This window comes from Halomonas sp. V046, assembly GCF_052645355.1.
This window is the reverse complement of the sequence record NZ_JBQXYF010000007.1, coordinates 1-230,686: the sequence shown is the minus strand read 5'-3', so window position 1 is coordinate 230,686 and position 230,686 is coordinate 1. Positions and strand designations below refer to the sequence as shown.

Here is a 230,686-nt window from a genome sequence, read left to right as displayed (position 1 = left end):
TGCACGGCGGTGAACGCTTTACCGACGCCACCCTGCTCGACGATGCCGTCATCCGTACGGTACGCCAGATGATCAATCTGGCGCCGTTGCACAACCCCGCCAACCTCGACGGCATCACCGTCGCTCGGCGGCTGTTCACCGATCTGCCCCAGGTCGCGGTATTCGATACGGCATTCCACCAGACGCTGCCCGACTATGCCTACCGCTACGCCGTGCCCGCCGAGTGGTACGACAAACACGCCATTCGCCGCTACGGCTTCCATGGCACCAGTCATGCCTACATCGCCGAGCGCCTGGCGAACGTCAGTGCGAACGGCCGCGGTGGCTGGGTGATCGCTCACCTCGGTAACGGCTGCTCGGCGACCGCGGTGCATGCCGGCAAGAGTCTCGACACCAGCATGGGACTGACGCCACTGGAAGGCCTGGTGATGGGGACCCGTTGTGGCGACGTGGATCCCGGGCTCCCCCACCATCTGGCCCAGCGCTTCGGCTGGTCGATGGAACACATCGAGCGCCTGTTCAACCAGAAGAGTGGACTGCTGGGGTTATCGGAGCTGTCCAATGACATGCGTGAGCTGGAGCACGCCGAGGCTCAGGGGCACCAGGGCGCCAAGCTCGCCATCGAGGTGTTCTGCTATCGCCTGGCCAAGAGCATCGCGTCACTGTCCTGCGCCTTGCCGAGCTTCGATGGTGTCGCCTTCACCGGTGGTATCGGCGAGAACTCGGCGACGATTCGAGCGCGTACCCTGGCTTATCTGGGCAACGCCGACCTGACGCTCTCGACCAGCGCCAACCAGCAACTGCCCCGCGGCAGCGAAGGCCGCATCGATGCCGGCCAAGGCCGCGAATTGTGGGTGATCCCCACCGACGAAGAAGGTCGCATCGCCGCCGAGACTCGGCGCCTGCTCGAGGATCTCAAACGCCGCGATGAAGTCTCGGCCAAGATCATCGAGGACCTGTCATGATCCGCTCCGGCACCCCCCGTACGCTGCTGTTGGTGCCCGTGGATCACAGTGTCGCGCTCGCCTCGGCATGCCTCGGCCTGCTGCGTGCCATCGACAGCCAGGGGCTTGAGGGCGGTTTTCTCAAGCCCTTCTGCCAGGATCCCGCCGACCAGATCGTCGAACGTTCACGCTCGCTGATCGCCAGCACCCTCGGCATCGGCTCCCCCAAGCCGGTTTCGCGAGAAACCCTGGAAACCTTGCTCAACCGCGGCGAGCGCGACGCCCTGCTCGAACAGGCCGTGGAACGTCACGCCCGGGTGGCTCGGCCCAAGACCGGCGAGGCACCGGCGGTGATCGTGGTGGAAGGCCTGATGCCAAGTGCCGAGGCCTCGTATGCCCTGGACATGAACGTCCAGCTGGCCAGCGCCCTCGACGCCCAGGTGGTCTTGGTGGCCGACGGCCAGTCGGCCAGCCCTCAGGCCATGGCCGAGCGACTGCGCCTGCATGTTCAGAGTATCGATGCCTTCGGTACGCGCCGAACCTGCGCCGCCATGCTGATGCGCCTGCCGCCCCTGGATGACGGCATGGCGGATGACCGGCCCACCATGGCGCCGCAGGGCGACGAGGCGCCGACGGACCCGCCCCCGGTGGACCTGGCGCCGCCCAGCGTCGCCCAGGGCGAAGCCACACAGTTGCGCCAGCGCTGGCAGGCACACCTCGAAGCCTTCGGCGGCCTGACCCTGCCGCTGATCGCCGCCGTGCCTTTTCATCCGACCTTGATCGCCCCCCGCGTGCTGGACGTGGCCCGAGCGCTAGGCGCTCGCCTGCTGCACGCAGGCGAGGCCGCCACCCGTCGGGTCAGCAGTACGACCCTGTGCGCGCGCAGCGCCGAACAGTTTCTCTATGCCCTGCGCCCGGGAGAGCTGCTGGTCTCGCCCAGCGATCGCGACGACACCTTGCTGGCCGCGGCCCTCGCCACCATGAACGGCGTGCAGCTGGCGGGCTTGTTGCTGACCCACGGTGAGCCTCCGTCCCCTGCGCTTACCCGCTTCTGTCAGCCGGCACTCGATAGCGGCCTGCCGGTGCTGTTGGTGGACACCGACAGCTACACGACCGTCTCGCGACTCAACCAGATTCCCGGCGACATTCCGGTCGACGACGCCGATCGCGCCGAGCGCGTCACGCGATTCGTCGCCGAGTACCTCGATCACGACTGGCTATCGAGCCTCAGTCGGCGCGATGCCACTCGGCGTCTGTCGCCGGCGGCCTTTCGCCACCAGCTGGTCACCATGGCCCAACGCCGGCGCCAGCGCATCGTGCTGCCGGAGGGCGATGAGCCACGCACCCTGGAGGCCGCCATCCTGTGCCAGCGCCGTGGCATCGCTGACTGCGTTCTGCTCGGACGCCGCCAGCAGATCCTCGAGGTGGCCGCGGTGCGAGGCCTCGAAGTTCCCGCCGATCTGACCATCCTCGAGCCGGACGTCGAGCGGCCACGTTTCATCGCCCCCATGGTCGAGCGACGCCGCGGCAAGCTCACCGAGCTCACCGCGGAGGCGCAGCTTCAAGATAGCGTCGTCCTCGGCACCATGATGCTGGCCGAGGGCGAGGTGGACGGCCTGGTCTCGGGTGCCGTCCACACCACCGCCAATACCGTGCGCCCGGCGTTTCAGCTGATCAAGACCGCGCCCGGCTACCACCAGGTTTCGTCGGTGTTCTTCATGCTGCTGCCGGATCAGGTGGTGGTCTATGGTGACTGCGCCGTCAACCCGGACCCCGACGCCGAGAGCCTGGCCGAGATCGCGCTGCAGAGTGCGGCGTCCGCCGAGGCCTTCGGTATCGAGCCACGAGTCGCCATGATCAGCTACTCCACCGGCGAGTCCGGCACCGGTATCGACGTCGACAAGGTCCGCGAGGCAACTCGCATCGCGCAAGCGCGTGCACCGCACCTGGCCATCGACGGCCCCCTCCAGTATGACGCCGCGGCGATCGCCAGCGTAGGTCGTCAGAAGGCGCCAGATTCACCGGTGGCCGGGCGCGCCACGGTGTTCGTGTTCCCGGATCTGAATACCGGCAACACGACCTACAAGGCGGTCCAGAGAAGCGCTCGGGTGATCAGCATCGGGCCAATGCTGCAGGGCCTGAACAAGCCGGTGAACGATCTTTCTCGCGGCGCCCTGGTCGATGACATCGTCTACACCATCGCCCTGACCGCCATCCAGGCAAGCCTGGCGACAGACAACGAGCGCTAGGGTTACACGGCTAGGTTTACCCAGCTAGGCGAGCGCTGGACAAACAGCACCGGGGCCATCAAGGCCCCGGTATTCGTGTTCCCCCTCTCGCCACCGCGAACACCGGCAACACGACCGACAAGGCGGTCCAGAGAAGCGCTCGGGGTGACGAACAAGCATCAGCATCGGGCCGATGCTGTTGTCGGTAACGACAGGGCCTGAACAAGCCGGTGAACGATCTTTCTCGCGGCGCCCTGGTCGATGACATCGTCTACACCATCGCCCTGACCGCCATCCAGGCAAGCCTGGCGACAGACAGCGAGCGCTAGGGTTACACGGCTAGATTTACCCAGCTAGATTTACCCAGCTAAGCGAGCGCTAGGCGAGCGCAGGACAAACAGTACCGGGGCCATCAAGGCCCCGGTGTTCGTTCCCGCGAGTGACAGCCCGCCCTCAAGCTCCAGGCCTTGCCATCAGCCCAGAAATGCCTGCCGGGCGATGGATGCTGTCGCCGAGACGTTCGGCACATCGAGGAAATCTGGCGCCTCAAAAGCCGGATTTGGGTAGCTATAGATGCCCTTGCCGTTCTCGATCCCCAGCCGCCCCTTGTCGAGGTAGTGGGTCTTCAGGTACTCGGCATTGGCCGTCATCTGAGCATCGCCGCCGACGTCTCCCCAGTACGCCAGGATATTGACGCAGGTGCGGATGCCGATCACGTCCATAAAGCCAAACGGCCCCAGGCCTCCGCCGGGGTTGAACTTGAGGTAGGTTCGATCAACCGAGTCCGGACTGCCGATGGCATTGGTGACCAGCGTCTGACTGGCATTGAGCAAGGGCACTAGCCAAGCGTTCAGGAGATAGCCGTGGTTTTCCCGCCCCACCGGAATCGGCACCATGCCGATATCGATGGCAAAACGAGTCACGGACTCAAGCGTCGCGAGTGAGGTGCCGGGATGAGCCATCACCTCGGCCATGTTCATCTTCCAGATCAGGTTGGCAAAATGCAGCGCGCAGAATTGCGCAGGACGCCCCGATGCCTCGGCGAACTGAGCCGGTAAAAAGGTCGAGGAATTGGTCGCCAGAATCGCATGCTGTGGCATCAACCCCGAGAGGCGGGCGTAGAGGTCTTGCTTGATCTCTGGCACTTCAGGAACCGCCTCGATGACCAGGTCAGCGTCACCGACCGCCTCAGACAATTCGGTGGTATAGCGCAGTCGTGACCGACAGGCCTCGATGTCCTGAGGCGAGGCAGCGACCTCGTCAACATAGATGCTCGCGTATCGGTCATGGGCACCGCGACAGCGCTCGATGGCCGCATCATCGATGTCATAGATCGCTACCGTTTTTCCCTTGTAAGCACTGTGCCAGGCGATCTGACCACCCAGTACCCCACCGCCAATCACTCCAAGACGCCCAACGGACTTGCTCATGGTAGCCCTCTCCGTGCTCCCCCGACGGCCAGGGTTCACACACTGGACAATCTGGCGATGGCAGCGGCCGATCCATCGTGGATAAGCGTTGCGGTCTCGCCATGCGGCCGTCCCTCGCACTTGACGCAGCACGTCACACCAGAGCGACGGCGCGCTCCCCTGGTTACCGCCTCACCCGGCGGCCAGCAGACTATCGTCACCCGCCAGGCCACCCGATGGGGCGACCGGACCGGCTCGAGACCCTTGCGTATCCTTCTTAAGTCCCCTTCGACGCTGCCTTGAAGGTTTAGCAGAGAAGGCTTCGCTCTACCACGTGAGATAGGTGGTGCCCCCTCGCCGGCCGCACCTCGCCGGTCGCACCTTGCCGGTCGCATCTCACCGGTCGTACCTCACCGGCAACCGCGGATCAACATATCCCGCGGTATCGAGAGGGGGCACCTCCGAAAGCGCACGGCGGCGGGTAACGACCCGCCTCAGAGACTGCCCAGAAACGCCCGCCGAGCGATGTCACCCGCCGCACCGGCATCGGGGATGGCAAGGAAGTCATCGTCCAGGTAACGCGGGCCGGGATAACGGTAGAAGCCGCGCTGGGTCTGCAAGCCCAGGTGGCCCTGATCGAGAAAGTGATGCTTGAGGTACTCGGCATTGGCCAGCATCTGGGCGTCGCGGTTGACCTCCCCCCAGTAGGCCAGGATATTGACGCAGGTACCGATGCCGATCACGTCCATGAAGCCAAACGGTCCCATGCCGCCGCCCGGGTTGACCTTGAGGTAGGTGCGGTCGATCAGCTCAGGGCTGCCGACGCCGTTGGTCACCAGGGTCTGGCAGGCATTCAATAGCGGCACCAGCCAGGCGTTGAGCAGATAGCCGTTGTTTTCCTTGCCGACCGGCACCGGCAACATGCCGATATCAATCGCGAAGCGAGTCACCTGCTCGAGGGTGGCAAGCGAGGTGCCGGCGTGGGCCATCACCTCGGCCACGTTCATCTTCCAGATCAGATTGGCAAAGTGCAGCGCACAGTATCGCTCGGGCCTGCCGCTGGCCTCGGCGAACGCCGCCGGCAGGAACGTCGAGGAATTGGTAGCGAGTATCGTCTGCTCCTCCATCAGCGTCGCCAGCCGAGCGTACAGCTCGTTCTTGATCGCTGGCACCTCCGGAACCGCTTCTATCACCAGCTCCGCCCCGGCGACCGCCGCGGCCAGATCCGTGGAATAACGCAGGCGCGCCTGGGTGGCGGCGAGTCGTTCGGCGTCGGCGCCCATCTCGAGCGCATACACCCGGCCATAGTGCTCATGCCCGGCTCGGCACCGCTCGAGCGACATCTCATTGATGTCGTAGACCATGACGTCCTTGCCCATGTAAGCGCTGTGCCAGGCGATCTGGCCGCCCAATACGCCGGCCCCAATGACCGTGAGTCGGTTGAGTGAGGTTGTCATGATCGCTGTCTCTCCATCTGGCTTGGCAAACACCGGCGCGGATCCGACCCGCGACGACATCGTCAAGGCCCCGGATCGAGAAGCGCGCCGTGGCGGCTAGTTTCCTCGCTCATCCATCGAGCCAGGAGCCGAAACGAGCGCGCAAGCCTAGTGCCTGATCGTGAGACTGGCGAGTGCATCAGCGTCCACAGTTGTCACGGATCATGCCGACGCTAAAAGACCCGAGAGGACGCACTGATACAGGGAACTTTGTGCCGTATCTGTGCCGTAGCAGCGATCGCGTCGCCACGACCCTCGTCCGACGACGCCACGCCTACCACTCGGCCAGGCCGGTATACAGGCACACCAGCACCACCCCGAGCAGGAACAGGGTCTCGGCCAGCATCAGGATCACCGGCTTCCAACCCACCACGGCAAGCTTCTGGAAGGAGGTCTTGATGCCCAAGGCGGCAATCGCCGTGACCAGGCACCAGCGCGACAGATCGGTCATGCCTTCACGCACGCCGGCGGGAATCACGCCGAGGCTGTTGATCAGCACAAGCACCACGAAGGCCACCAGGAAGGCAGGGAACATCGGCACCTTGCCCTGCCCCTCGCCCTTGTCGCGGGCACGCCGAAACAGCACCATGAAGACCATCACCGCCGGCACCAGCATCGCCACCCGCAGCAGCTTGACGAAGGTGGAAACATCTCCGGTCTCATCCGAGATCATGTACCCCGCCCCCACCACCTGGGCGACGTCATGTATGGTGCCCCCGAGGAATATCCCGGCATCGCTATGCGACAGCCCCAGGGCGCCGACGATCAACGGGTAGATGACCATGGCAGCCGTCGACAGTGTCGTGACCCCCACGACGGTGAGAATGGTGTTGCGCTCGGCCACCTCATTGCGCGGCATGGCCGCCGATAGCGCCAGCGCCGCGGAGGCACCACAGATCGCCACCGAGCCCCCCGTCAGCAGCCCGAGATCACGACTCAAGCCCATCATTCGGGCCAATGCGGCCCCCACCACAATGGTCGACACCACGCCGATGACCACGGTCAGCACCGGGCCGATGCCGAGCTCCGCTACCTGCTCGAGGGTAATGCGCACGCCGAGCAGCGCAACGCCAATCCGCAAGATGGTCCGGGCGGCGAACTCGACCCCGACCAGGCACGGCCCCTGCTCGGTCAAGAAGTGCAGCGACATGCCGAACAACAGCGCGTAAAGCAGCGTCGGGCCGCCGTAGTGATCGGCAATAAAGGTGGTGGCGAGCGCGATGGTGATGCAGATCAGCAGGCCTGGGATACGGGCGCGAGCAGGCGCCAGGCGGCGACGCCAGCCATGCAGCGAAGCGTCCTGGGGAGTCGACGTCTGGCTGTGGGACATGATGATTCCTCGGCTTGGCTGTCGCGACGGCTTCCGGGGAATCCGGCTCGACAGGCGTTGTCATTGTTCTGTACCCGGCCACCTCGAGGGCGGCGCGCCGGGGTCGCACCGATGACGACACTGCGTGGCCGCGATGTCATCGGTGGACCCGATGTCATCGATCTTGGTGGACCCGGGAAAACGACGTTAGGACCAGTCCCTGCCCCCGGGTAAGGCCAGTCGTAACCGGCACACCATCGCCCGGGGCTATGGACCCTGGATGCTCAGGCCGCACGCTCGGACGCCTTGCGGTGAGCCTTGATCAGATCCGCCGCCTTTTCGGCGATCATGATCGTCGGTGCATTGGTGTTGCCCGATACGATCACCGGCATGATCGAGGCGTCCACCACCCGCAGGCCCTCGAGGCCATGGACTCGCAGGCGGTCATCGACCACCGCGAGGGGGTCGCTGCCCATCTTGCAGGTCCCGGCCGGGTGATAGATGGTCTGGCTGAATTGGCGTGCCGCGTCGAGCAGCTCCGCATCGCTCTGGTAGCGCGCACCGGGCACGTACTCTTCGGTGATCACCTGCGCCAGCGGCACCTGCTCGGCGATACGGCGGGCGACACGCACCGCGTCCACGGCGACCCGGCAGTCCTCATCGGTGCTCAGGTAGTTGGGCTGAATCGACGGATACACCCGGGCATCGCGGCTGGTGATGCGAATGGAGCCACGACTGGTCGGCCTGAGCTGGCACACCGACGAGGTGAACGCGGAGAACGGATGCACGCCCTCGGCCGGCTTGTCGGCAGACAGCGGCTGCATATGGAACTGGATATCCGGTCGCGACAGCCCCTCCCGCGACCGGGTAAAGATGCACACCTGACTTGCCGCGAGGGTCAGTGGCCCGGTGCGGGTGAAGACGTACTGGGAGCCGACGATGAGCTTTCTCAGCGGGTGGCGAACCTCATCGTTCAAGGTCCGGCAGCGGGTCTTGAACACCAGTCGAATCTGCAGGTGATCCTGCAGGTTCTGGCCCACACCGGGCAGGGCGTGGACGCAGTCGACGCCAACACCGGCCAGGTGCTCGGGATCGCCGATACCCGAGCACTGCAGGATCTGAGGCGAACCGATGGCGCCGCTGGACAGCAGCACTTCGCGGCCGGCCCGCACCCGGTACACCTTACCCGCCTGTTCGTACTCCGCCCCCACCACGCGCTTGCCCTCCAGCACCAGGCGTCGGCAGTGGGCACGCTTGACCAGCGTTAGATTGGCTCGCTTGAGCGCCGGACGCAGGAAGGCCTTGGCCGTCGAGCAGCGCAGGCCCCTGTCGGAGGTCTGCTGAAAGTAGCCGACCCCCTCCTGAGTCGCCCCATTGACGTCCCGGTTTTCGGGAATACCGGCGGCCTTGGCGGCCTCGATGAAGCGCTCGGCAATCTCCCGGCGCAGGCGCAGATCCGAGACCTTCAGCGGCCCCTCGCTGCCGTGATAGTCGTCCGCCCCGCGCTCCTGGCACTCGGACTTGCGAAAGTACGGCAACACCGAGGCGTAGTCCCAGCCCTGATTGCCGGCGGCGGCCCAGTCATCGTAGTCCTCACGCTGACCGCGGATGTACAGCAGGCCGTTCAGCGAGCTCGATCCCCCCAGCACCTTCCCCCGCGGCCACTGCAACCGACGCCCGTTGATGCCATCGTCCGGGTCGGTCAGGTAGCACCAGTCGGTGGCCGGGTTATGCATGGTCTTGAAATACCCCACGGGCACGTGCAGCCAGGGGTTCCAGTCGCTGCCCCCGGCCTCGAGCAGCAGCACCGAAACCTCCGGGTCCTCGCTCAAGCGGTTGGCGAGCACGCAGCCGGCCGAGCCGGCACCGATCACCACGTAATCGAACTCCCCGCCATCGACCCCATCCCGCCTTGCCGCGATTGATGTCATGACACTCCACCATAGTGAGACATTTTGTATCAACAAAATGAACCACAAGATACTTAAGGTCAATATCGAGACGATAATTATCATTTTTATTGATCTGCGTCGAGGCGCCTTCTATGGTGTGAACAAGGCCCTCCCGTCGGTGCTGGCTGTTCGCTGCCGTCACCGGCGCTGCGGCAAGCCCCTTGGAGCGGGGCCCAGAGCGCTCGGCGCCTGCGTCTCGATGCCGCTGAAACGGGCGTCTCGGCACACCACGACAACGACAACACCCCAACGCCAGCCACCATGATCGGGAGCACCCAATGACAACACGCCGCTCACCACTCTCTGCCCTGTCGCGCCGCGACTTTCTGAACATCTCCGGCCGCTTCGGCATGACCTCCACGCTACTGGCGGCCACCGGCCTAGGCGCCGGCCTGACCGCCTCTAGCCTGGCCCGCGCCGCCGACACCGAACAGCAGCGCCGCTACCAGACCGAGCCCAAGTTCCAGCTGCGCTTCGGCGCCTCCGGCTTCAATGAGCGCAACCTCGACATCCAGAAATCCGGGCAGCTGTTCTTCGCCCGAGACGTGGAAGAGCGCACCAACGGCGCCATTCGCGTCGAGTTCATGGGTAGCAACGAGGTATGCAACCAGCTCGATTGCGTCAGCAAGGCGCAACAGGGCATCGTCGATATCTTCTCGGCGTCGACCCAGAACTCCGCCGGCGGCGCGCCCTACCTGAACGTGCTCGACTTCGCCTATATGTTCCCGAGCGTGGCGTCGATGTTTCACTTCTTCTACGACCCGCGCAGCGAGACCCTGCTACGCGAGCCCTTGCGCCAACGCCACAACCTGCAGTTCCTGTTCACCCACTGCGACCTGCGTGGCCTGATGATGGGGCTTAGCTGGGCCGACAAGCCGCTAATCACGAGCCTGGAGCAGCTCCAGGGCACCAAGAATCGAGTCACCGGCACCCAGCTTGGCCGCATCGCCATGGAACAGCTGGGCCTGAACCCGGTGCCCGTCGCCTGGGAAGAAACCCTCGATGGCTTGCGCCAGGGCCTGCTCGACGGTGCCGAGACGTGGATGAGTGCGGTGGCCTACGCCGGCATGGCGCCGGTGGTGTCCCAGGCGGTGGACCTGCGCTTCTTCGCCGGCACCGAGCACACCGCGATGAACCTGTCGAAGTTCGATAGCCTCGGCGCCGAGCTTCAAGAACAGGTGATGGAGTCGGCCTATGCGGCCCAGATCTTCACCCAGGGCATGAACGAGGCCGGTCGCTATCAGATCGTCGGCGCCACCGAGCACCCCGCCGCCGGCACCGTGTTTGCCGACAACAACGTGCGGGTGGCCCCGCTGTCCGACGAGATTCGCGCCCAGGCCGAACAACTGTGTGCCCCGGAATTCAATCCCGAGCCCTGGGAGCAGTGGCGTGAGCGCCTCAACGGCTGGGCCGGCGATATCGACATCTATCAGGAGATCCACGCTCTGGCTCGCGAGATTCCCCGCGACATGGCGGCGGTCAACGTGGCGCCGAAGCGCTGGTGGAGGGCGTGATGAGCCACCAGGACATGGCCAAGGCCACGACGGGGGAGGCGCCGGCAGGCGCCACTTCCCCTGAGGCCCGCCCCACCTCATTGTGGCTGAAGCCCATCAAGTGGCTCGATGACCATCTCGAGAAGGTGATCATCCTGATCGCCTACTCCGGCATGGCAGGCATCATCTTCGTCGAGGTCATTCGGCGGTTCTTCTTCAGTCTCCAGGCGCCCTGGAGCACCAGTATCCCGGTGCTGCTGTTTCTGTGGCTGACCTGGTTCGGGGCCTCTCTCAACGTCAAGCAGCGCAGCCACCTGTCACTCAACGAGATCCGCATGCGCCTGCCCTATGGCGGCCAGTTCGCCTGTCAGGTGCTAGACGCGGTGCTGTGGATAGGCTTCGGCGCCATGGTCATCTACTACACCAAGGCACAGGTAGAACTCGCCTACATGAACTTCGCCATCGTGCCCGGCACCGACAACGTCATGCAGTGGTGGTTCTACCTGGCAACGCCTCTGGCCTGGATCCTGATCATCATTCGGGTATTGCAGAACCTGGCCTCGGACGTGGGTCGCTACCGCCGCCGTGAGCCGTTCAACCTTCAACCTGCCATCATGGACTAGGAGCCTCACCATGACAGACGGACTCATGATTGCCCTGGTCACCGCAGGCTGCACCACCTTCTTTCTTCTCGGCGTGCCGATCTTTCTGGTCATCGGCCTGTGGGTGGTCGGGACCAGCCTTGCCATCGACTTCACCCTGGCCAATATCGGCGTGACGCTGTTCCAGGGCCTGAGCTTCTTCGGCCTGCTGGCCCTGCCGCTGTTCATCCTGACGGGGGATCTGATCAATGCCGCCGGGATTGCCAAGCGCCTGTCGGACTTCGCCTACTCGGTGCTGGGCTGGTTGCGGGGCGGCATGGGCATGGCGACCCTTGGGGCCTGCGGACTGTTCGCCGCCATCTCGGGCTCCAACGCCGGCACCACCGCCACCATCGGCTCGATCATGCAGCCAGAGATGGTCAAGAACGGCTACGATGAGCGCTTTTCTGCGGCCACGGCGGCCTCGGGCGGCACCGTGGGCATCATCATTCCGCCGTCGATCATCTTCATCGTCTACGGCTTCATGATGAACCTGTCGATCAGCGACCTGTTCATCGCCGGCATGATCCCCGGCACCATGATGGTGTTCGCCATGATGGCCGCCTGTCACCTGGTCGCCCGCCGCCACGGCTGGGGCACCCTGATCCCGTTCAAGGTCGGTACCAGTGCGCGCTTTGCCCGGCGCGCATACCTAGGGTTCGCGACCATCGCGGTGGTGCTCTACGGCATCTACTCCGGCAAGTTCTCGCCCACCGAGGCGGCCGCGATCACCGTTGGCTTCACCATGATCGCGGGCCTCTTGATCACCCGAGAGATTCGTTTCACCGCCTTGCCAAGCATCATGCTGCGCTCGGGGCAGATCGCCGGCATGCTGGCGCCGCTCATCGCCATCTCGGTGGTCATGCAGCAACTGCTCTCGGTGCTGGGGGCCGGCCAGGCGCTGAACGCCCTGCTCAGTGGGCTCGGCAACTACTACGTGATTCTCGGCGCTTGCATGGTGATGATCCTGCTGGCGGGCATGATCCTCGAGAGCCTGCCGGTGACCATCATCCTGGCGCCGATACTCGCGCCCATCGCCCAGAACGCCGGGGTGGACCCGGTCCACTTCGCGGTGATCTTCCTGGTCGGCGCCGCCATCGGCTTCGTCACCCCACCCTTCGGGCTCAACCTGTATGTCGCCAGCAGCATCACCGGCATCCCCTACCTGCGCCTGGTGAAATTCGTGATTCCGTATTTCATCGCGCTGATGGCCTGCTGGCTGGCGATTTCGCTGTGGCCGGCCCTGTCGCTTGCGCTGATCGGCTGATCGGCCACGGCCAGCGACGTGGATCCATCGCGCCGCGGCAAGCTCCTGGGAGCTTGCCGCGTTATCATGTCCTGCATAGGTTGAGCGCTATCTGGCTCACATCGACCGACCCATTTCCCGCCGTCGCCAAGGATCGCGTATGCCCACCGAAAGCTCTCCCTCGGCACCCGCTCAAGCCGCCGATGCTCGCCCCACCACCAACTCCACGCTGCAGCGCGGCCTGGCGGTGCTCGAGACCATCGCCACGGCCCCCCACGGCATGAGTGCGGCAGACCTCGAGCGGCACCTGGAGATTCCCAAGCCCACCCTGCACCGGCTGCTGAAGCAGTTGGAGGAACAGGAACTGGTGGTCAGGGATGTCGAAGGGCGCCACCTCATGCCCGGTGAGCGCCTGCACCGCATGGCCATGGGGGTGCTCGCCAACGAAAGCCTCAAGGCCCCGCGGCGGATGCTGCTCAAGCGCCTCGCCGACGAAGTCGGCGAAACCTGCAACCTGACCCTGCTCGATGGCCACGAAGTGCTGTATTACGAACGCGTTGAGACCAACTGGCCGGTGCGCATTCAACTGCCGCCAGGATCTCGGCTGCCACTGCACTGCACCGCCAGCGGCAAGATGTTTCTCGCCCTGATGCCGGCGACCCAGCGCCGTGAACTGCTCAAGCATCTGGCGCTCGATGCCTATACCCCGGTCACCGCCACGGATCCGGCCTCGCTCGAGACTCGGCTCCTGCGCATCGCCGATGACGAACTCAGCACCGACGACGAGGAGTTCATCCAGGGCATGGTCGCCGTGGCCGTCCCGGTCTACGATCAAGCCGGCCGCATTCAGGCGTCGCTGGCGATCCACGCACCGCGCCTGCGCCATACCATCGACAGCCTGCGCCAATGGGTGCCGCTGATGCGCCGCATCGCCGGCGAACTTCAGGACACCTTCAGATCCTGAGCCGAGCCTTTACGTCCTGAGCCAAGGCTCCTGAGACAAGGCTCCTGCACGCGCCGCCTTGGGATGCGACGCAAAGCCGACGCAAGACCGACGCCTGACCGCGCGCCCGGACGCGACACCGGCGTCGCGAATCGCCAAGGCAGACCAGCACCGCCTAGACCGGCGGCACGACCACCACCGGCACGCTGGCGCGTTTGATCACGCCCTTGGTGACCTTGCCGGCATAGGATGCGGTAAAACCGCGCTTGTTGGTCGCCATCACGATCATCTCGCAGTCATGGCGCGTGGCGTAGCGGATAATCTCGGACGCCGGGTAGCCCTCGACCACGGCGGTCGCGGTCACGCACTGGCGCGCCTTGGGGTCGACAAAGGGCGTTCTTTCCCAGAACTCATCGAGTCGGGTATCGAGGTTTTCTCGGGCCTGATCGAGACGCTGCTGAATCAGGGTCTCGAGCGCCCTGCGCTCGCGGATATTGGCCCTCAAGGTCGTCATCACGTCCTCGGATAGCGACTTCACCGCATGCAGGACATGCAACTCGGCGCCGAGCGCCTGGGCCAGGCACACGGACTTGATCAACACCTGATCGCAGTCACCACGCAGACCGACGCAACTCAGGATTCGTTTCACGGGCGTTGGCATCTTGTCTCTCCTGACATGGCGCGAAAGCGCCCAACGGGCCGACCCTGGGTACCGCACCTGGTGCATGGCTCAGGGCCGAGCAAAGGATAGCTGAAGCCGATCGACCGGCTCACGGAGCGGCTCACGGGTGCCACGGCGCCACGCTTGGCAGCCACCGCGTCAATGGCGTCTAGGCCCCGCCACGGGCCTCGCCTTGTCAATAGCCCATCAACTCCGGCAACCACAGCGATATCTGCGGAAAGTAGGCGATCAAGAACAGTGCGAACACCGAGCCTGCCGCGAAGGGCAATGCCTTGACCGAGATTTCCTCGATCGACGAGCCACCGATGCCCGAGGCCACAAACAGGTTCTCCCCGAGCGGCGGTGTCTGGAAACCGATGGCGAGTGCGCACACCACCACGATGCCCACATGAACCGGGTCCATGCCCAGCATATACATGATAGGCAACAGCACCGGCGTCAGGATCATGATCGCCGCCAGCGTCTCCATGAACATGCCGACAAACAGCAGGAAGACGATCACCATGGCCCAGATCAGGTAGAGATTGTCGGTCATGTCGAGCATGTTCTCGGCGATGATCGCCGGCACCCGCTGTTCGACCAGCAGACGCCCGAAAACCGTCGCAGTAAACAGGATCAACAGCACCCGCCCGGTGATCCAGGTAGTGGTTTCGAGGGTTTTCAGCGTCGGCTTCCACTTGAGTTCCTTATGCAGAAAGATGCCGACGAAGAGCGTATAGGCGATGGCGACGATGGCCGACTCTGTCGGCGTGAACAATCCACTGTAGATGCCTCCCAGGATAATCAGCGGCGCCAGCATCGACCACACCCCACGCTTTAGACTCGTGGCAATCGTTGCCGTCGACCAGCTATCGCTCAAGCCTTTGTAGCCGCGACGCTTCGAGATCACATAGTTGATGACGAGCAGGCAGGTCGCGATCACCATGCCCGGCACGATACCGGCGATGAAAAGCTTCGGAATGGATAGCGTTTGAAAGGCCCCGTGCGCGGCGATAGCCTCCGCCGGGGGTTGCAGACCCATGCCCGAGATACCGAAGATAACCATGGGAATAGAGGGCGGGATGACGACCCCCAGCCCGCCGGATGAGGCGGTAATGGCGCTGCCATAGCCCTTGTCGTAGCCGCGCTTGGCCATCGCCGGAATCATCAACATGCCGACGGCGGCCGTGGTGGCCGGGCCCGAGCCCGAGATGGCGCCGAAGAACATGCAGGCAAACACCGTCGCCGCGGCAAGCCCACCGGTAACAGGTCCCGCGAAGGCCTCGGCGATATCCACCAGGCGCTTGGAGATGCCGGCCGCCTCCATCAGGGCGCCCGCCAGAATAAACGCCGGCAGCGCCATCAGTGGAAAGGCTCCCACCGAGGTGAAGGCGATCTGCACGAAGGATAGCGGGTTCTCGCCCAGGGCGAGGAAGGTCGTCAGGGCAGCCACGCCCAAGGACACGGTGATGGGAGCGCCGATCACCAGCAGCACGAAGAACACCCCAAACAACAGGTAGATGACGCTGGTCTCCATGTTCAGGACTCCTTCCGGTCGGCCGACGAGGTCGCCTTGGCCGCTTCGATGGCCTCGGCTTCCGGGTCGACAAACTGACGATGTTTGACGAAACGAAGGTAGTTGTTTTGGATAATGCGCAGGGTCATGGCGGTGAAGGCCAATGGCAGCACCAGATAGAAGTACTTCATCGGCACCCCGAGGGTCTGGGATTTCCAGAACAGGTTCATCTTGTTGAACACGAAGTCGTAGCTCAGCCAGATGAAGACCAGGTTAAAGGCAATCCAGATCAGATCGGTCAGCACGCCACAAGCCGTTTCGACCCAGCGGGGAAAGAAGCGAAATTGAAAGGTCACTCGGTTGTGGGCCGACTTCTTGGCCGCGTAGACGGCGCCAAAATAGGCGAACCAGACGAAGGCGTAGGTGGCTAGCTCATCGGCCCACGGCAGTGAATAGGCGAACAGGTTGCGCAGCATGATCTGGGCAAACAGCAGCATCACAAAAAGTACCAGCAGGAACTGGCATAGCAGATTCTCGACGTTGTCGATCAATTTCCATAGGGTTCTCATGGCCGCCCCCCTGAGCTCAGTCGTCCAGATGTGATCATGCGTGAAAGCGCGTGCCGCCGCCCATCAACATGGGCGGCGAACGCCATCTCTGGATTCAGGGAGCCGCGTCGCGACCCAGTGCGCTGAGCGCCGCATCGAGCTTTTCCTTGCCGCCGATGCTGTCGTAGAAATCGGGCCAGATGGCCGTCGCCATCTCGATCCACTCCTGCTCGTCGTTGGCGGGCTCGGTGATCTCCATGCCACCGTCCTCCAGGCGCTGCTTGATGGCATCTTCCTGTTCGATGAGATACTCGTAGCTGTGTTCGGTAGCCTCTGCCGCGGCTTCCGTTACCGCCTCTTGCTGCTCCGGACTCAGGCTCTGAAACTGGCCTTCCCCCATCACCAGCGGCTCCAGCGAGAACACGTAGCAGCTATCGGTGACGTAGTCCTGAACTTCATGGAACTTCATCGCATCGATGGTGATGTAGGGGTTGTCCTGACCATCGACTACCCCCTGTTGAAGCGCAGTAAAGGTCTCGGACCAGGCCAACGGATTCGGATTGACGCCCCAGGCCTGATAGGCAGCGATCATGATCTCGTTCTTGGGTACGCGAATCACCAGTCCATCGAGATCCTCGGGGCTCGCCACCGGACGAGCGGAGTTGGTCAGGCGACGGCAGCCCGAGTAGGCCCAGCCGAGAATCCGTACCCCGGCATCACGAACGGTGTTGTCGACCATTTCCTGGCCGATCTCACCCTGGGTCAGGGTCCGCGCGTCTTCAGGACTCTGGATCACATACGGCAGCGTCAACACCCCCACCGTCGGTGAGAACGGCGTGATGTTGTTGATCGCCAGTACCGACAGGTCGAGCAGGCCCATGCTGGCATTGTTGATGGTGTCCTGCTCGCTACCGAGCTGTCCATTGGGGAACAGGTCCACGGTAATGTCCCCGTCGGTCTTTTCCTCGATCAGGGTGGCGAAGGTGGTACCGAGTTCGTACTGGGTGCCGCCTGCCGCGTCGCCGAGCGCCATCTTCCAGGTAGTGGCACTGGCGTGAGACGCCAGCGTCACCGCCGCCAGGGCGACGGACGCGGTGACCAGCGTACGTGGGAATCGGTGGGTGGTGCGGGACGTAACGGATGCAGGGTTCATGCGGATCTCCCATCATTGTTGTGTCGCCGCAAATGGCTCGCGACGAGATCTTGTGTCGGGCTATCTGACCGGGGCATCGCCGTAGGCCCTGATGCAAAGCGCCGGCCTACCCCGAGTCACGGGTCCTACTCTCCCCCCCTGCCCAAAGGGACAATAGAACCAGTGATGGGGCATTGATTGGGCCAGGCTTCGTCGACGCTCGACAAGCTGCCCAGTGTATAAGAAGGTGGTGAACCCTGGCCGACCGACCAGTTGCTGACGCGTCGGCGCACCCGGGGCTTCTTACCCGAACCGACGATGCCCTAGCCTTCGGATCGACAAGGGATGACAACAATGATGTCGCCATACGAGTCCTGTCCTCACCATGACTGAGCCGCTCTTCCATCTCGATGCCACCCTGCACGAAAGCCTGCAGTGCCAATTGCGCGAGCAGATTGCCCGGGCCATCCTCGAAGGCCACCTGCCGCCGGACGAGGCCTTGCCGTCGAGCCGGCGCCTGGCCAAGGAGCTCAAGGTCGCCCGCAACACCGTGATGCTGGCCTACGAACAGTTGCTCGATGACGGCTACCTGATCGCTCGCGAGCGCAGCGGCTACTTCGTCAATCCGGATATTCTCGATGGCCGAGTGCGTCAGCCAGCCGGCAGCGGATCCGCCCTCCCCACCAGCGCCGAGGACGCGGTGGCCTGGTCGACGCTGCTGACCATGACCCCGTCGCGTCAGCCCACCATCACCAAGCCCGCCGACTGGCATCGCTACGACTATCCCTTTCTCTACGGCCAACTCGACCCGGAGCTGTTCCCGACCCAGCATTGGCGAGAATGCAGCCGGGACTCCACGAGCGTACCGGCGATTCGTAGCTGGTCGGTCGACCACTTGAGCGAGGACGATCCGCTGTTGGTGGAGCAGATTCACCAGCGTCTGCTGCCCCGCCGCGGTGTCTGGGCGCGCCCCGAGGAAATTCTGATTACCGTCGGGGCACAGCAGGCCCTGTGGATCAGCGCCATGCTGCTGCTCGGCCCCGGTCGTGGCTTCGCCATGGAAAACCCGGGCTACGTCGACATGCACAATATCGCCGCCACCTTCACCGACAAGGTCGAGGCACTGGACGTGGATGACCATGGGCTAAGTCTCGATAAGCGCCTGGCGCATTGCCAATTGGCCTACGTGACGCCGAGCCACCAATCGCCCACCGGGGTGACCATGCCGCTGGAGCGCCGCCGCCAGTTGCTGGCGCTGGCCAGCCGCCATAATTTCCTGGTCATCGAGGACGACTACGAGAGCGAAACCAACTTCGTCGACAACCCGACGCCGGCGCTCAAGAGCCTCGACCGCGAAGGCCGGGTGATCTACGTCGGCAGTCTGTCGAAGACCCTGGCACCGGGCTTGAGGCTTGGCTACATGGTGGCGCCGCCGGCGTTCATTCGTGAGGCCCGCGCGCTGCGACGCTTGATGCTGCGCCATCCGGCGACCAACAATCAGCGCAGCGTGGCGCTGTTTCTGGAGCGCGGCTATCACGATGCCCTGCTACGCCACCTGCGCAAGGCCTATCAGCGCCGTTGGCTGATCATGCGTGAGGCACTCGACAAGCACCTGCCGACCCTCGTCACCCGCTCTACCTTCGGCGGCTCATGTTTCTGGCTCGAGGGCCCGCCGGAGCTCGACGCCGCCCGGCTGTGCGAACTGGCCCGGGAGCACGGGATCCTAATCGAGAACGGCGACCGGCACTATTTTACCGACAGCGTGAACGCGACCCGGCCCGGCAATCAGCCTACCCATGTCTTTCGCATGGGGTTCTCGGCGATCAACGAGGCCCGCATCGAGCCCGGCATCGAGCGCCTGGCGGCGCTGGTGCCCCTGGCGCTCGCTCAGGCAGACGACGCCCCGCCAGTGGCGCCTTAACCCAACGCCGGGAGTGGCGCTACCGGCGCCGTGGGCAGCGACCGGAGCCCCGCCATCAAGGCGTCGAAGCGCGCGCCCTGGCGTCCGATACAGACCAGCGCCGAGCGCGACGTCGAGGGGCGATGATCGCGCCACGTCAGGCGAGCCCCGCTGAGCTGGAGACTGACCCAGGCGTCGCCTGTCTGGCGTCGGCAATACAGCACCCCCTTGGCCCTGAGCAGCACATCGTCATAGGCCTCTAGCCAGTGCGCCAATGCCTCGGCGTCCACCGCCCCCGAGAAACTCACCGACGCATTGTCGATACCGTGACCCGGCCGCGGCGCCTTACCGGGTCGCCCGGTAGAACCCTGTAAAAGCGCTCCGCCGCGAGGCTCGGCCACGCGTAGCATCGGCGCGACCGGCGCCTCGGCCACCGGTTCCCCCGCCATGGCGGTGACGTTCGCGCTGGCAAAGGATGCGATCCAGTCCACCAGGGCCTGACGTCCGTGGTCTTCCCCCGGCAAGCGATTGACCAACAGGCGGTCGGCCGCCGCCAGTTGCGTGCGCCACAGCTCACCGACCAGGGCATCGGCGGCCAGTCGTCGTGCCTGACTGGCATCCACCAATACCACCACCTCGGCCAGGTGCAGCCCAGCTGCCAGGCGCGCAATATCGGCGATCCGCTCGGGTTCGGCGACACCGCTGGCTTCGATCAGGATCGACCGCGGCGACTCGTGCAGGCGCAGAGCCTGTGCCAACTGCTCCGCCAGCGTGCCTCCGAGAGTGCAACACAGGCAGCCGTTGGTCAGCGCCAGCAGGCGATCATCACGAAAGTCGATCAGCTCCTGATCGACGTTGACCGCTCCCAGGTCATTGACGATCACCAGCGCGTCGCTGGCATCACCTCGGGCGATCCGCTCGTTGAGATAGCTGGTCTTGCCGGCGCCGAGGAAGCCGGCAATGACCGTGACGGGCACCGACGACGCGGCCCCGGGCGTCGACAACGGCGCGGCCCCAGGCGTCGACACATGCTTGGCCCCGGCCCTAGCCTTGCCCATGGCATCGCCCTCCCAGGACAGTGGCGTGCACCACGATGTCCTTGAGGCGTTCCGGCGCCAGGCCCAATGGATCGTCGTCGAGCACCACCAGATCGGCCTGCTTGCCGACCTCGAGGCTGCCGACCCGATCGTCCAGGCCCAGGGTGTAGGCCGCACCGAGGGTAATCATCTCGAGTGCCTGGGCCACGCTGACGGCCTCGTGCGTACCCAGCTGGCGACCACTGGCGGTGCGCCGATTGACCGCGCACCAGGCGGTGAACAGCGGCCCCAGCGGGGTCACCGGAGCATCGCTGTGAATCGCCACGGGAATTCCGAGACGAGACGCCGAGGCCAGGGGTTCGAGTCGTTGGCAACGCGATGGCCCGAGGGTCCGGCTGTAGTGAATATCGCCCCAGTAGTACAGATGATTGGCAAACATGTTCAGGCACAGGCCTAGACTCGCGGCACGCCGGAGTTGAGCATGATCGATGATCTGGCAGTGCTGCAGCGTATGCCGGTGGTCCGGTCTCGGCCACAGGGTCAAGGCCTGGTCGATGGCGTCGAGCATCAACTCGACGGCCTCGTCGCCGTTGGTGTGAATATGCAACTGCAGGCCTGCCTGGTGATAGGCCTGCACCAGCTCGGTCAGCGCCTCGGGGTCGGCATTCCACAGCCCATTGGGATGGCCATCGTGGTAGTGCGGCCATTTCAGGCGCGCGGTGTAGCCCTGGATCGAGCCGTCGGTCATCAGTTTTGCCGGCCCGAAGGTCAAGCGCTCGTGATTATGGGCCATGGCCGCCTGCAGGCGTTCGATCCCCTCGTCCGCCGCCCAGCTCAACACCCCCATGGCCGGAACGAGGCGCACGGGGAAGTCCGCGGCGGCGGTGACCTCGACCATGGCCGCCACCGCCTCGTCGGTCATCGGGTTGTACAGGTCGGTAATGGTGGTCACACCGGCGCGCTGGGCGATACGAGAATACCGACGTAGCGTGTCCGGGGAGGCCACCGCCTCGAACAGGTTCTCGCCGAGGGCGTCGAAGACCACAAACATCGCCGCCATTTCCTGCAGTTCGCCGCTGGGCATTCCGCCGTCATCGCACATGACCCCCTGAACACTGGGACCCGCGCTGATACCCGCCATTTCGAGCATCGCCGAGTTGACCGTCATCACGTGCAGGCTGGCATGCAGTACCACCAGCGGACGATCGGCGACCGCCTCGTCCAGCTCGCGACGCGTCAGTCGCGTCCCCTCGAAATACACCGGATCGAAGCCCCAGGCGACCAGGGGCTCACCAGGAGGCAGGCTGGCGGCATGCTCACGCAGCCGTGCCTGGACCTCGGCGATGCTTTCGAGGCCATTCCAGGTGCGTCCCTCGGGGTCGGTGCGGGGGAAGTAACCAAGATACAGGTAGTTCCACATCGCTCCTTCCAGGGCGTGACTATGACCTTCGACGAAGCCGGGCAGGATCACCTTGTCGGCGAACCGCGTATCGATATCCCCCTCCGGCATGGCATCGCGGGGACCGACGGCCAGGATACGACCATCGACGATGGCGATATGGGTCGCCTCCGGCTGGGAGGGGTCCATGGTCAGGATGCGCTTGGCGCGGTAGATCGTCATGCTCATCAGGGGGTCGCTCCCTTGGTCAACGCTGAGGTAGAAGTAGTACGGAGCGGGGCCGAGGCGCGTTTCACCGCAGCAGGCGGCTGGGCTACCGAACCTCGGCGGGCACGGCGATCCCACAGCAACATCAGCGGCAGGCAGGCGATGAACAATAGCGCCGAGCCACCGAAGATCAGCAGATACTCAGCGCCGCTCAGCGAGGGCAGGATGGGGGCGAAGATCATCAACATGTGCGCGGTCATCACGATAATCGCCAGGTTGAAAAACGCCAGCTCCTTGGGCACCGAGGTCGAGAAGTCGGCGTCCATCATGCGCAGCAGAAGAAGTCCTGTGCCGGTCGAACCGCAGCAGCAGCCGAAGGAGGTGAGTGCCCTTTCATGCCCCAGGGGGCCGCTCATCCGCCCGATCAGCAGGCAACCGATGAGTGTCGCCACGGTCACCGCGGCGGTGACCAGCAGGATCGGCGCCAGCAGTTCATAGAGCACGGCAAACTGGATGCTCATCAGCGTACCCACCACCATGAAGTCCACCGAACTGCCGGTAATCCGCTTGAGCGTGTCGTCGTCGACCCGGTGGCTCAGGCCCATGCGGTCGATGACCAGGCGCATCAGTACGCAGACGCCAAGCCCGTGCAAGAAGAACAGGTTGTGGCTGAACAGCACCCCAAGATTGATACCGTAGGGCGAGGCGCCGCCGATGATTCCCTGCATAAACGTCAGCCACAGATGAGTGATGACGTAGGCCACGGCCAACAGGCCGAGGTGATAAGCCAAGGAGTCCAGATTAGCCGGGTGCGACACCATGGAACCCGTTGAGGGTGCGTCGACCCGTGCATCGGGCCTGGCACTCGGATTGAAGAAGCCGAAGCGGAAGTGATCATCGAGCTTCGAGGCACGGTTGGCATTGAGCCCCTTGTTGAGATAGCGACGAGCGATGGGCACCCCCACCGCGAAGGCCATCAGAAAGCCCAGCGACGCATAGATAAGCCCCACCTGGGCCGCGTTCTCGATGCCGTACTCTGACTCCCAGATGCTGCCGTAAGTCAGTGCCTGGCCAGGGCCCTGGGTGAAGCCGTGGGTCACGATGGCCCCCAGCCAACCGCTGATATCCGAGCCGGTCAGGGCGTCGTAGCCGGTCACGATAAAATAGCCAAGAACGCCCTGAATCCCCAGGCTGATGCTCCAGGCCAGGGTCATCCACATACCACCGCGAACGATACTACCGCCACCTTCGGCGCTGCGGCTGCCCCCGGTGAGGCATAGCGACATGAAGCTCAGGGTAAAGAAGTGAAAGGTCAGGGCGGTGAAATCGCCCGGTGAGTAACCCGGCAGCAGGCCGAAGGACAGGGCGAAGAACCCCAGCACGCCGCCGACGATGCTCGCTGGCACCAATGAGGCGCGCAACAGGCGCAAGCGGCTGCGGAGCAAGCTTCCTACCCACAGCATTACGGCAAGGAGCGCGAAGGCTATCACGCCATGAAAGGTATCTTGCATAACGTCACCACCTATTGTGTTGTCTTGTTGGGTGTCATTTGCGGCGTCGTCAACGCGGTCCTGGCGGACATAGCGCGTTGATACGAATTCAGGCTAAGCCGCGTAGTATTGCCTGTATAATATCAATTATCTTTTATGTGATACCGAGCAAGCATCAATGCGTATCGATCTTCGCCATCTCAGGGCCTATGTCGCCGTCGCCGAACTCTTGCACTTTCGACGCGCCGCGGAACGCCTGAATGTCGCCCAGCCGGCACTGAGCCGAACCATCGTTCAGCTCGAAGACGCGATCGGCGAAGCGCTGCTCATGCGCAACAATCGGCAAGTTCAGCTCACTGTTCCCGGGGAGGTGTTCCTCGAGGAGTGCTATGTGATTCTGCGCCAGGTCGACGACGCGGTGACGCGGACCCAACGCGCGGGGCGGGGCGAAATCGGACGCCTGAGCGTCGGCTATACCGACTTCGCCATCACCGGTGGCCTGCCCAAGATCCTCGAAGGATTTCGCCTGCTCTATCCCGACGTCCAGTTTGACATGCACTTCGGCTCCACCGCCCAACAGCTCCAGGAACTCACGGAAGATCGCCTCGATATCGGCTTTATCACCGGCCCCAACCTGACACCGGGCATCATGTCCTTGCCCATCCAGGAGGACCGGTTCATTGCCGTGGTCAGCGAGCGCCACCGCCTTGCCGGCCGCAGCAGCATCGCCCTGGCGGAATTGGCCACCGAGCCATTCATCCTCGGCAATCGCGACATGTGGCAGCACTTCAGGCGGCGCCTTGACGCGCTCTGCGTCGAGGCCGGCTTTCTGCCCCGGGTGGCCCAGGAAGCCTTCAATAGCGAAGGCGTATTTGGCTTCGTTGCCTCGGACTTCGGCGTCACCGTGCATCTGGAGTGCGCCCACAACTACGTGCGCAAGGGGGTACGCCTGCTGCCGCTGGAGGACGTCAACGCCAGCCTCGTCACCGAGGTGGCGTGGAAGGATCAGCCGCTCTCCGCGGTTCAGGAAGCGTTTCTGACCAGCCTCAAGGGAATGGTGTAAGCCCTGTTCTCAACGGTCACCAAGGACGCCAGCGAGGGCTCGAGACCGGAGGTGTGACCACGATGCGCGGGGCGCCGAAGGCACGGCCTGGGGCGATGCCAACACCAGCGCCCCACGGCGTGACCATGGGGCCTGGGATCAAGGGCTGGTTGAACGGCTAGCACCCGGGCTGGTTCATGCGCCGACGTCAGTAGCCTGGTGGTAGCCGCGTTACGTCAGGCGGCGTCAAGGACGCTCGTCCTTGTACGCGTACCAGCGATAGAGAAAGCGCTGGCCGCTGCGGCGGAACGGGGCGAAGGCCGAGGATTCGACCTTTTCTCTCAGGTTCGGGAAGGGCAGCTTCGAGGTGAAGATTGGCAGATCCAGGCTCGCGCCTTCCCCGGCGATCCACTGAGCCAGGCGCTTGCCGGCCTGAGCCGAGTACATCACCCCGTTGCCGCCGTAGCCGAGCGCGTAGTAGACGCTTTCCTTCGGGTCCGGTTGATGGATCCGCGGCATCATGTCGTGACTGACATCGACCCAGCCCCACCAGGAGTAGTCGATCTCGATGCCCTTGAGGGCCGGAAATTTACGCGCCAGGTCGCCGATCAGCTGGTCGCGGTAGCGATCCTTAGGCGCGTCACGTCCGGTGATGGCGCTGCGACTGCCGATCTGCACCCGGTTGTCGGGCAGCAACCGATAGTAGTGACGCAGGATGCGGGTATCGGTCAGCACCTGGGTGGTACGAAAGTTGGTCGCCGCGATCTCTGACTCGGTGAGCGGACGCGTCACGATCGAGTTGGACAGGATCGGCAGCAGGCGATTCTTCAAGTGGGTGTGCAGCTGACCGGTGATGTACCCGCCGGTGGCGATGCCGACCGAGCGCGCCTTGACCGTGCCTCCGGGCGTGCGCAGGTAGTGCACCCCGCCACGGGTTTCCCAGCCCAGCACCGGGCTTGCCGGGTGTACCTTGACGCCAAGCGCACGCGCTTTTCTGTGGTAGCCGAAGGCCAGCTTGGCGGCATGAATCCCGATCCCTTCGGGCTCGTGCATGGCGCCGGCGGCTTCGGCGTCGCCGACCCACTCGCGACGCACCGTATCACCATCAATCATCTGCGCATCGTAGTCGAAGGTATCGCGCAGAAGCCGCGCTTCCTTCTCAAGGCTCGGCATGACCCTCGGCCGATGGGCAATATACAGATGACCGCCGGGCTGTGGCTCGCAGTCGATATCGCGAATCAGCGACTTGAATGTCTGCATTCCCTCGACGCACTCACGATGCAGCTTGAGCGCGGTCTGAAGCCCATAACGCTCGATCCACTGGGAGCGCTTGAGGCGCCCCGAGGCGCACTGGGCCTGGCCACCATTACGAGAACTGCAGCCCCAACTGACTCGATTGGCCTCGAGCACCGTGGCCTTGATCCCGTACTGCTCGGCGAGAAAGATCGCCGCGGTCAACCCGGTGAAGCCCGAGCCGATGATCACCACATCGGCGTCGGTGTCGGCGACGATCGGACCATCATCCGCCGGCGGCTCGCCGGCAGTCGCGATCCAGTAGGTCGGCGCATAGTCGCTGCCGGTACCTGCATGGGCCGCCGTCAGCGGATCATAGGCCGGATCATAGGGGGCCCTCGCCGGCGTGCACTGGCCGGCTTCGCGTTTGCTCGTGTCCGTAGGGGTCTGCAGGTCCATCATGGTGATGCTCCTCGGCAAGCCGGTAGAAACCCAAGCGATGAATCGGCGTCTGTGTCGTTGGCCTATGCCACTGACACCTGCTGCCGATTCATGCTTGAGGGTCAGGCGCTGCGATCTACCGCGCGCGTCAGTCGCCGCGAACCGGTGTCGCGGGGCGCTGCTTGCGAAAGGCATTCTTCACCGCAATCTTGCCGTCACGGAAGGTGAAGGCATCGATCATGCGGGCCTCGGAGCGCATGCCGTCGGCGGTGGTACCGCGATAGGTGCTTTCCGAGTAACCCCGATCGCCGATGACCTGGTGCACGCCGTCGACCCACTCGGCGTCTGGCGCATTTTCCCAGGCGGCACGCAGACCGGCACGCACGGCCTCCTGGCCGATGAAGCTCTTGCCCAGCAACTCAGGACCGCCGACGGCATGAAACTCGCAGTCGTCGGTCATCATTGCCATCACGGCATCGATATCGTGGCGGTTCAAGGCGTCAGCGAAGGCTTCGAGAAACTTGGCGTCGGGCTGGCTCATGGTAGGTCTCCGTGGAGCTTGTCTTGTGATGGTTGCTGGCCATATCGGTGGAATCCGCGCACTCGGCGCACCCTCGCACTTAATGACGGTGGTGCCGAGCGTCAGGTTCGAGGGCAACCCTGCTGCCCCGAGCGGCTCATCCCGAGACTACGCCCCGCGTCCTCTCCCCCTTTAGCACCAGTTTGCCGCCAGTCGTTGGACCAGACATTGCGTGGCCACTGGCCGTCGATCGTACGCCGGCTTCGGCCAGGCGATCATCGAACCGACGACGTCCAGGGTGCTGGTGCTGGCCCTGTTCGCTCCCCACTAAGAATAAAATCTCGTTTTTCGATACAATTTGCATTATTTTAAGAAACACGGCTATAGTCATCCCACAGCTTGGCCAGTCGCGCCTCGATGCTCTTCGCCGGCTTGTCGAGACCGTCCGCCGCCACTGCTGTCCCAGACAAGACGCTGTGACCCAGCCCCAGGCCTGCGCCCCGAAGGCCTCGCCCAGGCTGGCTTCCAGCCCTTCTCCCATTCCTGCCGAGGAAGATCGCCATGGCCGACCGCCCCGCCCCGCTCGATGACGCGCCCCTTGATCAGCACATGAGAAGTGCCAGGGAGCTGTTCGGCATCGACTCGGACCTGCAGGTCCCGGTGTTCAACCAGCGTGACGATCACGTACCGGATATCGATACGGCCTATCGCTTCAATCCCGACGTGACCCTGGCGATCCTGGCCGGCTTCACCCGCAACCGGCGGGTCATGGTTCAGGGCCTGCACGGCACCGGCAAGTCGACCCACATCGAGCAGGTCGCCGCGCGCCTCAACTGGCCGTGCCTGCGCGTCAATCTCGACGGCCATGTCAGCCGCCTGGACCTGGTCGGCAAGGATGCCATCGTCATCCGCGACGGCGTTCAGGTCACCGAGTTCCAGGAAGGCATCGTGCCCTGGTCGCTGACCCGGCCGGTGGCCTTGGTCTTCGATGAGTACGACGCCGGCCGCCCGGACGTGATGTTCGTCATCCAGCGTATCCTCGAGCGTGATGGCCGCTTCACCCTGCTCGATCAGAACCGCGTGATCGTGCCCCATCCGATGTTCCGTTTGTTCGCCACCGCCAATACCCTGGGACTCGGCAATCAGGATGGGCTCTACCAGGGCACCCAGCTGCTCAACCATGCCCAGGTGGACCGCTGGAACATCGTCGCCAAGCTCGACTACCTGCCCCGCGACGAGGAAGTGAAGATCGTCCTGGCCCGGGTGCCAAGCAAGGACAACGAACGCGGCAGACGGCATGTCGATGCCATGGTGGCGGTGGCCGAGTTGACCCGTCGAGGCTTCGCCAACGGCGACCTGTCGACCTTGATGTCACCACGCACCGTGATCACCTGGGCCGAGAACTGCGAGATCTTTCGCGATCCGGCCCTGGCCTTTCGCCTGTCGTTTCTCAACAAGTGCGACGAGCACGAACGGCCCCTGGTCGCCGAGTTTTACCAGCGCTGCTTCGATGCCGAACTCAGCGAGTCGGTGATCGACGAGGCCCCTGACCAGTGATACCGCCCTCGTCAACCTCGCCCAGCCTTGCCGAGCGCCGGCGCCAGCAGTATGTCGAGGAGCTGGAAGCGGCAACCCTCAGGGCCCTGGCCGGCGACCCCGACTGGCACTACCGGCGCCGGCGCCTGCACCATGGCTCCCGGGCGGTGGCGCTGCGGGCGCCTCACCTGCGCCTCGGCGATGACTGCCTCGCCGCGGCGGACTATCGCGGCGTCACCGATGCCCTCGCCCTGCGCGTGGGCGGGAGCGATGATGCCCTGCACGAGCAGCGCCGGCCCGAGGCGCCGGAAGCGAGGCTGATCTACGATCTGCTCGAACAGTTGCGCGTCGAGTCATGCATCGATAGCGACATGCCCGGCATGGCACGTAACGTCCGCGAGCGTTTCAGTCGCTGGTCGCTGGCGTTCCACCACACCCAGATGACCGAATCCGCCCTCGGCCTTGTGTTGTTCTGCGTGATCCAGATCTGCTGGTCACGCCTGATGGCAAGGCCGGTGAGCGAAGAGTTCGAGGACCTGCTCGAGGCCACCCGAGCCAACATCGTGCCGGTGCTCGGCCACGACCTGGCCGGCCTGCGCCGCCATCGCCAAGACCAGAGTGCTTATCAGGTGCACGCCCGCGGTATCGCCGACTGGGTAGGCGACCAGCTCGAAGGACTCGAGGCCAGCGCTGAGCGCGACAACGAACGCGAAGACCCGAAGCGCCGACTGGCGCTGCTGCTCGACGCCGATGACGAGCTCGACGAAGAGATCGCGCTGGCGCCAAGTGGCCACAGCCGACTGTTTCACGACCAACAGCAGCGCTACCGCGCCTTTACCACCGCCTACGACAGCGAGATCGACGCCGCATCGCTGGTGCGTGAGGCCTTGCTACAGGAGTACCGCGAGCGTCTCGATGCACGCATCGCCGCCCAGCGCATCAATGTGCACCGTTTGGCTCGGCTGTTTCGCCGCACGCTGTCGCAGCCCGATCGGGACGGCTGGCAGCACGGCGAGGAAAGCGGCATCATCGACGGCCGCCGTCTGGCCCAGGTCATCTCCTCCCCCATGGAGAGACGGGTGTTTCAGCGCGAGCGCTATCACCCGGTGAGCGATGCCCAAGTATGCGTGCTGATCGACTGCTCGGGCTCGATGAAAGCCCACGGTGAAGCCATCGCCACCCTGGTGGAGCTACTGACTCGGGCGCTGGATATGGCGGGTGTGGCCACCGAGGTGCTGGGATTTACCACCGCCGCCTGGAACGGCGGCCGTGCCCACCGCGACTGGCAGAAGGCCGGCAGACCCAAGGCCCCGGGGCGGCTAAACGAAGCACGCCACCTGGTGTTCAAGGACGCCCGCCGCCCGTGGCGACGCTCAAGGCGCGCCTTCGGTGCCCTGCTCAAGGCAGATCTGTACAAGGAAGGGATCGACGGTGAAGCCGTGGAGTGGGCCGCCCAGCGGCTGCTCAGCGCCGACGTCAATCGCCGCCTGCTGCTGGTGCTGTCCGATGGCAGCCCATCGGATAGCGCAACGAGTCTTGCCAATGACCGCTACTACCTCGACAACCACTTGAAGGCCGTCATCGACCGTTACGATAGCCGCGGCCCGGCAGGCGCCGGACAGATCGAGATCACCGGCCTCGGGGTGGGCCTCGACCTGAGCCCTTACTATCGCCGCCACCGCATCGTCGATCTGGCCCAGACCCTCGACAACGCTCTGGCCGAGGAGATCGCCCAGCTGCTGGTGGCGCGCCACCACTACTAGAACCTAGAGGCTACGAACCTAGAGGCTACGAACCTAGGGAATACGAACCTAGGGAATACGAACCTAGGGAATACGAACCTAGGGAATACGAGAACTAGGGATACGAGAACTAGTGATACGAGAACATAGGGGCACGAGAACCTAGCAAGGCGCGAACTCACACTAAGGCGCGTGGCCGGCAGCCCTCACGCCAAAGTGCTCAAGCGCCCTTATCGCGATGTCCGCCCCATACTCCTGAACAAAGTGCCCGGCGTCATGGACCCTCAAGGGTTCAGGGCAGCCCTTGATGATGCCGCGCAAGTGCTCCATGGGGGCTTCCCCCAGCACGCCATCGCGCATGCCGATGGCCATGAAACTCTCCCCCTGCCATTCGCCAGACCAGTACTGACGGGCGCGCAGGCCCAGCGCTACCCCGTCCATCTCGGGGCTCACCGGCACCATCTGGGGAAAGCGCCTGACACCGGCCTTGTAGCGGTTATCCGGGAAGGGAGCGTCATAGGCGAGGGCATCCAGAATATTAACCGCAGCCAGCGCATCGGTAGCGATCATCCCCGCGACAGGAATCTCGGGGGCTCGAGCCGCAAACCCCTGCCACTTCACCAAGCCCGTAGAAAGGGGTTCCCCGACGCCAAGGGCGGTATTCATCACCAGCAGCCGAGTAAAGCGTTCGGGCATGTCCATGGGTAAGGTAAGCCCCAGGATGCCCCCCCAGTCCTGACAGACCAGCAGGATATTGCTCAGATCGAGGCGCTCGATCAGCCGGATCAGGCTATCTCGGTGAAAATCGAAGGTATAAACCGCCTCCTCCAATGGCTTGTCCGAGCGACCGAAACCGAACAGGTCGGGGGCCACGACCCGACACCCCGCCGCGGTGAATTCGGGGATCATCTTGCGGTACAGGTAGCTCCAGGTCGGCTCCCCATGCAGGCAGAGGACCGTCGTTTCGGCCGCCCTTTCACCCTCATCGATATAGGCCATCCGCAGCGACTCGAACCCCTCCAGATCGTCGAGGTAGTTCGCTGGATAGGGAAACCCAGGCAGGAGCGAAAATCGCTCGTCGGGTGTCCGCAGTGCATCAGTCGGCATCATCATCCCTTCACGTAGCCAAGCGGGTAACGAGGCAGCGCAACCGCCTCAGCGTGACCGAGGCTCTCGATCAAACCGGCGAGGCTCTCGATCAAACCAGCGATGCTCTCGATCAAACCGGCGATACGCTTCGCAACAAGGTTTCACCGCCCCAGAGCCTAACAACCCGCAGCGTTTGACTGAGCCTGTCACAGTATTGTATTTGCTGCCAGACAGACCGTCACCCAACTGCCGAGCCAGCGCAGAGCGTGCTTTCCCGCCGGCCATACGCCACCCTATCGGGCGCTTCTTGCTGATGCTTAAGCTGCCTGACGGGCGCTCGGTTAGGTGTAGAAAAAACTGACGCAACGCAGAAAGCTCGCGCCGCCACCGGTCACGCAGCGGTGCTGGATCCAGCGGTCCCGTTTGATGACCGACGACCCCTCCCAGCGCGTCCACTGCCAATAGCCAGACGGCAGGTGCCAGGTATGTCGATGTTTCCAGTTGCCGAAGGCATTCTTGTAGTAGTGCTGTGTCGCCGCCGGCCCATGGCACGCCGTGGTCACCCCGAGGGAATAGCGACGTTTATGATTCGATGTCCATCGATCCCTGAAGTAGTAATGGGCCTGGTGGTCGCACCACCACCAGGTGTTGCTGGGTATGGAGATCGTCTCGCAGTTGTGGTTTCTGAACAGGTTATAGCCATCGCCCGGAACGCAGTATTGCTGGCCGGGTCCGCCGCCGCCGGAAGGACCGATGCGAGCGCTGGGAGAGGCCAAGCCTGCCTCGTCCAGGTCGACGGGAATGACATCATCGACGACCTCGACAGACCTTGCCTTGAAGGCCTTCTTGTCCGTCTTCGGGTCCAGTTGGAGCAGCATGGCCGGAATCGGCGCATCCTTGGGCACAAGCTTGAGATACATCTCCAGGGCGGGCAGCCTGGCTTCGGTCGGAACGGTGGCGCCGGTCTGTCTATCCGGGACGCCGATTTCGCGTACGCCGACCTCCGTCTCGTCGTCGCCGCCCTTGACGCCGATAAACTCGATTTGATTGCCATTGCTCAGCGCAATTCGCGCCAATGGACGGGTGTCCGGCGACACATCGACGACCGGCGCCCCGTCCGGGCCCAGGCCAACCGCGAGGGAATCTACCGGCCTATCGTCGGCGTCGTCTAGCGCGCCCTCCGCTAGCCAACGGTGGCACTTGTCCATCAACTCCGGATGCTCTTTCAATAACTCCATCAGGTCACCGTCGAGCGTCTCCCTCTGCTCGCCACACCCACACCCACACCCACACCCATGATCACTGTTCATGATAACGGCCCTCTAGGTTGGTGGATTCTAACCAACCGCAGATACCACCTACGAATATCGTCATTGACCACCCGACGCCACCACGACAATGTTTATATCGTGGATAGCGGATCACGCACTAATAAAACAAATTCTAATACACTTAATTAAAAAACATAAAGTTAAGCGACACACCGTTGCGGCCGCGCAGGGCGAAGAGTCGGCCCTCAAGTGCCCAGGACCAGCGACACCTCATCCGGCTACCGGACTTACCCCGTAAGAAGAAAGCAGACAGAAATGGAAACCGTGACTTACCAGACACCCCTTGCCACAGAAACCACAAGTCATCAAAAAAATCGAATCGCCCCACCAGAGTTTTTCATACTAAAAGCACTTAACGACCCGCAATCGCTCTCATCATATTGGACCACCCCCTCCCATTTCGCCACCTTTTCACATATCAAAAGAAAGATACTCCAGCATTAAAACGACCTATCACAATGCGATAAATAAAATAAACTCACGCCCACGCCTCACCGCTTATAACGAGCCAGCTTTAATATATAACCTACTACGACAACGGGCTTCGAAACTCGGGACAAATCCCCCTCACCCGCCCTTGACGGGGAGACAACCCAACAGCGGACAGCGGCAGCTACACGACAGCACCTGCCATCACGAGGGAACGCAGGGCCGGCGTCATTCGTCGCCGGCCGCCGCGTATCGCGACAACGACGAGTCAGATGCCTCACCGACGGAGGCGTTGAGTGAAGGCCCTAGAAACGCTGCGGCGATAACGCCTGGGCATAGTCAGGAAGCGTTTCTCCGGCGATCATTGCGGCGATCAATTCTCCGGTGTGCGCCGACTGGGTCAGCCCGAGGTGGCCGTGGCCATACGCCACCAGGAGGCCTTCTCTACCCGGCACCCGCCCCACCACCGGCAGGCCATCCGGCGTCGAGTGGCGCACCCCCATCCAGCGCTCCGCCAGGCTCAACGAACGCCCGAACAGCGCCTCGCCCCACCCCTGGAGGCGTTCCCAGCGCCGCTGATCAGCGGCGCGGTCGGGTGCGGTGAACTCGGTGGTACCGGCCAGGCGAACGCCGCCGTGCATGGGGGTGGCGTAGAAGTGGTGAGCCATCCAGCCCACCGGTCGCGACAGCGCGAGCGGTGTTTCAAGGCGCACATGGTAGCCGCGCTCGCTGACCACCGGCAGCGTCACGCCGAGCGACCGGAGGAGGCCGTCGTTGGCTATGCCGGCGCACAACACAAGCTGGTCGACCTGATGCTCGCCGGCCTCGTCGATCAGCCGCCAGCCCCCGGAAGCCAGCGGCACCAGGCGCTCGACGCGGGAGTGATGCAGCGCTACGCCATCGCCTTCCAGGCGCCGCCACAGGGCTCGACTCACCGCCAGGGAGTCCTTCAGGTGGCGTGTCGCGGGAAAGTACAGGCCACCGACAAGTTCCGCACGGTCGAGTTCGGGTTCCAGGTCGCGCACCTCCTCGACCGCGAGTGCCTGACACGCCACGCCATCGGCGCGCTTGGCCCGAGCCGACGCCTCCAGAGTCACTGCCAGGGGATCGCCCCGACGGGCGAGCTGCAGACAGCCGGTGTCGGCGTACAGATCGGGGGCCTGAAGCGACTCGAGCAGCCTGTGCTGCGCCTTGACCGAATCACGGATCAGGGCCACCAGGTCGGACTTGTGGCGGGCGAAGCAAGACGGTGTTGCCGCCTTGAGAAAGCGCGGGCCGAAACCCACCAGGCGGGCCAGGTATCGGGGGTCGACAGACAGCGAGGCGTCACGCCGACTGAGTTCTCGGGGCAGTTGCTTCAAGGTGTCGATACTCGCCATGGGCGAAGTGGCGTAGTTGGCGATCAGGCCGGCATTGCCGAAAGAGGTGCCCTCCCCCGGCGGGCCCGGGTCATGCAGCTGTACCCGGTGGCCACGTCCAGCCAATGACTTCGCCACGGCCAGACCGACGATGCCGGCACCCACGACGGCGATGGTGTTCATGCGGTGTCTCCTGTTGGACGATGGCGACCGGCCCGAGCCTCGGGCCGGTCGCGTCATCGGTGATGTCGCGGGCTCAGTTGTCGCGGTAGAAGCGCCAGGAGGCGATCCCCACCCCCACCGCAGTGAGGATACTGACTGCGCTGACGGTATACAGGGCAAGAGCGTACAGGGTCATAGGATTCTCCTTTACTGGGCCTTGGCGGTAGCGGGGGCATCGGGGGCCGAACGGAACAGCCGGTAGACCAGCACGAACACCAGCACATTGGCGATGACGCCGGCGATCAGGGCGGTCAGCCCGGTCGCTGCCTGCAGGTCGAAGGGACCCCACTTCCACAGGATGGTCACCAGGGCGCCGGCGAGCATGGCGGCGACCGCCGAACGGGTGCAGCGCAGATCGAACAACACCGCGAACACGAACGGCAGCAGGATGGTCGGTGCCCACAGGGCGTAGCTGAGCAACAGCGCATCAATGATCGAGGTGGCGTAGAGGGCGAAGACCACCGCGCCCAGACCGATCAACAGGTTGACCAGCCGCTCGATCCACAGCCGCTTCTTCTCGCTGACGTCGGGCTCGACGAAGGGCTTGTAGATGTCACCGACGAAGATCACCGCCGCCGAGTTGAGATACGAATCCGCCGTCGACATGACCACGGCCAACAGAGAGGCCAGCACCAGCCCGGTGATGCCCACCGGCAAGGCGTCACGGATCAGGGTAGGCATCGCCTGGTCGGGCGAGATGGTCGGATAGAGCACCAGCGCGATCAACCCGATGGTGGCACTGACCAGATAGAACAGGAAGCCGAAGCCGCCGGCCACCGAATAGCCGATGCGGGCATGGCGCGAGTCCGGCGCGGACAGGGCACGCTGGGTGTAGGGCGGGACCAGGGTCTCGCCGAGCAGAAAGGCGATGAAGATCGACAGGAACATGCCCACCGAGTAGTCGCCCATCAGGCTGAAGTGGCCCTCGGGCAGACGTTCCACCAGCGCCTGAGGGCCGCCAAGGTCATTGATGCCGATCAGCATGGTCACCGGCAGGAACACCGCCAGCATCAGAAACTGCACTACGTCGGTCTGGATGACCGCCCACATGCCACCCACGGTGGAGTACAGCAGTACCACCGCCATGCCGATCAGGATCCCGGTGGAGACCTCGATACCGAGGATCGCGTGGAACACGGTACCCACCGCCAGGGCCTGGGCGCCGAGGATGCCGATGCAGAACACCAGCGAGAAGATGCCGGTGAACAGCCGAGCGCTGGCGCCGAAGTGCTGCGCCATGATGTCGCCCACGGTCTGGGCATTGACGTAGCGCTTGAGCTTGGGGGCGATGAACAGGCCCGCCAGTACGGTGGCCAGCGGGAAGGCCGAGGCGGCGAACATGAAAGCGTAGCCTTCATCGAACGACTTGCCGGCGCGGCCCATGGAGGCACCGCCGCCGAGAAAGGACGCAGCCAGGGTGGCGAATAGCACCGGCCAGATGATCTTGTTGCCAGCCACCGCGAAGTCCGAACTGTCGGACACCTTCTTGGCGCTGCGATAGCCGATGTAGATCAGTATCGCGAAATAGAGAAGCAGACCGCCGAGGTCGATCGGATTCATGGAACTACCCTCGTTATGGTTGTTGGGGTGATCTCAGCATCGGTGGTCATTGCCATAAGAACAACTTTGAGATAACTATAAATCTATAAATACAATTTAGAGGCACCCACCAACACGCGTGGGACGCCGGAGGAACGCCCATGAAAGTTCGTCATCAGCTTCGCCAGCTTCAGATATTTCGCGAGGTTGTGCACACCGGCAGCCTGTCGAAGGCCGCCCGTCGCCTGGAGCTCAGCCAGCCGGCGGTCAGCTCGGCCATCGCCAATCTCGAGCAGGAGGTGGGGTTCTTGCTGTTTCGCCGCAACAACTACGGCACCGAGCTGACCCCCGAAGCGCGCTATCTGATGGAGGGCGTCGACAAGGTACTGGCCTCGGTGACCCATCTGGACGAACTGGCCGATGGCCTGCGCCAGGGCCGTGCGGGGAAGCTCATCCTGGGCTGCATGCCGGGACTCTCGCCCACCGCCATGCCCGGGATCATGGCCGACTACCTGGCCGACTATCCCGCTACCCGACTGTCGCTGCAGACCTTCAGCTCGCGCAAGATTCGTGACTGGGTGGCCGAGGGCCAGTTCGACGTCGGGGTGATCGAGCGTCAGGACGACCTGCATGATCTCGAGGCCCGCCACCTGGCCCTGCGCATGCACCTGGCGGTACCGTGCCATAGCCCGCTGGCAGGTCTTGCCCAGGTCGACGCCGCGGATCTCGACGGCAAGGCCTTGATCACCTTGGATGAGCACCACCAGAGCACGCTCAAGTTGAAGCAGGCGCTGCGGCAAGCCGGCGCCGACTGGCAGATCGCCGCCGAGACCCACCTGTTTCCCTCCGCCATCAGCCTGGTCAATGCCGGCATCGGCCACGCCCTAGTAGACCCGGTCTCCGCCTGGAACTTTCTGATGCGCCGCGACTGCGCCGTGGCCATCCTGCCCTTCACACCCGCCATCGACCTCGATATCGCCGTGATTACCTCGCGTTTTCACACAAGCTCGCGCCAGTGCCAGCGATTTCTCCCCTACCTGGAGAAGGGACTCGATGACTGGCACCGGCGCGCCCTCTCACCGCTCTGCCCCTGACACCGCCTAGGCCGTGACGTTCTGGTCGAATCCAGATCGTCCCTTGCCCGCTGCGGCCCGGACGATCAGCTCGAGAGCGGGCACGATATCGTAGACCGGGCAGCCCGCCTCTCGGCGCACCACCTCGGCGAAAGCGCTCAGGTCGGTGCATTCCAGCACCACCGCGTCCAGTGGCGTTCGCGCCTTGAGCCGTCGGGTCGCCTGGGCAAGCTCATGAGCCATGGCGGCAAGATCAAGATCATCGCGGCGCCCTTCCAGGATCACCTGACGAAACTCGTCACCGTCCTCGAGCCCCTGCACCACCGGTGGCTCACCCTGCCAGCCCGCGCCGGTGAAGTGGGCGGGCTTGAGCGCACCGGCGTCCGCCGTCAACACACCGACACGCCCCAGCCCACCGTGCACGCTGGCCAGCCACGGCAACAGGGTCAGACTGGACAGCACCACGGGGATCGACACCGCAGACGCCACCTCTGGCTGATAGCGCGCCATGAAGCCGCAACTGCCGGCTATCACGGCCACCCCGTCGGCCTCGAGTTGCCTGGCGCGATTAACGAGGAGCTCACGCAGATCATCACCAGGCGCCTTGAGCAGACGCGGAATGTCCACTCCCTCCAGTACGGCGTAAACCACCGGATAGCCAAAGGTACGGGGATTGCGCAGATGCCCGAGGGGTTTGGCAAAGCGCGAATCCAGACACAGCACCCCAAGAGGGGGCTGGGTGTGGCGAACGCCACCTTGTATCGCCATCGTGTCTCTCCAAGCGGCTAAGACCGTATCGGCGGGAGCGAACAGGCACCAAGCCACGCCCACCGCCGTCAGGCTGCTAGATGAGCGAGCCGGCGGCGTCGATCAGCAGACCGCCACCGATAAAGACCAGGGTCAGCATGGCCACCCGGCGCATCGTCGGTGCCGAGCACGGCGGTGGAAACCGCCGTCCCATCCAGGTCGCCACCGCCACCACCGGCATCGCCCACACGGCCAGCCCCCACACCTCGGGGGTCAGGCCGCCCTGAAGGCCCACATAGAGGGTGCGCGCCGTGGACGTGATGGCGAAGCACAGGATCAGCATCAGCCGAATGGTGTTGAGCGACAGCGGCTGACGATAGCAGTGATAGATCGCCGGTGGGCCGGGCATGCCGAACAGGCCACCCAACAGGCCGGTGAAGACGCCCCAGGCGGCGAAGGTCCAGGGCGCAGACACCGCAGCGTGCGGGCGAGGCTTCATGCCGACACTCAGGCCGCCATAGAGCACCAGGGCCCCCAGCAACAGCGTCAACAGCGTCTCTGCCGACTCGCTGAGCCAGGACAGCAACCACACCCCCGCGGCGATCGACGGCACGATGCCAAGCGCCAGCGCCCCGACCCGGCGCTTGTCCAGGCCGGCGATGCCACCGGGCAGCGCGACGGCGCTGTTGACCATCGTCACCAGGCTGACCACGGCGGCCAGCACCGTCACCGGGGCCAACCCCAGGCCGCCGGCGGCGCCGATCACGATCATGCCGAGACCGAAGCCGGCCACCGTGTGCAGGTAACTGGCCAAGGCCGCGATGATCAACACCCCCGCGAGCGCCCAGACGTCGAGCCCCGCACTCAGCATTTCCATGCCATGACTCCTTTGCCGCGGCGCCGCCGCTGGACACCGATTGCCACCTGCCATCGCCCGATCGAGGACATATCTCGGCCTATGGCCTCCCCTGGCGTCCACCCGCTGAGACTCCACATCAAACCGTCACCGCGGGACCCTCCTCGACGCACCACCCGTAACACATTCAGACCGACAGGCGCTGGGCCTGAACCGTCGTTACCGTGATCACGTTGACGATATCGTCGACGCTACAGCCCCGCGACAGGTCGTTGGCGGGCTTGGCGAGCCCTTGCAGCAACGGGCCGATGGCCTCGGCGCCGCCGATCCGCTCGGCGAGCTTGTAGCCGATGTTCCCCGCCTCCAGGTTGGGAAAGATCAGCACGTTGGCCTTGCCACCGACCCTGGACTCCGGGAGCTTGCGCTCGGCGATCTCGGCGACGATGGCCGCATCGAGTTGCACGTCTTCGTCGATGGCAAGCTCGGGGCGATCGCGCTTTACCCGACGCGCCGCCGCCACCACCTTGTCCACCGAACCGTGGTGGGCGCTGCCGCTGGTCGAGAATGACAGCATGGCGACCCGCGCCGGTTCATCCAGCAACGCCTCGGCACTCGCGGCCGCGGCGAGAGCAATCTGGGCCAGCTGGTCGGCGTCAGGGTCCACTACCAGACCGCAGTCGGAGAAGATCATGCCGCCCTTCAAGCTATGAAACGGCTTGCACAACATCATCAGAAAGAAGCTCGACACCAGCCGAGCCCCGGGCGCCAGCCCGATCAGTTGAATGGCCGAGCGCACGACGTCGGCGGTGGTGTGCACCGCGCCCGCCACGCTGCCATCGGCCAGTCCCTCGGCGACCATCAGGTTAGCAAACGTCAGCGGATCGCCGACGCCGGTGGCGGCCTCTTCACGGGTCATGCCCTTGTGCCGCCGCAATTCATAGAGGCGCTCAGCCAGGCGCGGCGCGAGCTCTGATCGTTGTGGGTCGACCAGTGTCATGGCCGCAAGAGAGACATTGGCCAGATCGGCGGCACGCGCGAGCTCGGCGCCATCACCGACCAGGATGATGGTGGCGTAGCCCTGCTCCGTGGCTCGCGCCGCGGCCTCCAGGATCCGGGCATCGGCCCCTTCACACAAGACGATCCGCTTCGGCTCGGCCCGGGCCAGCTCACGGACATGGTTCAGTGCTTTCATCGATTCACACTCCCAACGGACGCGGCCCCAGGGGGACGCCCTCAATGGTCGCCGGTCGACGTCGAAAAAAACCCTGGCACAGGGCCAGGGCAAGAGGTCGTGCCGGACAAGGGTCGGCGCGGCAAGCCAGACAGGAGTCACCGCGCCTTGACCGTGCAATTCCCGCCGTTACACGTAGTCCTGGTACTTCTCCAGCATCCGCACCGGCTTCTTGAGAGCGTCGCGGCGGAAGGGGTCGCCAAGCTCACGGGTACACATGATCTCGATAATGCAGGTCTTGCCTTCGTTCATCTGCATGTCGACCGCCTTCTTCAGTGCCGGACCGACGTCCTCGAGGCGATCCACGGTGATGCCCTCGGCGCCCATGGCGCGGCCGATCTCGGCGAAGCTCTCGTTGTCGAGCTCGCCGGCCACGAAGCGGCGGTTGTAGAAGTCGACCTGGTTCTTCTTCTCGGCGCCCCACTGGCGGTTGTGGAACACCACCGCGGTGACCGGGATGCCGTGGCGCACGGCGGTCATGGTTTCCATCAGGCTCATTCCCCAGGCGCCGTCGCCGGCATAGGCGATGGCCGGGCGGTGCGGCGCAGCGGTCTTGGCGCCGATGATGGTCGGCAGCGCGTAGCCGCAGTTGCCGAAGCTCATCGGGGCGAAGAAGCTGCGCGGCTTGTCGAAGCGCAGATAGCTGTGGGCCACGGAGTTGATGTTGCCGATATCGGTGGACACCATCACGTCTTCCGGCATGGCCTTCTCGAGCTCACGCAGAACCTGGCGCGGATGCAGATATTCACCGCCAGAGAACGGCTTCTCGTCCTTGGCCTCGTCGATGGCATCCAGCGAGAACGGATCACGCTCATGGGTCCACTCGTCGAGTTCCGCTTCCCAAGCCTCCTTCTCGGCCTTGAGCGTGGCCAGACGCTCGTCCTTGGTCGCATCGCACACCAGGTTGCGGCTTTCCAGACGCTGGCTGAGTTCGACGGCGGCGGCCTTGGCGTCGCCACAGATGCCCACGGAGATCTTCTTCACCAGGCCCAGCATCTTGTGATCGGCGTCGACCTGGATGATCTTGGCGTCCTTCGGCCAATAGTCCATGCCGTGCTGCGGCAGGGTACCGAAGGGCCCGAGGCGAGTACCCAGCGCCAGGACCACATCGGCCTGTGCGATCAACTTCATGCCGGCCTTGGAGCCTTGATAGCCCAGCGGGCCACACCACTGCGGGTGGCTGGCCGGGAAGGAGTCGTTGTGCTGGTAGCTATTCACCACCGGGGCGCCCAGGCGCTCGGCCAGGGCCTTGCACTCTTCCACGGCGTCGGCCATGACCACGCCACCACCGGATACGATCACCGGGAACTTGGCCTCGGCCAGCAATGCCGCGGCCTCGTCCAGAGACTGGGCGCCACCCGGGCCGCGGTCGATGCGGCGCGGCTCGGGAATCTCGGCCTCGATCTCGCCGTAGAAGTAGTCACGCGGAATGTTCAGCTGGGTCGGACCGATCTCCGACATGGCACGCTCGAAGCAGCGACCGGTGTACTCGGCCATGCGCGACGGATGGGTCACGTGGCCCTGGTACTTGGTGAACTCCTGGAACATCGGCAGCTGGTTGCACTCCTGGAAACCGCCCAGGCCAATGCCGGTGGTGCCGGTTTCCGGGGTGATCATGACCACCGGGCTGTGGGCCCAATAGGCCGCGGCGATGCCGGTCACGCAGTTGGAGATGCCGGGGCCGTTCTGGCCGATGACCACGCCATGGCGACCGGACACACGAGCATAGCCATCTGCCATGTGGGCGGCGCCCTGCTCGTGCACCACCGGGATCAGACGAATGCCGGCCGGCGCGAAGATATCCATGGCGTCCATGAAGGCCGAGCCCATGATGCCGAACATGTCGGTCACGTCGTTGGCGACCAGGGTTTCGACGAAGGCCTCGGAGGGCGTCATCTTTTGCTTACCCTTCACGACCTGGCGGTTGTTGGTGTTGTCGTTGTGACTCATGGGCTCCTCCACGGAACAAGAGCGGACTTTAGGTGTGCATTCAGCGAGGTCTGGCGCGGCCCGCCTCCCGCCGATGATTCGCTAGGCGCCATTCGCGGTGCCAGACGAAAATTTACCAATTTTTGATACTCAAGGTTCCGATTTGCGGAACTTGAGCAAAATGTAGCCGCCTGCGTCGACGCCGTCAACATAGATTTCAAAAAACGGGACAAATTGACTTATTTTCAGGAATCGATACACTCAGCGCACAGGGAGACGACGCCATGACCACACCGCGCTTGGACACCAAGAGTATCGAAGGAGACACCCCGGCCCAGCGCCTGCTGGGACTGCTCGAGGTGATCGCAGAAAAGGATCAGTACTTTACGTTGCAGAGCCTGGTCGAGGAGACCGGCATGCCCAAGCCCACCCTGCATCGTATGCTTCAGCAACTCGAGAACTCGGGCATGCTGCAAAGGGAGGCGGATAACCGGCACTACAGCAAGGGCACGCGCTTGCGGCGACTGGCCGAGACGCTATTGCTCAACGACACCGTTCAGGGCGCGCGTCACGCGGTCCTGCGCGAACTGGTTCGCGAGGTCGGGGAAAGCTGCAACATCACCGCCCTTTCCGGCAGCGAGGTGCTGTATCTCGACCGCGTCGAGACCCAGGCCCCGCTGCGCTTCTATCTGCATCCGGGCTCTCGGGTGCCGGCCCACTGCTCGGCCAGCGGCAAGCTGTTCCTGGCCCAGATGGGCGCCACCCAACGTCGTCGCCTGCTCAGCGAGATGCCCCTGGAGGCCTTCACGCCCAAGACCCTGGTCGACGTCGACGCCATCGACGCCGAGATCGAGGCGGTGAAGCACAACGGCTACGCCTTCGACGATGAGGAATTCCTGCCGGGGCTCTTGTGCATCGCCGTCCTGGCCCCCAATCCGACAGGCGTCTCCAACGTCGGCCTGGCCATTCAAGCACCGGTCATGCGCATGGATCGCGAGCGCGCCTTGAGCTGTCTGCCGGCGCTGGAGCGTGCCGCGGCGGCCATCGCGCGCATCAATCTCGGCGCCCTGCCCGACAACGAAGACGTCACTATCGATCACCCGGCGAGCCTCGAGGGCTGACCGGCTCGGTAGCTCGCCACCACGGGAAAGGCTCAGACCTTCGCCTCGCTGGCCGCTCGCGACAATAGACCGTATTCTTGCTAGACCCTGGTGCCGACGAGGCCGGCGCCTGCTTCACCCCAATAAAAGGAACTCGCCATGCCCGGCTTGCTGACCGACGTCGACCCCGATGGCCTGCTGGAATACTCGGTGGTCTACACCGACCGCTCGCTGAACCACATGTCGCAGAGCTTTCAGGCGGTGATGCGCGATGTATCGACCACGCTGAAGCGCGTCTACAACGCTCACTCCGCGGTGATCGTCCCCGGCAGCGGCACCTTCGGCATGGAGGCGGTAGCACGTCAGTTCGCCCAGAATCGCAATGCCCTGGTGATCCGCAACGGCTGGTTCAGCTATCGCTGGCACCAGATTCTGGAAATGGGCAAGATTCCGTCGGAGCTTTGCGTCGAGAAGGCGCGTCGCCTGGACGACAGCGACCCGCAGTCGCCCTTCGCCCCGGCCCCGATCGAGGATGTCGAAAAGGTCATCGAGCGCGCCCAGCCCGATATCGTGTTCATGCCCCACGTCGAGACCTCCTCCGGCATGATCCTGCCCGATGACTACATTCGTCGCGTCGCCGATGCGGTGCACGCCCACGGCGGCCTGGTCGTGCTGGACTGCATCGCCTCGGGCACCCTATGGGTCGACATGGCAGCGACCGGCGTCGATCTGCTCATCAGCGCCCCCCAGAAGGGCTGGAGCGGCTCCCCCTGCTGCGCCATGGTGATGCTCTCGGCCCATGCCAGGGAGATTATCGAGGAAACCACCAGCTCGAGCTTCGCCGCCGACTTGCGCAAGTGGCTATCCATCATGGAAGCCTACGAGCAAGGTGGTCACGCCTACCATGCCACCCTGCCCACCGACGGCTTGCGCAAGCTGCGTGACGTGATGAAGGAAACCGAGGCTTACGGTTTCGACAAGGTCATGGACGAGCAACTGGCGCTGGGACGCCGTGTGCGCGAAGTCCTTGCGGCCCACGGCTACCAGAGCGTTGCCGCCGAAGGCTTCGCGGCACCCGGCGTGGTGGTGTGCTACAACGACGACCCTGGCTTGGTCGGCAAGTTCGCCCAGGCCGGTCTACAGGTGGCCGCCGGTGTGCCGCTGATGTGCGACGAAGGCGATAACTTCCAGACCTTCCGCATCGGACTGTTCGGCCTCGACAAGCTGCATCACATCGAGCGCAGCGTGGAGCACCTGGAGAAGGCCCTGGCCCAGGTGGCCAAGGCCTGAGGCCGGGCTCCCGCCCCGGCCATGAACGCGGCCTGCGCGCGCCCTCGACGCCTCGCCCTAGACGCATAGCGCGCGACCGCTTCGCCACGAGGGCTTCGTCACCGCCAAGTTGGTCGCGCATAGCCACGAGAAGATGCGTACAGAAAAATGCGGGCTAGCAGCGCACACGCGAAACACGACGGGCGACCTTCCGGGTCGCCCGTCGTGTTTCCGTCATGGGAGATCTTGTCACGGGGAGGCTTCTACGCGCCGCTGGTGACAGACAGCCCTCTCGCCGCCGCCTATCAGGATAGAATAGAGAGGATGATGCGCTCGCCATAGCCCCACAGCAGAACGGTCAGGCCGAGCAGCGCTTCGAGCACCAGCACGCCGACCCCCAGGGTGGTGCTCGATACGATGAAGCCTTCCTTCTTGCTGATGTTAAGGAAGGAAGGAATGCCGAGATACAGCAGATACGCCGTGTAGCAAAGCCCCAGCACACCGGCCAGCAGGCACAGCCAGATCAGCGGATAGACCGCCACGATGCCGCTCAGGAACATCGGCGTCGCGACATACCCGGCGAAGATGACACATTGACTTTGGCTGGGAGGGTTCGGATAGCGCTTGGCCATGTACCGGATGACCTTGCCGACGACATAGACCGCCGCCAGGATCACCAGATAGAACACGATTCCTGCCCCGAGAGCATCGAGATAACTCAGCTGAATCTTGGTGCCACTTCCCAGATGCCAGCCGACCTGAGTGGTACCAATGTACGAGCAGATCACCGGGATGGCGGCAAGCAACAGCACATGGTGCGCGTAGAGGTGAGTGAGTGTCTCCCGCTCTTCCTTGATCTGGCTCCATTCGCGATTCGGGTGGGCCATCAATCCCCAAACGTGTGTCAGCATACTGACTCCCTCCTGCTACCGCTGAAGCTGAAATAAGGCAAACCAACCAGGGCCGCCCCTGTTGTCCTTAACTCGCAGTATAGATGCGAATTTTGGCTTTGCCGCACTCACCGTATAACTCATACACAAACTGTACAACATTAGCGTCAGGTAAGGTTCGGATGGCTCGGCGACGGCAGACGACTGAAGTGACCACCTCGCCCAGGGGGGCCGCAGCGCGAGGCCAGCGGCAGTGAACAATGGAGCGGGTCGACACCAGCTCCCGCTGGTTCGATGTGGCCTTGAACATGAACGGGACCCCATCGTGTGCTTTCGAGCGGGCAGTGCTGCCGCTGCGCCTTTCGTGCCCAGCCTCACCAGGACCGGCGCGCATTGCACACGCCAGCAGAGTGCAAACCCATGTGGCGAGAACCCCCTTCCTGGACAACTTCCGTGCCACAGGACACAAGGCTCGATGGGGCCTTGTGGCAAGGCCCCGTGCTCGTCCATTACCCATCCGGCAGTGCGTTGTTCCTGCACGAAACCATTGCGTTCACCGGCCTACATCGGTGGGCACAATACCGGCTGCGTATATGTATAAAAAAAGCCGGGCACGTGAGGCCCGGCGTTACGACGATCAGGGATGATCGTCTCTTGCTGCATTCTTGCGTCGCGCGACCTAGTACATCGAGGTCCACAGCGGCGTGCTGCTCGGCATCAGGGTCGCATCGAGCGACATCATCACGCTCAGCGCGGTGATGGTCAGGATCGAGATCCCGAACACCTGACGCGCCCAGCGCACGTTGTCTGTCGTGCGATAGCCCTTGGCCGCGATGTACAGCCAGTACACTCCCAGCACCAATGCGACCACGAAGTAGCCGGGGCCGGCGTAGCCGGCCAGGCTCAGCGATAGCGTGGCACCGATAAACGCCAGGATATAGCCCAGAATGTGGTGCTTCGCCGTGCCGATACCGCGCACCACCGGCAGCACCGGAATATTCGCGGCGCGATAGTCATCCATGCGGAAGATGGCAATGGCGTAGGAATGCGGCATTTGCCACAGGCTGAAGATGATCAACAGCGTCAGCGCACCGGTGTCGAAGCTGCCCGTCACCGCGCAATACCCCACCACCGGCGGCACCGCCCCCGACAGGCTCCCGACCAGGGTGCCGAACTCGGAGTTACGCTTCATGTAGAGGCTGTACGCCACCACATAAATCACGAAACCGAAGGCGGCAAGCCCCAGCGTCAGGAGGTTGGTTCCCAGCGCCAGCAGGCCGAAACCGGCAAGCCCCAGCAGGGTGGCGAAACGCAGCGTGGCCGCTTCGCTCACCCGCCCCTGCACCAGTGGGCGGTTACGGGTGCGCTCCATCAGCGCATCGATGTCCTGATCGATGACGTTGTTGAAGGCACAGCCCGAAGCGATCACCAGCGCAAGGCCCAGCAGTGCCGAGAAGAACACCAGCGCGTCGAACTGGCCCTGGGCGGCCAGAAAGTAGCCGCCCAGAACCGAGATCACATTGCCACCGATGATGCCCGGCTTGGTGATGGTGACGTAGTCCCTGATCATCATGCGACCCGGCGTCAGCCGATCATCGTGTTGAGATGAAGATGATGCATGATCCACAGGGAACCTCCGATGACCAGAACCAGAATCGTCACGGTGAAGACAAACGACATGACGTTCCAGCCTTCGTCAGCCTTGGTGCTCATGTGCATGAACAGCACCAGCTGCACCAGCAACTGAGCCACCGCGGTGGCCACGATGATGATCACCGTCGCACCGGTATCGAAAGAGCCGCTCATCACCGCCCAGAAGGGAATGATGGTCAACACGATGGACAGAATCAGGCCAGTCACGTAGGACTTGACGCTGCCGTGGCTGTGCTCTTCGTGAGAATGTCCGCTCATGTCACAGGACTCCCATCAGGTAGACGAAGGAGAATACGCAGATCCAGACGATATCCAGGAAGTGCCAGAACAGGCTCAGGCACATGATCCGCGGGCGAGTCACGTCGGTGAGGCCTTGCTTCTTGACCTGGATGATCATGACCAGGATCCAGATCAGACCGAAGGTCACGTGCAGACCGTGGGTGCCGACCAGGGTAAAGAAGGCCGACAGGAAGGCGCTGCGATCCGGACCGAAGCCTTCGTGGATCAGGTGCTGGAACTCGTAGATCTCCATCGCCACGAACGAGACGCCGAGGACGAAGGTGACCATGAGCCACTTGACGACACTGGCTGACTTCTTGGCGTTCATCGCCAACACAGCCATGCCGTAGGTGAAGCTCGAGAACAACAGCAGGAAGGTCTCGACCAGAATGAACGGCAACTGGAAGATCTCGCCCGGTGTCGGCCCCCCTGCCGTGCCCCTCAGGAGCACGGCGTAGGCGGCGAACAGTGATCCGAAGATCACCAGGTCGCTCATCAGGTAGACCCAGAAACCGAAGAGCTTCGTGCCCGAGGTATCGTGGTGGTCGTGGTCATGCCCGTCGGCATGACCGTCTTGGTTAGTCAGAGTGTCGGTTGCCATGATTACGCCTGCATCTCCACACGTTGTTGGTGCTCACGCTCGATGCGCTCCACCTCGGCCGCCGGAACGTAGTAGTCAACATCGTTGTTGAAGATACGTGCCATGAAGGTAGCGAACACACCGATACCACCGACAATTACCAGCCACCAGATGTGCCACACCAAGGCGAAGCCGGCGATCGTGGCAAACAGCGCCATGACCGGACCTTCCCAGGTATTCTTGGGCATGTGGATATCCTGGTACGGCGGCTTGGATACCGACGCCTTGCCGGAATTCGCCTGCTTCTGGTCCCAGAAGTCATCGATGCCGTTGATCTCGGGCAGGTGCGCGAAGTTGTAGAACGGCGCCGGAGACGACGTCGCCCACTCCAGGGTACGGGCATCCCACGGGTCGCCGGTCACGTCCTGGTTCTTCTTGCGATCGCGAACACTGACGATCAGCTGGATCACAGTGCACAGGATGCCGCACAGGATGATCACGGCGCCGACCCAGGCGATGATCATCATCGGCTGCCAGTCGCCGTTCTCATAGGACTGCATACGACGCACGGCACCGAAGAAGCTCAGCACGTACAGCGGCATGAAGGCGACGTAGAAGCCGATGATCCAGCACCAGAAGGAACGCTTGCCCCACTTCTCGTCGAGGGTGAAGCCGAAGGCCTTCGGGAACCAGTAGGTCAGGCCAGCCATCATGCCGAATACCACGCCGCCGATGATGACGTTGTGGAAGTGGGCGATGACGAACAGGCTGTTGTGCAACACGAAGTTGGCCGCCGGCACAGACAGCATCACGCCGGTCATGCCACCGAGAGTGAAGGTGATGATGAAACCCAGGGTCCACAGCACCGGAGAGGTGAACTCCAGACGCCCCCGGTACATGGTGAACAGCCAGTTGAAGATCTTCACGCCGGTCGGAATGGCGATGATCATCGTCATGATGCCGAAGAAAGCATTGACGTTGGCCCCCGCCCCCATGGTGAAGAAGTGGTGGAGCCATACCACGAACGACAGGAACGTGATGGCCACCGTCGCCCAGACCATGGTGCCGTAACCAAACAGACGCTTGCGCGCAAAGGTCGCAATGACCTCGGAGAACACCCCGAATGCCGGCAGGATAAGGATGTACACCTCAGGATGGCCCCAGGCCCAGATGAGGTTGACGTACATCATCATGTTGCCGCCAAAATCGTTAGTGAAGAAGTGCATGTCCAGATAACGATCGAGGGTGAGCAGCGCGATGGTGGCGGTCAGAATCGGGAAAGACGCGATGATCAGCACGTTGGCGCAAAGCGACGTCCAGGTGAAGATCGGCATGCGGAAAAGCGTCATGCCCTTGGTACGCATCTTCAGGATGGTGACGAAGAAGTTGATGCCGGTCAGCGTCGTGCCGATACCCGATATCTGCAACGCCCATATCCAGTAGTCCACCCCGACCCCGGGACTGTACTCCTTGCCCGACAAGGGCGCATAGGCGAGCCAGCCGGTCTGGGCAAACTCACCCACGAACAGCGAGATGTTGACCAGGATGACACCGGCCGCAAACAGCCAGAAGCTCAGGTTGTTGAGGAACGGGAAGGCCACGTCACGGGCGCCGATCTGCAGCGGCACCACCAGGTTCATCAGGCCGATGACCATGGGCATGGCGACGAAGAAGATCATGATCACGCCATGGGCGGTGAAGATCTGGTCATAGTGATGCGGCGGCAAAAAGCCCTCGGCACCCGCCGAGGCCATGGCCAACTGACTGCGCATCATGATGGCATCGGCGAAGCCACGAATCAGCATCACCAGGGCCACGAGGAAGTACATGATACCGAGCTTCTTGTGGTCGATGGACGTAATCCATTCCGTCCACAGATAGCCCCATTTCTTGAAGTAGGTGATACCGCCAGCGATCGCGAGTCCGCCCAGCACGATGGCCGCAACGGTCACCATGATGATCGGTTCGTGGTAGGGAATCGCCTCTAGGGTGAGTTTTCCGAACATAATTTACTCCGCTGCCTCCGCGCTCATGGACTCGCCGTGAGTCTCGGCCTCGCTACCGTGGCCGCCGCCTGAGCCGCTGCCATGCTCACCGGCCTGCGCCGCCATGTGCTCAGCATGACCACCGCCGGTGTGGAAGCTCTTGATGATGCTCTCGTAGAGAGCCGGGGATGTTTCGGAGAAGTACTGGATTACGTTGTTCTCGCTAGGCGCGGCGAGAGCGTAGTACTCCTCGGGGTAGGTCAGGGTCTTGGACGACTCGCGCACCTTGGCCACCCAGGCGTCGAAGTCTTCCTGGGAGCCCACATGGGCGTCGAAGGTCATCTCGGAGAACCCGGAACCGCTGTAGTTGGTCGAACGTCCCGGATACACTCCCGGCTCGTCGGCGATCAGGTGAACATCGTTATCCATGCCGGCCATGGCATAGATCTGGCTGCCGAGGCGCGGAATGAAGAAGGCATTCATTACCGAGCCTGAGGACACCCGGAAATGCACCGGGGTATCTTCCGGGAAAGCCAACTCGTTGACGGTGGCGATGCCCTGCTCCGGATAGATGAACAACCACTTCCAGTCGAGCGAAACCGCCTGGATCTCCATCGGCTCCTGCTGGCCTTCCTTCGCCTCCAGAGGCTTGTGCGGATCGAGGCTGTGAGAGGTGTAGTAGGTCAGCAGCGCCAAGAACACGATGATGACACACGGGATAAACCACACCACGGCTTCAATCTTGTTGGAATGGGCCCAGTCGGGTGCGTAGGTAGCGTCCTTGTTGCTGCGGCGATAACGCCACGCGAACGCCAACGTCAGCACAATGACCGGCACCACGACGATCTGCATCAGACCGAAGGCGGTGAGGATCAGTGTGCGCTGCTCCTGGCCGATTTCCCCCTTTGGATCCATCAGGGCGGAATCACAGCCCGCCAGTACCAGGGGAAGCGCCAGCATCAGCACGAAACTGAGCGCGCGCAGGTAAGTCTTTCTTCTCATGTAGCGACCTCGTCAGGGCTTGGAGGCGGAATACCAGAGCTCGCGAGCACGGGCTCGCGTGACGTGCCAGGACGGTCAGGCGCGGGAGGGCATCAGGGGGCTTGAAAAAGCCCGGCATCGTGCCCACCAACATCCATGCACCCACGGCGAAATCGCACTCCAATCCCGTAACGAGGCGTCAACCGGCGGTTGAACGGCCTAAATCAAATACAGATGGAATGCGACAGGTGCGTATTGTCGACAGGCGGAGCCGGCTTGAGAAGCGACGATTTGCCGCAGGGGTGTCGCACCCTGGCTTGACCTGGGTCCAGATCGTGCGGTCATGGCGGCCATCCAGGAGACGCTGGACAGCCGACTGCTGCCCTTTGCCGTTCGGATATTGGCGCGTGGGGGAACTGCTACTCGAGTGCTACCGGAGCACTAGCCGAGTGCTAGATGGCGATCAGACGCGGCGCCAGCGCTGGCTGGCTCGCGAGCGCGGCAGCGGCCTGACCGTGCGTGATGATCAGATCAAGCTCTTCGAGCTTGCCGTAGAATGCCGGGCGCAAGGTTTCCCACTTGCTGTCATCGAAGACCAGAATGCGCTGGGCGGCGGTGGCCATGGCCGCCTGTTTCGGCGCAACTTCGTGGAAGTGGAAGCAACTGAGCCCGCGCTCCAGGTGGACACCGGCCGCCGACAGGAAGGCCCGGTTGATTCCCAGTCGACGTACCTGGCTCGCCATGTCGTCGGCTTCGAAGGACTGCGAGACCGCCTGGTAGAAACCGCCGAGCAATATCAGCCGCACCCCACTCATCGCGCTGATGGCGTTGGCCACGTTCAAGGCATAGGTCACCACCGTCAGGTCGCGATGAGACGACAGCTCTGCTAACAGGGGCATCAGGGTGGTACCGCAATCGATGAATAGCGTGTCCCCATCTTCGATGCAGGCGGCCGCCCGTCGACACAGCTGAGCCTTGATCTCGGTGCCGCGATCCTGCTGTGTGGCCAGGTCATAGACGGGGGCAAAATGCGGGTCGTCGCGACGCACCAGATGCCCGCCCATCAACATCAGCGGGCTTTCTCGCATCGACACATCCCGACGCAACGTCATTTCCGACACGCCACATAGGATGGCGGCATCGGCAAGCCGTAGGCTGCCACCGCCGGCAAGCGCTTGCAGCAACCTTTCCTGTCGCTGAACACTGCGTTGATTCATCGATACGCTCCCCTGGATCGCCCGGCTGCTGTGGCCTGTAGCCGCCCTGATTCAATAAGCATGCACTGAACTATGAACCTCGACCAGCCTTCACCTCAGGGTAAAAACGCCTGGGCACAAATGTTAAAAAAATAACATTAAGTGTTAGGATAGTCTCAGGAAAGGTTAGGCATGGCCTGGCCCCGCCTGTCTTCAACAACAACAGCACCCTGTTTGAGATTATCTATGCTGCACGCTCCCTCCCTGCGCCTTGCTGCACTCCCGTTTGCGCTCAGTCTGGTGCCTCAGTCGGCCGCCGCGGACGCTCCGCATTGGTCGTTCGCCAACCTGTCCGTCAACCGCCTCGATTGGTCCAGCGGTACCGAACAGCGTACCGCCGACGACGCCGCCAAGAGTGACTTCACCTACCTCGAGATCGAGGGTGGGGCCGGCTTCAGCTGGGGCGAGGTCTACGCCTTCGTCGACATCGAGAACCCCGGCCATGACCGCTTCGATGAAGCCAGCGGCGGGAGCGAAAACCTGCGCACCGCCGCCAAGGTCACCTCGCATCTGTACCTGGGGGAATCGCCCTTTTCGCTCTACCTGCACGTCTACGACTTCCGCGACTATGGCTACGACGGCCGCGAGCAGGACCAGGTCATCGGGCTTGGCTACCGCCACACGTTCGCCAGCGGGCTCTGGGTGAAACCCTTTCTCGCCGCCGCCCGGGTACAGAGCGATGGCTATACCGGTAGCAACGGCGGCATGCTCGGTTGGGTGGCGGGCTACGATTTCAGCGCCTTCGATCAGGCGTTTAGTGTGACCAACTGGCACGAGCAGACCTTCGACCGTGATGCTGAGTACCTGAGCCAGAACTACGTTGGCGCCCGCGCCGACAGTGTCGGGACCAATGGCGCCGTGGCATTGTGGTGGCACCCGCATCGCTTGATTACCACTGGCGTTCAGTACCGCTATGCCGACAACAAGCTTGGCACGCCGAAGCAGTATCAAAACGCGATGATCTACTCTCTTAAATTCAACTTCCTGTGAGGCGAAGGCACCCATGACCCTTTTGATGAGTCTGGTCGGCATGGCGACATTGATCGCCATCGCCGTGCTGTTTTCCTATAACCGCCGCGCCATTCGGTTGCGTACCGTCGTTGGCGCCTTCGCCATTCAGGCAGGCCTTGGCGCCTTCGTGCTCTACGTTCCTATCGGGCAGGACATTCTGAAGGCGGTATCCGATGCGGTCAGCCAGGTGGTGTTCTACGCCAACGATGGCATCGACTTCCTGTTTGGTGGCCTCGCCAACGTCGACAACATCGGCTTCGTCTTCGCGATCAAGGTGCTGCCGGTGATCATCTTCTTCTCGTCGTTGACCGCAGTGCTGTACTACCTCGGCATTATGCAGTGGGTCGTTCGCCTGCTGGGCGGCGGGCTGCAGAAGCTCCTCGGCACCTCACGCACCGAATCACTTTCGGCCACCGCCAACATCTTCGTCGGCCAGACCGAGGCACCGCTGGTCGTACGCCCCTTTATCGCCAAGATGACTCCCTCTCAGCTGTTTGCGGTGATGTGCGGCGGCCTCGCCTCGGTGGCGGGCTCGGTGCTGGCGGGTTATGCGGCTCTCGGCATCCCTATGGAGTATCTGGTGGCCGCCTCGTTCATGGCGGCACCCGGCGGGCTGCTGTTCGCCAAGCTGATCATGCCCGAGACCGACGAGCGCGCGGACGACGACGAGTCCACCAATGACATCATCGAAGACGAGGAGAAACCCGCCAACGTGCTGGACGCCGCCGCTTCCGGCGCCTCGTCCGGTATGCAGCTGGCCGCCAACGTCGGTGCCATGCTGCTCGCCTTCATCGCGCTGATCGCGCTGCTCAACGGTATCCTCGGTGGTGTCGGCGGCTGGTTCGGCTACGACGGTTTGAGCCTTGAGCTGATTCTTGGCTGGTTGTTCGCCCCGCTGGCCTTCCTGCTCGGCATTCCCTGGGAAGAGGCCACCCTGGCCGGCTCCTTCATCGGCCAGAAGCTCGTGGTCAACGAATTCGTCGCCTTTATCAATCTCGCGCCCTATATCGACGGCGAGCAGATCGTCGCCGCCACCGGCGAGGCGATGAGTGACCACACGGCAGCGGTGCTGTCGTTCGCCCTGTGTGGTTTTGCCAACCTATCCTCCATCGCCATCCTGCTCGGTGGCCTAGGCAGCATCGCGCCGAGCCGTCGCCATGAGATCGCCCGCTTTGGCCTCAAGGCGGTACTCGCCGGTACCCTGTCCAACCTGATGTCGGCCACCATCGCCGGGTTCTTCATCGCTCTCGGCGCCTGAGCGGTCGATACTTGCCTTCCTCATTCCACTCATTTCGCCGGGGCCACTGCCCTGGCGCATCGGAGCCTTCCATGTCCAACCTGACCCATATTGCCCGCCAGGCGCTGTCGCTGATGGATCTGACGAGCCTCAATGCCGACGACACCGACGCGACCACCGAGTCCCTGTGTCAGCGTGCCAAGACACCGGCCGGCAACCCCGCAGCCGTGTGCGTCTATCCGCAGTTCATCGTGCCGGCGCACCGCGCACTGACCGCCCATAGCCTGAGCGGCAAGGTCAAGATCGCCACCGTGACCAACTTCCCCGACGGCGGCGATGACATCATGGCCGCGGCGCGCGCCACCCGTGAAGCGGTCGCCTCGGGTGCCGACGAAGTCGACGTGGTCTTTCCCTACCGCGCATTGATGGGCGGCGATGACGGCATCGGTCAGGAGTTCGTCGAGATGAACAAGGCCGCCTGTGGCGACCGTACCTTGAAGGTGATTCTCGAGACAGGCGAGCTGAAGGACCCCGAGTTGATCCGTCGAGCCAGTGAGCAGGCGATTGCCGGCGGCGCCGACTTTCTCAAGACGTCCACCGGCAAGGTGGCCATCAACGCGACCCCGGAAGCGGCGCGCATCATGCTTGAAGCCATCCGCAAGGCCGATCGCCAGGTGGGCTTCAAGGCCGCCGGCGGCGTACGTACCGCCGAAGACGCGGCCATCTACCTGGCGCTTGCCGCCGATATCATGGGTGGCAACTGGGCATGCCCCGAGACCTTCCGCTTCGGCGCCTCGGGCCTGCTCGACAACCTGCTGCTGACCCTCGGCGTCGGCGTAGCGGGCGGGAGTGACACCGCCGGGGGGTACTGATGCTGATTCAGGATATCCTGGCGGCAAAACGTGACGGGGAGCCCCTCGAAGAGGCCCAGATTCGGCGCTTCATCGAGGCGGTTGCCGACGGCGAGGTCGGCGATGAACAAATCGGCGCCTTCACCATGGCGACCTACCTGCGCGGCATGTCCCTCGACGAGACCGTGGCGTTGACGGCGGCCACGCGGGACTCGGGCCGCGTCCTCGATCATGGCGCCCTCGCGCTGCCAGGGCCGGTGCTCGATAAGCACTCCACCGGTGGTGTCGGCGACCCGGTATCGCTGATTCTCGGGCCCTGGCTCGCCGCCTGTGGCGCCCACGTGCCGATGATCTCTGGCCGCGGCCTCGGCCACACCGGCGGGACCCTCGACAAGCTCGAGGCGATTCCCGGCTACAACGTCACCCCCGATCGAGCCACCTTCGAGCGTCTGCTCAAATCGCCGGGGGTCGCCATCGTCGGTCAAAGTGGCGATCTCGCCCCGGCGGACAAGCGGCTGTATGCAGTACGCGACGTCACCGCCACCGTGGCCTCGATGCCGCTGATCGTGGCCTCGATTCTCGGCAAGAAGCTCGCCGAAAGCCTCGATGCCCTGGTCATGGACGTCAAGATCGGCAATGGCGCCTTCCTCGCCGATGATGTCCAGACCCGAGCGCTCGCCACCACCATCGCCGATGTCGCCCGCCGCGCCGGCACGCCGACCTCGGTGCTGCTGACCGACATGAACCAGACCCTGGCCACCAGTGCCGGCAATGCCCTGGAGGTACGCGAGTGCCTCGACATCATGACCGGCAAGCGAGACTCCGGACGACTGCTCGACCTGACCCGCGAGCTGGCCGTCCAGATGCTGCTGGCCGGTCGTCTCGCCGCCAGCCGCGACGCGGCCACCGAGCGACTCGACCGTGCGCTGGGCAACGGCGAAGTCAGCGAACGCTTCTGCGCCATGGTCAGAGGGCTCGGCGGCCCGACGGATCTGATCGAGCGCCTCGACGATCACCTCGGCCATGCACCGATAGTGCGCGATCTCTACGCCCCCCACGACGCCATCGTCATCGGTCAGGACGTCAAGGCGCTCGGCATGGCCGTGGTCGCCCTCGGCGGCGGTCGTCGCCGCGCCGGTGACACCATCGACCCTCGGGTCGGGCTCGATCGTATCGCCGCCCTCGGCACCCGGGTCGACGCCACCACGCCGCTAGTGCGGATTCACGCGGCAAGCGAGGCCGACGCCGATGGCATCGCGGCCCGCCTGCTCGAGGCCTTCGTCCTCGATGCCAACATCGCTCGCGCCTCGGGCCTCACCGTCCCGCCGCTGATTCAAGAGGTCATGCTTGACCCCAGCGTCGCGGCATCGACGCCTTCCCCTCACGCAGGAGCCACGTCATGAGCCGCGCCATCATTCTGGTCATGGATTCCTTCGGCATCGGTGCTGCGCCGGATGCCGATCGCTTCGGCGACGCCGGCGCCGATACCCTGGGCCACATCGCCGCCGCCTGTGCCCGTGGCGAGGCCGATGATCGCGGCCGCCATGGTGCCTTGCGGCTGCCGAATCTCGCGGCACTCGGGCTCTTTCACGCCCACCGCGAGGCGACCGGTCACGCCGCAGAAGGCGTCGACCTGCCCGCCAGCGTCGAAGGCGCCTATGGCCATGCGCGAGAGGTGTCGTCGGGCAAAGATACGCCATCGGGCCACTGGGAAATCGCCGGCGTTCCGGTGCGCTTCGACTGGGGCTACTTCGAGGACAAGCAGCAGAGCTTTCCCCCGGCACTGCTGGAGGCCCTGATCGAGGAAGCCGAACTGCCCGGCGTGCTCGGCGACTGCCACGCCTCGGGAACCGACATCATCGCCCGCCTCGGCGAAGAACACTGCCGGAGCGGCAAGCCGATCGTCTACACCTCCGCCGACAGTGTCTTTCAGATCGCCGCCCACGAAGACAGCTTCGGCCTCGAGCGCCTGCTCGCCGTGTGTGAAACCGCCCGTCGCCTACTCGCGCCCTACAACATCGGCCGCGTAATCGCCCGGCCCTTCGTCGGCACCGACGCCGCGAGCTTCCAGCGCACCGCGAATCGCCGCGACTACAGCGTTAAGCCGCCCTCACCCACCGTGCTTTCACGGCTCACCGAGGCCGGCGGTGAGGTCATTGCCATCGGCAAGATCGCCGATATCTACGCCCACTGCGGCATTTCTCGCTCGATCAAGGCCGCAGGCCACGAGGCACTGATGGCGGCGACCCTCGAGGCCATGGACGACACGCGCAGTGGCAACGCCAACGGCTGCCTGGTGATGACCAACTTCGTCGATTTCGACATGGTCTACGGCCACCGGCGCGACGTGTCCGGCTACGCCGCAGCGCTCGAGGCCTTCGACACCCGCCTGCCAGAGCTCCTCGCTCGCCTGCAAGACGACGATCTGCTGGTGATCACCGCCGACCATGGCTGCGATCCCACCTGGCCAGGCACGGACCACACCCGGGAACACATCCCGGTCCTGGCGAAGGGCGCCGGCATCCCGGCCGGGTCGCTTGGCGCCCGAGCGAGCTTCGCCGACATCGGCCAGTCACTGGCCGACCTGTTCAACCTCGAACCGATGGACGATGGCGAGAGCTTCGTGATGCGCCGCTGACTAGACCAGGAGGCTTGCATGGCCACTCCCCACATCAAGGCCGAACGCGGCGACTTCGCCGATACGGTGCTGCTACCCGGCGACCCGCTGCGTGCCAGAGCCAGCATCGTCGAGACCGCTTAGTCTCGCCGGCGCCTTCGATATCAACGTCAGCCAAGGTGGCTACAGCCTCGTGCTGCGCTGCTGACCAGACCAGGAGGCTTGCATGGCCACTCCCCACATCAAGGCCGAACGCGGCGACTTCGCCGATACGGTGCTGCTGCCCGGCGACCCGCTGCGAGCCAGAGCCAGCATCGTCGAGACCGCTTAGTCACGGCGGGCGCCTTCGATATCAACGTCAGCCATCGTGGCGAAGGCTTCGTGCTGCGCTGCTGACCAGACCAGACCAGACCAGACCAGACCAGGAGGCTTGCATGGCCACTCCCCACATCAAGGCCGAACGCGGCGACTTCGCCGATACGGTGCTGCTACCCGGCGACCCGCTGCGTGCCCGATACATCGCCGAGACCTTTCTCGACGATGTCCGCCAGGTCAATGATGTTCGCAACATGCTGGGCTATACCGGCACCTACCGTGGCCGCGAGATATCGGTCATGGGCACCGGCATGGGCATCCCGTCGGTATCCATCTACGCCAAGGAACTGATCACCGAGTTCGGCGTCAAGCGATTGATTCGCGTCGGCTCCTGCGGTGCCGTGCGCGACGATATCGCCGTCCGTGATCTGGTCATCGGGCTCGGAGCTAGCACCGATTCGGCGGTCAACCGCACCCGCTTCATGGGGCTCGATTTGGCCGCCATCGCCGATTTTGAACTAACACGCCACGCGGTGGACGCCGCCGCCGACCATGGCGTATCGGTGAAGGTGGGCAATCTCTTCTCCGCCGACCTGTTCTACAACCCCAATGCCGAACTCGTCGACGTCATGCGTCGCTACGGCATCGTCGGCGTCGAGATGGAAGCCGCCGGCCTGTACGGCGTCGCCGCCGAATACGGCGCCCGGGCCATGACCATCTGTACGGTGTCAGACCACATCGTCAATGGCGATTCGCTGTCCAGCGACGACCGGGCAACCACCTTCGACGAGATGATGCGCATCGCCCTCGACGCCGTGCTGCGCGACGACGACACGCCAGACATCCAGGTGGGAGCAGACACATGAGCACAAACGGCGACACCAGCAGCAGCTGCGCCAGCGAGGGCAACGCCAGCGAGAACAACGCCAACGAGAACAACACCAATAAAAGCGGCACCGACGATCGCATCGATGCCGATATCATTGATGCCCTGGTCAGGGTTCGCGGCAATGCCTATGTGCCATATTCAAGCCATCCTGTGGGTGCCCTGCTCGAAACCTCCGATGGCACACGTTTCACCGGCGCGAATGTCGAAGTCGCCCACTACAAGGGCCTCTGCGCCGAAGCCTCGGCCATCGCCGCCATGATCAGCGCCGGCGGAGAACGACGCCTGAAGGCGGTCTACGTGATCGGACCGGGGGAGCACCTGTGCACGCCTTGCGGCGACTGTCGCCAGCGGCTGCGCGAATTCGCCACCGTGGATACCGTCATCCGAGTCGTCGACGCGAACGGCCGGCTGCTGCGCCGCTATAGCATGGACGAACTCCTGCCGGACTCCTTTGGCCCGGAAAATCTCGGCCAGGCGTCGAGCATGGGCCGCTGACTCGACGGCTATACACCGGCACACCATGCCAAGGAGCCGCCCTTCGGGCGGCTCCTTGGCATGGTGGCGCAGGGGGCGACGTCAAAAGCCCCGGTCTATGCCTACCGACGGATGCTGGGCTGTCAGCACGTGATGGCGCAGCGCTGCGCCATCACGACCTTCACGCCACCTGGTTCTTGGCGAAGCGTTTCTTGAGATAAGCGACGATATCCATGGATTCGTAGAGCCAGGTCTCACTACCGTCTTCTGCGGTGATCAGCAGGCACGGCACCTGTACCTTGCCGCCGCCTTCTTTCAGGGCCTTGCGATGCTCGGCATCGGCCCCGGCGTCACGAATCTCGAAGTCGACCCCGAGGTTGGCCATTTCCCGGCGCACGTAGGCGCAGAACGGACAATGGGAAAAATGATAGAGCGCAAGATCCTTCGCATGGGTCATGGTCGCAAACTCCTTTGGGCGCCACCGCTGGCGGCAGCGTCGGGCCATTGTATTCAGCCCCCTGGGGACGAGCGGAGCCCGTGACGTGACGCGCTGTCGGGGCTGCCGGTATTGGTGCGGACGATGACGGCCCACCAGGCTAGCGTGCGCCATTCACCGTCCGACTTGTTGCATTAGTGCCACAAGGAAGCATTTCCTGACAGCGCCAACCCGGTCTTTCCCGACCAACTCCCGATGCAGCACAACCTCAAGGAGGCCCGCGGCCATTCCGCTCGTTGCCCCATCGTCCGCGCCACGCTCTTCCCCGACATGCACGGCACCTGGAGCCTGCCCCGGCCGATGCCCTGCCCACACACCACTTACCCACACACCACCTAGCCCGGATCGGGAGAGGCCCCACGGGCGCTCGTGTCATGCCCAGGATCGGCGATCCCGGCCTGCCCAGGCGCCCTGCCGCTGGCATCTCGCCCCCGATGATCGGCTTCGCCGGGGCCGGTTGTGCCGTCGAGACGCCCGCCGCCGTGTCCCTCCATGCTGACGCTGAGACGCGGTACGCCAAGGCCGATATCGCGCTCCTCCATGCGCTGCTTGAGCAGCATGTTGAAAGCGCGCGCCACGTCCCACTGCATCTCCGGCGACGTCCTGAAGCGCATCCGCAAAATCGCACAGCCATCTTCGAAGCGATCGACGCCCTGCATCTCGAGTGGCGACCAGATGTGGTGGCGCATCATCGGGTCCTGGCGCAGCTCCCGGGCGGTCTCCTGCATCAGTGTCGTGGCGTCATCGATCTTCATGTCGTAGGGAATGCGGATCTTCATCAGCGCGATGCCAAACTGGCGAGACATGTTGTGGATCGAGTCGATGCGCGAGAACGTCAGGATATGCACGATGCCATCGAGATCACGCAGACGCACCGTGCGCAGCGTCAGGCCCTCGACCGTACCCATATGGCCATTGATCTGGACAAAATCATCCACCGCCAGGGAATCCTCGATCAGGATGAAGATGCCGGTGATCAGGTCCTGCACCAGGGTCTGGGCGCCGAAGCCAATGGCCAGACCCACCACACCGGCGCCGGCCAGCAGCGGCGTCACGTTGACCCCCAGGTTGGCCAGACCGACGATCGTGGCAATCACCACGATGGTGGCGAAGATGACGTTGCGAATCATCGGCGTGATGGTCTGGGCACGGGCCTGGTTGACCCGCCGTCCGCGCGAGCGCGCCGACGACGTCAGCGCCCGCTGAATGGCGGTATCGGCGAAGATCCACACCAGCCACGCCAGCAGCACCGTGAAGGCGATGGCCAGAATCGCCTGACCGATACGCACGCTGGCAACGCCCTCGCGTCCAATCCCGACCAGCGATCCGCCCCATACCTGCAGCGACAACTCGGCGAAGATCAACCAGGCCAGCACATGCCCCAGGGTATAGCCGAAGCGCTCGAGGCGACGACGATACTCACTATGCCCGCGATGGCGCCCTCGCGTGTGATCGTGACGCTCGTTCTGGCGCCGGAGTAGACCAGTGACCACGAGGGTCAGCACCAACAGCGAGGCGTTGATGATCGAGCGCGCCAGCGCCGTGCCGACGTCCCCACCGGTGATGAAGATGGCCACCAGCGACCCCACCACCATGATCAACGCCGGGATATGCCACAGACGCCCGATCACACGGGTGATCTCGGTCGGGCTCGAGCAATCGCTGCGAATCGAGTAGCTGCGATTACGGATAAGGTGCTTGATCGGACGCTGGAAGCGGAAGATGAACCGCAGGCTCAGCAAGGCGGCAAGAACATTGGCCAATACCGACACCAACGACGCCAGATCGAACCCGAGCAACTCCACCAGGCGCTCGGTCTTGGCGGCATCACCGAGCGCGATCAGTGCGCCGATCACGAACAGAGGCCGCAGTGCCTGTTGCTGAAGGATACGCACGGCAACGTAGCGGTGCCCGCGGGAAAAGACCGAAATGACCGTCTCGATGACCACCGACAGAGCGCGACCGCACAGCGCCACATAAGCAATGACCAGCGCGCCGACGCGTCCTGCGCTGCCCGGGATCAGTTGCGCCACTCCGAGTACCGCCACAAAGGACAACGCCCAGGGCAACATGCGCCGTAGAAAGTGTGCCGCCATCAGCCACGCCTTGGGGTCACGAGGCAAGTCCATGGGCCAGCCACGGCGATGGGCCACCAGGCGCCCCAGGGCCACCAGGATGATCACGAGCCCGCCCCAGATGGTCAGCAGTACGCCAAACTCGATGCCGAAACGCGCCAGCTCACCGTAACCGGTATCGACCACCAGGCCGCGCACATCGACCCAGCCATCGGCGAGCTTGGCACGCCACTGGGCAACCGGGGAGCTACTCGACTCAGCCTGCTCGCCCAACTCGCTGAAGGTATCGGCCAGCGCCCCCAACAGCCCCTGGGAATCGGTACCCTGCTCGGCGGCGACGTTGCCGGCGTCGCGTAGCGCCTCCAGGGTCTTGAGCAGCTCCTGGCGACTCTGCTCGTTCTCCAGGGTGCTGATCAGGGTATCCAACGATTGGCGCACTTCCTCGCTATCTGCCGCCGGAGCCTCGGCCTTGTCGGCAGATCCGTTCAGGGCCTGCAGCGCCAGGCCCTGAGCAGAAGCCTGAATAGGCACAGCGAAGAAGAGTACCAACAGCAGCCAGACAACCCTATGAATTGCTTGGCCTGATCGTTCCCGTAGCGGTGTCATCCCATCTCCCTGGCATTGTTACGGGCCGCCCCCGCCGATGAAGTCATGGTGCGTATGATAGGCTCATGAAAACACTCTGGACAGGATGCCGCCATGACGCCGCAATCGCCACCCGAGCCCAACACCGCAGAGGGAAACCGGCGCCGCGTGGGTGTCGAAATCGAATTCGCCGGCCTCCCCCCGCTCGACACGGCCCGTTTGGTACAGCGCCTCTTCGGCGGCAGCATCGATCCCCTCAGCGCCCATCGTCTCAAGGTGCGAGACACCCGCTGGGGTGATTTCGGCATAGAGCTCGACTCGCAGTACGTTCATCCCGAGGAGTCCGCCGAACAGCCGCCGCCGCGAGACAGCGAGTGGGCGCGCATGCGCCGAGACTTCCACCGCCGCTCCCGGGAACTGCTCGGCGATATGGTGACGGGCCTCGTCCCCACCGAGATCGTCTGTCCGCCGGTGCCCTGGAACGAACTCGGCGATCTCGACGAGCTGTTCGACGCCCTGCGCGAGCAGGGCGCCAAGGGCACCGATGCGAGCCTGCTTTACGGCTTCGGCCTGCACCTCAATCCGGAGCTGCCGAGCCTGGAGACTGCCGACGTCCTGCGCTACCTGCAAGCCTACCTGCTGTCCGCCGACTGGCTGCGCGAGCAGATTCGGGTGGATATCACCCGCGAAGTCCTGCCCCACGCCAACCCCTTCCATCAGCGCTATTGCCTCAAGCTGCTCGACGACGACTATCGACCAGACCTGAACGCGCTGATCGACGACTACCTGGCCGATAACGCCACGCGCAATCGCGACCTGGACATGCTGCCCTTGTTTGCCCATCTCTGCCCCGACCACCCCCATGAGCTGCTCAGGGACGATCTGGTTCAGGCGCGTCCCACCTTTCACTACCGCTTGCCCAATGCTCAACTGGCAGAACCCGGCTGGGGCGCCGTCACCGAGTGGAACCGCTGGCTCGAGGTAGAACGCCTGGCCTGCGCCCCGCAGACTCTCGCTGAGCGTATGGCAGAGTACCGGGCGCTTCACGCCGAAGGCTCGCTGTGGCAGAAAATCAAACAGAAGCTGACCAAGGATCAAGGTTGATGGCCGACGCCCGTCCTCTCATCGGCATCTCGACGTCTGACCACAAGAGCAAGATCGCCTGGTGGTTCGATTGGTTTGCCGTCTGGCGCCACGGTGGCCGCCCGATTCGACTGTCGCCATCGCGCCCCCGGCCCGAGCGCCTCGATGGCCTGATCGTCGGCGGTGGCGACGATATCCAGGCTTCACTTTACGGTGGCGAGATGCAGCTCGATGTCCGTGTCGACCCCGAACGCGACGCCATGGAACTCGACTTTCTCGACCGCGAGATACCGCGGAATACGCCAGTGCTCGGGATCTGTCGCGGCGCCCAGCTGATCAACGTACATCTTGGCGGCACCCTGGATGCCGATATCTACACCAGCAACGAAGGCCTCAAGCGGCGGCGCACGGTGCTGCCGCGCAAGACCGTCGATATCGTCGAGGGCAGCCGCCTGCACGATATCCTTCGCGTCAGCTGGTGTCGTATCAACAGCCTGCACCACCAAGCCGTGCTGGACGCCGGGCGCGGCATCGAGATCGTCGCCCGCGACCGCGACGGACTGGTCCAGGGCATCGAGTCCCGAGATCATGATTTCTTGTTCGGTGTCCAGTGGCACCCGGAGTTTCTGGTCTTTAACCGCCCTCAGCAGCGCCTCATACGGGCGCTGGTCGAGGCGGCTCGACAGGCCCGGTCAACTCCCGGCGCAAGCCAGGCCCAAGCCGACCGCCCCGCCTGTTAAGCCGACCGCCCTGCCTGACACCCCATCGCTCTTGCAGCAGAAGGCCCGCCGATTGGCGGGCCTTCTGCTGCTGTCTTGTGCCGCTTTTTGGCATCCTGACGTGGGCCAAGAAGGCACACCCCCGGACTCCACGGGGCTTTCGATCAGACCAGCTCGCGTTCAAACCAGCTTGCGATCAGACCAGCTTGGCGTCGAGGCTGATCTCGGCGTTCAGCAACTTCGAGATCGGGCAGCCGGCCTTGGCCTTCTCGGCGGCCTCGAGAAAGGCGCTTTCGTCAGCGCCGGGAATGCTGGCACGAGTGGTCAGGTGTACCTGGGTGACGGCGAAGCCACCATCGACCTCGTCCAGGGTGACCTTGGCCTCGGTATCGATGCTCTCTGGCTCCAGGTTGCTCTCGCCCAGAATCATCGACAGCGCCATGGAGTAGCAGCTGGCGTGCGCTGCGCCGATGAGCTCTTCAGGGTTGGTCCCGGCCTGACCTTCGAACCGTTGCTTGAAGTCATAGGGCACATCGCTGAGGGCATCGCTGGCGGTGGAGACGACGCCCTTGCCCTGCTTGAGGCTCCCTTTCCACTGCGCAGTTGCGGTGTTGGTAATGCTCATGACGACTCCTTATCTCGGTGGGCATTCGGCCCGATGGTCGACACAGCCCCGGCTATCGCCTAACACACGGCACGCAACCGTACCGCCTGTCGTCTCGACGACTTGGCCAGCCGAGGGTGCCAAGTAGCACAACGATGCACCCTTTACCGGGCCCGTGTCGAGCCCCTTCTTGCCACCCCGGAGCTGGCCTGCCACGCTTCCGAGTACTACATTGGAAATGTTTTCCGTTTTTTTACATCCGTATCTGATGCGGGTCTTGCCATCCACACTCGAACCCCGGTCTGCCAGAGTGCTCGCGGTGACGGCGGCCCTCGAGACCCGCCTGCCTCAGCTTGCAACGACACACAAGGAGCTTCCATGACAGCCAGCACGGTAACGATCGGCCATGGCGACAGCGCCGTGGAGGTACCCGCCATCGGCCAGGGCACCTGGTTCATGGGCGAGGGCCGCGCTCCTCGCCGACAAGAGATCGACGCCCTGAGCCGCGGCCTGGACAACGGCCTCAAGCTGATCGACTGCGCCGAGATGTATGGCGATGGTGGCGCCGAGGAGGTGGCCGGAGAAGCCATTCGCGGACGCCGCGACGAGGCGTTCCTGGTGTCCAAGGTCTACCCCTGGAACGCCGGACGCGATAGCGCCATCGACGCCTGCGAAGCTAGCCTCAAGCGGCTAGGAACCGACCACCTCGACCTGTACCTGCTGCACTGGCCGGGAACGGTTCCCCTAGAGGAAACCCTCGAGGCCTTCGAGCGCCTGATCGACGCCGGCAAGATTCGTCGCTTCGGGGTGTCTAACTTCGATGACGCCGACATGGCGACACTACACGCCCTGCCCGGCGGCGCTGGCTGTGCGCTCGACCAGGTGCTCTACCACCTGGCCTCCCGCGGCATCGAAACCGCACTGCGCCCGTGGCTGCGCCAGCACCGAATGCCCTTGATGGCCTACTGCCCCCTGGCCCAGGCCGGAAATCTTGGCACCGACCCCCTGGCAGACCCGGCGCTCATCGAACTGGCCACCGAGCTTGGCATCACCTCGGCCCAGCTACTGCTGGCCTGGGCCATCCGTCCCATCGCCGGACGGCGCGAGGTCATCGCCATTCCCAAGGCCGCGCACCCAGCCCATGTGGACGACAATGCGGCCGCCCTCGCGATCCACCTCGACGCCGACACCCTGGCTCGTCTCGATGCGCTCTATCCCGCTCCGAACGGCAAGGTGCCTCTCGACATCGTCTAGTCGGTAGCTCTTTCCCGCAGCGGCCCACCGTCGCTGGCCTCGAGTGTCAGCCGTGGCGAGCCTGGTCACGCAGTGCGGCCAGCCGCTCTGCCAGCGTCTCGCGGCTCAGTTCCCGCATCAGCTCGATATTGCGCTCGGGGATGCCCTCGGGATCGTCGTGATGCTCGAGGGCGCGTTCGACACTCGCTTCCCGAAGCAAGTGCCACATCGGCCAGGGTGAGCGATTGGTGAAATTGGCCGGATCGTCGTCGGCGGCGTCCTCGAAGACGTAGTCCGGATGAAAGCTCGCCAGTTGATAGACGCCTTCGTAGCCTTGGTCGGCCAACAGCGCCTCGGCCAGGGCAAGGCTGTCGAGGTAGTCATCGAAATCGGCGAGGCCGCGTTCGATGACCAGTAGCGTGGTCTCTACCTCGGGCGTCTCGTCCAGATGGCGACACTCCTCGATCAGGCGCAGTAGCGCATCCTCAAGACGCCGGGCGTCGATCGCGACGAAGCGGATGCTGTCTCGCGCAAGCTCTCGCCCGGCGAAGGGACAGACGTCCAGGGCCACGACGAAGGAGCCGACCCAGTCACGGGTAGCGTTCAGGCAGGCGGGGGTATCGGTCATGGCGGAATCTCGGTGGCGTGGCCGCGAAGCGGCCGCGGGAAGCAAGGGGCCCAGCACGAAGAGCACAGGACATCGGCGTTGGCAGATCGCCGGGGCGCGATCGGCGGCGATAAACGCCTAGCGAGGCAAACGGCGTGACGCGACGGTAGTGCAAAGGCCCTGGCGGCTCAAGCCCGGAAGTGACCTTGCCCGTCGGGCCCGGCGCATCATTTGACCGGCTTGTCGCGACGCGATGCCAGGCGATCGGCCAGGCGGGTCGGCTCGGGCAGTTTATAGCGCCCGAGGCAAGCGATCGCCCAGTCTCGCGCGCTTGCCACCGACAACCGATGGCCCGGGGATACGAAGACCGGCTTGACCCCTTGGCGCGAGCGCAGCACGACACCCAAGGGTTCGTCCTTGTCGCACAGCGGCGTGGTGCTGCCACGGGGCGCTGCTACCTCGCCGTGCTGTCCTGTCAGGCGTTTCTTGGCCACACCGAGAGTAGGCAGGTCCAGCCACAGGCCCAGGTGAGCGGCGACGCCGAGGCGACGAGGATGGGCGATGCCATGGCCATCGACCATGACCAGGTCGACCCGGGTCTTGAGACGGGCGAAGGCGGTCAAGGCCGCCGGCACCTCACGAAACGACAACAGCCCCGGGATATAAGGCATGCGGGTCGGCTCGCGAGCCAGCGCCTGCTCCACCGGATTAAGCCCCGGCCAGGTCAGTACCACCACCGCTGCACGGGTCACCTCACCGCCCTGCTCGAAGCCGATATCGACACCGGCGATATGCGATACCTCACCGATCCGGTCGTTGCGTTCGAGCCCCCGGGCCAGGCGTCGCTGCAGCGCAATGGCCTCTGCGGGCATCAGGTCCCAGGCGTGAAGCGGTTGGCGTTCGACGATCGGCATGGGAGGCGTCTCGGTAGTGAAAAGGGCGACTCCAGTGCCGTGTCTGCGACACCGCGACCACACAAAGAAGCGTCAATGGCACTGAAGGCTTAAGCGCATCGCGTTAGACTACGTCGCGACCGCAGTCAGGTAAAACGGCACCGGCCAGGCGTGCAGGATACGCCGAGCGAACAGGCCGCTTGGCTCAAGCGGCCCGACCACATCGCGGGCACGCAGCAACAACCAGGGAGGACCCCGTGAAGATCATCCACACCGCCGACTGGCACTTGGGCCAGAGCTTTCACGGCCAGGAGCGCCACGAGGAACATCGCGCCTTTCTCGACTGGCTGCTCGACACCCTGGTTCGCCGCGAGGCCGATGCCTTGCTGATCGCCGGCGACCTGTTCGACGTGGTCAACCCCTCCCTGCGCGCCCAGGAGCTGCTGTTTCATTTTATCGTCACGGCCCACGAGCGATTGCCCGACCTCGACACGGTGCTAATCGCCGGCAACCATGACAGCGGTGCGCGCATCGACCTGCCGTCCCCGTTGCTGAAAAGACTCAAGGCCCACGCCCTCGGCCGGGTGCACTTTCTCGCCGATGGTCACCTCGACGCCGAACGCTTGCTGGTGCCCCTGTCCGATGGCGGAGGCACCACTCGCGCCTGGTGCCTGGCACTGCCCTTCCTGCGCCCCGCGGAAGTCACCGGCCGCGGCTCGCTGCCGAGCGAGTCCGACGGCCAGCAGACGCCGAGTGACGGCGACGGGGATAGGCGCTATGTCCAGGGCATCGAACGAGTCCATCGCGAGCTGATCGAAGCCGCCCGAGCCCGACGCCGCCCAGACCAGGCGCTGGTCGCCATGAGCCACGCCCACTTGCACGGCGCGGCCGTGTCCGAGGCGAGCGAGCGTCCCATCGTCATCGGCGGCGAGGAATCCATACCCGCCTCGCTGTTCCCTGCCGATATCTGCTACGTGGCCCTTGGCCACCTGCACCGCGCCCAGCGCGTCGGCGAAGACCGTATTCGCTACAGTGGCAGCCCGCTGGCGCTGGATTTCAGCGAAGCGAACTACCCCCACCAGGTGCTCGAGGTAACCCTTGCCGGCGAGCATCTGGACGCGGTCGAGAGCATCCCCATCCCGCGTCCGGTCGCCATGCACCGCATTGGCCCCGACACCCTCGAGGCCGTGCTGACCGCCATCGATACCCTGCCCGAGCGCACGACCACCCAGCGCCTCGACACCGGCGAAGGCGACTCTGATGATCGTAATCGCTGGGGTTGGCTCGAGGTGGCGGTGCGGCTCGAGGCGCCGATGCCGGAGCTTCGCTCACGCATCGACGAAGCGCTGGCGACCAAGGCGGTTCGCCTGCTGCGCCTGCGTCGCGACCTGCCCCAACGCCCCGAGGATACAGCGCCCAGCGGCGAACGCCTCGAAGACATCGGCCCCCGCGCACTGTTCGAGCGCACCTGGCAGGAACGCTGGGGGGCAGCCGCACCGGAGGCGGTGCTGAGCGACTTCGATCGTCTGCGTCAGAGCGTTGTGGACAACGATGGGCTCGACCAAGCCACGGGCAACACCCATCACGACACCCGCCATCCGGAGAGCTCTCAGTGAAGATCCTCGCCCTGCGCCTGTCCCAGCTGGCATCCCTGCCAGGGCCTGTCACGCTGGACTTTAGCGCCGAGCCCCTGGTCGATGCCGGCCTCTTCGCCATCACCGGCCCGACCGGCGCCGGCAAGAGTACGCTGCTGGATGCGCTGTGCCTGGCCCTGTACGGCAATACCCCACGCCTTCGGCATGCGCCTAGTCGAGAATCACGCCTGATCGATGTCGATGGCTCGCCGTTGCAGACGTCCGACCCACGTACCCTGCTGCGCCGTGGCGCTGCCTCTGGCCACGCCGAGGTCGACTTCATCGGCCGTGACGGACGCCGCTACCGCGCACGCTGGGCAGTGCGTCGCGCCAGGGACAAGGCCGACGGCAAGCTGCAGGCGGTCGAGCAATCGCTCACCGACCTCGACGACGAGCGCCTGCTCACCGCCCAGAAGCGTGAATTCGCAGAGCTGCTGCCCGAGCGTCTAGGCCTCACCTTCGACCAGTTTACCCGGGCCGTGATGCTCGCCCAGAGCGAATTCGCCGCCTTCCTCAAGGCCGACGACAACGAGCGCGCCGATCTGCTGGAAAAGCTCACCGATACCTTCGAGTACTCGGCAATTTCTCGTGCCGCCTTCGAAAAGGACAAGATCGCCCGAGCCGACGTTGCCCGCCTCGAGGCACGCCTGGCCGATGATGCCCCGGCCGATGCCGAAGCCCGTGCCGGCCTCGACAGGGCCTACGCCGAGGCCGAGGCACGGCTTTCCCGCTGCCGCCAAGAAGGCGAAGCGCTGGCCGCCGAACGCCAGTGGCTGGAGCGCGACGCGCGCTTGGGCCAAGCCGCCCAGGCCGCCGCCGATCGCAACCGCAAGGCCCACCACCATTGGTCGATGCTCGCCGACGAACGCCGCGATCTCGAGTGGCTCGGGGTGCTTGCCCCCCAGATCGGCAACCTCAAGCGACACACAGAGCTTGGGCAACGCAAGCCCGAGCTCGAACAACGCCAGGCCAGCACGCGCCAGGCACTGGCCGACGCCAAGCAGCAGCTGGCGCTGCAGCAACAAGCCGAAGCCCTTGCCATCAGCGCGCTCGAGCAACACGCCCTCGCCATCGAACAGGCACGCCCGGCCCTACGAGACGCCCGGGACCTCGCCACCCAGCTCGCCACCCTCGACCATCAGCTCGAGCAACTCGCTCGCGATAGCGAGGAACGTGGCGCTCAGGCCGTTGCCCGCAAGAAGCAGCGCCAGGCAGCCGAGGCCCGTCAGCGCGACCACCAGCACCAGCGCGATGCCGCTCAGGCGGAACTGGCGCAGCAACTGGGCGAGCACAGCGATATCGAGGCCGCGCGCCGGTCTGCCCAGCAGCGCCACGATCAGGCCAGTCGACGAGTGCTGGCCCTGGCCGAACTCGACGGATACTGGCGTCGAGATGTCCAGGCTCGACGCCGTCTCACCGCCCTCGAGGCCGAGCAGCAACGCGACCGCAGCGAGCGCGACCGCCTGCTCGAGCAGGGCAAGACCGCGCGCCAGGAACTCGACCGCATCGACGCCCATCGTGTCAGCGTCACCGGCGTCATCGAGGCCCAGCGCGCCGCCCGCAGTGAAAGCGTACACCGACTGCGCGACGACTTGCGCCCCGATACCCCTTGCCCCGTCTGTGGCGGCGTCGATCACCCCTATCGCCATCGCCACCCCGCCACCCCCGAGGCAGCACAGCTCGCCGCCACCGAGGCCGCCGAGCAGCGCCAGTTGGACGAGGCCTCGGCGGCGGCCAACCAGGCACGGGAAACCCGCGATACCCTGCTGGGTAGTTACCGTGCCCTGGCCGCCACGGTTACGCAGCGAGACGCTCAACTGTCGGCCGCGCAGACCGAGCGCACCGAGTCAGGCTCGGCGCTGGCGGGGCACGCCCTCTACGCCGAACTGAACGCGGTGGGCGGCGGCGACGACGCCCGCCAGGACTGGCTCGACCAGCAACGGCATCAGGCCGAACAGCACCGCGACGCCAGCCAGCGTAGCCTGGCCGCCCTCGGCGATGCCGAACGACGCCTGGCGCCGCTGGCCGACGCCTTGGTCGAGGACGGCCGTATCCTGGAGCGCCTCGCCACCCAAGAACAGGCCAACGACGAGGAGCGCCAGCGCCTTGAGGCCGCTCGCTCGCCATTGTCGGCAAGGGTCGATGCGCTGCGTCAGGATCTCGCCCAACGACTCGGTCCATACGCCAGCGTCGATAGTTGGCAACACCAGCTGGAGACCCAGCGGGACGCCGCTCGCCTGACTCGGGACGAGGCCAGCGAAGCCCGCCAGCAGGCTCAACAACACGGCGACAGACTGGCTCAGCGTCTGGCCCACGACGACGATAGCCTCACGGCGCTCGACGGCGAGTTGGCGAACCTCACGGCGACGCTTGCGGCCTGGCGCAGCCGCCACCCATCGCTCGATGACAGCACCCTGACGCGACTCACCGCTCTGAGCGACGACCATCGCAGTGCCATGGTGCAACGCTGCACCCACGCCGAGCGCGAGCGCCATGCCGCCGATATCAGCCACGCAGAGCGCCTGGAACAATGGCGAGACGCGCGCCGAGAGCGCTTCCCCGATGAAGTCACAGGCACGACGCCGGAGGACCTGGCTCGCCTCGACGCCGCGGAGACGGGCGACAACCAACCCGCGTATAGCGAAGCATCGGGGTCAGTCGAGGCGGCGATAGAGACCATGCGCGAAGGCTTGCCCGAGCGCGAGGCGGCGCATCGACCGCGCTGGGACGACGCTCAGCGGCACCGTGATGGGGCACTCCACGCACTGCGTGACGACGACCGTCGCCTGGCGCGCCACGCCGAGGCCCGCGAAGCGCTGGAGCAGGCCCGTGGCGAGCTGCATCGCTGGGGGCGCATCAACGAACTGATCGGTGCCTCCGACGGCAAGCTGTTCCGGCGCATTGCCCAGGCCTGGAACCTGGAGCGCCTGCTGATCGAGGCCAACGCCCACCTCAAGGGGCTGAGTCGCCGCTATCGCCTGGCCCGGGGCGGCAGCCCCCTGGGGCTACTGGTGATCGATCGTGACCTCGCCGATGAGAAGCGCTCGGTGCATTCGCTGTCCGGTGGCGAGACCTTCCTCGTATCGCTGGCCATGGCACTGGGGCTGGCCTCATTGGCCTCCGGCGAGCTCGCCATCGAGTCGCTGTTCATCGATGAGGGCTTCGGCAGCCTCGATCCGCAATCGCTGGCACTGGCCATGGAGGCGCTGGATGGCTTGCAGGCACAGGGGCGACGCGTGGCGGTGATCTCTCACGTCCAGGAAATGCACGAACGCATCCCGGTTCAAGTCCAGGTGCGCCCGGCGGGCAACGGCGAGAGTCGAGTCGAGGTCCGTGGCTAAGCCATGCTAATCTGGCCGGCGTCGTCAACGCGCCGCGACGTCGGGTTGCGTGTGCCTGCTCAGCCCCCCTGCCGCACTGTCCTGCTGGAGCCTTCCATGACCGCCACTGAACTGCTCAAGACCCTGGTGGGATTCGCCACCGTGTCCCGGGAATCCAACCTCGCCCTGATCGCCTTCGTCGAGGACTGGCTCGACCGCCACGGGGTGGAGCACTGGCGGATCGAGAGCGACGATGGCGCCAGGGCCAACCTCCTGGCCCGCATTGGACCCAACGTCGAGGGCGGCGTGGTGCTCTCCGGCCATACCGACGTCGTGCCCGTGGTCGGCCAGCCGTGGTCGACCGACCCGTTCACACTGACGCCCGGTCAAGGCGACCAACAAGGCCGACTCTTTGGCCGAGGCACCTGCGACATGAAGGGCTTCATCGCCTGTGCCCTGGCCGAGGTGCCGCGTTGGGCCGAGCTCGAGCTCGAGGTGCCGATCTGGCTGGCGCTGTCCTACGACGAGGAGATCGGCTGTGTCGGTGCACCGCGCATGATCGAGCGCCTGATGGCCGACCATCCGCGCCCCTCGGCGGTGATCGTCGGCGAGCCGACCCTGATGCAGGCCGTGGTCGCCCACAAGGGAGCCTCCAACTTTCGCACCACCGTGACCGGCCGCGAGGCTCACTCGAGCCAGGTCTATCAGGGCGTCTCGGCGATCCACGTCGGCGCAAGACTGGTGACCCGCATCGAGGACGTAATGGCGGAGCTCAAGGAAGAGGGCCGAGTGGATGAAGCCTTCAGCGTCATCCATTCGAGCCTGCATGTGGGCAAGATCGAGGGCGGCACCGCCATCAATATCATGGCGCGGCGCTGCACCTTCGAGTGGGAAATCCGTCACCTGCCCACCGACGACGCCAAGGAACTGCTGGCCCGCGTCGACGCCACCGCCCGTGAGCTCGAAGCCCGCATGCAGGCCACGGCGCCGGAGGCTTCCATCGTCACCGAGGCGCTCAACACCACCGTGCCGGCCCTGGCCGACCGCGACAACAGCGAGGCGCTGAGCCTGTGCCGTGAGCTACTCGGCGACAGCCCCGACGGTGCCGCCGTGGCCTATGCCACCGAAGCCGGCCAGTTCCAGCTGGCTGGCCTGCCCACGGTGATCTGCGGCCCAGGCAGCATCTCCCAGGCCCACCAGCCCGATGAGTACATCGACACCGACCAGCTCGACGCCGGCAGCGCCTTCATGGCGGCTCTCGGCCAGCGGCTCGGCGCCTGATCCCGGATCTTGGCCGAACGCCTCCATGATCGCCTCGCCGGCCCTCCCGAGCTCCTCGACCGGCGAGGCACAGCCCCTGAAAGGACCCACACGATGCGCCGTCTGGCCATTTTCAAGACAGGCGACAGCTTCGCCGACGTCATCAGCCACCACGGCGACTTCGATGCCCTGTTTCTGGCGGCGCTGTCCTCCTCCGCCGGCACTCCGGGGACGACACCGCCGAGCACGCCATTGGACATCGATGTCTTCGATGTCCGCGATGATGCTTGCCCGTTGCCACCCTGGGACGCCATCGACGGCGTAATGATCACCGGCTCCCACGCCATGGTCTCCGACCGCGAGGTCTGGAGCGAGGCACTCAAGCCGTGGTTGTGCGAGGCCAAGGCCCGACAACTGCCGATGTTCGGTGTGTGCTACGGCCATCAACTGATGGCCGCGGCCTTCGGCGGCGACAGCGGCTACCACCCCGCCGGGCGCGAATGCGGCACCCACAACGTGCGACTCACCAAGGCCGCCCGGGACGATGAACTGTTCGGTGAGCTGCCGCCCCACTTCGGCGCCCACCTGACCCATTCCCAGAGCGTACTGGCCTTGCCTGCGGCCGCGACCGTGCTCGCCGCCAACGACCATGACCCCCATCAGGCTCTGCGCTATGGACCGCGTCAATGGAGCGTCCAGTTCCATCCCGAGTTCACCCCGGCGGTAATGCGCGCCTACCTCGAGCACCAGCGCGACGCGATCGACGCCCAGGGCGATGATGTCGCGAGCCTGCTGGCGGGGGTGAACGCGACGCCGGTAGCCACGTCGCTGCTCGCTCGCTTTGCCGAGCTGGTCGTCGCGGCCAAGCCCTAGCGAAACACCGAGAACGGCCATCGCCCGGGCCCGCGGACATCCATCTCCCGGCCCCTCCCGGCCCCTCAGGCATCCACCCGCCGCCACCGCGATGGCCGCTGTGCAAGGGCCGGCTGTCTAGGACGAAAGCGGAAGGGCTCGGGTGGTCGGCTCGCGCTCAAGCGTCTCCCGCGCTGGACCGACAGGTCGCCGGTAGCAGCTGATAGGCCTGAGGAGAGGCCTGAGGTGAGACCTGCGGCGAGGCATTGGAGTCCATCGGCACAGCGTAGTCGAGTCGACAGCGCGGCGTCCGTTGCTCGCCCCAGCGCAGGAACAGGCCACGGGTATAGCCGTCAATATTGCGCACCATGCCGATCCCGCCCTGCCCGAGCAAGGTGACGACATGCCCCTCGCTATCGACCACCTCCGCGCCGAAGGGCACGTCACTCTGCACTCGCAGCAGGTAGGGAAAGCCGGCCTCGGTGGCGTAATCGAGTGCGACGATGGCGCCACGCCGCGGGGCCACCCGCTGCGAGTTCATCGTCAGCGCCACCGTGTCGGTCATGGCCGAAGGATCCAGCGAGATGCGGTTGAACTGGTAGGGCGTCAGCCCCGCTACCGCGGCGAGGCCTCGCCCATCGAGGCGAATGTGTGAACTGCTCGACACCGCCGCACCCTTGGCGCCCTCGGCGCGGATGATCGCCATGGTCTCGCCCTGGTCCTCGGTCAGCACGATGCCCTGGCCAAAGGCAATCACGGTGCCGCTGGCCGAGACCGAGCCACTCCAGTAGTCCTCCCCTCGACTGGCGCTGATCCCCAGGCGAACCTGCGAGGCATCGTAGGACAGGTTCGCGCCGATGCTGGTCGCGCCAGCGCCGCCCGCGCCCCCGGAGTGACTGGCATAGGCCCCGTAGCCGAGATCTCGGCGCTGACCGCTCACACGCAGCTGTTCGTCATGACGATCACCAGTGCGATGGCTGTTGGTACTGAGCTGGTGGCTGCCGCCAAGCGGTAGCGAGAGGCTGGCGTAGAGCTCGTTGTCGAACTCTCCGTCGCTTTCGCTGCGCCCCGCCGACAGGCTCAGGGTGCCCCAGGAAAAGCCGTGGCTGAGCCCCATCTGATAGCTTGTCGCCCCGTTCTCGGCGCCCCAATAATCGATCGACGATCCCGACACATAGACATCGCCCAGCACCGGTACGCTTTGGGTCAGGTTCACGTCGAAGCGGTGACGTTCATGGCCGCGGTAACCATTGATGGCTCCCTCGTCACGGCCGCGGGCGGCGTCGCCGAAGCTCAGGTAGTCGCTGCTGGAGAAACGATAGGCGGCGACGGTGAGGTGCGTATCGGTGGCCTGGAAAAGCCTGCTGTAGGTGATGCGATAGCTCTTGCCCACCCGGGTGGCGTCGGACTCGGATTGCGAGTCGGCATCGGCGTCGAGAGTGACCGGCATTGCCGACGCGTGGGACAGGGTGACATCCAGCGCCAAGGCTCCAAGCGACGTCGAAAGCGCCCCGCCAAGAAGCACAGCGCGGTAGTCGTCGGCCAGCTGAGCCCCGCCATAGAGGGTCAGGTGATTGTTCAACCCATAGCGTCCCTCGGCCTGGAGAAAGGCGGGCTCCTCATCGAGGGCATCGTCTCGATAGCGGCCGGCGGCGAGCTGGAAACGTCCAGAACCGGGCCGTAACAGCTGGGCGACCGAGGCAAACGGCACGATAAAACGGCGCTCGTCACCGTCGGATTCCGTCACCGTCACCACCAGATCGGCGGCCACGTTGGTGGCATACAGGTCATCGATGACGAAGGGCCCGGGCGGCACCGTGGTTTCGTAGATCAGAGTGTCACGCTGATGGATGGTCACCTTGGCATTGGTATGCGCAGTGCCGCGCACCACGGGGGCATAGCCGCGCTGCGAAGGTGGCAGCATGGCGTCGTCGCTGGCCAACTGAATACCGCTGAAGGGCACCGATTCGAAGCCAAGACCGGAGGTCTGATACTCGCCCGCGGTAAAGGTCGCCTCCAACGGCGTGACATCATGCTGCAGGTAGGTATTCGTCGAGGCATAGTGGGCATCCTGGCCCTTGCCATCGGTGACGTTGGCATTGTGGCGCAGCCGCCAGCCCTTCAGGTTGACGCCGGCGTTCATCCCCAGATAGAAGCTCTCGCTGGCCGAGTCGCCGTCACGCCGACTGCGGTAGGCATTGGCGTTGTAGCGCACAAAACCCGCCGCCACGCCATCGCGCCAGGCGCTAGCCGGCACGAAGCCTCTGGCCTGGGCCATCACGTAGGCCTGGGGCACGCCCAACTTCAGGGTCATGTGAGGCAGGTCGATGTCCACCTCGATGTCGGGCAGCCACCTGACCGGGTCGAGGCAGCCGTCCTGCTCGGACCGCGGTGTCACGCCTGCCAGACGTTCCCAACGCAACGGCCAGCTCAGGAGACTGTCCCGCGGCAGGCAAACGTGAACGCCGTCGGCGCCGCCCTCTCCGCCACCCTCTCCGCCGCTCTCTCCGCCACCCGCCGCGCGTCCGGCGAGCACCTCTACCGGCTCCCGGCCCAAGTACTCGCCGTTCAGGAACACCTCGAGCTCATAGCGTCCCGGGCTGACCGTCATGCCGCGCTCGAAGCGCACCAGGTCCATGCCCTGGCTCGAGCCCCGCAACAACTGGCTGTTGAAGTGATACTCCCCGCTACCCGGGCCTTGGGCCAGGCAGCTTCCCGCCACCAAGCTCAGGCCAAGGCTGATGCCGAGGCCAAGCGCTAGCCCCGGATTCCGATGAAGCCGCCGGCAGATGGGCAGCCGACAGCATCGTGGCAATGTCGCTGATGGCGGCAAGCTCAGCATTCGCTGCCGTCCGAGGCGGCGAAGAACCTCCCCCTGCCAAGCCATCAGAGGTCAGCGGTCAACGTCTGCGGAACCCCATAATCGTTGATCCAGGAGAATTCCACTCGGCTGCCTAGAACCCCCGAGTTTGTCGTCGGGGCCAGCACGAAGCGCTGATGGCCGTGGGCTGGCACAAGGCCTCCGTCAGCACTCGCCACGACCCTGCCGTCACGGCTGACGCGAATACTCGCAAGCGACACGCTATAAGCACTGTCGTTGTCGACGCCAAGCACATTGGCCTGGCCCGGCTCGATTCCCCAGCGCAGTGCCGCGGGCGCCTTCTCGGGCGAGCCTGCGAGCCCCGAGGGCCTATAGAACAGCTTGATACGGGTACGGTAAGCCAGCTGTAGATGATTGCCGGACGCCGTCGAGGCGTCGCTCGCCGGCACCTCCAGCACGTTCAGCCAATAGACGCTTTCACGGTCTTGCGGGCCCGCGGCACCGAGACTAGCAATACGAATCGCCTGACCGTGCCCTGCGTCAATGCGCATGACCGGCGGCGTCGTGAAGAAAGGCACATCGGCATCGTCGGGCGTGGAGTCCGGATCACCGCGATCGATCCACACCTGCACCAAGGACGGCATCTCGCCATTGTTGGTCAAGTTCACACTGATATCCCGCACGTCGGCGGGATAGATCACCCGGGTGCCTGAGACGATAACGCTGGCCTCGGACAGGACAGCAAAGGCGAGTCCAACAACCACAAGACACCCGGACAGATACCGCTTGAAGGCCACCATGCTTTTCACCCAAGAGACGACGAAGCGAGTGCTTCAGGTCGATGAAGATGCGTTCCACCGACCCGGAAGTCCTCTATTCATAGCTGATGCTATAGACCGCTTGAGACTCCACATTACCGGCCGCCGCCGCTGCCCCGGAGTCGTTTACATATTGCGCGGCATAATGCAAATGGGCTTCCTTTGTCGCATCCGGCAAATCCAGAGCGGTGGAGTCATTAGCCACTAGATCGATCACCGTGCCGGTCTGATCCAGAATCTGAACTTCGACATTGGTCGCCGGCGTGGTCGCCGCAATATTCTTCAGGTTGCCAGTGGTCAGATCGACATTGGTCGGTTCGAAAGCGGCTTTTACCGAGTCGATGGCGTTGGTGCAGTCGGTGACATCGATCGTGAAGCCCGTCATACCGGCGCTTTCGCCATTGTCCAGCAGATCGGTCGCCACATCGGGAAGGGTCACGGTGCCATCCCCGGTACCCGTGCCGTTGATCTGTGTAGTGCAGGTGTTTGCAATGACCTTCCCGGAGATAGTGATGGTGCCCGACGCAGCCATCACTCCTCCCGCCAAAAGAAGGCCAGCACCTGCAATCGCAATACCCATCGATGATTTTATATTCATGGATAATCCCTTTCCATTGTTGGCGTTCCACCACCGCGCGCATACACGCAAATTAAAAACCCATTTAACGCCACCCATTCAACACAACTACATTGTGAAACAATTTATTACATCCGACAAAGGTGGAGACCAACAAGAAAACCCTTATTGACTCAGATCAACGATAAACACGAACAAACAATTGATATTGCACATGCACTTATAGAAACAAAAAAGCCAAATATATGTGCCATTAAAATGGGTCAAAACATTAGACATAGATGACAACAAGACGCCGGCTTACGAAGCGTTCGACGGCCCCGGTAAACGCACTATGCTCGCCAGCGGTCGCTCCCTCCCCCCCGATACCTCACCGGCAATTCCCTATGCCCGTCCCTGTGCCCCCGCCACCTCCCCCAGCCCTGCCCGCAGCCAGCCCCTCAAGACGACGAGAGGCCGAAGGGTTTCCCCTCCGGCCTCTCGTGTGACGATCGTGCTGTGAGCCGTGTCAGGTCTCGCTTGATACCCGACTCCCGGCGCTCCGGGCTAGGCGGCCGCCAGGCTCAGGCGCCGAGTGTCTCTTCGGATGATCAGGCGCGGGTCTGGCGACGCACCGGGGCATCGTCGTTGCTGCGACGGCGCGGAGCGCGATCCGCCGAGCGGTCTTCGCTGATTTCCAGCGGACGACCGGCGACGCGGGCACGCCCCATCTTGGCCAGGATGCTGGCCGGCAGGCCGTTAGGCAGCTCGACTACGGAGAAGGCATTGCGGATATCGATGCGACCGATACGTGCGCCTTCGATACCCCCTTCGTTGGCCAAGGCACCGACCAGCTGGCCGGGCTTGACGCCGTCCTTGTGGCCGACGGAGACGCGATAGCGGGTCATGCCTTCGCTCGGACGGTCGTCACGACGACGCGGCGGCTTGCCATCGCGAGATGCACCACGATCGTTGCGATCGTTGCGCTCCTTGCGCGGAGCCTGCAGACGGCCGATGGGGGCCTCGTCGGCACGCGCCAGGGCAGAGAAGGCACAGGCCAGCTCGATCGGATCATAGCCTTCCTCGACCAGACGCTCGATCAGCGCACGCTGCTCGTCGGCACCCTTGGTGACCGCAGCGATGGCGCGCTGATGGAAGACGTTGTCGCGATGGGCACGGATGGCAGCCTCGTCGGGCAATTCCATGACGCTCATCTTCTGACCGGTGGCCTGCTCGAGCCACCCCACCTTGCGGCCTTCACGGAAGCCGGCAAAGGTGATGGCGATGCCCGAGCGACCGGCACGACCAGTACGACCGATACGGTGAGTATAGGCCTCACCGTCCTGCGGCAGGTCATAGTTGATGACGTGAGTGATACGCGGCACGTCGAGGCCACGGGCGGCGACGTCGGTGGCGATCAGCACGTCGACCTTGGCGCGCTTCAGACGCGTGATGGTGCGCTCGCGCAGGCTCTGGTCCAGGTCACCGGACAGGCTGGCGACGTTGACGCCGCGGGCAGAGAGCTGCTCCATCAGCGTGGTGCAGGCGGCACGGGTCCGCACGAAGACGATGGCCGCATCGACCGCCTCGACTTCGAGGATCCGCGACAGCGCCTCGAGCTTGGCGCCGCCGTCGACGCGTACCAGACGCTGTTCGATGTTCTCGGCCGTGGTCGTACGGGCTTCAATGGCAACCTTGACCGGGTCGACCAGGTAGCGATTGACGATGCGCTCGATTTCGCTCGGCAGGGTCGCCGAGAAGAACACCCGCTGCGCTTCCTTGGGGGTATCGGCGACGACGCGCTTGACGTCATCGATGAAGCCCATGCGCAACATCTCGTCGGCTTCGTCCAGCACCAGGGCGCTGAGGCCGGTCAGCTTGAGGCTGCCACGATCGAGGTGATCGATCACACGGCCGGGGGTTCCCACCACGACCTGGGCGCCACGACGCAGAGCGCTGAGCTGCTCGCGGTATTCCTGGCCACCACATAGGGTCGCCACTTCCAGCCCCTTGAGGTTCTGGCCGTACTTGGAGAACGATGCAGCCACCTGCTGAGCCAGTTCACGGGTCGGTGCCAGCACCAGCACCTGGGGCTCGCGGCGATCGAGCTCGAGGCGCGACAACAGCGGCAGAGCGAAAGCAGCGGTCTTGCCGGTGCCGGTCTGGGCTTGGCCCAGCATGTCGCGGCCTTCCAGCAAGGCTGGAATGGTCTGTGCCTGAATGGGCGAGGGAATCTCGTAGCCCAGGGTCTCGATGGCGGAGAGAACGGCAGGCAGCAGGGCCAGTTCACCGAAAGACGGTGAGGCGACAGTCGTCGAGGTCATGAATCACACCTTGGTAGGCCGGGGTCACCGGCAAAAAACATGGTTGGCGTCCCTGACGCAATCGACCCTCATCGAGTCGGCAATACGGCCAGGGGCCCTGCTTTACAGGACCGATCTCTATACGTCATTACTACGGAGTCGGGGACGCCGGTCGCACCAGGCATCGGCCGAGCCATTCGATCGTGAATGGACCTCAGAGCCGTTGTGGCGACCGTCTGCGCCGATCTCGCCCGGGTGGCAAGATCTCGTTTGGCGCTCCATCTTCACAGTTCCAACGCGCTTGGCGCGTTACAGCGAGCGTCTGGCCTCCGCGATACTTGGTCGGAGGAGGTCGCTGCGTCATGATGGTGGGGTCAGCACATGCGAGGAGCGCGCATGCTACCATTGGCGAATGCACCTGGCTAGCCTTTTCGACTTGGACACTGCAGCATCCGCGTCAAGGACCACTACGACACGCCCCTTCGCCGCCCCGCAGACCCGCCCTGCGAGGGCGCCTTCCCGCGCACAAACACCTTGGAGCCCGCTGTCATGCCGACCCTCTGGGTAGACGCCGACGCCTGCCCTCGCGTTGCTCGCGACATCATCGTCCGCGCCGCCGAGCGAACCGCCACGATCACCTGGTTCGTCGCCAATCATCAGATCCCCCTGCCGCCCTCGAAGTGGGTCAAGAGCCTGGCGGTCAGCCACGGCTTCGACGCCGCCGACAACGAGATCGTCGCCCGACTGGTGCCGGGCGACCTGCTGGTGACCGCCGATCTGCCGCTGGCCATGGAGGCCCTCGACAAGGGCGGCATGGTCATGACCAATCGCGGCGAGGCCCTGACACGAGACAACATTCGCGCCCGCGTCCAGATGCGCGACTTCATGGAGACCCTGCGTGCCAGCGGCGAACACACCGGTGGTCCCAAGGGCTACGCCGACAGCGATCGCCGTGAGTTCGCCAATGCGCTCGACCGCTGGATGGCCCGCCACGTCAAGCGTTGAGGTTATCCCCTCGCGGCAAGCGCCCAGCGCCTGGCCGGTTCCGCGTCAGGCATGACGCCGAATGCCCTCACCGGGAAGCCGCTCGCGATCATGGCTGCGTTCCAGTGCCAGAATCGGCCCCAGGGGCACAATGGCGTTGGGGTTGATGGTGGCGTGGCTCTTATAATAGTGGCGCTGGATGTGGTCCATGTTCACCGTCTCGGCGATTCCCGGCCATTGGTACAGCTCGCGCACGTAGTTGGCCAGGTTCGGGAAGTCGTCGATGCGTCGCAGGTTGCACTTGAAGTGTCCGTGGTAGACCGCATCGAAACGCACCAGGGTCGTGAATAGCCGAATGTCGGCCTCGGTCAGCCAGGCGCCGGCCACGTAGCGATGGTTGGCAAGCCTTGCATCCATGCGTTCGAGCGCAGCAAACAGCGCCGCCACGTGCCTTTCGTACACGTCCTGATCGGTGGCGAAACCTGCCTTGTAGACGCCATTGTTGATGTGGTCGTAGACGTCCTGGTTGATCTCGTCGATGGTCTCGCGCAGATCCTCGGGGTACAGGTCCAGATCGTTGCCCGTGATCCCATCGAAGGCGTCGTTGAACATGCGCACCAGTTCGGCGGACTCGTTGTTGACGATCTGCCCGCGCTCCTTGTCCCACAACGCCGGCACGGTCACGCGTCCGGTGTAATCCGGGTCGGTGCGGGTATAGAGCTCATGATGAAACCTCACCCCGTTGACCGAGTCGCCGCTCGAGCCTTCCTCCTCGTTGTAGGTCCAGCCCTTGTCGTGCATCAGCGGACTGACGTGGGAGACCCCGATCAAGCCTTCCAGTCCCTTGAGCTTGCGCATGATCAGTGTCCGGTGCGCCCAGGGGCACGCCAGCGAGACGTACAGATGATAGCGATCACGCTCCGCGGGCAGGCCCGGCTGCCCGTTCGGCCCCGGAGCGGCGTCGGCGGTCACCCAATCGCGTAGCTTGGCGGATTCGCGAACGAACTCACCGCCACTGGTCTTGGTGTCGTACCACTGATCGTGCCATTCACCGTTGATCAAGAGTCCCATCGCAACCTCCTTTGCCTGGCGTTGGCGCCTGCACGCAAGCGTATCGACGCCCTTTACTGTGGATAGCCCCAGGATAGGCCGATAAATTCGAACAACAAGCGCAGCATTTCGCGACATTTATTCGAATTTATCGATGTATTGTTCCGATGGGCAATCGGCCACTGCCCCCTTGAGGTGCTCGGCCATGGCCCGCGTCGCGGGCCCCGCCCGGTCGAGGTCACGAAGGATCATCTGGATCGGCACCTGCCGCGTGCCACCGGCCAGCAGCGCCAGGGGCTTCAGTGCGCCCGCCTCGAGGCGCTCCTGGATCCGGGTGACCGGCAACCAGGCGAAGCCCAGGCAGCGCTCGACCATATCCAGCGAGGTACCGATATGGCTGACGGTCCAGCGCTGTTCGGCCTTGAGCCACCCCGAATCCCTGGCCTCACGTTGCGACGAATCACGCACCACGATCTGACGGTGGCGCTCGAGATCCCGCAGGTCCAGCATCCGCTCAAGCCGATGCAGCGGGTGGTCGGGATGGGCCACCGCGATGAAGGGCACGCTGACCAACGGCTCGCCGAGAAAGCCCTGGGCGGCGAGCCCGGACACCACCAGGTCGGCGCGCCCGTCATAGAGCATCTCGATGCCCCCATTGAGCACCGACTCATGCAACTGCAGCCGCACATGAGGGAAGCCTGCCGAAAATGCCTCCATGGCCCGGGCCAGCGCATCGGCGGGAAAGATCTGGTCGACGCTGATCACCACTTCCGCCTCCAGCCCCTGCTTGAGCCGCTCGGCGATGTCTTCCAGCGCCTCGGCGCCTTCCAGCAGTTGTCGCGCACGGCGCAGCAGCAACTCCCCCGCCTCGGTCAGGCGCACCTGTCGCCCGACGGGCTCGAACACCTCTACCCCTAACTGCTCCTCGAGTTTGTGCACGGCGTGGTTCAGGGTCGAAGGGCTCTTGTGAATCGCCTCCGCGGCACGCGCAAAGCCACCATGGTCGACCACGGCGGCCAGCGTCTGCCACTGAGCGAGGGTTACACGGGACATTTTCGAATCCTTCGAATGTGGTCGACAGTATCTCCGCATCAATTTTCGATAAAATCGATAAAAGATGCCAGTCATGCCCCCTACGCGACCATCGGGCCCTCGGTCGCCCGCTGCCCCGTCGCGGGACGGTCCGCGGCGGATACCGTGCAGCTCCATCCCTTCTACGCGGTACCTCGGAGCGCTCCTCCCCTCCCCAATAAGGGGGGTTGCAATACCGGCTCGTCAGGTGTCAAATAGATCTACATTAATAAACAGCGTTCGCATACCTCCTCGTGAGCGCTTCCTACCGCTAAAAGCGGCGTCGTCAGGGCTTTTCCCTGGACCCGCCCGCTATTTCTGTATGTACATACAGTCTAGGCATGCCATACGCCATGGGTTATGGTGATGTAGCCTTTATCTATATACGTTCCTCTTTTTTATATATGGCCCGTTACCCATGATGCGAATCCTTCGTTCGCTGCCCCGCACGCATAAGTTGTTACTGTTACCTGTTGCCACCATGGTCACAGTGCTGGGCGCTCACAAAATCGTCACCACGTATGAAGACGCACAGCGCGATAGCGAACCGCTTAATACCGTTCTGGTTCCGCTGAGCGACACCGCCACCCCCGGCTTGCCCTCGCTGACCTTCGACCGCACGCCAGTCGCGGAAGCCATCGACCTCGCCATCGACGCTACCCGACAGCACGTTCCCATCTCCCAGCTCCAGGCCCGCGAGATCGTCGACGTCAACTTCGTCGACGAGGCCGAAGCCAATGATGAATTCGAAGCCGCGATGCGGTCGTCGTCGAACCTGACCGCCGCTTCCTTACAGGCAGCTGAGGCCTCCTCGCCCCCTGCCGTCCTGGCACTCGACGAAGGGGCCCGTCATATCGCCATCGTCGTCGGCACGGTCGCCAGCGGCATGCTCGACGATACCGCCATCGCGGTCGCCAGCGACGCCACCTCGTACGAGGACGTCAGCGAGGACGAACTCGAGCTCTTCGACGAAGGCCCGGTCATTCTCGACGAAGAAATCGCCGCCAACGAGCCATACGTACCCACCTGGCAGACCTACCGCGTGCGCCAGGGCGACACCTTCGCCGAGATGGCCGAGAAATCTCTCGGCCTCGGCTACAGCGAGGTCATGGCCCTGCTGGAAGACATGCCCGACCAGAATGTCCTGACCCGCTGGCGAGTGGGCAGCACCTTCGAGTACCAGCTCGACGAACAGGGCCGCCTGCTCGCCCTGCGACTGATGAAGAACGTGCGTGACGGCTATCTGGTCGAACGCGATAGCGACAGTGGCAACTTCGATATCGCCACCATCGAACGTGCGGGCGAGGCCTCACAGCGCCTCTACGCCGGCACGGTCAGCGGCAGCTTCGCCCGCTCGGCCCAGGCCGCCGGCCTGTCCAGTGCCGAGGTCAGCGAGATGGCCGAAGTGCTCGAGAAAAAACTCGATTTCCGCCGCGATACCCGTCGCGGCGATCAGTTTCGGGTCCTGGTCGAATCCGACATCATCGACGGCCAACGCCTGGATCCGCGGGTATTGGCCGTGTCCTACGAAGGGACGCGCATGAACCTCACCCTGGTGCGCAACCCTGAGGACAACCATTTTTATACGCCCGATGGCGAGAGTCTCGACCCGGCCTTCAACCGCTACCCGTTCGGCGGCCAGTACCGGATCAGCTCCAACTTCAATCTCAACCGCCGTCACCCGATCACCGGTCGCATCAGCCCCCACAAGGGCACCGACTTCGCCATGCCGATCGGAACCGAGGTCGACGCACCGGCCAATGGCCGCGTCGAGAAGGTCGGCAATCACCCGCTGGCGGGACGCTATATCGTGATCCGCCATGACAACGGCTACAAGACGCGCTACCTGCACCTGTCCAAGCCGCTGGTGTCGACCGGGGACCGCGTGACCATGGGTCAGCAGATCGCCCGCTCCGGCAACACCGGCCGCAGTACCGGCCCTCACCTGCACTATGAAGTCATGGTCAACAACAACCAGGTCAACGCGATGCGCGTCGCCCTGCCGGAGAACCAGAGCCTCGGTGGCGATGCACTGGTGGCCTTCAAGAGCGACACGGCCCCGGCGATCGCGGCCCTGGAAACGGGCCAGCCTGGCACCATCGTCGCCCTGGCAAGCGGCAACGAGGAAGAGGACAGCTAACCCTGGCCAGCAGTCCTGCCACAACGAACGACGACGCCCCGCTCAAGCGGGGCGTCGTCGTCTGGTCTGGCCTGCCCTGTCGGGGTCGAGCAGCGGGGCCGTGTCGATGGCTAGTGCCGCGACTGGCCGCTCCATCGGCTGGCTGCTGCCGTCGCCCCGTCCGTCCCGGTGCCGGTCGCTGCCGCTGTCGCTCGCGCCTAGCCCTGACGCCCGTGCCTAGCCCTGACACCCGCGCCTAGCCCTGACATCCGCACCTAGCCCTGGCGCCCGCACCTAGCCCTGACACCCGCACCTAGCCCTGACACCCGCACCTAGCCCTGGCGCCCGCACCTAGCCCTGACACCCGCACCTAGCCCTGGCGCCCGCGCCAGTAGTCCATACGCCGCGTCAACTGGTCCTTCCAGTGCTGAGCCAGCGGCGCCACGGCCCTAAGCTCTGCCATCTGCTCCAGCGCGGCCCGGCGATCTTCCAGGACCCTCCAAGTCGCCGCCACGGTCCACCTCTCGGGGCCACGCTCGACGAGTTCGATGCCCGGCTCGGGGGGGACCCAGCCTTCTTCCACCACCCGATACAACCAGCCCATCTTCGCCTCCAACATGAAGGCCCGCGCCAACCCCGGATGACCGACCCGCGCGTCGACCTTGCTGCACGGCTGGCGTGGCTGAGTCACCTGCACCAGAGCCTCACCGACCCGAAAGACATCGCCGATGCGCACCTGGTTCTCGTCGGCGCCATAACTCGCCAGGTTCTCGCCCAACACCCCAGGCAGCCAAGGCTCACCGCCCTCCCCGTAGCGCGCCTGCCAATGGCTGTAGTGGTCGGCACAGTACTGACACAGGGCGCGATCCGGTCCCCCGTGGTCCTGCTGATTGGCCTGGGAATCATCGGCCAGGCCGAGGCGGCCCAGCCACTGTGGCTCTCCGGCGGCGACCTTGAAGATACCGCTATGCTCACCGAAACCGGGCAAGATACGAGGCTCACTGACGAAGGGTCCGTAAACGCGGGAAAACATCCGTTTCTCCTGTTGTGATTCACCAACGCCGCCACCGGGCGCTGACCACCTTGACGTGCCCTGAGGCACCGCGACCGTCACGGCGTCGGCACATCGCAGCTCACCATCCAGGCGATGCCGAAGCGATCGACCAAGGCGCCGAAACGCTGGGCCCAGAAGGTTTCCTGCAGCGGCATCTGGATCTCGCCACCATCCACCAGCGCCGCGTAGACCCGCTCCGCTTCGTCGATACTGTCGACATCGACGCTCAGTTGCACGCCCGCCATCGGTGCGAAGGAGCCGGCCGGGCAGTCCGAGCCCATCAGCAGCCAGTCCCCTATCTTCACCTGCATATGCATCACGCCATCGGGATCGGTTCCCGGCATCTCATTGCCCGGCGGTGCCTCGCCGAAGCGATGTAGCTCACCGATCTCACCGCCCAGCACCTCGGCGTAGTAGCGAAATGCTTGCTCGCATTGCCCATCGAAAAACAGATAAGGATGCATGTTCATCGTGACGTTCTCCTGGTGGCATGGCTCGACACTGGCGACGAGTGCACGAGGTCGCTCGAGCGTTCGTTTCTCGGCGACTCGCCTCGGGGTCCGGGGCTCGCCTTGGGGCCACGACGCCCCGACGAGCCCTTGGAACCAAGCCTATGCCATGCTCGGGAAAATCACCCGTTCAGGATGGCACAGGTTAGTCGAGCAGCATCATGCCCTGCTCGATATCCGCCGCAATCGCCGCGCAGAAGCCAGCGCTATCACCGCGCCGAAGGGCCTGGGTGATCTCTCGATGGTGATCGTCGGCGATACTGGATGCCCCCCAGCGCGTGCAGATGTAGCGCATGCTGGGGCCATACTGCAACCACAGGATCTCGACGAGCGGCAACAGCACGGTGGAGCCGCTGAGGCGATAGATGTGGAAATGAAAGCGGTGATTATTGCGCATATAGCTCTGAAGATCCGCCGCAGAAATGGCCGTATTGATGCCTTCATCGAGAGCCTCGAGCACACCGATATCGGCGTCGGTGATATTGGCAAACGCCTGACGGGCCACTTCGGTCTCGAGATTGCGGCGCGCAAACAGCACCTCCTCGAAACGACCACGAGACAAGTGCGGTACGATGATCTTGCGGCTATCGGAAAACACCAGCGCCCCCTCGGTCACCAGCCAGCGCAAGGCTTCTCTGGCCGGCATGGCACTGGTGCCATACTCCGCCGCCACGCCACGAATCGAAATCACCTCACCCGGCGTGAACTCACCTTCACACAGGCGCAGCCTGAGGGCTCGATGCAGTCGCGTGGACGCCGTATCCGGCGAGTAGGGCGAGTACGGCGGCGCGGACTCCGGCTCCCCTTGACCATCACACGCCGTCCCTGACACGAAGATGTCAGGCGCTGTCGTCTCCGGCTCTGCCATTTCAGCGCCTGTCACGTCATCGCGCGTCGCTGACGCGCCGGTGGCGGAGCGCGCTGCGCGCAAGGCGTCCCCGGTGGCAGTACGTCGGGTCATGGATTTCCTCTCGATCAATGGCACAGTGAGCCGGCATGGCCGCCCACGAAGTCGACACAGTGACCTCGATCCTACCCCAATCTCGACGCCTGTTCCCATTGCCTTGCGCGCGCTCATGGATCGCCTTGCCCACCCTTCCCGGTGACATGGCGCGCGCTCCCGCCACTCCAGCTCAGCCGGTCAGGCAGCGTGTATCTGCGCGCCATGGCGTCTTGCACCATCGCAGCGCCCATCGTCCCTTGCGCGGCGGTCTCCCGGCGCCATCGACGCGGGCCTCGCACGCTTGTGCGGGCCTCTAGCGCTTGTGCGGGTCACGCGGCGCTGCTAGTGTGATCACACACTTGTGATCACACCCGTCCGGCCTCAGGAGAGCCCCATGCCGCAGCCTAGCCCCCGCTGTGCCTCGTACTACTCGGCAACGATCCATCAGGAAACCGACTACCCCCGCCTGGAGGGCGATCATCGCGTCGACGTGGCGATCATTGGCGGCGGCTTCACCGGTATCAATACGGCACTGGAGCTTTCCGAGCGTGGCTACCGCGTGGCTGTGATCGAGGCCAACCGAGTCGGCTGGGGCGCCAGCGGACGCAATGGCGGCCAGGTCACCGGCAGCCTCTCGGGCCAGGATGCGATGCTCAAGCAGCTACGCCGTACCCTGGGAGCCCAGGCCGATGACTTCGTCTGGAACCTGCGCTGGCGGGGCCACAGCATTCTGCGCCAACGCGTCGAGAAGTACGCCATTGACTGCGATCTAAAGTTCGGTCACCTGCAGGCGGCCTACAAGCCGAGCCATATCGACGAGCTCAAGCGCGACCACGAAGCCTCACAACAGCATGAGATCGGTCGCCATGTGCATTGGCTGGACGCGGCGGATACCGCCAAGGTCATCGGCACGGAGCTCTACCACGGCGCGATCCGCAACGACTTCAACATGCACCTGCATCCGCTCAACCTGTGCCTGGGAGAAGCCCGGGCGGCGGTGAGTCTTGGCGCCCAGATCTTCGAAAACTCCACGGTGATCGACATCGTGCATGGCGACACGCCGGTGGTGGTCGGTGATCACGGCCGGGTGACCGCCGACGCCGTGGTCCTGGCCGGCAACGCCTACCATCGCCTGGAGCGCCGGCGCCTGGGCGGCAAGCTATTCCCGGCGTCGCTCGGCATCGTCACCACGGCGCCGTTATCGGCCGAGCAGCAGGCGTCGGTCAATCCCGAAGACCTGGCGGTCTACGACACCCGTTTCGTACTCGACTACTACCGCCTGACCGCCGACGGCAGATTATTGTTTGGCGGCGGCGCCAACTACTCCGGCAACGCTTCCGAGGATATCGGCGCCGAACTACGGCCACGCCTCGAGCACACCTTCCCCCAACTCAAGGACGTGGCGCTGGACTTCCAGTGGCAGGGCATGGCCGGCATCGTCATCAACCGTATTCCACAACTCGGCAAGCTCTCGCCCAAGGTGTTCTACGCCCAGGGCTACTCCGGCCACGGCATCGCCACCTCCCACATCGTCGGGGAGATCATGGCCAAGGCCGTCAGCGGTCAGCTGGAAGAATTCGACCTGTTCGCCGACATGCGCCACTGGCGAGTCCCGTTCAGTGACCGTCTGGGCAATGGGCTGCTGGCCGCGGGCATGTGGTACTACCAGCTTCGCGAAAAGCTGCGCTGAGCCCCGGCGTAGCCGGTATGCCAGGCGCCTTTCCCGGCATCGGGGCCGACGCCTGGACAAGGACCAACGACAACGACAACGACAACACCACCATGTCCCAAAGCGCTCAAGACAGCGTGATCGTCGCGGCTCCCTCCGCCTGCGCCGCCATGGCCAGGGCGGCGCCCACGCCGAGCGAAAACAACAATTCCGAGGAGACCTGAGATGGAAGACTTTTTTCCGGTAAGCGAGGGCATTCTGGTCCTGCTGCCCACGGCCGTGGTACTCGTCCTGGCGCTATGGACTCGCCGTGCCCTGGAACCACTGGTCGCGGGCGCCTTCGTCGGCACGCTGCTGATCGATCCCGGCAATGCCCTCAGCACGCTCTCCGACAGCCTGATCACGGTGATGACCGACGAGGACGTGGCCTGGGTGATCATGGTCTGCGGCCTGATGGGATCGATCATCGCCTTGCTGCTGAAGTCCGGGGCCTCGCGCTCGTTTGCCGAAAGCCTTCTGCGCTACATCACCGACAAGCCCAGGGCGTTGATGGGCTGCTGGTTCATGGGCATCGTGCTGTTTGTCGACGACTACCTGAATTCGTTGGCCGTGGGCACCTCCATGCGCCAGGTCACCGACCGCTTCAAGACGTCGCGGGAGATGCTGGCCTACGTCATCGACTCCACCGCCGCGCCAATCAGCGTGCTGATTCCGATCTCGACCTGGGCGGTGTTCTTCGGCGCCCTGATCGAGAAGAACGGCATCGCAGCGGACGGACAAGGTGTCTGGGCCTATATCCAGGCCATTCCCTTCATGTTCTATCCGTGGATCGCCGTGGCCATGGTGCCCCTGGTCGCCTACGGCAAGATTCCGCTGATGGGCCCCATGAAGCGCGCCGAGCTGCGCGCCCAGAACGAAGGCAAGTGCGTGCCCCCGGGGGCCGAGCACATCGACGAGGAAATCGCCCACCTGCAGGCCGAAAGCACCACGAAAAGCAGCATCTGGATGTTCCTCGCGCCCATGTTCTCGCTGGCCTTCTTCACCTGGTGGTTCGACCTCGACTTTCTGATGGGCATCTTCGTCACCCTGGGCGGCATGATCGTGGCCTTCATCGCGCTGAAGAAGCTCACGCCTGGGCAGACCTTCGACAACATCCTCGAGGGCTTCAAGTCGATGCTCGATGCCCTCGCCGTGCTGGTCGCCGCCTTTCTGTTCAACGAGGTCAACACCATCCTCGGGCTCAACGAATTCATCATCAACAGCGTACAGCCGCTGATCACCGCGGAGGTACTGCCGTTCATCATCTTCGCCCTGATGGGCTTCGTCTCCTTCGCCACTGGCTCCAACTGGGGGGTATTCGTCATCATCTTGCCGATCGTCACCACCCTGGGGCAGAACCTGGGCGCCGACATGACCCTGGTGATCGGCGCCACCCTGTCGGCGAGCACCTTCGGTAGCCACGCCTGCTTCTACTCGGACGCCACCGTCCTGACCGCCCAGGCCAGCGGCTGTACGCCCTTCCAGCACGCCTTCACCCAGCTACCCTACGCGCTGCTGGCGGGTGCGATCGCTGCGACCGGCTACCTGGTGCTGGGCTTCGTCTGATCGGCGCCATCACGGCACGAGCCACAATGCCACCCGACATACCGTCTGCCCGCGGGGCAGGCGGTCTTCCCTCGCCCCTGGCTCACCCAGCTGACCTCGAAGGACTCCCATGGACGCCCCTCACCTCACTTCTCGCCAACCAGCGACAGGCCAAGCCTCCCCCCACCAGGAGACGCCGAAGACCCGCGACAGCGCCATCTACTGGAGCGCGAGCCAAGGCGAGCCTTGTCCCGCCTACGCGCCCCTCGAGGGGCACCAGCACGCCGACGTGGTCATCATCGGCGGCGGCTTCACCGGGCTCTGGAGCGCCTTCTACCTGAAGCGCCAGGCGCCAGAGCTTGCCGTGACGGTGCTCGAAGCACAGCGTTTCGGACATGGCGCCTCGGGACGCAACGGCGGCTGGGTGGTTGGCAACCTGGCCGGCCTGGAACGCCACCTCCACGGACTGAACCGCGATCGGCGCGAGGCCTGCTGTCGCTTGCTCGCCGACAACGTCGATGCCATCGGCGATACGCTTCGTCGAGCGGGGATCGACGCCGAGTTTCACAAGGGTGGTGCGCTCTACGCCGCAGCACGCTATCCGGCCCAGGAGGCGATTCAGCGCGACTATTTACAGCACCTGTTAGCCCTTGGTCATGACCCGCGCGACTGCCGCTGGCTCGATGCCGACGAGCTCACCACCCAGGCCCGCTTTCGTGATGCTCGCGGCGGCATCTTCCACCGCCAGGTCGCGACCCTGCACCCACGCCGGCTGATCAATGGCCTGGTCCGACGCCTCGAGCAGATGGGCGTCGTGCTCCACGAAGACAGCCGCGTCATCCGCCTGGGCGAGCGCGAAGTCACCACTGCGCGAGGCCGCGTGGGCGCCACCACCGTGATCTGTGCCACCGAAGGCTACGGCGAGCAGTTGGCGCCGCTGAACCGCCACCTGATACCGGTCCAGAGCCTGGTGATCGCCACCGAACCCTTGTCGACCGAGTGCTGGGACGAGATCGGCCTGGCCGACCGCCCCACCTTCGCCGACGCCAGTCGTCTGATCAACTATGGCCACCGCACCCAGGATGGGCGACTCGTGTTCGGCGCTCGGGGCAACTATCGATTCGGGGCCAGACCACGCCACACCGAGGGCATTGACCCCGCCGACATCGCCATGCGCCGCGACCTGCTCGTCGACCTGTTCCCGGCCCTCGACGGCGTCGAGATCAGCCACGGCTGGGGCGGCTCATTGGGGCTCTCGCGCAGCTTCCGCCCACACGCCATCCATGACCCGGGCAAGGGGCTGGCCACCGCCGGCGGGTATGCCGGCGAAGGCGTCGCTGCCTCCCACCTGATGGCGCGCACGCTGGCCGACATGATTCTCGGCCGCGACAGTGAGTTGACGCGGATGCCGTGGGCCTTCGCCGGCCAAGGCCTCGACCAGGTCATCAAGCGCTGGGAGCCGGAGCCGCTTCGCTGGCTCGCCGCGCAGACGATTACCTGCAGCTATGCCCAGGAAGAAAAGCTGATGCAGCAGCGCAAGCATCTACCGCTGGTGTCGCCTGCTCTCACGCGCCTCAACGATGCCTTCGCCTCGATCATCGAGTAGCGACGAACATTTTCGTAAGACAAGGCGTCATCGAGCTCCGATGACGCCCACATTCTCCGCCAAAACAGGAGCCCCACCCCCGGCCAGCGTGGGTTTCGCTGATCCCCGACGCCAAACTCCCTAAGCTGTCTGAAAGGTGTCTGATCCGAGCACGCCAACATCGCATCGCGATGACCATTGGTGCAGGTCATGCCCAGTCACCCGAGCTAAGAACGGGCAGTCGACGATGATCAGGGGAGAGACGAGTGTGGGAGCAGACTTGATCGAAAAGGGCGCGCCAACCTCGTCGGGTGGGCGCGTATTGCAAGGCAACGAGGGCACCTGCATCGACGGCGTCCGCTGCCCCGCATCGCTTGGACATCTCGCCAGCTGCCCGCGCTGTCTCGAGCACCAGGGCCCGATCATCGGCCCGCAGCAACAGCGTCTTCTGCTGCCGAGCGGACCTGCTGCTCTGGTCGGGGACATCGTGGCATGCGGCTGTCCGCTAGGCTCCAACCGCATCATCCATCACACCTTGACGGGTCGCGCTCGCCGCACCGTACTGTGGGACGAACCCTGCGATAGTCGGTGATCCTCCCTACCGCCGATCGAGCACCCGGTACCGGGCGGCGAAGGCGTCACAGCGAACGGGCATCGGAAGCGGGCATCGGGAGCGGATACGAGGCGACCGGCTGGCGGGCTCTGGCTCGAGGCCTCAAGACCTCAAGACAGAACAGGACGGCCAGGAAGCATCGACCCGCCACTTCTGCCGTCAAGGCGGTTCCGGTGCCGCGGAATGGTGCGACCAGAACAGCGCGAACAGCTCCGACTGAGTCCCGACCTGCAGTTTGTGATACAGGTGACGCCGATGGCTGCGTACGGTCTCGACACTGATCGCCAGGCGTCGGGCAATGCTCTTGGCGGATCCGCCCCCCAGCATCAGGTGGCAGACCTGGCGCTCACGCTCGGTCAGGCTGCCATCCTCGAAGGGGTTGGTTGGCCGCACCGCCGTGGGTTCCCGGGCGATGCTCGCAACGGCGTTGGTGCTGCCGTCGTCTTCATGCGGCCAGCGCTGGCGCATCATCGGCACCAGCCAGGGCAGGATCAGGCTAAACAGGCCCATGGCCGCATCGTCGTAGGTTTCCCGCGCCCCCAACGACAGGGCCAGCGTGCGACCATCATCGAGAAGCGCATTGATCTGCACTTCGTCACGCACCACATTGCGCCGGAAATAGCGTTGGAAGTAGTCCGTCTCGGCGAAGCAGTCCGGTGCCACGTCGTCGAGACGAAGCAGACCCGCCCCACGGCCATCACCCAAGGCCACATAGAACGGATCAAGCTGGTAGAGGCCATGGCAGTAGTCACGAAAAAGCGCCGGGTTGCTGCCCTCCTCCTCTCCGCTTCGGGCCAGAATCCGAGGAGGCCCGTCGGGGGAAAAGACCAGCACCGCCCAGGTATGAAACGCCACCTTGGTGCGCAGCAGGCGAATCAGCGCCAGCCAGAAACCGCCATCATCGAGCTTGTCCAGCAACCGTCCGAAGGTCCGGTGCCAGGCCACCAGGTCCAGCACGGATGCGACATCGTCCGGGTGATTCACCCCCATGGAGTACCCCTTTCATGCGATTGGAAGCCTGATGCCACCACGTATGCTGAATTCACCAGGTGTGATCACGACTGAGCGACACAATAATACGCCATCAGCCAATCGAGGTAGACCACCCATGCAGATCATCCACAGCGACGACACTCGCTCCCGCCGCACCCACACCGAACTGTTCGGCGGCCAACTGGTGGCGCCCTTCGAGTGCCCCGAGCGTATCGACTACATCATCGAGCGAGCCCGCCACGTCGGCCTCACGAACATCAAGGGCCCTGACGCGCACGACCTGTCGGCGGTACTGGCGGTGCACGACGCCGGCTACATCGGCTTTCTGGCAAACGCCTGGGATGAGTGGAAGACGGCCGGCTACGAAGGCGAGGCGATCCCCAACATCTGGCCGTCTCGGCGCATGCCCGGTGGCCCCGTCCCGCGCCATATCGAAGCGCGCCTCGGCTACTACGCCCTGGCCGGCGAGACCTCGCTGAACGCCGACACCTTCGCCTCGGCCCTGCTCAGCAAGGACATCGCCCTGACGGCCCTGGATCACGTCCTGCAGACCGGCGACCCGGCGTTCGGCCTGTGCCGGCCTCCTGGTCACCACGCGGCGGTGGATCAGTACGGCGGCTACTGCTTCATCAACAACGCCGCCGTCTGCGCCCAACGTGCCCTCGATCGTGGCCATCACCGTGTCGCCGTTCTCGACATCGACTTCCACCACGGCAACGGCACCCAGGACATCTTCTACGAGCGCGCCGACGTGCTGACGATCTCGCTGCACGGCGATCCCATGGATGAATTTCCCTACTTTCTCGGGTATGCCAATGAAACCGGACGCGGCCCCGGCGAGGGCTACAACATCAACTACCCGTTGCCGAGCGGTACCGACTACGCCGCCTGGTCACGTCACCTCGACGATGCCATGGTCAAGGTGCGTGACTATCGTCCCGACCTCGTCATCATCGCCCTGGGCGTCGACACCTTCGAGAACGACCCGATCAGCTCCTTCACCCTGCAAAGCAACGACTACCTCGATATCGGCAAGCGTCTGCAGAGCATGGCACTACCGACGCTGCTGCTGATGGAAGGCGGCTATGCCGTTGAGGAAATCGGCGTCAACACGATCAACATTCTGCAGGGGTTCGACACCGTCTAGCCCCATCAGTCGGGGGAGGCCAAGCCTGTCGCATCGCCTAGGGCAGCTCCCACCTCCCCACCGAACCCACAACAATATTCACGAGAAGCCCACCACGACGCCAGCCACGGCGCGGCCAGAGCGCCCGCCCCCATACGTGCTCACGCCACACAACAACAGGATCTGGCCCCATGACCAACCCCGACATGTCTCCGACCCTGCGCCCCCACCACAGTCCCCGGGATGACGGCCAGCACAGCGGGCTCAAGCGCATCCTTGGCCTACCCGCGCTGGTCTTCTTCGGCCTCGCCTACATGGTGCCACTGACGGTCTTCACGACCTACGGCGTGGTCACCGAGACCACCGGCGGCCACGTGCCCATGGCCTACATCGTCACCCTGGCGGCGATGTTCTTCACCGCCTACAGCTATGGCCGCATGGTCGAGCACTACCCAACCGCCGGATCGGCATACACCTACACTCGACGCGCCTTCGGCGGCCGAATCGGCTTCATGGTCGGCTGGGCGCTGCTGCTCGACTATATCTTCCTGCCGATGATCAACTACCTGGTCATCGGCATCTACATGACCGAGTACTTCCCGGCCATCGACCAGGGCATATGGGTGCTCGGTGCCATCGCCGTCGTCACCGCGCTCAACGTGCTCGGCATCAAGCTGGTGGCCAAGATGAACCTGATCATCATCGCCTTTCAGGGCGTCTTCCTGGCGGTATTCATCGCGATCTCGCTAAGCGCGATCGGTTCGGGCGACACCCCTTCGCTGCTCGCTCCCTTCTACAGCGAAGGCCTGGCGTGGAACACCATCGTCGGTGGCGCCGCCATCCTTTGTCTGTCGTTTCTGGGCTTCGATGCCGTCTCGACGCTGAGCGAAGAGACCCACAACCCGAAGCGTGATATTCCCCGCGCCATCATGCTGTGTACGCTGGTCGGCGGCGTGCTGTTCATCGTCGCCTCGTACGCCGGTCACCTGGTGTTCCCGGACTACCAGAATTTCGGCAGTGCCGACTCCGCCGCCGTAGACGTCATGCGCCGCGCCGGCGGCACCTTTCTGGTGACCTTCTTCACCGCCGCCTACGTGGCCGGCTGTTTCGCGTCGGCCATGGCCTCCCAAGCCAGTGTCTCGCGCATCCTGTTCGCCATGGGTCGTGACAAGGTACTGCCGAGCTTCTTCGGCAAGGTCAGCCAACGCTATGGCACACCGCTGGGCGCCACCCTGATCGTCGGAGCCATCTCGCTGATGGCGCTGGTCATCAGCTTGGAGCTGGCCGCCACGATGATCAGTTTCGGAGCCCTTGTCGCCTTTTCCTTCGTCAACCTGTCGGTGATCAAGCACTATCTGGTCGATGAGCACTTGCTGCAGCCCAACAGCCTGGTGCGCTACGGCCTGATGCCGAGCATCGGCTTTCTGCTGACCATCTGGCTGTGGTCGAGCCTGTCGGCCCACACCTTCGAGGTTGGCCTGACCTGGGTCGCGGTCGGCTTCGTCTATCTGCTCTACATCACACGCCTGTTCAAGCGTGACGTGCCCGACCTGGAGCTGAAGGAGGCGTGACAAGACCCTGCCTTCGATAGCGACACACAGAATGCCAGCGGGGCCCGACGGGCCCCGCTGACTCTCCTCGTCCTGGGCATGCACCGTCTCTCACCTTTCGTCCCGGCCCCCTGACTCATCGATGCCACGCTGCATCCGACCCAGGCGCGACCGTCCTGAGAAACTCGAGATAATCACTCCCTGGGATTCACTCTCTTGGCCCGATATCGTGTTACCCAAGCGAAACGGCAACGCGATCAAGGACCGATCATATCTCACAGAAAACCCTTCCTCTTTCCCAGCGCTCACGAGCGTCCAAGCTTCGTGGCACTTCTTGATTGCCACCCTGCATCGAGATGTTCATATAATCCCGGTACCGCCTCCATAGCCCGCACCGGTGCTTACACAAGCTAACGTCACAGGCAGTTATGACCATGATCGAGATACAGCACCCGCGAGAAATGACACGCCTACGCCGCCTTGCCCTGGCCGCACAGGGCTTATTGCAGGTTCAGCCCTATGGTCGCGGCCTGGCGGGGGCTCGCAATGCGATCAACCACATCGGCTATGTTCAGTTAGACACCATTTCCGTTGTACAACGAGCGCACCACCATGTCTTGTATTCCAGGGTGCCGAACTTCACGCCATCCATGACCAACACGATGCTGCGTGATGGGGATATTTTCGAGTACTGGGCCCATGCAGCGGCCTTTCTTCCTATCTCCGACTTTCGCTACACCCTGCCCTACAAGCACGCGATTAAAAGTGGCCAGACGCATTGGTATCGACATATCGATCGGAGACTAATGGATGAACTACTGGCACGAATTCGTTCAGACGGGCCGGTGCGCTCCAGAGACGTAGGCGGCGATACGGCGAAACGTGCGCTCTGGTGGGATTGGAAACCGGCCAAAAAGGCGCTGGAACAGCTGTACATGCAAGGCGATCTGATGGTCAGCGATCGTGAAGGCTTCCAGAAGACCTACGACCTTACCGAGCGGGTGCTTCCGGCCCACGTAGACGCGACGATGCCAAGCATCGACGCATTCGCAGAGCACCTACTCGATCGTCAATTACGCTGTCATGGTCTTGTGTCCCTCAAGGGGATAACCTACCTTCGCCGAAATCCAGACCTTCGCAAGGCAGTTAAGGCCCTGGTAAAGGAACGGGTATCTCAGAAGACCCTGCAAGAAATTCGGCTAGCCAACGGGGAAATCTTCGTCCTGGAGGCGGGCGCGCTCGAGCGCTCCCTTCCGCCACTGAAGAACCGTCTACGGATTTTGTCGCCGTTCGACAATAGTGTGATTCAGCGAGATCGGCTAAAATCCGTTTTCGACTATGACTACCAGATAGAGTGTTACGTTCCCGCGGACAGGCGCCAGTACGGGTACTTTTGCCTACCCTTGCTTTACCGTGACCGCCTCATCGGGCGCATGGATTGCAAGGCCCATCGAACGAGACGCCATCTGGAGATAACGTCGTTGTATCTGGAAGAACACTGTATTGTCGACGATAGATTGCTTGCTGCCTTTTCAGATGCCGTGGCGCGGTTCTGTCACTTTCAGGGCTGTGATTGCGTATCGATAACGAGCGTCTACCCGGAAAAAATGGGCCAACCATTCCGGCGTGCCTTGAAGCTCTCTCGGGGGTAGCGACAAAGTGGCGACGTCTCTGGCATGCTCACCGCTGCATGGGCGCAACTCAAGGGTAAATAGCGAACATGACGACGGCACAAGCAAGGTGCCGGGACCGCCTCTGGCGTGTCGTCTTCGCTATCGCGCGCCCCCTGGCACCGTCAGAAGTACGCGCTTTGGTGCCTCATCCAACGTCCCTCGTCCAGGCCCACGATGACAAGCTTCCCCTTCCCGACCGACGAGTACCTGGCCATGGTGCTCGACACGAATATCTCCGGCGAGCCAGGTGGTGCGACTGGAACAACACGACGGCTTGGGGGATGCTCAAGGCACGGGGCGGCGGCGACTGGCTCGACTTCTACAGCTTGGACTTTGGCCATGGCCTGCCAGCCGATATTCGCATCGTCAATCACTCCACCTCGACCAGCCCCGACAGCCCTTTCACCAACACTCGCATCGCTGACCTGCCCGTCGGAAGTGGGCATGGTGACCCTGCAAATCGAGAGATCGTCATGACGCCACACCAGTACATCGTCACCCAACGCCACCGCAGCGAGTACCCGGACCCGATCACCTTCAGCGAAGGAGCCAAGCTCTGTATCGGCGAGCTGTATCGTGGCCCCGAGGGGTGGGACGATTGGCATTTCTGTACCGTCCCAGGTCAGCCGGGCGGCTGGGTGCCCGCCCAGATCATCGGGTGGGTCGACGCCACCAGCGGACACGCCCTCCAGGACTACACCGCCAAGGAGCTCAACGTCGACGAAGGCGAACGGCTTCAGGGCCTGAAAACGCTAAATGGCTGGCTCTGGTGCCATCGTCCCGGGTCATCGGATGCCGGCTGGGTGCCCTTGATGAACTTGCGAAAGGTTCAGGCTTGATGCCTTTTCCGCGCCGAGGGGCTTGGCCCCGCGGCGCCCTGTCCCATCGCAGTCTCCTCTCACGGAGCATTCGCCAAGCGGACCTATTCCGTGTTGAACTATGCCCCCGAGCCCATGTCTCCCCCAATGGATAGGATTAGGAGAATTCACCCCATGTTCGATCGCTTTGCGCTCCGCCTCTGCACCGCCGGCCTGCTTGGCCTGATGGCCCTCGCCCCCACGGCGTTCGCCCAGAACACCAGCACGCCCGCCGGCGTCAACACCGAGACCTTCCAGGACTGGGAAGTGAACTGCCCGACCAACCCGGCCGACGGCAGCTGTTCCATGACCCAACTGATCAACGGCGCAAACGGAGAACCGGTGCTGCGTGTCGTCGTCGGCAATCCGCAGCAGCTCGACAAGTCCGCCATCACCTTCCTGCTGCCCCTGGGCGTGCGCCTGGCACCGGGCCTGCAGTTCCAGGTCGGCTCCAATCAGCCCACTACCATTCCGTACCAGGTCTGTGTCCAGCAGGGCTGCCGCGCCGACATGCCCATCGAGCCGGCGCTGATGAGCCAGCTCAAGGGCGGTAGCACCGCCACCGTCAGCATGATCGACCCGCGCGGCCAGCGCGTAGATCTGAACGTATCGCTGATGGGCTTCAGTTCGGCCAAGGATCGCGTCGACCAGTAAGTACGCTGCGCCGGTGCTCCTGGCCCCGGCGCAATGGTTGTCCGTCGCGGTTTCGCGCGACCTGTCCCCTCGTTCTCTCGTTTAGCCTACCTCCCGAGCCTACCGCTTCAGCCGGCCCGTTCCGCTATTCGGCGTTGACCGCCCGTGCCTTGCCGCTCACTACAGTTCCCAAGCCAGCCACATTCTGATGCCCCGACTGCGGCGGCTATGATCTCTTCTTGCTTGTCCCGCCTTGCCGTTGTCCCGTATTCATTGCCCTAACCGCCTTGACCCGTGCTCCCGTGCCGGCTGCAAACGCCCGCAAGGTTAAGTGGCTCACCGCCACTATCGGAAGCCCCCGCGGCATGCCGCTTTCCCTTGACTGCCCGTGCACAGGGACGAAGTTCGCTTAGCCACAATGCCCTACACGGCTCAGAGTGCGTGCCTCAATCACGCCGTTATTGCCTATCCTCATGCCAAGGCCTTGGCCTTGGGGCCAGACGACGCCCCGACAGCATACCCGTGACGAGACCCATCAGGCGTCCGACGAGAGATGCCGCACCTGGAGGTAGAACGGTGATAACCCTGACGATCAATGGAACACGCCACGACCTGGATATCCCGGAGCAGATGCCACTGCTGTGGGCGCTGCGCGATGTGGTCCACCTGACCGGCACCAAGTTCGGCTGCGGCATGGGGCTTTGCGGTGCCTGCACCGTGCATCTGGACGGCGCGCCGGTACGCTCTTGCATCACGCCCCTGTCGGCCGCCCTCGACAAGGAGATCACCACCATCGAGGCGATGGCCGATGACGCCGTGGGCCGCAAGGTGCAACAGGCGTGGCTCGACGTCGGCGTCCCCCAATGTGGCTACTGTCAGGCCGGACAGATCATGAGCGCCACCGCCTTCCTGAAGACCAATGCCAGCCCCAGCGACGACGAGATCAGCAGCGCCATGGGCGGCAATCTCTGCCGCTGCGGCACCTACAATCGCATTCGCCGAGCGATCCATCGCGCCGCCGGCCAGGAGGAGCAGGCATGAATCGCCCCGCCGATACCCTGTTGCTGGCCAACGTCAGCCGCCGTCGCTTCTTGCAGGGGCTGGCCGCCGGCTCCGCCTTCGTGTTGGCCGCTCGCTGGGACCTGGCGATGGCCCAGGGCGAAAAGACCTACGGCGCCGAAGGCATGCCCTTCGGCTGGGTGGACAACCCCAACGTCTTTATCCAGATCGATGAGGATGGCGGCGTCACCGTGACCAATCATCGCGCTGAGATGGGCCAGGGCATTCGCACCAGCCTGGTGATGGTCGCCGCCGATGAACTCGGTGCGGACTGGTCGCGGGTCAAGGTCACCCAGGCCCCGGGGGATTCCGAGAGGTACGGTAACCAGGACACCGATGGCTCGCGCAGCATGCGCCACTGGTTCGATCCGATGCGCCGCGCGGCCGCCTCGGCGCGCCTGATGCTGGAGCAGGCCGCCGCCCAACACTGGAAGGTACCGCTACAAGAATGCCGGACCGGCGTGCACGTGGTGACCCACGAGCCAAGCGGGCGCGAACTCGGCTTCGGTGAGTTGGCCGCGGCGGCCCGGGAACTGGAGATTCCACCCCGGGCCTCGCTGAGCCTCAAGGCCGAATCCGAATGGCGCTATATCGGCAAGTCCCTGGGCCCGACTCAGGACAATGTCGGCGAAGGCTCCGGCGACGCTACGGGCCAACCCCTGACGCGCGCACCGGCCATCGACGGGGAGGCGATCGTCACCGGGCAGCCTCTCTACTGCGGCGATATCGGCGTGGACAACAAGGCCTATGCGGTCATCGCCCGGCCTGAGGCGCTGGGCGCCCGTGTGGCCAGCGTCGATGACAGTGCCGCGCTGCAGATACCTGGCGTGATCAAGATCGTCCGCCTCGACGGCGCCAGCCCACCGACGGCCTTCCGCCCCCTGGGGGGTGTGGCGGTAATCGCCGACAACACCTGGGCCGCGATCGAGGGCCGCAAGGCGCTCAAGATCGAATGGGACATGGCGAGCGCCGGCGCGAACGCCTCCTATGACACCGCAGCCTATCGCCAGACGCTGATGGAACGCAGCACCTCACCCGGCAAGGTGGTGCGATCCAGCGGTGACATCGAGCAGGCCCTTGGCGATGCCGACTCGACGTTGACGGCCACCTATTTCATGCCGCACCTGGCCCACGCCACCATGGAACCGCCGGTCGCCATCGCCCGCGTCGGTAGCGACAAGGCCGAGGCCTGGGCGCCGGTGCAGGACCCGCAGAGCGCTCGCGACCAGATCGCCGAACAGCTGGGCATCGATGGCGCCGACGTCACACTCCACGCCACCGTGCTCGGGGGAGGATTCGGGCGCAAGGCCAAGCCGGACTTCGTGGTCGAGGCCGCCCACTTAAGCCGTGCGCTCGACGGCCGGCCGGTACAGCTCCAGTGGACCCGGGAAGACGACCTGCATCACACCTACTTCCACGCCCTCTCGGTGGATCGGCTGGACGCCGGCCTCGATGCCGACGGCAAGGTGCAGGGCTGGCGCCACCGCACCCTGGCGCCTTCGATCATGTCGATCTTCCAGGACGACCCCAAGTACAAGGCGACCTATGAGCTGGGCATGGGGCTGACACCGCTGCCCTTCGACATTCCCGCGCTGCAACTGGAGAACGGCAAGGCCGAAGCCCACACCCGCATCGGCTGGTTCCGCTCGGTGGTCAATCTTCCCCACGCCTTCGCCATCCAGAGCTTCGTCGCCGAACTGGCCGACGCCCAAGGCCGCGATCATCGCGACTACCTGCTCGAACTACTCGGCCCTGCGCGCCAGATCGATCCGCTCGCGGTTGGCGCGACCTGGAACTATGGTGAGGACCCGGAGCTTTACACCATCGACGTGGGCCGCCTGCACGGGGTGCTCGAACGCGTCACCGACGAGGCCGACTGGGGCAAGGAAATGCCCAAGGGACGCGGTCAGGGCCTGGCCATTCACCACAGCTTCTGTTCCTACACCGCCGTGGTGCTCGACGTCGAGGTGACCGACGAGGGCTCCGTGGTCGTGCACCGCGCCGACGTGGCCTTCGACTGCGGCCCACGGGTCAATCCCGAGCGCATTCGCGCCCAGATGGAGGGCTCCATGGTAATGGGCATCGGCATCGGCCTGCACAACGCCATCACCTTCAGCGACGGCCGCGTCCAGCAGGATAACTTTCACCAGTACCTGTTGCCGCGCCAGGCCAACGCTCCGCGTCGCGTCCGGGTGCACCTGGTCGACAACCCCTCGGCTCCGATGGGAGGCGTTGGCGAGCCCGGTCTGCCACCGGTGGCGCCGGCGCTTGCCAACGCCATCTTCGCCGCCACCGGCAAGCGCATTCGGGAACTGCCGGTGGGCAACCAGTTAAAGGGCCAACAGGGAGCCTGACCCAACGCCGGCCCAACGCCGGCCCGATGGCGAGCTTGGGCCGTGACACGTCAGGCCCAGCTCACACCGGCGCCGAGCGCCACCCGGCTCGATCGTGATACGGCGGGTTAGCACACAACGAACGGCTACACTGAAGCCGGGTAGGCGCGCGGTGCCTTCCCGGCTTTTTCGCGCTCGCGATGTGCCCGGCCACACGCCACCGGCGCACCTTTCACGAATGTCTGGCAATGCCAAGGAGACGCCCATGGAGATTCATCGCGCCGGCTCACGCCCTTCCCAGCAAGGGCCGGCGGACAACTTCACCGGACGCGTGCGTCTGGACCCTCTGATCAACGCCCCTGAACCCGCGACGGTCTTCAGTGCCCATGTCACCTTCGAGCCGGGTGCCAGAACCGCCTGGCATACCCATCCCCTGGGGCAGACCCTGGTGGTCACCACCGGCGCCGGCTGGGTCCAGCGCTGGGCGGAGCCCCCTCAGGCCATCCTTCCCGGCGACGTGGTCTGGATAGCCCCCGGAGAAAAACACTGGCACGGCGCAAGGGCCGACACCGGCATGAGCCATATCGCCATTCAGGAGTGCCACGACGGCGTGCGCACCGACTGGCTCGAGCAGGTCTGCGAGGAACAATATCCGGCCGCTGGAGACACCCGATAGGATGGCCCGTTCGACGTGGCTGGCGATGGTGCCTGTTAAGAACGCCCGGCAGCCAACAGCGCCTCGACTCGTTGTCGAACGGCCCCGGCGCTGTGTCTTGGCCCCTAACCGTTGTCAGTCGCGCTGGCGTCGTCTGCGGGCTACCCTAGAGCTTGTCCACCCAGGAAGACTGGCATGTCACCCGAGTTTCTGCTGACCACGCTGATCGTGGTTCTCGCCCCGGGCACCGGGGTGCTCTACACCCTGGCAACGGGGCTCGCCCATGGCACCAGGCTCAGCATTGCGGCGGCGCTGGGGTGCACCCTCGGCATCGTGCCTTCGCTGCTCGCCGCCATTACCGGCCTCGCCGCGATCATGCATACCAGCGCCCTGGCCTTTCAGGTGCTCAAGGTGCTCGGCGTCATCTATCTGCTGTACATGGCCTGGCGCACCCTCAGGGACAGTGGAGCCCTGGCGGTGAACAGCGATGACAAAGGTGACGAACACCCTCGGCCGTCGCTGTCTCGCGTCGTCGCCACCGGCGCCTTGATCAATGTACTCAACCCCAAGCTCTCGGTGTTCTTCTTGGCCTTTCTGCCCCAGTTCCTGGACCCGACGGGCGCCTCGACAATCCCCCAGATGCTCGTGCTCGGCGGTGCCTTCATGCTGATGACGTTGGTGATCTTCATCGGCTATGGCGCCGGAGCGGCCTGGCTACGACGCCATGTGGTCGGCCGCCCCAGCGTGATGAACTGGCTGCGGCGCACCTTCGCCGGGGCCTTCGTCCTGCTCGGTGCCAAGCTGGCTCTGGCCGAGCGTTAGGCGTACAGGCCACGACCACCGCGGCGCCACCGACGAAGCGCCCGTGCATCGATCTCCCTCGCTTTCCCTCTCGTCCGGCACTTCCCTTGGCCGCGCCGGCGACGTCAGGTCATCAGGATCGCGGGGACCGGCCCGGTACTGCTTCTCACCACCAGTTCAAACGGCATGATGCGGCGCGCGTTGCGCTTCACCGCCTGGCCTTCGATCAACCCCAGCAGCAAGGCCACGGCCTCACGACCGAAGTCTTCCGCGGGTTGGGAGATCGTCGTCAGCGGCGGGTCGCAATAGCGCGCAAAGGCGATGTCGTCGAAACCAGCCACCGAAATATCGGCGGGAATCTTGAGCCCGGCCTCCTTGAGACGCTGGATCGCGCCAATGGCCATCTCGTCATTTTCACAGAAGATGGCGGTAGGCGGATCATGACGTTCGAGCAGGGTCGCCGCAGCACGATAGCCCGAGGCCAGGGTGAAATCCCCGGGGCACAGGAGCTCCTCGTCCGGAGCAATGCCGGCATCCTGCAGCGCTTCCTGGTAGCCATGCAGGCGATCGCGGGTCAGCGGACTCTGGCGTGGCCCCTTGATCATGCCGATGCGCCGGTGTCCCAGCTGGATCAGGTGCTCGGTCAGCACTCGCGAGGCTTCGCGGTTATTGAGCTGCACCCGGGGGCAAGGGGCCTCATCGAGCACCTCGCAGGCGTTGACCATCGGCAGGGGGTCACTGCCGGACGCCTCGAACGGGTAAAAGGCGCGCAGCTGGATCAGGCCATCGGCCTGGCGATTGGTCACCATGGCCGCATAGTCACGTTCCACCGACTCGTCGCCCAGCGTGTTGCACAGCAACACCGAGTAGCCGCTGCGACTCGCCGCTTCCTGAATACCGGCAATCACACGGGCAAAAAAGGTATTGGCCACCGTGGGCACCAGCACCACCAGATTTCGCGTGCGCTGGGAACGAAACTGCACCGCAGTCAGATTCGGCCGATAGCCGGCCTGCTCGACGGCCTTGAGCACGCGCTCTCGGGTCTCCGGCGACACGATGTCGGGGGTCTTCAGGGTTCGTGAAACGGTGGCCACCGACACCCCGGCGAGGTCAGCCACCTGACGAATATTGGTCATGGTCGAAAAATCCCTGCGTTGCGCACCCGTGTTGAACGCTATTTTTCCCTCTGTACCATCAGTCTACTGCATGCAGGCATTTCACTCATACGCCCAACATCTTGAACAAGGAATGGTTTACACCACCCCCTCACGCCCATGCTTTACCATCCCCTCAGGCCTCGTCATCAGAACACGCCCCCACCTTCCTTCCGATACCCACTCATACCGTCAGCGCTGGCAGCGTCGCTACCCAGGGGCCGAGGTGGCGTCTGGAGCGTCCACCGCTCTGCCCTGTCTCTTCCACGTTGCTGTCTCTTCCACGTGTTGCCTCTTCCACGTGCAGCCTCTTCCACATGCTGCCTCCTCCTGCTCTCGGCCGTTCGCCGTCTGCTGTAATGCCGCTCGATCGCCAGGTCCCTCGACGGCGATGCGACGCGGGTTCCGTGGTACGCCGGTTACCCGGTGGCGATGGCACTCTTCGTCCTGGTAGCGTCACTCGCAGAAGGAGCCAGCCCGCGCTGGCCGGTGCGGACTGCGACCTAGGTCTGATTGACCCCTGGTCGGGCCAGCGCTAGTTTCACTATAAATGTAACCGGTTACATTTGAGCATAAATGCAGCTTACACATGGCTAGCATCGACCAGAGTAGCAAGCGGTGACGGCGGACGAGGCGACGACCGCAGGCGGTGGCGAGCGGCCTTTATCGCGCGGCGACCCGAACGATGACAAGCCCTTAGGCTTGGTGCCCCTGCTCTCTACGGCGCGGCCTAGGCTCCAGCAAGAGCCTCAAGCAGGAGCCTCAAGCAAGAGCCTCAAGCAAGAGCCTCAAGCAAGAAGCTCTGGCGAGAGCGTCAGCCTCGCGGTTCACCCCAGCGGGTTTACCGATAGCGGCGCCACACTCCAGGTCGTTGATCGGCGTGCCGGACACGCTGTCACCTCACACTGACGGAGAGCTCATGAACGACTCCTCGAAGCATCGCGTTCGCTATGGCATGGTCGGCGGCGGCGAAGGTGCCTTCATCGGCCAGGTTCATCGCATGGCGGCGGCCCTGGACGGGGAACTGGAGCTGGTCTGCGGCAGCTTCAGCCGCGACGGCGACAACAACCGACGCACCGGAGAGCGCTGCTCGCTCCCCGCCAAACGGGTCTACGCCGACTGGCAGGAGATGCTCGAGGCCGAAGCCGCCCTGCCCGCGGATGAACGCATGGAAATGGTCGCCGTGGTCACTCCCAACCATCTGCACGTCGAGATCAGTCAGACGGCACTCGACACAGGCTTTCACGTGTTCTGCGAAAAGCCCGTGGCCCGCGATCTTGCCGAAGCCCTGCCGCTGGCGGAGCGCGTGGCGGCAAGCGGCCTGCGCTTTGGCCTTGCCCATACCTACCTCGGCTATCCGCTGGTGTGGCAGGCTCGCGAGATGGTCCGCCGGGGACGGCTTGGGGCGATCCGCAAGATCCACGTCGAATATCCCCAGGGTTGGCTCGGCACCCGCCTCGAATCCACCGGCAACCGCCAGGCGGCGTGGCGCACCGATCCGGCACTGTCCGGCGCCAGCGGTGCCATGGGCGATATCGGCACCCACGCGTTTGGCCTGGCCGAGTTCGTTTCCGGCCACCACGTGAGCGAGCTATGCGCGTCGCTGTCGATCCACGCAGAGGGGCGCCGTCTCGACGACGACGGCGACATCCTGTTTCGTACCGCTGAAGGCGCCAGCGGCACCCTGATCGTCAGCCAGGTTGCCACCGGCGAGGACAACGGGCTCAAGCTCAGGATCTACGGCGAGCACGGCGCCCTCGACTGGCTGCAAAAAGACCCCAACCACCTGCGATTCACGCCGCTAAGCGGCCCGCAGCAGCTGTTTCGCGCCGGCATCGACCAGCCGGGGCTCGAGACCGTGGCCCTGGACAGGCTGCGCATTCCCGGCGGCCACCCGGAGGGGTACATCGAGGCCATGGCCAATCTGTATCGCGATATGGCCCGCGCCATCCGCAGCGACGAGTCGGCAGCAGCCGACGGCCCTGGCGCGGTGCCCGGGGTGCCGAGCCTTGCCGACGGTCTGCGTGGCATGGCCTTTATCGAAACGGTACTGAAGAGCCACTCCGGCACCACCAAATGGACCCGATTCATCACCCCCGATGCCTCCCAGGGAGCCCAGCGATGAGCCATAGCGAACCGTCCCCTTCTGTCGCCGCCAAGCGCCCGGAACCGACCGCGTCCGGCATCCAGGGACCGGCGATCTTCCTCGCCCAGTTCCTGGGTGACGAGGCCCCCTTCAATAGCCTCGAGGGCATCACGCGCTGGGCCGCCTCCCAGGGCTACAAAGCGGTACAGATGCCTACCGGCGATGCGCGCCTGATCGACCTTGAACGCGCCGCCGAAAGCCAGGACTACTGCGATGAGCTCATCGCCACTTGTGCCGACGCCGGCGTCGTGATCAGTGAACTGTCGACCCACCTTCAAGGCCAACTCGTCGCGGTGCACCCGGCCTTCGACGAGCTGTTCGACGACTTCGCGCCGGCCCACCTGCGCGGCAATCCGGCGAAGCGTCAGGCCTGGGCGGTTGATCAGCTCAAGCTCGCCGCCCGGGCCAGCCGCCGTCTCGGCCTCAAGGTCCACGCCACCTTCTCCGGGGCCCTGCTGTGGCCCTACGTCTACCCCTGGCCCCAGCGCCCCGAAGGCCTGGTCGACGAAGGCTTCGCCGAGCTTGCTCGGCGCTGGCGTCCGATCCTCGATGCATTCGACGCGGAAGGCGTTGATCTGTGCTTCGAGATTCATGCCGGCGAAGACCTTCACGATGGCGCCAGCTTCGAGCGTTTTCTTGCGGCAGTGGACGATCACCCGCGGGCCCGTCTGCTGTTTGATCCGAGCCACTTCGTCCTGCAACAAATGGACTATCTGGGCTTTATCGATCGCTACCACCAGCGCATCGGCATGTTTCACGTCAAGGACGCCGAGTTCCAGCCCTCGGCGAGAAGCGGCGTCTACGGCGGCTACCAGAGCTGGGTCGATCGTCCCGGCCGCTTTCGCTCCCTCGGCGACGGCCAGGTGGATTTCTCCGCCATCTTCTCGAAGCTTACCCAATATGGCTTCAGCGGATGGGCGGTGCTGGAGTGGGAGTGCTGCCTGAAAGACTCGGCGCAGGGAGCCGCCGAAGGCGCCCCCTTCATCGCCAGGCACCTCATCCAGAAGGCGACGCGCAGCTTCGACGACTTCGCCGCGGTCAAGGCCAGTCCCGAGCGCAATCGACGCATTCTGGGTCTGGCCGACTGACGCCCGCTCCCCATCCCCCAATGCTCCAACCATCCCATAACAACACTAAATCAGGGAGACACCCATGCTTCGCACGCGGCTCGGCATCATGATGTTCCTGCAGTTCTTCATCTGGGGAGGGTGGTTCGTCACCCTCGGCACCTTTCTGGCCCAGAACCTCTCGGCCAGTGGCGGCCAGATCGGCATGGCCTTCTCGACCCAGTCATGGGGCGCGATCATCGCGCCGCTGATCATCGGCTTGATCGCCGACCGCTACTTTCGCGCCGAGCGTATCCTGGCGGTGCTGCACCTGGCCGGCGCGGCGCTGTTGTTCGGTCTCTACCAGGCCGAGTCCTTCACCGCCTTCTATCCGGTGGTGCTGATGTACATGATCCTGTACATGCCGACCCTGGCGCTGGTGAACTCGGTGTCGTTTCGCCAGATGCGCGACCCCTCACGGGAATTCGCCGGCATTCGCGTGTGGGGGACCATCGGCTGGATCATCGCCGGCCTTGCCATCAGCTACCTGTTTGCCTGGGACGGCGCCGATGCCATCGGCGCGGGCGCCCTGCGCAACACCTTCCTGATGTGTGCGATCGCCTCGCTGGTGCTGGGCCTGTATAGCCTGACTCTGCCTGCCACTCCTCCGGTTGCGAAGGGCGACAACACCGTCGCCGGTATCAAGGACCTGCTGGGACTCGATGCCCTCGCCCTGCTCAAGGATCGCAACTACGCGACCTTCTTCGTCGCCTCGATCCTGATCTGCATTCCGCTGGCCTTCTACTATCAGAACGCCAATCCCTTCCTGTCCGAAATCGGGGTCGCCAATCCCACCGGCAAGATGACCCTGGGGCAGATCTCCGAAGTCGCCTTCATGCTGCTCTTGCCGGTCTTCATCCACCGTTTCGGCATCAAGATCACGCTGATGGTCGGCATGCTGGCCTGGGCGCTGCGCTATGCACTGTTCGCCTTCGGCGACGCGGAGTCGGGCATTGCCCTGTTGCTGGTGGGAATCGCCTTGCACGGGGTGTGCTACGACTTCTTCTTCGTGTCCGGTCAGATCTACACCGACGCCCGTGCAGGCGAGCGCTTCAAGAGCTCGGCCCAGGGCATGATCACCCTGGCGACGTATGGCGTCGGCATGCTGATCGGGTTCTGGGTGGCCGGAATGATCACCGACCACTACGTCGTCGACGCTGGCCATGACTGGACCGCCATCTGGCAATTCCCGGCGCTGTTTGCCGTGGCGGTGCTGGTCCTGTTCGCCTCGGTCTTCCGGCCGAGAAAAGGTGAGGAGCCGACGCCAGACAAGCGGGCAAGCGAGCGCTCATCGGCCTGAACGACGAATCCCGTTCCATGCCAACCCCCGCAGGGCGCCATGCCAGTGGCGCCCTGCGTCCTGTAGCCGCTACCTTCAACGCAGCTCTGGCGCCTTCGCGTCTTCGCGGAGCGTCAAGGTCGCTCGACTGCCGGACATCAACAAGGCTAGGACATGGATAATCTGGAATGCTGGAACGCCTATCTCACCGAACATGGCAAGACTCGTCGCTGGCAACTGCTGATCGAGCGCGATCACGGTAGCCAGCTCTGGTGGGTAACCACGCTCTACGAAACCCTCGGCCTTGGCTGCCTCGCCTTGGCAATGCTTGGCGGCTGGTGGTACCTCCTCGCCGTTTTCATCATCGTCGCAAGCGCTCTTGTCATCGGCCTCTACCTGTCATGGTTACTCGCACGAGGCCTTAAGCAAACCCTGACGAAATTCTCCATTGGAGAGTGCGAACGACTGGTGCGTCTAGCCGATCTCAGTCACCGGCTGGACGCCACCGGCATCCAGCGCCACGAGCTGGAAAACGCCGCGCAAACGATACGACAGCTTGTCCCCGCCGATACTGGCCAACCCTTTCGCATCCACCCGATCACCCTGAGCCTGTTGTCGGCGGCAGTGGCGGTGATCGCGTCCAGCAGCAGCGTTGCCGGCCACGAACTGCTGCTAGGAGTGCTGCTGCTGTATGCGACGGGGCTCTTGGTCTTCTTCGAGTTCGTCGCCCGCGACTTGATGCAATCGAGGCGACGCCGGTACCGAAAAGCGCTGACCGACGCCGAATTCATCCTCGCCGACGACTCGATGCTAGGAGCGATGCTTCACCCCTCCTGCAGAGGAAGGCGTCACCACCGGCCAGCGAGCAATCAGGGCCATGACCACGATAGCGAACGCGATGCGCGCACCGAGTACGGCCCACAGCTCTGCCCCCATCAGCAGGATCAACAAGGTGTCCTCGATGACGCTGTGACACAACCCCAGAAAACACAGCGCCAGGACGGCGTCGCGCCGGCTCATCACCCCGGCGTCCAGGTCGCGAATCAACAGCCCGGCACCGTAGCTGAGCCCCAGGGTCACGCCGATCACGGTCACGTTGGCGGCGCCGCGCCCGATGCCGAGCATGCCCAGCAGCGGCGCCAGCGCCAGGTGCACAAGGCGCTCGAGCCGCAGTGCCCTGAGCGCCTCCAGCAGCGCCATCAGGGCGAGGATGATCAGAAAGATCAGCCCAAGGGTCGACAGCTGGCCCAATAGCCAGTGGCCCACTCCATCGACTGCGGGCTCGGGGCGCCAGGCAAGCTCGACGGGCTGCTGTCCAAACTCCGGCCACCACAGTCCCAACACCTGATAGCCACCATGCAGTAGTGCGCCGAAGACCAGCGCGCCGCCGACCCGCAAGGCGATCGTCGCCCACCAGGGCACCCCGGCGCGCTTGGCCACCGCTCCCTCTACCGGCAACGAATGGCCGATCAGCAACAACGCCCCGAGCACGTTCACCTGGGCAACGCTCAGCGAGGCGTCGCCGGCGACCTCGAAAAACACCACCAGGCCGGTGAAGATGTTGGTCAGGAGCGTCGCCGCCCACACCATGCCCATCTCCGCTGGCAAGCCGACAAGCTCCATCAGGGGGGCGATCGCCAGACCTATCCAGCGGGTGGCGCCCATCACATCCAATGCCTTCACCACCAGCAATGCCGGCACCATGACCTTGAGCAGGGTGATATAGACCCGGACGGCATCGACGAACAGTCGCCAAAGGGCGGTGCCAAGACGCGGCAGATGCAATGGCATGAAGGACTCCTGAACAGGGAAAGAAAGGCGTCACCATCGTAGCCGACCCACCGCAGGATCTTCTGTCTAAAGCTCAACAAACAACGTATTTTCTATCTATTCTTTCTCCATTTACGCAGGAAGTTCAATGGATACGATAGACCGCCGCTTGCTCGACCAGCTTCAGCGTGACGCCAGCCTGACCAACCAGGCGCTGGCCGATGTCGTCGGCCTGTCACCCTCGGCCTGCCTCAAGCGGGTCAACCGTCTCAAGGCGACCGGCATCATCCAACGCCAGGTCGCGCTACTCAGCCCCGAGGCTCTGGGCCCCTGCCTGCACATGGTGGTAGAGGTCATCATGGAGCGGGACAACAGGGCCTTGTATCAGCGCTTCGAGAAACGCGCACTCGCCGCCCCCGAGGTCAAGCAGTGCTACAAGGTCACCGGTGAGATCGATTTCGTTCTGATCGTGACGGTGGTGGACATGGCCGCCTACGATCACTTCTGCGACGCCGTGCTCTATGCCGACGACAACATGAAGAAGTTTCGCACCCTGATCTCGCGCAAGCGCAGTAAATTCGATACCGCGGAACGGATTCCCGACGATCGCCAGGCGAGCCGTTGAACAGGCGCAACCTCGGCGGTTCGGCTCGACCGGACCTCGAGTGACGCTCGCGGCGCGTCTCGCCAACACCAGGCGCCTTCCCTAAGCGCTAAGAAAACCGACGCCACGAGCCGCCAGGGGGCTACGGAGCCGATCCGGCAGCGCCTGATCGGTGATCACCGCATCGAAATCAGCAAGCTCTCCCGCCGTGCAGCGCAGCCGGGTCGCGAACTTGGTGCGGTCCAGCACCAGCACCCGCACGGCGGCATGAGCCAACAGCGCCTCCCGCGCCATCACTTCATCGTCGTTGTAGTCATAAAGCCGCCCTTCTTCGTCCATCCCGCCGACCGAGACGATGCCGATGTCGGCCCGATAGCGCTGGAAGAAGCGCCAGGCGTCACCGCCGATCACATCCTTGTCCCGCCGCCGCAGGCGACCGCCACAGACCACCACCTCGCCGGGCTGATGGCACAGCGCCATGGCCGCATGCAGATTGTTGGTCAGGATCTGCAAGTCCCGGTACACGCCGAGGCGAAGGGCCACTTGCTCCACCGTGGTCCCGGTCCCCAGGAACACCACCTGGTGGTCCTCGATCAGGCCCTGGGCCAGCGCGGCGATGCGCCGCTTGCCCTCGATATTGACGATCGCGCGTTGGGCGAAGTCGCTGTTCTCGCGACCGGGAAAGGGCAGCACCTCACCCTGGCGCCTCAGCACCAGTCCCCTTCCGGCCAGGTCGCGAATATCGGCGCGAATGGTCTGAACCGAGACATTGAAGCGCCGCGCCAGGGCATCCGGCGACTGCCCGCCGAGCTCATGAACGAGACTCAGCAGACGACGGCGACGTTGATGGTGGTCCATGGGGGCTCCGGCAGACGAAAGGCACAGACGGGGCAACGAAAGCCAACCACCGCCGAACGAAAGCCTACTGTCACCGTGTTGTAAGCATATGACAGTACCTTGAAGGAAGGTCTCGCCGCGCCACTCCCGCCGCCGCGGGACCTTCACCGGGGCCTGGCCCCTCGATGTTCCGCCCACATCGCGTCAAGGAGTCGTCCATGTCCGTACCGTTTCGCCTTCGCCTGCCCCCATCCTTTCGGCCTGTCACCGTTGGGCTGCTTGCGGTGCTCGCAACAAGCCTTGCCTTGACCGCCGGCACGACTCAGGCCGCCGACACCACCCTGACGCTGTACACCAGCCAGCCCAACGGCGACGCCCAGCAGACCGTCGATGCCTTCGAGGCGGCCAATCCAGACATCGACGTCGAGTGGGTCCGCGATGGCACCACACGCCTGATGGCCCGCCTGCACTCGGAACTGGAGGCCGGGGTCAGCCGCCCGGATGTCCTGCTGATCGCCGACGGCGTGACCCTGCAATCGCTGATGGCCGACGACCTGCTGCAGGCCTATCAGAGCCCGGAGCGTGACGCCTTCGACGCCCAACTCTACCAGGCAGATGGCTATTACTACGGCACCAAGCTGATCACCACCGGTATCGTCTACAACAACCGTGCCGCCAGCGCCCCGCAGAGCTGGCAAGACCTGACCGACCCGGCGCTCAAGGGCCAGGTGACGATGCCGAGCCCGCTGTACTCCGGCGCGGCGCTGATCCATCTGGCGACGCTCACCGATAACGCCGCGCTAGGCTGGGACTACATCGAGGACCTGGCGGCCAATGACGTCGAGGCCCAGGGCGGCAATGGTGGCGTGTTCAAGGCGGTGGCGTCCGGCACCAAACCCTATGGCGTCGTGGTCGATTTCCTGCCGATCCGAGAGGCGGCCAAGGGCTCTCCGGTGACCTTCGTCTTTCCCGAAGAAGGCTCCAGCGCGGTCACCGAGCCGGTCGCCATCATGAAGGATGCCGACAACCTCGAGGCGGCTCGTCGCTTCGTCGATTTCGTGCTCTCGGAATCGGGCCAGCGACTGGTCAGCGAGATGGGCTATCTGCCGGCGCGCAACGGCATCGAGGCTCCGGCGGGATTCCCGGCCCGCGAGGACATCACCGTGATGGCCCTGGACGCCGAGCAGGCGCTGGCCGACGAAGGCGATGCCAAGGCTCGCTTCACCGACCTGTTCGGCGGCTGACGATGGCGAGTACCGACCCAGAGGCCAGGGGCCAGCGCCGCCTGTTGACCGCCCTCACCGTGCTGATCGTGCTATCGAGCCTGGCGCCCAGCGCCCGGCTCATCATCGAGGCGCTCGGCGGGCTCTCGCTTGGGGGCGATGCCCCGCTGGCCCGGGTGCTGAGTGCGCCCGACACCTGGCAGGCCCTGTGGCACAGCCTGGTGACGTCGGTGCTGGGCATGCTCATCGCCCTGCTGCTTGGCAGCCTGTTCGCCTTCGTCATCACCCTGACTGACGTGCGCGCCAAGGGCATCTGGGTGTTCTGCTTCATGCTGCCGATGATGATCCCGCCCCAGGTCACCGCGCTTGCCTGGCTGCAGCTATTCGGCCCGGCCAGCCCCTTGCTGGCGAGCCTCGGCCTGGCGCCGGCCCTCGGTAGCCCGCAACCGCTGTACTCGGCGGCCGGCATCGGCCTGTTGCTCGGCATCCAGAGTGCTCCCCTGGTGTTTCTGGCCCTGCGCACCAGCCTGCTGGCCCTGCCTGGGGAGCTCATCGAGGCGGCCCGTATCCAGGGCGCGCGCCAGCATCAGGTGTGGGGCCAGGTGATCGTGCCGATCACCCGCTCCGGGCTCATCGCCGGTGGCGCAATGGCCTTCACCGCCAGTCTCGGCAACTTCGGTATTCCGGCCATGCTCGGCATTCCGGCGGGCTATCTGGTGTTGCCGACCCTGATCTATCAGCGCATGGCCAGCTTCGGCACCCACGTGCTCGCCGAGATGGCCGGGCTTTCGGTACTGATCGGCCTGCTGGCACTGGCGGGGGTGGCGCTGCAACAGCGCCTGTTGCAGCGCAGCCGCTTCGGCCTGATCGGCCACACCGGCCGTGCCCATGATTTCACCCTGGGACGCTCGCGGGCCTCGGTGGAGACGGTCATGGGCCTGGTGCTGGTGATGATTCTCATCGCGCCGCTGGCCGCGCTGGTGGTCGGTTCGCTGGTGCCGGCCATGGGGGTGCCGCTCAACGCCGCCACCGCGACCCTGGACGCCTACCGCGAGATGCTTGGTCGCCAGGGCGTGACCTGGCGGGCCATGTCCAACAGCTTATGGCTCGCCGGCACAGCGGCCCTGGTGCTGATGGCGCTGTGTCTGCCGTTAGCCTATCGCCTGGGCCGGCTACCGGCACGCCGGCAGGCCTGGCTGCTGGGCATCATCGAGATCCCCTACGCCCTGCCCGGCGTCGTTCTGGCGGTGGCGTGCATTCTCCTGTTCGTACGTCCGCTGCCACTGATCGAGGTCAGCCTCTACGGCAGTCTGACGATCATCCTTGTCGCCTACCTGGCGCGCTTTCTGGTGGTCTGTCTCAAGCCGGTGGCGGCGAGCCTCGGTCAGCTCGATGCGTCCCTTGAGGAGGCCGCGCAGCTGGCGGGAGCCGGCCCCTGGCGACGCCTGGCCACCATCGTCCTGCCACTGACCGCCCCGGCGCTCGCCGCTGGAGGCATCCTGGTCTTTCTGACCGCGGTCAACGAGCTGACCGTCTCAGCGCTACTGTGGAGCGCCGGCAACGAGACCCTGGGCGTGCTGATCTTCAACCTCGATGAGAGCGGTGAAACCGTGCTGGCCTCGGCGGTGGCGGTCGTTGTCGTGGTCCTGGTCGCCGCCTTGATGCTGACCCTGAACCTGTTGGCCACGCGTCTGCCCCGCGGCGTGATCCCCTGGAAGGAATGAAGTCATGAATCTTCTGTCATCCCTGCGCCGTTCGGCGCATCCCTTCTCTCCCGCCGGGCCCAAGGCGCGCCCATTGCCGGCCAGCGATACCGACCGTGAGGCGAGCGGCGCCGCCCCTCGCGGCCTGAGTATCGCCAACGTCACCAAGCGATTCGGTCGCCAGACGGCGCTGGACGGTGTGTCGCTGGACATCGCCCCGGGGGAATTCGTCGCCCTGCTCGGGCCCAGCGGCTGCGGCAAGACCACCATGCTACGCACCCTGGCCGGCTTCGAGTCGCTCAGCGCCGGACGCATCACCCTGAACGGGTGCGCTCTCGACGACGGCAAGCACCCGCTGCCCCCGGAGGAGCGCCGCATGGGCATGGTGTTCCAGGCCTATGCGCTGTGGCCTCACATGAGCGTGGCCGACAACGTCGGCTATGCGCTGAAACTCCAGGGGCTTCGCGGAGCGGCGTACCGGCGCCGGGTCGACGACGCCCTGGCCCTGGTGGAGCTGGCGGCCTATGCCGATCGTCGCCCTCAGGCGTTGAGCGGCGGCCAACGCCAGCGCGTCGCCCTGGCCCGCTGCCTGGTCACCGCCCCGGAGGTGGTGCTGCTCGACGAGCCCCTGGCCAACCTCGACCGTCATCTGCGCTCGGCCATGGAAGACAGCTTTCGCGACTTTCATCGGCGCACCCAGGCCACGTTGGTCTACGTCACCCATGACCAGAGCGAGGCCATGTCACTGGCCGACCGCATCGCGGTAATGAAAGACGGCCGCCTGATTCAGCTAGCCACCCCGGAGACCCTCTATCGTCAGCCACGCACGCCCTGGGTCGCGGGTTTCATCGGACAGGGCTGCGTGCTCCGGCTGCCCGGCCTGACGCCCTCCCAAATGGTCAGTGGCGCCCCCCTTCAGGCCGCCCTCGAGGGCCGGTCGACCCAACACCACGCCGGGTCGACCAGCGTCGTGGTTCGCCCCGAACACGTGCGCCTGGTCCCTATGCCGGCCAGGTCCTCACCGCGAGCGCCGAGGAGGGACGCGGATCGGCACCCTGCTACACCAATCGGCGCTCGTGTCCTGCGTTCGGTCTTTCGCGGTGAACGCTACGACGTGCATCTGGCGTTCGACGACGGCGCCCACCTGCAGGCCTATTCGCCGACGCACCTGGCCACCGACACCGTCGTTGGCGTCGAGATCCAGCGTGCCTGGTGCCTGGAGCCGGACACATGAAGCAAGATGCCGACGCACCTGGCCACCGACACCATCGTTGGCGTCGAGATCCAGCGTGCCTGGTGCCTGGAGCCGGACACATGAGGCAAGATGCCGACGCACCTGGCCACCGACACCATCGTTGGCGTCGAGATCCAGCGTGCCTGGTGCCTGGAGCCGGACACATGAGGCAAGATGCCGACGACATGGCCGTCGAGATCACCGTACTCAGTGGGCTCGGCGCCAAGGCCCCGGCGGCGATCCTGGTGGAGACGCCCAGCGCCCGCTTGCTGCTGGATGCCGGCGGCGCCCTGGACCCCGGGACGCCTTGCGAGTGCGTCAGCGAGTGGGTCACCGACCTCGAACGCCGGGGCTGGCCCGATGCCATCCTGTTAAGCCACGATCACATTGACCACGTGGGTAGCGTGGCAGCACTGCCCTGGGACATTGCGCTCTACTGCACCCACGAGGCGGCCAGGGCGCTGCCCCCGGGACGTCCTTGGCGGCCTCTTGCCTCCCGTGGCGAGCAGACCATCGCCGGCGTGGCCGTCACCACCGGCCAGGCCGGACACTCGCTGGACGGTGTCTGGCTGCACCTGGCCCTCGGCCAGGGCATCTTCTATTCCGGCGATGCCTGTCTCGAGTCCGCGGTGTTCCCCTTTGATCTCCCCCCGCCGGCGGCCATTGCCCTGCTGGACGCCTCCTATGGGCGCTACGACCGGTCGCTTGGCGAGGCCCAGGCAACGATGGCCCAGCGCCTTGATCATCCCACCGTGATGCCGGTCCCGGCCTCGGGTCGCGCCGCAGAGATCGCGCTGTGGTTCGTCGATCACGCAGGCTCGGATGGCCCCGCCGGGCTTGCCTTGGACGACGGCTGCCGCCGGGCACTCGAGCGCCTGTTGGCGCTGCCGGCGACGCTGCGTCGGCCAGGCATCGACGCCAGACTGCGTGAACTGCTCGCCGCACCGACAGCGGATGCCCCTCGCCTTATGCTCGTCGCCGACGATGGCCGTCGCGACACCTGGCCCGGGTTTCGTACCCTGCACAGCGGCTATCTGACCCCGAGTCGCCAGCGCCAGGTAGCCAGCGGCGAGGCCGATTGGCAGCGCTGGAACGTCCATCCTCGGCGATCGGATATCCGGGTCCTGATGAACCAACTCGGGGCGAGGAAGCTGTGGCCCCTGTTCACTGACCTCACGCCAGACTGGTCGCAAGAGTTTGTCCTTTCATGCCCCGCACAAGCGCGCGTCGCGGCCGGGGCCCGCCCCCACAGCACCCACACGGAGGCGTCCGATGCTGCTGGCTAGGCCCTTTGTGTTCATGCGTCACGGCGAGACGCCGCTCAACCGCGACCGCCTGATCGGCGGTAGCACCGATGTGGCGCTGACCACGCTCGGCGAGGCTCAGGCCAGATCGGCTAGGCCCCTGCTCGAACGCCACTGGTCCAGGGTCGTGACAAGCTCCCGCCTGCGCGCTCGGCAGACCACTCGCCTAGCCGTACCCAAGCGTCAATTCGACAGCCTCGCCGGACTCGATGAGCGCGATTGGGGCCGCTTGGAGCGCGCCCCCCTGGCGTGCCAACCGCCCTACCTCGCCACCCCGCCCGGCGGCGAGAGCTGGGACGTCTTCGAAGCCCGGGTGGTCACCGCCCTCAACGCCGTCCTCGCCATCCACCCCTATCCACTGATCATTGCCCACTCCGGCGTCTACCGGGTGATCCAGCACCTCATTCGCGGGCGCCCCGACGGGCCACGCCTGCCCAACGCGCGCCCGCTCTCGATACGCCCCGGCCCTCTGGGCTGGACCCTTCATCTGCTTGGAAGCCACGATGTCCGCCACGCCCTTTCCTGACCCAACCGCCCCGCCGAGGCGTGCCACACAGGCAGCGATCCCTGCTGCCGCCGCCGAGAACGCCAGCGACGCGGTGATCGTCGATGTCGATGGCACCCTGGCGGTACTCGACACCGAGACCGTCGCCCCCTGGGTGCTGGGCGCCGAAAAGCACTGGGAGCCGTTCTTCGAGCATATGGCCAAGGCCGCGGTGATCGAACCGGTGGCACGCCTGGTGCGCCTGCTCAAGGCCCAGGGCCAGCGTATCCTGATCTGCTCGGGGCGCCCGGCCAGCCACAGGGCCCACACCCGGGACTGGCTCGTCGCCAACGAGATTCCCTTCGACGCGCTCTATCTGCGCCCCGAGGGGGATGACGAAGTGGCCGACGAAGCGGTCAAGGCCAGGCTTTTGTCACGCATGCACGAGGAGGGGTTCCGGCCGTGGATCGTCATCGATGACCGTGACGCGGTGGTGGCCGGCTGGCGCCGGCTCGGCCTGACCTGTCTGCAGTGCGCAGAAGGCAACTTCTGATCGATTCCACCCGGCGGTCACCCAAACGTCATCCGGTGAAGAGGCCGAAGGGCGGCCTCTGGTGATGATGCCAAGCGCAGCGGTTGAGGGCCTGAGTGGTGCGGCCCTCACGGCGCCGCCGGTGCGCCGGACTGGAGCACTGCGGGGGCATTCAGTGCGGCAACCAGGTCGCTATCGCGGTTGTAGATATCCGGGCGGAAGGCGAGCTCTCCGCCACTCTCCGGCTGCACGGTCCAGTAATTCAACACCACCGGAATACGCTGCTTGAGACTGACGTTGCGAGTGTCACCCGCAGCGATCAGACGGCTGACGCTGGCATTGGTGCCGGAATCATCGAACAACAGCTGGGCCAGCTCGGCGACGCCCTCGACGCGAATGCAACCGGAGCTGAGCGCTCGCTGAGCTCGATTGAACAGGCCCCGAGACGGCGTGTCATGCAGATACACCAGATGGTCATTGGGGAAGCGAATCACCACCCGCCCCAGCGGATTGCTCGGGCCTGCCCCCTGTCGCAGCATCACGCCACGCGGATTCGACCAGTTGACCGAGGCCGGATCCAGCCGCTGGCCGGACGACGACAGCGGATAGAGGCCGCGACTGGCGAGATAGCCCGGATTGTTGCGCACCTTGGGCAGGATATCCTCGCGATAGATGGTCGGCGGCACCGTCCAGGTCGGATTCAGCGTCAGGTGGGTGATCTCCGAGCGCAGCGTCGGGGTGCGGCGGTAGGGCTGTCCGACCACGATGCGCGAGCGCCATACGTCTCCGCCAGGGCGGAAGTAAATGACTCGGTAGCCGGCGATGTCGACCAGCACGAAGGACTCGGGCAGCCCATGAAGCAACCAGCGAGCACGCTCCATGTTGGCGCGAATCTGATCGATACGCTGAGCGACCGTCATGTTCAGCGCCGAGCGGGTATTCGGCCCGATGACGCCGTCATCGGTGAGCAGGTGGCTGCGCTGGAAGCGCTTCACCGCCGCCTCCAGTGCCTCATCGTAGGCCTCGGCATGGGGGGCCTTGAGGTCGATGCTGGGGTAATGGTCGACGTCGGCCGCCATCACCTCGAGCTCACCGATCATCGCCAGACGCTGACGCAACAGCGCCACATCGGCATCGACGTCTCCCGGACGCAGTGCTTCCTCGCGTGCCGGCAACTGCGGCCAGCCGCCCAGGCGCTCGATGTTGCGATAGCGTGCCAGTCCAGCACGCAGCTGCTGGTAGGGTTCAAAGGGCGGTCGCGCCAGGTCCATGGCGGCGTTCACATCGCCATCGTCCAACGCCTGGGACATGGCCACCAGATCGAAGGACGCCGGATCGATGGGCACTTCCCAGTCGCTGTCGATGCGCTGCGGATCGACCTTGCCACGCTGCAGATGGGTCAGGGCGGTAAACAGCGTGCCGGTGGTATCACGCTCGAAGCGATCACGCGCCTCGCCGGACGCGCCTTCGCCGAGCGCCACGCGTGCGCTGGCGGCAATCGCCTCCGGGCGATAGTCCCGCGGATTGAGGCCATCGGCGTCGAGGGCCTCCAGCGCCGCCACCAGGGCATCGACACGCGCCGCGTCTGTCCACACCGGCCGCTGGCCGCGCAAGGCATAGAAACGCGTGATGCGATCGGAGGAGTCGAGCAACTCGGCACCAAGCGGCGCCTGGGCGAGGTCTTTCCCCCCATCGAGTTGGCGCTCGACGCTGACCTCACCGGTGGACACATTGGCGGCATCGGTGACGACCCTCGCCGCGGTGCCCGGCGCGACCGCTGTCGATGCCGCGTCCTGACCAGCACCGACCTCGACATTGGGCGCCGCCATACTCGGCCCGGCCGACAGGCACGCGCCCAGCGCGGCAAGCATGACGCACCGACGCATGGTCCCAGATACGAACCTTGTATCAATCATGACGTTATCTCCCTGCAAATTGACCTTATCACTGGTCATCCTGACTCTTATGGTCATAATAGTGCGTATTGACGTAACGCGTTTGCGAGCGTCGTTATCTTCGTTTGCTGTGCGCGAGGACAGCCCCTCGTCATTGCCCAGGCCGCGGTGTCGCCGCCATCGGCAAGAGGAGCGCCTGGCCTGCGACATCGTCGACAGGAAGCCTACTGATGTCACGACCCCTGCCCCTGCTGTTCGCCCCCCTGCTGGCCTCCCTGGTTGCCGCTTTTGCGGCTCCCGCCACCGCCGATACCTTCTTCAGTCAGGCGGTGCCCCCGGACCACCTGTCGCGCCCGAGCCTGGATCAGGTCCTGGCGCGCCTGGCTCCCCGAGCCAACCCCGGCGTACTGCGACTCGCCGCCCGGGCGCTGAATTGCGCCGACCCCGGGGCCGATCGATTGGCGGTGATCGACTTCTCGCTGTCCTCCAATGAGCCACGCATGTGGGTCTTCGACCTGAAACAGCAAAGGCTCATGTTCCGTGAACTCGTCTCCCACGGCGAGGGATCCGGTGACGAAATGGCAACCATGTTCTCCAACATCCCCGACAGCCACCAGTCGAGCATCGGCCTGTTCCGCACCCTGAACAGCTACGAAGGCTCGAACGGCTACTCGCTACGCCTCCAGGGGATGGAGCCCGGCGTCAACGACAACGCTTATGACCGAGCCATCGTGATCCACGGCGCCGACTATGTCAGCGAAGAGTTCATCGAGCAGAACGGCCGCATAGGTCGTAGTTACGGCTGCCCAGCCGTGCGCTCGGAGATCGCCATCCCGCTGATCGACAGCATCAAGGACAACCAGTACGTCTTCACCTACTACCCGGATCAAACCTGGCTGGAAGACTCAGCCTTCTTGCGCTGCCCGACCGATGCGCATCGCTTGGCGATGAACCGACAGCCGCAATGAGAGGCTCGACGCCGGACGCCCAATCTATGACGCTGGAAACTCCCGCCCCACTGCCCATTGTCCCACCGCAATGGGGCGTTTTGGCGACCCGCCGACGCCAAGCCCGAACAACGCCATAGCCCCCAGACCCAGGGCAAGGGCCCAGGACTGCCCGTGATGTCATCTCACCCCGGCATTCGCCGTCTCCCTCGCCGCAGCACCGCCCCGAACGACGCGGCACCATCTCGGCGCATCGCCCCGCCCCGCATGCACGTTGGTGCAACGCAACGTGATCTTTTACCGAAGCCAATCTACCTAGAAAAATTATAACAGTCTGTTATTAAAAACTTTAAAAAAAGATGGCAAGGTACATGCCTTATCATTGGCAGTGAGCGCCAGACGTGGACCAGGCCCTGCGGGGTACGAGTGCGTCGGACCCGACCTTCAACGGCGAAGGCCAAACAAGTTCGAGTGTTCGACCGTCAATCGTCGAGGGTTACCCCATGGATATCCGCCACAAGGCCAACAGGATTCGCCTGTTCACCTTCAATACCCCGCAAATGCGAGCCTTCCACTTCTCCTGGTTCGCCTTCCATATCTGCTTCTTTGGCTGGTTCGGCATCGCGCCGTTAATGGCAGTCGTGCGCGACGATCTTGGCCTGACCAAGACCCAGATCGGCAACACCATCATCGCCTCGGTCGCGATCACCGTGATCGTGCGCCTCGCCATCGGTGTCTTGTGCGACAAGATCGGGCCGCGCCTGGCCTATACCTGGCTGCTGTGCCTTGGCTCGCTGCCGGTGATGTGCATTGGCTTCGCCGATAGCTTCGAGTCATTCTTCATGGCGCGCCTGGCCATCGGCGCCATCGGTGCCTCCTTCGTCATCACCCAGTACCACACCTCCATCATGTTCGCGCCCAACGTCGTCGGCACGGCCAACGCCACCTCGGCCGGCTGGGGCAACCTCGGTGGTGGTACCACCCAGATCCTGATGCCGCTGATCTTCGCGGGCCTTCTGATGCTCGGGGTCAGCGAAACCCTGGGCTGGCGCCTGGCGATGGTCGTGCCGGGCATCGTGTTGTTCGTCACCGGTATCTGCTACTACTTCTTCACCCAGGATGCGCCAGACGGCAACTTCAAGGACCTGCGCGCCAAGGGCCAGTTGGCCGAGGCCTCGGGCGAGGCGAGCATGAGCAAGACCTTCGGTGCCGCCGCCCGCGACATCCGCGTCTGGGCCCTGTTCGTGGTCTACGCCGCCTGCTTCGGCGTCGAACTGACCATTAACAACATCGCCGCCATCTACTTCTTCGACAACTTCGACCTGACGCTGGCCACCGCCGGCATGATCGCCGGTCTGTTCGGCCTGATGAACATCTTCGCCCGCACCATGGGCGGGGTCTTCTCGGACCTGTTCGCCAGCCGCAGTGGGCTCAAGGGGCGCGTGCGCTGGCTATTCATCGCGATGCTGTGTGAAGGCGTTGCACTGATGTTCTTCTCCCAGATGCACGTGCTGACACTGGCCATTGGCATCATGCTGGTCTTCAGCCTGTTCGTGCAGATGGCCGAAGGCGCTACCTTCGGCGTGGTGCCGTTCATCAACAAGCGTGCCCTCGGCGCCGTGGCCGGCATCGTCGGTGCGGGCGGCAACGCCGGTGCGGTGGCCGCGGGCTTTCTGTTCCGCTCCGAGGCGCTGACCTATCAAGAGGGGCTCTTCTACCTCGGCGTCGCGGTCATTCTCGCCTCGCTGTGCGCGCTGGTAGTGCGCTTCTCGCCTGAAGTCGAGGCCGAAGAAGCCAGTGCCTATCGCGAGGCGGCCGGCGACCAGGGGGGAGCGGCCCTGTCGCTGCGCTGAGCGCAATGGTATCGCGACGATGGCCTCGGACCTCCCGCAACCGCCTGGGGGCGGGCGAACGCTCACCCGCCCCCAGGCCAAGGCGAGGACCGCCACCCCAGAAAGTGCCGGGTAGCGCGGCGCCACACTGAGCCAAGGAAGGCCCGAGGGCTCGGCCAAGCGCCGGGCTCCCTCTCATCTCGACCCAGCTCCCGCGTCTTTCTACCAGCACCGGGCGCCCTTATCCGCACATCACCGCTCCTCCGCCTTGGACACCGCATCACCGAGCCCTTCCCTTGCCCAACGCGGCACCGAGCCTCTGCCTTGCCCAACGCGGCACCGAGCCTCTGCCTTGACCACCGCAGCACCGAGCCCGCATCCACCATCGTCGCGCCCCTCCTCTGGCCTTCTCCCTTACCGGCCTCCCATCGCCGCCCCCTGCTCTGACGTTGCAGGAGTAGGCCGTAAGTACCATGCTGAATGACGCATTGATGCGTGGCGTTAGCCACCTCGACACCCGACTCCAGGAGGCCGAAGATGCACGATCGCGTGTTGCTGATCACCGGAGCGACGAGCGGCATTGGCGCCGCCACGGCTCGCTCGGCCGCTCGCCAGGGCTACAAGCTGGTATTGGCCGCGCGCTCCGCGGACAACCTCAAGGCCATCGCCCAGGAACTTGGCCCCGAGAACGTGCTCACGGTCAACGTGGATGTGGCCGACATCGATGCTCAAAAGGCCATGGTCGAACAAGCCCTCGAGCGCTTCGGGCGCCTCGATGCCGTCTTCGCCAATGCCGGCCGCGGAGGCTCACCGGGTGGCTTCAGCGAAGCCGACCCCGAGGCCTGGAAGCAGATGCTGCTGACCAACGTCTATGGGCTCGGCCTGACCATCCAGGTGACCCTGGCCGCCCTGCGCCGCAGCCGTGGGCATGTCCTGCTAACCGGCTCTGCCGCCGGTCGAGCCACGATTCCTGGCTCCATGTACGGCGCCACCAAGTGGGCGGTGACCGGCATCGGCTACAATCTGCGGGAGGAGCTGCGCGGCAGCGGTATTCGCGTGACCCTGATCGAGCCTGGCGTGGTCAACACCCCGTTTTTCGATGAGCCTCCCGACGTCGCACTGGAAGACAAGGACATCGCCAATGCCGTGGTCTATGCGCTGTCACAGCCGCCCCACGTGGACGTCAACGAGATATTGATTCGCCCCACGCCGCCGCGTGACGACGAATGAACCGAGTTCACGATCTGTCGGCCGCCGGCGCGACACCGAAATGGCCTTAGCCCCCTAGTAGTTTTCACTGAACGAGTTTGCCCCGAGCGGCTCTCACCCAAACAGACCCCACCGAGAAGGAGTGTTTCATGACGATTGCCGTCGGCGACCGTATCCCCGATATCGCCCTGCACACCAATGGCGAAAAGGGACCCGAACCGATCTCCACCCACGAGCTGTTTGCGGGCAAGAAGGTCGTGCTGTTCGCCGTTCCCGGCGCCTTTACCCCGGGCTGTTCGAACACGCACATGCCCGGTTTCGTGGTCAATGCCGACAAGCTTCTGGAGAAGGCCGATACACTAGCCTGTCTCGCCGTCAACGACGCCTTCGTGCTGGGCGCCTGGCAGAGCCACCAGAACGCCGAGGCGATGACCATGCTGGCCGATGGCAACGCCGAGTTCACCAGGGCCATCGGCATGGACAAGGATGCCAGCGCCGCGGGCATGGGGGTGCGCAGCCAGCGCTATGCCATGATCGTCGATGATGGTGTCGTCGCCTATCTGGGCGTGGATACCGAACGCGGCGTGATCGAAGCCTCCAGCGCCGAGGCGGTGTTGACGCAATTGGGGTGAGGGGGCAGAGTTCAGCCAGGGTGCGACGCCAGATCGTGCCCCCCATCCAACACCGACAGGCCGACTGCCCTCGCCCCGGGGCAGCGGCCTAGCCCCACGGGGCACGAGGGAATGCTCATGGACAATGCCATGGCGCTCAAGGGCCGCTGCCTGTGCGGTGCGGTGGGTCTGAGCGTCGAGATCGAGAAGCAAAATGTCGCCGCCTGCCATTGCCGCATGTGCCGTACCTGGGGTGGCGGCCCTTTACTGGCCCTGGAGTCCGTGCGTCGCGTCAGTATCGATGGTGACAAGGCGGTGGTGTACTACGCCTCATCCGACTGGGCCGAGCGGGCCTTCTGCCGCCACTGCGGCACCCACCTGTTCTACCGACTGACGTCGGGGGACCACTACGCGGTGCCCGCCGGCCTCGTGGACCAGGGCGAGGCCTGGACCCTCGATAGCGAGATCTTCATCGACGAAAAGCCGCCTTGGTACCATTTCGGCAACGACACCCAGCGCATGACGGGGCAAGAGGTCTTCGATGCCTTTGGCCCCGGGCAGGACACGCCAGGCGAGTAGATCGCCATCGCCCGGCCCCACGGTCATCAACACGGCCACTCGGGCCGGGCTCACTCACCCCCAAGAGGCCGGTCCGCTCACGCGGGCCGGCCTCTTGGGTCAAGGCGAGCGAGCCGTCAGCGACGCTGCTAGAGCATCCATTCCACCGGTAGAATCGAAATGAACGACACCGCCGCGCGTCGAAAGATGCCGACGTTGGGTTCACCGTCGTAGCGCACCGTGCCCTCGGGTGTGCGCTCCAGCCAATACATGCCGCCATCGTCGTCCAGCTTGACCTCATAGGCATTGTCCAGCACGTCGGTGTTGAACACCTCTTCCATCTGTTGCGCCATGGCAGGGCTCTCGATGATGAACCCCAGCTCGGTGTTGAGCCGTGCCGAGCGCGGATCGAAGTTGAACGAGCCGACGAACAGCCGATCGCCGTCCACGGCGAAGGTCTTGGCGTGCAGGCTGGCCCCGGAGCTGCCGAAGGGCCCGGCACTCTGGCTACGCCCCGGTGCGTCGGGCGCACGCTTGAGCTCGAACAGACGCACACCGGCCTCAAGCAAGTCACGGCGCCGCTTGGCGTAGCCCGCATGAACCGCCGCCACATCGGTGGCTTCCAGCGCGTTGGTCAGAATGGTGACCTCTACCCCGCGTGCCTCCAGATCGGCAAACATTCGCGTGCCCTTTTCCACCGGCACAAAATACGGCGATACCAGCAGTACCGACTCTCGCGGTGGACCGAGCAGGCCGCGAATACGCCCAGTGAGCAGATCCTCATCGGAGGCCTGCCCTAGACCCTTGGCGGGATCATCGCTGACCATCATGGCGTTGGCCCATTCGAGCCCGAGCGAGCCATCGCGCAGCGCACCGATCAGGTTGCTCTCCTCCAGCGCCTGACGATAGTCCAGCGACTCCGGCGACGCCATTGCCATGGCTGCGCCGTCTTCGATGGCGGCGAGGCCCGCGCGCCCTACGGAGTCGATCATGCGACTGGCCGGGTACGACGACTGGCTCGCCCAGTACAGGTCGAAGTCCTTGGAGACCTGCTGGACCACTGGACCGAAGGCCAACACATCGAGATCCGCGAACATCACGTCGTCGCCGGCACCGAAGTACTCATCGCCGATGTTGCGACCGCCGATAATGGTGGCCTGGTTGTCCGCGGTCAGGGACTTGTTGTGCATGCGCCGGTTGGCGCGGGAGAAATCGGTCACATAACCCAGCACTCTGGGAGAACGCACCACGAACGGGTTGAACAACCGCACCTCGATACCGGGATGCGCATCGAGCGCCGCAATCTTGTCATCGAGCCCGGCCGTGTTGGTGTCATCGAGCAAGATGCGCACCCTCACCCCACGATTGGCGGCGTCGAGCATGGCCTTGAAGAGCATCGATCCGGTGATGTCGTCATGCCAGATGTAGTACTGCACGTCCAGCGTCTGTTCGGCGGCACGCGCCAGCAGCAGCCGAGCGGCGAAGGCGTCATGGGCATTGCGCAAGGAATGAATACCGCTCTTGCCCGGATGCTCGGCGAGACGCGGCGCGATCATTTCACCGAGTGCCGTATCGCGGGCTTGCTCGAGCGGCAGATGGTGGGTCTCACTGCGCCCCTCCAGAGAAGGGAGCGAACCGCAGCCACTCAACAGCAGCAAACCGGCCAGCAACAGCCAACGCGGGCGAATCGAAAGTACAGAGGTCATGGGGTCTCATCCTGTAAGTGCTCGACATAGCATAGCGAAGAAGGCCAGCGAGTTCCGCCTACTTCCTCGTCGCCTTCTCTTCCTATTCTCCCTGCCGACGCCTTGCGTGCGCCGCACGCCTGACGGTACAGAGCAAGCCCGCTCGCTGATGTTCTACCTCCAACGGGAAAGCCGATCGGCACTCTCGATCTTCGCACCAGCACCCGACGACGGCGTTCGGCATCTTCGGCGCCACGCCTCATCCCCCTTCGGCCGACGTCTACCGGCCCAAAGTCGCGGCCAGCATAGCTGCCACACCGCCAGAACAAAGAAGTTCCTGGCTGAGTGAACCGCAACATCCTGGTCAGACGCCGAGCCTATCTCCTTTCGGCACGGTCCTCTATTCAAGATGCCCGGCCAGAACGAAAAACATCATCGTCATACCTCTTTGCCGCAGCGAAACCATGGGGATTACATCCCCCCTATAACATGACCGAGATCAATCACCTCCCCCTAATAGGAGATAGTCTTCTCCCTACAGGCATCGTTACGCACCGTATCTTGACCATGTAAAGACCCACAAAAAGATGCACAAAAAACGAACTTAACAAAGAAATTACGGCCTATAAAACTGGAGACATCCATGATGATAAAGAAGAAACTCACACTCACCCTGCTAGCCATTGCGGCCACATCACTTCTTTCTACATTCGCGGAATCTTCCGATGGAACCATCAAATTCACGGGGAAGATTGTCGCTGCAAACTGCACCATCCCTACCAGCGAAACCACCGTTTCCTTGCCGACAGTTTCGACCAGCGCCTTTTCCGGCGCCGGTAGTCGCGCCGGCCAGAAGGCGTTCACTATTCCCCTGACATGTACGCCCGTTACCGGCGGCGCCGACAATACCGTCTCGATACGGTTTGTGGGTGATGGAACCCAGGTCGACCCGGCTACCGGCCTATTCAAGCTCGACGCGGCAAGCACCGCGACCAATGTCGGCATCGCCGTCTACGACGCCAACGACGGGCTGGTCAAGGCGGCCGACAACGACAGCACGCCGGCGGTCGCAATGCTCGCCGGCGATGCCAAAACGATCATTCCGCTGACAGCCTGGTACCAAGCCACTGCGGCGGCGGTGACGGCGGGCTCTGTCAATGCCTCAGGCACCGTCGAGCTCGTCTACCACTGACCGAGGCCGTCGGGGGACCCACGCCCTTGCTCACCGGCCCCCCCTTGGCACCTCACTATTTTTCAGCGTCGGATCCGGCCTTCTACAGTAAGCGCGATGAACAGTTGCCCGAGACGTGATACCCGACATCCTTGAATCGCTAGTTACCCTCGATGCCATTGCCATGAAATTGTCGTCGCTTCCCGCATTATTTTTATCACTGACGCTGCTCATGCCTGGTGCTTCCTACGCCAGCATCACCATCAACGGTACCCGTATCATCTATCCAGAGCGCGCGCGCGAGCAGACTCTTCGGCTCGAAAACAATGACGGTAGCCCGGTGCTGATTCAGGCATGGATAGACGAATTCGATGGTACAAGACCCGCCCGGGATGCGGTATCACCCTACCTGGTCATGCCGACGATTTTTCGTCTCGACCCCGGCAAGGGCCAGTCACTGCGGATACGCAAGATCCGGCCATTGCCAAACGCCGAGCAGGAGTCGCTGCACTGGCTGAACATCAAGGAGGTGCCGCCGGCACCGGATGCCAGCGATGGCGAAAACTATCTCCAATTCGGCATTCTTAGCCGCCTCAAGGTCATTTACCGTCCCGAGTCGCTGGACAGCGGCGCAGCCGACGCCGCCACGCGCTTGCGATGGTACCGCAGCAGTCTCGATGGCCGCCCCGGCATCCTCTGCGACAACCCCACCGCCTACTACGTCTCGCTGGCGGAGCTGCGCTGGCAAGTCGCCGGCAAGACGCACCGCATGTCCCTGGATACCGTAGCGCCTCACTCCCGACAGCAATGGGGGATTCCGGCCGAACTTGGCCCCCTGGCGGGCCCGTTCACCTTCGCCAGCGTCAACGACTACGGCGCCTTGGTCAGTCTGGACGCCGAGCTCACCCCCCGCTGATCGGGGACCGATAAACGCCATGAGCACAGCGATCAGCCAGCAGACCGAGGCCTTCTCTGCTCTACCGGTCTCACGCGGACAGCATCTGTCGAGGCAAATCGCCGCGAGCCTGATGGTCGTTCTTGGCATCGCCCTGACCCATGATGCCCACGCCAACGACCACGCCGAGACCAAGCCCGTGCGCTTCAATCGCGCCTTCCTGGAAGACCCCAGCCTGGACATCTCGCGCTTCTCCGATGCCGGCTACATCACTCCCGGCGAGTATGCACTGGACGTCTGGCTCAACGGGCGGCTCCTCGAGCGCGCCTCCGTCGAGGTCGGTGAGCCAGGCGATGCTGGCGATCGGGGCGGCGCGCAGCGCATCACCCTGCCCGCCAGCCTGATCCTCGGCCAGCTCGGAACCAACGCGCGTGCGGCCGTGAAACGGCACTGCGCCAGGGCAAGCAAGGCGCCAGCGCCGGTGCTCGACGCGGCCTTCGACGAGGCCTTGACCCACTGCCGTATAGCGGCCGGAGATATCAGCCCCGATGCCTCGGCAGCGCTGGATCTGGCGGACCTGAGCCTACGACTCAATGTGCCCCAGGCCGCGCTGCCACACTCGCCTCGCGGCGCCACATCGCTCGCCCAATGGGACCCCGGCACCACCGCGCTGCTGGCCAACTACTCCGTCAATGGCTACCAGGCGGACATCGATGGCGAGCGCTATCGTAGCGGCTTTCTCGGCATGAGCTTCGGCGCCAATCTGGGGCTCTGGCAGTACCGCAGCGACGTGACGGCCTCCTGGCAAGAAGACAGCGCCATCGACTGGGAGACGTCGCGCCACTACGTCCAGCGCCCGATAGCCTCGCAAGGCCTACTGCTGCAGCTAGGCGATGTCCACACCCAGGGCGATCTGTTCGACGCCATTGCGGTGCGTGGCGCGACGCTGCGCAGCGACCCGCGCATGCTGCCGGACAGCCAGCGCGGCTATGCCCCGATCGTCCGCGGAACGGCACGAACCAACGCCCGCGTCCGCATCACCCAACATGAGCTGCTGCTGCTGGAGACGACCGTGCCCCCGGGGCCCTTCGCCATCACCGACCTTTACCCCACCGGCTACGGCGGCGATCTCACCGTCACGGTGCTGGAAGCCGATGGTGAACAGCGTCAATTCGATGTGCCCTACGCCGCAATACCCAACCTGCTGCGGCCCGGTCAGGTCCGCGTGTCCCTGGCGGCCGGCCGACTCAATAGCGCGGGGCTCGATGACAAGCCGAAGGTGATCGAAGCGAGCTACCGACGCGGGCTCGGCAACCGGCTAACCGCCTACGGCGGCATCCAGTACGCCGACGACTACGCCTCACCGCTCGTCGGGGCGGCACTCAATACGCCCATCGGCGCCGTTGGACTCGATGCCGCCTACGCTCACGCAAAGCTCTCCGATGCCACCGCCGCGGGCTGGAATCTGCGCGCGAGCTATAGCCGCCATCTCTCCAGTACCGATACCGATGTCAATCTCGCCGCCTATCGCTACTCCACCTCCCAGTATCTGTCCCTGCGAGACGCCGCCTACCTTCGTGATCGCAGCGATCAACGCGAATTCGATCTGGACGCCCATGCCGGCATCGATCGGCGCAATAACCTGCAGCTCAATCTCAGCCAGCGCCTGGGGAATCTGGGTAGCCTGACGGCCAGCGCCAGCCTCTCCGACTACTGGCACCGCCGCGGGACACGAAACAGCTACCAGTTGGGGTACAGCAACAGCCTCGGCCGCCTGAGCTACAACCTGTCTTTGGCCCGCACCCAGACCCCCGGCGACGACGACAATGACGATGACCTTCAGCTGCTGATGAGCGTCTCCCTGCCCCTTGGCAACACCGCCTTCGCCCCACGACTATCGGTCTCGGCCAGTCACGACAATGACGGCCAGCAGGACGTCAATGTCGCCGTATCGGGCACGCTTGGCGAGACGCGCAACCTCTCCTATGGCCTCTACGCCAACATCGCCGATTCCCCGGATGCTCGCAGCGAGACCCTGGGCGGCAGCGTCTCGACGTCGACGGCGATCGGCCAATTCAGCGCCTCTGGCTCGAAAAGCGCCGACTATCGGCAGGCATCGCTCGGCGCCAATGGCGCCTTCCTGGTGCACTCCGGCGGCATCACCTTCGGTCCGACGACCGGCGATACCGTCGGCCTGCTCCAGGCCGAAGGAGGCCACGGCGCCGGCACCACCAATGCGCTCAATGTCACCATCGATGATGCCGGCTATGCGCTGCTTCCCTTTCTCTCGCCCTACCACGAGAACGTCGTCGTTCTCGATCCCCAAGGTGCCTCCGAACGGGTCGAATTTCTCACCACCACGCGCCGTGTGGTGCCCTATGCCGGCGCCGTGGTAGCGCTCCACTACCCTACCCGCACCGGCACCCCAACACTGGTGGTGTTGACCCTTGCCGGCCGCGGCGTACCCATGGGGTCCGAGGTCTTCGACGACCAGGGACGCCGCCTTGGTGTCGTCGGCGCCGGGGGCATGTGGCTGGCCAGAGACCTGCCGCGTGACGCCCGTCTCGTGGTCCATGTTTCGGCGAACGAGCGCTGCCACGTGCAGCTGGCACCCGGTCGCGACGAGGCATCTCTCCCCCCGACGAGCCTCTCGGGCATCGCCGAAATCGACGCCGAGTGTATCGCGACGTCGCCACCTTCACGCCCCGAGGCCAGCACCCTATGACAGACTGCATCCGCGGTGAAACGGCTCACCACGCCCACCTTGTCGAGATGCCATTGCCGAGGGGGGGGGAAGGGCTGTCCAACGGAGGGTGGAAACGGATGTTCACGGGCCCGTTCGCAGGGCTCGCCAAGGCGGCCATCCTGCTGGCCTTGTGCCTGGCGAGCAGCACTGCATCGAGCAACTGCACCCGTATCACCAATCCCTGGAACAACTATCCGCTACTGGTCGACTTCGGCGCCGAGATCGTCATCGACGCATCCACACCGGTCGGCACGCCTATCGCCACCGCGACGCTAGCCGGCAGCCAGCTGTACTCGCCGAACGGTGGCTGGGTGGCAACCTGCTCCAGAACGTCCGATACCATCGCCTACTGGTGGTTGGAGCAGCACTGGTCACGCAGCAGCAATCAAGGCCCCATCGGGACCGTGGTGGCGGCCACCAGCGATGGCAACATGTACGTCATGCAGGACGGCGGCCGCGGCAACCCCTACGAGGGAGGTTGGAACGGCAGTGGTAGCGTCGGCTATACGGTAGAGTTAATGACGGACGGCCAGGCGCTGCCCTTCGCCTGGGTATCGGCCAGCCCGCGCAAGAACCTCCCGCCACTCACATCCCCTATCCACGGGATTCCCTGCACCGATGCACTGCACGGCACCGGCGAGGCCGCCGGATTTCCCAAGCTGGTCGGCGTGGGTTGCCCAACCAGTGCCTACGCCATCAACTGGCGCCAGTTCTCGCCCTTCTCACTCAAGGTCACGCTATACAAGCTAGCGGGCAATCCCGGCATCAGCGGCGTGCAGCTGCAGAACAATGGCGGGAACGGCTTCAGCCTGTTCTCGTTACTGAACAACCAGGCCACGCCACCGGGGGACAATTCCGACCTGTTCAGCCTGATACGCCTACGATTGGCCCAGAATACCCGGGTGCGCCTCAACCCCTGCCAAAGCTTCGCCGATGTACTGGTCAACCTCGGCGAGGTACGCGAGAACTATTTCAAGACGGTGGGACAGCCGCCGTCAGGCGTCGCCGACGCAGCGGTCAACATCACCGCCAACTGCGTGGCCAACACCAACATCAAGTGGGCCGTGACAGGCACCATCGACGCCTTCGACCCCAGCGGCAATCAGGGCATTCTCTCCATCGACACCGATGCCCAGCAGGCGAAAGGCGTCGGCATTCAGCTTGTCCGTTCCGACGGCACAACGCCACTGCCCATCACACCGGAAGGCAGCGCCTTCGCCGCCTACCGCTGGATCGATACCGGACTCAGGTCGAATACGTCGGGGATTCTGGCGTTCGATTTTCTGGCCCGCTACGTCAGAACCGGCGACGTCAGCCCCGGCATCGCCAACGGCCATGCCACCGTGGTGCTGTCGCCAAAATAGGGCCCCGCCATCTCTCAACCACCGGCACGGTCCACAGGGCGACGTTCGAGCCCCCCGATCGCATCAACCAATGTCAGCCAGTGCCTGCTCGATGCTCAGCTTGCGTGCCTCGACCATGCCCACCACGCTACCGACGATGATCAGACACGGCGATGGCAAGGGCGAAGCGGCAAGGCGTGCCGGCATATCCGCCAGGGTGCCTGTCAGGCTCTGCTGGTCGGGGAGGCTGGCATTGGCCACCAGCATCACCGGCCAGTCCGCCGGGAGCCCCGCGCCGCTGAGCCCCTGGGTGATCGCCTCGAGCTTGTTCAGCCCCATGTAGAAGACCAGGGTTTCATCGCGGCGCGCCAGTGTCGCCCAGTCGGGCTCACCGCCTTCACGGCACAGCTGCGCGGTGACCAGGCGCAGGCTCTGGGCGTGGCCGCGATCGGTCAGCGGAATGCCCATGGCGGCGCAGGCGCTGGAGGCCGCGGTGATACCAGGCACGATCTCGGTGGCGATACCGGCCGCATCCAGTGCCGCCAGCTCCTCGCCCATGCGCCCGAACACCCCCGGGTCGCCGCCCTTGAGGCGCACCACGGCCTTGCCGGCACGCGCCAGGCGTATCATCAGCGCACCGATCTGATCCTGCGCCACGCTATGGTGGCCCCGCGCCTTGCCCACGTAGTAACGCTCGACGTGGGCCGGCAGGTACGCCAGCACCTCTGCGCCGACCAGGCGGTCATAGACCACCGCATCGGCTTGGCGCAGGCGACGCAGCGCCCGCAGCGTGAGTAGCTCCCCGGCGCCGCTTCCGGCACCGACCAGAGACACGCTACCGCGGGGCTGACGATCGCCAGCGTCTCCCCACTCAGACGGCGCCGCCCGATCGCTGCCCTGGCGACCACCACCGAGGCGCCGCTCCAGCGGCCCCTGTACATCCCGAGCCAGCGCATCCTGAGCCAGCCGTGCAAGCGCCGAGGCGAGCACCAAAGCGCCCCGCACCATCCAGGTCGAAAGCCGACCCGACGCCTTCGGCGCCGTGGGCCTGGCGCTGGCGCTGGCGATATCAGGCTGGCTGGGCATGGGGCGAGACGTCGCGGGAGCCGGTACGCGCATGGCTCTTCTCCTCTTCAAGCAGGGATTTCAATTCGGGAACACAGCTACCGCACTGGGTGCCACAGGCGAGCCGGGCGCCGAGGGCCTCGACGCTGTCGTCGCCGCCGCGAATGGCCGTGACAATGGCGTTGCGCCCGACCTGATGGCAGCTGCACACGACGGGCCCCTGGTCCGCCGCACCATCGTCACAGCCCGCCAGCACCCGGCGGCGCTGCTCGGCGCTCAGTACGCCCCCGGCGGCGGCCTCGGTCAGTCGTTCACAGACCCAGCCAAGGCCCGGCAACTCACCGACCGGCGCGACCATCAGCCACCAGCGCAGCCGGCCATGCTCGATGCCGGCGGCACGCAGGCGGCCGCTTGCCGGGTCATGGGCCACCGGCCCCGCCGCCACCGGCAGGGTCGCATCGAGCCAGACCAGCCAGTCGCGAGTGGCGAGCCGCGGATCACCGGCGAGCTGCCAGCGCTCACCAGCGACCAGTGGCACCCGGGTCCAGTAGGCGGTATCGGCACACGCCTGCGCGGCAATCTCTGGCGTCGCAAGATCGGTCGCCATGACCAGGGTCGCTTCCCAGGCGCTCGGCAAGGGCGTAAGCGCCACCGCGCCATGCTTGGATTCGGGTTGACCCGACAGCGGGTCGGTGAAGGCAGCAAACAGGCTCCCCGCCCGCGCCGCCAGGCTGAAACGATCGGTCCAGTGGATCGGCACGAACACTTCGCCCCGGCGCTGCGCCGGTGAGACCCGTACCCGGGCTCGCATTTCGCCGCCGGCGGCGCTGATCCGTGCCAGGCCCTGGTCGAGGAGGCCGAGGGCCTCGGCGTCGGCCTCGTGGACCTCGACGAAGGGCTCGGCGCGATGGTTCATCAAGCGCGGAGCGCGCCCGGTGCGGGTCATGGTGTGCCACTGATCGCGCACCCGTCCGCTGTTCAGGCGCAGTGGGTAGGCCTCGGTCAGCGGCTGCTCGGGCGCCCTCGGCGTCACCGGCCACAGCCGAGCCCGGCCGTCGGGGGTGGCAAAGCGCCCGTCCTCGAACAGCCGCGCAGTGCCCTGCGGGGACTCCCGGGTCACCGGCCACTGGATCGGCGCCAGGGCGTCATAGCCGGCACGATCAAGCCCGGCCAACGCCGAGATATCGAACAGCCGGCGCTGATGCTCGGCGTCGTTCTCGAAGCCGGAGAGCGCCGCGTGCTCGGTGAAGATCTCGCTCGGGTGCGCATAGGCGAAGGCCTCACCGTACCCCAGGCGCTCGGCCACCCGCGCGATGATCCACCAGTCGTGGCGAGCCTCACCGGGAGGGGGCATCAACCCGCGCTGTCGAGACAGGCGCCGCTCGGAGTTGGTCACGGTGCCGTCCTTCTCCGACCAGCCGCTGGCCGGTAGCACGATATCGGCGAGCTCGACCAGGTCGGTGTCCGCCATGCACTCAGAGACGATCACCAGCGGGCACTTGGCGATGGCGGCGCGCACCCGGTTGGCGTCGGGCAGGCTGATCAGCGGATTGGTCGCCATGATCCACAGCGCCTGAATCTCGCCGCGCTCGATGGCCTCGAACAGGTCGACCGCCTTGTGGCCCGGCCCCTGTGGCAACGTCGGGGTCAGCGAATCGGTGGTCCAGAAGCGCGTCACCCGGTCGATGGCGCCGGGGCCATCGTAGTCCATGTGAGCGGCGAGCTGATTGGCCAGGCCGCCCACCTCACGCCCACCCATGGCGTTCGGCTGGCCGGTGATGGAAAAGGGTCCGGCACCCGGCAGGCCGATCTTGCCGCCGGCCAGGTGGCAGTTGATGATCGCGTGGCACTTGTCGGTGCCGCTGGTGGATTGATTGATGCCCTGGGAGTAAAGCGTCACCACGTGCAGTTGGCTGGCAAACCAGTAGTAGAAGGTCTCGAGTCGCTCGGCGTCGACGTCGCAGTCCGCCGCCACGGCCTCGATATCGCCGCCGCCCTCCCGCGCGGCCGCCAGGGCGTCATCGAAGCCCGAGGTGAAGGCGTCCAGATAGACCCTGTCGAGTCGCCTGCGATCCGCCATGAAGGCCAGCAGCCCGTTGAACAGGCGGGCATCCGACCCGGGCCGTATGCCCAGATACAGATCGGCCAACTCGCAGCTGTCGGTCACGCGTGGGTCGATGACCACCACGCGCATCAGCGGATTGCGGGTCTTGGCCACGCGCAGACGCTGGAACAGCACCGGGTGATTCCAGGCCAGGTTGGAGCCGACCAGCACGACCAGTTCGGCCTCCTCCAGATCCTCGTAGCTGCAGGGTACGGCGTCGGCGCCGAACGAGCGCTTGTAGGCGGCCACCGCCGACGCCATGCACAGCCGCGAATTGGTATCCAGATGGGGCGTGCCGAGAAAGCCCTTGAACAGCTTATTGGCCGCGTAGTAGTCCTCGGTCAACAGTTGCCCCGAGAGGTATCCGGCGACGGCCTGGTTGCCGTGGCGGTGACGGACACCTTGAAGGCGCTCACCGACCGCGTCCAGGGCGGTCTCCCAGTCGACCTCGATGCCATCCACCCGAGGGCGCGTCAAGCGGCCGTGGTGGCCAAGCGTCTCCGCCAGCGCCGAGCCCTTCACGCACAGGCGACCGTAGTTGGCGGGATGCTCGCTATCGCCTTCGACGTCCACCACGACCCCGGCCTCGAGGCGCGCCTTGACCCCGCAGCCCACCCCGCAATAGGGACAGGTGGTCAAGGCGGTGACGCTGTCTGACCGCGGCTCGCCCCGGGCGTTGCACAACTGAGCCATATCGCTCTCCTGGATGCCATTGATAGCGTGGCGGGGGAGCCACCACGCAAGACGCCCACCGTCCTGGTGACTCACCGCGGCGGCGGCAAGCACTCAAGGACCGGTGGGCGTCGTTGCCGGTGGAAGCCGGCGTTGGCTCCCCCTGATCTACCCATCAGGAAAGCAAGAGACGTGCCAGGCTAGCGAAAGTGGCGACCAAACGGCGTCCGGCAGGGATCCCTTCACGAGTCCCGCCAGCGCGAACCGGCGATCACGCCGGTCCTGGTGCACCATGGCTCCGGCGCACCAAGGTCGGCTGCACCACTGCGGTGCAGCAAACACCGCCGCCCCTTCCGGCGTCGTGCCCCCGGCGTCATTCCCCTGCGTCGCGGGGAGGCGTCCAAGGTCCCCGCCCAATGAGGGGCGTGCCCACAGCCGAGGCGCCGTCGGCTTGACCGTGGCTCGCCGGCCCACACCTGGAACACTTATTGCATAAACCTGTTGCATTAGTTTATTGCATTAGCTTATTGCATCAACTAGGCATCGCGAGGACCCAAGCGTTCCGCTATCTTCCGCACCGCCCGACCGCCCTGGCGGTCGGCCAGCTCCAGTCCACGAGTCACGCCCATGCCCGAACCCCTGAAAGTGCTTCTGGTCGACGACGAGATCGTGCGTGCCGCCATGATCGAAGAGGCATTGGCCGGCGAGGGCCACGCGGTCATCTGCCGTCTGACGAGCCCGGCCAGCCTCAACGACATGGTCGCGCGCCATCGCCCGGACGTGGTGATCATCGACATGGAATCCCCCGATCGCGACACCCTGGACAGCATGGCCTTGCTCAATCGCGAGAACCCTCGCCCGGTGGTGTTCTTCGCCGACCAGCACGACCCGCACTCGATGCAGGATGCGCTCAAGGCCGGCGTCAGTGCCTACGTGGTCGACGGCCTGGTTCCCGGGCGAGTCAAGGCGATCATGGACGTCGCCATCGCCCGCTTCGCGTCCTTCCAGTCCATGCGTCAGGAGCTCGATCGAACGCGCAATCAGCTCGCCGAACGCAAGCGTATCGAGCGCGCCAAGGGCCTGCTGATGAAGCATCAGAGCTGCGACGAGCAGCAGGCCTACCGCATGCTGCGCAAGCTGGCCATGGACCGCGGCCAACGCATCCATGAGGTGGCCACCAACGTGATCGACATCCTCGAACGCCTGGAGAAGGGACAATGAACCAACCACCGACGACGCCGTCGTCCGCCACGGCGATCTGCACCTCCATCACGGCCGCAGGGGCCTCCTTCCGACCGCCCGAACTCGAGGCGCTGACGCTGGGCTTCATCCCGCTAGTCGATGCCGCCCTGCTGGTGGCCGCCCGAGAAGGCGGCTTCTTCGCTGCCGCAGGACTGGATGTCAGTCTGTCACGCGAGAACGCCTGGTCGACCCTGCGCGACAAGGTCGCCGCCGGCCTGCTCGACGGCGCCCATATGCTTGCCCCGCTGCCGCTGGCCATGAGCCTCGGCCTGTCCCGTGCGCCCTGTGAAACCCTGGCGCCGATGGTGCTCGGCTCCCAGGGCAATACCCTGGTGCTGTCCAATCGCTATGCCGAGGGCATGCCTCCTCCTGCCCCACAAGATCCGGGCGCCAACGCGCGCCGGCTGCGCGAGACCCTGGCCGAGCACCTGATCCACGGCAGCGGCACGCCACCGCGGCTGGCCATGGTCTATCCCTGGTCGTGTCAGCACTTTCAGCTGCGTGATTGGCTGGGTCGTGGCGGCATCGACCCGGACAGCAGCGTCGAGCTCGTCGCCCTGCCGCCGCCGCGGATGGTCGACGCCCTGCGCGACGGCCAGATCGATGGCTTCTGCGTCGGCGAACCCTGGGGGAGCCTGGCCGAGCATCACGGCGTGGGACGCATCGTCGCCACTGGCGCCGACCTGTGGCCCGGACATCCGGAGAAGGTACTCGGCGTCACCGCGTCCTGGGCCAAGCGCTACCCGGGCACCTTGGACGCGCTGATACGCTCGCTGATCGCCACCGCCGCCTGGCTCGATGAGGTTCCGACGGCGACGCGACAGACTCGGGATTGGCTCGCCCTACCACCCTATCTGGACCGCAGCATCGACCACCTGGATGACCTGCGCCTGGGCCTGGCACCCGCCCGCCAGCGTCTCACCGAAGTGCTGCGGCCCTGCCCGGAGGCCTTCGTCGCCATCGCCGAGCACCTCGATCAACAGCTCACGGCCAGGGGCCGCCGACTCGACGCCGACACCCTGGAGGATTGCTATAGCCCAACCGCCTTCGACCGCGTGGCTCGGCCCCGGACTCAGGGGCCTGAAGGTGAATAGTGCAAACCGCCGCCAAGGCGCACCAATGGTGTGCCTCGACACCGGACGGCGCGCCGTCAGCGCAGGCCCCTGGGTGTAAAAAAACCCACAACACCATGAAAAAATTAAGGTAATTGAACTCTGGCCCAGGTCTTGATTGTCATCTGACAAAGGCCGGCCCAAGCGCCTGCCGCGATCAACGAAGATCGCCCACTACGTCGGACCACCGTTTCCACACCAGCCTTCGCCACAGCCCTTGGACAAAGACGTCTCCAACACCCCGCATCTGGGGCGTTCGAGGCGTCTTTTGGGTTGTCGGCACGCGCCGGCAGCGAACAGAGAGGACCCCTGACATGCGCCGTGATCTCTCCCCACAGCCAAGCGTCAACACCGCCCCGCCGCGCCAAGGTCACTTGGTGATCATCGGCAACGGCATGGCCGCTCACCGCCTGCTCGAGGCGCTGACGAAGGCCCCCACCGGCCCGGCATGGGTGACCGTCATCGGCGAGGAAGCCAGCGCGGCTTACAACCGCATCATGCTGTCGGCCTGGCTTGCCGGTGACATCGACCATGACGAGCTGGCGTTGCCCAGCATTGCGGCGCACCGGCAAGCCAAGCCCAGCGGCCATGGACACGACGAGGGCGCTCCTGGCACTGGCCAAGGCACTGGCCAAGGCCAAGGCGACGCCCCTGGGCCGCACCTGTCCCACCGCCGAGGACTCAGGGTCGAGGCGATCGACCGCCAGCGGCGCCTCGTTCACTGCGCAGACGGTGAGGTGTTCGCCTATGACCATCTCGTCATCGCGACCGGCTCGCGCTCGGCGATGCCCGAAGTCCCCGGCATCGATCTGGAGGGGGTCGGCGGCTTCCGCGACCTCGCAGACGCCGAGGACCTCGCGGCCGGCGCCGAACATGGCGGTCAGGCGGTGGTCATCGGCGGCGGCCTGCTCGGCCTCGAGGCCGCCGAGGGCCTACGCCGCCGGGGCATGGAGGTCACCGTCCTCCAGCGTGGCCCGCGACTGATGAATCGCCAGCTCGACGCCGCCGCCGCCGACCTGCTCGCCGCAGAGCTCAAGGCCCGCGGCGTCAGCATCCGTACCGATGCCCAGCTGGCAGAGATCTTCGGCGATGACCGCGGCCGGGTCAGCGGCGTTCGCCTGATCGGCGATGACGCTCGGCTGCCCGCCCAGCGCGTGGTGATCGCCGCCGGCATCACGCCGAACGCCGAACTCGGCCGCCAAGCGGGCCTGGACTGTGACCGCGCCATCCGCGTCGACGAGCGCCTGACCACCTCCGATGCGGCGATCTCCGCCCTTGGCGAGTGCTGCCAATTCAAGGACACCACCTATGGCCTGGTGGAACCGATCTGGCGCCAGGTCGCGGTACTCAGCGCCCATCTCACCGGCCAAGACCATGCACCGTACCGCGACCAGGACAGCGCCACCAAGCTCAAGGTGTCCGGGGTATCGCTCTACGCCTTCGGCCCCACCGAGGCCGACGGCGAGCACGAGGTGCTGACCTACCACGACCGCGAGCAGGGCGAGTATCGCCGCTTGCTGCTCAAGGAAGGACGCCTGGAGGGCGTCGTGCTTTACGGCGATACCCGCATGGGGCCCTGGCTCTTCCAACTGGCCAACGATGCCACCCGCCTCGATACGGTGCGCCAGTCGCTGCTGCTGGGGCAGAGCGACACCGAATCCCTGATGGCCGAACGGCCCTTCTCGACCGACAACGACGCCACCACCCAGGAGGCCGCCGCATGACCACATCTCCCTCATCTTCCCAGCCGACACCATCATCCGAGAGCGCCGCCTCGGCCAACAATGCCGCACGGGCCCCGCGTCCTACGCTGATTGTGGTGGGCAACGGCATGGTCGGTCACCACCTGATCGAGCAACTCGTCGAGCGCGGCGCCCACCACGACTACCGCATCGTGGTGTTCGGCGAAGAACGCCACCTGGCCTATGACCGCGTCCACCTGTCCGAGTACTTCAGCGGCCGCGATGCCGAGTCCCTGGCGCTGTCGACCGCGGACTACTACGCCGAGCACGATATCGAGTTGCGTCTTCACGAGGCGGTCACCGCCATCGACCGCGAGGCCCGTCGAGTCATCACCCCCGCAGGCAGCTACGCCTTCGAGCGCCTGGTCCTGGCTACCGGCTCCTACCCCTTCGTGCCGCCCATTCCCGGCAACGATCACCCTGGCTGCCTGGTCTACCGGACCCTCGAGGATCTCGATGCCATCCGCGCCGCCGCAGAGACCGCCACGACCGGCGTGGTGGTCGGTGGCGGCCTTCTGGGCCTCGAGGCCGCCAACGCCCTGCGTGGCTTGAACCTCGACACGGCGGTGGTGGAATTTGCCCCTCGCCTGATGCCGATGCAGGTCGACCCCCAGGGAGGTGAGCTGTTGCGCGAGAAGATTGAGGCCCTCGGCGTACAGGTGCTTACCGAGCGTGCCACCCAGCGCATCGAGGACGGCCAGGCCAGCCGCCTGCGCATGGTGTTCCAGGACGACAAGGTACTCGAGACCGACCTGATCGTGTTCTCGGCGGGGATTCGGCCCCGCGACGAGCTGGCGCGGGATGCCGGGCTCGAGATGGGCGAGCGCGGCGGCGTGGTCATCGACGATCGCTGTCTGACCAGTGATCCGGCCATCTTGGCCGTCGGCGAGGTGGCGCTGTGGAACAACAGCATCTTCGGTCTGGTGGCGCCGGGTTACCAGATGGCCAAGGCCGCCGCCGACACCCTGCGTCTGGCGCCGACACCTGACGACACCACCTTCCGTGGCGCCGACATGAGCACCAAGCTCAAGCTGCTCGGCGTCGACGTCGGTGCCATCGGCGATGCTCACGGCGATCGCTCGCCGAGTGCCAAGCAATTTCGTTACTTCGATCAGTTGAATCAGGTCTATCGCAAGCTGGTGGTCTCCGGCGATGGCAAGAAGCTGCTCGGGGCCATGCTGGTGGGCGACAACGGCGTCTACGACACCTTGATGCAGTACTACTCAAGCGGCCTGGCATTGCCCGACGATCCGGCCTCGCTGATCCTGCCGTCCAGCGAGGGGCCGCCGGCGCTCGGCCCCGACGCCCTCCCCGACACCGCGACCATCTGCTCGTGTCACAACGTCACCAAGGGCGGCATCAGCGCCGCCATCGACGACGGCTGCCTGGACCTTGGCGCCCTGAAGGGCGCGACCAAGGCCAGCACCGGCTGTGGCGGCTGCGCGGCGCTGCTCAAGAGCGTCTTCGATCATGAACTCGCGGCTCGTGGCATGGAGGTCGACACCGCCCTGTGCGAGCACTTCGACCACACCCGCCAGGAACTCTTCGACATCGTCCGGGTGGCGGGCATCAAGACCTTCAGCGAGTTGATGGAACAGCACGGTCGGCGCCTCGACGATGGTGCGGTGTGCCTCGGGTGCGAGGTCTGCAAGCCAGCGGTGGCCTCGATCCTGGCCTCCTGCTTTAACGAGCCGATCACCGATGCCGCGCATATTCCGCTGCAGGACACCAACGACACCTTCATGGCCAATATGCAGAAGAACGGCACCTACTCGGTGGTGCCGCGCATCCCCGGCGGTGAAATCACCCCGCAGAAGCTGATCGTGCTGGGTGAGGTGGGCAAGAAGTACGGCCTCTATACCAAGGTCACCGGCGGTCAACGCATCGACCTGTTCGGCGCTCACCTCGACGACCTGCCCGCGATCTGGGGCGAGCTGATCGCGGCCGGCTTCGAAACCGGCCACGCCTACGGCAAATCGACCCGCACGGTAAAGTCCTGCGTCGGCAGCACCTGGTGCCGCTATGGGGTGCAGGACAGCGTGGGCATGGCGATTCGCCTCGAGCATCGCTACAAGGGCCTGCGCTCGCCCCACAAGCTCAAGTTCGCAGTCTCGGGCTGCACCCGCGAGTGCGCCGAGGCACAGAGCAAGGACATCGGCGTGATCGCCACCGAGAACGGCTGGAACCTCTATGTCTGCGGTAACGGCGGCATGCGCCCGCGCCACGCGGAGCTGTTCGCCACCGACCTCGACGATGACGGCCTGATTCGCACCATCGACCGGGTGTTGATGTTCTACGTGCGCACCGCCGATCGCCTGCAGCGCACCTCGGTCTGGCGCGAGAACCTCGAAGGAGGCCTTGCGTACCTGAAGGAGGTGATCCTCGACGACAGCCTCGCCATCGGCGAGGAGCTCGAACGTCAGATGCAGGTCATCATCGACAACTATGAGTGCGAGTGGGCCAACGCCCTGTCAGACCCCGATAAGCTCAAGCGCTTCAGGAGCTTCGTCAACGATAGTCGCCCGGACCCTGACATCATCGTCACCGAAGAGCGCGGCCAGCTGCGCCCGGCATGAGCGACACGCCAGCGCCCGGCACCCGCTGCGCCGCGGTGCCAGGCGCTCGACCAACCAACGAGGACTCACCATGACCCCATCGACCGCGACCGCCGCCATGACCCATTCCTGGCAACCGCTCTGCCACCGCTCGGACCTCGTGCCCTTCTCCGGCGTCGCCGCCTGGATCGAGGCGGCAGACGGACCCGCTCAGGTGGCACTGTTCTACTTGCCCGGGCGTAGCCCAGAGCTCTACGCCATCGATCACCACGATCCGTTGGCCAACGCCAACGTGATCGCCCGGGGCATCGTCGGCGACATCAAGGGCGAGGCGGTGGTCGCCTCGCCCCTGTACAAGCAGCACTACCGCCTGGCCGATGGTCAGTGCCTGGAAGACGACGGGGTCAAGCTGCGCAGCTGGGCGCTGGCCTTCCAGGGCGAACGGGTGATGATCTCGCTCTAGAAGCGTAGCCCCCCGAACCCCAGGCTCGCGGCAAGCCGTACGCGCCGGCCCCCGCTCGGGGGCCCGACAGCGCCACTGTGCCTTGTCCGGCCTGGGCTTGCCCGACCTGGGCTTGCCCGGCCTGGGGCGATACCGACCAAAGGCCGCAGGGGCATCCCCGCGCCATCACCGCCGGCCCGGCACTTGGCCGCCAGACAGCGCAACAGCCTCGACACGCCAATTAGCAGTAGCGGCTATCGTTGACTGTTCGCCCTTGCAGCATTTTCGTCATGGTCCATGCTAACGCTAAGGCACCGATTAGCCGGGTAGCGGTCTAATCACATAGCCCCAGAAGGTGGCTCGCCACGCCACCATTGCCCCCCAAGATGCAGGAGGATCCCCCGCAGAGAGAGCGCGACGACACCCGGCGCCGCTGTCACATTGCTGACACAAGGCGCTGACAGTGTCGACATCGAGACGTCATGGTGACGTCCCAGGTGACAATCAGGAGAGCTGCGCCGATGGTACGCATCGACAAGAAGGCCACCCGACTGTACGTGCTGGACACCAATGTCCTGATCCACGACCCCGCCGCCCTCTATCAATTCGACGAGCACGAAGTGGTCATTCCCATGACCGTGCTCGAGGAGCTCGACAAGCACAAGAATGGCGTTCGCGAAATCGCCCGTACCGCCCGGCAAGTCAGCCGGACCCTCTCTGACCTGACCGCCAAGGTCGATATCGAACAGATCCGTCAAGGCATCCCCATCGACCGCGTCACCGGCCCCCAGGGCCGCCTGCGTCTGCTGTGCTACAGCGACTTGAAGATCCCCAACAACCTCGACGACTCTCCCGACAACCGCCTGCTGTGTGAAACCTGTCGCCTGCGCGATGAACGCCCCGACGCCTCGGTGATCCTGGTCACCAAGGACATCAACCTGCGCGTCAAGGCCGCCGCCCTTGGCGTTCCGGTCGAGGACTACCTCACCGACCGTGCCTTCGATGATGCCGACGCCATGACCGACGGCGCGCGCATTTACCCCGACGCCGGCCATGACCTGTGGCAGGCGCTGGCGGTCGACGTCAACGTGGAGCGTGACCACGACCGCGTCGTCTACCGGCTCAAGGGCGAGATTCCTGCGGAATGGCACCTTGGCATGCTGGTCTCCGATCATGATCAGGAAGCCACCTTTGAAGCCATCGTGCGCGAGCTTGCGCCCCATCAGGCCACCCTGGAGCTACTCACCAACTATCGTCATGGTGCCAGCGTCTGGGGCGTACACGCCCACGATAGCCGCCAGAACTTCGCCCTGAACCTGCTCCTGGATGACGACATCGACCTGGTCACCGTGGCCGGCAGTGCCGGTACCGGCAAGACGTTCATGACCCTGGCCGCCGCCTTCCAGCAGACCCTCGACAGCAAACGCTTCGAGCGCATCGTCTTCACTCGGGCCCCGATTTCCATGAGCGAAGACATCGGTTTCCTGCCCGGCACCGAAGAGGAGAAGATGTCGCCCTGGATGGGCGCCTTCCACGACAACATGGACAATCTGCTGCGCGACGAACATGACGGCAGCAGCACCTGGAACGAGGACGCCACCCGCCAACTGTTGGCTTCGCGGGTCCAGATCCGCGCCCCAGGCTTCATGCGTGGACGGACCCTGAACGACACCTTCTTGATCATCGACGAGGCCCAGAACTTCACGCCAAAGCAGTTGAAGAGCCTGATCACCCGCGCCGGGCGCAACACCAAGATCGTCTGTCTGGGCAATGTCGGGCAGATCGATACGCCCTACCTCACCGCCAATACCTGCGGCATGGCGGCGGTGGTGCAGAATTTTGCCAACTGGCCCCACGGCGGGCACGTCACGCTGAGAAGCGTCGAGCGTTCGCGCCTGGCTCTCGCCGGCGAAGAACTCCTGTAACGAGCTCTTTGGACAAGCGCTGGTGATGAGCGCTAGTGATGAACGCTGGTGATGAGCACATCGAAACGCAGCCTGCGCTCGAGGCGAGCCAGGCCAGCGGATCGCCAACGCAGGAGATATCGAAGAGGAAGGATCGACAGACAGGCGACGAGGGCATGGTCCCTGACTGGCCCCCGGCATGGCCCGGGGCCAGTCAGGCGACGACTCGGGTGGCGCCAGCCCCTTTGGGGAACGCCGTACCGGCGGAGATCTCGGGAACGCCGTGCCGGCGGAGATTTCGGGAAAGCCGTGCCGGCAAAGAACCGCCGGCATGGTTTGAGCCCGTCGCTCACGCCTGATGACACTTACTGACGCTTATTCTTGGCCTCTTCGAGCAGCTCTTCGGCTTCGCTACGCGGCGCGGTTTCGAGCATCGAGGCGGCCTCGGCATAAAGACACACAAAGGTCTGGCAGGAGGCACAGTGGACCCTGTCGTCAGGATTCTTGACGCTTGGCACGCGCATGTTGTGGCTACCGCAATTCGGGCAGGGCTTGGGCAATCGCAGATCTTGGCTCAGTGACATTGGAGTCTCCCGGGGGCATGGTCCAGCGTGCTCGGCTTCGCAAGGCACTTGAATTCCAGCGCGTCTGACGGGCTCTCGGCTCCCGTGACCGTCTCGCGGGCGGTGTTCGGAAGGAAACCGTATCGCTCCCAGCGGCGCCGGAGCGCCGACTAACCCATGCAGAATCGCGCCATCCTCCCCCTACGATGGGGACGGCGGCGACTACCTTCAAGGCCAGGCCTGTCGGCACGCCTCGAACCACGGCGAGGCAACGTCAACGTGCCAGCCTGTCGCTCATCCACTGCCCGATATCGGCGATCTGCTGGGGGCAGATGGCGTGGGCCATCGGATATTGGCGATAGCCGACGCTAAAGCCCTCTTCCTTCAGTCGATGGTAGCCGGCGCGACCCAGCGACTCGGGCACCACGGGATCCATCGCCCCGTGGTGAACCTCGATGGGCAGGCTACGGTTGGCATCGGACAGCTCGATAGAGCTTGCGGTGGCGAAATAGGTCGACAGGGCCAGCAGGCCACCGAGCGGCTGGGCAAAGCTCAATGCCGCCTCATAGGCGACCGCGCCGCCCTGGGAGAAGCCCACCAGCAGGATGCGGCGGCTGTCGATACCGGCATCGATCTGGGATTGAATGACGCCCTGGATGCGCTTGGCCGACTGGCGCAGCTGCACTTCATCGACACGGCGCCCCAGATTCATCTCGAGGATGTCATACCAGGCCGGCATGACCATGCCGCCATTGACGGTCACCGGTAGGCGCTGCGCATGGGGCAGGATGAAGCGTACCTGCGCGTAGTTGGGACGCGGCAGCATCGGCACCATCGACTCGAAGTCCCGTCCATCGGCGCCGAGGCCGTGCAGGATGATCATGCAGGCATCGGCGGGAGCGTCGCCCCGGGGCTCAATTACGAGTTGGTCGTTGTCACTCATCAAGGCACTCTCTCGGAAGGCAGTCACCGTCAAGACGTTCTAGGAAGGCAGTCACGGTCAAGACGTTCGGTTCGCCGGATGCGGCTCTGCCGAGAACACGGGCGCTGGAGCGACACGGCTCGCAGCGTCTCGCGCCGGCCGGTGAACAGGCGGCACAGCAGAGACCGATGGCTCGGCAAAGGCGACACCCTAGCGCAAAGCTGCGCTCGGAGCGAGTCGGCAACGCCCGATCAGATCAACTCAGCGCCAGACATCGAAGAAAACCTGCTCGGCTGCCCACCCGACACAGGGACACGACGATCACAACCTTGAGCAAGCGGGCTCCCGCCGCCTGGAGGCGGCGACATTCCTCGAGCGCGGCACTGCACATCAGAACGGCATCAGAACGGCCACACCATCGGCGTCAGCCATAGCACCACCAGCCCGGTGACCACGTTCAGCGGCCCGCCGACCCGCAGGAAGTCGATGACGCGGTACCCACCGGGGCCCATCACCATCAAGTTGGTCTGGTAGCCGATAGGCGTCATGAAGCTCGCCGACGCGGCGAACATCACCACCACCACATAGGGCATCGGGTTGACTCCCAGACTCTCGGCTGCCGCCATGGCGATGGGAAAGGTGATCACCGCGGCGGCATTGTTGGTCACCATTGAGGTCAACAGCGCCACCACGACATAGGTCCCTGCCAGCAACGTCCAGGGACTGCCGCCACACACCGCCAGCAACGCGCCGGCGACTCCCGTGGCGGCTCCCGAGCTTTCCAGTGCCGCACCGAGCCCGAAGGAGGCGGCGATGGTCAGCAGGACCTGGGTGTCCATTCCGCGGCGGGCGGCACCGACGCCGACACAGCCCGACAGCAGCGCAGCCGCGGCTCCGAGCATGGCCGCATTGACCATGCTCATCAGGCCCGTGGTGGCCAGCACAATGACCGCAACGAGAATGCCCCAGGCCCTCAGCGCACGCTCATGGGCCGGCCGTGCGGCACCATTGACCTGGCTGACCAACAGAAAGTCCCGCGACTGGCGGTGACGTTCGACGAAGGCCGGACGAGTCTCCAACAGCAACACGTCCGCGGGCTGAAGACGGATCTGGCCGAGGTTGCCGGCGACCCTTTCGCCGCCCCGACAGACCGCCAGTACCGCCGCACCATAGAGGGTACGAAAATGCCCGTCGCGAATACGCTGGCCGATGAACTGGCACTGCTCCGACACCACCGCCTCTACCAGACGGCGCTCCTTGAAGTCTTTGGTCAAGTTGGATTCGCCATGCCGGGACGGCACCAGGCCGCGAAACTGCTGCAGGTCCACGGCACCATCGGAGGTGCCGGCAAAGACCAGCCGATCGCCGCCCTTGAGCTGCTCACCGGGACCGACCACGCTGACGACGTTGCCCTCGCGCTCGATCTCGACCAGAAACAGCTCCCCGAGATGGCGCAGGCCGGCCTGCTCGACGGTTTGATCGACCAGCGGCCCGGCCGGGTCGACCTCCATCTCAATGGTGAATTCACGGGGGTTGGCGAAGGCCTGGTCGGTGCCGCGACGGTCCGGCATTAACTTGTGGCCGACCAACACGAGATAGACCAGCCCCACCACGGCCACCGGCACGCCCACCCAGGCCAGGTCGAACAACCCCATGTCGAGTTCGGGATAACGTTCCACCATCAGCGAGTGCACCACCAGGTTGGTACTGGTGCCGAGCAGGGTGATGGTGCCGCCGAGAATCGAGGCGAAACTCAGCGGCATCAGTAGCCGCCGGGGCGATACGCCGAGGCGCCGGCTCCAGCTGACCACCGCGGGCAGAAAGGTCGCGACCACGGGAGTGTTATTGAGAAACCCGCTGACCACCGCCACCGGCAGGATCAAGCGCACCAGGGCGCCCCGCTCTCCTCGCGGCCGTCCAAGGACATAGCGGATGATCAAGTCAATGCCACCGGTCTCACGAATACTGGCGACCAGCACGTACAGAAAGGCAACGGTAAACAGACCGCTGTTGGAGAACCCTCCCAGCGCCTGGTCGGTATCGATGACACCGAGGGTCAACAGCACCACCAGGGCTGCCATCAACACCATGTCCGGGCCCAGGCGCGTCAGCGCCATGAGGGGAAAAACAGCGGAGGCAACAATAAAGGTAATCCAGGCATCCAACGACATCGACGAGGCGTCCCTGCGGAGAGAGAAGCCATTGTGGACGCCGCATCTTATTCGAAAAAGTTATTTTTTCTCATGTTTTTATCACATTCGCGCATATCATGAGGGAATATCCCAGTCTGGCGTAGTACACCGGTCAGTCGCGGAACAATGCCCGGCCTTCTGTGCATATACGACCTCCCACAGACGCCTTGTCCGTCGCCATGACGCAGGGTCCGCTCGCCCTCTCGTGGCGTTTTCGGGTGACCAAGGCGATGACGAGCCCCACAAACGCAAAAAGACCCGCCTAAGCGGGTCTTCTTGTGCTACCCAACCGGAGTCGGGTCGCGATACACGTTGTCGTTATCAGGGCTAGAAAGCTAGGCCTTCACGCACCTTAACCGCTAAACGTGTGAACATCAGATTCTTCAACAGAGCCTAAGCTTAGTCGATGACCTTGATGTTGGAAGCCTGGAGGCCTTTCTTGCCCTGGGTGACGTCGAAGGAAACCTTCTGACCGTCTTGCAGGGACTTGAAGCCCTCGGCTTGGATCTCGGAGAAGTGAGCGAACAGGTCGTCACCGTTGTCGTCCGGAGAAATGAAGCCGAAGCCTTTAGTGTCGTTGAACCACTTAACTGTACCAGTAGCCATTTTCGAAATCCTCGAATAGCTTGAATGTTGCCGGGTAATACCCGAGTTGCAGTGGGTAAAACAAGAAACTTTCACCGGGCAACGGACGCGAATCTCAATTCGATGACCACTGACGATGTTCGACTTGCCAACCAACTGCGAGCAGCATGCGCGCTCTCGCTGCTCAGGTCAACACTAATTTCAGACCATGACACCTGGATGACAGTCCTCGGCGTGCCTGACCCGTCGCCTTTTCTGCGCTCACCGAAGACGATGCCCGGACGTCTGTGCTGCGACTGGCTGGCCTCCTGCCGGCGTCGATCATGCCGATCCCGTCCACGCCCACGGGCGGCAAGCGACCTTCGCTCTGGCCCCTCGCCAAGCCCCCTCGCCCGCGTTGTCGCGTGGGCGTCATTTCACTGTGCCGTGGCGTGTGTGTCCATGCGCCCCCATTGACTGACCTTGTGATTGTGCTTGCATGGAGATGCCCCTCCATGCACAAGGAAAATCGAATGTCTTCGCTACCACAGCGTTTCAGCGCCTACGCCGCAAGCATCGCGGGGCTGCTGATCAGCCTGATCGGGCTGGCCTTTTCTTCCCTGTGGCTGATCGGCGTGGTGCTGTTCGGTCTGCTGACGCTGCTCGGCACCCGAGATATCCGCCAACGCCGTCGCACCGTGAGTCGCAACTATCCGATCCTGGCGCACCTGCGCTACTTCCTCGAGTCCATCGGCCCCGAGTTCCGCCAGTACTTCATCGAATCGGACACCGACGAGACGCCGTTCTCGCGTGAGCAGCGCACCCTGGTCTATCGTCGCGCCAAGAACGACGTGGACAAGAAGCCCTTCGGATCGCTACGCGACATGAACGCTCCCGGCTACGAATGGATGAGCCCGTCCCTGGCCCCGGTCAAGATCGACAACCACGACTTCCGCGTGCTCGTCGGCGAGGAGCGCGCTCAGCCGTACCGCGCCAGCGTACTGAACATCTCGGCGATGAGCTTCGGGGCCCTGTCGCCCAATGCCATCAGCTCGCTGAACGAAGGCGCCAAGCTTGGTGGCTTCTATCACACCACCGGAGAAGGGGCGATCTCGCCCTACCACCTGCGCGGCGGAGATCTGGTGTGGCAGATCGGCTCCGGCTACTTCGGCTGTCGCACCGAGCAAGGAGGCTTCGATCCCGACAAGTTCCGCGACAATGCGCGTCGTGAATCGGTCAAGATGATCGAGATCAAGCTGTCCCAGGGGGCCAAGCCCGGCCACGGCGGCATCCTGCCCGGCGCCAAGGTGACCCAGGAGATCGCCTCCACCCGCGGGGTACCGGTGGGAGAAGACGTCATCTCACCGTCCACGCACTCGGCCTTCTCGACCCCTTGCGAGCTGATCGAGTTCATCCAGACCCTGCGCACGCTGTCCGGCGACAAGCCGGTGGGAATCAAACTGGCCCTCGGCCATCCCTGGGAATGGTTCGCCCTGGTCAAGGCCATGCGCGAGTGCGGCGACCACCCGGACTACATCGTCGTCGATGGCGGCCAGGGCGGGACCGGTGCAGCGCCACTGGAGTTTATCAATCGGCTCGGCATGCCGCTCAACGATGCCCTGTCACTGGTGCACACCACCCTGGTCGGTGCGGGCCTGCGCGAGCGTATCCGTATCGGCGCCAGCGGCAAGGTCATCAGCGCCTTCGACATCGCGCGCACCCTCGCCCTCGGCGCCGACTGGGTCAACATGGCCCGCGGCTTCATGTTCTCGCTGGGCTGCATCCAGGCCCAGACCTGCCACAACGACAAGTGCCCAAGCGGCGTGGCGACCCAGGACAGGACCCGTGGCAGCCGCCTGGACATCGACGACAAGAGCGTCAGGGTGAACCACTTCCACGCCAATACGCTGCATGCCCTGTGCGAGATGCTCGAGGCCGCGGGCCTGAACCACCCCAGCGAGCTCGGCCCGGAACATATCATTCGCCGGCTCGCCAACGGCAAGGCGCTGCCCTACATCAGCCTGCTGGACACCCTGGCGCCGAACGAACTGCTCGAGGGTGGTGCCAAGGACCATGTGCTGTTTCGTGAATTCTGGGACCTGGCCAACCCCCACAGCTTCGATGCCCCCTGCGCACTGTACAACCTGCGACAGACGAAGCTGCTCTAACGCCGCGACGAGGCCGGACCGCTTGACCCGCCGCGACGGAACCGGGTCGCACAACGAGAAGCCACCGGGTCGCACCACGAGAAGGCACCGGGTCGCACAACGAGGCGGAACCGGATCGCACAACGAGACGGCACCGGGTCGCACAACGAGAAGCCACCGGGTCGCACCACGAGAAGGCACCGGGTCGCACAACGAGACGGCACCGGGTCGCACAACGAGAAGCCACCGGGTCGCACCACGAGAAGGCACCGGGTCGCACAACGAAAAGAGCGCTGTCACCAGGGTGACAGCGCTCTTTTCATGGCCAGGGGGCCCCGCTCTCGGCACCGGGCCCCGCCACCGGGCTCAGCGTGGCGCTCTCTGCACAGCTCCTCTCCACACAGCTCCTCTCTACCCAGCCCTCGCTGCAAAGCCACTCTCTACAAAAAGCCACTCTCTACAAAAAGTCCCTCTTTGCAAACGACCTTGCACTGGCAACGGGACACCCGCGGCACGTCACGCTCACCCGCTGGAGTCGACCCTGGACGGGGCCCCACCCTCGGCGCCAGCGCGCTCATCGATGCACTCGCCATCGGCCTCGATCTGGATCGTCACATGGGCGATGGCGTAGCGCTCGATCAGGAGTTCTCGAATACCCAGCATCACCGCCTGCTGGTCCGTCCCCGGCGATACCGCCGCATGCAGCGACACCAGGTGGCGCCCTGGCGTCAGCGACCAGACGTGGAGGTGGTGAACATCACAGACCTGGGGCAGCGCCTCGGGAATCTCCCGCTTCATCCGCTCCAGATCGAGTTCGTCAGGCGTGCCTTCGAGCAGAATGTGGCCAGATTCCTTGGTCAGTTTCCAGGCGCTGCGCAGAATCAGCAGCGCCACCAGTAATGACAACAGCGGGTCGATGGGCGTCCAGTTCGTCGCCATGATCACCGCCGCGGCGACAATGGCCGCTACCGAGCCCAGCAGATCACCCAGCACATGCAACGCGGCGCCACGAATATTGAGATTATCGCTGTCGCCTGCGTGCAGAATCGCAAACACCACGATGTTGACCACCAGCCCCAGCACCGCCACCGACATCATGGTCACACCGGCGACCTCGACCGGCGTGGCCAGGCGGCGTATCGCTTCGATCACGATCCAGAGGACGATGGCGATCAGGGTGAGACCGTTGACGAAGGCGGCCAGGATCTGCACCCGTTCGTAACCGAAACTACGCTGGGGATCCGCCGGTCGCTGACTGATACGGGCAGCAAACCAGGCCAGCATCAGGGCGGCGCTATCGGTCAACATATGGCCGGCATCGGCCAATAACGCCAGAGAGCCCGAGACGATCCCTCCGATGACCTCGGCGACCATGAAGGTGCCCGTCAGCGCAATGCCCCAGGCCAGGCGCTTCTGGCTATCGGTGTGCACATGGCCAAAACCGTGGGAATGCGCGTGGGAGTGTCCGTGGGAATCACCCGGCGAATGTCCGTGAGAAGCACCTCGAGAGCGCCCGAGGGAACCATCCTGAGAGTGCCCGCGGGAACCATCCTGAGAGTGCCCGCGGGAACCATCCTGAGGGTGCCCGCGGGAATCATCCTGAGGGTGCCCGTAGGAACCATCCTGAGAGTGCCCGCGGGAATCATCCTGAGGGTGCCCGTGGGAACCATCCTGCGGGTGCCCGTGGGAACCATCCTGAGAGTGCCCGTGGGAACCATCCTGAGGGTGCCCGTGGGAATCATCCTGAGAGTGCCCGTGGGAATCATCCTGAGGGTGCCCGTGGGAATCACCTCGAGAGTGCTCGTGAGCGTCACCCTGAGAGCGTCCGTGGGACTCGCCAGCCGAGCGGCTCGACGGCTCATCAGACTTCCCGTGCGCTGAGGCCATGAGGGTCTCCATACCGATGGGGGGCTTCTGTCAGGCTAGCATCTTACGCCTACCCCGCGGGCCTTGACGCAACGCCGCGACACTAGCCAAGAGGCTCGACGAGAGTGGTATTGTAGCGTTATCAAGGGTCTTACTTGGGCCCTGCATGGGCCTTGCACGGGCCTGTCACCAGTCTCTCCATTGTCCACCAAGGGAACGCCATGATCGACGCTGGACAGCCAGATCCCGCTGCGCGTGACGCCACGATACCCGACAACGCCCCACCCGCCGCCACCAAGGACAATGACACGGCGCTGCCCGACGTGCTCGCGGGCCCTGTGCTGCGCCGGCTGTCGGCGCAGCGTCTGCGGATCTGGCTGGTCGCCAGCCGTCGTCTGGCGCTGCGTCTGGTCCTGGCGCCAGACGGCGAGCCGCAGTTCTCCGTGGCCCTGGATGACACTCACTGCCGCCAGGTACCGATCGGCCGCCACGCGGTGATCCACTTCATCGATGTGCCACTCAAGACGCCGCTACCTCAGGATCGCCGCATCGACTATGACCTCGTCATCGATGACACCGATGACGCTACCATCGCCGACTGGGCCCCCCACCTGTGCCACACAGGCCGTTCTCGCCCATGTTTCATGCTGGCCTCACAGCAACGGCGACTCATGCACGGGTCCTGCCGTCGCCCCCATTACGACGGCCCCGACGGCCTGGCCCACGCGGACGGCTGGCTGGCCGAGCGCATCGACACACCCGAGCAATGGCCGGCGTGGCTGCTGATGACCGGCGACCAGGTCTACGCCGACGATGTGGCAGGCCCGATGCTGGTGGCCATCCACCGCCTGATCGAACGTTTGGGACTCGTCGATGAGCCGCTGGAAGGTGCCACCGTCGACGATAGCCAGGCACTCTACCGTGCCGACGGCACCTACTATTGCCGTCAGCAACTGCTGCCCGATATCGAGGGTGGCGACGAGTTGCGCAAGCGTTTTTTCGGTGGCGTACGCAAGCCGGTATTCACCTCGGCCAATGCCTACAATCACCTGATGACCTTCTCCGAGGTCATGGCCATGTATCTGCTGGTGTGGTCGCCGACGCCCTGGCGCCTGTTCGAGGTGACACCACCGAGCCTGTCCGACGACAACCGCGAGGTCTTCGACGACGAGGCACGGGTCATCGCTGACTTCGTCGCCTCGCTGCCTCGCGCCGCCCGGGTCATGGCCCAGCTACCGACGCTGATGATCTTCGACGATCACGACGTCACCGACGACTGGAACCTGACCGCGGACTGGGAACGTAGCGCCTATGGACACCCCTTCTCGCGGCGCATCATCGGCAACGCCCTGCTCGCCTACCTGCTGTGTCAGGGCTGGGGCAACGACCCCGAACGCGTAGCCACACCCTTTGCCGAGGCCATCAAGCTGCTCGACGACGCCGAGGCCAGCAACGGCTGGCTCGACGGCGATGAACTCGATGCCCTGATCACTCGCCTGCAACGCTTCGAAGGCTGGGAGTACCAGGTACCCGGCACGCCGAAACTGGTGGTACTGGATACCCGTACCCGGCGCTGGCGTAGCGAGAAGAACCCGAAGAAGCCCTCCGGGCTGATGGACTGGGAGGCTCTATCGGACTTCCAGCAGGAGCTCATGGACGCAGGCTCGGTGGTGATCGTGTCACCGGCGCCGATGTTCGGCGTCAAGCTGATCGAGACGATCCAGAAACTCTTCAGCCTGGCCGGAAAACCGCTATTGGTGGACGCCGAGAACTGGATGGCACACCGCGGCGCGGCAAGCGTCATGCTCAATATCTTCCGCCACTCGCGCACCCCTGGGCACTACGTGATTCTGTCCGGCGACGTACACTACTCGTTCGTCTACGACATCCGCATTCGTCAGCGTCGCCAGGGGCCGATGCTGTGGCAGATCACCTCGAGCGGGCTCAAGAACTGCTTCCCCGATAGCCTGCTCGACACCTTCGATCGCTTGAACCGCTGGCTGTACTCACCGCGCTCACCGCTGAACTGGTTCACCACCCGTCGGCCGATGGCGGTCAGGCCGCGTGACCCGGATCGGGCCAAGGCTGGGGAACGTCTGTGGAACGGTTCCGGCATCGGACTCGTGACCCTGGCACCCGACGGCAGCCCCGAGGACATTCGCCAACTGGACGCCCGCGGCATGGAAGTCACCTTTCCCCCGCCGAACAAGTCGCCCTAGCGTGATGTCGAGGGTCTGACCTTGAACGCCGGGGACGACGGTATTCGCTCCCTCCCCAGCACTCAAGGCGGGCCCCCCCTCAGCTGCGGGCCCTCAGCTGCGGGTCACGTAGGTCAGGATCTCGACCACCTGGTCGGTGGTGGTGGTCCAGGCCATGGCGGCGGCATCCACTTCCTTGAGCGGATGAACAATCTCTTCGCTGTGCAGAGTCACGTAGGGCGTGCCGAGGGCGGCGCAGAATCCGGCGTCGAAGGCTGCATTCCATTGCTTGTACTTGTCGCCAAAGCGGACGACGACCAGGTCGGCCTGCTCGATCAGCGTTCGCGTGCGGATGGCGTTGACCTTGGAGGACTTGTGGTCACGCCAGAAGCCGCTCTCCTCGCCACCCAGATGGTCCCCGGCGGCATCGCTGGCATCGTGGTCGGTCACGGCCGAAGTAAAATCGACATCGAGCCCGGCTTGCTCGGCGCCGCGCTGGATGGCATCGCGCCAGTCGGTATGAATTTCGCCGGAAAGATAAACGGTAAAGCTCATGGTGGCTCCCTGAATGCGTGGATGGTGTCCGCAAGGAATATGTGGCCGCAGAGTGAACCGCAGCGACCAGATCGACACCGACATGATGGCATCACCAGCATGCCAACGCTGGGGTCTGCTGCCCCGTTCAGGGGCGTCGACCATACCTCTATCGGAGCGACATCATAGCCCAGGATATCTTGTATACAAACGTCAGGCCAAGATCGATGCCCGCCGCGATCGCCGCGGGGCTTGTGCCGTGACGTCGGCCCATCGCATGATTGAGGCTCGCCAGCTCCACCGCCGTCGACGCCGGTGGCGATGCCCCCTTTACCCAGAGCGCAGGAAACCGGATGTCCGCCCGCCACCCGCCACATCACGCCTCAGACCGAGCCAGCCATCACCGGGAAGATGGCGATGCGGCGCGCCCGCCGGCGTCGTCAAGCGATACCCGGGAGCTCAATCGACGCATGACCCACTTCGACGGCCATGAGGCGATCTGGGTGTTCGGCTACGGATCCTTGATCTGGAAGGCGGGGTTCCCCTACCTCGAGCGGCGACCGGCGCTGGTTCACGATATGTCCCGCCGCTTCTGGCAAGGCTCCCACGACCACCGCGGCACCCCTCAAGCGCCCGGACGAGTGGTCACCCTGATCGATGAGCCAGGCGCCCAGTGTCTTGGCATGGCCTACCGCATCGCTCCGCAAACGCTCGCCCCTCTCGACCTGCGGGAAAAGAACGGCTATCTGCGGCGCGTCGTCACCTTGCACTTTGTCGACACCGACGGCTCCCCCGCCGGCAGCCGCGAGCAGACCGCCGAAGGCCTGGTCTACATCGCCGCTGCGGACAACCCCGCTTACCTCGGCGACGCCTCGCTGACCCGCATCGCCGCGCAGATCGCCGAGGCCCATGGCCCGAGTGGCCCCAATAGCGACTACCTGTTGCACCTGGACCAGGCCCTCAGGGACCTCGGTGGGCCCGACGAGCACGTCACGCTGCTGGCCCGCGAACTGCGTGAGCGAATGCCAGACCCCGGCTAACGCCTGACAGCGCCAGATACCAAGTTGCCCGTCCCCCAGTCCGTTATCGGCCTGCTCCCATGCCCCTCCACGACGGTCGCCGGCGCCCACGCAGCCGCCTTGTCTTTTCCTTGGAGATCACCATGAGCATAACCCTCGACGATGTTCGCCTCGCCGCTCGGCACACCGCCGAGCACCTTGTGCGCACGCCCTGCCTGCACTCGGCAACGCTGTCGCGCCTGGCCGGCTGTGAACTCTACATCAAGTTCGAAAACCACCAGTTCACCGCCGCCTTCAAGGAGCGCGGGGCGCTGAATCACCTATTATCATTGAGCGCAGACGAGCGTGCCCGGGGGGTCATCGCCATGTCCGCCGGCAACCATGCCCAGGCGGTGGCTTATCACGCCTCTCGCCTGGGCATCAAGGCCACCATCGTGATGCCCCGCCACACCCCCAACCTGAAGGTACGCAACACCCGCGCCTTCGGCGCCGAGGTGCACCTGATCGGCGACGGCGTGGCAGAGGCCGGCGACTACGCCCACCAGCTGGCCGATGAACACGGCTATGTGTTTGTTCATCCTTACGACGACCCACGCATCATTGCCGGCCAGGGCACGATAGCCCTGGAAATGCTCGAAGACGCCCCCGAACTCGACTGCCTGGTCATTCCCATCGGCGGCGGGGGCCTGATCGCCGGCAACGCGGTGGCCGCCAAGGGGATCAACCCCGAGATCGAGATCATCGGCGTCCAGACCGGGCGGTTCCCGTCGATGCGCCAAGTGCTCGCGGGGGACCCGGTACACTGCGGCCAAGCCACCATCGCCGAGGGTATCGCCGTCAAGCAGCCCGGCCTCCTGACCCGGGAACTGGTGCGTGAACACGTCAGCGACATCGTGCTGGTGGACGAAGCGGCCATCGAACGGGCCATCCTGATGCTGCTGGAAATCGAAAAGACCGTAGCCGAAGGCGCCGGCGCGGCGGGTCTGGCGGCGGTCCTCAGCGACCCCGAACGCTTCCGTGGCCGGCGGGTGGGGCTGGTGCTGTGTGGCGGTAACATCGACATGCAGGCCCTGTCATCGGTCATTCAGCGTGGCCTGGTACGCTCCGGGCGCATCGTCCGGGTTCGCGTCGGTATCTCCGATGTGCCAGGGGCGTTGGCGGAGCTGACCCAGCTCCTGGCCGAGCAGCGCGCCAATGTCATCACCATCACCCATCAGCGCACCTTTACCGACCTGTCACTGAAGGCCACCGAAGTCGAAGCGACACTAGAGACATTGGGTAGCGAGCACACCCGAGAGGTGATCCAGGCGCTGCGCGACGAGGGGTACGACCCGGTACTACCGGCCAATGAAGTGCATCCGGACGAGCGCTGGGGGGGCGAAGCCGGCCCTCAATCCCACTAGGACGCGATGCCGCGCCTGCCAGCCGACCGGCTGGCAGGCGCGGCCAATGCAAGGCCGCCCTCGTCGGTCCAGAGACGCCTAGCTCCAGACCATGCCGACATCGCGCAACGCCTTGCCCGTGGCCGGTGCCAGGCGCTCGAGCGAGTCCAGAATTTGGCGCAGGCGCGTATCCGGACCGCCGGAGGCCTGCTGTTCGAGCTCGGCCATGCAGGCCTCGATGGCGACACAGCCAAGAGAGGCGGAGATTCCCTTGAGATCATGAGCCTCCAGGCCGAGGCTCTCGCGGTCGTCGAGGTCGAGCGCCTCGCGCAGGCGCTGCGCACGAACAGGAAGGCGCTGAAGGTAGCTCGACACCAGGCGATTCAGTCCCGGCGGCGACATCAACGACCGCAGCTCGTTGAGCGTGGTCGGCGACAGCAGGTCTTCATCCATTGCCTTCCGCCAATCCTGACGCTGCAGGCTGTCGCCGACGACGGCGCCCTGCCGTTCGGAGGCGTCGACGGCCGCCTCGAGGTCCCGGCCTTGAGTCGCTAACACCCGGGCCGGATAACGCTTGAGTACCCGGCGCAGGTCGCTGCGCGAGAACGGCTTACCGAGCAGGTCCTCCATGCCGGCCGCCAGGCAGGCCTCGCGGTGATCGGGCATGACGTTCGCTGTCACCGCGACGATCGGCAAGCGTGACACGCCGGCGCCGGCGATCGTCGCCAGCTGTGCTTCGCGTTCGCGCCAGCGACGGGTCGTCTCGAGCCCATCCATGACCGGCATCTGCATATCCATCAGAACCAGGTCAAAGTCGCGACGCCCCAATGCCTCTAGCGCCTGCTCACCATTGCCGACGAGTTCGCAGCGCTGCCCGAGTCGCGCCAGCATGACAGCCACCAGCTCTCGGTTCAGGGCGTTGTCTTCGACCACGAGGACCTGGTGGGCCTCGATGTTGTCGCTCCCCTCCTGCTCGCCACTGCCTTCGCCACTCGGCTCGACACCAACCGGCAGCGGTATCTCGAACCAGAAGCGACTCCCCGACCCAGGCTGGCTCTCGACGCGCAGCTCCCCGCCCATGGCCGTCACCAGGCGCGCGCAAATCGCGAGCCCCAACCCCGCGCCCTCGTGACGGCGAGCCAGTGTCGTATCGGTCTGAGCGAAGGGCTCGAAGATGCGCGTCAGGTCCTTCTCGTCGATGCCACTCCCCGTGTCATAGACGACGAAGCTGATGCGGTCGCCTTCGGACTTCGAGACACGCAGCATGACGAAGCCGTGCTCGGTGAACTTGAAGGCGTTGTTGAGCAGGTTCATCAACACCTGTCTCAGCCGATGGCTATCTCCCGCTACCCAGCAGGGAAGCTCGGGAGCCGCGCGCAGGAGAAACTGCACGCCGCTGAGCGGTTGGGTCTGGTAGCCCATGCTCAGCTGCTCGATCATCCGCGGAAGCGAGAAAGGCTGGCACTCGACGGCAAGATGCCCGGTCTCGATGCGGGTGTAGTCGAGCACATCATTGATCACGGCCCGCAGTCCATTGGCGCTCTCCTCGAGCCCCTCGACATGGCGGCGCCCTTGCTCGCTCAGCGCCTCATCGCGCAGCAGGTCGGCCATGCCCAGTACGCCGTTCAAGGGCGTGCGGATCTCATGACTCATGATGGCCATGAAATCCGACTTGGCACGGCTGGCAGCCTCGGCTCGATGCACGGCTTCACGCAAGGCGCTGGATTGGGATTCTAGCAGCAGGGACTTGCGACGACGCCCACGGCTCTCGCGGACCACGGCATGAATCAATACCCCCCCCGCGACCAGTGTCAACGCCATGGCCGCCAGCACCAGCAGATACAACCGCGACAGTTCGACCATGTCGCCACTGCGGACTTCGGCCGAACGGGCACCATGATCCCGCATCAGCTCACGGCTCATCGCCTGCAAGCGCCCCAACTGGTCGGTCAGGCGCTTGGCAACTGCCGCATCGAGCGTCACGTCGCCCTCGGACAGGGCCAAAAAAACCTCGTCGAGCCGGTGCATCGACTCGATGATGCGCTGAGCCACCTGGGCGGTACCGGGATCGGCCTTCAAGCTATCGGCGGTTTGCCCTTCCTCCAACGAACGCAGGCGGCCATAGAGGAGTTCAAAGTCGAGCAGGATGGCATTGAGGCCGTCGCTGCCCTGCTCCCAGATGGCCATGCGCAGATCCCGTACCGAGCGATCAAACTGGTACAGCGACCAGGTCACCGTATCGATGTCGCGGTGGTACAACGACTTTTGCCGGTCGAACACGAGTCCACTGGCGACCAGCACTGCCACCAGAAAGACCACGGCGGCGATGGCTGAGAGCCTGACTCTCATGGAATGAGGCATGTTGGCTCCGCCGCTCACTGGACCTCGATCCGGGCAACCTGCCACACGGAGCGACTGTAATAGATATTGCTATTGAGCTGGTGATGATCATCGAAGGGATAAACGACGAACAGCGGCCCCCTGTCACGCACGCGCATGCTCTTGCCATCCCGACTCATGGCCAGAATCACGGCATAGCGTTCGGCATCGTCTGTGGGGATCTGCGACTGATAACCATTGATGGCATGAACCGTGATGGCCTCGCCGCGGGCACCGACCGCGGACAGCACATCACGCAGCAGTGGCCCACGGAACCGCGACTGTCCATCGATCCAGGGCAATCCTGTCAGGGTTTCATGCTGGGGCAGTGCCAACAGCATCTGGCGGTCGAAGTGTGCCTCTGCGTTGCTGTTGGTCTGCGCGATGTTCCCGGAAACTTCCAGCATCACGGGGCCCTTGGGCGCATCGAGTGCCCAGCCCATGGTGGCCAGCCCAAGGCATACCATTGCGACTCCCCACAGCGTCCATCGTCTGAGCATGCCTGCCATCCTTAATTCCTGCCCCGGACACGGGTACCGGAGCCGCGTCATTGTCGATCATGCTAATGACTGAATACGGTAGGTGAAAGTCGTCAACTTCACCAGACATGCAAGGAACTTCAGCCCGCCTCGCCGACCACCTTGCAGGCGCGCCAGGCCCCTCCGGTGCGTATCCCCAAGCCTTCCAGCGTATCGATACGACGCTTAAGGCACTCGACTGGCTCATCGACGGCAGCGAGTGCCAGCTCGGACGCATCGCGGGCAACGCCACTCGCGCCAAGCGCCAGCGATGCATTTGCCAGCTCATCGCCTTGCAGTGCCAGCATCAGGCGATCGCCTTCATCCATCGCCGCCCGCAGGCGCGCGATTCGCGCAGGGAAACGTAATAGATAACCCGTCACGAGGCGCGCCAGGGCATCCACCGACATGACCGAGCGCAACTCATCGAGCACCGCCGAACTCAGCAACTGGGCATCTACCTCGCCCTCGAACGGCGAAGCGTCAGCGTCGCCAAGCGTCGGGCGCGATGAAGAGCGAACGGCCGCCGCCTCGGCGCCAACGGGTGGCCGCCTGGATCGCGACGGCACGCCGCTCAACACGCGGTGAAGCTCGCGCCGGGTGAACGGCTTGCCGATCAGGTCATCCATACCCGCGGCCAGGCACGCCCTGCGATGCTCGGCCATGCCATTGGCCGTGACGGCCACAATCGGCAGCGGCCTCAAGTCTTCCCCGGCCAGCCGGCATTGTCCTTCGTACTCGCGCCAACGACGCACCGTCTCAAGGCCATCCATCACCGGCATCTGCAGATCGATCAGCATCAGGTCGAAGGGCCGACGCGCCAGCGCAGCGAGGGCCTGTTGACCATCTTCCACGACCTCGCAGGACTGCCCCAGGCGAGACAGCATCACCGCGATCAGCTCACGATTGAGGGCGTTGTCCTCGACCACCAGGACATGGTGAGGGTCGAGCCGAAGAGCGCGATCGATCGCCGGCGTTTGCGAGGCAGCCGGCGTAACGCCTTCGCCCACGCGGAGCGGAATATCGAACCAGAAACGACTGCCAGTGCCACGCTGACTGTCGACGGCCAGTTCACCGCCCATCGCACGAATCACGCTACGGCAGATGGCCAGTCCCAATCCCGTCCCCTCATGGCGCCGCACCGAGGTCGCATCGGGCTGCGCAAAGGGCTCGAAGATGGCGTTCAGGTCCTGGGCGTCGATCCCACAACCGGTGTCATACACCACGAAGCCGATTCGCCTGTCATCGACTCGCATCACCCGCAGCATGACAAAGCCCTGAGCGGTGAACTTGAAGGCATTGTCGAGCAGGTTCATCAATACCTGACGCAGGCGATGGACATCCCCTTCGACGAAATCGGGCAACTGTGTCGAGAAACGCAGAAGAAAGGTCACGCCGTTGCCTGGGCGCGTCTGATAGCTCAAGGCCAAGTGATCGAGCATCTGGGCCAGCGAAAACACCGCGCGTTCGATGACCATCTGGCCTGCCTCGATGCGGCTGTAATCGAGCACGTCACTGATCACCGAACGCAGACCACCGGCACTTTGCTCGAGACTTGCGACATGCCGCTTGCCCGCCTCGCTCAACGCCTCGTCGCGCAGCAAATCGGCCATGCCGATCACGCCGTTGAGAGGCGTACAGATCTCATGGCTCATGATGGCCATGACGTCGGACTTGGCTTGGCTGGCCGATTCTGCCCGGGTCACCGCATGGCGCAGCGCCCGAGACTGCACCTGCAGCAATTCGGCCTTCAAGCGGTGCGCCCGAGCTTCTCTTCGCAGCGCCATGACCAGTATTGTCCCGGTGATCATGATCAACACAATGCAGAGCAGGACCACCCCATACATGCGCAACAGTGCCTGGGTATCCGACGTGCGCAACTGGGAGGCCAAGGCGTTGTGTTCGCCGAGCATTCGGCGACTGAGGGCCTGAGCCTCGACAAGGCCAGTCGCCACGCGCTGGCGCGCGGCATCATCGAACGCCTGTGAACCCTCGGCCAAGGCGCTGAACAAGGGGTCCAGCCCCTCGATCAGATCGATGCTCTGGTGCACCAGCATCAGGTCATGGCCATTGCGTTCCATGAATTGGCGGGTTTGGCCCTGCAGCAACATCTGGCTGCGACCATAGAGAATATCGTACCGCAGGACCAACCCATCGAGCTCCCCCGCCAGCGAGTCAACGGGGGTTTCCAACAGCGCTATGCGTGCATCGCGCACCGACCTGTCGAACTGATACAGCATCCAGGTCACCGTATCGAGCACCCGCTTCTGCAACTCCTGCTGGCGATCGAAGATCAGACCTCCCACCACCAATGTCGCGATGAAGAACAGCAGCGTAGCGATGGCCGAGACACGAGAGCGAAAGGGAAGCGAGATCATGGGAAAACCCACACGGCGATGTCAGCGCACGAGGATGGAAGACACCTGCCAGACCGAGCGGGTCAGGTAGATGCTGGTGAATATCTCCGGATGGTCATCAAACGGATAGATGACGAACAGCGGCCCCTGATTGCGCACTCCAAGCGGCCGTCCATCTCGGGACATGGCCAGAATCACGTCGTAGTCGCGGACATCACTCAACGGAATCTCGGCCGAATAGTCGTTGAGCGCTCCGACCACGAGGGTGTCGCCGGTCGCGCCAACGGCGTCCAGCAGGGCGCTTAACAGAGGACCTTGATAGCGCGAGGGGCCATCGAACCAGGGCAGATGGGGCAGCGTTTGTGCCTGGGGCAGCGCTTCGAGCATGGCGCGATCAAAGTGCGCCATGCGGCCGGCATTACGCACCTCGATGTCGCCCTCGACCTCGAGCAGCACGGGACCTTCAGGCGTCTCCAGGGCGGCGACAGGCCCCCCCATCATCATCCCCAGCGCTGCCACCAGCACGACCCACCGCCCTCTCATCATGGCTATCTCCTTTCGCGCAGAAGATCCTGGGCCTGGTGAGCCGCCTCCGCTTGCGGACCCGAGTGACCCCAGGGCAGTTCCCCGACCATCGCCGAATCACGCCCTTGCGTCGGAAAATTGTAAGACTGCGCTAATTTAAAGCCCACTTTTGTGAAAGTATGTATCACATTCTTCTTTTGTGTCTATGACTTCCCTCTCTGTCGGCGCTCGTTCTGCCCCGGGCCCTCCCTGGCCCTCCCCTGGCCCGTGCCTCGCCGTGACTGGACTCGCCCCCTGCGGCCGCGGCCCCGCAGCGCCGTCAATACTCCCAGTGCACTACCATCATCGAGGCATTCGACTTAGGTGTTTGATTTTTATAGTGAAGTCTGCAAAATGGGCTAGAAAAAAGCCGTATTCTTTGATCACTGTCACGGCGCTGGAACCCGCTTCCCACCGCGCGAAGCGGACACCCCTCTGGCACACGCCTGCACCCCGGATCGACACCCAATGCATCGAGTCATGCTGGTGATCGGCACTCGTCCCGAAGCCATCAAGATGGCGCCCGTGGCCCGGGCCCTGCTGTCCGCTCGGGACTTTAGCCTTCACCTCTGCACCAGCGGCCAACATCGCGAGATGCTTCACCAGGCGCTCGCACTGTTTCACCTGCGCCCGGACGCCGACCTGGGCGTCATGCAGCCGAATCAGACGCTCAATGGCCTCATGCAAGCGATGATCGGCGCCCTCGATGTCGAGCTCGATCGCGTATCACCCGAGCTGGTCATGGTGCACGGCGACACCGCCACCTGTTTCGCCGCTAGCCTGGCCGCCTTCCACCAGCACATCCCGGTGGTTCACGTCGAGGCAGGGCTGCGCACCGGAGACCTGCAGTCACCCTGGCCGGAAGAGGCCTATCGCAGCCTCGTTGCCCGCCTGGCCGTGCGTCATTACGCCCCCACGACCAGCGCGCGGGACAACCTGGTGGCGGAAGGCATTACGCCGGCGCGTATCCGCATCACCGGCAACACCGTCATCGACGCCCTGACCTGGATGTCGGCCACCCTGACCGAAGCGCACTACGTTCCCGGCGCCTCATCACCACTGCGGCAGATACGCCATCACGCACCGCTGGTCCTGATCACCGGGCACCGCCGCGAGAACCATGGTCAGGCCATGGCCAGCATCTGTGACGCCATCGCGATGCTCGCCGAACGGTATCCCGATACCGATTTCGTCTATCCGGTGCACTTGAACCCGGCGGTCAAGGACGTGGTGAGCGGGCGCCTGGGCGGTATCGTCAACGTCCTGCTGGTACCGCCTCAGGACTACCGCGACTTCGTCTGGCTGATGGGGCGGGCCACACTGATCCTGACCGACTCCGGAGGCATCCAGGAAGAAGCCCCGTCACTCGGTGTCCCGGTACTGGTAATGCGTCAACACAGCGAACGCCACGACGCCCTGGCCGCCGGAACCGTCATCCTGGTGGGCAGCGCCACCGATGACATCGTGGTGGCCGTGAGCCGTCTGCTCGACGACCCCGAGGCGCGCCGACAAATGTCGTCTCGTGCCAATCCCTACGGCGATGGGCTTGCGGCAGCGACGATCATCAACGACCTGCGCGACTGGCTATCCCCTGGACCAGGAGCCGCCCATGACTGACCTGACCCTGTGGTTCGTCGATGGCATGGCGATGCTGCTCTACGGATTGAAGTGGGTGGCGGTGGTGCTCGCCCTGCTGATGCTGGCCTTCGGTCTCGATGACCTGTTTCTCGATAGCGTGTACTGGCTACGCCGGCTGTGGCGTTACTGCTTGATCTACCGCGACACCCCAAGGGCCGATGAGCAGCGACTCTACGACCAGCCCGAAAAACCGCTGGCGGTGATGGTGCCAGCCTGGCAGGAAGTCGGTGTGGTGGGACAGATGGCCCAGTTGATGGCCTCCACCATGGACTATGAGAACTATCACATCTTCGTCGGCACCTATCCCAATGACCCCGACACCCAGGCCGAGGTCGACGCGGTCTGCCAGACGTTTCACAACGTCCACAAGGTCGTGACGACCCGCCCCGGGCCGACCAGCAAGGCCGACTGCCTGAACAACGTGATCGAGGCCATCGCACGCTTCGAGAAGGCCGCAGGCATCGAGTTCGCCGGCTCCATACTGCACGATGCCGAGGACGTCATCTCGCCGATGGAGCTGCGGCTGTTCAACTATTTGCTGCCGCAGAAGGACCTGATCCAGGTCCCCGTCTATCCCTTCCGGCCGCGCTGGCATGAGCTCTCGGGTGGACACTATATCGACGAGTTCTCCGAGTACCACGGCAAGGACGTGATGGTGCGAGAGGCGATGTGTGGCCAGGTCCCCAGCGCCGGCGTCGGCACCTGCTTCAGTCGCCGAGCCCTGGCGCAACTGCGCGATCTCAATGACGGCGTCACCTTCGATATCTGGAGCCTGACCGAAGACTACGACATCGGTTTTCGCCTTCACGAGCACGGCCTGTCCTGCGTCTTCGTACGCTACAGCGTCGAGGACGCCGAGTTGTCTCCCCATCGCGAACATAGCCGTGGGCAATCCCGCCACGACAGCCGAGTCATCTGTGTACGCGAGCATTTCCCGACCCAGTTTGCGGCCGTGGTGCGCCAGAAATCCCGCTGGATCACCGGGATCGTGTTCCAGGGCTATCAGCACCTCGGCTGGAGTCGGCACTGGCGCCTCAACTACTTTCTGTGGCGCGACCGTCGTGGCCTTATCGCCTATCCGGTGGCCCTGGTCGCCAGCGTGCTGATGGTGGTGCTGTTCAGCCTATGGCTGAGCACGGTGCTGCTGCCTGAAGCCTGGCGATTTCCCGATGTCCTGAGCGGTACCTTGCTATCGAATCTGCTGATCATCAACGGCGGCCTACTGGCCAATCGGGCATTTCAGCGCTTCTACTTCGTCAAGGTCTACTACGGCTGGGTCCAGGGGCTGCTGTCGTTTCCGCGCATGCTGTGGAGCAACCTGGTCAACTTCATGGCCAACCTGCGTGCCTGGAAGCTGTTCTTCACCCGCGCCCGCCATCGCACCTTCGCCTGGGACAAGACGACCCATGAGTTCCCCCACATCGACGCTCCGCGCCAGATTCCGCTGGAAGACTTTCTGGTCGAAGACGGCATCGTCGACCAGGCGACGCTGGATACCCTGCTGGCCCGTCCACTACGCCGCCGCCTGGATCGCGAGCTACTGATTCAGGGCAAGGCCAGCGGCGAGGACCTGCTCCGCGCACTGTCGCGCAAGCACGATACCCCTTGGCTGTTGATCAACCCGATGCGGCTGCCGGCAACGATGATCGAATTGATGCCGGCACACATCGCCTTGCGCTACGCTGCGCTTCCCATCGCCGAACAGGACGACGCCCTGGTCGTGGCGACCGAGACCCCGCTCAGCCCGGTGGCCAAAGGAGCCATCGCCCGGCGTTTGAAACGCCCCATCATCGCTCGCCTGGTGCCCGCCGGACGCGTCACCCTGGGACTGCGTCACTGGTACCTCGGCGCCCTGTCGGCTCGTGATGCGCAGGCGCTGGATGCCCTGGACGAGCGCACCGCCACGGACCGAGCACGCCTCGATCGCTATTGCGGCCACCAGGTGCTGCTCGGCCAGTTGCTGCTGGAACAGCGCCTGATCGCCGCGCCGCTGTTCGCCCAGGCGATGATCGACTTCGATCCCGACAGCGCACGCCTTGGCGAGTTTCTCGTCGCTCGCGGCATGCTCGATGAGACGACCCTCGGCGTGGCGCTAAGCGCCCTCAAGGAGGAGCAGCGGCTCGCCACCGCGGTGCTCGAGGAGGTCCCCGCGTGACGCCTGCTATCCGCGCCGCCCTGCTCACCGCGGTGGCACTTTGGGTGGCGCCGCCGGTCACGCTCGGCGACGATGCACTCAGCGAGCTCCAGCGCTTTCGCAGCTATCCCTACCTGGACAAGGCCTATCACGCCGTCGAGGACGAAGACTGGCGCGAAGTCCAGCGCTTGATGGAGTACCTGATACAACGCGTCCCGGAAAATGCCGAGGCCCGTCGACTGCTCGCCCAGGCGCTGCAGGCGCAGGGCCAGCTAGGGGCTGCCATCGACGTTCTCAGCGGCCTCGCCGACGAGGGCGCCGAAGCACAGGTCCAGGAACTTCGTTTGGCCCAGATCCGCGCCGGCGAGGCCAGCGCCGATACATTGTCACGCTGGCTAGGTCAGACCCGCGGCCAGACCCGCGAGCGGCTGTGGAAGACAGAGGCCCAGCGGCTGAACGATCGGCACGGCCCGAGGGCAGCGCTCGACTGGCTACTGGGCCTGTCGTCACGGGACGATGACGCGGCGCTGCATCGCTATCGTGCAGTGATCGCCGAACAGGCAGAGGACTGGACCACGATTCTCGTTGAACTATCGCCGACCCTGCTGCCGGACCCACTGGCGCACGACGATTGGCGGCGCCTGACCACCGCACTGATCCAGACCAACGACATTCACGGATTTTCCCGCCTGCTGGAGCAGCTTCCCGACCCGCAACGGCGCTACGCCTTGAAGGCCGGCGCCGAGTCCGCCATCGAGCTGGGCTTTCCCGGCGTCGCCAAACGCTGGCTGACGCGGCTCGAGACCCTGGGGCCGCTGGATGAGGACACCCGCCAACAGCTTCTGCAGACGTCGCTGGCGACCGGCGATGTCGCGTCCGTGCGCCGCCTGGCCGACCAGGGAGCCCTCGACTGCTTGAGCCTCTCCGCCTGGTTGAGCGAGCACCACGATCCCGACGCCCTGACGGTGCTCGGCGGTTGCGACCCGGCCCAGGATCCACAGACCTGGCTGATCCTGGCCGCCCGGCTAGAGGCCACGGAGCTCCTGGCCGAGACGACCTTGCCCGAGCCCTGGCACGATCGCCAACAGCAGGTCCTGCTCGACGCCTTCACCGCCGACGGACGGCTGGCCGATGCCCTCGCCGTGCTGGCCCAGCTCCCGCAAGACGCCGCGACCTTGAGCACGCGGGCGGAGCTTGAGCGGCGGCTCGGAAAACCTCTGGCGGCGGCCGACAGCTGGACCCGTCACTACCGCTTGACGGGGCAGGCGCCGTCGCTGGAGCAGGCAAGCTACCTGCTCGTCGACGCAGGCCGACCCGGCGAGGCCCGGCGCCTGCTCGAGGATGAGCTGGCGAGGGCGCCACAGGCGCCGATGCCGCAGACCCTGTCCCGGCTTGCCATGCTCTACGCCGAACAGCCCCAGACGCTATCGGCCAGCATCCTCGACACCTTGATCGGGCGCCTTACCCCGGTCGATCGTGATCGGCTGCTCGAGACGCTGGCAACCACGGGCCGCTGCGATCTGATCCCCGCCATCGCTCAGCGGCAAGACGTTGCGCCCCCCTGGCGGGCCCTGGGCCTTTGCAGCCCGCAACGCCCCGGCCAGGCGGTGGTGGCTTTCCGCCAGGCCCTCGCCGAGAGCCTGGCACGCGGCGATGGCGACAGGCTACGTCAGGACCGCAAGGCCTTGGCCTACGCCCTGTTCGACGCTGGCGACGCACAGGGTGCCTGGCAAGAGTGGCTGGCGTTGTCTCGCGACCTGCCTGCCGACGCCTCCCTGGGCGACGACGAGATTCAGGCCGCCGCGCGCAGCGCACTCGCCGCCGGAGATGCCGACAATGCCTGGCGTCTCTGGGCGCCAGCGACGCCGGCATCCACACCAGATAGCCTGCTGCTGGGTGCCCGAATCGCCCAGGCCAGGGGCGATGACCGCAAAGCCATGGCCTTGGCCGAGCGAGCCACCGTCCGCGCCGACAACGCGGCCACCCTGGCCTCCGCCAGCGCCATTGCCGAGCGCGCCGGCGAGGCGCGACGCTCGCTTGCGTGGCTCAACCGGGCCCACCGGCTGTCCGGCGAAGCACCTGGCCTGACCCGGCAGCTGGGGCTGCGCCTGGCCAGCGGCGAGGGCAACGACCAGCGCCGAGCCATCGGCTTGCTGGAACGCTCCCGCGCCGCCTTTCCCGAAGACGTCATCGGCGCAGCCACCCTCGGCAGTCTCTACTATGACATCGGCGACAATGCCCGCTCGCTGAGCCGCAGCCGTCGCGCCATCGACCTTCAACCCATCGATCTGGCGGTGGGTGACGCCGATTCCACGGAGATGGCCCAACGCCGTTACCGCCTGAGGCGCCAGCATCAAACCCTGACCCAGCGCGACCGCGTCACGCTCGCGAGCGCCTGGGGCCCCACCAGCCCGGTCCCGGGTGTGACCAGCGACGATGTCGATAGCGCCATCAATCGAGACGGTATCAATACCCAGGTCCTCGAGTGGGACCATGCACTGGGGCAGGACCCCATCCATCAGGGTCGCCAGCTGGCCGCCTACACTCGCCTCATCCTCGGCGACAGCGAGCGCTACGACTATGGCGCCGGACGCTCGGTGGGCCTTGGCTTGCGCGCCAAGCCGTTCGGAGATATCAACCTCAACCTGTACGCCGAGGCCTTCGCCGAGAATCAGAAAAACGATGACCGGCATACTCGCTACGACCTGCTCTTGCGCGCCAGCGGCTCCTTCCTCGACCAGGGCGAGTTCCGCAATGACTGGCGTCCGACCGAGACCGACTGGAGTGAGCGTTCACTGTACCTCAGCGGCGCCTGGTGGACCCACAGCGGGGATGTCCAACTGATGGGGCGTCTGCAGCGAGGTCATACCTTCAAGCTACCCACCGACACGGCGCAGACCCTGATGCCCTACACGGCCCTTCAGGCCTCGAGCCATGACACCAGTACCTGGGATGAAGATACCCGCGTCGCCGCCGGCCTACGTTGGCAACTGTGGTTCGATCAGGACCGCTACAACGCCTACCGTCGCAAGGCCAGTGTCGGCGTGGAGTACCAGCAGTCGCTCGGAGGCAACCTGTACGACGACCGCGATGGCTGGCAAGTGAATCTGGAGGTCACGCTATGACCCGTGCCCGACTCGCACCACGGCTCGCCGCGGTATCTGCGCCAAACACATCCAGCGTACGCCGCGGCGCCGCTCGCGCGGCACTACGACGCCTGGCAGCACTCGTCCTGGCGTGGTGTGTGTGTGTCACGCCCGCCCTGGCTCAGACCGCCCCGGCCGAACGCGCAAGCCTCTCCCTCGCGGGGTCGTCGTCCGCTCGCCCCGGCCCCCCAGCGCTGGTGTTCTATCAACCTCAAGACCGCGATGCCACGCTGTCCGCCGACCAATGGCAAGCACTATGGCAAACGGCTCGGGCCCAGGGCACCACCACCCTGATCGTCCAGTGGACGCGCCACGGCGACGATGACCTCGGCGGTCATGACGGCTGGCTGGCGCAAGCGCTGGCCCTGGCCGAAGAGGCCGGCCTGGCGTTGATTCTGGGACTCGTTCAGGATCCCCGCTACTACGATATCCTGCCCAACAATGCGCGCTTCTCCGGCTACTGGTATGACCAGATGGTTCGGTCGGCACGTCAGCAGCAGCGTTTGATCGAGACCTGGGCATTGTCGCCGGTGGGCTGGTATCTGCCACTGGAACTGGACGACTGGCTGTTCAGGGACGCCGATGTCCGGCAAGAACTCGCGCGCCAGCTCGCAAGCGCGACGACGGTGCTGGAGGGGCCCTTGCACTTGAGCATGTTCGCCGGTGGCTTTCTGACGCCGGAAGACTACGCCGCCTGGGCCACCACACTGAACCGTGCCGGCTGGCACGTATGGTGGCAGGACGGCGAAGGCACCCAGGCGCTGATGCCTGCCGTGCGTCACGCCTATCGTCAAGCACTACCCTGTCAGGTGGGGATCATCGGCGAAGCGTTTTCTCAACGCAGCGCGGAAGACGAGCCCTTTCACGCGATACCCGCCGCGCCCCGTACCGACGCTGCCGACTGCCACCCGCGGGCAACGTTCTCGCTGCGCTATCTGCCCTGGGCAAGGATCCTGCGACCGAACGACGACTCGCGCTAACCGCACGGGCAGACGAAAATGCACTGAGCAAAAAATGCACCGAGCAAAAAAAGCACCGAGCAAAAAAAGTGCCGAGCCCTAGGGCCCGGCAAGAGGTCATTCTCTGTCTTGTCATCGGTCGGCAGTCGACACTCGGGACGGTCGACCGCCGGACCACCGAGTCAGCCACCAGCCAACCGCGACGCCGCGGCATCCACGATCAGCCGCGGCATCCGGTCATCGGTGCGGGCATCTGCCCGATAACATGACCCGATTGGTCGTCGCGGCGATCAGCCCTGGCTATCGGCGGCCATGACTTCCTGCAGCAGCGACCGGAGTGCCTGGACCTCTTCCTCGAGGGCCTCGACCCTGGCTTCCTGGACGGCCATATCCGACGTCATGTTGATCTCGCTGAGACGCTTGTCCAGCATTTCAGAATCCATAGCGAACGCTTGGCCTGCGAGCAGCATTGGCACTACCGCCAGAGCAGCGACAAGTGTCATCTTGGCATTCATCTTCGGCATCATCTTCACGGGCATCATCCTATGGGCATGCATGTCTAAACGAGCGACTCGCGATTGACTGACAAGTGACTGACGAGCGGCATACCGCTGCCTCATGAGTCACTTCTCGAGGGTCCCAACGTCACCACCGCATCCTGAACGGCCACAGGACCGTCTCCGGGTGGCAAGGCACTTGGTTCGTTGAAGATAGCAAGGCGGCGCAACCCCGCGGGATGACTTGGTCTCGAGTTATCGAAAGAGCATAGTTTTCATAAAAAAATATGCATCAATGTGCGCAACAGGGCCGCATTGGCCCACGAATGCCTCCGCCCCCGTCCCCGGCACCTCGCCAACGACATCCACCGCCCCACCACCTCCACCGACGATTCCTTCGGCCATGGCCCCGTCCCCTCGGCGCTTTTCCCCCAGCGCTTTTCCCGCAGCGCCTTGCCCCAGTCCTCACCCTGGCCCCTCGACGAGTGCCATTCTGGCCGGACCGATGTGCACGTTGTTGCACATTTTAATGCAACGCATTATCGTTGCGCCTTAATCACCAAAACGATAACCATTCCCAGTTAAGAGCAATGCCCGCGTTGCTCTCGATCGATTCAAGGAAACGCTCGTCATGTCCCGGATCTGTCCGCCGTCATCGGCTCGACTGCGCCCGCTGCTGCTCCGCTCTGCCCTTCCCCTCAGCCTGCCTCTCGGTATTCCTCTGTGCGCCTTCGCTCTGGCGGCCCAGGCCCAGACCGGTGCTACCTCGACGGTCTCCGCCACGGCGACACAGGCCAACACCCTTGATCCGGTGGTCGTCACGGCCACCCGCAACAAGAGCCTGGCCGGGCAGACGCCACAGAAGATCACGATCATCAGCCAAGAGGACATCGAGCAACAGCTATCGATCACCCAGGACCAGAGCCAGGTACTCAGCAACCTGATTCCGTCCTACTCGCCGAGCCGCCAGAAGATCTCCAATTCCGGCGAGTCGCTGCGCGGCCGCGAGCCGCTGTTCATGATCGATGGCGTGCCCCAGTCGAACCCCTTGCGCGACAGCCAGCGCGACAGCTACACCATCGACCTGTCGATGGTCGAGCGTATCGAGGTCATTCACGGCGCCAGCGCCGAACACGGGCTCGGCGCCACCGGCGGCATCATCAACTTCGTCACCCGTCGCGCCGAGGCCGGCACCGTCAACCAGCACGCCGGCGTCACCCTGACCAGCGACGACGACGTCCAGTCCGATAGCTTCGGCTACAAGGTCGACTACCGCATCAGCGGCCAGGAAGGCGACTGGGACTACCTTGCCGCCGCCAGCCAGCAGCACCGTGGCGTGTTCTACGATGGCGACGATGAGCTCGTCGGCATCGCCAACCAGGGTGAGATCCAGGATTCCGACAACTACGACCTGTTCACCCGCATCGGCTACTGGATCGACGACAATCAGAACCTCGAGTTCTCCGCCAATCACTTCGATCTGGAGAACGACCACGACTACGTGCCGGTGAGTGGCGATCGCGACAACGGCATCGCCACCTCGGCGCGCAAGGGCGACCCGGAGGGTGACCCGGCCTATAACGAATCCACCAACCTTAGCCTGAGCTACGCCCACGCCGACTGGTTCGGCAACGAGGTCGATGCCAAGATCTACAGCCAGCGCTTCCGCGCCCAGTTCATCACCGGCCCGTTCTTTCCCTACCAGGACGGCGGCGTCGAGCGCTTCGACCAGACCCGCAACGAGTCCGACAAGCTAGGCGGCAAGTTCACCCTGACCCGCGGCGGCCTGTTCGACGACCGCCTGACGCTGACCACCGGCATCGACGTTCTCCAGGACGAGACCCAGCAGGTGCTGGTGCAGACCGGTCGCGAGTACGTGCCCGAGACCGAATACCGCAACTTTGCCGGCTTCCTGCAGGGCGATTTCAAGGTCATCGATGGCCTGACCCTGCACGCCGGTGTGCGTCAGGAAGAGGCCGAGCTCAAAGTCGATGACTTCTCCACCGTGGACCGTGGCAATGTGCTCAACAGCGAGGCCGACGTCGAGGGCGGCAATCCCGACTTCAGCGAGACCCTGTTCAACGCCGGCCTGGTCTATCAGGTCACCGAGTGGGGCCAGGTCTACGCCAACTATTCTGAAGGCTTCGGCATGCCGGACGTGGGCCGCGTGCTGCGTGGCATCGACCAGCCGGGGCAGGACGTCGACACCCTGCTGAGCCTGGAGCCCATCGTCACCGACAACCGCGAGATCGGTACCCGGCTCAACTGGGACGACTACCGCTTCGAGCTGAGCTACTTCGAATCGGACTCCGATCTCGGCCAGCGCTTCTCCGCCGACGACACCGGCGTCTATCAGGTCAATCGCGAAAAGACCGAGATCCACGGGGTCGAGTTCAGCGGCGAGATCGATGTCACCGACGATCACCGTGTGAAGCTCTCTTACACCCATGCCAACGGCGAATCCGATACCGATGGCGACGGCAGCGTCGACACCAAGCTGACCGGGCTCAACATCGCCCCGGACACCTACAAGCTGTCCTGGAGCGCAAGCTGGACCGACCGCCTCTCGAGCCACGTTCAGCTGATTCGCTACGATGACCGCAACGTCGAGAACTCGGAGCTCAACTTCGACGGCTATGAACTGGTCGATGCCAGCCTCGGCTATCGCCTGCCGGTGGGCCGCATGAGCGTCGGCGTCGAAAACCTGTTCGACGAGGACTACTTCACCTACTACTCCCAGTCCGCCCGGGCCAGCGACGACTACTACTTCAAGGGACGTGGCCGCACCCTGACCCTGGGCTACCAGCTCGACTTCTGAGACTCGTCGAGCACACACAGCCTGAACGAGAAACGCCAACGGCGGTGGTCCTGACCAGCGCCGTTGGCGTTATCTTCTCTCGTACGACCGGCGTCCGAACTTGCCCGCTTCGACGCCAGGGCTAGCGCTTGGCGCTCAGCGCTGAGATTGGCCCGGGCTAACGGAACCACTCGGGATGACGGGCGCGCACTTCGTCGCGGCGCGCCGCTTCCTTGGCCTGCTTGTCGAGCACCGGTCCAAGCAATGCCTCGGCCCGCGCCGGTGACAGTGCGAAGACGCCGTCATCGTCGCCGACAATCAGGTCCCCCGGGCTTACGCTGACCCCGGCGATACTCACCGCTCGATTGACCTCGCCCTCGAGCTCCATGGCCCGAGTCGTCAGCGGGCTCACACCCCGTGAATAGACCGGCAGATCCAGCCGAGACAAGACCCCCACGTCGGTGACGCGTCCAGACGTCACCACCCCGGCAAGCCCTCGTTCCAGGGCCGCGTAGGCCCTGAGTTCGCCCCAGCAGGCGCGTGTCTCGTCGCCGGACACATCGATCACCAGCACATCGCCGGGACGCACCAGCCCCAGGGCACGACGAATCGCCCCGCCGTCCAGGTGCGGCAGTCGCACCGTCACCGCGGTGCCCAGCAGTCGAGACGGCCGCCTCACCGGCTCGAGCCCGACGATGGCGCCGATATCGGTGAAGTGTCCCAGGGTCGAGGTCGCGACCTCGGCGTACCGTTCGATCAGGCGCTCGCAAGGGCCGTCGGCGGATGGCTTGGCCCCACCGGGTGGTGCTCCACCGGCGGGCGCCCCGCCGGCTCGCGGTTGAATGTCGTACATGGAACCCTCGTTGGCTTACTGTCGTTAAGTGGAGGTCTGCGGGGAAGATCAACGCAGGCTGCGGCGACATCGACGCCGACAGCCAAGAAACGGGGCGCCGTTCGGCGGCGCCCCTGGACCATGGTCGTCATGCGCCGATGGCTAGACCCAGGACGGGTCCTTGCCCAGCGCCTCGGCGCGGAAGGGGTTGGCAGTGCGCGCCTTGCCCGAGGGCATGCTGCCGGGCACGCCCTGCTGGTCGAACAGCGGTCCCAGCACGCACTTGAGCGGCCAGTCCGGCGCCTTGAACAGCACCTGCTCAAGACGTCGACGCTCACTCTCATTGGGCGCCAGTCGCTTGCTGGCCCGGCCGAGGCTTTCGCCGAGGGTCCGCCACAGCGACGCCTCGGCGAGGTCGTAGTGGGCCACCAGGGCTTCGATGATCGCGCCAAGGTTGACCTGAATACCCAGCGTCTGCAGGTAGAACAGCAGATCCTCCGGACTCTCGTTGTAGAGGCTGTTGCTGTAGCCGGGACGAATGCGATATTCGGGGTCGTCGATGCCGTGCTGGGCCAGCCAGGGCAGGTGCAGACGGACCGAGTCATGGTCTCGCAGCAGCAGGGCCTCGAAGCCGCCACTGCGCCAGACCACCATCACATTCTGGCCGTGAATCTCCGCCATCAAGCCCAGCCGATACAGCCGCAGCACCACCTCGAAGAAGCCATCACAAAGCTCCTCGAACAGCATCAGCACCGTCTCGGGACTCGCCGTTTGACCGCGCTCGGCGAGCCAGTCGTCGAAGGGATGCCCTTCGCCGCGCCGGGGCACCACGCCGAGGGCCGCCATGGGCACGGGGCAGGCATCGGTGGCGTCCAGCAGCGCCTGCGGGTAGTGCCGGGTCATCACCCCAAGGTGGCGAGGAGCGTCATCGAAGAGCCCGGTCCCGTCCGGCAGGTATGACCACCAGCGCCGCTCATCGCACAGGACCAGGCATCGCTCGAGCTCCGGGTCCCGCTCCCGGGCCTGCTCGAGCATGCGCTGTCCGCGCTCGCCGTTGATCAGCTTCACCGCGGGTAGATAGCGCGCCGCGCCCAGCGAGAACACCGCCATCGGCAATTTTAGATGTGCCTTGCGCGTATCGAGCGGCGCAAGAGAGCGCAGCGACGAGGTGGCGCGGTAGGCCCCTGCTGAGCTCGCAAGCGCCACCCCATGGCGACCATCGAGACTCTCGGGCAGCGCGCCTGGCAGCCCCTGCTCGCGCTGCCAGGGGTGAACGGGCAGGGCCAGATGGGTATCAGGCGATAAACCAATACGCGTCATTTCCTCCTCGAGGGTCCGTCGCTCGGCCCCGTCAAGCAACACCGCCAGGGGCTCGTGCATCGGCCCCGGCGTCACGCCACCGCCCGTCGTCACCGCGTCCCGATCCAGCGCCACCCAGCGCATCGTGAACGGGCGATCGAACTCGGCGGCGAAGCGTCGATGATCCGCCTGGCCAAGGCCCTGCTTGGCCTTGGCCAGGGGATGGAAGGGCCGATCGCGACGCGCCGCGCAGCGCTCATGGGCCTGCATCGCCTCGGCGCCGGTCAGGCCACGCACGCTGCCCGCCAGTGGCGCCTCGTCAAACGCCTGCCGGAGCTGCCATAGCGTGGTCTTGAGCAGATCGCGGACGTTGTCGACCCCGGGTCGGCCGCGCTGCTCATCGTCCATCCAGTGGGCGAGAAACACCTCGAGCAGCGATTGGCTGCTCAGCCGTTGGGGCCCAGCGGTGTCGGCATCCGTGCTCGTGCGCCAGACACCGGCCTGGGGGCATAGCCGCCAGGCTTGCACGATGCCCGGAACCAGGCCGACGACCAGGGCGTTGCCGCTGCCCTGCTCGAGCCACCAGCGCCGCCACTGCAGTGACGCTGGCAGGCCGTCGACCGAGTCGACATCTGCCGTTATGGCCGCGGCATTCGCGACGCTCAACCACTCGCCGCCGGCCACGTCCAGGAGCCCTTCGGCCAGCAGGGAATTGACCAGATCGACCATGACCCGAGCCTCGGCGGCTTCAGCCGGCGGGGTCTCGGCCGGGGTCTCGCCGAGCGAGCCTGCGGCCGAGAGGAGCCTGCCCACCGGGCGTTGTGCGTCGCAAGCGCTGGTCGACAGGGCCTCACCCGCGTTGCCTTCGTGATTCGCTCCCAGGACGCGAGGTGCGCTATCGGTCAGGATCGTCATGAGTCAATATCCTCCTTGTGCGACGCCGGCCGAGTACTCGGTTCTTGGGACGAGACCCGCGGTTGGCTGTCGTGGCGATGGCTCGGGTGGCGCGCTTGGGCACCATCGTGAATGTCGTGGTTGCTCTCGTGACGAGGCTCATGCCCAGTCACATCGACGGGTTCATGACCTTGTTCAGAGCCGGGTGCATTGCCTTGTACAGAGCCAGGTGCATGACCTTGTACAGAGCCGGGTTCATGACCTTGTACGGAGCCGGGTTCATGACCTTGTACAGAGCCAGGTGCATGACCTTGTACAGAGCCAGGCTCAGAGTCAGGTGCGAGATATCGCATCTCGGGATGGGCGTGGCCGAGGAAGTCGTGGTGGGAAATCGTCCAGCCGTAGGCACCGGTGCGCCGAAACACGATCAGATCCCCCACCCTCAGGCGTGGGACCGCCACCCTTCGCGCCAGCACGTCCTTGGGCGTGCACAGCTCGCCGGCGAGCGTCACCGATGCACCGACCACTTCGGCCCGGGCAAACGGATAGGGCCAGGCATCACGGGGGACGATCTCGAACGGGTGGTCATGGCCCCAGGACGCCGGCAGGCGAAAGTGGTGAGTGCCGCCGCGCAGCACGGCGAAGTGCTCGCCGCGGCAGGGCTTGATATCGACCACCTCGGCGATATAGGCGCCACAGAAGGCACTGATGAAGCGCCCTGGCTCGAAGATGAGACTCGCCCCGGGAACGGGGTTGTTGCGCAATACCGGTGCCAGCGCGGCAACAAAGCCTGGCCAGTCGAAGTCGTCGCGCGCGTCGTAGGACACGCCGAAGCCGCCCCCGGCATCGACGACCTTGACGTCGATCGCAAAGCGCTGCGCCCAGGCGTGGACACGCTCGAGATAAATCGCCACCAGCTCGGCATGGCGCTTCGCATCCAGGTTGTTCGACAGCGAGTGCAGGTGAAAGCCGTCCAGTGCCAGCCACGGGCTGGCCTTGGCCTGTTCTACGGCGCCTGGCAGCAGCGCTTCATCGATGCCGAACTGACTCGGGTATCCGCCCATGGCGACCGTGGCGCTGGGCAGGTCGTCCTGATCCAGGTTGACCCGCAGCAGGATCGGCACCACCTGGCCGCGACGCTCGGCGATCCAGGCCACTCGGGTCAACTCGCCAAGGCTCTCGACGTGCAACCGGGTGATGCCGAGCGCCAGCGCCTCGTCGATCTCGGCGTCCTTCTTGCCCGGCCCGCCGAAGATGATCTCGGCGTCGCGGCTGATGGCTCGAATCACGCGAATCTCGCCGATGGACGCGGCCTCGAACCCGGCCACGCGACCGACCAGGGCGGCGATCAGCCGAGGATCGGGGTTGGCCTTGACCGCGTAGTAAAGGCGGCAAGGCTCCGGCAGGCTCGCGGCAAGCCCTGCGGCATGCTCTTCCAGGGCGGCCAGATCATACAAGTAGCTGCAGATCGGCTCACGGCGCGCCTCATCAGGCCAGGGGGCTGAGGCCAGGCGAGCGATGGCGTCACGCATGCGCGGTGTCAGGTCGGCCAGGTTCATCGCTCGTCCTCCCCGGTGGCGTGTCGCGGCCCGCCGAGTCCGTCAGCGATCTCCTGGCGCCGCCCCTGCAGGGCGCGAAAGGCGATACCGCGCTCATCGCCGAGCACATAGGCGTCGGCCCCGCGCTCGTGCCAATGGCCGAGCCGGCCGGCGCTGCGAGGAATGGCGCAATAGGCCACGCCGGCGTCTCGGCAGGCGGCATGCACCCGATCCAGGGCCTCGGTGACCTCCGGCGCCTCGGTCTGCCACGGTTTGCCGAGTGACTGAGAGAGATCCGCCGCCCCCTCCAGCACCATATCGACACCGGGCACCGCCAGCAGTGTCTCGATGTTGTCGACGCCCTGACGGCTCTCGACCATGGCCACCAGCATCATGGCCTCGTTGGCCCGCGCCAGGTAGTCGACCAGGTCATCGCCGCCGAAGCGGCCCGGACGGCCGCTGTTCATGCTGCGCCGGCCACGGGGATGAAAACGCAGCACCTCGCCCAGCGCCTCAAGGGTCTCGGGCGTCTCGACATTGGCCACCACGATGCCGCGTGCACCGGCATCCAGCAGCGGCACCACAGTGCGGGCATCCACCGCCGCCACCCGCACCAGGGCGGTGAGGCCGGCGAGCTCCGCGGCGCGCAGCATGTTTTCCAGGGTCTCGGGGTTGACCAGGCTATGCTCGGTATCGAGGATCACGAAATCAAACCCCGCCTGGCCGATCATTTCCACCGTCACCGGCGCCGGAATCGAGGCAAAGAGCCCCAATGGCCGGTCGCCCTCGCGTAGCTGTCGCTTGAGTCGATTGGGCGTCAGCATACAGCCTCCGCAAACCGCGTCAGGGGATTGTCACGCCACACGAAGTGCCGCTCGGCGTCACCGAACAGTCGGCGCTTGGTCAACTCCTCGATTTCCACCCGGGGCGCGAAGAGATCGAACAGGCCAAAGCGCTCGGCGAGTTCGGGATGCTCACCCTGATAGTCACGGACACACGACGCTGCCAGGCGCCAGAACTGGTCTTCGCCGAGACCGTAGTGCTGCTCAAGGCCGAGGCACAGCTCGGTCAGGGCGATGAAGAAACAGGCGTCGTAGGTAAAGTCACGCACCTCGTCGGCGCGCTCGGTGATCAGATACGACGTGGCGTTGACCCTGGCGTGGCTCGCCGGTACCGGTGCCAGCTCGGGTGCCCGGTCGGGCTCGGCCAGAAGGCTCGGGCAGAAACGCACCCCGTCGTGAAAGTCCTTCAGCGCCAGGCGCTCGGGCCACCCATCGCGATGGATCAGCAGCATGTTCTGGCCGTGGGCCTCGAGGCCGATGCCATGGGCGTAGAGCAGGTGGATCAGCGGCGTCACGATGACCTTGAGCAACTGGCGCGCCCAGGCCACGACGCCGTAGTGACGCACCCAACCATCCATCATCGGCAGCCCGGCGCCGGACAACTGGGTCAGGCCATTGACCGCGATGGCCCGCTCCCCCCGGCCGAGGTAGCGGTGCAGGCTCTCGCGCCAGATGGCACCGAGCGCGCCGTAGCCGGCCGACCGCCGAGCGGCCCCCAGTGTCTCGGTATCGAAGGCCACGCCCATCACCTCGCGCAAGATGACCAGCCCCTGACGACGAAGCCCCGGGTCCGTCACGCTCAACCGGTGCAGCCAGTCGCTGATCGGGGCGCTATTGCGCACGGTATGGGCGGCCAGGATACGGCTGGTCGAGGTGTTGGTGATGCCAAGCGACAGCTTCAGGTGCGCATGACTCGGACGGCTTGCGTTGGTCAGTGTTCGAATCGACTGCTGGGCACGGTAGCGGTCATCACCGACACCGAGGGCGATGATCATGCCGCAGGCAAGCTCGGCCTGAAAATGCGGCAGGACCCGATGGAGCCACTGCCAGGGATGCACCGGAATCACCGCCATCTGCTGGGGCGATCGTCCGGCCTCGACGATGGTGCGCCGAAACCTGTCCCAGGTGACCTCGCCGAGTTCGTGGCGCAGGAAGGCACCGGGAGTGATGTCCTGTGAGGTCACGCGGTGACAGGCATCGAGATCGATAGCCAGCCACAGCGGATGAATATCGGCCTGAAACTCAGGCCCGAAACTTGCGTTGTCCTCAAGGGTGAAGCCGAGTCGCGACTTGTAGCTCGGGTGATAGGGATGGCCCTCCCCGAGCCGCCCTTCCCAGGCATCGTGATCCCAGTCGAGATCCGGCGCGGTCGGGGCACCGACCAGACGCTGTGACTGAACATCCTTCACCAGCGTCTGGTGCAGTTCATCGGCGAGTCCCGCCAGGCGCTCGGCGGGCACGATCTCGACGAGCAGCTCATCGAGGATATCGTCGATGCGCGCCTCACGCTGCTCCCCGCGAAGAGGGCCGTGACACCTGGTGCCGGCTTGGTCCACTCCGTGGCCCGCGCGCTCGCGGATCACCGGCGAGGCGGTCAGTCGCCAACGCCCGAAGCTCGCCTTGCGCGCCCCGCGGCAGCGATACAGCACGGCGTTGCCGTCCCCATCCTGGCCCCGGAGAACGAGCTCCCGAGCGCCTGGGGCGGCGCCGCCCCCAGGGTTGTCATCGGCGACGACACCTGTATCGGGAACGATGACGCCCTCCGACAGGAGGCCCTGCAACAATTGGCGGATCACGCGCTGCTCGACGCGACGATACAGCGGGCAGGTCGGCAGAAAGGCCCAACGGTCGCCACCGCCGGGCCGGGTGGGAATCGGAGTCGAAAGCGTCATCGGGAAGCCTTGATCGGGTTAGGAATGGCAACGAACAGCGGTGCATCGCCGCGCTGATGGAAGCAGCTCAGCAGATTGGCCTTGGCCGTCCAATTGGAGTCGTGGAGCAGGCGTTCGGCGTAGCCCGCCAGGCGGGGGTCATCACTCAAGGTGAGGCCCTCGAGGCGCGCACCGACCCGCCGCCACAGACGTCCTTCCTCGACGCCCATGGCCTCGGACAGCACCGCCACCAGGCCGCCGAGCTGATTGACGAAGACGTAGTAGAGGGTGCGGGTCCAGGCATCATCAGGCGAGTACAACAACGGACTGTCGTCATCAATGCCAAGCGCACTCCACCAGGGCGTATCGCCTGCCGCCGACCGATCCAGGCTCACCCCTTCGAGGTCACGTACATGGAAGGTCTCGGGGAAGCCCTCCTTGAGCGTCAGCAAGGTGTTCTGAAGGTGCGCCTCGAAGCCGACCCCGGTACGCGCCAAGCCCGCCAGCAGTGGCACCACCGAGATCTCGAGATAGCGATCGAACCAGGCTTCCAGCGCGGGAAGCTCGCCCCCGCACCCCTCGCGAATCATCCCGACCAGCTTGGGCTCGTCGCGGCCCGGGTAGGGCTCGAGCAACGACGCCATCACCCAGGGATCGGCGCCGTCATCGGGCAACGGGCGGTAGATCGTGGTCAGGGTGGCAATCCGATGCGCCGGGACCCCAGGGTGATCCAGCGCCAGGGTGCGATAGCCGGTCTCGAGCACGACCTTGAGCCCGTCTCTCTGCAGGCGGTCGCCGAGGGCGTCGATGACGCGCGCCGCGGCCAGGGTGCGCCGACACTGCTCCAGGGTGTTTTCACGCACCAGATTGGTGATGCGCACCTGCAGCGGCAGCTTGTAGCCCATGCGACTCTGGGGCAGCCAGACACTGCGCACCGATGACGTCGGATAGGCGTGTGCCCCCAGCGTCCCCAGGTCGATCAACAGGCCGCGTTGGATTAGCGCGATCACGTCGCCCTGCTCATGCAGGTGCTGGGCCTGCCAGGGGTGCACCGGCAAGGCGCGGAAGGCCTCGATACCGCCGCCATGAGCCGGCAGCCCCCCCTGGTCGCGACCGATGGTATCGGCGCGGGCGTGCTCCAGGGCCTTGTCGAGGGCCGCCACGAAGGCCTCCGGCACCGCCGCTTCGGCCTCGGCACGCCGCCCGGCATCGAGCCAGTCTTCGTGGACGAGGTCACGATGAACGGCGAAGTAATGCAGGGCGAAGGCGCTCTCGCGCTCCGGGCTATAGACGCTGATATCCTGACGGCCACGGCCGTCACAGCACTTGGGAAAGGGGTGGAAGGGGTGTCCCACCAGCAGCGACTGCTCGGCCCGAACATGATCGAGCCCCGGCGGCGGGCCATCGGGGTAGCGGCGATGGAAGGCATCGAGATGGGCCGCCATACGCGCATAGCTGTTGGTGATCTTGTCGCGCAGGTCCCACAGCTTGAGCGATGGCGGTGAGCCTGGCTCGCGGGGGCTGAGCGCTTCCAGCAGGCACTGGACCAGGTCCTGCAGGTCGAGTGGCCGCAGGCGAGCCTGGCCATCGCGCCAGTAGAAGGCGTCACCATAGCGGTGCTGCCCGCCGAGGGAGAACCGTGTCAGGCTGCCGATCAACTGCCCATCCGCGACTGCCACCGCCATCGGTTCTCCCGCATCGAGCAGGCTGGGATCGAGGCTAAGCGTGCCGGCACGGGGATCGAAGACCCCGGTTTCTCGGAAGTAGCTATTGAGCAGCGCACGCAGACTCGCGCGTCTCGCCACCACGTGGCCCTCGTAGGAGGGAGAGTGAAGTGAGGGTTGGTGCATGTCGTTCGTCCTGTCGCCATCATCAAGTCGCGAAGGGAATGGGCGCGCAATCACACCCGGTGAACGGCATCGGTACGCGGCTGACACCGGGGTTCGGCGCGCAGCGACCATGCCAGAGGAACTACTGCCAGTACGATCAAGGCAAGCACCGCGAAGGCCTCGGCCAACGCCGAGAGCCCCGCCGCGCTGGTGGACATGCCATCGAGGCGCAGCGAGACACTGCGCAGCTCGTAGAACACGGAAAGCGCCACCACGCCGAGCGCCGAGGTCAACCGACGGGCGATATTGCTTTGTGCCGAGGCACTCGCGTGGCGGCTCGACGGCAGCGCCTGGAGCCCCAGGGCGGTGGCAGGAAGGTAGGACAGACCCAGTCCGAGCCCGCGGGCGGCCATCAGCATCACGACCAGCCCCAGGGGCACGGCGGGGCCGAGCAGAGAGAACCCGGCCAGTGACGCGGCCGTCAGCACCAGCCCCGTGGTCAGCAGCAGCAACGGCGAGCGCCGATCGATCCAGCGACCGGCCATCGGGCTGATCACGGCCGACGCCAGCGCCGCAGGCAGAAACACCAGCCCGGCGAGCCAGGCCGAATGGCCCTGGGCCTGCATCCACAATGGCACCAACAGCAGGCAGCCGAAGGTGGCCACGGCCTGGGCACAGGCGATCACGACGCTGACCGCGAAGCGGGGGCGCCGAAAGATGCCCAGGTCCAGCAACGGGTAGGCCACGCGCCGCTGGACAAGGACGAAGACGACAAGCGCGGCGACTCCGCCGGCAAGCCCGGCCACGATGACCGGATCCCTCAAGTCACGAACACCCCCGATGCCACCGAGCGCCAGCATCAGCGACAGGATGCCGAAGGTGATCAGCACGAAGCCGGGCCAGTCGAAGCGCCGCTGGCGGCACGTCGTGGAGGCCGGCAGGCAGCGATAGGCCAGTACCAGCGCCACCAGCGCACTGGGCAGGTTCATGATAAACAGCCACTGCCAATGGCCGAGCTCCAGCAGCAGACCACCCAGCGGTGGCCCGAGGGCCGGCGCGATCATCGCCGCCGCGCCCCACAGCCCGGTGACGCGACCACGCTCGCCCTCGGCGAAAGCGCCATACAGCAGCGGCAGCGACAGCGGAATCATGAGCCCGGCCGCGACCCCCTGAACGCCCCTGGCAACCAGGACGCCGGAAAGTCCGGATGCCAGGGCTCCCACAAGAGACCCGATCAAGAACAGTGTCAGACCGACAAGGTAGAGGCGCCGGCGCCCATGGCGGTCGGCAAGAAAACCCGACAGCGGCATGGTCATCGCCATGGCCAGCAGGAACAGGGTGACGACCCAGCCGGCCTCCACCGCCCCGGTCTCGAAGGTGACCATCAACTCGGCCACCGCCAGATTCAGGGCGCTGTTGTTCAGACTGACGGAGAAGGTGCCGAGCATGACAGCCGTCAGCACCAGGCGAGGCTCAAGCGTGCCCCGAGGAGAGTGATTGCGCCTGGCAAATCGCATTGCTGTGGCATCCTTGAACGTGAGATATCCGTATCCGGGTGACTGCCCTCACCCGATCTTGCCGCCCGGCCCTGGCGACTCATGCGGCCAGCACCCCGGGGTGGCCCGGGGAGTCGCCGTCGCGTCACGCCAGCCGAGCGCCCTGCCTCCGGCCCGTCGCCGGCGGTCCCGGCGTGGCCATCCTTCGCTCCTGCGAAATCGGCACAGACAATGACATGCAATAAATCTTAATGCAAACGATTAGCAATAACTATTCGCTATACGAACACCCTTCCAGGCGCTGACGCGTCCGCGTCCCGCGGCGGTGGCACGCACCACCGAGCCGTCCCTGCGGCGGCGCGTCCCGAACGTGCTATCTCAACGTGCTATCTCAACGTGCTATCTCAACGTGCTATCTCGACGTGCTATCTCGATGGTCTATCTCGACGTGCTATCTCGACGTGCTATCTCGATGGTCTATCTCGATGGTCTATCTCGACGTGCTATCTCGACGTGCTATCTCGATGGTCTATCTCGACGTGCTATCTCAACGTGCTATCTCGACGTGCTATCTCGATGGTCTATCTCGACGTGCTATCTCGATGGTCTATCTCGACGTGCTATCTCGATGGTCTATCTCGACGTGCTATCTCGATGGTCTATCTCGATGCTCTATCTCGATGCTCTATCTCGATGGTCTATCTCGATGGTCTATCGGTCGGAGCCGCCCCCCCCCTGACCAGCGCCGAGCCCCCTTGACGGGGCAGCGCCCCCTTCGCCTGTCGGGCCCCTGCCGGCCTCGACGCTTCAGCCAGCGACGACACCGCCCCGCGGGGGAATGCGGTTGCGGTGCCGTCAGATTGAAAATGAGAATGTTTTGTCATAGTGTCCTCGGCGACCATCGCCGAGTGCCGGTCGACGTCCACCCCGCTGGGCAGCCCCTGCCCAACCACGCTCAGAGTCCACGCCGATGCCCGCCTTCGTTTGCCCCCCTTCGCGTTTGCGCTGCGAGCACCTGAGTGCCGGCTACGAACAACGCCCGGTGCTCGACGATGTCGCCGTCGATGTGGCGGATGGCAAGGTGACGGTCCTGCTTGGCCCCAATGGCAGCGGCAAGTCGACGCTGCTCAAGACCCTGGCGCGCACTCTCAAGCCGAGCGGCGGTCGCGTGGTGCTGGATGGCGCGGACATCCACCGCTCCAGTACCCGTGAGGTGGCGCGCCGACTCAGCATCCTGCCCCAGGGACCGAGCGCGCCGGAGGGCCTGACCGTACGCCAGCTCGTCGCCATGGGGCGCTTTCCCCATCAGCGCCTGTGGCGCCAGGACGCCCGGGAAGACGACAAGGCCATCGCCGAGGCGATGGCCTACACCAACGTTAGCGAATTCGCCGAGCGCAGCGTCGACGCGCTGTCCGGCGGCCAGCGCCAGCGCTGCTGGATCGCCATGGTGCTGGCTCAGAACACCGACCTGATCCTGCTCGACGAGCCGACCACCTTTCTCGACCTCAAGGTCCAGGTCGACCTGCTCGAGCTGCTCACGCGCCTGGCCCACGATCACGGGCGAACCCTGCTGGTGGTGCTGCACGATCTGAACCTGGCGGCCGCCTACGCCGATGAGTTGGTGATGATGCGCGATGGCCGTATCGTCGAAACCGGCCCTCCGGAGCGCGTCTTCACCAGCGCCAATCTGAAGCGCGTCTTCGAGCTGGACGCGACGGTCATCCGCGATCCGCAAAGCGGCTGCCTGGTGTGCGTGCCGCACCTCAGCCGTCCACGCCGGCACTCTCCCCCTGGCAGCACTTCCGGCGAGAAGACCGACGCCACGGCGGCCGAAAGCGGGACCGCCGGCGCCGCCGAGAACGCCCTGAACGAGAGGACGCCATGAGCCAGATCTTCTGTGCCGAGCGCAGCCTGCTGTCCGGCGACCCCTTGGCAGGCAGCGCCGCCCACCTCGAGGCCAACCTGCTGATCAGTTGGCCGCGGGCCAAGTGGCGGCGCAACCTGCGTCAGGCGAGCGACATGCCGGCAGGCCTGATCGCACGACTCGATCGGATCGCCGCGCGTGGCCGACGGGTCAACCTGATCCACCGGCGCCATCACCCGAGCGAGCTGCATCGGGTCTATTTGATGCCGGAGCGCCAAGCCTTCGATGTGCCGCGCGCCTCGCTGGACGCCTTCCTGGGCGCCTGGGAGGACGGCGCTTCCCTTGACGAGTGGCGCCCAGCCAGCGTCACTCACGACCTGATGCTGTGCTGTACCCACGGCAAGAAGGACAAATGCTGCGCCAAGTTCGGGTTTGCCACCTACAAGGCCCTGGCACGGGCCGTCGATGACCATCGGCTGCCCTTCGAGGTGTGGGAAAGCACCCACCTCGGCGGCTGTCGCCTGGCGGCAAGCGCCATTTTGCTGTCGCCGGTACGCAAGTACGGTCGCATCGATCCGGGACAGGCACTGGCGCTGCTCCGGCGCGAGGCCAAGGGCCGACGCTACCTGCCCTGCTATCGCGGGAGCTCGGCCCTGACGCCGGTACAACAGTGCGCCGAGCTCGCCGCCCTCGAGCACCTGGCAAGCGTCGGCCACGACGCCCTGGTCGAGATCACCGCGGACCAGGGCGATGATCACCAGCGCACGCTAACCCTGGCCTGGCGAGACGACACCGCCCAGGGCGAGCTCCGGGTGGAGTGTCGGGCCCAGACCGTGATGCGCCTCGACACCTGCGCCGACCTGGACGAGGGGCCGACGCCGAGTCTGGTGTGGATCGCTCAGGACATCACCGAATAGCCGTGTCCCCGAGCCGCTGACGGCGTCGTGGCGCCGACACGACGCCTTTTTCCCTGGGGACTACCGTCACTCACCCTCCCTATTCCCCCATCACATTCGCTATCGCGGCCCCTGTCACATTCGCTATCGCGGCCCCTGTCGCATTCGCTACCACAGCCTCTATCACATTCGCTATCGCAGCCCTTGTCGCATTCGCTATCGCGGCCCCTGTCACATTCGCTGTCGCCACCAAGGCAACGCCCGAGCCGCTCATTCGCCGCCATCGTTCCACGACCAGCGCCAGGCACTACGGGCCACGGCGTCATGAGCATGCAGGCTCTCGGCATGGACGACCCCCAGGCGAAAGCCCGCGATGCCCGCCCTGTTCAGGAATGTCGCATGCAGGCGCCGAACAGCATCCTCGCAGAACATCAGGTTCTGACCGTTAGCCAGGGCGAAGGCCTGCTCGTCGACGCGTTTGACGGCGGTCTGAAGGGCCGTGCCCAGCGCCGCCTCGGCCTCATCGATCACCTCGACAACGGGCACCCGGTCACGCAAAGGGTCGAGCCTGAGCGACAGCGTCGCCACGCTACGCTGGCTATGCGGTGTCGCCGCGATGCCGCCGGCACTACCCAGCCATGCCCGCACGCTGGCACGGTCCACCGACGCCTCAAGATCGTCCCCGCCCTTGGCCGCGAAGTCGGCGTCGAAGCGCTGCTGGATCAACTGACGCGCCAGCGCCGCCGAGCATGGACAGGTCGAGGAATAGCCGACCTCGATATCCAGGCGCATGGCGAATCCCTGCGGGCCCAACTGTGCCGTCAAACGCAACGGGTAGCCCTTCCACCCGGCCAGCGGGCTGACGAGGGCGGCGCGGCGCAGCACCGCGCTGCCTTCGATCTCGACGAAGGCCCGCCGTGACAGGCCCCGGTGGCTATCGAGAAACGCCTCGAGCAGGGCCTTCAGCCGCGCCGGCGTCGGCTCGCGGTCCTCGAGCGCCTCCAGCGCCAGATACAGCCGCGACATGTGGATGCCCCGCGCCTCGGGGTCATCGAGGCTGACGCCGGCCGAGACCCGCGCCTGGGCGCCGCGTCCGGCCAGCATCAACGGCAAGGCGATGCCCTGCATGCCGACCCAGTCGAGAGGCGTCGCCTGACTGGCGATGCCGACGGCCACGTCTTCGAGTGGCTCTTCCCCGCCGACGGCGTCGCCACCCGGTTCGACGGCATCACGCCACAACGCTACTTCATGATCGAACATGCCTTACTCCCAGACCGGAAAAGGATCATCCAAGGCAAGCCAGGCCTCGCGCCCCGCCGCCAGTTCATCGTCGCTGAGCAGACAAGCGCCGAGAGCACGGCGCAGGCCCGACTCGTCCAGATGCTGACCGATAAACACCAGTTCCTGGCGCCTGTCGCCGAAGGGTTGCTGCCATTTGGCGCGAATCGCGGCAAGGTAGTCGGGATCCTGGGGCCAGTCATTCTCGGGCACGCATGCCCAGAACAGCCCGGCGAAGCCGTAGTGGGCGACACCACCGGCCTGGCTCCATTGGCCGGCAACACGAGGCCGCGTCGCCAACCAGAAGAATCCCTTGGAGCGCAGCAAGGCCCCGCCCAGCCAGTCTCCGTGCAACAGATCGAAGAAGCGCCGTGGGTGAAAGGGTCGACGAGCCTCGAAGGCAAAGCTTGAAATGCCGTACTCCTCGGTTTCGGCCAGGTGCTCACCTCGCATTTGTTTAAGCCAGCCCGGCGACTGGCTGGCCCGTTCGAAGCTGAACCGCCCGGTATCCAGCAGCGTCGACAGTGGTACCCGGCCCTGGGCCATGGCGATCAGTTCGGCGTCTGGATTGAGCGCGCGCAGCACCGCTTCGAGCTCGCGGCGCTTGGCATCGTCGATCAGGTCGATCTTGCTGATCAGCAGCACGTCACAGAACTCGACCTGGTCGACCAGCAGGTCCGCCACGTTACGCTCGTCGTCATCGCCGAGAGACTCGCCGGCCTCCTTGAGCGAGCCCGCAGCGCGGTACTGCTCGAGAAAATTCACCCCATCGACCACGGTCACCAGGGTGTCGAGACGCGCCAGCTCACTCAGGCTCTCGCCCCGCTCATCCTCGAAGGTGAAGGTCTCGGCCACGGGCAGCGGCTCGGAAATGCCGGTGGACTCGATCACCAGCTGATCGAAGCGTCCTTCCCGGGCCAGCCGGCCGACCTCGATCAGCAGGTCCTCGCGTAGGGTGCAGCAGATACAACCGTTGCTCATTTCCACCAGGCGTTCGTCGGCGCGGTTGATGGCGATACCGTCGCCCGGTGATGCGCCTCGCACCAGGGCGGCATCGATATTGATCTCGCTCATGTCGTTGACGATCACCGCCACCCGGCGGCCCTCACGATTGGCGAGAATATGATTGAGCAGCGTGGTCTTTCCGGCCCCGAGAAAGCCGGATAGAACGGTCACCGGCAGCCGGTCGTCGTTAGTCAGCATGGGCATCCTGTGGTGTCGAAGGTGTCGAAGGTGTCGAAGGTGTCGAGAGTGAAGACGTGGTGGGCGTCCAGGCCGAGTTCCTCGTCTACCGATCACGAGCATCGCGACGGTCCAGAGTCGGAGCGGTTCAGCGTCGGATCTTTTCCATGGCCGAGTCTTTCAAGGCTCGAGTCTTTCAAGGCCAAAAAAGATACGTTATAACATAACTCTCAACAACCCATTCCTTCGCCACCCCGGGCGCCCCCCGCGCTTGAGCGCCCCTCGATGGCGCTGGCGAACCCCGCCATCAGGAGCCTTCATGAGTCAGTCGAGTGCCATCGCAGAGACAACGGGTAGCCGTCTTCGCCACTGGGCCGAAGGCGATAGCGTCGCTACCTTGCCGCGGATATTCGAGTCCGACATCACTCTGTGCGTGATGCGCAGGGCCGTGCCTGCCGCTGTGGTCGACGATGTCGAGCGGCTAAGACGAATCGATCGGCCGCTGTCATTTTCCTGGCGCGGCAAGCTCGACAATGGTCTTCGGTGCGACCTCGAGACCGCGCTACCCTCCGACGCCGCGTACGATGAATTGGTGGAGGATGTCGTTACCCTGAGCCAGGCGGTGGCGTTCTTGTTCGACACTCAGGACGTTGGCGTGCGGCTGCGCTGGTTGACGGCGGCCATGTGCCCGCGCTTTCACGTCGATCGTCTGCCCGTGCGGCTGGTCACGACTTACCACGGGCCTGGCAGCGAGTGGCTCCCTGACCGCGCCGTCAACCGCGCGGGGCTCGGCGCGCCGCACCCGAATAAACCCACCCCCTTGCAGGACGCCGGCGCGGTGAAGCGTCTGGCCACCGGCGATATCGCGCTGTTCAAGGGCAGCGGCTGGGAAGGCGCGGAGGAACGTGCACTGGTACATCGCAGCCCGGCGCTTGGTCCGGACGAGCGGCGCCTTCTGCTCAGCATAGACCCGGCGTGAATCGGTGATCTGGGGTGGCGCAGCAGCGCCAGCAGGACGACACCTGCGCCCCGTTTCAGATACCGGCCGGCCACCGAGATCGGACCAGCATCCGCGACACCCGCTGCTATTCAGGCGCCTGGGCGAGCTCCGTCGCGAGCCAGTCGGCCAGAGCGTCGGCGAGAGGATGGCGTGGGGAGCGGGGCCCACGGGGCACGGCCAACGTCAGGCAAGCGTCGGTGGCGACGAAGCCCCAGGGAGCCACGAGACGGCCGCTTCTCAGGTCTTCCTCGACCAGGTAGTCCGGGGCGATGCCGACGCCGAGCCCAACCAGGGTGGCCTCCAGCAAATAACTCAAGTGATCGAAGCCCTGTCCCATGCTCAGGCGACCGCTCGCGACGCCGCACTGCCGACACCAGTCCGCCCAGGCGCTGGGCCGCGAGCGGGTATGCAACAGCGACAGTCCGACCAGGGCCTGCGGCGCCACCTGCTTGCCCGCCGCCAGGTCAGACGCAATGCCCGGTGGCAAGCGATCCGGGCGCAGGATAGGACCGATCCGCTCAGGGCCCAGTACCCGGATCTGCTCCATGCCATCGCCCTCGAAGGGCGGCGGCTGGAAGCGCAGCATGCCGTCGACCCCGGGGCGCAACCCGCCGATGTCGTCGCCGGCACTGAGGTGCAGGTCGAGGTCGGGCAAGGCCTCCTTCAAGCGCGCCATGCGCGGAATAAACCAGCGCGCCAGAAAGGACCCCGGACAGCTCAGCACGAAGGGCGCCGCGGCGTCGCCCCGGGCAAGCTCTCGACACACCCGGGACAGCCCGCCGAGGTGATGCCGGGTGGCGGCGGCAAGCTCCTGGCCTTGGGCGGTCAGGCGCAGGCCGCGCCCGGCACGCTCGAACAGCGGCGTGCCGAGCTGATCTTCGAGCTGGCGAATCTGGCGACTGACGGCGCCATGGGTTACGTGCAGGGCATCGGCGGCACGCGAGGCGCTCTCGAAGCGCGCCGCCGCGTCGAAGGTGCGCAGGGCATTCAGCGACGGTAACGACGGAATCTCACCGCTATCGTCCTGCGGTTGCGGCATCATACGGGGGCTCCCACGCCGGGGCGGCGAATTGATCGACATCATCATGTGAGATTTTCTCACAGATTGTTTAGATTATATCGATTTTCAATGGCCGTGTAGCCCCTTACATTGGGTCCATCGGCCCGCGTTGGTCCTGCTTCGCGTCGCCTTCAGCCTACCGATCGGGAGTCATTCATGAGCCAGTCCACCGCATCCTCCAGCCTGTGCCAAGGCCCCGACGCTCGCGGTTTCTTCGGCGACTTCGGCGGCCGCTTCGTCGCCGAAACCCTGATGCCACTGATCCTGGACCTGCAGCACGAGTACGAGACAGCCCGCCAGGACCCGGCCTTTGCCGAGGAACTCGCTGGCCTGTCCGCCGACTACGTCGGTCGCCAGAGCCCGCTCTACTACGCCGAGCGCCTGAGCGAGCACCTCGGCGGCGCCAAGGTCTACTTGAAGCGCGAAGACCTGATGCACACCGGCGCGCACAAGATCAACAATGCCCTCGGCCAGATTCTGCTGGCCCGGCGCATGGGCAAGCAGCGCATCATCGCCGAGACCGGCGCCGGCATGCACGGTGTCGCCACCGCGACGGTGGCCGCGCGTTTCGGCCTGGACTGCGTCATCTACATGGGCAGCACCGACATCCATCGCCAGCAGCCCAACGTCCAGCGCATGCAACTGCTCGGCGCCAAGGTGGTACCGGTCACCGCCGGCGATGGCACGCTCAAGGACGCCATGAATGAGGCACTGCGCGATTGGGTGACCAACGTCGACGACACCTTCTACATCATCGGTACGGTGGCGGGTCCGCACCCCTATCCGGCCATGGTCCGCGACTTCCAGTCGATCATCGGCCGCGAGACGCGCCAGCAGCTTCACGCCAAGGAGGGCCGCCTGCCGGACTCCCTGGTCGCCTGCATCGGGGGCGGTTCCAACGCCATGGGCCTGTTCCACCCCTTCCTCGATGACGCCGGGGTCGCCCTGGTCGGCGTCGAAGCCGCCGGCGAAGGCCTCGACACCCCGCGCCATGCGGCCAGCCTCAAGGGCGGTCGCGCCGGCGTGTTGCACGGCAACCGCACCTTCCTGCTGCAGGATGAGGAAGGCCAGATCAGCGATGCCCACTCGATCTCGGCGGGCCTGGACTATCCCGGCATCGGCCCTGAGCACGCGTGGCTCCATGCCATCGAACGCGCCGAGTACGTCGCGGTGACCGACCGTGAAGCCCTCGATGCCTTCACCCTGCTGTGCCGTCTGGAAGGCATCATTCCGGCGCTGGAATCGGCCCACGCCCTGGCCGAGGTCATCCGCCGCGCCCCGGGCCTGCCGAGCGATCACCTGATGGTGGTCAACTTGAGCGGCCGTGGCGACAAGGACATGGCCACCGTGACCCACTGCCTCGCCGACGAACTCGGTCTCGGCGTGCCCGACGGGGCGAACTGATCACCGCTCGCCACCTTACAACGCTATTGCCGGGCCTTGGCCTGGCCACCCGATTCGAGGAACCGTCAGCATGTCTACCGCCAGCCACAGCAACGCCCGCCAGACCGAGGCCCCAAGCAGCCGCCTGGACCGCCGTTTCGCGGCCCTGCGCCGCGACAATCGCGCCGCCCTGGTGACCTATATCGCCGCCGGCGACCCGGACTACGCCACCAGCCTCGCCACCCTCACGGGCCTCGGTGAGGCCGGTGCCGACATCATCGAGCTCGGCATGCCCTTCACCGACCCCATGGCCGACGGCCCGGCGATTCAGCATGCCACCAAGCGTGCCCTCGACGCCGGCCACACCATGGCCAAGACCCTCGACATGGTGCGCGAGCTGCGCCGCCACGACGATGCTACCCCGGTGGTATTGATGGGCTACTACAACCCGATCTACGCCCGTGGCGTCGGGCGCTTTCTGGATGACGCCAGGTCGGCCGGAGTCGACGGCCTGATCGTGGTCGACCTGCCCCCGGAACACGACGATGAACTGTGCCTGCCCGCCGCCGAGGCCGGCCTCAACTTCATTCGCCTGGCGACCCCGACCACCGATGCCAAGCGCCTGCCCGGCGTGCTGGCCAACACCTCGGGGTTTCTCTACTACGTCTCGAGCAATGGCGTCACCGGCGGCGCCGCGCCGACGGTCGACCGCGTCAAGGCCGAGGTCGAGCGCATTCGCGAGCACAGCGAGATCCCGATCGCCGTGGGCTTCGGCATCCGTACGCCGGAACAGGCCGCCGCCATCGGCGCCTTCGCCGACGGCGTGGTGGTGGGCTCTGCATTGATCGACGCCCAGGCCAACGGTGCCACACCGGCAGAAGGCACCGCCGCCGTGCATCGGCTGACGCGGGAACTGTCGGCGGCGCTGAAGACCGCCAGGGCCTGATTCCGCCCTCGCGCCTACTGCACCTTTCTCCTCGGCGCCTTTCTCCTCGGCGCCGGCTCCCTACTCCCGGCCCCCTGCTCCCTGCTCCCGGCCCCTCCCACGAGGGGCCGGATGCTTTTCGGCACCAGCGGCGACGGTCCTCCCCGATGCGTCGTCCAGCCACGCGACCATGGCAACAGCGAGGCGCCCCCTACCGACATGCCGCCCAGGCCTGTCAGTAGAATCGACTGCGTTACCGAAAGGATCAGGAGGTTAATTCTAGCCAAACCTTGATGCACCTTCTGTTTCGACGACAATTACTCGACCTAAGTCGAAGCTCCTCGCCGTCTCGGCGATGATAGAATGCCGCGCTTCGCGGCTCCCGCCGTTCCAGAGCCGCCCCGCCAGAGGGCGGCCCCAAGCACACCGCATCGAGAGAGAATCATGTCCGCCACTCTGAGTGCTCCCGTGAGGGCACTGAATCGTCTGGGGCTGATCGCCCAGATCGCCATCGGCATCGCCTGTGGCATCATCGTTGCCACCCTGTCGCCGACCGTCGCCGATTCGGTGTCGCTGCTGGGTCAGGTGTTCATCTCGGCGCTGAAGGCCGTCGCCCCGGTGCTGGTGTTCGTCCTGGTCATGGCCGCCATCGCCGGACACCAACGCGGTCAGCCGACCCACATTCGCGGCGTGCTGACGCTCTATGTGATCGGCACCCTGATCGCGGCCCTGGTCGCGGTAGCCGCAAGCTTCGCCTTCCCCACGACGTTGGTGCTGGATGCCCCTCAGGCCAGCGGCAACCCGCCCGGCGGCGTCATCGAGATTCTGCGCAACCTGCTGCTGAGCGCCGTGTCCAACCCGGTCAGCGCGCTGATGGAGGCCAACTTCGTCGCCATCCTGGCCTGGGCCATCGGCCTCGGGCTCTTGCTGCGTGGCTCAAGCGATGCCACCCGCGGCATGCTGAACGACCTGTCCGATGCGGTCTCGGGGATCGTGCGGTTCGTGATCCGCTTCGCCCCGCTCGGCATCTTCGGCCTGGTCGCCGGTACCCTGGCCGAATCCGGCATGGATGCGCTGCTCGACTACGGCCGCCTGCTCGCCGTGATCGTCGGCTGCATGGTCTTCGTGGCGCTGGTCACCAACCCGCTGATCGTCTTTCTGACCACCCGCCAGAACCCCTATCCGCTGGTCTTCACCTGCCTGCGTGGCAGCGCCATCACCGCCTTCTTCACCCGCTCCAGTGCGGCCAACATCCCGATCAACCTGGAGCTGTGCAAGCGCTTGAACCTGCACGCCGATACGTACTCGGTGTCGATTCCGCTGGGTGCCACCATCAACATGTCCGGGGCGGCGATCACCATCTCGGTGATCACCCTGGCCGCCGCCAATACCCTCGGCATCAGCGTCGACTTCGCCACCGCCCTGCTCTTGTGCGTCGTCTCGGCGCTAGCGGCCTGCGGCGTCTCCGGCGTGGCCGGTGGCTCGCTATTGCTGATTCCCATGGCGGCCAGCCTGTTCGGCATTTCCGCCGATGTCGCCATGCAGGTCGTCGCCATCGGCTTCGTCATCAGCGTGGTCCAGGACTCCACCGAAACGGCGCTCAACTCCTCCACGGATGTGCTGTTCACCGCGGCGGCCTGCCGGCGTCAGAACGACGCCTGAAGGCCCCTCGGAACACAGCCCCCGGGACACCGCCCCTCGGGACACAGCCCCATGGCACCGACACCTGTCGGCGTCATGGGGCTGGCCCGGCCTGCCCCATCCGCCCCTGAGTGGCGGTGCCTTGTGCGCGCGTGAACGGACCGGGAAAGCCCTCCTGACAGACGCCTCTCGCGTCAGACCGAACCCGCTCGCCCCTGCTCGCCCCTGCTCGCCCCTGCTCGCCCCTGCTCGCCAGGATCGTTGCGGTCCCGCAGCCGCCACCAACGGTATGGCCTTGGTGCATCTGGCATGGGGCAGGGTGACATCCCCCCGATAAAATAGTGACAAAAACGCGAATATTAGACATATATAGCGCAAATCAGTAAGGTACTTTCGCCGCTTGGCCAACCCGGTCCAGCGGCCCAGCACACGACTATCCCCATCTACGCAGACGGGATCACCGACGCCTTCGCGACAGAGGGAATCCATGTCCACCCCTGGCTTTACTCAAGGGCACTGCATGCCGCGCCGCCCGCCACCGCACACGTAGCTTGCTTACCGCCGTACCGATACAGCGCCTTTCGCCGCGCTGGTAGGGCGCCCGTCGGCGCGCCTGAACGGCGGCCGCTACCCCGTCCCTGAACGATTTCAGGATGCTGCTCTCGTTGTCGCCTCGCTGACGACGAGTTCCTTCGCGATCGACTTCCGATCCACAGACGATGCCTCTGCGAGTCTCCGCTCGTCTCTGCGTTTTGCACCACGCAGAACGGCCGGATGAAGAGTGCGCGTCCCCATCCACCGAGGAATATCCTTGAACAGCGTATCCCTTCATCAATTCTCGACCACCACCGTACTGCTCTTGATGCTGGCCTTCTATGGCGGCACCTATCTCTTGACACTCGGCATTCGCAAACAGAAAGAAGACGCCGACGCCTACATGGTCTCGAACCACCGGGTGGGCTTCGGCATCGGCGCCGCCAGCATGACCGCGACCTGGATCTGGGCCGCCTCCTTCTATGCCGCCGCCACTTCCGGCTATACCTACGGCGTCTCGGGCCCTCTCCACTACGGCCTGTGGGGCGCTCTGATGATCCTGTTCATCTACCCGTTTGGGCGTCGATTTCGCAAGCTCGCTCCCAATGCCCATACTCTGGGTGAGCTGATCCACGCCCGCCATGGCAGCTCCAGCCAGCTGATCCTGGCGTTCTCCAACGTGTTGGGCAGCGTGATCAGCCTGATGGTCAACTTCACGGCCGCCGGCGCCCTCGTCTCGGTACTGTCGCCGCTGTCATTTCAGTTGGGCGTCATCATCGCCGGGGTCGGCGTGCTGCTGTATACCCTGTGGTCGGGATTTCGCGCCTCAGTGATGACCGACTTCGCCCAACTGGTCGCGCTGATGGCGATCGCCGTCGTCATCATTCCTGCGGTGTTCTTCTCGATGGGGGGACCAAGCGAGCTGGTGGCCGGACTCGACACTCTCACCCCACAGCAGGCCGACATCTTCTCCACCGATGCCATTCTCCACCAGGGCGCGCCCTTCTTCGTCGCCGTCCTCGCTTACGCCATCGGCAACCAGACCATTTCTCAACGCCTGTTTGCGGTCAATGAGAAGCACATCAAGCCGACGTTTCTGACCGCCACACTGGGCTACGGCGCCATCGTCATCGGCCTCGGCATGATCGGCCTGATGGCACTGACACTCGGCATCGAACCGATGAACGGCGATATGAACAACCTGATTCCACAGATGGTGTCGGGATACCTGCCGCCGGTGTTCATCGCGCTGTTCTTCATCCTGGTCATCGGCTCGCTGTCATCCACCGCCGACTCCGACCTGTCTGCGCTTTCGGCGATCATGATGGCCGACGTCTACGCCAAGAACATCGCCAAGGGCCAGCCAGATCCGCAGCGCATGCTGCTGGTGGGTCGCCTGACCATGATCGTGGCCACCGCCGCCGGCATCGTCTTCGCCAGCTTCTCCCTCGACATCCTGGTCATGCTGGTGTTCGTCGGGGCGCTGTGGGGCGCCATTGTCTTTCCCGTGATCGCCAGTTGCTTCTGGAACCGCGTGACCAACGCCGCCTTCACCACCTCGGTGCTTGTCGCCATGGTGACCTTCTGCGTGGCACGCTTCGAGCTACTGCCGATATCCGGCATCACCGCGCTGGGGTTCGAGTTCCTGGCCAGCATCGGCGGCGGCATCATCATCGCGCTGATGGTATTTGGCTTTCTCGGGCGCCTGGCCGGTGCCGTCGCCGGCCTGCTGGCGCTGATCGCCATGCTGGTGTTCGCCACGGGGGAGCTGCGTGACTATACGGTGCTGCTCGCCTCACTGACGGCCTATGGCACCAGCACCCTGGTGTGCACCGTGATGAGCCTGACCAGCAAACAGCGCTTCGACTTCGATCGCATCGGCGAGCGAGTCGGCAACTATGATGGCGCGCGCGAACCGCAGCACACACCCGACGCGGCCCACGGCCATCCAGGCAACACCAGCTTGGCCGGCCAACGCTGATAGCGGGGTGGCCAGCGCCGCCCCGCCCCCGTTCACAAGGAGACATTCCATGACCCTACTCTTTGGCTTCTATGTGCTGGTTTGGCCCGCCTTGACCCTCGGCGTCCTGGTGGTGATCGTGCGTGCCGTGCTGAAAGATCGCGCCGACGCTCGCCGCACCAACCGCGAACTGGTGTAACGCCCGCGGCAATGCGTGCCGCCACCCGCAAGGCGAGCGCTGATCAAGCACACGAGTCACTGCCGGCGCCCAAGGGCGCCGGCAGTGTCCGTTCATCGACGCCACCTCGACGATCCGGCCAACGAGCATCGCCACCTAGGCGCCGGCGATGAAAATTCCACAGCATAATGCGCGCTTTCGACTCATACTTTGCCTAATCCCTGTTCCGTCGAGACACCTGGCGCCCCACGCGGCGAGCGCCAACGATGCCCCAGCGGGACGCTCGCCCGGGAGTCCCGGCATGTATGACATCTTCCCCAAGCTCCTCGAGTACGGCCTGCCCGGTTTTTCCATCGTGCTGCTGATTCTCGGCTACAACTTGCTCAACAAGACCCACACTCTGCTGCTCGACGAGCGCGCATCGTCCGCCAACGGCGGGACCGAACTGCGCGTACGCTATCTCCAGGAGATCTCCAAGAACGCCCGCATCTTCATGGGCGTCAGCCTTCTGTTCTTCGTCGGCGGCCTGGCCATCGCGGTGATATCGCCGGCCAATACCATCAATCTATCGATCGCCCCGGCCGAAGGCGTGCTGCCGACCGTGCGCCTGCAGGAACGCGATGTACCACTCGATCATCGTGGCACCACCGTGCTCGACATCGAGAACGACAATGTCCTGCGGATCATGAACAATTCCCTCTACTCGCGGCTGATCGATGCCGAGCACGAACGAGACCTGCTCAAGGGCCAACTGGCCGACGTGATCCTCTCGGTGGAAAGCGACTCCAGCGAGGTGGGATTCTGATGATCCTGCACCGGGTCTTCTCGACCGTCATGTCACGACCGCGACTGATCCCTCTGCTGTGCGTCACCTGGCTCATCGCCACCCCCTGCCAGGCCCAGCAGGCGGTGGTCACCGAGGCACGCACCCTGATCCAGCAGGGAGATGCCAATGCCGCCCTGTCGGTGTTGTCCGAGGCCGCAAGCCAAGGCGATGCCGGCCAGCGCGCCGAGGTGCTCAATGCCAAGGGCTGGGTGCTCTACCAGGAGGGCCGCTACGACGACGCTCGAGTCATCTTCGACCAGGCCCTGGAACAGGCCAGCCGCTCCGCCGAGCCCGACGGGCTGTCGGTGAAGATCCTCAATAACACCGGCATCAACGACTTCGCCTCGGGTGAGCTCGACAGCGCCAGGCAGGCCTTCGAATCGGCACGGGACCAGAACAGCAGCGTCGCCCCGCGCTACCTGGAAATCATCGAGCGCCAGCAGCGCTCGCGAAACGCCCTGACCCACGTGGGCAAGGGCATCGAACGCCGCCTGGGGCGCGACTTCCACGCCGCCATCGCCGAGTATGACCGCGCCCTCGAGGTCGATCCGTCCAACAACGATGCCCTGTCCTACCGCGGCTACGCGTACTACCGACTCGGCGACTACGCTGCGGCAAGGCGCGATATCGAGGCAACGCTTGCCGGCTCCCCCAGGCGCCTGGACGCCCTGATCAACCTGCTCAAGGTGGACTGCGCCTCACGCCCCGAGGAGCTCGAGGGAGATCTCGCGGACTACCGCGATGTCATCAACGCCAATCGCGAGGCACTGCTGGCCGACGCCGAACTCGCCCGGGTGTGCCCCGACATCGTGGCCCGCTGGCGCTGAGGGCCAGAGCGGCGCGGCCAGCGAAAGGCGCCGCCCACACGCAACGACGCCACCCGAAGGTGGCGTCGTTGTGTGTGGGCGGTACCTGGCTCCCCGGATCGGGCGACCGGACCGCGAAGCCTCGCTATCGACCAACCGGCTATCAGGCGCTAAGCAGCGCATTCAGGCGCTTGACGTAGGCCGCCGGGTCGTCCAGGTGGCCACCTTCGGCGAGGATCGCCTGATCGAGCAGGATCCGCGCCAGATCGCCGAAGCCATCGCCACTGGCGCCTTCCAGGCGGCCAACCAGCGCGTGCTCGGGGTTAAGCTCGAGGATCGGCTTGACCTCCGGCACCTTCTGGCCGGCCGCCTCCATGATGCGGCGCATCTGGAACCCCATCTCGTGCTCCGGCAGCACCACGCAGGCCGGAGAGTCGGTCAGACGGTGGGTGACCTTGACCTCCTGCACTTCCTCACCGAGCGCTTCCTTGACGCGCTTGACCAGGTCTTGCTTGGCCTTGGCGGTCTCTTCCTGGGCCTTCTTCTCTTCCTCGTTCTCGACGTCGCCAAGATCCAGATCGCCCTTGGCCACATCGGCGAGCTTCTTGCCATCGAACTCGGTCAGGTGGCTCATCAGCCACTCGTCGATGCGATCGGACAGCAGCAGCACTTCGATGCCCTTCTTGCGGAAGATCTCCAGGTGCGGGCTGTTCTTGGTGGCGTTGAAGCCATCGGCGACGATGTAGTAGATCTTTTCCTGACCTTCCTTCATCCGCGACACGTAATCGGCCAGCGACTGATCCTGCGTGGCGCTGTCGGTATGCGTCGAGGAGAAGCGCAGCAGTTCGCTGATCTTGTCACGGTTGGCGAAGTCTTCCGCCGGACCTTCCTTCAACACCGAGCCGAAGGTATTCCAGAAGCCCTGATACGCGTCCTTGTCCTTGGCCAGCTTCTTGAGCATGTCGAGACCGCGCTTCGTCAGCGCCGACTTGATCTTGTCGACCTGGGGATCCTGCTGCAGCAGCTCGCGCGAGACGTTGAGCGACAGGTCTCGCGTATCCACCACGCCCTTGATGAAGCGCAGGTACAGCGGCAGGAACTGCTCGGCGTCGTCCATGATGAAGACGCGCTGCACGTAGAGCTTCACACCGCGGGCGCCATCGCGCTCGTAGAGATCGAAAGGCGCACGGCCCGGCACGTACAGAAGGCTCGTGTACTCGAGCTTGCCCTCGACCTTGTTGTGGCTCCAGGTCAACGGATCGCTGAAGTCGTGGGCGACGTGCTTGTAGAAGGCCTTGTACTCGTCATCGCTGACCTCGGCCTTGGGGCGTACCCACAGCGCCGTCGCTTCATTGACGGTTTCCCAGGTGGTGACTTCGCTGCCCTCGACATCATTGCCGTCGTCGTCCTTGGCCGTTTCGGTGCGCGGCATCTTGACCGGCACTTCGATGTGGTCGGAATACTTGCGCACCAGGCTCTGCAGACGATAGTCGTCGGCGAACTCCTTGGCGTCGTCCTTCAGGTGCAGGATGATTTCGGTGCCGTGCTTTTCCCGCTCCAGGTCGGCGACCACGAACTCGCCCTCGCCCTTGGAGCGCCACTCGACGCCGGCATCGGCCGCATCGCCGGCCTTGCGGGTACGCACCGTGATCTCGTCGGCAACGATGAAGCCCGAATAGAAACCCACGCCGAACTGACCGATCAGGTTGGCGTCCTTCTGCTGCTCACCGGAGAGCTGCTTCAAGAATTCGGCGGTGCCGCTCCTGGCGATGGTGCCGAGGTTGGAAATCACGTCGTCGCGATTCATGCCGATGCCGTTGTCCCGCAGCGTCACGGTGCCGGCATCATGATCGTGCTCGATCTCGATGCGCAGCTCGCTATCACCCTCGTACAGGGCGTCGTTGTCGAGCGCGGCGTAGCGCAGCTTGTCGCAGGCGTCGGCGGCGTTGGAAATCAGCTCACGCAGGAAGATCTCGCGGTTGGAGTACAGCGAGTGAATCATCAGATTGAGGAGCTGTTTGACCTCGGTCTGAAAGCCAAGTGTCTCTTCGTGAGTAGCGGTGGTCATGGATCGGAACCCCTTGCGACGTGTCGGTTCAGTAGGGGCGGCTCGCGCCGCCTTTCTGGGCTGTTCGTCGATATGGGGTCCGCTCGGCGCATTTCAAGCGTGACATGCCGACTGCCGTGCTCGACAGGCTAGGCGCCGGCGGCGATCTCGGTGTCCGGCTCGTCCTGAGCGGCGTCGGCCAGCACGAAGTTGAGTCTCGCCGTGGTCACCGCCAGGCTCTCGTCCTCCTGCCACGTAGACACCTGGAGATTGGCGATGCGCCGCCCTTCTCGCACCAGGCGGCAACGCGCATAGGTCGGCGCTACTGCGGCACTGCGCAGGTAGTCGATGGAGACATTGACCAGGCACGGCAGACGCGGGGTCCTCAACGCCAACAGCACCTCCAGGTGCGCGGCGGTTTCCATGAACGCGGCAAGCACGCCCCCGTGAAGCGCCGGCAGCAAGAAATTGCCGACATTGCCGTCGCGCGGCTCGAGCACGAAACGGCGCCCTTCGACGTCGCTTTCAAGGCTTATGCCAAGGCGCCTGGCATAGGGAATCTGGTCGAGCCACTCGCCAATATCACCGCTCACCCGGCCGGCGGTGAGACGCTCGAGACTCACGGCTCGTCGTGGCGATCCCGACGCACGGTGGCTGCCCTGGCCTTGGCCCAGAACGCCACCGTCGCCCTCCGGGCGCCCGGTCTGGCACGCGTCGTGGCCGCCGAATGGGGCCATCACATCGTCGTCATGTCGGGTGTCGATGCCCTCGAACATCGCCTCGGCGAACCCCGGTGGCGTATTGCGGCTGCCCAGACGCAGGAAGCTGCCGACGCCCCGGGCGACGATACGCCCATCGCTTTGCCAGGCGAGCGCCTCGGTAAAGACCACCGATGCCGTCACAGCGACCGCCCAGGCCCGCACGGTGATGGCCTCTCCGCTGCGCGCCGGGCGATAGTGATCGATATGAAGATCCAGTGTCGGGCACACTTCTGGCGCCGGCAGTGCCGGCAGCACCGCGGACCCGCAGGCGGTATCGATCAAGACGCTGAGCGCCCCCGAATGCACGAGTTCCCGGCAACTGTCGCCGGCTAAATCCTCGTGCCAGGGCATCTCCAGGGTCACTCCATCGACGCCGACGCGAGCGACCTGGACGCCGAGATCGCGGGTATGAGGAATGACCGAGACGAAACGTTGCAAGGCCTGACGCCAGGCGCCGAAGGAAATACGGTGTCGTGGGATGGACATGGCGGCCTCTGAGACGAGAAAAACTCAAACGTTCGATTTAATCTAGCGTTGGTTGCCGCCGCCGACAAGAAATGGCCGTTTGACAGGGTCGACGCACATCGTCACTGCACAGCGCCACCGGTCTTTGCGGCGTGCGATGCGTGTTTACCCGCGTGAACGCGCTGTGCTGGCGAGACGAATCACCGACGAGACACGCCGGCGCTGACCTCGAAGATACCCCAGCGGTCGGCCCGACCAGCGCCGTGGTGAGTCCCACCGGGACGCCGACCGTCTGTTCGACCGCGTGTTCATCCCCCAGCAGCGCCCAGCCTTAGAGATCGCCCCCGAGGTCATCCTCCGCGCCGACATCCGCGCCGGTGGCACGACGCCACGCCCGGTAATCGGCCAGGCTCCTGTCGACGCGGGTCAGCAGCCAGGCGACGATGACCACGTCGTCGAGAATACCGAACAGCAACAGCACGTCCGGTATCAGGTCCAGCGGCGAGATCAGATAGGCGAGTGCCGCCGCCATCCAGCCGAAGGCCGGCCACGGCACCGGCCGGTAACGACGACTGACGACGTCGTTGAGCATGGGCACGAACAATTTTAACGCCCGCAGAATGTGCTTCAACGCTCGCGAACGCTGAGAGATCCGTCCCACCACGGGAATACGATCCCAAAGAGCCATAGCAGCCTCCTGTTGTCAGCGACAACTCCGATGATCGCCAACGATTGCCGATAGCGCCTTCCTCGATTTATGGGGGCGCCGGCGACCGTCGTCAAGCGGAAAAACCGCATTATTTGTGTGCCGTTTCATTCATATCGTAGCCAGATCGCAACAGATACGCCCCACCGCCGATGACCGCCTAACACCCGGTAGAGCCGGGACCGAACCGACAATGGACGCCCCTTCATCAGGGGGACTATCCAAGTGGCAGCGCCTGAGCGACCATGGACGCCAATCACCGGCGTGTCAGATGCCATCGACCGCCATTATCGCTTTCGCCCTTGCTTTCAGGAGTGCTTCGATGCCGCTAGCGTTCTTTCGTCGCTGCGCGCCGGTACTGACCGCCACCGCGCTATGCCTGCCCCTCACTGCCCCTGCTCAAGGCGATGACTACGCCGTCGGCCGGGCCCTCGAAGCGGCCCGCAATGGCCAGTACTCACAGATCAATGAAGCCGCGATTCGCGGCCACGAGCTGGCAGGGTACGTCGAGTATTACCGTTTACGCGACCGGCTGCCGGCGGCAAGCGCCCAGGAGGTGCTGACGTACATCGCCAGCAACGCCGATGCCCCGATGGGGGACTGGATGCGTGAGCAGGCCATCCTGCGCTATGGCAAGGCGGGGCGCTACTCGGACGTGCTGGCGGTGGCCGATGGCGAACCCGAGACCACCGCCCAGCAGTGCTACTACTACACCGCCTTGCTGGGGCAAAGCCCGGCCTTGGCAGCGGCCGGTGGGCGTGCCCTGTGGACCGTTGGAACATCCCAGCCCGACGCCTGCGACAGCCTGTTCTCGTCCCTTCGCTCCCGGGGCGAGATCGCCGACCTGCAGATATGGGAACGCATGATGCTGGCCTGGGAAGAAGGCCAGAGCGGCCTGGTCTCCTACCTCGGGCGCCAACTCGGCCCGTCCTGGTCGAGTGCCGTGGCGGCCCAGCGGAGCGTAGACAGCAACCCGTCGATGATCACCCGAATCGGCAACTGCGTCGGCCCTGACTGCGCCGGCAACGACGCCTTCTTCGAAGCGGCCCTGTCGTCGGCCGCCCGCGATTCCAGCGCTGCGGCACTGGCGGCATGGCAGCAGGTCTCGGGGACTCGCGCGTTCTCGGTGCAAGCCAGCCAGGAAATCGAGCACGACATCCTTTACCACGCCCTGCGTCGAGACCAGCGCCAGATGCTCGGCTGGATCGACTCGGCCTTGGCTCGCCAGACCGATGGAGAGGTCTTCGAACTGCGTGCCCGCCTCGCCATCCGCGACCGTGATTGGGGCGCCGTGGAGCGCACGGTCGGCATCATGCCGGCGGAGACCCAAGCCAAGGCCCGCTGGCAATATTGGCTAGGCCGTGCCCTGGCCCTGCGCGGTGACCAGGCAGCGGCCAACGCCGCCTTCACCCGCGCCGCCGGCCAGCGCGACTTCTTCGCCTTCGTGGCGGCCGACCGCATCGGCCAGCCTTACAACCTCAACATGGAGGACAACCGGTTCAGCCAGGCCGAGCGCGCCCAGGTTGCGAGCTGGCCGACGGTACGCCGCACCGAAGCCCTGCTGCGCATCGGCCAGGAGGGGTTGGCCAATCTCGAGTGGTACCACGCAGTGGCCAAGGCCTCGCCACGCGATGCCCGCCTGATGGCCGACTACGCCGCCAACCGCGACTGGCCCGCGCGCCTGGTCCAGACCACGATCGTCGGCAAGATGCTCGATGCCCTGCCCTACCGCTTCCCCGAAGCCTATCGCGAGGACTTCCAGCGCTGGGGCAAGGCCAACGGCGTCGACCCCTATCTGCTGATGGGCATCGCCAGGCGCGAGAGCGCCTATAACCCCGAGGCGCTGTCCCCGGCCGGGGCTCGCGGCTTGATGCAGTTGATGCCCGGCACCGCAGCCCTCGTCGGTCGAAAAATCGGCATCGGCGATCCCGGTCCCTACGGCGTGCTGGATCCCCAGACCAATATTCGTCTCGGCAGCGCCTACATCAGTGACATGATCGATCGTTATCGCGGGAATCGCATCGCCGCCGCCGCGGCCTATAACGCCGGCCCCGGACGCGTCGACAACTGGCTCGCCAGTGCGCCAATGGAGTTCGATCTGTTCATGGAGCACATCGCGTTCAAGGAAACGCGTCGCTATGTGCGCGCCGTCCTCGAGTACCGGGTGGTGTTTGAAAGCCTGGCCAACGGCGGCTCGACCCAGGGCGTCAGCGTCTTGACGCCGAATGAGCGTAACAGTCGCTACGACGCCTCCCTGCTGGCCCGGCGCTAACTCCGGCCAGCGCCAGGCCGCCTGCCTGGTGCCGATCGACCGACCAACGCAAAGGGCCACGACATGCCGTCGTGGCCCTTTTCCTTTACGCTTGCCTGGCCGTCGTTCTTGCCGCACCAAGGCCTTATGAAAAGACCGCGTGAACCGGCTCCGTGCATAGACCTCGTGAATAGACCTTGCGAATAGGCCCCGCCTCGGCCTCAGGCCGGTTGTCGGGTCAGCGCCAGCTTGATCCCCAGCGCCACCAGCACCCCTCCGGTCACCCCGTTCAGCCAGCGCGAGAACGCCGGACGAGCGAGCCAGGAGCTGGCCCCACCAACCATCACCGCGACCAGAATCTGCCACAGGTTGGCGATCACGAAATGCACCCCAGCAAGCCACAGGGACTTGACCAGCGCCGGATCCCCCGGGGCGATGAACTGCGGCAGGAAGGCCATGTAGAAGACCACGGTCTTGGGATTCAGCACATTGGACAAGAGCCCCTCGCGCAGCGGGCGCCATACGGAGACCCGCTGCTGCGCGACGCGGCTGACGCTATCCATCGGCAAGCCCTTGCCGGCGCGCGCCTGGCGCAGGCTCTGGATGCCGAGCCACACCAGATACCCGGCGCCGACCACCTTGAGCGCCGCGAAGGCCCAAGCCGACTGCAGCAGGATCAGCGACACGCCAAGGGCCGACACGGCGGCGTGGACGAAGAGCCCGGCGCAGATGGCCAGACTCGTCAGCACGCCATCACGCAGGCCGCCCCTGGCGGTATTGCGAATGACCAGCAGGGTATCGACGCCTGGCGTAACGCTCAGCAGCGTGATGGCGACCAGGAACGGCACGAACTGGGCATCGACCAGCGACGCCATCATCACACCGTCCCGAGTTGCTCGGAGTGCTTCAGCGAAATCTGGTCGTTCAGGGTCCAGAAGTCATACAAGATGCCGATCAAGAACAGACCTCCGGTACATAGGTAGATGATGCCGGTGATCCATTTGCCCTGGTAAAAGCGGTGGATCCCGAACACCCCGAGGAAGGTCAGCAGCACCCAGGCCAGGGTGTAATTGGTGGGGCCGGCACGAAAACGCAGATCCGCCTCTCGATCCATGGCCGGAATCAAGAACAGATCGATGATCCAGCCGACGAAGAACAGGCCGAAGGTGAAAAACCAGATGGTCCCGGTCACCGGCTTGCCGTAATAGAAGCGGTGTGCCCCGAGAAAACCAAACAGCCAGAGCAGATAACCGACGACCTTGCTATGGGTATCCTCAGACTGCAACACAGGCGTATTCATGACAGTTCCTTTTCCTTATTAATCCGTAGGAGGACAGCGCGGGCCGGCGGCTGGACGCTCTCCCCCTTTCGATCTACAGTAATTTGGCGAGACGAGATAGCAAGTCTTGCCGCCGCCATCGTTCGACGCAAGCCCGTCGTGCCGGCTCGAGATACACGCTAGACATGCACGCCAGGAATGCCATGCACCATGCGCAAGGCACCGTGTCGAGCGGCCAGGCACCAAGGGCGAAGGCAGGACGATGGCAGCCGCAGGGCAAGTTTACCCGTCCGCCAGCGCTGGCACAGCAACAAGCAGAAACGTGGTCTGAGATGTGGTCTGAAATGCCGCCTGAATGTCGCCTGATATATCGTCAGTAGGGCAATGAGAGATCGGGGCGCCCTTGGCTCGGCAAACCGGTCGACCCTTACTGTCGGCAATCACCAGACGCGCAACCACCAGACGCGCAACCACCAGACGATAGACGACCTTCTTGCTTGTCCTGTCCACGTAACACGGGGCTACCCCTTCGCGGCGAAAATGCGCCCCGCAAGGGACCCGGCACCAACATCTAGCGAGTTAAGGAAATCGACAATGGCAACTGGCACTGTCAAGTGGTTCAACGATACCAAAGGCTACGGCTTCATCTCTCCCGACGACGGCGGTGATGACCTGTTCGCCCATTTCTCCGAGATTCAGGCTGAAGGCTTCAAGTCCCTGCAGGACGGCCAGAAGGTCTCCTTTGAGGTAACCCAGGGCAAGAAAGGCCTTCAGGCCTCCAACATCAAGCTCGCCGACTGAGCGATACGATCCAGACTGCCGTCAGACCACGGCCGGGGCGCTCTGTCAGACCTCGACGCCAGACCTCGACGACAGTCCAGGCATCGCATGACGCACCAAGGCCCACCATCTGGTGGGCCTTTTTCGTGGCTCTTGATGAGCCCTTTTCGTGGTGCTCGCTGATGCTGGGTGCCGGCGGTTCGCCCTCGTCGCCTTGATGCCGTCCTGCCACCGTGCCGTCGAGGCATCACCGCAGGCTGACACAGCGCCGCAGGCTGACACAGCGCCGCGAGTGCTACCCCCGCCAGACCGGGCCATCCGACACACCGCCAAGCACGAATTCTCGCCGATGTCCGCCGGCTGCCTTGCCCCTCCCCCAGCCAGCGCACCCTGCAGGCGCGGTCACGGCTGGTCAGGGGCGGGTCACGGCTGGTCAGGGGCGGTCACGGCTGGTCAGGGGCGGTCGGAGGCTCTTCGCTGTCGACACTCGCATCCACCTCGGCCTCGGCGCTTGAAGGCACGGCCTCCGGCACCTGGCTCTCGGCCTCCTTGAACTGCCGATCGATCTCCTTCTGGGCTTCCTCGAAGCGACGCTCGGTTTCCTTGAGGATGGCATCGACTTCTTCGCTGGCAGCGCCCAATGATTCGGACTCGTCGCTGGCCTCGGGGCCAGGGGCCGAATCGAGAGGCTCGTTCGCCACGCCGTCGACGGCCGGGCTGGTCTCTTCGACCTGTTCGAACTGCTCGTCGATCTTGCGGCTAGCCTCCTCGAAGCGCCGCTCGGTCTCTTCGATGATGGCATCCACGTCGGAGTCGCTGCTTTCGGTGGGTAACGCCTCGCTCTCGCTCAAGGTGCCATCGGCGCTGGCATCGAGATCGCCTTCGGCACCGGCCGCCGAGTCATCCATCCCGGCGATCTCATCGTCGGCCAGCGCACTCTTATCGCCCTGGTCATCCACCGATGACGCGTCCTGCTCACCACCCGTGGCAGCGTCGGACGCCGACTGCTCGACGCCGCCATCATCCTGCGCAGCGCTATCGTTCTGAATACTATCGCCCCCAGCGCTCGCGTCACCAGCGTCGTCCGCATTCGCCGGGGAAGTGTCCGTCGCCGGGTCCGCTGGCGTACTGGCACCAGGAGCCCCATCCGTCGTTGCACTGTCGGTCTCATCGCTATCGCAGCCAGCCAGCGTCAGCGCCAGTATGGCCGCCAGCAACGCGGCTTTGCGGGAAGTCAGTGCCATCATCCGTTCTCCAGTCAATAGGCGCATATTGCACCAAAGCCACCCCCCGGGTGCAACCGCCCGCGTCCCGAGGACGCCGAGCCAGTCTCCACTGACCCTCGCCAACTCTCTAGCTTTCTAGCTCTTCTAACTCGCCAAGATGCGCGCCTCAAGGAGGCAACGATGCTGCCGTGCACGTCGGGACACGCAATATCCTTGGCCCAATAGACAGCCCCGAGAGAGCCGGCGTTCACTCTCGCCGAGACTTTCTGCGCCAGTTAGCGAGCGTGCAACTTGCCCCTGCCTCCTCATCCCCCCGGCCTCAGTGGCTGCGCTAGGCGTTGCGGGGGGCGGCCAGCGAGCACGACTCGGCCATGACCAACCTCACCGCCAAGGGGACGATCTCGGCCTCGAAGGCGCGCTGATAGCAGGATTCACCGTCGAGGGTCAGCGGCAACATGGCATCGCCATCGGCCTCGAACGTGAGCCAGGACGTGCGAAAGGCATCGACATGACGCCCATGGTAGGGGCGTGCCTTGAGCTCGGACATCATCGCCTTGAGCTGGTGCAGCGAGGCAAAATCTCGCACCATCAGCACGTCCAGCAGGCCGTCGTCGAGGCGCGCCGCCGGGGTCAGTTGCTGACCACCGCCGGCCTGCACGCCGTTGCCGAGAGCGAGCAGAAAGATCGCCGCCCGGCTTTCGCCACCCTCCCAGGCGACGTGACCACGATAGAGCTGATAGCGCCATGCCTTCATGGCGCCGATCACCGAATAGGCTCCGCCTCCCATCAAGCGCTTGAGACGCTTGGGCGTCGAGGTGGTAATCTCGGCACCGAAGCCCCCCGTGGCCATGTTGATGAAGTGACGGTCATTCATGCGTGGCACATCGACCCAGCGGCTCGGCAGACGGCAGGCGGCGTCAAGCGACGCCGCCTGCCCGGGTGGCAAGCCGAGCGAGCGGGCCAGGTCGTTGGCACTGCCAAGCGGCATGATGGCGACCTCGGGGCGTTGCTCCCGGGGTAGCAGCATCACGCCGTTGATCACTTCATGCACGGTCCCGTCGCCACCACCGGCGATGACTCGCTTGACCCCGTCGCGACCGGCCTGGGTCGCCTGGCGTTCGGCGTCGCCCTGCTCCCAGGTCACCCGGACATCCACGTTCAGGCCCCCGCGCCGACAGGCGAAGACGGCGCTGCGCACCTCCGGCATCTGTGCCGACTGGCCATTGAGAATCAGCCGATTGGTGCCTGGCGGCTGGGTCATGCAGAGGCTTCCTTTTTCATCCGAGGTTCATCTCACTCGCGCATCCTGCGCGTAGCCATCCCATTTCGGTGACGTCTTGCTTACACTTCCTCACAGACACCTTTCCTTGCGTAGAATGCCTGAATGATCGAGCCCATTTTTATCTTTACCGCCTTCGTTTCCGGACTGGCAGCCATGTTTCTGAGGCTACCCCCCTTGGTCGGGTTCCTGGCAGGCGGCTTCGCGCTCAATGCCCTGGGCTACGACGAAACCCCGCTGCTGACCGTCATTGCACACCTCGGCGTGACCCTGATGCTGTTCACCATCGGCCTCAAGCTCAACGTCCGCACGCTGCTGCGCCGAGACGTCTGGTGCAGCGCCAGCCTGCACATGCTGGCCACGGTGGCCCTCTTGATGGCGGTGCTCGCTGCCCTGAAGGGGGTCGCCATCGCCACGCTCGGCCACACGCAGGTCGGTCTCATCGCCGGGCTCGACGCCAACACCCTGCTCGTGCTGGCCTTTGCCCTGTCGTTCTCGAGTACGGTCTTTGTAGTCAAGGTACTCGAAAAACGCAGTGAGACCCAGGCGGCCTATGGTCGGTTGGCGATTGGGATCCTGATTATGCAGGACCTGTTCGCGGTGGTCTTCCTCACCGCCTCCACGGGCACGCTGCCAAGCCCCTGGGCGCTGGGCCTGTTCCTGCTCCTCCCCTTGGCACCCTGGCTACGCCGGCTACTGGAGCGCATGGGCCACGGTGAGATGCAGATGCTGTGTGGCGTGGTGATGGCGCTGGTGCTCGGCTATGGCCTGTTCGAAGCCGTCGGGGTCAAGGGCGACCTGGGCGCGCTCATCATCGGCATGCTGCTCGCCCCTCACCCCGCGGCCCAGACCCTGTCGCGTTCCATGTTCAACATCAAGGAACTGTTGCTGGTCGCGTTCTTCCTGAGCATCGGACTCACCGCGTTGCCGACCTGGTCACTACTCGGCGTGGCGCTGGTCCTGGTCGCCCTGCTGCCACTCAAGAGCCTACTCTATCAGCTGATTTTCATGCGCTTCGGCATGCGTCACCGGACCTCGGTCCTGTCCACGCTCAGCCTCAGCAACTATTCCGAGTTCGGCCTGATCGTCGGGGCCATCGCGGTCACCAATGGCTGGCTGAGTCCCGAGTGGCTGGTCGTGGTGTCCCTGGCCGTGGCCCTGAGCTTCGTTGCCTCCGCCATCATCAACTCCGTCAGCGAGCAGCTCTACCGTTGGGTGGAACCGCGCCTGCCGGCCGTCGACGAGACCAAGCTTTCCCCCAGTGACCGCCCCATCGAGGTCGGCGACGCCGAGGCGGTCGTCATGGGCATGGGGCGCATCGGCCGCAGCGTCTACCGCCGCCTGACCAAGGAGTACGGCATCAAGGTGCTGGGCATCGACTCGAACCCCAAGAGCGTCAAGGCGTTGGGTGATCAGGGCTTCAATATCGTCGAGGGCGACGCCGTGGACTCGGACTTCTGGGACAAGATGCTGATGTCGTCCCAGGTCCAGCTGGTGGTGCTGGCGATGCCGCATCACGCCGGTAACCTGTTCGCCCTGAAGCAGCTCAGAAGCCGCCATTTCCCCGGCAAGATCACCGCGGTGGTCGAGTACCTGGAGGAGATCGATACCATCCGTGAACTCGGTGCCCACGCGGTCTACCACGTCTATGACGAGGCCGGACGAGCGTTGGCGGACAGTGCGGCCGAAGAGGCCGGCATCACATCGCGTGCCGAACAACTGGGCTAGGCGTGCACCAGACGCCGCTGCGATCACTTGCGGCGGCGGCCAAGGGCCGGGATACTCACGCCTTTCGGGGCCCGCATCATCCACGCGTTGCGGCCCTATTCCCGTTCCTTCGCCTGACTAGGATGACCTCGGCATGGAAGACATCTTTACCTGGCTCGGCGAGACCCTGGGCCGCCTGATCCGCTTCGTGGTGGAGGCCTTGAGCGGTGTGTTCAGTGGCATCGACGATGCCGCCGCCGGCTTCATCAACGGGCTTTCGGCCTCGCTTGGCATCTCATCGTCGATCTTCAGCCTGGCTGCCCTGGCACTCGGCCTGTTCTTTATCTGGCGAGCGATTCAGGCGGTCCTGCGTCGCTCCGTGGTGGCCGCTATCCTATGGGCGCTGCTGGGCCTGGTGGTGCTCGGCACCCTGATCCCCTGAGGCCTGTCGTCCCGGCGCCGGTGCCGCGCCATAGCGCTAGACCATGCGCCACCCAAGACGCAAAACGCCGCCCCGAGGGGCGGCGTTTTCACCTCTGACGACGGCGAGGCTCAGGCGAGGGCCTTGTGGACGATCTCGTAGACGTTGGGCGACAGCGGCTCCTGGCGGATCCGCTCGAGCTCGCTTTTCATCAGCTCCTGACGGGCCTCATCGAAGCGCTGCCAGCGCGTCAGCGGCGTGACGATGCGTGCGGCGATTTCCGGGTTCAGGCGGTTCAACTCGATCACCACGTCAGCCAGCAGGCGATACCCTTCGCCGTCAAGGCGATGGAAATTGACTCGGTTCTGCCCGGCGAAGGCGCCGATCAGCGCACGGACCTTGTTCGGATTCTTCAGCGAGAAGGCCGGATGCTCCATCAGGTAGCGCACGCGATCCAGTGCATCGGACTGCGGCCGGGTGACCTGCAGGCTGAACCACTGATCCATCACCAGCGGGTCGTGGGACCACTTCTGACCGAAGGCCCTGAGTGCCGGGTCGGCCAGGTCCGCGCGCGAGCTGTGGACCAGCAGGGTCAACGCATGGCGCACGTCGGTCATGTTGTGGTCGGCTTCGAACTGGGCCTGAGCGAGCGCCACGGCCTCCTCGTCTTCGATGCTGATCAGGTACGACAACGCCACATTCTTCAGCGCCCGCTCGCCGATCTGCTCCGGCGTCGGCGCGTACTCGGCATCGCTCTGGTTGGCGCGATAGATGGCCATGAACTCATCACGCAGTTCCTGGGCCAGGGACTGCTTAACGAAGGTCCGCGCCGCGAAGATGGCATCGACATCGACCAACGGCTGTTGCTCGGCAATGTAGGCTTCACTCGGCAGCGACAGCATCTCGGCCAGCACCGCCTTGTCGTCCGTGTTCTCTGCCAGCAGCACGCGGAAAGCCTCGACCACCCGGGCGTCCATGACCTTCTCGACGCCGTTGCGGTGCGCGGCGATCAAATCGTCCAGTGCCAGCAGGGTCAGACGCTGGCCGGCATCCCAGCGATTGAAGCCATCGCTGTCGTGGGCCATCAGGAACGCCAGATCCTCGCGCGAGTACGGGAAGGACAGCTTGACCGGAGCCGAGAACCCACGCAGCAGCGACGGCACCGGGGCCTCCTCGACGTCGGTGAACAGAAACTCCTGCTCGTCCTCGCGCAGGTGGATCACGGCGTCGCGGCCCAGGTCTTCGCCGTCCAGGGTAAGGCGCAGGTCGCGGCCGCTCTTGGTGCCCACCAGGCCTAGCCGAATCGGAATGTGCAGCGCCTGCTTGTCCGGCTGCCCGGGCGTTGCCGGCGTGCGCTGGCGCAGGATCAGGCGATAGGCGCCGTTGGCGTAGTCGTACTCGCCGAAGGCGTCGATTTCCGGGGTGCCCGCCTGGGAGTACCAGCGCAGGAACTGGGTCGGGTCGAGGCCGGAGACCTCGGCCATGCAGGCAACGAAGTCCTCGATGGTCACGGCCTGTCCATCGAAGCGCGAGAAGTACAGATCGGAGCCGCGGCGGAAGGTCTCTTCGCCGACCAGGTTGGCCAGCATGCGCACGATCTCGGCGCCCTTCTCGTAGATGGTCAGGGTGTAGAAGTTGCCGATCTCGATATAGGAGTCGGGGCGCACCGGATGGGCGGTGGGGCCGGCATCCTCGGCGAACTGGGCGGTGCGGAAGAAGGACACTTCCTCGATGCGCTTGACCGGCGCCGAGTTCACCTCGGCGGAGAACGTCTGGTCACGGAATACCGTGAAGCCTTCCTTGAGCGACAGTTGGAACCAGTCACGGCAGGTCACCCGGTTGCCCGACCAGTTGTGGAAATACTCGTGGGCAACGATGCCTTCGACGCGCTGGAACGCGGCGTCGGTGGCGGTGTTCGGATGCGTCAGCACCGCCGCCGAGTTGAAGATATTGAGCCCCTTGTTCTCCATCGCGCCCATGTTGAAGTCGTTGACCGCCACGATCATGAACAGATCAAGATCGTACTCGCGGCCATAGGCCTCTTCGTCCCAGCGCATGGCCCGCTTGAGCGAGGCCATAGCGTGATCGGTCTTGTCGAGATTCTCGGCTTCGACCCAGATCTGCAGCGTGACATGGCGCCCGCTCATGGTGGTGAAAGCGTCCTCGACCTTGCTCAGGTCGCCGGCCACCAGGGCGAACAGATAGCAGGGCTTGGGGTGCGGGTCGTCCCAGGTGACGAAGTGTCGACCATTGGGCAACTCGCCTTTCTCCACCGGGTTGCCGTTGGAGAGCAGCACCGGCTCGCGCCCGGCGTCACCGATCACGGTGGTGGAGAAGGTCGCCATCACATCCGGACGATCCGGATAGTAGGTGATGCGGCGAAAGCCTTCGGCTTCGCACTGGGTGCAGAACATGCCGCCAGACTGATAGAGGCCGGCAAGCGCGGTGTTGTCCTTGGGCGCAATCTCGACTTCGGTGTCGAGCAGGCAGGCGTCCGGCAGGCGCTTGATACGCAGGCCGTCGGCGGAGACCTCGTACTCGTCCTCCGCCAGCGCCTGTCCATCCACGGCGATGGACGTCAGCGTCAGCGCTTCACCGTCGAGCCACAGTTCTCCGGCCTCGCGCTCAGGGTGACGCTCGAGATGCAGACGCGCCTTGACCCGTGTGGCCGCGGGGTCCAGGTCGAAGGTCAACTCGGTGTGGGTCACACGGTAGGCAGGGGGACGGTAGTCGCTCAGGTGAATCGGCTGCGGTTCGGACATCGGGGATGCTCCACTGAAAAGGTCGGGGGTCATTGTACGGCGTCTGAGCGCCTGGGCTCAAAGCGATGGGCCGGCGCACGCGCAGGCAACCGCCAGGGCAGCGTCGAACGACGAGAGACAGTCCTGGCCGGGCAATGGCCAGTCAGGAAGAAGAGGACACCGGCTCAGGACGGGTAACGATCCAGATCGCCAGGGCGATCAGGCCGACGACCAGGCCAATCTTGAGCCACCACAGTGACACGGTGAACAACAGCACCACAATGGACACGCTCAGCATCACCACGGCCAGGCCCTTGGCGTGACGAGGTATCGCGCCGGACTCCTCCCAGGCCACCACGGTCGGACCAAACCGCGGATGGGCGCGAATCCAGGCGGCGAAGCGCGGCGAGCCTCGCGAGGCTGCCCACACCGCCACCAGCAGAAAGCAGGTACTCGGCAGCAACGGCACGAAGGCGCCCAACACCCCCAGGCCAAAGCTCAACCAGGCCAGTACCAGATAGCCGAGGCGGCGGACGGAGGTGATCAAAGGCGAGCTCCCTGTGGCTTGCTGTGGCTTACGCGAGTGGCTCGAGACGCCGCGGCGATGGGCGTCGGGCGGGCCCCGCACCTGTCATGCGGCGCCTTTCCTACGGTGCCGATCATGCGGCGCCCAACGGCTCGAGTCGGGCTCGTCCCGTGAGCTATGTCTAATTGAAGCCGATTGGCGTTGGCAAGGCCAATCGGCTTCTCCTATCGCGGCGTTTGGCCACAGCGGCTCAGTCACGGAAGTTGTCGAACTGCAGTGCCAGGTCAGGGCCATCGTCGCCACGCAGCAGCGCCATGACCTGCTGCAGATCGTCGCGCTTCTTGCCGGTCACGCGGACCTTTTCGCCCTGGATCTGGCTCTGAACCTTGAGCTTGGAGTCCTTGATACGCTTGACGATATCCTTGGCCTCCTTCTGCTCGAGGCCCTGCTTGAGCTTGACGCTCTGGCGCGCCTTGACACCCGACAGCTCCGGATCCTGGATGTCCATGCAGCGCGGGTCGAGGCTGCGGGCAATCAACTTGTTGCGCAGCACATCGATCATCTGCTGCAGCTGAAAATCGACTTCGGCCTGGATCTGCACGGTCTCGTCGGACAGCTCAAAGCTGGCGTCGACGCCGCGAAAGTCAAAGCGCCCCTGGACTTCACGGTTGGCCTGGTCAACCGCGTTCTGCGCTTCATGACGGTCGAACTCGGAAACGATATCAAAAGAGGGCATGCCGGGCTCCCGGTGGCGGACAAAGGCCATATTCTACCAGCATGACGCGGCCTTGGGTGCCTCGTTGCGCAGAGCCTCCCTCGCCCCCGGCGACGACTCGCCCCCGGGCGCCGCGCCCAGGCCCTTGAGCATTCGCCAAGCGGCACACCCATCCTCGTAATACTCGTCCAACCAGCCAACGAGGCGGAAGCCCGCCTGCCGATAGAGCCGCATGGCCCGACGATTATCGGCACGTACCTCCAGCGCCATGCGATCGAGCCCCAGGGCCCGGCTGTCGCTCTCGAGGCGGGCCAGCAGTTCCCGCCCGAGACCCGACCCTCGCGCCTCGGGGGCGACACACAGCGAGTACAGGCGCGCCAGGCTGCTGTTGCGGCGCATCAGCAAGGTGCCATAGCCGAGAAGGCTTCCTTGCGCTTCCACCACCAGGGTGTGAGCGTTGGCCCGATTGAGCAGGTGCCAGAGTTGGCGACGAGAGAAGCGGTCACCGCTGAAGGCGCGATCTTCCAGTGCAACCAGCGCATCCAGATCAGTCGGCAGGGCGTGACGAACCAGGCGAGACATGACGGCGATGTTCCTGACCAAAGGGACCCGAGGAGCGGCGTCGACGGCCAACAGGGCAGGACACCTAGCAACATTCTGGGGGCCTGGCAGCGTCGCTGTCAGCCCACCGCTACGTGAAATCATTTCACGTTGGCACACGCTTGTTTCCCGCACGGTTCAGACGCATGCTGAGCGCGCCCCACCGCCGACGTTCTCCCTCTATCGAGCCCTGCTCACTGTTCAAGGTTCACCGCCGATGTGCTCCCTCAGGATCGTCGTCGACCGCCGCGACGACTGGCACCCCTATTATCCCAGCGAAGACCTGATCTGCGCCGACGACTATCTGGCCCAGGCCGATTCCAGCGGCGGTCATCAGGTCATCAACCTGTGCTCCGATCTGGATTACCTTGGCACCGGCTACTACGTCTCGCTGCTGGCCCAGGCACGCGGCGATCGGGTGCTGCCGAGCGTCGATACGCTCAACAGCCTCCGGCGCAAGGCCACCACCGATATGCAGCTCGAAGGTCTGGTGCCGGTACTCGAAGAGCTCGATCGGCACGCCAACGCCGACCTGGGGGATAGCGTCACTCTCAAAGTGCTGTTCGGCGACTGCCAGGATCCACGCCTGGCACGGCTCGCGCGCAAGCTGTTCGAACGTCTGCCCTGCCCGCTCCTGGATGCCCGCTTGACCCGCCGCGAGGGACGTTGGCGACTCACTCGCCTGCGCCCACAGCGGCTTTCTGGCCTGGTCGGCGATGACCAGGACCTGTTTGCGCGGGCGCTCAATCGCCATTCACGCCAGGTGTGGCGAACGCCTCGTGCCAAGCGTCGCTACCGCTTCGACCTGGCGTTGCTGGTCAATCCCGAGGAGAGACTGCCGCCGAGCAACAAGGGCGCCCTGAAGGCCTTTATTCGTGCCGGCAGGCGCCTTGGCATCGACGTATCGCTGATCACCCATCGCGATGCCGGCCGCCTGGCCGAATTCGACGGACTGTTCATCCGCGAAACCACGGCGCTGGACCATCATACCTGGCGCCTGGCACGCCGCGCCGAGCACGAGGGGTTGGTGGTAATCGACGCGCCCCAGGACATCTTGCGCTGCACCAACAAGGTCTATCTGCATGAACTGCTGCGCACCCGAGGGGTTGCGGCCCCCGATGGGCGCCTGCTCAAGCGTGCCAGTGGCGAACAGCTGCGGCGTCAGGTCGCCGGGCTCAGCTACCCGCGGGTCCTCAAGGTGCCGGATGGCGCCTTCTCCCGAGGCATCGTCAAGGTCACCTCCGACGAGCACCTCGTGGAAGAGGCCGCACGTCTTTTCACGAGCTCCGACCTGCTGCTGCTGCAAGAGTGGCTACCGACCGAGTTTGACTGGCGCATCGGCGTGCTGGACGGCAGAGTCCTGTTCGCCAGCCGCTATTTCATGGCTCGCGGTCACTGGCAGATCTACGACCATTCGGGCAAGAGCGTGAAGAGCGGAGGTTTCACCACACATCCGGTCGACGCGGTGCCCCGCGCGGTCGTTCAGGCGGCATTGAAGGCTACCCGCCTGATCGGCCACGGCCTGTATGGCGTCGATCTCAAGCAGATAGGCGAGCGGGTGCTGGTCATCGAGGTCAACGACAACCCCAACATCGATGCCGGCATCGAGGATGCGGTGCTCGGCGCCGAGCTCTATGACCGGGTGATGGCGGTGTTTCTGGCGCGCATGGAGGCGCGCCGCCGGACGCGGACTCGTCCTGGGGAGCGTCAATACCCCCGTCCCGCCGCGGGCGCCTTCGACCAACCGAAGGAAGACGACGCCAAGGTGGGCTGACGGCGGCGCTGGGCTGACGTACCCTGCTGCTCTATGCCTGAAGAGCATGCCGGAAGAGCATGCCGGAAGCGGTAGATGACCTTGATTGACGGCGCCGATACACGGCCATCTATCTGTCCATCCGCCCACTGACCAACTGCCACTCGTCCCGGAGCCCCGATGACCGATCGCGACACTCGACACAAGAACGCCATGCAGAAGCTCAAGTCTCACGTCGACGCCAAGGTTGCGGCAGCCGATGAAGAACGCGGCCTGATGCTGGTCTTCACCGGCAACGGCAAGGGCAAGACCACCGCCGCCTGGGGCACTGTCACCCGGGCGCTAGGCTATGGCTACAAGGTCGGCGTGGTGCAGTTCATCAAGGGGCTGTGGGAATGCGGCGAGCGTGAGCGTCTGGCCGACGATGCCAATCTCGAGGTCGCGATCATGGCCACCGGGTTCACCTGGGACACCCAGAACCGTGAGTCCGACACGGCCGCCTGCGCCGAGGTATGGCACGACGCCAAGCGCCTGCTGGCCGATCCCGAGGTCTACCTGGTGGTGCTCGATGAAATCACCTACATGCTGAAGTTCGGCTACCTCGATATCGCCGAGGTACGCAGCGCCATCGAGAACCGCCCCACCGAGCAGACGGTGATTATCACGGGTCGTAACGCCCACCGCGACCTGGTCGCCATGGCCGATACCGTGACCGAAATGCAGGAGATCAGCCACGCCTTCGCCAACGGCCTGAAGGCCCGACGCGGCATCGATTTCTAAGGCCTTCGTCCGCTGGGCTGGCCTGGTAGATAGCCGAATCGACTCACGCGGCAATGGCAAGGACAGACGGCAGAAGGCCCGGTCGGTAAATGCACTGACCGGGCCTTCTGCTGTCCAGCGACGCGAACTCTCCGCGTCACTCATTACGCGCCACGTTACTCCACGTCGAGCTGGTTGTTGTCGATCATCTGCTGCAGGAAGTTCGCCGAATCCTGACCGCCCATGTCGACGCCAGTGAGGGTGATGGTCTGATCGGCATTGCTGCCGCTGCCATCGATGCCCCCATCGCTCTTGACGTGAATCACCGTATTGCCGCTACCGTCCTCCTCGGCGAACAGATAGTCGCTGACATCGGCCTCGGTGGCGCCATCGAGCAGATCCGCCATCTCGAGGCGATCGGCCGCTGCATCGGTGCCGTAGTTCCCCAGCGAGAACTGCTCCACCGTATCCTCCGCAGGAGCGGCACCGGTGCCCTGATCCCCCGCCTGCCACCGGACGACATCGGCGCCGTCACCGAGATCGATGATGTCATTGCCGCCGCCGCCGGCCAGGTCATCGTCGCCCGCCCCACCGTTCAGCATATCGTTGCCTTTGCCGGCAATCAGGATGTCATCGCCTTCGCCCCCGAGCAGCGTATCGTCACCGGCGCCACCGACCAGCGTATCGTTGCCGATACCGCCATCCAGAGTATTCGTGCCGCCGTCGTCACGATCGTCGATCAGGTCACTGATGTTGGCTCGGACATAGTCGATGATTTCGGCCTGGGTCGGCGGGGTACCATCCGGGTCATCTTCACGGCCACCGTTGCCATCGTCCTTGGTCCAGGTCAGGTAGTCGTACAGACCGCCATAACCAAGACCATCGTGAGTCCCGGCGGTGAAGGTCTCGTTGGTATCGCCATTGGTCCATTCAAGGTCATCGCTATTGAGGGTGTCGCCGACCAGCACGTCGTCGCCAGCGCCGCCACTCAAGGTGTCGTCGCCCGCGGGCCGGAGCGCCGAAGACGCGCCCTGCAGCGCCGCCGCCAATTCATCGGCGGTATTCACAATGTCGATCTGGCCCACGGGGCCCGTCACGGCGGTGCCCCCGATGGTAATCGAGCCGTTATCGTCAACCACGTTGGTATTGTCAAAGAAGCGCAATACATCCGCCCTGATGCCATCACCGATCCCGATGCCCGCCACCGAACTCTTCGATGACAAGGCCTCGAAGGCATCGATCGACTGAGTCATCACCGTCGATGTGAAGTCGTTTCCGTTACCACCAAACGTGCCATTGTTGTTGACATAGCGGGTCGGCACGCCGTCGGTCAAAAAGTACGTCAGGTTCTGAAGGCCATTGTCATGATCGTCAAAGAAGCTACTGGCACGATTGAAGCCAGCTTCATAGTTGGTACCACCCGATGCCACCATGCTATTGATGGCTGCGAGGGCCAGAGTCAGCTTATCGGGACCGAAATCATTGATCACCGTCGACAGGCTTCCGGTATCAAAATCGATGATCTGCAGGTTGATGGTCCCGTCATGCTCGGATAGCTGTTCGACGAGATGTCTCAGCGCTTCCTTGGCCAATTGCATGCGGGTTTTGCCCGGCGTGCCTGAAGCGTTAGCCATACTCCCTGAGGTGTCCACGATCAGGGAGATGTTGTAACTCTCGGCAGGCTCGACCTGTACCCCGCCGGAGTCGCCGATCATGACATCGTCACCGCCGCCGCCGGTCTCCTCGCTACCATCGTTGTCATCAACGTAGAGCTCGGATGGGGCGTCACCGTTGAGGGTCAGCGTGCTCTCGAGCACATCGCCATCCCCATCGGTGCCGACCAGGCCCAGATCCAGGCTGTAGTCCGCGGGCGGGCCGCCGACGCGATAGTCGATATCGCCCAACGACAGCTCATCACTGGCACTCTCGATATTCACGGCCTCGAACGGGCGATCGCCGTCGGTCTCGAGGCGCACCTGCCAGCCATCATGTAGACCCTCGACGCGAATAGCGTCACCGTCATCGGTCAGCGTCACCCGGTCGGTAACATCGACGCCGATGCTGTTGAACACACGAACATCGCCGACCGCAAGATCCAGCAGCGACCCGGTGCTCCCCGGCCCGTCGGCGTTCGCCCCGCCGTCGGCTGCGTACATCACCGCCGAGATCAAAAGCGCCGCGGTGGCGCCTTCGCCGCCACCGACCGCCACGCTCTGGGTCAGGCTCGACAGCGGACGATGGTCGTCCCAGTTCGCCGTACCGCCGTTGTTGGCAAGGCCGGTCAAGGCGTCAATACGAACACTCTGGCCATTGGGCACCGCCACTTCACCGCCAGTGACAACAACAGCCCCATCCGAGTAGGTCATCAGCAGGTCGTTCCCCTCCACGCCATCGGATGTGTTCAACGCCAGCGCATCGCCGATCTGCTCGCCACTCTCGAGAGCCGCCTCGAAATTAGCCCCATTGGTGACCTCACCCCCCATCTCGATACTGTAACCGCTGCCATCCGGCTCTAGCGTGACCACGAATCCGGTGCTGCTGTTGTCGGTGGAGTTGGCGAACAGCGTCGTGCCGTCGGTGCTCAGGCTATAGACCATCGGCTTGCCATCGACCAACAGGGTAAAACCGTTACTGTCGGTGACTGGCATGCCGTCCAGGGAGGCGTTGAAGACTACCGATCCGACGCCGTCGGCACCGGCATTGTCGGCGAAGTCCAGGCTGCCGCCGCCGTCCTCCAGATCATGACTCACGCTGGAGAACTGCTGGGGCACGTCATCCTTCACGTCGATCGTGAGGGTCGTGGTCGCGACGTCACCGTCGCTGTCGGTCAGGGTGACCGCGAAGTCGTCCTGAATACCGTCGCTGTCGGTGCCCTGGGTGCTGTGCTCGGTGGTGTTGTCATCGAGGGTGTAGCTGTAGGTGTAGTCGCCGGCGCTGACGCTGACCGTCAGGACGCCGTAGCTGCCCTGCACCGTGCCGCCGTTGGTGACGTTGACGTCGTTGCCGTCCTTGTCCTTCAGCACCAGGCTGCCGACGCTGTCGGAGCCGGTATCGATATTCAGCGAGCCGCTGGTGGTCTCGAGATCGCTCGCGGCCTGGCTGCCGCCATCGTCAAGCCCCGCCTCGTCCACCTCGTTGTTGCCTTCGGCGTTGGGGTCTTCCGGATCGACCTCGATCTCGGGAGTGGCGTCCACGGTCACCGTCAGCGTGGCGCTGTCGGTATCACCGTCGGCATCGACCACGCTGTAGCTGATCGCGGCCTCGCCCTCGAAGCCATCCGCCGGGGTGAAGGTCACCGTGCCATCGGCGGCGTTGAAGGTCACCGACCCTTGGGTCGAGTCATCCAGGCTCGCCCCGGTCAGGGTCAGCGGGCCGTCGGCGCCGGCGACGTCATTGGCCAGCACGTCGACGGTGATCGGGGTGTTCTCGTTGATCTCGCTGCCGTCATCGTCGATGGCGTCCGGCACGTCATCCTTCACGTCGATCGTGAGGGTCGTGGTCGCGACGTCGCCATCGCTGTCGGTCAGGGTGACCGCGAAGTCGTCCTGAATACCGTCGCTGTCGGTGCCCTGGGTGCTGTGCTCGGTAGTGTTGTCATCGAGGGTGTAGCTGTAGGTGTAGTCGCCGGCGCTGACGCTGACCGTCAAGACGCCGTAGCTGCCCTGCACCGTGCCGCCATTGGTCACATTGACGCCGCCAATGATCAGGCTGCCGACGCTGTCGGAGCCGGTATCGATATTCAGCGAGCCGCTGGTGGTCTCGAGATCGGTCGCGGCCTGGCTGCCGCCATCATTAAGCCCCGCCTCGTCCACCTCGTTGTTGCCTTCGGCGTTGGGCTCCTCCGGATCGACCTCGATCTCGGGAGTGGCGTCCACGGTCACCGTCAGCGTGGCGCTGTCGGTATCACCGTCGGCATCGACCACGCTGTAGCTGATCGCGGCCTCGCCCTCGAAGCCATCCGCCGGGGTGAAGGTCACCGTGCCATCGGCGGCGTTGAAGGTCACCGACCCTTGGGTCGGGTCATCCAGGCTCGCCCCGGTCAGGGTCAGCGGGCCATCGGCGCCGGCGACGTCATTGGCCAACACGTCGACGGTGATCGGGGTGTTCTCGTTGATCTCGCCGCCGTCATCGTCGACGGCGTCCGGCACGTCATCCTTCACATCGATCGTGAGGGTCGTGGTCGCGACGTCACCGTCGCTGTCGGTCAGGGTGACCGCGAAGTCGTCCTGAATACCGTCGCTGTCGGTGCCCTGGGTGCTGTGCTCGGTGGTGTTGTCATCGAGGGTGTAGCTGTAGGTGTAGTTGCCGGCGCTGACGCTGACCGTCAGGACGCCGTAGCTGCCCTGCACCGTGCCGCCGTTGGTGACGTTGACGTCGTTGCCGTCCTTGTCCTTCAGCACCAGGCTGCCGACGCTGTCGGAGCCGGTATCGATATTCAGCGAGCCGCTGGTGGTCTCGAGATCGCTCGCGGCCTGGCTGCCGCCATCGTCAAGCCCCGCCTCGTCCACCTCGTTATTGCCTTCGGCGTTGGGTTCGTTCGGATCGACCTCGATCTCGGGAGTGGCGTCCACGGTTACCGTCAGCGTGGCGCTGTCGGTATCACCGTCGGCATCGACCACGCTGTAGGTGATCGCGGCCTCGCCCTCGAAGCCATCCGCCGGGGTGAAGGTCACCGTGCCATCGGCGGCGTTGAAGGTCACCGACCCTTGGGCCGGGTCATCCAGGCCCGCCCCGGTCAGGGTCAGCGGGCCATCGGCGCCGGCGACGTCATTGGCCAACACGTCGACGGTGATCGGGGTGTTCTCGTTGATCTCGCCGCCGTCATCGTCGATGGCGTCCGGCACGTCATCCTTCACGTCGATCGTGAGGGTCGTGGTCGCGACGTCACCGTCGCTGTCGGTCAGGGTGACCGCGAAGTCGTCCTGAATACCGTCGCTGTCGGTGCCTTGGCTGCTGTGCTCGGTGGTGTTGTCATCGAGGGTGTAGCTGTAGGTGTAGTTGCCGGCGCTGACGCTGACCGTCAGGACGCCGTAGCTGCCCTGCACCGTGCCGCCGTTGGTGACGTTGACGTCGTTGCC

At 64.8% G+C, this 230,686-nt stretch carries 178 protein-coding genes and 2 pseudogenes (1 of these 180 cut by a window edge); 96 read left to right on the top strand and 84 right to left on the bottom strand.

Annotated features, from left to right (window positions below):
• The 3 genes and pseudogenes from ACUN9Y_RS11545 to ACUN9Y_RS11535 all read left to right on the top strand — a co-directional run.
• Positions 1-965: the 3' portion of an acetate/propionate family kinase gene (locus ACUN9Y_RS11545; RefSeq protein ID WP_445460865.1), read on the top strand. It extends 256 nt beyond the left edge of the window; 965 of the gene's 1,221 nt are visible here — the last part of the coding sequence; its start codon lies off the left edge, out of view; it ends in the stop codon at positions 963-965.
• Positions 962-3,193, top strand: a complete 2,232-nt coding sequence (pta, locus tag ACUN9Y_RS11540) for a phosphate acetyltransferase (RefSeq protein WP_445460864.1) — start codon at positions 962-964, stop codon at positions 3,191-3,193. Before ACUN9Y_RS11545 ends, pta (ACUN9Y_RS11540) begins: the two co-directional genes overlap by 4 nt.
• A gap of 42 nt (positions 3,194-3,235) precedes the next feature.
• Positions 3,236-3,501: pseudogene (locus ACUN9Y_RS11535) on the top strand (phosphate acyltransferase); the annotation flags it as partial.
• 144 nt (positions 3,502-3,645) lie between these two features.
• Here the strand turns inward: ACUN9Y_RS11535 and ACUN9Y_RS11530 are convergent.
• The 4 genes from ACUN9Y_RS11530 to ACUN9Y_RS11515 all read right to left on the bottom strand — a co-directional run bounded on the left by ACUN9Y_RS11530 (position 3,646) and on the right by ACUN9Y_RS11515 (position 9,317).
• A complete protein-coding gene (locus ACUN9Y_RS11530) occupies positions 3,646-4,602 on the bottom strand; it encodes a 3-hydroxyacyl-CoA dehydrogenase (RefSeq protein WP_445460863.1) in 957 nt (318 codons plus the stop codon).
• 473 nt (positions 4,603-5,075) lie between these two features.
• The gene (locus ACUN9Y_RS11525; RefSeq protein WP_445460862.1) at positions 5,076-6,038 is read right to left on the bottom strand and encodes a 3-hydroxyacyl-CoA dehydrogenase; all 963 of its coding nucleotides are present in this window, start codon (positions 6,036-6,038) and stop codon (positions 5,076-5,078) included.
• Positions 6,039-6,351: 313 nt separating this feature from the next.
• Positions 6,352-7,407: a YeiH family protein gene (locus tag ACUN9Y_RS11520; protein ID WP_445460861.1), complete on the bottom strand. Its 1,056-nt coding sequence runs from the start codon at positions 7,405-7,407 to the stop codon at positions 6,352-6,354.
• A gap of 263 nt (positions 7,408-7,670) precedes the next feature.
• Entirely contained in the window at positions 7,671-9,317 is a 1,647-nt protein-coding gene (locus ACUN9Y_RS11515; protein WP_445460860.1) for a GMC family oxidoreductase, read from the bottom strand.
• Between the two features lie 299 nt (positions 9,318-9,616).
• Between ACUN9Y_RS11515 and ACUN9Y_RS11510 the strand changes: the two genes are divergently transcribed.
• The 4 genes from ACUN9Y_RS11510 (at position 9,617) to ACUN9Y_RS11495 (ending at position 13,682) form a co-directional block, all read left to right on the top strand.
• The gene (locus ACUN9Y_RS11510; protein WP_445460859.1) at positions 9,617-10,852 is read left to right on the top strand and encodes a TRAP transporter substrate-binding protein; all 1,236 of its coding nucleotides are present in this window, start codon (positions 9,617-9,619) and stop codon (positions 10,850-10,852) included.
• Positions 10,852-11,454: a TRAP transporter small permease gene (locus ACUN9Y_RS11505; RefSeq protein ID WP_445460858.1), complete on the top strand. Its 603-nt coding sequence runs from the start codon at positions 10,852-10,854 to the stop codon at positions 11,452-11,454. The genes ACUN9Y_RS11510 and ACUN9Y_RS11505 overlap by 1 nt, the downstream gene beginning before the upstream one ends.
• A 10-nt stretch (positions 11,455-11,464) precedes the next feature.
• On the top strand, positions 11,465-12,739 hold the full coding sequence (locus ACUN9Y_RS11500; protein WP_445460857.1) for a TRAP transporter large permease: 1,275 nt from the start codon (positions 11,465-11,467) through the stop codon (positions 12,737-12,739).
• Between the two features lie 139 nt (positions 12,740-12,878).
• Positions 12,879-13,682 carry an IclR family transcriptional regulator gene (locus ACUN9Y_RS11495; RefSeq protein ID WP_445460856.1) on the top strand — a complete coding sequence of 268 codons (804 nt, stop codon included), beginning with the start codon at positions 12,879-12,881 and terminating at the stop codon, positions 13,680-13,682.
• Positions 13,683-13,836: 154 nt separating this feature from the next.
• Here ACUN9Y_RS11495 and ACUN9Y_RS11490 read toward each other — a convergent pair whose 3' ends face one another.
• The 4 genes from ACUN9Y_RS11490 to ACUN9Y_RS11475 all read right to left on the bottom strand — a co-directional run bounded on the left by ACUN9Y_RS11490 (position 13,837) and on the right by ACUN9Y_RS11475 (position 17,539).
• Entirely contained in the window at positions 13,837-14,322 is a 486-nt protein-coding gene (locus ACUN9Y_RS11490; protein WP_445460855.1) for a universal stress protein, read from the bottom strand.
• Between the two features lie 196 nt (positions 14,323-14,518).
• On the bottom strand, positions 14,519-15,859 hold the full coding sequence (locus ACUN9Y_RS11485; RefSeq protein ID WP_445460854.1) for a TRAP transporter large permease: 1,341 nt from the start codon (positions 15,857-15,859) through the stop codon (positions 14,519-14,521).
• Between the two features lie 2 nt (positions 15,860-15,861).
• Positions 15,862-16,407, bottom strand: coding sequence for a TRAP transporter small permease (locus ACUN9Y_RS11480; RefSeq protein WP_445460853.1), 546 nt, complete (start codon positions 16,405-16,407; stop codon positions 15,862-15,864).
• A gap of 94 nt (positions 16,408-16,501) precedes the next feature.
• Positions 16,502-17,539: a TRAP transporter substrate-binding protein gene (locus ACUN9Y_RS11475; protein ID WP_445460852.1), complete on the bottom strand. Its 1,038-nt coding sequence runs from the start codon at positions 17,537-17,539 to the stop codon at positions 16,502-16,504.
• 364 nt (positions 17,540-17,903) lie between these two features.
• On the opposite strand from ACUN9Y_RS11475, the gene pdxR reads away from it, so the two are divergent.
• Entirely contained in the window at positions 17,904-19,439 is a 1,536-nt protein-coding gene (gene pdxR / locus ACUN9Y_RS11470) for a MocR-like pyridoxine biosynthesis transcription factor PdxR (RefSeq protein WP_445460851.1), read from the top strand.
• Here pdxR and ACUN9Y_RS11465 read toward each other — a convergent pair.
• Genes ACUN9Y_RS11465 through ACUN9Y_RS11455 form a run of 3 tightly spaced genes read right to left on the bottom strand, consistent with a single transcriptional unit; the run spans position 19,436 to position 23,572 of the window.
• A complete protein-coding gene (locus tag ACUN9Y_RS11465; protein ID WP_445460850.1) occupies positions 19,436-20,476 on the bottom strand; it encodes a CobW family GTP-binding protein in 1,041 nt (346 codons plus the stop codon). The genes pdxR and ACUN9Y_RS11465 overlap by 4 nt on opposite strands.
• On the bottom strand, positions 20,463-22,082 hold the full coding sequence (locus ACUN9Y_RS11460) for an amidohydrolase (protein WP_445460849.1): 1,620 nt from the start codon (positions 22,080-22,082) through the stop codon (positions 20,463-20,465). The genes ACUN9Y_RS11465 and ACUN9Y_RS11460 overlap by 14 nt, the downstream gene beginning before the upstream one ends.
• Complete coding sequence (locus ACUN9Y_RS11455) at positions 22,082-23,572, bottom strand: sodium/glutamate symporter (protein WP_445460848.1); 1,491 nt, start codon at positions 23,570-23,572, stop codon at positions 22,082-22,084. The genes ACUN9Y_RS11460 and ACUN9Y_RS11455 overlap by 1 nt, the downstream gene beginning before the upstream one ends.
• A gap of 157 nt (positions 23,573-23,729) precedes the next feature.
• On the opposite strand from ACUN9Y_RS11455, the gene ACUN9Y_RS11450 reads away from it, so the two are divergent.
• Positions 23,730-24,614, top strand: a complete 885-nt coding sequence (locus ACUN9Y_RS11450; RefSeq protein ID WP_445460847.1) for a LysR substrate-binding domain-containing protein — start codon at positions 23,730-23,732, stop codon at positions 24,612-24,614.
• A 225-nt stretch (positions 24,615-24,839) separates the two neighbouring features.
• Here ACUN9Y_RS11450 and ACUN9Y_RS11445 read toward each other — a convergent pair whose 3' ends face one another.
• Entirely contained in the window at positions 24,840-26,288 is a 1,449-nt protein-coding gene (locus tag ACUN9Y_RS11445; protein WP_445460846.1) for an NAD(P)/FAD-dependent oxidoreductase, read from the bottom strand.
• A gap of 127 nt (positions 26,289-26,415) precedes the next feature.
• Positions 26,416-26,808 (bottom strand): nuclear transport factor 2 family protein, encoded by a 393-nt coding sequence (locus ACUN9Y_RS11440; RefSeq protein WP_445460845.1) that lies wholly within the window; start codon positions 26,806-26,808, stop codon positions 26,416-26,418.
• A gap of 540 nt (positions 26,809-27,348) precedes the next feature.
• On the opposite strand from ACUN9Y_RS11440, the gene ACUN9Y_RS11435 reads away from it, so the two are divergent.
• Both ACUN9Y_RS11435 and ACUN9Y_RS11430 read left to right on the top strand, forming a co-directional pair.
• Complete coding sequence (locus tag ACUN9Y_RS11435; RefSeq protein WP_445460844.1) at positions 27,349-28,344, top strand: AAA family ATPase; 996 nt, start codon at positions 27,349-27,351, stop codon at positions 28,342-28,344.
• Positions 28,341-30,086 (top strand): cobaltochelatase CobT-related protein, encoded by a 1,746-nt coding sequence (locus ACUN9Y_RS11430; RefSeq protein WP_445460843.1) that lies wholly within the window; start codon positions 28,341-28,343, stop codon positions 30,084-30,086. Before ACUN9Y_RS11435 ends, ACUN9Y_RS11430 begins: the two co-directional genes overlap by 4 nt.
• A 162-nt stretch (positions 30,087-30,248) precedes the next feature.
• Here ACUN9Y_RS11430 and ACUN9Y_RS11425 read toward each other — a convergent pair whose 3' ends face one another.
• The 4 genes from ACUN9Y_RS11425 to ACUN9Y_RS11410 all read right to left on the bottom strand — a co-directional run bounded on the left by ACUN9Y_RS11425 (position 30,249) and on the right by ACUN9Y_RS11410 (position 36,054).
• A complete protein-coding gene (locus tag ACUN9Y_RS11425; protein ID WP_445460842.1) occupies positions 30,249-31,178 on the bottom strand; it encodes a haloalkane dehalogenase in 930 nt (309 codons plus the stop codon).
• A 317-nt stretch (positions 31,179-31,495) separates the two neighbouring features.
• Positions 31,496-32,392, bottom strand: coding sequence for a hypothetical protein (locus tag ACUN9Y_RS11420; RefSeq protein WP_445460841.1), 897 nt, complete (start codon positions 32,390-32,392; stop codon positions 31,496-31,498).
• Positions 32,393-33,219: 827 nt separating this feature from the next.
• On the bottom strand, positions 33,220-34,455 hold the full coding sequence (locus tag ACUN9Y_RS11415) for an NAD(P)/FAD-dependent oxidoreductase (RefSeq protein ID WP_445460840.1): 1,236 nt from the start codon (positions 34,453-34,455) through the stop codon (positions 33,220-33,222).
• Positions 34,456-34,641: 186 nt separating this feature from the next.
• Complete coding sequence (locus ACUN9Y_RS11410; RefSeq protein WP_445460839.1) at positions 34,642-36,054, bottom strand: sodium:solute symporter family protein; 1,413 nt, start codon at positions 36,052-36,054, stop codon at positions 34,642-34,644.
• A 140-nt stretch (positions 36,055-36,194) separates the two neighbouring features.
• On the opposite strand from ACUN9Y_RS11410, the gene ACUN9Y_RS11405 reads away from it, so the two are divergent.
• Positions 36,195-37,127: a LysR family transcriptional regulator gene (locus tag ACUN9Y_RS11405; RefSeq protein ID WP_445460838.1), complete on the top strand. Its 933-nt coding sequence runs from the start codon at positions 36,195-36,197 to the stop codon at positions 37,125-37,127.
• A 6-nt stretch (positions 37,128-37,133) separates the two neighbouring features.
• Here ACUN9Y_RS11405 and ACUN9Y_RS11400 read toward each other — a convergent pair whose 3' ends face one another.
• From ACUN9Y_RS11400 to xsc, 4 genes are all read right to left on the bottom strand, one after another.
• Positions 37,134-37,874, bottom strand: a complete 741-nt coding sequence (locus ACUN9Y_RS11400) for a hypothetical protein (RefSeq protein ID WP_445460837.1) — start codon at positions 37,872-37,874, stop codon at positions 37,134-37,136.
• Positions 37,875-37,950: 76 nt separating this feature from the next.
• On the bottom strand, positions 37,951-38,730 hold the full coding sequence (locus ACUN9Y_RS11395; RefSeq protein ID WP_445460836.1) for a TSUP family transporter: 780 nt from the start codon (positions 38,728-38,730) through the stop codon (positions 37,951-37,953).
• 166 nt (positions 38,731-38,896) lie between these two features.
• The gene (gene pta / locus ACUN9Y_RS11390) at positions 38,897-39,901 is read right to left on the bottom strand and encodes a phosphate acetyltransferase (protein ID WP_445460835.1); all 1,005 of its coding nucleotides are present in this window, start codon (positions 39,899-39,901) and stop codon (positions 38,897-38,899) included.
• 168 nt (positions 39,902-40,069) lie between these two features.
• Complete coding sequence (xsc, locus tag ACUN9Y_RS11385; protein ID WP_445460834.1) at positions 40,070-41,890, bottom strand: sulfoacetaldehyde acetyltransferase; 1,821 nt, start codon at positions 41,888-41,890, stop codon at positions 40,070-40,072.
• Positions 41,891-42,153: 263 nt separating this feature from the next.
• Between xsc and ACUN9Y_RS11380 the strand changes: the two genes are divergently transcribed.
• A complete protein-coding gene (locus ACUN9Y_RS11380) occupies positions 42,154-42,990 on the top strand; it encodes an IclR family transcriptional regulator (RefSeq protein ID WP_445460833.1) in 837 nt (278 codons plus the stop codon).
• A 138-nt stretch (positions 42,991-43,128) separates the two neighbouring features.
• Positions 43,129-44,259 (top strand): aminotransferase class V-fold PLP-dependent enzyme, encoded by a 1,131-nt coding sequence (locus tag ACUN9Y_RS11375; RefSeq protein ID WP_445460832.1) that lies wholly within the window; start codon positions 43,129-43,131, stop codon positions 44,257-44,259.
• A gap of 284 nt (positions 44,260-44,543) precedes the next feature.
• On the opposite strand, the gene ACUN9Y_RS11370 is transcribed toward ACUN9Y_RS11375, so the two are convergent.
• From ACUN9Y_RS11370 to ACUN9Y_RS11340, 7 genes are all read right to left on the bottom strand, one after another.
• Positions 44,544-45,149: a Yip1 family protein gene (locus ACUN9Y_RS11370; RefSeq protein WP_445460831.1), complete on the bottom strand. Its 606-nt coding sequence runs from the start codon at positions 45,147-45,149 to the stop codon at positions 44,544-44,546.
• A 658-nt stretch (positions 45,150-45,807) separates the two neighbouring features.
• Positions 45,808-46,701, bottom strand: coding sequence for a heme o synthase (cyoE, locus tag ACUN9Y_RS11365; RefSeq protein ID WP_445460830.1), 894 nt, complete (start codon positions 46,699-46,701; stop codon positions 45,808-45,810).
• A gap of 11 nt (positions 46,702-46,712) precedes the next feature.
• On the bottom strand, positions 46,713-47,039 hold the full coding sequence (cyoD, locus tag ACUN9Y_RS11360; protein ID WP_445460829.1) for a cytochrome o ubiquinol oxidase subunit IV: 327 nt from the start codon (positions 47,037-47,039) through the stop codon (positions 46,713-46,715).
• 1 nt (position 47,040) lies between these two features.
• Positions 47,041-47,661 carry a cytochrome o ubiquinol oxidase subunit III gene (cyoC, locus tag ACUN9Y_RS11355; RefSeq protein ID WP_445460828.1) on the bottom strand — a complete coding sequence of 207 codons (621 nt, stop codon included), beginning with the start codon at positions 47,659-47,661 and terminating at the stop codon, positions 47,041-47,043.
• A gap of 2 nt (positions 47,662-47,663) precedes the next feature.
• Positions 47,664-49,646, bottom strand: a complete 1,983-nt coding sequence (cyoB, locus tag ACUN9Y_RS11350; RefSeq protein WP_445460827.1) for a cytochrome o ubiquinol oxidase subunit I — start codon at positions 49,644-49,646, stop codon at positions 47,664-47,666.
• Positions 49,647-49,649: 3 nt separating this feature from the next.
• Complete coding sequence (cyoA, locus tag ACUN9Y_RS11345; protein WP_445460826.1) at positions 49,650-50,627, bottom strand: ubiquinol oxidase subunit II; 978 nt, start codon at positions 50,625-50,627, stop codon at positions 49,650-49,652.
• A gap of 431 nt (positions 50,628-51,058) precedes the next feature.
• A complete protein-coding gene (locus ACUN9Y_RS11340; RefSeq protein ID WP_445460825.1) occupies positions 51,059-51,823 on the bottom strand; it encodes a DeoR/GlpR family DNA-binding transcription regulator in 765 nt (254 codons plus the stop codon).
• A gap of 225 nt (positions 51,824-52,048) precedes the next feature.
• On the opposite strand from ACUN9Y_RS11340, the gene ACUN9Y_RS11335 reads away from it, so the two are divergent.
• From ACUN9Y_RS11335 to cdd, 8 genes and pseudogenes are all read left to right on the top strand, one after another.
• Positions 52,049-52,852, top strand: coding sequence for an outer membrane protein OmpK (locus tag ACUN9Y_RS11335; protein WP_445460824.1), 804 nt, complete (start codon positions 52,049-52,051; stop codon positions 52,850-52,852).
• A 13-nt stretch (positions 52,853-52,865) separates the two neighbouring features.
• Positions 52,866-54,131, top strand: a complete 1,266-nt coding sequence (locus tag ACUN9Y_RS11330) for a NupC/NupG family nucleoside CNT transporter (RefSeq protein ID WP_445460823.1) — start codon at positions 52,866-52,868, stop codon at positions 54,129-54,131.
• A gap of 71 nt (positions 54,132-54,202) precedes the next feature.
• Positions 54,203-54,982: a deoxyribose-phosphate aldolase gene (gene deoC, locus ACUN9Y_RS11325; protein WP_445460822.1), complete on the top strand. Its 780-nt coding sequence runs from the start codon at positions 54,203-54,205 to the stop codon at positions 54,980-54,982.
• Positions 54,982-56,364: a thymidine phosphorylase gene (locus ACUN9Y_RS11320; RefSeq protein WP_445460821.1), complete on the top strand. Its 1,383-nt coding sequence runs from the start codon at positions 54,982-54,984 to the stop codon at positions 56,362-56,364. Before deoC ends, ACUN9Y_RS11320 begins: the two co-directional genes overlap by 1 nt.
• A complete protein-coding gene (locus ACUN9Y_RS11315; RefSeq protein WP_445460820.1) occupies positions 56,361-57,599 on the top strand; it encodes a phosphopentomutase in 1,239 nt (412 codons plus the stop codon). The genes ACUN9Y_RS11320 and ACUN9Y_RS11315 overlap by 4 nt, the downstream gene beginning before the upstream one ends.
• Positions 57,600-57,617: 18 nt before the next feature.
• Positions 57,618-57,698: pseudogene (gene deoD / locus ACUN9Y_RS11310) on the top strand (purine-nucleoside phosphorylase); the annotation flags it as partial.
• A 314-nt stretch (positions 57,699-58,012) separates the two neighbouring features.
• Complete coding sequence (gene deoD, locus ACUN9Y_RS11305) at positions 58,013-58,759, top strand: purine-nucleoside phosphorylase (RefSeq protein ID WP_445460819.1); 747 nt, start codon at positions 58,013-58,015, stop codon at positions 58,757-58,759.
• Positions 58,756-59,277 (top strand): cytidine deaminase, encoded by a 522-nt coding sequence (cdd, locus tag ACUN9Y_RS11300; RefSeq protein WP_445460818.1) that lies wholly within the window; start codon positions 58,756-58,758, stop codon positions 59,275-59,277. The genes deoD (ACUN9Y_RS11305) and cdd overlap by 4 nt, the downstream gene beginning before the upstream one ends.
• Before the next feature lie 160 nt (positions 59,278-59,437).
• On the opposite strand, the gene ACUN9Y_RS11295 is transcribed toward cdd, so the two are convergent.
• Positions 59,438-59,713: a glutaredoxin family protein gene (locus ACUN9Y_RS11295; protein WP_445460817.1), complete on the bottom strand. Its 276-nt coding sequence runs from the start codon at positions 59,711-59,713 to the stop codon at positions 59,438-59,440.
• Positions 59,714-60,087: 374 nt separating this feature from the next.
• Positions 60,088-62,433 (bottom strand): mechanosensitive ion channel domain-containing protein, encoded by a 2,346-nt coding sequence (locus tag ACUN9Y_RS11290; RefSeq protein WP_445460816.1) that lies wholly within the window; start codon positions 62,431-62,433, stop codon positions 60,088-60,090.
• Between the two features lie 93 nt (positions 62,434-62,526).
• On the opposite strand from ACUN9Y_RS11290, the gene ACUN9Y_RS11285 reads away from it, so the two are divergent.
• Both ACUN9Y_RS11285 and ACUN9Y_RS11280 read left to right on the top strand, forming a co-directional pair.
• Positions 62,527-63,516, top strand: coding sequence for an amidoligase family protein (locus tag ACUN9Y_RS11285; RefSeq protein WP_445460815.1), 990 nt, complete (start codon positions 62,527-62,529; stop codon positions 63,514-63,516).
• Complete coding sequence (locus ACUN9Y_RS11280; protein WP_445460814.1) at positions 63,516-64,235, top strand: gamma-glutamyl-gamma-aminobutyrate hydrolase family protein; 720 nt, start codon at positions 63,516-63,518, stop codon at positions 64,233-64,235. The genes ACUN9Y_RS11285 and ACUN9Y_RS11280 overlap by 1 nt, the downstream gene beginning before the upstream one ends.
• A gap of 175 nt (positions 64,236-64,410) precedes the next feature.
• Here the strand turns inward: ACUN9Y_RS11280 and ACUN9Y_RS11275 are convergent, their stop codons facing one another.
• Positions 64,411-64,839, bottom strand: a complete 429-nt coding sequence (locus tag ACUN9Y_RS11275; RefSeq protein WP_445460813.1) for an OsmC family protein — start codon at positions 64,837-64,839, stop codon at positions 64,411-64,413.
• Positions 64,840-65,196: 357 nt separating this feature from the next.
• On the opposite strand from ACUN9Y_RS11275, the gene ACUN9Y_RS11270 reads away from it, so the two are divergent.
• Positions 65,197-66,072, top strand: a complete 876-nt coding sequence (locus tag ACUN9Y_RS11270; protein ID WP_445460812.1) for an aldo/keto reductase — start codon at positions 65,197-65,199, stop codon at positions 66,070-66,072.
• Between the two features lie 46 nt (positions 66,073-66,118).
• Here ACUN9Y_RS11270 and ACUN9Y_RS11265 read toward each other — a convergent pair whose 3' ends face one another.
• Positions 66,119-66,679, bottom strand: coding sequence for a DUF1415 domain-containing protein (locus ACUN9Y_RS11265; RefSeq protein WP_445460811.1), 561 nt, complete (start codon positions 66,677-66,679; stop codon positions 66,119-66,121).
• Between the two features lie 206 nt (positions 66,680-66,885).
• Positions 66,886-67,572 (bottom strand): deoxyribonuclease V, encoded by a 687-nt coding sequence (gene nfi / locus ACUN9Y_RS11260; protein ID WP_445460810.1) that lies wholly within the window; start codon positions 67,570-67,572, stop codon positions 66,886-66,888.
• Positions 67,573-67,808: 236 nt separating this feature from the next.
• Between nfi and ACUN9Y_RS11255 the strand changes: the two genes are divergently transcribed.
• The 4 genes from ACUN9Y_RS11255 to ACUN9Y_RS11240 all read left to right on the top strand — a co-directional run bounded on the left by ACUN9Y_RS11255 (position 67,809) and on the right by ACUN9Y_RS11240 (position 74,638).
• On the top strand, positions 67,809-69,167 hold the full coding sequence (locus ACUN9Y_RS11255; RefSeq protein ID WP_445460809.1) for an exonuclease SbcCD subunit D: 1,359 nt from the start codon (positions 67,809-67,811) through the stop codon (positions 69,165-69,167).
• Positions 69,164-72,526 (top strand): AAA family ATPase, encoded by a 3,363-nt coding sequence (locus ACUN9Y_RS11250; protein ID WP_445460808.1) that lies wholly within the window; start codon positions 69,164-69,166, stop codon positions 72,524-72,526. The genes ACUN9Y_RS11255 and ACUN9Y_RS11250 overlap by 4 nt, the downstream gene beginning before the upstream one ends.
• 96 nt (positions 72,527-72,622) lie before the next feature.
• Positions 72,623-73,786 carry an acetylornithine deacetylase gene (argE, locus tag ACUN9Y_RS11245; RefSeq protein WP_445460807.1) on the top strand — a complete coding sequence of 388 codons (1,164 nt, stop codon included), beginning with the start codon at positions 72,623-72,625 and terminating at the stop codon, positions 73,784-73,786.
• A 93-nt stretch (positions 73,787-73,879) separates the two neighbouring features.
• Positions 73,880-74,638 (top strand): glutamine amidotransferase, encoded by a 759-nt coding sequence (locus tag ACUN9Y_RS11240; RefSeq protein ID WP_445460806.1) that lies wholly within the window; start codon positions 73,880-73,882, stop codon positions 74,636-74,638.
• 157 nt (positions 74,639-74,795) lie between these two features.
• Here the strand turns inward: ACUN9Y_RS11240 and ACUN9Y_RS11235 are convergent, their stop codons facing one another.
• From ACUN9Y_RS11235 to ACUN9Y_RS11220, 4 genes are all read right to left on the bottom strand, one after another.
• A complete protein-coding gene (locus tag ACUN9Y_RS11235; RefSeq protein WP_445460805.1) occupies positions 74,796-77,459 on the bottom strand; it encodes a fimbria/pilus outer membrane usher protein in 2,664 nt (887 codons plus the stop codon).
• 44 nt (positions 77,460-77,503) lie between these two features.
• Positions 77,504-78,238: a fimbrial biogenesis chaperone gene (locus ACUN9Y_RS11230; protein ID WP_445460804.1), complete on the bottom strand. Its 735-nt coding sequence runs from the start codon at positions 78,236-78,238 to the stop codon at positions 77,504-77,506.
• Positions 78,239-78,311: 73 nt separating this feature from the next.
• Positions 78,312-78,854 carry a fimbrial protein gene (locus ACUN9Y_RS11225; protein WP_445460803.1) on the bottom strand — a complete coding sequence of 181 codons (543 nt, stop codon included), beginning with the start codon at positions 78,852-78,854 and terminating at the stop codon, positions 78,312-78,314.
• 569 nt (positions 78,855-79,423) lie between these two features.
• Complete coding sequence (locus ACUN9Y_RS11220; RefSeq protein WP_445460802.1) at positions 79,424-81,136, bottom strand: DEAD/DEAH box helicase; 1,713 nt, start codon at positions 81,134-81,136, stop codon at positions 79,424-79,426.
• A 528-nt stretch (positions 81,137-81,664) separates the two neighbouring features.
• Here ACUN9Y_RS11220 and ACUN9Y_RS11215 point away from each other — a divergent pair.
• Positions 81,665-82,120, top strand: coding sequence for a YaiI/YqxD family protein (locus ACUN9Y_RS11215; protein WP_445460801.1), 456 nt, complete (start codon positions 81,665-81,667; stop codon positions 82,118-82,120).
• 45 nt (positions 82,121-82,165) lie between these two features.
• Here the strand turns inward: ACUN9Y_RS11215 and ACUN9Y_RS11210 are convergent, their stop codons facing one another.
• Together ACUN9Y_RS11210 and ACUN9Y_RS11205 are read right to left on the bottom strand one after the other, a co-directional pair.
• Positions 82,166-83,170, bottom strand: coding sequence for a glutathione S-transferase family protein (locus tag ACUN9Y_RS11210; protein WP_445460800.1), 1,005 nt, complete (start codon positions 83,168-83,170; stop codon positions 82,166-82,168).
• A gap of 117 nt (positions 83,171-83,287) precedes the next feature.
• Positions 83,288-84,202 (bottom strand): LysR family transcriptional regulator, encoded by a 915-nt coding sequence (locus ACUN9Y_RS11205; protein WP_445460799.1) that lies wholly within the window; start codon positions 84,200-84,202, stop codon positions 83,288-83,290.
• 436 nt (positions 84,203-84,638) lie between these two features.
• On the opposite strand from ACUN9Y_RS11205, the gene ACUN9Y_RS11200 reads away from it, so the two are divergent.
• A complete protein-coding gene (locus ACUN9Y_RS11200) occupies positions 84,639-86,360 on the top strand; it encodes a peptidoglycan DD-metalloendopeptidase family protein (protein ID WP_445460798.1) in 1,722 nt (573 codons plus the stop codon).
• Between the two features lie 349 nt (positions 86,361-86,709).
• On the opposite strand, the gene ACUN9Y_RS11195 is transcribed toward ACUN9Y_RS11200, so the two are convergent.
• The 3 genes from ACUN9Y_RS11195 to ACUN9Y_RS11185 all read right to left on the bottom strand — a co-directional run bounded on the left by ACUN9Y_RS11195 (position 86,710) and on the right by ACUN9Y_RS11185 (position 88,863).
• A complete protein-coding gene (locus tag ACUN9Y_RS11195) occupies positions 86,710-87,372 on the bottom strand; it encodes an MOSC domain-containing protein (protein WP_445460797.1) in 663 nt (220 codons plus the stop codon).
• Positions 87,373-87,449: 77 nt separating this feature from the next.
• A complete protein-coding gene (locus tag ACUN9Y_RS11190) occupies positions 87,450-87,863 on the bottom strand; it encodes a VOC family protein (protein ID WP_445460796.1) in 414 nt (137 codons plus the stop codon).
• Between the two features lie 184 nt (positions 87,864-88,047).
• Positions 88,048-88,863, bottom strand: a complete 816-nt coding sequence (locus ACUN9Y_RS11185; protein WP_445460795.1) for a GntR family transcriptional regulator — start codon at positions 88,861-88,863, stop codon at positions 88,048-88,050.
• A gap of 376 nt (positions 88,864-89,239) precedes the next feature.
• On the opposite strand from ACUN9Y_RS11185, the gene ACUN9Y_RS11180 reads away from it, so the two are divergent.
• From ACUN9Y_RS11180 to ACUN9Y_RS11160, 5 genes are all read left to right on the top strand, one after another.
• Positions 89,240-90,535: an NAD(P)/FAD-dependent oxidoreductase gene (locus tag ACUN9Y_RS11180; protein ID WP_445460794.1), complete on the top strand. Its 1,296-nt coding sequence runs from the start codon at positions 89,240-89,242 to the stop codon at positions 90,533-90,535.
• Positions 90,536-90,552: 17 nt separating this feature from the next.
• A complete protein-coding gene (locus ACUN9Y_RS11175; protein ID WP_445460793.1) occupies positions 90,553-90,738 on the top strand; it encodes a hypothetical protein in 186 nt (61 codons plus the stop codon).
• 1 nt (position 90,739) lies between these two features.
• On the top strand, positions 90,740-92,119 hold the full coding sequence (locus tag ACUN9Y_RS11170) for a Na+/H+ antiporter NhaC family protein (RefSeq protein WP_445460792.1): 1,380 nt from the start codon (positions 90,740-90,742) through the stop codon (positions 92,117-92,119).
• A gap of 109 nt (positions 92,120-92,228) precedes the next feature.
• The gene (locus tag ACUN9Y_RS11165; protein WP_445460791.1) at positions 92,229-93,704 is read left to right on the top strand and encodes an NAD(P)/FAD-dependent oxidoreductase; all 1,476 of its coding nucleotides are present in this window, start codon (positions 92,229-92,231) and stop codon (positions 93,702-93,704) included.
• Between the two features lie 226 nt (positions 93,705-93,930).
• Entirely contained in the window at positions 93,931-94,275 is a 345-nt protein-coding gene (locus ACUN9Y_RS11160; protein ID WP_445460790.1) for a PAAR domain-containing protein, read from the top strand.
• Positions 94,276-94,455: 180 nt separating this feature from the next.
• On the opposite strand, the gene ACUN9Y_RS11155 is transcribed toward ACUN9Y_RS11160, so the two are convergent.
• Positions 94,456-95,286 carry a helix-turn-helix transcriptional regulator gene (locus ACUN9Y_RS11155; protein ID WP_445460789.1) on the bottom strand — a complete coding sequence of 277 codons (831 nt, stop codon included), beginning with the start codon at positions 95,284-95,286 and terminating at the stop codon, positions 94,456-94,458.
• A 118-nt stretch (positions 95,287-95,404) separates the two neighbouring features.
• Here ACUN9Y_RS11155 and ACUN9Y_RS11150 point away from each other — a divergent pair, with 118 nt between their 5' ends.
• The 9 genes from ACUN9Y_RS11150 (at position 95,405) to ACUN9Y_RS11110 (ending at position 105,997) form a co-directional block, all read left to right on the top strand.
• On the top strand, positions 95,405-96,436 hold the full coding sequence (locus ACUN9Y_RS11150) for a histone deacetylase family protein (RefSeq protein WP_445460788.1): 1,032 nt from the start codon (positions 95,405-95,407) through the stop codon (positions 96,434-96,436).
• Positions 96,437-96,606: 170 nt separating this feature from the next.
• On the top strand, positions 96,607-97,986 hold the full coding sequence (locus ACUN9Y_RS11145; RefSeq protein WP_445460787.1) for an APC family permease: 1,380 nt from the start codon (positions 96,607-96,609) through the stop codon (positions 97,984-97,986).
• Positions 97,987-98,399: 413 nt separating this feature from the next.
• Positions 98,400-99,617 (top strand): winged helix-turn-helix domain-containing protein, encoded by a 1,218-nt coding sequence (locus tag ACUN9Y_RS11140; protein WP_445460786.1) that lies wholly within the window; start codon positions 98,400-98,402, stop codon positions 99,615-99,617.
• Between the two features lie 302 nt (positions 99,618-99,919).
• Positions 99,920-100,477 (top strand): hypothetical protein, encoded by a 558-nt coding sequence (locus tag ACUN9Y_RS11135; protein WP_445460785.1) that lies wholly within the window; start codon positions 99,920-99,922, stop codon positions 100,475-100,477.
• A gap of 153 nt (positions 100,478-100,630) precedes the next feature.
• On the top strand, positions 100,631-101,149 hold the full coding sequence (locus ACUN9Y_RS11130) for an invasion associated locus B family protein (protein WP_445460784.1): 519 nt from the start codon (positions 100,631-100,633) through the stop codon (positions 101,147-101,149).
• A gap of 555 nt (positions 101,150-101,704) precedes the next feature.
• Positions 101,705-102,169, top strand: a complete 465-nt coding sequence (locus tag ACUN9Y_RS11125; protein WP_445460783.1) for a (2Fe-2S)-binding protein — start codon at positions 101,705-101,707, stop codon at positions 102,167-102,169.
• On the top strand, positions 102,166-104,541 hold the full coding sequence (locus tag ACUN9Y_RS11120) for a molybdopterin cofactor-binding domain-containing protein (RefSeq protein ID WP_445460782.1): 2,376 nt from the start codon (positions 102,166-102,168) through the stop codon (positions 104,539-104,541). The genes ACUN9Y_RS11125 and ACUN9Y_RS11120 overlap by 4 nt, the downstream gene beginning before the upstream one ends.
• A gap of 244 nt (positions 104,542-104,785) precedes the next feature.
• The gene (locus ACUN9Y_RS11115) at positions 104,786-105,196 is read left to right on the top strand and encodes a (R)-mandelonitrile lyase (RefSeq protein ID WP_445460781.1); all 411 of its coding nucleotides are present in this window, start codon (positions 104,786-104,788) and stop codon (positions 105,194-105,196) included.
• A 174-nt stretch (positions 105,197-105,370) separates the two neighbouring features.
• Positions 105,371-105,997 (top strand): LysE family translocator, encoded by a 627-nt coding sequence (locus ACUN9Y_RS11110; RefSeq protein WP_445460780.1) that lies wholly within the window; start codon positions 105,371-105,373, stop codon positions 105,995-105,997.
• 104 nt (positions 105,998-106,101) lie between these two features.
• On the opposite strand, the gene ACUN9Y_RS11105 is transcribed toward ACUN9Y_RS11110, so the two are convergent.
• Entirely contained in the window at positions 106,102-107,112 is a 1,011-nt protein-coding gene (locus tag ACUN9Y_RS11105) for a LacI family DNA-binding transcriptional regulator (RefSeq protein ID WP_445460779.1), read from the bottom strand.
• A gap of 937 nt (positions 107,113-108,049) precedes the next feature.
• Between ACUN9Y_RS11105 and ACUN9Y_RS11100 the strand changes: the two genes are divergently transcribed.
• From ACUN9Y_RS11100 to ACUN9Y_RS11090, 3 genes are all read left to right on the top strand, one after another.
• The gene (locus ACUN9Y_RS11100; protein ID WP_445460778.1) at positions 108,050-109,255 is read left to right on the top strand and encodes a Gfo/Idh/MocA family protein; all 1,206 of its coding nucleotides are present in this window, start codon (positions 108,050-108,052) and stop codon (positions 109,253-109,255) included.
• A complete protein-coding gene (locus tag ACUN9Y_RS11095) occupies positions 109,252-110,364 on the top strand; it encodes a sugar phosphate isomerase/epimerase family protein (protein WP_445460777.1) in 1,113 nt (370 codons plus the stop codon). The genes ACUN9Y_RS11100 and ACUN9Y_RS11095 overlap by 4 nt, the downstream gene beginning before the upstream one ends.
• Before the next feature lie 64 nt (positions 110,365-110,428).
• Positions 110,429-111,682: a nucleoside permease gene (locus tag ACUN9Y_RS11090; protein ID WP_445460776.1), complete on the top strand. Its 1,254-nt coding sequence runs from the start codon at positions 110,429-110,431 to the stop codon at positions 111,680-111,682.
• A gap of 453 nt (positions 111,683-112,135) precedes the next feature.
• Here the strand turns inward: ACUN9Y_RS11090 and ACUN9Y_RS11085 are convergent, their stop codons facing one another.
• Positions 112,136-112,324, bottom strand: coding sequence for a hypothetical protein (locus ACUN9Y_RS11085; protein ID WP_445460775.1), 189 nt, complete (start codon positions 112,322-112,324; stop codon positions 112,136-112,138).
• A gap of 147 nt (positions 112,325-112,471) precedes the next feature.
• Positions 112,472-113,452 carry a hypothetical protein gene (locus tag ACUN9Y_RS11080; protein ID WP_445460774.1) on the bottom strand — a complete coding sequence of 327 codons (981 nt, stop codon included), beginning with the start codon at positions 113,450-113,452 and terminating at the stop codon, positions 112,472-112,474.
• 127 nt (positions 113,453-113,579) lie between these two features.
• Between ACUN9Y_RS11080 and ACUN9Y_RS11075 the strand changes: the two genes are divergently transcribed.
• The gene (locus ACUN9Y_RS11075) at positions 113,580-114,056 is read left to right on the top strand and encodes an Lrp/AsnC family transcriptional regulator (protein WP_445460773.1); all 477 of its coding nucleotides are present in this window, start codon (positions 113,580-113,582) and stop codon (positions 114,054-114,056) included.
• An 81-nt stretch (positions 114,057-114,137) separates the two neighbouring features.
• Here ACUN9Y_RS11075 and ACUN9Y_RS11070 read toward each other — a convergent pair whose 3' ends face one another.
• A complete protein-coding gene (locus tag ACUN9Y_RS11070; protein WP_445460772.1) occupies positions 114,138-114,893 on the bottom strand; it encodes a DeoR/GlpR family DNA-binding transcription regulator in 756 nt (251 codons plus the stop codon).
• A gap of 197 nt (positions 114,894-115,090) precedes the next feature.
• Between ACUN9Y_RS11070 and ACUN9Y_RS11065 the strand changes: the two genes are divergently transcribed.
• From ACUN9Y_RS11065 to ACUN9Y_RS11040, 6 genes are all read left to right on the top strand, one after another.
• A complete protein-coding gene (locus ACUN9Y_RS11065; protein ID WP_445460771.1) occupies positions 115,091-116,116 on the top strand; it encodes an ABC transporter substrate-binding protein in 1,026 nt (341 codons plus the stop codon).
• Positions 116,117-116,118: 2 nt separating this feature from the next.
• A complete protein-coding gene (locus ACUN9Y_RS11060; protein WP_445460770.1) occupies positions 116,119-117,819 on the top strand; it encodes an ABC transporter permease in 1,701 nt (566 codons plus the stop codon).
• A gap of 4 nt (positions 117,820-117,823) precedes the next feature.
• Positions 117,824-119,032, top strand: a complete 1,209-nt coding sequence (locus tag ACUN9Y_RS11055; RefSeq protein ID WP_445460769.1) for an ABC transporter ATP-binding protein — start codon at positions 117,824-117,826, stop codon at positions 119,030-119,032.
• Between the two features lie 164 nt (positions 119,033-119,196).
• Positions 119,197-120,318 carry an MBL fold metallo-hydrolase gene (locus ACUN9Y_RS11050; RefSeq protein ID WP_445460768.1) on the top strand — a complete coding sequence of 374 codons (1,122 nt, stop codon included), beginning with the start codon at positions 119,197-119,199 and terminating at the stop codon, positions 120,316-120,318.
• Positions 120,305-120,862 (top strand): histidine phosphatase family protein, encoded by a 558-nt coding sequence (locus ACUN9Y_RS11045; protein ID WP_445460767.1) that lies wholly within the window; start codon positions 120,305-120,307, stop codon positions 120,860-120,862. The genes ACUN9Y_RS11050 and ACUN9Y_RS11045 overlap by 14 nt, the downstream gene beginning before the upstream one ends.
• Positions 120,840-121,373: a phosphatase domain-containing protein gene (locus ACUN9Y_RS11040; protein WP_445460766.1), complete on the top strand. Its 534-nt coding sequence runs from the start codon at positions 120,840-120,842 to the stop codon at positions 121,371-121,373. The genes ACUN9Y_RS11045 and ACUN9Y_RS11040 overlap by 23 nt, the downstream gene beginning before the upstream one ends.
• A gap of 107 nt (positions 121,374-121,480) precedes the next feature.
• Here the strand turns inward: ACUN9Y_RS11040 and ACUN9Y_RS11035 are convergent, their stop codons facing one another.
• Positions 121,481-123,268 carry a L,D-transpeptidase family protein gene (locus ACUN9Y_RS11035; protein WP_445460765.1) on the bottom strand — a complete coding sequence of 596 codons (1,788 nt, stop codon included), beginning with the start codon at positions 123,266-123,268 and terminating at the stop codon, positions 121,481-121,483.
• Positions 123,269-123,477: 209 nt separating this feature from the next.
• Here ACUN9Y_RS11035 and ACUN9Y_RS11030 point away from each other — a divergent pair, with 209 nt between their 5' ends.
• From ACUN9Y_RS11030 to ACUN9Y_RS11010, 5 genes are all read left to right on the top strand, one after another.
• On the top strand, positions 123,478-124,215 hold the full coding sequence (locus ACUN9Y_RS11030) for a murein L,D-transpeptidase catalytic domain family protein (protein WP_445460764.1): 738 nt from the start codon (positions 123,478-123,480) through the stop codon (positions 124,213-124,215).
• Positions 124,216-124,697: 482 nt separating this feature from the next.
• Positions 124,698-126,047, top strand: coding sequence for an MFS transporter (locus tag ACUN9Y_RS11025; RefSeq protein WP_445460763.1), 1,350 nt, complete (start codon positions 124,698-124,700; stop codon positions 126,045-126,047).
• Between the two features lie 516 nt (positions 126,048-126,563).
• Positions 126,564-127,256: an SDR family oxidoreductase gene (locus tag ACUN9Y_RS11020; protein WP_445460762.1), complete on the top strand. Its 693-nt coding sequence runs from the start codon at positions 126,564-126,566 to the stop codon at positions 127,254-127,256.
• Positions 127,257-127,384: 128 nt separating this feature from the next.
• Positions 127,385-127,867: a peroxiredoxin gene (locus tag ACUN9Y_RS11015; RefSeq protein ID WP_445460761.1), complete on the top strand. Its 483-nt coding sequence runs from the start codon at positions 127,385-127,387 to the stop codon at positions 127,865-127,867.
• A 117-nt stretch (positions 127,868-127,984) separates the two neighbouring features.
• Positions 127,985-128,425, top strand: coding sequence for a GFA family protein (locus ACUN9Y_RS11010; RefSeq protein ID WP_445460760.1), 441 nt, complete (start codon positions 127,985-127,987; stop codon positions 128,423-128,425).
• 128 nt (positions 128,426-128,553) lie between these two features.
• Here ACUN9Y_RS11010 and ACUN9Y_RS11005 read toward each other — a convergent pair whose 3' ends face one another.
• Positions 128,554-130,110, bottom strand: coding sequence for a phospholipase D family protein (locus tag ACUN9Y_RS11005; RefSeq protein ID WP_445460759.1), 1,557 nt, complete (start codon positions 130,108-130,110; stop codon positions 128,554-128,556).
• 622 nt (positions 130,111-130,732) lie between these two features.
• Between ACUN9Y_RS11005 and ACUN9Y_RS11000 the strand changes: the two genes are divergently transcribed.
• The 4 genes from ACUN9Y_RS11000 (at position 130,733) to ACUN9Y_RS10985 (ending at position 136,265) form a co-directional block, all read left to right on the top strand.
• A complete protein-coding gene (locus tag ACUN9Y_RS11000; protein ID WP_445460758.1) occupies positions 130,733-131,281 on the top strand; it encodes a fimbrial protein in 549 nt (182 codons plus the stop codon).
• 211 nt (positions 131,282-131,492) lie between these two features.
• Complete coding sequence (locus tag ACUN9Y_RS10995) at positions 131,493-132,176, top strand: fimbrial biogenesis chaperone (protein ID WP_445460757.1); 684 nt, start codon at positions 131,493-131,495, stop codon at positions 132,174-132,176.
• A gap of 19 nt (positions 132,177-132,195) precedes the next feature.
• Positions 132,196-134,880: a fimbria/pilus outer membrane usher protein gene (locus ACUN9Y_RS10990; protein WP_445460756.1), complete on the top strand. Its 2,685-nt coding sequence runs from the start codon at positions 132,196-132,198 to the stop codon at positions 134,878-134,880.
• Between the two features lie 98 nt (positions 134,881-134,978).
• A complete protein-coding gene (locus ACUN9Y_RS10985; RefSeq protein ID WP_445460755.1) occupies positions 134,979-136,265 on the top strand; it encodes a fimbrial protein in 1,287 nt (428 codons plus the stop codon).
• A gap of 63 nt (positions 136,266-136,328) precedes the next feature.
• On the opposite strand, the gene cobA is transcribed toward ACUN9Y_RS10985, so the two are convergent.
• Both cobA and ACUN9Y_RS10975 read right to left on the bottom strand, forming a co-directional pair.
• Positions 136,329-137,363 carry a uroporphyrinogen-III C-methyltransferase gene (gene cobA / locus ACUN9Y_RS10980; RefSeq protein ID WP_445460754.1) on the bottom strand — a complete coding sequence of 345 codons (1,035 nt, stop codon included), beginning with the start codon at positions 137,361-137,363 and terminating at the stop codon, positions 136,329-136,331.
• On the bottom strand, positions 137,314-140,106 hold the full coding sequence (locus ACUN9Y_RS10975; protein WP_445460753.1) for a nitrate reductase: 2,793 nt from the start codon (positions 140,104-140,106) through the stop codon (positions 137,314-137,316). The genes cobA and ACUN9Y_RS10975 overlap by 50 nt, the downstream gene beginning before the upstream one ends.
• Before the next feature lie 606 nt (positions 140,107-140,712).
• Between ACUN9Y_RS10975 and ACUN9Y_RS10970 the strand changes: the two genes are divergently transcribed.
• From ACUN9Y_RS10970 to ACUN9Y_RS10945, 6 genes are all read left to right on the top strand, one after another.
• Entirely contained in the window at positions 140,713-141,306 is a 594-nt protein-coding gene (locus ACUN9Y_RS10970; protein ID WP_445460752.1) for an ANTAR domain-containing response regulator, read from the top strand.
• The gene (locus ACUN9Y_RS10965; protein WP_445460751.1) at positions 141,303-142,421 is read left to right on the top strand and encodes a CmpA/NrtA family ABC transporter substrate-binding protein; all 1,119 of its coding nucleotides are present in this window, start codon (positions 141,303-141,305) and stop codon (positions 142,419-142,421) included. The genes ACUN9Y_RS10970 and ACUN9Y_RS10965 overlap by 4 nt, the downstream gene beginning before the upstream one ends.
• Positions 142,422-142,753: 332 nt before the next feature.
• Positions 142,754-144,163, top strand: a complete 1,410-nt coding sequence (locus ACUN9Y_RS10960) for an NAD(P)/FAD-dependent oxidoreductase (RefSeq protein ID WP_445460750.1) — start codon at positions 142,754-142,756, stop codon at positions 144,161-144,163.
• A 107-nt stretch (positions 144,164-144,270) separates the two neighbouring features.
• The gene (gene nirB, locus ACUN9Y_RS10955) at positions 144,271-146,757 is read left to right on the top strand and encodes a nitrite reductase large subunit NirB (RefSeq protein WP_445460949.1); all 2,487 of its coding nucleotides are present in this window, start codon (positions 144,271-144,273) and stop codon (positions 146,755-146,757) included.
• Between the two features lie 70 nt (positions 146,758-146,827).
• Positions 146,828-147,199 carry a nitrite reductase small subunit NirD gene (gene nirD, locus ACUN9Y_RS10950; protein WP_445460749.1) on the top strand — a complete coding sequence of 124 codons (372 nt, stop codon included), beginning with the start codon at positions 146,828-146,830 and terminating at the stop codon, positions 147,197-147,199.
• A gap of 500 nt (positions 147,200-147,699) precedes the next feature.
• Positions 147,700-149,103, top strand: coding sequence for a PhoH family protein (locus ACUN9Y_RS10945; RefSeq protein WP_445460748.1), 1,404 nt, complete (start codon positions 147,700-147,702; stop codon positions 149,101-149,103).
• 344 nt (positions 149,104-149,447) lie between these two features.
• Here ACUN9Y_RS10945 and ACUN9Y_RS10940 read toward each other — a convergent pair whose 3' ends face one another.
• The 4 genes from ACUN9Y_RS10940 to ACUN9Y_RS10925 all read right to left on the bottom strand — a co-directional run bounded on the left by ACUN9Y_RS10940 (position 149,448) and on the right by ACUN9Y_RS10925 (position 153,365).
• Complete coding sequence (locus ACUN9Y_RS10940) at positions 149,448-149,666, bottom strand: hypothetical protein (protein WP_445460747.1); 219 nt, start codon at positions 149,664-149,666, stop codon at positions 149,448-149,450.
• 253 nt (positions 149,667-149,919) lie between these two features.
• A complete protein-coding gene (locus tag ACUN9Y_RS10935; protein WP_445460746.1) occupies positions 149,920-150,588 on the bottom strand; it encodes an alpha/beta hydrolase in 669 nt (222 codons plus the stop codon).
• A 380-nt stretch (positions 150,589-150,968) separates the two neighbouring features.
• On the bottom strand, positions 150,969-152,738 hold the full coding sequence (locus ACUN9Y_RS10930; protein ID WP_445460745.1) for an SLC13 family permease: 1,770 nt from the start codon (positions 152,736-152,738) through the stop codon (positions 150,969-150,971).
• A gap of 420 nt (positions 152,739-153,158) precedes the next feature.
• Complete coding sequence (locus tag ACUN9Y_RS10925; protein ID WP_126484220.1) at positions 153,159-153,365, bottom strand: cold-shock protein; 207 nt, start codon at positions 153,363-153,365, stop codon at positions 153,159-153,161.
• A 491-nt stretch (positions 153,366-153,856) separates the two neighbouring features.
• Between ACUN9Y_RS10925 and ACUN9Y_RS10920 the strand changes: the two genes are divergently transcribed.
• Complete coding sequence (locus tag ACUN9Y_RS10920) at positions 153,857-155,491, top strand: FMN-binding glutamate synthase family protein (RefSeq protein ID WP_445460744.1); 1,635 nt, start codon at positions 153,857-153,859, stop codon at positions 155,489-155,491.
• A 501-nt stretch (positions 155,492-155,992) separates the two neighbouring features.
• On the opposite strand, the gene ACUN9Y_RS10915 is transcribed toward ACUN9Y_RS10920, so the two are convergent.
• Positions 155,993-156,901: a cation diffusion facilitator family transporter gene (locus tag ACUN9Y_RS10915; protein WP_445460743.1), complete on the bottom strand. Its 909-nt coding sequence runs from the start codon at positions 156,899-156,901 to the stop codon at positions 155,993-155,995.
• On the opposite strand from ACUN9Y_RS10915, the gene ACUN9Y_RS10910 reads away from it, so the two are divergent.
• On the top strand, positions 156,902-157,351 hold the full coding sequence (locus ACUN9Y_RS10910) for a hypothetical protein (protein ID WP_445460742.1): 450 nt from the start codon (positions 156,902-156,904) through the stop codon (positions 157,349-157,351).
• Positions 157,352-157,557: 206 nt separating this feature from the next.
• Entirely contained in the window at positions 157,558-159,555 is a 1,998-nt protein-coding gene (locus tag ACUN9Y_RS10905; RefSeq protein ID WP_445460741.1) for an alkaline phosphatase family protein, read from the top strand.
• 93 nt (positions 159,556-159,648) lie between these two features.
• On the opposite strand, the gene ACUN9Y_RS10900 is transcribed toward ACUN9Y_RS10905, so the two are convergent.
• Entirely contained in the window at positions 159,649-160,089 is a 441-nt protein-coding gene (locus ACUN9Y_RS10900; protein WP_445460740.1) for a YtoQ family protein, read from the bottom strand.
• A 449-nt stretch (positions 160,090-160,538) separates the two neighbouring features.
• Between ACUN9Y_RS10900 and ACUN9Y_RS10895 the strand changes: the two genes are divergently transcribed.
• Positions 160,539-161,108, top strand: a complete 570-nt coding sequence (locus tag ACUN9Y_RS10895) for a gamma-glutamylcyclotransferase (RefSeq protein WP_445460948.1) — start codon at positions 160,539-160,541, stop codon at positions 161,106-161,108.
• A 122-nt stretch (positions 161,109-161,230) separates the two neighbouring features.
• Positions 161,231-162,490 (top strand): threonine ammonia-lyase, encoded by a 1,260-nt coding sequence (locus ACUN9Y_RS10890; RefSeq protein WP_445460739.1) that lies wholly within the window; start codon positions 161,231-161,233, stop codon positions 162,488-162,490.
• Between the two features lie 78 nt (positions 162,491-162,568).
• Here ACUN9Y_RS10890 and ACUN9Y_RS10885 read toward each other — a convergent pair whose 3' ends face one another.
• The 4 genes from ACUN9Y_RS10885 to ACUN9Y_RS10870 all read right to left on the bottom strand — a co-directional run bounded on the left by ACUN9Y_RS10885 (position 162,569) and on the right by ACUN9Y_RS10870 (position 168,269).
• Entirely contained in the window at positions 162,569-164,830 is a 2,262-nt protein-coding gene (locus tag ACUN9Y_RS10885; RefSeq protein WP_445460738.1) for an ATP-binding protein, read from the bottom strand.
• A 14-nt stretch (positions 164,831-164,844) separates the two neighbouring features.
• Positions 164,845-165,348 (bottom strand): molybdopterin-dependent oxidoreductase, encoded by a 504-nt coding sequence (locus tag ACUN9Y_RS10880; RefSeq protein WP_445460737.1) that lies wholly within the window; start codon positions 165,346-165,348, stop codon positions 164,845-164,847.
• A gap of 119 nt (positions 165,349-165,467) precedes the next feature.
• Positions 165,468-167,744 (bottom strand): ATP-binding protein, encoded by a 2,277-nt coding sequence (locus tag ACUN9Y_RS10875; RefSeq protein ID WP_445460736.1) that lies wholly within the window; start codon positions 167,742-167,744, stop codon positions 165,468-165,470.
• A gap of 21 nt (positions 167,745-167,765) precedes the next feature.
• Positions 167,766-168,269, bottom strand: coding sequence for a molybdopterin-dependent oxidoreductase (locus tag ACUN9Y_RS10870; RefSeq protein WP_445460735.1), 504 nt, complete (start codon positions 168,267-168,269; stop codon positions 167,766-167,768).
• 486 nt (positions 168,270-168,755) lie between these two features.
• Between ACUN9Y_RS10870 and wecB the strand changes: the two genes are divergently transcribed.
• The 4 genes from wecB to ACUN9Y_RS10850 are packed head-to-tail and all read left to right on the top strand — an operon-like array spanning position 168,756 to position 176,185.
• A complete protein-coding gene (wecB, locus tag ACUN9Y_RS10865; RefSeq protein WP_445460734.1) occupies positions 168,756-169,904 on the top strand; it encodes a non-hydrolyzing UDP-N-acetylglucosamine 2-epimerase in 1,149 nt (382 codons plus the stop codon).
• Entirely contained in the window at positions 169,897-172,080 is a 2,184-nt protein-coding gene (locus ACUN9Y_RS10860) for a glycosyl transferase family protein (RefSeq protein ID WP_445460733.1), read from the top strand. The genes wecB and ACUN9Y_RS10860 overlap by 8 nt, the downstream gene beginning before the upstream one ends.
• The gene (locus tag ACUN9Y_RS10855; RefSeq protein ID WP_445460732.1) at positions 172,077-175,184 is read left to right on the top strand and encodes an NfrA family protein; all 3,108 of its coding nucleotides are present in this window, start codon (positions 172,077-172,079) and stop codon (positions 175,182-175,184) included. The genes ACUN9Y_RS10860 and ACUN9Y_RS10855 overlap by 4 nt, the downstream gene beginning before the upstream one ends.
• Positions 175,181-176,185: a DUF4434 domain-containing protein gene (locus tag ACUN9Y_RS10850; RefSeq protein ID WP_445460731.1), complete on the top strand. Its 1,005-nt coding sequence runs from the start codon at positions 175,181-175,183 to the stop codon at positions 176,183-176,185. The genes ACUN9Y_RS10855 and ACUN9Y_RS10850 overlap by 4 nt, the downstream gene beginning before the upstream one ends.
• A 269-nt stretch (positions 176,186-176,454) precedes the next feature.
• Here the strand turns inward: ACUN9Y_RS10850 and ACUN9Y_RS10845 are convergent, their stop codons facing one another.
• Positions 176,455-176,697, bottom strand: coding sequence for a hypothetical protein (locus ACUN9Y_RS10845; protein ID WP_445460730.1), 243 nt, complete (start codon positions 176,695-176,697; stop codon positions 176,455-176,457).
• Positions 176,698-177,292: 595 nt separating this feature from the next.
• On the opposite strand from ACUN9Y_RS10845, the gene ACUN9Y_RS10840 reads away from it, so the two are divergent.
• Positions 177,293-179,479, top strand: a complete 2,187-nt coding sequence (locus ACUN9Y_RS10840; RefSeq protein WP_445460729.1) for a TonB-dependent receptor — start codon at positions 177,293-177,295, stop codon at positions 179,477-179,479.
• A 157-nt stretch (positions 179,480-179,636) separates the two neighbouring features.
• Here ACUN9Y_RS10840 and ACUN9Y_RS10835 read toward each other — a convergent pair whose 3' ends face one another.
• From ACUN9Y_RS10835 to ACUN9Y_RS10805, 7 genes are all read right to left on the bottom strand, one after another.
• Entirely contained in the window at positions 179,637-180,311 is a 675-nt protein-coding gene (locus tag ACUN9Y_RS10835; protein WP_445460728.1) for an RraA family protein, read from the bottom strand.
• 141 nt (positions 180,312-180,452) lie between these two features.
• On the bottom strand, positions 180,453-182,504 hold the full coding sequence (locus ACUN9Y_RS10830) for an IucA/IucC family protein (RefSeq protein ID WP_445460727.1): 2,052 nt from the start codon (positions 182,502-182,504) through the stop codon (positions 180,453-180,455).
• Positions 182,501-184,042, bottom strand: a complete 1,542-nt coding sequence (locus ACUN9Y_RS10825; RefSeq protein ID WP_445460726.1) for a type III PLP-dependent enzyme — start codon at positions 184,040-184,042, stop codon at positions 182,501-182,503. Before ACUN9Y_RS10825 ends, ACUN9Y_RS10830 begins: the two co-directional genes overlap by 4 nt.
• Positions 184,039-184,845, bottom strand: coding sequence for an HpcH/HpaI aldolase family protein (locus tag ACUN9Y_RS10820; RefSeq protein WP_445460725.1), 807 nt, complete (start codon positions 184,843-184,845; stop codon positions 184,039-184,041). Before ACUN9Y_RS10820 ends, ACUN9Y_RS10825 begins: the two co-directional genes overlap by 4 nt.
• Positions 184,839-186,755, bottom strand: a complete 1,917-nt coding sequence (locus ACUN9Y_RS10815; protein WP_445460724.1) for an IucA/IucC family protein — start codon at positions 186,753-186,755, stop codon at positions 184,839-184,841. The genes ACUN9Y_RS10820 and ACUN9Y_RS10815 overlap by 7 nt, the downstream gene beginning before the upstream one ends.
• Positions 186,752-188,584 (bottom strand): IucA/IucC family protein, encoded by a 1,833-nt coding sequence (locus ACUN9Y_RS10810; protein WP_445460723.1) that lies wholly within the window; start codon positions 188,582-188,584, stop codon positions 186,752-186,754. The genes ACUN9Y_RS10815 and ACUN9Y_RS10810 overlap by 4 nt, the downstream gene beginning before the upstream one ends.
• A gap of 50 nt (positions 188,585-188,634) precedes the next feature.
• Positions 188,635-190,080, bottom strand: coding sequence for a DHA2 family efflux MFS transporter permease subunit (locus ACUN9Y_RS10805; protein WP_445460722.1), 1,446 nt, complete (start codon positions 190,078-190,080; stop codon positions 188,635-188,637).
• Between the two features lie 949 nt (positions 190,081-191,029).
• Here ACUN9Y_RS10805 and ACUN9Y_RS10800 point away from each other — a divergent pair.
• Both ACUN9Y_RS10800 and ACUN9Y_RS10795 read left to right on the top strand, forming a co-directional pair.
• On the top strand, positions 191,030-191,944 hold the full coding sequence (locus tag ACUN9Y_RS10800) for an ABC transporter ATP-binding protein (protein WP_445460721.1): 915 nt from the start codon (positions 191,030-191,032) through the stop codon (positions 191,942-191,944).
• Positions 191,941-192,840, top strand: a complete 900-nt coding sequence (locus ACUN9Y_RS10795) for a sucrase ferredoxin (RefSeq protein WP_445460720.1) — start codon at positions 191,941-191,943, stop codon at positions 192,838-192,840. The genes ACUN9Y_RS10800 and ACUN9Y_RS10795 overlap by 4 nt, the downstream gene beginning before the upstream one ends.
• Positions 192,841-193,089: 249 nt before the next feature.
• Here the strand turns inward: ACUN9Y_RS10795 and folE2 are convergent, their stop codons facing one another.
• Both folE2 and zigA read right to left on the bottom strand, forming a co-directional pair.
• A complete protein-coding gene (gene folE2 / locus ACUN9Y_RS10790) occupies positions 193,090-194,079 on the bottom strand; it encodes a GTP cyclohydrolase FolE2 (RefSeq protein WP_445460719.1) in 990 nt (329 codons plus the stop codon).
• A gap of 3 nt (positions 194,080-194,082) precedes the next feature.
• Positions 194,083-195,300 (bottom strand): zinc metallochaperone GTPase ZigA, encoded by a 1,218-nt coding sequence (zigA, locus tag ACUN9Y_RS10785; protein WP_445460718.1) that lies wholly within the window; start codon positions 195,298-195,300, stop codon positions 194,083-194,085.
• A 298-nt stretch (positions 195,301-195,598) separates the two neighbouring features.
• Between zigA and ACUN9Y_RS10780 the strand changes: the two genes are divergently transcribed.
• Complete coding sequence (locus tag ACUN9Y_RS10780) at positions 195,599-196,258, top strand: DUF1826 domain-containing protein (RefSeq protein WP_445460717.1); 660 nt, start codon at positions 195,599-195,601, stop codon at positions 196,256-196,258.
• Positions 196,259-196,364: 106 nt separating this feature from the next.
• Here the strand turns inward: ACUN9Y_RS10780 and ACUN9Y_RS10775 are convergent, their stop codons facing one another.
• A complete protein-coding gene (locus tag ACUN9Y_RS10775; protein WP_445460716.1) occupies positions 196,365-197,321 on the bottom strand; it encodes a LysR family transcriptional regulator in 957 nt (318 codons plus the stop codon).
• A gap of 174 nt (positions 197,322-197,495) precedes the next feature.
• On the opposite strand from ACUN9Y_RS10775, the gene trpB reads away from it, so the two are divergent.
• The 7 genes from trpB to ACUN9Y_RS10740 all read left to right on the top strand — a co-directional run bounded on the left by trpB (position 197,496) and on the right by ACUN9Y_RS10740 (position 205,613).
• Complete coding sequence (trpB, locus tag ACUN9Y_RS10770; protein ID WP_445460715.1) at positions 197,496-198,743, top strand: tryptophan synthase subunit beta; 1,248 nt, start codon at positions 197,496-197,498, stop codon at positions 198,741-198,743.
• Between the two features lie 70 nt (positions 198,744-198,813).
• Complete coding sequence (gene trpA / locus ACUN9Y_RS10765; protein WP_445460714.1) at positions 198,814-199,668, top strand: tryptophan synthase subunit alpha; 855 nt, start codon at positions 198,814-198,816, stop codon at positions 199,666-199,668.
• 423 nt (positions 199,669-200,091) lie between these two features.
• On the top strand, positions 200,092-201,309 hold the full coding sequence (gene sstT, locus ACUN9Y_RS10760) for a serine/threonine transporter SstT (protein WP_445460713.1): 1,218 nt from the start codon (positions 200,092-200,094) through the stop codon (positions 201,307-201,309).
• A gap of 841 nt (positions 201,310-202,150) precedes the next feature.
• Positions 202,151-203,803: a sodium:solute symporter family protein gene (locus tag ACUN9Y_RS10755; protein ID WP_445460947.1), complete on the top strand. Its 1,653-nt coding sequence runs from the start codon at positions 202,151-202,153 to the stop codon at positions 203,801-203,803.
• A gap of 49 nt (positions 203,804-203,852) precedes the next feature.
• On the top strand, positions 203,853-203,981 hold the full coding sequence (locus tag ACUN9Y_RS10750; RefSeq protein WP_445460712.1) for a putative transporter small subunit: 129 nt from the start codon (positions 203,853-203,855) through the stop codon (positions 203,979-203,981).
• 280 nt (positions 203,982-204,261) lie between these two features.
• Entirely contained in the window at positions 204,262-204,765 is a 504-nt protein-coding gene (locus ACUN9Y_RS10745) for a hypothetical protein (protein ID WP_445460711.1), read from the top strand.
• Positions 204,765-205,613 carry a tetratricopeptide repeat protein gene (locus tag ACUN9Y_RS10740; RefSeq protein WP_445460710.1) on the top strand — a complete coding sequence of 283 codons (849 nt, stop codon included), beginning with the start codon at positions 204,765-204,767 and terminating at the stop codon, positions 205,611-205,613. The genes ACUN9Y_RS10745 and ACUN9Y_RS10740 overlap by 1 nt, the downstream gene beginning before the upstream one ends.
• A 142-nt stretch (positions 205,614-205,755) precedes the next feature.
• Here the strand turns inward: ACUN9Y_RS10740 and htpG are convergent, their stop codons facing one another.
• From htpG to ACUN9Y_RS10725, 3 genes are all read right to left on the bottom strand, one after another.
• Complete coding sequence (gene htpG, locus ACUN9Y_RS10735; protein WP_445460709.1) at positions 205,756-207,660, bottom strand: molecular chaperone HtpG; 1,905 nt, start codon at positions 207,658-207,660, stop codon at positions 205,756-205,758.
• A 128-nt stretch (positions 207,661-207,788) separates the two neighbouring features.
• Positions 207,789-208,886, bottom strand: a complete 1,098-nt coding sequence (locus ACUN9Y_RS10730; protein WP_445460708.1) for a PaaI family thioesterase — start codon at positions 208,884-208,886, stop codon at positions 207,789-207,791.
• A gap of 310 nt (positions 208,887-209,196) precedes the next feature.
• Entirely contained in the window at positions 209,197-209,553 is a 357-nt protein-coding gene (locus ACUN9Y_RS10725) for a YkvA family protein (RefSeq protein ID WP_445460707.1), read from the bottom strand.
• Positions 209,554-209,893: 340 nt separating this feature from the next.
• Here ACUN9Y_RS10725 and ACUN9Y_RS10720 point away from each other — a divergent pair, with 340 nt between their 5' ends.
• Positions 209,894-211,843, top strand: coding sequence for a transglycosylase SLT domain-containing protein (locus ACUN9Y_RS10720; RefSeq protein WP_445460706.1), 1,950 nt, complete (start codon positions 209,894-209,896; stop codon positions 211,841-211,843).
• Positions 211,844-212,043: 200 nt separating this feature from the next.
• Here ACUN9Y_RS10720 and ACUN9Y_RS10715 read toward each other — a convergent pair whose 3' ends face one another.
• Together ACUN9Y_RS10715 and ACUN9Y_RS10710 are read right to left on the bottom strand one after the other, a co-directional pair.
• The gene (locus ACUN9Y_RS10715; RefSeq protein WP_445460705.1) at positions 212,044-212,700 is read right to left on the bottom strand and encodes a LysE family translocator; all 657 of its coding nucleotides are present in this window, start codon (positions 212,698-212,700) and stop codon (positions 212,044-212,046) included.
• Positions 212,700-213,122 (bottom strand): NINE protein, encoded by a 423-nt coding sequence (locus tag ACUN9Y_RS10710; protein ID WP_445460704.1) that lies wholly within the window; start codon positions 213,120-213,122, stop codon positions 212,700-212,702. The genes ACUN9Y_RS10715 and ACUN9Y_RS10710 overlap by 1 nt, the downstream gene beginning before the upstream one ends.
• Before the next feature lie 573 nt (positions 213,123-213,695).
• Between ACUN9Y_RS10710 and ACUN9Y_RS10705 the strand changes: the two genes are divergently transcribed.
• On the top strand, positions 213,696-213,902 hold the full coding sequence (locus ACUN9Y_RS10705; protein ID WP_445460703.1) for a cold-shock protein: 207 nt from the start codon (positions 213,696-213,698) through the stop codon (positions 213,900-213,902).
• Positions 213,903-214,324: 422 nt separating this feature from the next.
• On the opposite strand, the gene ACUN9Y_RS10700 is transcribed toward ACUN9Y_RS10705, so the two are convergent.
• Together ACUN9Y_RS10700 and yegS are read right to left on the bottom strand one after the other, a co-directional pair.
• Positions 214,325-215,125 carry a hypothetical protein gene (locus ACUN9Y_RS10700; RefSeq protein WP_445460702.1) on the bottom strand — a complete coding sequence of 267 codons (801 nt, stop codon included), beginning with the start codon at positions 215,123-215,125 and terminating at the stop codon, positions 214,325-214,327.
• Positions 215,126-215,438: 313 nt separating this feature from the next.
• A complete protein-coding gene (yegS, locus tag ACUN9Y_RS10695; RefSeq protein WP_445460701.1) occupies positions 215,439-216,368 on the bottom strand; it encodes a lipid kinase YegS in 930 nt (309 codons plus the stop codon).
• A gap of 123 nt (positions 216,369-216,491) precedes the next feature.
• Here yegS and ACUN9Y_RS10690 point away from each other — a divergent pair, with 123 nt between their 5' ends.
• Together ACUN9Y_RS10690 and ACUN9Y_RS10685 are read left to right on the top strand one after the other, a co-directional pair.
• Positions 216,492-218,114: a cation:proton antiporter domain-containing protein gene (locus ACUN9Y_RS10690; protein ID WP_445460700.1), complete on the top strand. Its 1,623-nt coding sequence runs from the start codon at positions 216,492-216,494 to the stop codon at positions 218,112-218,114.
• Between the two features lie 133 nt (positions 218,115-218,247).
• A complete protein-coding gene (locus tag ACUN9Y_RS10685; protein ID WP_445460699.1) occupies positions 218,248-218,535 on the top strand; it encodes a hypothetical protein in 288 nt (95 codons plus the stop codon).
• A gap of 110 nt (positions 218,536-218,645) precedes the next feature.
• Here the strand turns inward: ACUN9Y_RS10685 and pepN are convergent, their stop codons facing one another.
• The 4 genes from pepN to ACUN9Y_RS10665 form a co-directional block, all read right to left on the bottom strand.
• The gene (pepN, locus tag ACUN9Y_RS10680; RefSeq protein WP_445460698.1) at positions 218,646-221,276 is read right to left on the bottom strand and encodes an aminopeptidase N; all 2,631 of its coding nucleotides are present in this window, start codon (positions 221,274-221,276) and stop codon (positions 218,646-218,648) included.
• Positions 221,277-221,418: 142 nt separating this feature from the next.
• Complete coding sequence (locus ACUN9Y_RS10675) at positions 221,419-221,802, bottom strand: YbaN family protein (protein WP_445460697.1); 384 nt, start codon at positions 221,800-221,802, stop codon at positions 221,419-221,421.
• Between the two features lie 229 nt (positions 221,803-222,031).
• On the bottom strand, positions 222,032-222,517 hold the full coding sequence (locus ACUN9Y_RS10670) for a YajQ family cyclic di-GMP-binding protein (protein ID WP_445460696.1): 486 nt from the start codon (positions 222,515-222,517) through the stop codon (positions 222,032-222,034).
• A gap of 33 nt (positions 222,518-222,550) precedes the next feature.
• Positions 222,551-223,078, bottom strand: coding sequence for a GNAT family N-acetyltransferase (locus tag ACUN9Y_RS10665; protein ID WP_445460695.1), 528 nt, complete (start codon positions 223,076-223,078; stop codon positions 222,551-222,553).
• A gap of 235 nt (positions 223,079-223,313) precedes the next feature.
• Here ACUN9Y_RS10665 and ACUN9Y_RS10660 point away from each other — a divergent pair, with 235 nt between their 5' ends.
• Together ACUN9Y_RS10660 and cobO are read left to right on the top strand one after the other, a co-directional pair.
• Positions 223,314-224,870 (top strand): RimK family protein, encoded by a 1,557-nt coding sequence (locus ACUN9Y_RS10660; protein ID WP_445460694.1) that lies wholly within the window; start codon positions 223,314-223,316, stop codon positions 224,868-224,870.
• Positions 224,871-225,029: 159 nt separating this feature from the next.
• On the top strand, positions 225,030-225,629 hold the full coding sequence (cobO, locus tag ACUN9Y_RS10655; RefSeq protein ID WP_445460693.1) for a cob(I)yrinic acid a,c-diamide adenosyltransferase: 600 nt from the start codon (positions 225,030-225,032) through the stop codon (positions 225,627-225,629).
• 155 nt (positions 225,630-225,784) lie between these two features.
• On the opposite strand, the gene ACUN9Y_RS10650 is transcribed toward cobO, so the two are convergent.
• Positions 225,785-230,686, bottom strand: a 4,902-nt coding sequence (locus ACUN9Y_RS10650) for an Ig-like domain-containing protein (RefSeq protein ID WP_445460692.1), incomplete at its 5' end; no start/stop codon positions are given.

What these genes read in the sequence shown, in the direction of transcription:
- ACUN9Y_RS11435 (WP_445460844.1), top strand. Translation starts at nt 27,349, where the DNA reads ATGGCCGACCGCCCCGCCCCGCTCGATGACGCGCCCCTTGATCAGCAC.
- ACUN9Y_RS10965 (WP_445460751.1), top strand. Translation starts at nt 141,303, where the DNA reads ATGAACCAACCACCGACGACGCCGTCGTCCGCCACGGCGATCTGCACC.
- ACUN9Y_RS11065 (WP_445460771.1), top strand. Translation starts at nt 115,091, where the DNA reads ATGTCCGTACCGTTTCGCCTTCGCCTGCCCCCATCCTTTCGGCCTGTC.
- ACUN9Y_RS11275 (WP_445460813.1), bottom strand. Translation starts at nt 64,839, where the DNA reads ATGAGCATTACCAACACCGCAACTGCGCAGTGGAAAGGGAGCCTCAAG.
- ACUN9Y_RS10820 (WP_445460725.1), bottom strand. Translation starts at nt 184,845, where the DNA reads ATGCTGACGCCCAATCGACTCAAGCGACAGCTACGCGAGGGCGACCGG.
- ACUN9Y_RS11280 (WP_445460814.1), top strand. Translation starts at nt 63,516, where the DNA reads ATGGCCGACGCCCGTCCTCTCATCGGCATCTCGACGTCTGACCACAAG.
- ACUN9Y_RS11505 (WP_445460858.1), top strand. Translation starts at nt 10,852, where the DNA reads ATGAGCCACCAGGACATGGCCAAGGCCACGACGGGGGAGGCGCCGGCA.
- ACUN9Y_RS11060 (WP_445460770.1), top strand. Translation starts at nt 116,119, where the DNA reads ATGGCGAGTACCGACCCAGAGGCCAGGGGCCAGCGCCGCCTGTTGACC.
- ACUN9Y_RS11500 (WP_445460857.1), top strand. Translation starts at nt 11,465, where the DNA reads ATGACAGACGGACTCATGATTGCCCTGGTCACCGCAGGCTGCACCACC.
- ACUN9Y_RS11285 (WP_445460815.1), top strand. Translation starts at nt 62,527, where the DNA reads ATGACGCCGCAATCGCCACCCGAGCCCAACACCGCAGAGGGAAACCGG.
- ACUN9Y_RS11520 (WP_445460861.1), bottom strand. Translation starts at nt 7,407, where the DNA reads ATGTCCCACAGCCAGACGTCGACTCCCCAGGACGCTTCGCTGCATGGC.
- ACUN9Y_RS11215 (WP_445460801.1), top strand. Translation starts at nt 81,665, where the DNA reads ATGCCGACCCTCTGGGTAGACGCCGACGCCTGCCCTCGCGTTGCTCGC.
- ACUN9Y_RS10930 (WP_445460745.1), bottom strand. Translation starts at nt 152,738, where the DNA reads ATGTCGTTGGATGCCTGGATTACCTTTATTGTTGCCTCCGCTGTTTTT.
- ACUN9Y_RS11140 (WP_445460786.1), top strand. Translation starts at nt 98,400, where the DNA reads ATGATCGAGATACAGCACCCGCGAGAAATGACACGCCTACGCCGCCTT.
- cdd (WP_445460818.1), top strand. Translation starts at nt 58,756, where the DNA reads ATGAGCACAAACGGCGACACCAGCAGCAGCTGCGCCAGCGAGGGCAAC.
- ACUN9Y_RS10875 (WP_445460736.1), bottom strand. Translation starts at nt 167,744, where the DNA reads ATGATCTCGCTTCCCTTTCGCTCTCGTGTCTCGGCCATCGCTACGCTG.
- ACUN9Y_RS10900 (WP_445460740.1), bottom strand. Translation starts at nt 160,089, where the DNA reads ATGAGCTTTACCGTTTATCTTTCCGGCGAAATTCATACCGACTGGCGC.
- ACUN9Y_RS11055 (WP_445460769.1), top strand. Translation starts at nt 117,824, where the DNA reads ATGAATCTTCTGTCATCCCTGCGCCGTTCGGCGCATCCCTTCTCTCCC.
- ACUN9Y_RS10745 (WP_445460711.1), top strand. Translation starts at nt 204,262, where the DNA reads ATGTATGACATCTTCCCCAAGCTCCTCGAGTACGGCCTGCCCGGTTTT.
- ACUN9Y_RS11120 (WP_445460782.1), top strand. Translation starts at nt 102,166, where the DNA reads ATGAATCGCCCCGCCGATACCCTGTTGCTGGCCAACGTCAGCCGCCGT.
- ACUN9Y_RS11145 (WP_445460787.1), top strand. Translation starts at nt 96,607, where the DNA reads ATGACCAACCCCGACATGTCTCCGACCCTGCGCCCCCACCACAGTCCC.
- nirD (WP_445460749.1), top strand. Translation starts at nt 146,828, where the DNA reads ATGACCCCATCGACCGCGACCGCCGCCATGACCCATTCCTGGCAACCG.
- ACUN9Y_RS11135 (WP_445460785.1), top strand. Translation starts at nt 99,920, where the DNA reads ATGCTCAAGGCACGGGGCGGCGGCGACTGGCTCGACTTCTACAGCTTG.
- ACUN9Y_RS10960 (WP_445460750.1), top strand. Translation starts at nt 142,754, where the DNA reads ATGCGCCGTGATCTCTCCCCACAGCCAAGCGTCAACACCGCCCCGCCG.
- ACUN9Y_RS11225 (WP_445460803.1), bottom strand. Translation starts at nt 78,854, where the DNA reads ATGAATATAAAATCATCGATGGGTATTGCGATTGCAGGTGCTGGCCTT.
- ACUN9Y_RS11220 (WP_445460802.1), bottom strand. Translation starts at nt 81,136, where the DNA reads ATGACCTCGACGACTGTCGCCTCACCGTCTTTCGGTGAACTGGCCCTG.
- ACUN9Y_RS11525 (WP_445460862.1), bottom strand. Translation starts at nt 6,038, where the DNA reads ATGACAACCTCACTCAACCGACTCACGGTCATTGGGGCCGGCGTATTG.
- trpA (WP_445460714.1), top strand. Translation starts at nt 198,814, where the DNA reads ATGTCTACCGCCAGCCACAGCAACGCCCGCCAGACCGAGGCCCCAAGC.
- ACUN9Y_RS11155 (WP_445460789.1), bottom strand. Translation starts at nt 95,286, where the DNA reads ATGGGGGTGAATCACCCGGACGATGTCGCATCCGTGCTGGACCTGGTG.
- sstT (WP_445460713.1), top strand. Translation starts at nt 200,092, where the DNA reads ATGTCCGCCACTCTGAGTGCTCCCGTGAGGGCACTGAATCGTCTGGGG.
- cobA (WP_445460754.1), bottom strand. Translation starts at nt 137,363, where the DNA reads ATGCGCGTACCGGCTCCCGCGACGTCTCGCCCCATGCCCAGCCAGCCT.
- ACUN9Y_RS11235 (WP_445460805.1), bottom strand. Translation starts at nt 77,459, where the DNA reads ATGCTGAGCTTGCCGCCATCAGCGACATTGCCACGATGCTGTCGGCTG.
- pepN (WP_445460698.1), bottom strand. Translation starts at nt 221,276, where the DNA reads ATGTCCGAACCGCAGCCGATTCACCTGAGCGACTACCGTCCCCCTGCC.
- ACUN9Y_RS11405 (WP_445460838.1), top strand. Translation starts at nt 36,195, where the DNA reads ATGAAAGTTCGTCATCAGCTTCGCCAGCTTCAGATATTTCGCGAGGTT.
- ACUN9Y_RS10940 (WP_445460747.1), bottom strand. Translation starts at nt 149,666, where the DNA reads ATGTCACTGAGCCAAGATCTGCGATTGCCCAAGCCCTGCCCGAATTGC.
- ACUN9Y_RS10665 (WP_445460695.1), bottom strand. Translation starts at nt 223,078, where the DNA reads ATGTCTCGCCTGGTTCGTCACGCCCTGCCGACTGATCTGGATGCGCTG.
- folE2 (WP_445460719.1), bottom strand. Translation starts at nt 194,079, where the DNA reads ATGTTCGATCATGAAGTAGCGTTGTGGCGTGATGCCGTCGAACCGGGT.
- ACUN9Y_RS11375 (WP_445460832.1), top strand. Translation starts at nt 43,129, where the DNA reads ATGCCCGGCTTGCTGACCGACGTCGACCCCGATGGCCTGCTGGAATAC.
- ACUN9Y_RS11460 (WP_445460849.1), bottom strand. Translation starts at nt 22,082, where the DNA reads ATGAGCATGACGATCTACCGCGCCAAGCGCATCCTGACCATGGACCCC.
- ACUN9Y_RS11320 (WP_445460821.1), top strand. Translation starts at nt 54,982, where the DNA reads ATGCTGATTCAGGATATCCTGGCGGCAAAACGTGACGGGGAGCCCCTC.
- argE (WP_445460807.1), top strand. Translation starts at nt 72,623, where the DNA reads ATGACCGCCACTGAACTGCTCAAGACCCTGGTGGGATTCGCCACCGTG.
- ACUN9Y_RS11020 (WP_445460762.1), top strand. Translation starts at nt 126,564, where the DNA reads ATGCACGATCGCGTGTTGCTGATCACCGGAGCGACGAGCGGCATTGGC.
- ACUN9Y_RS10740 (WP_445460710.1), top strand. Translation starts at nt 204,765, where the DNA reads ATGATCCTGCACCGGGTCTTCTCGACCGTCATGTCACGACCGCGACTG.
- ACUN9Y_RS10710 (WP_445460704.1), bottom strand. Translation starts at nt 213,122, where the DNA reads ATGAATACGCCTGTGTTGCAGTCTGAGGATACCCATAGCAAGGTCGTC.
- ACUN9Y_RS10685 (WP_445460699.1), top strand. Translation starts at nt 218,248, where the DNA reads ATGGAAGACATCTTTACCTGGCTCGGCGAGACCCTGGGCCGCCTGATC.
- ACUN9Y_RS11410 (WP_445460839.1), bottom strand. Translation starts at nt 36,054, where the DNA reads ATGAATCCGATCGACCTCGGCGGTCTGCTTCTCTATTTCGCGATACTG.
- ACUN9Y_RS11450 (WP_445460847.1), top strand. Translation starts at nt 23,730, where the DNA reads ATGCGTATCGATCTTCGCCATCTCAGGGCCTATGTCGCCGTCGCCGAA.
- pdxR (WP_445460851.1), top strand. Translation starts at nt 17,904, where the DNA reads ATGACTGAGCCGCTCTTCCATCTCGATGCCACCCTGCACGAAAGCCTG.
- ACUN9Y_RS10850 (WP_445460731.1), top strand. Translation starts at nt 175,181, where the DNA reads ATGACCCGTGCCCGACTCGCACCACGGCTCGCCGCGGTATCTGCGCCA.
- cyoE (WP_445460830.1), bottom strand. Translation starts at nt 46,701, where the DNA reads ATGATGATCAGGGACTACGTCACCATCACCAAGCCGGGCATCATCGGT.
- ACUN9Y_RS11340 (WP_445460825.1), bottom strand. Translation starts at nt 51,823, where the DNA reads ATGAATCAACGCAGTGTTCAGCGACAGGAAAGGTTGCTGCAAGCGCTT.
- ACUN9Y_RS11445 (WP_445460846.1), bottom strand. Translation starts at nt 26,288, where the DNA reads ATGATGGACCTGCAGACCCCTACGGACACGAGCAAACGCGAAGCCGGC.
- ACUN9Y_RS10970 (WP_445460752.1), top strand. Translation starts at nt 140,713, where the DNA reads ATGCCCGAACCCCTGAAAGTGCTTCTGGTCGACGACGAGATCGTGCGT.
- ACUN9Y_RS10985 (WP_445460755.1), top strand. Translation starts at nt 134,979, where the DNA reads ATGTTCACGGGCCCGTTCGCAGGGCTCGCCAAGGCGGCCATCCTGCTG.
- ACUN9Y_RS11000 (WP_445460758.1), top strand. Translation starts at nt 130,733, where the DNA reads ATGATGATAAAGAAGAAACTCACACTCACCCTGCTAGCCATTGCGGCC.
- ACUN9Y_RS11490 (WP_445460855.1), bottom strand. Translation starts at nt 14,322, where the DNA reads ATGCCAACGCCCGTGAAACGAATCCTGAGTTGCGTCGGTCTGCGTGGT.
- ACUN9Y_RS11330 (WP_445460823.1), top strand. Translation starts at nt 52,866, where the DNA reads ATGACCCTTTTGATGAGTCTGGTCGGCATGGCGACATTGATCGCCATC.
- ACUN9Y_RS11515 (WP_445460860.1), bottom strand. Translation starts at nt 9,317, where the DNA reads ATGACATCAATCGCGGCAAGGCGGGATGGGGTCGATGGCGGGGAGTTC.
- ACUN9Y_RS11265 (WP_445460811.1), bottom strand. Translation starts at nt 66,679, where the DNA reads ATGACCGATACCCCCGCCTGCCTGAACGCTACCCGTGACTGGGTCGGC.
- ACUN9Y_RS11530 (WP_445460863.1), bottom strand. Translation starts at nt 4,602, where the DNA reads ATGAGCAAGTCCGTTGGGCGTCTTGGAGTGATTGGCGGTGGGGTACTG.
- ACUN9Y_RS11205 (WP_445460799.1), bottom strand. Translation starts at nt 84,202, where the DNA reads ATGTCCCGTGTAACCCTCGCTCAGTGGCAGACGCTGGCCGCCGTGGTC.
- ACUN9Y_RS11070 (WP_445460772.1), bottom strand. Translation starts at nt 114,893, where the DNA reads ATGGACCACCATCAACGTCGCCGTCGTCTGCTGAGTCTCGTTCATGAG.
- ACUN9Y_RS11195 (WP_445460797.1), bottom strand. Translation starts at nt 87,372, where the DNA reads ATGTTTTCCCGCGTTTACGGACCCTTCGTCAGTGAGCCTCGTATCTTG.
- ACUN9Y_RS10795 (WP_445460720.1), top strand. Translation starts at nt 191,941, where the DNA reads ATGAGCCAGATCTTCTGTGCCGAGCGCAGCCTGCTGTCCGGCGACCCC.
- cyoA (WP_445460826.1), bottom strand. Translation starts at nt 50,627, where the DNA reads ATGAGAAGAAAGACTTACCTGCGCGCGCTCAGTTTCGTGCTGATGCTG.
- deoD (WP_445460819.1), top strand. Translation starts at nt 58,013, where the DNA reads ATGGCCACTCCCCACATCAAGGCCGAACGCGGCGACTTCGCCGATACG.
- ACUN9Y_RS11150 (WP_445460788.1), top strand. Translation starts at nt 95,405, where the DNA reads ATGCAGATCATCCACAGCGACGACACTCGCTCCCGCCGCACCCACACC.
- ACUN9Y_RS10750 (WP_445460712.1), top strand. Translation starts at nt 203,853, where the DNA reads ATGACCCTACTCTTTGGCTTCTATGTGCTGGTTTGGCCCGCCTTGACC.
- nfi (WP_445460810.1), bottom strand. Translation starts at nt 67,572, where the DNA reads ATGCCGATCGTCGAACGCCAACCGCTTCACGCCTGGGACCTGATGCCC.
- wecB (WP_445460734.1), top strand. Translation starts at nt 168,756, where the DNA reads ATGCATCGAGTCATGCTGGTGATCGGCACTCGTCCCGAAGCCATCAAG.
- ACUN9Y_RS11030 (WP_445460764.1), top strand. Translation starts at nt 123,478, where the DNA reads ATGTCACGACCCCTGCCCCTGCTGTTCGCCCCCCTGCTGGCCTCCCTG.
- xsc (WP_445460834.1), bottom strand. Translation starts at nt 41,890, where the DNA reads ATGAGTCACAACGACAACACCAACAACCGCCAGGTCGTGAAGGGTAAG.
- ACUN9Y_RS11080 (WP_445460774.1), bottom strand. Translation starts at nt 113,452, where the DNA reads ATGCCATTGCATCTGCCGCGTCTTGGCACCGCCCTTTGGCGACTGTTC.
- ACUN9Y_RS10920 (WP_445460744.1), top strand. Translation starts at nt 153,857, where the DNA reads ATGTCTTCGCTACCACAGCGTTTCAGCGCCTACGCCGCAAGCATCGCG.
- ACUN9Y_RS11455 (WP_445460848.1), bottom strand. Translation starts at nt 23,572, where the DNA reads ATGCAAGATACCTTTCATGGCGTGATAGCCTTCGCGCTCCTTGCCGTA.
- cobO (WP_445460693.1), top strand. Translation starts at nt 225,030, where the DNA reads ATGACCGATCGCGACACTCGACACAAGAACGCCATGCAGAAGCTCAAG.
- ACUN9Y_RS11335 (WP_445460824.1), top strand. Translation starts at nt 52,049, where the DNA reads ATGCTGCACGCTCCCTCCCTGCGCCTTGCTGCACTCCCGTTTGCGCTC.
- ACUN9Y_RS10670 (WP_445460696.1), bottom strand. Translation starts at nt 222,517, where the DNA reads ATGCCCTCTTTTGATATCGTTTCCGAGTTCGACCGTCATGAAGCGCAG.
- ACUN9Y_RS10830 (WP_445460727.1), bottom strand. Translation starts at nt 182,504, where the DNA reads ATGACGATCCTGACCGATAGCGCACCTCGCGTCCTGGGAGCGAATCAC.
- ACUN9Y_RS10905 (WP_445460741.1), top strand. Translation starts at nt 157,558, where the DNA reads ATGATCGACGCTGGACAGCCAGATCCCGCTGCGCGTGACGCCACGATA.
- ACUN9Y_RS11290 (WP_445460816.1), bottom strand. Translation starts at nt 62,433, where the DNA reads ATGACACCGCTACGGGAACGATCAGGCCAAGCAATTCATAGGGTTGTC.
- ACUN9Y_RS11395 (WP_445460836.1), bottom strand. Translation starts at nt 38,730, where the DNA reads ATGGAAATGCTGAGTGCGGGGCTCGACGTCTGGGCGCTCGCGGGGGTG.
- ACUN9Y_RS11100 (WP_445460778.1), top strand. Translation starts at nt 108,050, where the DNA reads ATGAACGACTCCTCGAAGCATCGCGTTCGCTATGGCATGGTCGGCGGC.
- ACUN9Y_RS10800 (WP_445460721.1), top strand. Translation starts at nt 191,030, where the DNA reads ATGCCCGCCTTCGTTTGCCCCCCTTCGCGTTTGCGCTGCGAGCACCTG.
- ACUN9Y_RS10885 (WP_445460738.1), bottom strand. Translation starts at nt 164,830, where the DNA reads ATGCCTCATTCCATGAGAGTCAGGCTCTCAGCCATCGCCGCCGTGGTC.
- ACUN9Y_RS10705 (WP_445460703.1), top strand. Translation starts at nt 213,696, where the DNA reads ATGGCAACTGGCACTGTCAAGTGGTTCAACGATACCAAAGGCTACGGC.
- ACUN9Y_RS11510 (WP_445460859.1), top strand. Translation starts at nt 9,617, where the DNA reads ATGACAACACGCCGCTCACCACTCTCTGCCCTGTCGCGCCGCGACTTT.
- ACUN9Y_RS10925 (WP_126484220.1), bottom strand. Translation starts at nt 153,365, where the DNA reads ATGGCTACTGGTACAGTTAAGTGGTTCAACGACACTAAAGGCTTCGGC.
- ACUN9Y_RS10840 (WP_445460729.1), top strand. Translation starts at nt 177,293, where the DNA reads ATGTCCCGGATCTGTCCGCCGTCATCGGCTCGACTGCGCCCGCTGCTG.
- ACUN9Y_RS11475 (WP_445460852.1), bottom strand. Translation starts at nt 17,539, where the DNA reads ATGAACCCTGCATCCGTTACGTCCCGCACCACCCACCGATTCCCACGT.
- ACUN9Y_RS11035 (WP_445460765.1), bottom strand. Translation starts at nt 123,268, where the DNA reads ATGATTGATACAAGGTTCGTATCTGGGACCATGCGTCGGTGCGTCATG.
- ACUN9Y_RS11440 (WP_445460845.1), bottom strand. Translation starts at nt 26,808, where the DNA reads ATGAGCCAGCCCGACGCCAAGTTTCTCGAAGCCTTCGCTGACGCCTTG.
- ACUN9Y_RS11180 (WP_445460794.1), top strand. Translation starts at nt 89,240, where the DNA reads ATGCCGCAGCCTAGCCCCCGCTGTGCCTCGTACTACTCGGCAACGATC.
- cyoB (WP_445460827.1), bottom strand. Translation starts at nt 49,646, where the DNA reads ATGTTCGGAAAACTCACCCTAGAGGCGATTCCCTACCACGAACCGATC.
- ACUN9Y_RS10995 (WP_445460757.1), top strand. Translation starts at nt 131,493, where the DNA reads ATGCCTGGTGCTTCCTACGCCAGCATCACCATCAACGGTACCCGTATC.
- ACUN9Y_RS10880 (WP_445460737.1), bottom strand. Translation starts at nt 165,348, where the DNA reads ATGCTCAGACGATGGACGCTGTGGGGAGTCGCAATGGTATGCCTTGGG.
- nirB (WP_445460949.1), top strand. Translation starts at nt 144,271, where the DNA reads ATGGTCGGTCACCACCTGATCGAGCAACTCGTCGAGCGCGGCGCCCAC.
- ACUN9Y_RS10910 (WP_445460742.1), top strand. Translation starts at nt 156,902, where the DNA reads ATGGCCAAAACCGTGGGAATGCGCGTGGGAGTGTCCGTGGGAATCACC.
- ACUN9Y_RS11270 (WP_445460812.1), top strand. Translation starts at nt 65,197, where the DNA reads ATGACAGCCAGCACGGTAACGATCGGCCATGGCGACAGCGCCGTGGAG.
- ACUN9Y_RS10810 (WP_445460723.1), bottom strand. Translation starts at nt 188,584, where the DNA reads ATGCACCAACCCTCACTTCACTCTCCCTCCTACGAGGGCCACGTGGTG.
- pta (WP_445460864.1), top strand. Translation starts at nt 962, where the DNA reads ATGATCCGCTCCGGCACCCCCCGTACGCTGCTGTTGGTGCCCGTGGAT.
- ACUN9Y_RS10935 (WP_445460746.1), bottom strand. Translation starts at nt 150,588, where the DNA reads ATGAGTGACAACGACCAACTCGTAATTGAGCCCCGGGGCGACGCTCCC.
- trpB (WP_445460715.1), top strand. Translation starts at nt 197,496, where the DNA reads ATGAGCCAGTCCACCGCATCCTCCAGCCTGTGCCAAGGCCCCGACGCT.
- cyoC (WP_445460828.1), bottom strand. Translation starts at nt 47,661, where the DNA reads ATGGCAACCGACACTCTGACTAACCAAGACGGTCATGCCGACGGGCAT.
- htpG (WP_445460709.1), bottom strand. Translation starts at nt 207,660, where the DNA reads ATGACCACCGCTACTCACGAAGAGACACTTGGCTTTCAGACCGAGGTC.
- ACUN9Y_RS11090 (WP_445460776.1), top strand. Translation starts at nt 110,429, where the DNA reads ATGCTTCGCACGCGGCTCGGCATCATGATGTTCCTGCAGTTCTTCATC.
- ACUN9Y_RS11115 (WP_445460781.1), top strand. Translation starts at nt 104,786, where the DNA reads ATGGAGATTCATCGCGCCGGCTCACGCCCTTCCCAGCAAGGGCCGGCG.
- ACUN9Y_RS11005 (WP_445460759.1), bottom strand. Translation starts at nt 130,110, where the DNA reads ATGACCTCTGTACTTTCGATTCGCCCGCGTTGGCTGTTGCTGGCCGGT.
- ACUN9Y_RS10975 (WP_445460753.1), bottom strand. Translation starts at nt 140,106, where the DNA reads ATGGCTCAGTTGTGCAACGCCCGGGGCGAGCCGCGGTCAGACAGCGTC.
- ACUN9Y_RS10775 (WP_445460716.1), bottom strand. Translation starts at nt 197,321, where the DNA reads ATGATGCCGCAACCGCAGGACGATAGCGGTGAGATTCCGTCGTTACCG.
- ACUN9Y_RS10700 (WP_445460702.1), bottom strand. Translation starts at nt 215,125, where the DNA reads ATGGCACTGACTTCCCGCAAAGCCGCGTTGCTGGCGGCCATACTGGCG.
- ACUN9Y_RS10815 (WP_445460724.1), bottom strand. Translation starts at nt 186,755, where the DNA reads ATGACGCTTTCGACTCCGATTCCCACCCGGCCCGGCGGTGGCGACCGT.
- ACUN9Y_RS11175 (WP_445460793.1), top strand. Translation starts at nt 90,553, where the DNA reads ATGCCAGGCGCCTTTCCCGGCATCGGGGCCGACGCCTGGACAAGGACC.
- ACUN9Y_RS10730 (WP_445460708.1), bottom strand. Translation starts at nt 208,886, where the DNA reads ATGTCCATCCCACGACACCGTATTTCCTTCGGCGCCTGGCGTCAGGCC.
- ACUN9Y_RS11095 (WP_445460777.1), top strand. Translation starts at nt 109,252, where the DNA reads ATGAGCCATAGCGAACCGTCCCCTTCTGTCGCCGCCAAGCGCCCGGAA.
- ACUN9Y_RS10990 (WP_445460756.1), top strand. Translation starts at nt 132,196, where the DNA reads ATGAGCACAGCGATCAGCCAGCAGACCGAGGCCTTCTCTGCTCTACCG.
- ACUN9Y_RS11485 (WP_445460854.1), bottom strand. Translation starts at nt 15,859, where the DNA reads ATGGAGACCAGCGTCATCTACCTGTTGTTTGGGGTGTTCTTCGTGCTG.
- ACUN9Y_RS10780 (WP_445460717.1), top strand. Translation starts at nt 195,599, where the DNA reads ATGAGTCAGTCGAGTGCCATCGCAGAGACAACGGGTAGCCGTCTTCGC.
- yegS (WP_445460701.1), bottom strand. Translation starts at nt 216,368, where the DNA reads ATGACCCAGCCGCCAGGCACCAATCGGCTGATTCTCAATGGCCAGTCG.
- ACUN9Y_RS11165 (WP_445460791.1), top strand. Translation starts at nt 92,229, where the DNA reads ATGGACGCCCCTCACCTCACTTCTCGCCAACCAGCGACAGGCCAAGCC.
- ACUN9Y_RS10825 (WP_445460726.1), bottom strand. Translation starts at nt 184,042, where the DNA reads ATGAACCTGGCCGACCTGACACCGCGCATGCGTGACGCCATCGCTCGC.
- ACUN9Y_RS11075 (WP_445460773.1), top strand. Translation starts at nt 113,580, where the DNA reads ATGGATACGATAGACCGCCGCTTGCTCGACCAGCTTCAGCGTGACGCC.
- ACUN9Y_RS10835 (WP_445460728.1), bottom strand. Translation starts at nt 180,311, where the DNA reads ATGTACGACATTCAACCGCGAGCCGGCGGGGCGCCCGCCGGTGGAGCA.
- ACUN9Y_RS11110 (WP_445460780.1), top strand. Translation starts at nt 105,371, where the DNA reads ATGTCACCCGAGTTTCTGCTGACCACGCTGATCGTGGTTCTCGCCCCG.
- ACUN9Y_RS10870 (WP_445460735.1), bottom strand. Translation starts at nt 168,269, where the DNA reads ATGATGAGAGGGCGGTGGGTCGTGCTGGTGGCAGCGCTGGGGATGATG.
- ACUN9Y_RS11050 (WP_445460768.1), top strand. Translation starts at nt 119,197, where the DNA reads ATGAGGCAAGATGCCGACGACATGGCCGTCGAGATCACCGTACTCAGT.
- ACUN9Y_RS10725 (WP_445460707.1), bottom strand. Translation starts at nt 209,553, where the DNA reads ATGGCTCTTTGGGATCGTATTCCCGTGGTGGGACGGATCTCTCAGCGT.
- ACUN9Y_RS11130 (WP_445460784.1), top strand. Translation starts at nt 100,631, where the DNA reads ATGTTCGATCGCTTTGCGCTCCGCCTCTGCACCGCCGGCCTGCTTGGC.
- ACUN9Y_RS11160 (WP_445460790.1), top strand. Translation starts at nt 93,931, where the DNA reads ATGATCAGGGGAGAGACGAGTGTGGGAGCAGACTTGATCGAAAAGGGC.
- ACUN9Y_RS11190 (WP_445460796.1), bottom strand. Translation starts at nt 87,863, where the DNA reads ATGAACATGCATCCTTATCTGTTTTTCGATGGGCAATGCGAGCAAGCA.
- ACUN9Y_RS10945 (WP_445460748.1), top strand. Translation starts at nt 147,700, where the DNA reads ATGGTACGCATCGACAAGAAGGCCACCCGACTGTACGTGCTGGACACC.
- ACUN9Y_RS11295 (WP_445460817.1), bottom strand. Translation starts at nt 59,713, where the DNA reads ATGACCCATGCGAAGGATCTTGCGCTCTATCATTTTTCCCATTGTCCG.
- ACUN9Y_RS11480 (WP_445460853.1), bottom strand. Translation starts at nt 16,407, where the DNA reads ATGAGAACCCTATGGAAATTGATCGACAACGTCGAGAATCTGCTATGC.
- pta (WP_445460835.1), bottom strand. Translation starts at nt 39,901, where the DNA reads ATGAAAGCACTGAACCATGTCCGTGAGCTGGCCCGGGCCGAGCCGAAG.
- ACUN9Y_RS11315 (WP_445460820.1), top strand. Translation starts at nt 56,361, where the DNA reads ATGAGCCGCGCCATCATTCTGGTCATGGATTCCTTCGGCATCGGTGCT.
- ACUN9Y_RS10805 (WP_445460722.1), bottom strand. Translation starts at nt 190,080, where the DNA reads ATGCGATTTGCCAGGCGCAATCACTCTCCTCGGGGCACGCTTGAGCCT.
- ACUN9Y_RS11240 (WP_445460806.1), top strand. Translation starts at nt 73,880, where the DNA reads ATGCGCCGTCTGGCCATTTTCAAGACAGGCGACAGCTTCGCCGACGTC.
- ACUN9Y_RS11380 (WP_445460833.1), top strand. Translation starts at nt 42,154, where the DNA reads ATGACCACACCGCGCTTGGACACCAAGAGTATCGAAGGAGACACCCCG.
- ACUN9Y_RS11015 (WP_445460761.1), top strand. Translation starts at nt 127,385, where the DNA reads ATGACGATTGCCGTCGGCGACCGTATCCCCGATATCGCCCTGCACACC.
- ACUN9Y_RS11185 (WP_445460795.1), bottom strand. Translation starts at nt 88,863, where the DNA reads ATGACCCGACGTACTGCCACCGGGGACGCCTTGCGCGCAGCGCGCTCC.
- ACUN9Y_RS11040 (WP_445460766.1), top strand. Translation starts at nt 120,840, where the DNA reads ATGTCCGCCACGCCCTTTCCTGACCCAACCGCCCCGCCGAGGCGTGCC.
- ACUN9Y_RS11400 (WP_445460837.1), bottom strand. Translation starts at nt 37,874, where the DNA reads ATGGCGATACAAGGTGGCGTTCGCCACACCCAGCCCCCTCTTGGGGTG.
- ACUN9Y_RS10895 (WP_445460948.1), top strand. Translation starts at nt 160,539, where the DNA reads ATGACCCACTTCGACGGCCATGAGGCGATCTGGGTGTTCGGCTACGGA.
- ACUN9Y_RS11495 (WP_445460856.1), top strand. Translation starts at nt 12,879, where the DNA reads ATGCCCACCGAAAGCTCTCCCTCGGCACCCGCTCAAGCCGCCGATGCT.
- ACUN9Y_RS11200 (WP_445460798.1), top strand. Translation starts at nt 84,639, where the DNA reads ATGATGCGAATCCTTCGTTCGCTGCCCCGCACGCATAAGTTGTTACTG.
- cyoD (WP_445460829.1), bottom strand. Translation starts at nt 47,039, where the DNA reads ATGAGCGGACATTCTCACGAAGAGCACAGCCACGGCAGCGTCAAGTCC.
- ACUN9Y_RS11105 (WP_445460779.1), bottom strand. Translation starts at nt 107,112, where the DNA reads ATGACCAATATTCGTCAGGTGGCTGACCTCGCCGGGGTGTCGGTGGCC.
- ACUN9Y_RS10715 (WP_445460705.1), bottom strand. Translation starts at nt 212,700, where the DNA reads ATGATGGCGTCGCTGGTCGATGCCCAGTTCGTGCCGTTCCTGGTCGCC.
- ACUN9Y_RS10755 (WP_445460947.1), top strand. Translation starts at nt 202,151, where the DNA reads ATGCTGGCCTTCTATGGCGGCACCTATCTCTTGACACTCGGCATTCGC.
- ACUN9Y_RS11370 (WP_445460831.1), bottom strand. Translation starts at nt 45,149, where the DNA reads ATGCTGACACACGTTTGGGGATTGATGGCCCACCCGAATCGCGAATGG.
- deoC (WP_445460822.1), top strand. Translation starts at nt 54,203, where the DNA reads ATGTCCAACCTGACCCATATTGCCCGCCAGGCGCTGTCGCTGATGGAT.
- ACUN9Y_RS11045 (WP_445460767.1), top strand. Translation starts at nt 120,305, where the DNA reads ATGCTGCTGGCTAGGCCCTTTGTGTTCATGCGTCACGGCGAGACGCCG.
- zigA (WP_445460718.1), bottom strand. Translation starts at nt 195,300, where the DNA reads ATGCTGACTAACGACGACCGGCTGCCGGTGACCGTTCTATCCGGCTTT.
- ACUN9Y_RS11170 (WP_445460792.1), top strand. Translation starts at nt 90,740, where the DNA reads ATGGAAGACTTTTTTCCGGTAAGCGAGGGCATTCTGGTCCTGCTGCCC.
- ACUN9Y_RS11230 (WP_445460804.1), bottom strand. Translation starts at nt 78,238, where the DNA reads ATGGTGGCCTTCAAGCGGTATCTGTCCGGGTGTCTTGTGGTTGTTGGA.
- ACUN9Y_RS10690 (WP_445460700.1), top strand. Translation starts at nt 216,492, where the DNA reads ATGATCGAGCCCATTTTTATCTTTACCGCCTTCGTTTCCGGACTGGCA.
- ACUN9Y_RS11425 (WP_445460842.1), bottom strand. Translation starts at nt 31,178, where the DNA reads ATGATGATGCCGACTGATGCACTGCGGACACCCGACGAGCGATTTTCG.
- ACUN9Y_RS10660 (WP_445460694.1), top strand. Translation starts at nt 223,314, where the DNA reads ATGTGCTCCCTCAGGATCGTCGTCGACCGCCGCGACGACTGGCACCCC.
- ACUN9Y_RS10890 (WP_445460739.1), top strand. Translation starts at nt 161,231, where the DNA reads ATGAGCATAACCCTCGACGATGTTCGCCTCGCCGCTCGGCACACCGCC.
- ACUN9Y_RS11210 (WP_445460800.1), bottom strand. Translation starts at nt 83,170, where the DNA reads ATGGGACTCTTGATCAACGGTGAATGGCACGATCAGTGGTACGACACC.
- ACUN9Y_RS11420 (WP_445460841.1), bottom strand. Translation starts at nt 32,392, where the DNA reads ATGGAGTTATTGAAAGAGCATCCGGAGTTGATGGACAAGTGCCACCGT.
- ACUN9Y_RS11010 (WP_445460760.1), top strand. Translation starts at nt 127,985, where the DNA reads ATGGACAATGCCATGGCGCTCAAGGGCCGCTGCCTGTGCGGTGCGGTG.
- ACUN9Y_RS10720 (WP_445460706.1), top strand. Translation starts at nt 209,894, where the DNA reads ATGCCGCTAGCGTTCTTTCGTCGCTGCGCGCCGGTACTGACCGCCACC.
- ACUN9Y_RS11025 (WP_445460763.1), top strand. Translation starts at nt 124,698, where the DNA reads ATGGATATCCGCCACAAGGCCAACAGGATTCGCCTGTTCACCTTCAAT.
- ACUN9Y_RS11465 (WP_445460850.1), bottom strand. Translation starts at nt 20,476, where the DNA reads ATGGGCAAGGCTAGGGCCGGGGCCAAGCATGTGTCGACGCCTGGGGCC.
- ACUN9Y_RS10860 (WP_445460733.1), top strand. Translation starts at nt 169,897, where the DNA reads ATGACTGACCTGACCCTGTGGTTCGTCGATGGCATGGCGATGCTGCTC.
- ACUN9Y_RS11415 (WP_445460840.1), bottom strand. Translation starts at nt 34,455, where the DNA reads ATGAACACCATCGCCGTCGTGGGTGCCGGCATCGTCGGTCTGGCCGTG.